General features: G+C 64.0%; 207 protein-coding genes, 7 tRNA genes, 3 rRNA genes and 4 pseudogenes (2 of these 221 cut by a window edge). 75 read left to right on the forward strand and 146 right to left on the reverse strand.

Features of this window, described 5'->3' with window-relative positions; all coding sequences use genetic code 11:
• The 6 genes from mlaE to RP6297_RS13430 all read right to left on the reverse strand — a co-directional run.
• Window positions 1–216, reverse strand: the beginning of a protein-coding gene (gene mlaE, locus RP6297_RS13405; protein WP_009241929.1) for a lipid asymmetry maintenance ABC transporter permease subunit MlaE. Its footprint begins 552 nt before the window's first position; only the first 216 of its 768 coding nucleotides appear in the window; the start codon lies at window positions 214–216; its stop codon lies off the left edge, out of view.
• Window positions 213–1,046: an ABC transporter ATP-binding protein gene (locus RP6297_RS13410; protein ID WP_004634573.1), complete on the reverse strand. Its 834-nt coding sequence runs from the start codon at window positions 1,044–1,046 to the stop codon at window positions 213–215. Before RP6297_RS13410 ends, mlaE begins: the two co-directional genes overlap by 4 nt.
• A gap of 270 nt (window positions 1,047–1,316) precedes the next feature.
• Window positions 1,317–2,357: a Bug family tripartite tricarboxylate transporter substrate binding protein gene (locus tag RP6297_RS13415; protein ID WP_037028137.1), complete on the reverse strand. Its 1,041-nt coding sequence runs from the start codon at window positions 2,355–2,357 to the stop codon at window positions 1,317–1,319.
• A gap of 177 nt (window positions 2,358–2,534) precedes the next feature.
• Entirely contained in the window at window positions 2,535–3,998 is a 1,464-nt protein-coding gene (locus tag RP6297_RS13420) for a glutamate synthase subunit beta (RefSeq protein WP_009241927.1), read from the reverse strand.
• A 138-nt stretch (window positions 3,999–4,136) separates the two neighbouring features.
• Complete coding sequence (locus RP6297_RS13425) at window positions 4,137–8,858, reverse strand: glutamate synthase-related protein (RefSeq protein WP_009241926.1); 4,722 nt, start codon at window positions 8,856–8,858, stop codon at window positions 4,137–4,139.
• A 261-nt stretch (window positions 8,859–9,119) separates the two neighbouring features.
• Window positions 9,120–9,845 carry a transposase gene (locus RP6297_RS13430; RefSeq protein ID WP_009241925.1) on the reverse strand — a complete coding sequence of 242 codons (726 nt, stop codon included), beginning with the start codon at window positions 9,843–9,845 and terminating at the stop codon, window positions 9,120–9,122.
• A gap of 246 nt (window positions 9,846–10,091) precedes the next feature.
• On the opposite strand from RP6297_RS13430, the gene RP6297_RS13435 reads away from it, so the two are divergent.
• Entirely contained in the window at window positions 10,092–10,766 is a 675-nt protein-coding gene (locus tag RP6297_RS13435; RefSeq protein ID WP_009241924.1) for an OmpW/AlkL family protein, read from the forward strand.
• Window positions 10,767–10,981: 215 nt separating this feature from the next.
• On the opposite strand, the gene RP6297_RS13440 is transcribed toward RP6297_RS13435, so the two are convergent.
• The 8 genes from RP6297_RS13440 to pilM form a co-directional block, all read right to left on the reverse strand.
• Window positions 10,982–12,148: a deoxyguanosinetriphosphate triphosphohydrolase gene (locus RP6297_RS13440; RefSeq protein WP_009241923.1), complete on the reverse strand. Its 1,167-nt coding sequence runs from the start codon at window positions 12,146–12,148 to the stop codon at window positions 10,982–10,984.
• Window positions 12,149–12,167: 19 nt separating this feature from the next.
• Complete coding sequence (gene aroB / locus RP6297_RS13445) at window positions 12,168–13,274, reverse strand: 3-dehydroquinate synthase (protein ID WP_009241922.1); 1,107 nt, start codon at window positions 13,272–13,274, stop codon at window positions 12,168–12,170.
• Window positions 13,271–13,843, reverse strand: a complete 573-nt coding sequence (locus tag RP6297_RS13450; protein WP_171924780.1) for a shikimate kinase — start codon at window positions 13,841–13,843, stop codon at window positions 13,271–13,273. Before RP6297_RS13450 ends, aroB begins: the two co-directional genes overlap by 4 nt.
• Window positions 13,844–13,981: 138 nt before the next feature.
• A complete protein-coding gene (gene pilQ, locus RP6297_RS13455; RefSeq protein ID WP_009277662.1) occupies window positions 13,982–16,141 on the reverse strand; it encodes a temperature dependent type IV pilus secretin PilQ in 2,160 nt (719 codons plus the stop codon).
• Window positions 16,142–16,143: 2 nt separating this feature from the next.
• A complete protein-coding gene (locus tag RP6297_RS13460) occupies window positions 16,144–16,689 on the reverse strand; it encodes a pilus assembly protein PilP (protein WP_009241919.1) in 546 nt (181 codons plus the stop codon).
• The gene (locus RP6297_RS13465; RefSeq protein WP_009241918.1) at window positions 16,686–17,345 is read right to left on the reverse strand and encodes a type IV pilus inner membrane component PilO; all 660 of its coding nucleotides are present in this window, start codon (window positions 17,343–17,345) and stop codon (window positions 16,686–16,688) included. Before RP6297_RS13465 ends, RP6297_RS13460 begins: the two co-directional genes overlap by 4 nt.
• A gap of 2 nt (window positions 17,346–17,347) precedes the next feature.
• The gene (locus RP6297_RS13470; protein ID WP_009241917.1) at window positions 17,348–17,980 is read right to left on the reverse strand and encodes a PilN domain-containing protein; all 633 of its coding nucleotides are present in this window, start codon (window positions 17,978–17,980) and stop codon (window positions 17,348–17,350) included.
• Between the two features lie 10 nt (window positions 17,981–17,990).
• Window positions 17,991–19,061 carry a type IV pilus biogenesis protein PilM gene (gene pilM / locus RP6297_RS13475; protein ID WP_024542181.1) on the reverse strand — a complete coding sequence of 357 codons (1,071 nt, stop codon included), beginning with the start codon at window positions 19,059–19,061 and terminating at the stop codon, window positions 17,991–17,993.
• A 450-nt stretch (window positions 19,062–19,511) separates the two neighbouring features.
• On the opposite strand from pilM, the gene RP6297_RS13480 reads away from it, so the two are divergent.
• Window positions 19,512–21,926, forward strand: a complete 2,415-nt coding sequence (locus RP6297_RS13480; protein WP_009241916.1) for a penicillin-binding protein 1A — start codon at window positions 19,512–19,514, stop codon at window positions 21,924–21,926.
• 67 nt (window positions 21,927–21,993) lie between these two features.
• On the opposite strand, the gene cyaY is transcribed toward RP6297_RS13480, so the two are convergent.
• Complete coding sequence (cyaY, locus tag RP6297_RS13485; protein WP_009241915.1) at window positions 21,994–22,338, reverse strand: iron donor protein CyaY; 345 nt, start codon at window positions 22,336–22,338, stop codon at window positions 21,994–21,996.
• Between the two features lie 136 nt (window positions 22,339–22,474).
• Between cyaY and lptM the strand changes: the two genes are divergently transcribed.
• Both lptM and lysA read left to right on the forward strand, forming a co-directional pair.
• On the forward strand, window positions 22,475–22,708 hold the full coding sequence (gene lptM, locus RP6297_RS13490; RefSeq protein ID WP_009241914.1) for an LPS translocon maturation chaperone LptM: 234 nt from the start codon (window positions 22,475–22,477) through the stop codon (window positions 22,706–22,708).
• A 63-nt stretch (window positions 22,709–22,771) separates the two neighbouring features.
• On the forward strand, window positions 22,772–24,031 hold the full coding sequence (gene lysA, locus RP6297_RS13495; RefSeq protein ID WP_009277659.1) for a diaminopimelate decarboxylase: 1,260 nt from the start codon (window positions 22,772–22,774) through the stop codon (window positions 24,029–24,031).
• Window positions 24,032–24,094: 63 nt separating this feature from the next.
• On the opposite strand, the gene msrQ is transcribed toward lysA, so the two are convergent.
• The 8 genes from msrQ to RP6297_RS13535 all read right to left on the reverse strand — a co-directional run bounded on the left by msrQ (window position 24,095) and on the right by RP6297_RS13535 (window position 32,026).
• Complete coding sequence (gene msrQ, locus RP6297_RS13500) at window positions 24,095–24,751, reverse strand: protein-methionine-sulfoxide reductase heme-binding subunit MsrQ (protein WP_009241912.1); 657 nt, start codon at window positions 24,749–24,751, stop codon at window positions 24,095–24,097.
• Window positions 24,752–24,758: 7 nt separating this feature from the next.
• The gene (gene msrP, locus RP6297_RS13505; RefSeq protein ID WP_009241911.1) at window positions 24,759–25,754 is read right to left on the reverse strand and encodes a protein-methionine-sulfoxide reductase catalytic subunit MsrP; all 996 of its coding nucleotides are present in this window, start codon (window positions 25,752–25,754) and stop codon (window positions 24,759–24,761) included.
• Window positions 25,755–25,849: 95 nt separating this feature from the next.
• Window positions 25,850–26,710, reverse strand: a complete 861-nt coding sequence (locus RP6297_RS13510; protein ID WP_009241910.1) for an anti-sigma factor family protein — start codon at window positions 26,708–26,710, stop codon at window positions 25,850–25,852.
• A gap of 8 nt (window positions 26,711–26,718) precedes the next feature.
• Window positions 26,719–27,291, reverse strand: coding sequence for an RNA polymerase sigma factor (locus RP6297_RS13515; protein WP_009241909.1), 573 nt, complete (start codon window positions 27,289–27,291; stop codon window positions 26,719–26,721).
• A 25-nt stretch (window positions 27,292–27,316) separates the two neighbouring features.
• Window positions 27,317–27,745 (reverse strand): COG4315 family predicted lipoprotein, encoded by a 429-nt coding sequence (locus tag RP6297_RS13520; protein ID WP_004634529.1) that lies wholly within the window; start codon window positions 27,743–27,745, stop codon window positions 27,317–27,319.
• A gap of 106 nt (window positions 27,746–27,851) precedes the next feature.
• Window positions 27,852–29,039, reverse strand: coding sequence for a c-type cytochrome biogenesis protein CcsB (gene ccsB / locus RP6297_RS13525; RefSeq protein ID WP_009241908.1), 1,188 nt, complete (start codon window positions 29,037–29,039; stop codon window positions 27,852–27,854).
• Between the two features lie 7 nt (window positions 29,040–29,046).
• Complete coding sequence (locus RP6297_RS13530) at window positions 29,047–31,254, reverse strand: cytochrome c biogenesis protein ResB (RefSeq protein ID WP_009241907.1); 2,208 nt, start codon at window positions 31,252–31,254, stop codon at window positions 29,047–29,049.
• Window positions 31,255–31,366: 112 nt separating this feature from the next.
• Window positions 31,367–32,026 (reverse strand): c-type cytochrome, encoded by a 660-nt coding sequence (locus tag RP6297_RS13535; protein ID WP_009241906.1) that lies wholly within the window; start codon window positions 32,024–32,026, stop codon window positions 31,367–31,369.
• 256 nt (window positions 32,027–32,282) lie between these two features.
• Between RP6297_RS13535 and yihA the strand changes: the two genes are divergently transcribed.
• Together yihA and hemB are read left to right on the forward strand one after the other, a co-directional pair.
• Window positions 32,283–32,984, forward strand: a complete 702-nt coding sequence (gene yihA / locus RP6297_RS13540) for a ribosome biogenesis GTP-binding protein YihA/YsxC (protein WP_009241905.1) — start codon at window positions 32,283–32,285, stop codon at window positions 32,982–32,984.
• Window positions 32,985–33,134: 150 nt separating this feature from the next.
• Window positions 33,135–34,130: a porphobilinogen synthase gene (gene hemB / locus RP6297_RS13545; RefSeq protein WP_009241904.1), complete on the forward strand. Its 996-nt coding sequence runs from the start codon at window positions 33,135–33,137 to the stop codon at window positions 34,128–34,130.
• Here hemB and dsbD read toward each other — a convergent pair whose 3' ends face one another.
• The 36 genes from dsbD to RP6297_RS13725 form a co-directional block, all read right to left on the reverse strand.
• Window positions 34,131–35,969 carry a protein-disulfide reductase DsbD gene (gene dsbD / locus RP6297_RS13550; protein WP_037028136.1) on the reverse strand — a complete coding sequence of 613 codons (1,839 nt, stop codon included), beginning with the start codon at window positions 35,967–35,969 and terminating at the stop codon, window positions 34,131–34,133.
• 18 nt (window positions 35,970–35,987) lie between these two features.
• Window positions 35,988–36,326: a divalent-cation tolerance protein CutA gene (gene cutA / locus RP6297_RS13555; protein WP_009241902.1), complete on the reverse strand. Its 339-nt coding sequence runs from the start codon at window positions 36,324–36,326 to the stop codon at window positions 35,988–35,990.
• Window positions 36,327–36,484: 158 nt separating this feature from the next.
• Window positions 36,485–36,883, reverse strand: coding sequence for a 50S ribosomal protein L17 (gene rplQ, locus RP6297_RS13560; RefSeq protein ID WP_009241901.1), 399 nt, complete (start codon window positions 36,881–36,883; stop codon window positions 36,485–36,487).
• A 142-nt stretch (window positions 36,884–37,025) separates the two neighbouring features.
• A complete protein-coding gene (locus RP6297_RS13565; protein ID WP_004634508.1) occupies window positions 37,026–38,006 on the reverse strand; it encodes a DNA-directed RNA polymerase subunit alpha in 981 nt (326 codons plus the stop codon).
• 233 nt (window positions 38,007–38,239) lie between these two features.
• Window positions 38,240–38,863, reverse strand: coding sequence for a 30S ribosomal protein S4 (gene rpsD, locus RP6297_RS13570; RefSeq protein WP_009241900.1), 624 nt, complete (start codon window positions 38,861–38,863; stop codon window positions 38,240–38,242).
• A gap of 203 nt (window positions 38,864–39,066) precedes the next feature.
• On the reverse strand, window positions 39,067–39,468 hold the full coding sequence (gene rpsK, locus RP6297_RS13575; RefSeq protein WP_003264143.1) for a 30S ribosomal protein S11: 402 nt from the start codon (window positions 39,466–39,468) through the stop codon (window positions 39,067–39,069).
• A gap of 24 nt (window positions 39,469–39,492) precedes the next feature.
• Window positions 39,493–39,858, reverse strand: a complete 366-nt coding sequence (gene rpsM, locus RP6297_RS13580; RefSeq protein WP_004634501.1) for a 30S ribosomal protein S13 — start codon at window positions 39,856–39,858, stop codon at window positions 39,493–39,495.
• A 21-nt stretch (window positions 39,859–39,879) separates the two neighbouring features.
• Window positions 39,880–39,996, reverse strand: coding sequence for a 50S ribosomal protein L36 (rpmJ, locus tag RP6297_RS13585; protein WP_003264141.1), 117 nt, complete (start codon window positions 39,994–39,996; stop codon window positions 39,880–39,882).
• Window positions 39,997–40,026: 30 nt separating this feature from the next.
• A complete protein-coding gene (infA, locus tag RP6297_RS13590; RefSeq protein ID WP_009241899.1) occupies window positions 40,027–40,245 on the reverse strand; it encodes a translation initiation factor IF-1 in 219 nt (72 codons plus the stop codon).
• Window positions 40,246–40,271: 26 nt separating this feature from the next.
• Window positions 40,272–41,594, reverse strand: coding sequence for a preprotein translocase subunit SecY (gene secY / locus RP6297_RS13595; RefSeq protein WP_009277656.1), 1,323 nt, complete (start codon window positions 41,592–41,594; stop codon window positions 40,272–40,274).
• 57 nt (window positions 41,595–41,651) lie between these two features.
• Window positions 41,652–42,083 (reverse strand): 50S ribosomal protein L15, encoded by a 432-nt coding sequence (gene rplO, locus RP6297_RS13600; RefSeq protein WP_009241897.1) that lies wholly within the window; start codon window positions 42,081–42,083, stop codon window positions 41,652–41,654.
• A gap of 18 nt (window positions 42,084–42,101) precedes the next feature.
• Window positions 42,102–42,284: a 50S ribosomal protein L30 gene (gene rpmD / locus RP6297_RS13605; protein WP_003264137.1), complete on the reverse strand. Its 183-nt coding sequence runs from the start codon at window positions 42,282–42,284 to the stop codon at window positions 42,102–42,104.
• A 22-nt stretch (window positions 42,285–42,306) separates the two neighbouring features.
• Complete coding sequence (rpsE, locus tag RP6297_RS13610) at window positions 42,307–42,825, reverse strand: 30S ribosomal protein S5 (RefSeq protein WP_004634493.1); 519 nt, start codon at window positions 42,823–42,825, stop codon at window positions 42,307–42,309.
• Window positions 42,826–42,846: 21 nt separating this feature from the next.
• Window positions 42,847–43,203 (reverse strand): 50S ribosomal protein L18, encoded by a 357-nt coding sequence (gene rplR, locus RP6297_RS13615; RefSeq protein ID WP_009241896.1) that lies wholly within the window; start codon window positions 43,201–43,203, stop codon window positions 42,847–42,849.
• Between the two features lie 11 nt (window positions 43,204–43,214).
• On the reverse strand, window positions 43,215–43,748 hold the full coding sequence (gene rplF, locus RP6297_RS13620) for a 50S ribosomal protein L6 (RefSeq protein WP_009241895.1): 534 nt from the start codon (window positions 43,746–43,748) through the stop codon (window positions 43,215–43,217).
• 12 nt (window positions 43,749–43,760) lie between these two features.
• Complete coding sequence (gene rpsH / locus RP6297_RS13625) at window positions 43,761–44,156, reverse strand: 30S ribosomal protein S8 (RefSeq protein WP_004634489.1); 396 nt, start codon at window positions 44,154–44,156, stop codon at window positions 43,761–43,763.
• Between the two features lie 27 nt (window positions 44,157–44,183).
• Complete coding sequence (gene rpsN, locus RP6297_RS13630) at window positions 44,184–44,489, reverse strand: 30S ribosomal protein S14 (RefSeq protein WP_004634486.1); 306 nt, start codon at window positions 44,487–44,489, stop codon at window positions 44,184–44,186.
• Window positions 44,490–44,498: 9 nt separating this feature from the next.
• Complete coding sequence (gene rplE / locus RP6297_RS13635) at window positions 44,499–45,041, reverse strand: 50S ribosomal protein L5 (RefSeq protein WP_009241894.1); 543 nt, start codon at window positions 45,039–45,041, stop codon at window positions 44,499–44,501.
• 26 nt (window positions 45,042–45,067) lie between these two features.
• On the reverse strand, window positions 45,068–45,376 hold the full coding sequence (rplX, locus tag RP6297_RS13640; protein ID WP_009241893.1) for a 50S ribosomal protein L24: 309 nt from the start codon (window positions 45,374–45,376) through the stop codon (window positions 45,068–45,070).
• Between the two features lie 11 nt (window positions 45,377–45,387).
• The gene (gene rplN, locus RP6297_RS13645; RefSeq protein ID WP_003264129.1) at window positions 45,388–45,756 is read right to left on the reverse strand and encodes a 50S ribosomal protein L14; all 369 of its coding nucleotides are present in this window, start codon (window positions 45,754–45,756) and stop codon (window positions 45,388–45,390) included.
• A gap of 267 nt (window positions 45,757–46,023) precedes the next feature.
• Window positions 46,024–46,293: a 30S ribosomal protein S17 gene (gene rpsQ / locus RP6297_RS13650; protein WP_004634482.1), complete on the reverse strand. Its 270-nt coding sequence runs from the start codon at window positions 46,291–46,293 to the stop codon at window positions 46,024–46,026.
• Complete coding sequence (gene rpmC / locus RP6297_RS13655; RefSeq protein ID WP_004634481.1) at window positions 46,290–46,484, reverse strand: 50S ribosomal protein L29; 195 nt, start codon at window positions 46,482–46,484, stop codon at window positions 46,290–46,292. Before rpmC ends, rpsQ begins: the two co-directional genes overlap by 4 nt.
• Window positions 46,485–46,496: 12 nt before the next feature.
• Window positions 46,497–46,913 (reverse strand): 50S ribosomal protein L16, encoded by a 417-nt coding sequence (rplP, locus tag RP6297_RS13660; protein ID WP_003264123.1) that lies wholly within the window; start codon window positions 46,911–46,913, stop codon window positions 46,497–46,499.
• Window positions 46,914–46,915: 2 nt separating this feature from the next.
• Window positions 46,916–47,704: a 30S ribosomal protein S3 gene (gene rpsC, locus RP6297_RS13665; RefSeq protein ID WP_009241892.1), complete on the reverse strand. Its 789-nt coding sequence runs from the start codon at window positions 47,702–47,704 to the stop codon at window positions 46,916–46,918.
• Window positions 47,705–47,713: 9 nt separating this feature from the next.
• Complete coding sequence (gene rplV, locus RP6297_RS13670; protein WP_004634479.1) at window positions 47,714–48,043, reverse strand: 50S ribosomal protein L22; 330 nt, start codon at window positions 48,041–48,043, stop codon at window positions 47,714–47,716.
• Between the two features lie 9 nt (window positions 48,044–48,052).
• Window positions 48,053–48,328, reverse strand: coding sequence for a 30S ribosomal protein S19 (gene rpsS, locus RP6297_RS13675; RefSeq protein WP_004634478.1), 276 nt, complete (start codon window positions 48,326–48,328; stop codon window positions 48,053–48,055).
• Between the two features lie 21 nt (window positions 48,329–48,349).
• Window positions 48,350–49,180 carry a 50S ribosomal protein L2 gene (gene rplB / locus RP6297_RS13680; protein ID WP_009241891.1) on the reverse strand — a complete coding sequence of 277 codons (831 nt, stop codon included), beginning with the start codon at window positions 49,178–49,180 and terminating at the stop codon, window positions 48,350–48,352.
• A gap of 2 nt (window positions 49,181–49,182) precedes the next feature.
• A complete protein-coding gene (rplW, locus tag RP6297_RS13685; RefSeq protein ID WP_004634476.1) occupies window positions 49,183–49,497 on the reverse strand; it encodes a 50S ribosomal protein L23 in 315 nt (104 codons plus the stop codon).
• A complete protein-coding gene (rplD, locus tag RP6297_RS13690) occupies window positions 49,494–50,114 on the reverse strand; it encodes a 50S ribosomal protein L4 (RefSeq protein WP_004634475.1) in 621 nt (206 codons plus the stop codon). The genes rplW and rplD overlap by 4 nt, the downstream gene beginning before the upstream one ends.
• An 11-nt stretch (window positions 50,115–50,125) precedes the next feature.
• On the reverse strand, window positions 50,126–50,779 hold the full coding sequence (gene rplC / locus RP6297_RS13695) for a 50S ribosomal protein L3 (RefSeq protein WP_004634474.1): 654 nt from the start codon (window positions 50,777–50,779) through the stop codon (window positions 50,126–50,128).
• A gap of 285 nt (window positions 50,780–51,064) precedes the next feature.
• Window positions 51,065–51,376: a 30S ribosomal protein S10 gene (gene rpsJ, locus RP6297_RS13700; protein ID WP_004634473.1), complete on the reverse strand. Its 312-nt coding sequence runs from the start codon at window positions 51,374–51,376 to the stop codon at window positions 51,065–51,067.
• Window positions 51,377–51,483: 107 nt separating this feature from the next.
• Window positions 51,484–52,692, reverse strand: coding sequence for an elongation factor Tu (tuf, locus tag RP6297_RS13705; RefSeq protein ID WP_009241890.1), 1,209 nt, complete (start codon window positions 52,690–52,692; stop codon window positions 51,484–51,486).
• Window positions 52,693–52,775: 83 nt separating this feature from the next.
• The gene (gene fusA, locus RP6297_RS13710) at window positions 52,776–54,902 is read right to left on the reverse strand and encodes an elongation factor G (RefSeq protein WP_009241889.1); all 2,127 of its coding nucleotides are present in this window, start codon (window positions 54,900–54,902) and stop codon (window positions 52,776–52,778) included.
• 115 nt (window positions 54,903–55,017) lie between these two features.
• Window positions 55,018–55,488, reverse strand: a complete 471-nt coding sequence (gene rpsG, locus RP6297_RS13715; RefSeq protein ID WP_004634470.1) for a 30S ribosomal protein S7 — start codon at window positions 55,486–55,488, stop codon at window positions 55,018–55,020.
• A 186-nt stretch (window positions 55,489–55,674) separates the two neighbouring features.
• A complete protein-coding gene (rpsL, locus tag RP6297_RS13720; protein WP_003265519.1) occupies window positions 55,675–56,052 on the reverse strand; it encodes a 30S ribosomal protein S12 in 378 nt (125 codons plus the stop codon).
• 297 nt (window positions 56,053–56,349) lie between these two features.
• Entirely contained in the window at window positions 56,350–57,609 is a 1,260-nt protein-coding gene (locus RP6297_RS13725) for an MFS transporter (RefSeq protein ID WP_009241888.1), read from the reverse strand.
• A 99-nt stretch (window positions 57,610–57,708) separates the two neighbouring features.
• Between RP6297_RS13725 and RP6297_RS13730 the strand changes: the two genes are divergently transcribed.
• The gene (locus RP6297_RS13730; protein ID WP_009241887.1) at window positions 57,709–58,629 is read left to right on the forward strand and encodes a LysR family transcriptional regulator; all 921 of its coding nucleotides are present in this window, start codon (window positions 57,709–57,711) and stop codon (window positions 58,627–58,629) included.
• On the opposite strand, the gene recQ is transcribed toward RP6297_RS13730, so the two are convergent.
• The 28 genes from recQ to RP6297_RS13870 all read right to left on the reverse strand — a co-directional run bounded on the left by recQ (window position 58,626) and on the right by RP6297_RS13870 (window position 94,407).
• The gene (gene recQ / locus RP6297_RS13735; RefSeq protein ID WP_009241886.1) at window positions 58,626–60,539 is read right to left on the reverse strand and encodes a DNA helicase RecQ; all 1,914 of its coding nucleotides are present in this window, start codon (window positions 60,537–60,539) and stop codon (window positions 58,626–58,628) included. The genes RP6297_RS13730 and recQ overlap by 4 nt on opposite strands.
• A gap of 112 nt (window positions 60,540–60,651) precedes the next feature.
• Entirely contained in the window at window positions 60,652–61,242 is a 591-nt protein-coding gene (locus RP6297_RS13740) for a class I SAM-dependent methyltransferase (RefSeq protein WP_009241885.1), read from the reverse strand.
• Between the two features lie 7 nt (window positions 61,243–61,249).
• Window positions 61,250–62,092, reverse strand: coding sequence for a YfaP family protein (locus tag RP6297_RS13745; protein WP_009241884.1), 843 nt, complete (start codon window positions 62,090–62,092; stop codon window positions 61,250–61,252).
• Between the two features lie 10 nt (window positions 62,093–62,102).
• Complete coding sequence (locus tag RP6297_RS13750) at window positions 62,103–62,894, reverse strand: YfaP family protein (RefSeq protein ID WP_009277652.1); 792 nt, start codon at window positions 62,892–62,894, stop codon at window positions 62,103–62,105.
• Between the two features lie 8 nt (window positions 62,895–62,902).
• The gene (locus RP6297_RS13755) at window positions 62,903–64,633 is read right to left on the reverse strand and encodes a DUF2300 domain-containing protein (RefSeq protein WP_009241882.1); all 1,731 of its coding nucleotides are present in this window, start codon (window positions 64,631–64,633) and stop codon (window positions 62,903–62,905) included.
• Window positions 64,634–64,640: 7 nt separating this feature from the next.
• A complete protein-coding gene (locus RP6297_RS13760; RefSeq protein ID WP_009241881.1) occupies window positions 64,641–69,425 on the reverse strand; it encodes an alpha-2-macroglobulin family protein in 4,785 nt (1,594 codons plus the stop codon).
• An 8-nt stretch (window positions 69,426–69,433) separates the two neighbouring features.
• The gene (locus RP6297_RS13765) at window positions 69,434–70,138 is read right to left on the reverse strand and encodes a DUF1175 domain-containing protein (protein WP_009241880.1); all 705 of its coding nucleotides are present in this window, start codon (window positions 70,136–70,138) and stop codon (window positions 69,434–69,436) included.
• On the reverse strand, window positions 70,135–71,985 hold the full coding sequence (locus RP6297_RS13770) for a DUF2138 domain-containing protein (protein WP_009241879.1): 1,851 nt from the start codon (window positions 71,983–71,985) through the stop codon (window positions 70,135–70,137). Before RP6297_RS13770 ends, RP6297_RS13765 begins: the two co-directional genes overlap by 4 nt.
• Before the next feature lie 258 nt (window positions 71,986–72,243).
• Window positions 72,244–76,473: a DNA-directed RNA polymerase subunit beta' gene (gene rpoC, locus RP6297_RS13775; protein ID WP_009241878.1), complete on the reverse strand. Its 4,230-nt coding sequence runs from the start codon at window positions 76,471–76,473 to the stop codon at window positions 72,244–72,246.
• A gap of 127 nt (window positions 76,474–76,600) precedes the next feature.
• Window positions 76,601–80,707, reverse strand: a complete 4,107-nt coding sequence (gene rpoB / locus RP6297_RS13780) for a DNA-directed RNA polymerase subunit beta (protein WP_009241877.1) — start codon at window positions 80,705–80,707, stop codon at window positions 76,601–76,603.
• A 449-nt stretch (window positions 80,708–81,156) separates the two neighbouring features.
• Window positions 81,157–81,531, reverse strand: coding sequence for a 50S ribosomal protein L7/L12 (gene rplL, locus RP6297_RS13785; RefSeq protein WP_004634456.1), 375 nt, complete (start codon window positions 81,529–81,531; stop codon window positions 81,157–81,159).
• Between the two features lie 63 nt (window positions 81,532–81,594).
• Window positions 81,595–82,101, reverse strand: a complete 507-nt coding sequence (gene rplJ / locus RP6297_RS13790; RefSeq protein WP_009241876.1) for a 50S ribosomal protein L10 — start codon at window positions 82,099–82,101, stop codon at window positions 81,595–81,597.
• Between the two features lie 376 nt (window positions 82,102–82,477).
• Window positions 82,478–83,173, reverse strand: coding sequence for a 50S ribosomal protein L1 (rplA, locus tag RP6297_RS13795; protein WP_004634454.1), 696 nt, complete (start codon window positions 83,171–83,173; stop codon window positions 82,478–82,480).
• A 2-nt stretch (window positions 83,174–83,175) separates the two neighbouring features.
• Window positions 83,176–83,607 carry a 50S ribosomal protein L11 gene (rplK, locus tag RP6297_RS13800; protein WP_004634453.1) on the reverse strand — a complete coding sequence of 144 codons (432 nt, stop codon included), beginning with the start codon at window positions 83,605–83,607 and terminating at the stop codon, window positions 83,176–83,178.
• Between the two features lie 176 nt (window positions 83,608–83,783).
• Entirely contained in the window at window positions 83,784–84,368 is a 585-nt protein-coding gene (gene nusG / locus RP6297_RS13805; RefSeq protein WP_004634452.1) for a transcription termination/antitermination protein NusG, read from the reverse strand.
• Window positions 84,369–84,380: 12 nt separating this feature from the next.
• Window positions 84,381–84,761 carry a preprotein translocase subunit SecE gene (secE, locus tag RP6297_RS13810; RefSeq protein ID WP_009241875.1) on the reverse strand — a complete coding sequence of 127 codons (381 nt, stop codon included), beginning with the start codon at window positions 84,759–84,761 and terminating at the stop codon, window positions 84,381–84,383.
• Between the two features lie 59 nt (window positions 84,762–84,820).
• Window positions 84,821–84,896: transfer RNA gene (locus RP6297_RS13815), tRNA-Trp, on the reverse strand.
• An 88-nt stretch (window positions 84,897–84,984) separates the two neighbouring features.
• Complete coding sequence (gene tuf, locus RP6297_RS13820) at window positions 84,985–86,175, reverse strand: elongation factor Tu (protein ID WP_004634449.1); 1,191 nt, start codon at window positions 86,173–86,175, stop codon at window positions 84,985–84,987.
• A 43-nt stretch (window positions 86,176–86,218) separates the two neighbouring features.
• Window positions 86,219–86,293, reverse strand: a tRNA-Thr gene (locus RP6297_RS13825).
• Between the two features lie 19 nt (window positions 86,294–86,312).
• Window positions 86,313–86,386, reverse strand: a tRNA-Gly gene (locus RP6297_RS13830).
• 56 nt (window positions 86,387–86,442) lie between these two features.
• Window positions 86,443–86,528, reverse strand: a tRNA-Tyr gene (locus RP6297_RS13835).
• A gap of 475 nt (window positions 86,529–87,003) precedes the next feature.
• Window positions 87,004–87,116: ribosomal RNA gene (rrf, locus tag RP6297_RS13840) — 5S ribosomal RNA — on the reverse strand.
• Between the two features lie 117 nt (window positions 87,117–87,233).
• Window positions 87,234–90,112: ribosomal RNA gene (locus RP6297_RS13845) — 23S ribosomal RNA — on the reverse strand.
• A 266-nt stretch (window positions 90,113–90,378) separates the two neighbouring features.
• A tRNA-Ala gene (locus RP6297_RS13850) sits at window positions 90,379–90,454 on the reverse strand.
• A gap of 36 nt (window positions 90,455–90,490) precedes the next feature.
• Window positions 90,491–90,567: transfer RNA gene (locus RP6297_RS13855), tRNA-Ile, on the reverse strand.
• 60 nt (window positions 90,568–90,627) lie between these two features.
• Window positions 90,628–92,165 (reverse strand): 16S ribosomal RNA (locus tag RP6297_RS13860).
• Together the 16S, 23S and 5S rRNA genes with 5 tRNA genes alongside form the textbook arrangement of a ribosomal RNA operon.
• Before the next feature lie 498 nt (window positions 92,166–92,663).
• The gene (locus RP6297_RS13865) at window positions 92,664–93,524 is read right to left on the reverse strand and encodes a CHAD domain-containing protein (protein ID WP_009239739.1); all 861 of its coding nucleotides are present in this window, start codon (window positions 93,522–93,524) and stop codon (window positions 92,664–92,666) included.
• A gap of 109 nt (window positions 93,525–93,633) precedes the next feature.
• On the reverse strand, window positions 93,634–94,407 hold the full coding sequence (locus RP6297_RS13870) for a DeoR/GlpR family DNA-binding transcription regulator (RefSeq protein WP_009239738.1): 774 nt from the start codon (window positions 94,405–94,407) through the stop codon (window positions 93,634–93,636).
• 143 nt (window positions 94,408–94,550) lie between these two features.
• Between RP6297_RS13870 and glpD the strand changes: the two genes are divergently transcribed.
• From glpD to glpK, 8 genes are all read left to right on the forward strand, one after another.
• Complete coding sequence (glpD, locus tag RP6297_RS13875; RefSeq protein ID WP_009239737.1) at window positions 94,551–96,128, forward strand: glycerol-3-phosphate dehydrogenase; 1,578 nt, start codon at window positions 94,551–94,553, stop codon at window positions 96,126–96,128.
• A 66-nt stretch (window positions 96,129–96,194) separates the two neighbouring features.
• Window positions 96,195–97,313: an ABC transporter ATP-binding protein gene (locus RP6297_RS13880; protein WP_009239736.1), complete on the forward strand. Its 1,119-nt coding sequence runs from the start codon at window positions 96,195–96,197 to the stop codon at window positions 97,311–97,313.
• Window positions 97,300–98,397 (forward strand): ABC transporter ATP-binding protein, encoded by a 1,098-nt coding sequence (locus RP6297_RS13885; protein ID WP_009239735.1) that lies wholly within the window; start codon window positions 97,300–97,302, stop codon window positions 98,395–98,397. Before RP6297_RS13880 ends, RP6297_RS13885 begins: the two co-directional genes overlap by 14 nt.
• Complete coding sequence (locus RP6297_RS13890; protein ID WP_004637132.1) at window positions 98,394–99,284, forward strand: carbohydrate ABC transporter permease; 891 nt, start codon at window positions 98,394–98,396, stop codon at window positions 99,282–99,284. The genes RP6297_RS13885 and RP6297_RS13890 overlap by 4 nt, the downstream gene beginning before the upstream one ends.
• Complete coding sequence (locus RP6297_RS13895; protein WP_009239734.1) at window positions 99,277–100,107, forward strand: carbohydrate ABC transporter permease; 831 nt, start codon at window positions 99,277–99,279, stop codon at window positions 100,105–100,107. Before RP6297_RS13890 ends, RP6297_RS13895 begins: the two co-directional genes overlap by 8 nt.
• Before the next feature lie 22 nt (window positions 100,108–100,129).
• Window positions 100,130–100,411 (forward strand): DUF2160 domain-containing protein, encoded by a 282-nt coding sequence (locus RP6297_RS13900; protein WP_009239733.1) that lies wholly within the window; start codon window positions 100,130–100,132, stop codon window positions 100,409–100,411.
• 153 nt (window positions 100,412–100,564) lie between these two features.
• Entirely contained in the window at window positions 100,565–102,310 is a 1,746-nt protein-coding gene (locus RP6297_RS13905) for an ABC transporter substrate-binding protein (RefSeq protein WP_009239732.1), read from the forward strand.
• A gap of 113 nt (window positions 102,311–102,423) precedes the next feature.
• On the forward strand, window positions 102,424–103,920 hold the full coding sequence (gene glpK, locus RP6297_RS13910) for a glycerol kinase GlpK (RefSeq protein WP_009239731.1): 1,497 nt from the start codon (window positions 102,424–102,426) through the stop codon (window positions 103,918–103,920).
• A 67-nt stretch (window positions 103,921–103,987) separates the two neighbouring features.
• On the opposite strand, the gene RP6297_RS13915 is transcribed toward glpK, so the two are convergent.
• The gene (locus RP6297_RS13915) at window positions 103,988–104,353 is read right to left on the reverse strand and encodes a hypothetical protein (protein WP_009239730.1); all 366 of its coding nucleotides are present in this window, start codon (window positions 104,351–104,353) and stop codon (window positions 103,988–103,990) included.
• Window positions 104,354–104,545: 192 nt separating this feature from the next.
• Between RP6297_RS13915 and RP6297_RS13920 the strand changes: the two genes are divergently transcribed.
• Window positions 104,546–105,172, forward strand: a complete 627-nt coding sequence (locus RP6297_RS13920; RefSeq protein WP_009239729.1) for a DUF1415 domain-containing protein — start codon at window positions 104,546–104,548, stop codon at window positions 105,170–105,172.
• Window positions 105,173–105,421: 249 nt separating this feature from the next.
• Here RP6297_RS13920 and RP6297_RS13925 read toward each other — a convergent pair whose 3' ends face one another.
• Both RP6297_RS13925 and RP6297_RS13930 read right to left on the reverse strand, forming a co-directional pair.
• A complete protein-coding gene (locus RP6297_RS13925) occupies window positions 105,422–106,567 on the reverse strand; it encodes an IS481 family transposase (RefSeq protein WP_009239574.1) in 1,146 nt (381 codons plus the stop codon).
• Between the two features lie 175 nt (window positions 106,568–106,742).
• Window positions 106,743–108,356: a glucan biosynthesis protein gene (locus RP6297_RS13930; protein WP_009239728.1), complete on the reverse strand. Its 1,614-nt coding sequence runs from the start codon at window positions 108,354–108,356 to the stop codon at window positions 106,743–106,745.
• A 276-nt stretch (window positions 108,357–108,632) separates the two neighbouring features.
• On the opposite strand from RP6297_RS13930, the gene RP6297_RS13935 reads away from it, so the two are divergent.
• Both RP6297_RS13935 and tcuC read left to right on the forward strand, forming a co-directional pair.
• Complete coding sequence (locus RP6297_RS13935) at window positions 108,633–109,874, forward strand: AGE family epimerase/isomerase (protein ID WP_009239727.1); 1,242 nt, start codon at window positions 108,633–108,635, stop codon at window positions 109,872–109,874.
• An 8-nt stretch (window positions 109,875–109,882) separates the two neighbouring features.
• The gene (gene tcuC, locus RP6297_RS13940) at window positions 109,883–111,184 is read left to right on the forward strand and encodes an MFS transporter (RefSeq protein ID WP_009277260.1); all 1,302 of its coding nucleotides are present in this window, start codon (window positions 109,883–109,885) and stop codon (window positions 111,182–111,184) included.
• Window positions 111,185–111,862: 678 nt separating this feature from the next.
• Here tcuC and RP6297_RS13945 read toward each other — a convergent pair.
• Window positions 111,863–112,954: an ABC transporter substrate-binding protein gene (locus RP6297_RS13945; protein WP_009239725.1), complete on the reverse strand. Its 1,092-nt coding sequence runs from the start codon at window positions 112,952–112,954 to the stop codon at window positions 111,863–111,865.
• Window positions 112,955–113,238: 284 nt separating this feature from the next.
• On the opposite strand from RP6297_RS13945, the gene RP6297_RS13950 reads away from it, so the two are divergent.
• Window positions 113,239–114,036, forward strand: a complete 798-nt coding sequence (locus tag RP6297_RS13950; RefSeq protein WP_009239724.1) for an AraC family transcriptional regulator — start codon at window positions 113,239–113,241, stop codon at window positions 114,034–114,036.
• Window positions 114,037–114,065: 29 nt separating this feature from the next.
• Here the strand turns inward: RP6297_RS13950 and RP6297_RS13955 are convergent.
• Together RP6297_RS13955 and RP6297_RS13960 are read right to left on the reverse strand one after the other, a co-directional pair.
• Window positions 114,066–114,313, reverse strand: a pseudogene (locus RP6297_RS13955) (ATP-binding protein); the annotation flags it as partial.
• Window positions 114,314–114,386: 73 nt separating this feature from the next.
• The gene (locus RP6297_RS13960; RefSeq protein WP_009239722.1) at window positions 114,387–115,307 is read right to left on the reverse strand and encodes an alpha/beta hydrolase family protein; all 921 of its coding nucleotides are present in this window, start codon (window positions 115,305–115,307) and stop codon (window positions 114,387–114,389) included.
• A 117-nt stretch (window positions 115,308–115,424) separates the two neighbouring features.
• On the opposite strand from RP6297_RS13960, the gene RP6297_RS13965 reads away from it, so the two are divergent.
• Together RP6297_RS13965 and RP6297_RS13970 are read left to right on the forward strand one after the other, a co-directional pair.
• Entirely contained in the window at window positions 115,425–116,381 is a 957-nt protein-coding gene (locus RP6297_RS13965) for a helix-turn-helix domain-containing protein (RefSeq protein WP_009239721.1), read from the forward strand.
• 89 nt (window positions 116,382–116,470) lie between these two features.
• A complete protein-coding gene (locus tag RP6297_RS13970) occupies window positions 116,471–117,235 on the forward strand; it encodes a PepSY-associated TM helix domain-containing protein (protein ID WP_009239720.1) in 765 nt (254 codons plus the stop codon).
• A gap of 71 nt (window positions 117,236–117,306) precedes the next feature.
• On the opposite strand, the gene RP6297_RS13975 is transcribed toward RP6297_RS13970, so the two are convergent.
• Complete coding sequence (locus tag RP6297_RS13975) at window positions 117,307–118,170, reverse strand: MurR/RpiR family transcriptional regulator (RefSeq protein ID WP_009239719.1); 864 nt, start codon at window positions 118,168–118,170, stop codon at window positions 117,307–117,309.
• A 287-nt stretch (window positions 118,171–118,457) separates the two neighbouring features.
• Between RP6297_RS13975 and RP6297_RS13980 the strand changes: the two genes are divergently transcribed.
• The gene (locus RP6297_RS13980) at window positions 118,458–119,504 is read left to right on the forward strand and encodes a porin (protein ID WP_009239718.1); all 1,047 of its coding nucleotides are present in this window, start codon (window positions 118,458–118,460) and stop codon (window positions 119,502–119,504) included.
• A 278-nt stretch (window positions 119,505–119,782) separates the two neighbouring features.
• Here the strand turns inward: RP6297_RS13980 and RP6297_RS13985 are convergent, their stop codons facing one another.
• Together RP6297_RS13985 and RP6297_RS13990 are read right to left on the reverse strand one after the other, a co-directional pair.
• Complete coding sequence (locus RP6297_RS13985) at window positions 119,783–122,050, reverse strand: mechanosensitive ion channel family protein (RefSeq protein WP_009239717.1); 2,268 nt, start codon at window positions 122,048–122,050, stop codon at window positions 119,783–119,785.
• Between the two features lie 72 nt (window positions 122,051–122,122).
• Window positions 122,123–123,376 (reverse strand): MFS transporter, encoded by a 1,254-nt coding sequence (locus RP6297_RS13990; RefSeq protein ID WP_009239716.1) that lies wholly within the window; start codon window positions 123,374–123,376, stop codon window positions 122,123–122,125.
• Window positions 123,377–123,496: 120 nt separating this feature from the next.
• On the opposite strand from RP6297_RS13990, the gene RP6297_RS13995 reads away from it, so the two are divergent.
• Window positions 123,497–124,213 (forward strand): glutathione S-transferase, encoded by a 717-nt coding sequence (locus RP6297_RS13995; RefSeq protein ID WP_009239715.1) that lies wholly within the window; start codon window positions 123,497–123,499, stop codon window positions 124,211–124,213.
• Between the two features lie 41 nt (window positions 124,214–124,254).
• Here the strand turns inward: RP6297_RS13995 and RP6297_RS14000 are convergent, their stop codons facing one another.
• The 4 genes from RP6297_RS14000 to RP6297_RS14015 form a co-directional block, all read right to left on the reverse strand.
• Window positions 124,255–124,668: a hypothetical protein gene (locus tag RP6297_RS14000; RefSeq protein ID WP_009239714.1), complete on the reverse strand. Its 414-nt coding sequence runs from the start codon at window positions 124,666–124,668 to the stop codon at window positions 124,255–124,257.
• A 41-nt stretch (window positions 124,669–124,709) separates the two neighbouring features.
• Window positions 124,710–125,132, reverse strand: a complete 423-nt coding sequence (locus RP6297_RS14005; protein ID WP_009239713.1) for a hypothetical protein — start codon at window positions 125,130–125,132, stop codon at window positions 124,710–124,712.
• Between the two features lie 336 nt (window positions 125,133–125,468).
• A complete protein-coding gene (locus tag RP6297_RS14010; RefSeq protein ID WP_009239712.1) occupies window positions 125,469–125,696 on the reverse strand; it encodes a hypothetical protein in 228 nt (75 codons plus the stop codon).
• Between the two features lie 44 nt (window positions 125,697–125,740).
• Entirely contained in the window at window positions 125,741–125,950 is a 210-nt protein-coding gene (locus tag RP6297_RS14015; protein WP_009239711.1) for a hypothetical protein, read from the reverse strand.
• 279 nt (window positions 125,951–126,229) lie between these two features.
• Between RP6297_RS14015 and RP6297_RS14020 the strand changes: the two genes are divergently transcribed.
• Window positions 126,230–127,444 (forward strand): hypothetical protein, encoded by a 1,215-nt coding sequence (locus tag RP6297_RS14020; RefSeq protein WP_009239710.1) that lies wholly within the window; start codon window positions 126,230–126,232, stop codon window positions 127,442–127,444.
• Window positions 127,445–127,459: 15 nt separating this feature from the next.
• On the opposite strand, the gene RP6297_RS14025 is transcribed toward RP6297_RS14020, so the two are convergent.
• Entirely contained in the window at window positions 127,460–128,608 is a 1,149-nt protein-coding gene (locus tag RP6297_RS14025; protein ID WP_009239709.1) for a cation diffusion facilitator family transporter, read from the reverse strand.
• Between the two features lie 238 nt (window positions 128,609–128,846).
• Here RP6297_RS14025 and RP6297_RS14030 point away from each other — a divergent pair, with 238 nt between their 5' ends.
• From RP6297_RS14030 to RP6297_RS14055, 6 genes are all read left to right on the forward strand, one after another.
• Window positions 128,847–129,515 carry a response regulator transcription factor gene (locus RP6297_RS14030; protein ID WP_009239708.1) on the forward strand — a complete coding sequence of 223 codons (669 nt, stop codon included), beginning with the start codon at window positions 128,847–128,849 and terminating at the stop codon, window positions 129,513–129,515.
• A gap of 4 nt (window positions 129,516–129,519) precedes the next feature.
• Window positions 129,520–133,833, forward strand: coding sequence for an ATP-binding protein (locus tag RP6297_RS14035; protein ID WP_009239707.1), 4,314 nt, complete (start codon window positions 129,520–129,522; stop codon window positions 133,831–133,833).
• Window positions 133,834–133,978: 145 nt separating this feature from the next.
• A complete protein-coding gene (locus RP6297_RS14040) occupies window positions 133,979–135,601 on the forward strand; it encodes a flavin-containing monooxygenase (protein ID WP_009239706.1) in 1,623 nt (540 codons plus the stop codon).
• A gap of 28 nt (window positions 135,602–135,629) precedes the next feature.
• Window positions 135,630–136,520, forward strand: coding sequence for an SDR family NAD(P)-dependent oxidoreductase (locus RP6297_RS14045; RefSeq protein ID WP_009239705.1), 891 nt, complete (start codon window positions 135,630–135,632; stop codon window positions 136,518–136,520).
• A 9-nt stretch (window positions 136,521–136,529) separates the two neighbouring features.
• Entirely contained in the window at window positions 136,530–137,552 is a 1,023-nt protein-coding gene (locus RP6297_RS14050) for an alpha/beta fold hydrolase (protein ID WP_009239704.1), read from the forward strand.
• A complete protein-coding gene (locus RP6297_RS14055; RefSeq protein ID WP_009239703.1) occupies window positions 137,549–138,445 on the forward strand; it encodes a metal-dependent hydrolase in 897 nt (298 codons plus the stop codon). The genes RP6297_RS14050 and RP6297_RS14055 overlap by 4 nt, the downstream gene beginning before the upstream one ends.
• A 91-nt stretch (window positions 138,446–138,536) precedes the next feature.
• Here RP6297_RS14055 and RP6297_RS14060 read toward each other — a convergent pair whose 3' ends face one another.
• Window positions 138,537–139,355, reverse strand: coding sequence for a MerR family transcriptional regulator (locus RP6297_RS14060; protein WP_009239702.1), 819 nt, complete (start codon window positions 139,353–139,355; stop codon window positions 138,537–138,539).
• A gap of 86 nt (window positions 139,356–139,441) precedes the next feature.
• Between RP6297_RS14060 and RP6297_RS14065 the strand changes: the two genes are divergently transcribed.
• Together RP6297_RS14065 and RP6297_RS14070 are read left to right on the forward strand one after the other, a co-directional pair.
• Window positions 139,442–140,599, forward strand: coding sequence for a hypothetical protein (locus RP6297_RS14065; RefSeq protein ID WP_009239701.1), 1,158 nt, complete (start codon window positions 139,442–139,444; stop codon window positions 140,597–140,599).
• A complete protein-coding gene (locus tag RP6297_RS14070) occupies window positions 140,596–141,669 on the forward strand; it encodes an LmeA family phospholipid-binding protein (protein WP_009239700.1) in 1,074 nt (357 codons plus the stop codon). The genes RP6297_RS14065 and RP6297_RS14070 overlap by 4 nt, the downstream gene beginning before the upstream one ends.
• A 16-nt stretch (window positions 141,670–141,685) precedes the next feature.
• Here RP6297_RS14070 and RP6297_RS14075 read toward each other — a convergent pair whose 3' ends face one another.
• The 3 genes and pseudogenes from RP6297_RS14075 to RP6297_RS14085 form a co-directional block, all read right to left on the reverse strand.
• Complete coding sequence (locus RP6297_RS14075) at window positions 141,686–142,099, reverse strand: surface-adhesin E family protein (protein WP_009239699.1); 414 nt, start codon at window positions 142,097–142,099, stop codon at window positions 141,686–141,688.
• A gap of 167 nt (window positions 142,100–142,266) precedes the next feature.
• Window positions 142,267–143,483 (reverse strand): annotated as a pseudogene (locus tag RP6297_RS14080) (IS3 family transposase); the annotation flags it as partial.
• Between the two features lie 108 nt (window positions 143,484–143,591).
• Window positions 143,592–144,485 (reverse strand): c-type cytochrome, encoded by an 894-nt coding sequence (locus RP6297_RS14085; RefSeq protein ID WP_009239698.1) that lies wholly within the window; start codon window positions 144,483–144,485, stop codon window positions 143,592–143,594.
• Window positions 144,486–144,866: 381 nt separating this feature from the next.
• On the opposite strand from RP6297_RS14085, the gene RP6297_RS14090 reads away from it, so the two are divergent.
• From RP6297_RS14090 to kdpE, 4 genes are all read left to right on the forward strand, one after another.
• Window positions 144,867–144,942: transfer RNA gene (locus RP6297_RS14090), tRNA-Arg, on the forward strand.
• A 167-nt stretch (window positions 144,943–145,109) separates the two neighbouring features.
• Complete coding sequence (gene hisC / locus RP6297_RS14095) at window positions 145,110–146,177, forward strand: histidinol-phosphate transaminase (protein WP_009239697.1); 1,068 nt, start codon at window positions 145,110–145,112, stop codon at window positions 146,175–146,177.
• A gap of 335 nt (window positions 146,178–146,512) precedes the next feature.
• On the forward strand, window positions 146,513–146,824 hold the full coding sequence (locus RP6297_RS14100; RefSeq protein WP_004628878.1) for a high-potential iron-sulfur protein: 312 nt from the start codon (window positions 146,513–146,515) through the stop codon (window positions 146,822–146,824).
• A 68-nt stretch (window positions 146,825–146,892) separates the two neighbouring features.
• The gene (gene kdpE, locus RP6297_RS14105; RefSeq protein WP_009277253.1) at window positions 146,893–147,597 is read left to right on the forward strand and encodes a two-component system response regulator KdpE; all 705 of its coding nucleotides are present in this window, start codon (window positions 146,893–146,895) and stop codon (window positions 147,595–147,597) included.
• A 6-nt stretch (window positions 147,598–147,603) separates the two neighbouring features.
• Here kdpE and RP6297_RS14110 read toward each other — a convergent pair whose 3' ends face one another.
• Together RP6297_RS14110 and RP6297_RS14115 are read right to left on the reverse strand one after the other, a co-directional pair.
• Window positions 147,604–148,602 (reverse strand): Bug family tripartite tricarboxylate transporter substrate binding protein, encoded by a 999-nt coding sequence (locus tag RP6297_RS14110; RefSeq protein ID WP_009239695.1) that lies wholly within the window; start codon window positions 148,600–148,602, stop codon window positions 147,604–147,606.
• 145 nt (window positions 148,603–148,747) lie between these two features.
• Window positions 148,748–149,878, reverse strand: coding sequence for a porin (locus RP6297_RS14115; RefSeq protein WP_004628872.1), 1,131 nt, complete (start codon window positions 149,876–149,878; stop codon window positions 148,748–148,750).
• A gap of 497 nt (window positions 149,879–150,375) precedes the next feature.
• On the opposite strand from RP6297_RS14115, the gene RP6297_RS14120 reads away from it, so the two are divergent.
• Window positions 150,376–150,660 (forward strand): hypothetical protein, encoded by a 285-nt coding sequence (locus RP6297_RS14120; protein WP_009239694.1) that lies wholly within the window; start codon window positions 150,376–150,378, stop codon window positions 150,658–150,660.
• Between the two features lie 141 nt (window positions 150,661–150,801).
• On the opposite strand, the gene RP6297_RS14125 is transcribed toward RP6297_RS14120, so the two are convergent.
• The 4 genes from RP6297_RS14125 to RP6297_RS14140 form a co-directional block, all read right to left on the reverse strand.
• Complete coding sequence (locus tag RP6297_RS14125) at window positions 150,802–153,000, reverse strand: xanthine dehydrogenase family protein molybdopterin-binding subunit (protein WP_009239693.1); 2,199 nt, start codon at window positions 152,998–153,000, stop codon at window positions 150,802–150,804.
• The gene (locus RP6297_RS14130; RefSeq protein ID WP_009239692.1) at window positions 152,997–154,001 is read right to left on the reverse strand and encodes an FAD binding domain-containing protein; all 1,005 of its coding nucleotides are present in this window, start codon (window positions 153,999–154,001) and stop codon (window positions 152,997–152,999) included. Before RP6297_RS14130 ends, RP6297_RS14125 begins: the two co-directional genes overlap by 4 nt.
• Window positions 154,002–154,010: 9 nt before the next feature.
• Window positions 154,011–154,751 carry a 2Fe-2S iron-sulfur cluster-binding protein gene (locus RP6297_RS14135; RefSeq protein WP_009239691.1) on the reverse strand — a complete coding sequence of 247 codons (741 nt, stop codon included), beginning with the start codon at window positions 154,749–154,751 and terminating at the stop codon, window positions 154,011–154,013.
• 163 nt (window positions 154,752–154,914) lie between these two features.
• On the reverse strand, window positions 154,915–156,225 hold the full coding sequence (locus RP6297_RS14140) for a M20/M25/M40 family metallo-hydrolase (protein WP_009239690.1): 1,311 nt from the start codon (window positions 156,223–156,225) through the stop codon (window positions 154,915–154,917).
• 183 nt (window positions 156,226–156,408) lie between these two features.
• Here RP6297_RS14140 and RP6297_RS14145 point away from each other — a divergent pair, with 183 nt between their 5' ends.
• Window positions 156,409–157,203, forward strand: a complete 795-nt coding sequence (locus tag RP6297_RS14145; RefSeq protein ID WP_037028128.1) for a DUF1835 domain-containing protein — start codon at window positions 156,409–156,411, stop codon at window positions 157,201–157,203.
• 79 nt (window positions 157,204–157,282) lie between these two features.
• Here RP6297_RS14145 and kefC read toward each other — a convergent pair whose 3' ends face one another.
• Together kefC and kefF are read right to left on the reverse strand one after the other, a co-directional pair.
• Entirely contained in the window at window positions 157,283–159,223 is a 1,941-nt protein-coding gene (gene kefC / locus RP6297_RS14150) for a glutathione-regulated potassium-efflux system protein KefC (RefSeq protein WP_009239688.1), read from the reverse strand.
• A gap of 23 nt (window positions 159,224–159,246) precedes the next feature.
• Window positions 159,247–159,804, reverse strand: a complete 558-nt coding sequence (gene kefF, locus RP6297_RS14155; protein ID WP_009239687.1) for a glutathione-regulated potassium-efflux system oxidoreductase KefF — start codon at window positions 159,802–159,804, stop codon at window positions 159,247–159,249.
• Between the two features lie 400 nt (window positions 159,805–160,204).
• On the opposite strand from kefF, the gene RP6297_RS14160 reads away from it, so the two are divergent.
• From RP6297_RS14160 to RP6297_RS14180, 5 genes are all read left to right on the forward strand, one after another.
• A complete protein-coding gene (locus tag RP6297_RS14160; RefSeq protein WP_004628855.1) occupies window positions 160,205–160,900 on the forward strand; it encodes a GNAT family N-acetyltransferase in 696 nt (231 codons plus the stop codon).
• 208 nt (window positions 160,901–161,108) lie between these two features.
• Window positions 161,109–161,600 (forward strand): cupin domain-containing protein, encoded by a 492-nt coding sequence (locus RP6297_RS14165; RefSeq protein ID WP_004628852.1) that lies wholly within the window; start codon window positions 161,109–161,111, stop codon window positions 161,598–161,600.
• 124 nt (window positions 161,601–161,724) lie between these two features.
• Window positions 161,725–162,468, forward strand: coding sequence for a LysM peptidoglycan-binding domain-containing protein (locus RP6297_RS14170; protein ID WP_009239686.1), 744 nt, complete (start codon window positions 161,725–161,727; stop codon window positions 162,466–162,468).
• Complete coding sequence (locus RP6297_RS14175) at window positions 162,459–162,872, forward strand: hypothetical protein (RefSeq protein ID WP_009239685.1); 414 nt, start codon at window positions 162,459–162,461, stop codon at window positions 162,870–162,872. Before RP6297_RS14170 ends, RP6297_RS14175 begins: the two co-directional genes overlap by 10 nt.
• 21 nt (window positions 162,873–162,893) lie before the next feature.
• Window positions 162,894–163,331 (forward strand): hypothetical protein, encoded by a 438-nt coding sequence (locus tag RP6297_RS14180; protein ID WP_009239684.1) that lies wholly within the window; start codon window positions 162,894–162,896, stop codon window positions 163,329–163,331.
• 428 nt (window positions 163,332–163,759) lie between these two features.
• Here RP6297_RS14180 and RP6297_RS14185 read toward each other — a convergent pair whose 3' ends face one another.
• A complete protein-coding gene (locus RP6297_RS14185; protein ID WP_004628844.1) occupies window positions 163,760–164,248 on the reverse strand; it encodes an Lrp/AsnC family transcriptional regulator in 489 nt (162 codons plus the stop codon).
• A gap of 156 nt (window positions 164,249–164,404) precedes the next feature.
• Here RP6297_RS14185 and hppD point away from each other — a divergent pair, with 156 nt between their 5' ends.
• On the forward strand, window positions 164,405–165,511 hold the full coding sequence (gene hppD / locus RP6297_RS14190; protein ID WP_009239683.1) for a 4-hydroxyphenylpyruvate dioxygenase: 1,107 nt from the start codon (window positions 164,405–164,407) through the stop codon (window positions 165,509–165,511).
• A 218-nt stretch (window positions 165,512–165,729) separates the two neighbouring features.
• Here the strand turns inward: hppD and RP6297_RS14195 are convergent, their stop codons facing one another.
• Window positions 165,730–166,347, reverse strand: a complete 618-nt coding sequence (locus RP6297_RS14195) for an EF-hand domain-containing protein (RefSeq protein WP_009239682.1) — start codon at window positions 166,345–166,347, stop codon at window positions 165,730–165,732.
• 147 nt (window positions 166,348–166,494) lie between these two features.
• Entirely contained in the window at window positions 166,495–167,178 is a 684-nt protein-coding gene (locus RP6297_RS14200; RefSeq protein WP_009239681.1) for a type II secretion system protein N, read from the reverse strand.
• A 174-nt stretch (window positions 167,179–167,352) separates the two neighbouring features.
• Between RP6297_RS14200 and gspG the strand changes: the two genes are divergently transcribed.
• The 11 genes from gspG to gspF all read left to right on the forward strand — a co-directional run bounded on the left by gspG (window position 167,353) and on the right by gspF (window position 178,856).
• On the forward strand, window positions 167,353–167,823 hold the full coding sequence (gene gspG / locus RP6297_RS14205; RefSeq protein ID WP_009239680.1) for a type II secretion system major pseudopilin GspG: 471 nt from the start codon (window positions 167,353–167,355) through the stop codon (window positions 167,821–167,823).
• A 32-nt stretch (window positions 167,824–167,855) separates the two neighbouring features.
• Window positions 167,856–168,350: a GspH/FimT family pseudopilin gene (locus tag RP6297_RS14210; RefSeq protein ID WP_009239679.1), complete on the forward strand. Its 495-nt coding sequence runs from the start codon at window positions 167,856–167,858 to the stop codon at window positions 168,348–168,350.
• A complete protein-coding gene (gene gspI / locus RP6297_RS14215) occupies window positions 168,347–168,745 on the forward strand; it encodes a type II secretion system minor pseudopilin GspI (RefSeq protein ID WP_009239678.1) in 399 nt (132 codons plus the stop codon). Before RP6297_RS14210 ends, gspI begins: the two co-directional genes overlap by 4 nt.
• Window positions 168,726–169,469: a PulJ/GspJ family protein gene (locus RP6297_RS14220; protein ID WP_050775639.1), complete on the forward strand. Its 744-nt coding sequence runs from the start codon at window positions 168,726–168,728 to the stop codon at window positions 169,467–169,469. Before gspI ends, RP6297_RS14220 begins: the two co-directional genes overlap by 20 nt.
• A 1-nt stretch (window position 169,470) precedes the next feature.
• The gene (gspK, locus tag RP6297_RS14225; RefSeq protein WP_009239676.1) at window positions 169,471–170,559 is read left to right on the forward strand and encodes a type II secretion system minor pseudopilin GspK; all 1,089 of its coding nucleotides are present in this window, start codon (window positions 169,471–169,473) and stop codon (window positions 170,557–170,559) included.
• A gap of 161 nt (window positions 170,560–170,720) precedes the next feature.
• Window positions 170,721–172,157: a type II secretion system protein GspL gene (gene gspL / locus RP6297_RS14230; protein WP_009239675.1), complete on the forward strand. Its 1,437-nt coding sequence runs from the start codon at window positions 170,721–170,723 to the stop codon at window positions 172,155–172,157.
• Between the two features lie 10 nt (window positions 172,158–172,167).
• Window positions 172,168–172,734 (forward strand): type II secretion system protein GspM, encoded by a 567-nt coding sequence (gene gspM, locus RP6297_RS14235; protein ID WP_009239674.1) that lies wholly within the window; start codon window positions 172,168–172,170, stop codon window positions 172,732–172,734.
• Between the two features lie 17 nt (window positions 172,735–172,751).
• Complete coding sequence (locus tag RP6297_RS14240) at window positions 172,752–173,594, forward strand: type II secretion system protein N (protein ID WP_009239673.1); 843 nt, start codon at window positions 172,752–172,754, stop codon at window positions 173,592–173,594.
• 37 nt (window positions 173,595–173,631) lie between these two features.
• Window positions 173,632–176,049: a type II secretion system secretin GspD gene (gspD, locus tag RP6297_RS14245; protein WP_009239672.1), complete on the forward strand. Its 2,418-nt coding sequence runs from the start codon at window positions 173,632–173,634 to the stop codon at window positions 176,047–176,049.
• 16 nt (window positions 176,050–176,065) lie between these two features.
• On the forward strand, window positions 176,066–177,622 hold the full coding sequence (gene gspE / locus RP6297_RS14250; protein ID WP_009239671.1) for a type II secretion system ATPase GspE: 1,557 nt from the start codon (window positions 176,066–176,068) through the stop codon (window positions 177,620–177,622).
• Window positions 177,623–177,644: 22 nt separating this feature from the next.
• Window positions 177,645–178,856 carry a type II secretion system inner membrane protein GspF gene (gspF, locus tag RP6297_RS14255; protein ID WP_009239670.1) on the forward strand — a complete coding sequence of 404 codons (1,212 nt, stop codon included), beginning with the start codon at window positions 177,645–177,647 and terminating at the stop codon, window positions 178,854–178,856.
• Between the two features lie 116 nt (window positions 178,857–178,972).
• On the opposite strand, the gene RP6297_RS14260 is transcribed toward gspF, so the two are convergent.
• Window positions 178,973–179,656 (reverse strand): pyridoxamine 5'-phosphate oxidase family protein, encoded by a 684-nt coding sequence (locus tag RP6297_RS14260; protein WP_009239669.1) that lies wholly within the window; start codon window positions 179,654–179,656, stop codon window positions 178,973–178,975.
• A 92-nt stretch (window positions 179,657–179,748) separates the two neighbouring features.
• Between RP6297_RS14260 and pdxR the strand changes: the two genes are divergently transcribed.
• Together pdxR and RP6297_RS14270 are read left to right on the forward strand one after the other, a co-directional pair.
• A complete protein-coding gene (gene pdxR, locus RP6297_RS14265) occupies window positions 179,749–181,218 on the forward strand; it encodes a MocR-like pyridoxine biosynthesis transcription factor PdxR (protein WP_009239668.1) in 1,470 nt (489 codons plus the stop codon).
• Window positions 181,219–181,499: 281 nt separating this feature from the next.
• Entirely contained in the window at window positions 181,500–185,060 is a 3,561-nt protein-coding gene (locus RP6297_RS14270) for an indolepyruvate ferredoxin oxidoreductase family protein (RefSeq protein ID WP_009239667.1), read from the forward strand.
• A gap of 77 nt (window positions 185,061–185,137) precedes the next feature.
• Here RP6297_RS14270 and sbcB read toward each other — a convergent pair whose 3' ends face one another.
• The gene (gene sbcB, locus RP6297_RS14275) at window positions 185,138–186,577 is read right to left on the reverse strand and encodes an exodeoxyribonuclease I (protein WP_009239666.1); all 1,440 of its coding nucleotides are present in this window, start codon (window positions 186,575–186,577) and stop codon (window positions 185,138–185,140) included.
• A 142-nt stretch (window positions 186,578–186,719) separates the two neighbouring features.
• Between sbcB and RP6297_RS14280 the strand changes: the two genes are divergently transcribed.
• A complete protein-coding gene (locus tag RP6297_RS14280; protein ID WP_009239665.1) occupies window positions 186,720–187,715 on the forward strand; it encodes a 2-hydroxyacid dehydrogenase in 996 nt (331 codons plus the stop codon).
• Window positions 187,716–187,724: 9 nt separating this feature from the next.
• Here RP6297_RS14280 and RP6297_RS14285 read toward each other — a convergent pair whose 3' ends face one another.
• Window positions 187,725–188,354: an HD domain-containing protein gene (locus RP6297_RS14285; protein WP_009239664.1), complete on the reverse strand. Its 630-nt coding sequence runs from the start codon at window positions 188,352–188,354 to the stop codon at window positions 187,725–187,727.
• Window positions 188,355–188,481: 127 nt separating this feature from the next.
• Between RP6297_RS14285 and RP6297_RS14290 the strand changes: the two genes are divergently transcribed.
• Window positions 188,482–189,213: a Crp/Fnr family transcriptional regulator gene (locus RP6297_RS14290; protein ID WP_009277248.1), complete on the forward strand. Its 732-nt coding sequence runs from the start codon at window positions 188,482–188,484 to the stop codon at window positions 189,211–189,213.
• 229 nt (window positions 189,214–189,442) lie between these two features.
• On the forward strand, window positions 189,443–190,255 hold the full coding sequence (locus RP6297_RS14295) for a ferritin-like domain-containing protein (protein ID WP_009239662.1): 813 nt from the start codon (window positions 189,443–189,445) through the stop codon (window positions 190,253–190,255).
• Window positions 190,256–190,336: 81 nt separating this feature from the next.
• Here RP6297_RS14295 and RP6297_RS14300 read toward each other — a convergent pair whose 3' ends face one another.
• The 4 genes from RP6297_RS14300 to RP6297_RS14315 form a co-directional block, all read right to left on the reverse strand.
• Window positions 190,337–192,325 (reverse strand): methyl-accepting chemotaxis protein, encoded by a 1,989-nt coding sequence (locus RP6297_RS14300; RefSeq protein ID WP_009239661.1) that lies wholly within the window; start codon window positions 192,323–192,325, stop codon window positions 190,337–190,339.
• A gap of 120 nt (window positions 192,326–192,445) precedes the next feature.
• Window positions 192,446–195,205, reverse strand: a complete 2,760-nt coding sequence (locus tag RP6297_RS14305) for a polysaccharide deacetylase family protein (protein WP_009239660.1) — start codon at window positions 195,203–195,205, stop codon at window positions 192,446–192,448.
• A 120-nt stretch (window positions 195,206–195,325) separates the two neighbouring features.
• Window positions 195,326–195,553, reverse strand: coding sequence for a hypothetical protein (locus RP6297_RS14310; RefSeq protein ID WP_009239659.1), 228 nt, complete (start codon window positions 195,551–195,553; stop codon window positions 195,326–195,328).
• A 197-nt stretch (window positions 195,554–195,750) separates the two neighbouring features.
• Window positions 195,751–196,539, reverse strand: a complete 789-nt coding sequence (locus RP6297_RS14315) for an SDR family NAD(P)-dependent oxidoreductase (RefSeq protein WP_009277246.1) — start codon at window positions 196,537–196,539, stop codon at window positions 195,751–195,753.
• A gap of 282 nt (window positions 196,540–196,821) precedes the next feature.
• On the opposite strand from RP6297_RS14315, the gene RP6297_RS14320 reads away from it, so the two are divergent.
• The gene (locus RP6297_RS14320) at window positions 196,822–197,310 is read left to right on the forward strand and encodes a MarR family winged helix-turn-helix transcriptional regulator (protein WP_004628789.1); all 489 of its coding nucleotides are present in this window, start codon (window positions 196,822–196,824) and stop codon (window positions 197,308–197,310) included.
• Window positions 197,311–197,392: 82 nt separating this feature from the next.
• Here RP6297_RS14320 and RP6297_RS14325 read toward each other — a convergent pair whose 3' ends face one another.
• The 4 genes from RP6297_RS14325 to RP6297_RS14340 form a co-directional block, all read right to left on the reverse strand.
• Window positions 197,393–198,091 carry a response regulator transcription factor gene (locus RP6297_RS14325; protein WP_009239657.1) on the reverse strand — a complete coding sequence of 233 codons (699 nt, stop codon included), beginning with the start codon at window positions 198,089–198,091 and terminating at the stop codon, window positions 197,393–197,395.
• Window positions 198,092–198,196: 105 nt separating this feature from the next.
• Window positions 198,197–199,117 (reverse strand): S1C family serine protease, encoded by a 921-nt coding sequence (locus RP6297_RS14330; RefSeq protein ID WP_009239656.1) that lies wholly within the window; start codon window positions 199,115–199,117, stop codon window positions 198,197–198,199.
• A 19-nt stretch (window positions 199,118–199,136) separates the two neighbouring features.
• On the reverse strand, window positions 199,137–199,691 hold the full coding sequence (locus RP6297_RS14335; protein ID WP_223293238.1) for a hypothetical protein: 555 nt from the start codon (window positions 199,689–199,691) through the stop codon (window positions 199,137–199,139).
• Window positions 199,692–199,863: 172 nt separating this feature from the next.
• Window positions 199,864–200,472 carry a TetR/AcrR family transcriptional regulator gene (locus RP6297_RS14340; RefSeq protein ID WP_009239654.1) on the reverse strand — a complete coding sequence of 203 codons (609 nt, stop codon included), beginning with the start codon at window positions 200,470–200,472 and terminating at the stop codon, window positions 199,864–199,866.
• A 104-nt stretch (window positions 200,473–200,576) separates the two neighbouring features.
• Here RP6297_RS14340 and RP6297_RS14345 point away from each other — a divergent pair, with 104 nt between their 5' ends.
• A complete protein-coding gene (locus RP6297_RS14345) occupies window positions 200,577–202,043 on the forward strand; it encodes an MFS transporter (protein WP_009239653.1) in 1,467 nt (488 codons plus the stop codon).
• Window positions 202,044–202,049: 6 nt separating this feature from the next.
• On the opposite strand, the gene RP6297_RS14350 is transcribed toward RP6297_RS14345, so the two are convergent.
• The gene (locus RP6297_RS14350) at window positions 202,050–202,649 is read right to left on the reverse strand and encodes an undecaprenyl-diphosphatase (RefSeq protein ID WP_009239652.1); all 600 of its coding nucleotides are present in this window, start codon (window positions 202,647–202,649) and stop codon (window positions 202,050–202,052) included.
• 252 nt (window positions 202,650–202,901) lie between these two features.
• Between RP6297_RS14350 and RP6297_RS14355 the strand changes: the two are divergent.
• Window positions 202,902–203,098: pseudogene (locus RP6297_RS14355) on the forward strand (diguanylate cyclase); the annotation flags it as partial.
• A gap of 486 nt (window positions 203,099–203,584) precedes the next feature.
• Window positions 203,585–204,721, forward strand: a complete 1,137-nt coding sequence (locus RP6297_RS14360; RefSeq protein ID WP_009239651.1) for a PAS domain-containing sensor histidine kinase — start codon at window positions 203,585–203,587, stop codon at window positions 204,719–204,721.
• 402 nt (window positions 204,722–205,123) lie between these two features.
• Here RP6297_RS14360 and RP6297_RS14365 read toward each other — a convergent pair whose 3' ends face one another.
• From RP6297_RS14365 to RP6297_RS14385, 5 genes are all read right to left on the reverse strand, one after another.
• Window positions 205,124–206,494: an APC family permease gene (locus RP6297_RS14365; protein WP_009239650.1), complete on the reverse strand. Its 1,371-nt coding sequence runs from the start codon at window positions 206,492–206,494 to the stop codon at window positions 205,124–205,126.
• A gap of 332 nt (window positions 206,495–206,826) precedes the next feature.
• Window positions 206,827–207,078 (reverse strand): hypothetical protein, encoded by a 252-nt coding sequence (locus RP6297_RS14370; RefSeq protein WP_009239649.1) that lies wholly within the window; start codon window positions 207,076–207,078, stop codon window positions 206,827–206,829.
• Between the two features lie 110 nt (window positions 207,079–207,188).
• Window positions 207,189–208,811, reverse strand: a complete 1,623-nt coding sequence (groL, locus tag RP6297_RS14375; RefSeq protein WP_009239648.1) for a chaperonin GroEL — start codon at window positions 208,809–208,811, stop codon at window positions 207,189–207,191.
• A 97-nt stretch (window positions 208,812–208,908) separates the two neighbouring features.
• A complete protein-coding gene (locus RP6297_RS14380; RefSeq protein WP_004628765.1) occupies window positions 208,909–209,226 on the reverse strand; it encodes a co-chaperone GroES in 318 nt (105 codons plus the stop codon).
• 173 nt (window positions 209,227–209,399) lie between these two features.
• A complete protein-coding gene (locus RP6297_RS14385; RefSeq protein WP_009239647.1) occupies window positions 209,400–210,044 on the reverse strand; it encodes a hypothetical protein in 645 nt (214 codons plus the stop codon).
• Between the two features lie 189 nt (window positions 210,045–210,233).
• Here RP6297_RS14385 and RP6297_RS14390 point away from each other — a divergent pair, with 189 nt between their 5' ends.
• From RP6297_RS14390 to RP6297_RS14400, 3 genes are all read left to right on the forward strand, one after another.
• Complete coding sequence (locus tag RP6297_RS14390) at window positions 210,234–210,677, forward strand: Hsp20/alpha crystallin family protein (RefSeq protein ID WP_009239646.1); 444 nt, start codon at window positions 210,234–210,236, stop codon at window positions 210,675–210,677.
• Window positions 210,678–210,710: 33 nt separating this feature from the next.
• On the forward strand, window positions 210,711–211,130 hold the full coding sequence (locus RP6297_RS14395) for an Hsp20/alpha crystallin family protein (protein ID WP_009239645.1): 420 nt from the start codon (window positions 210,711–210,713) through the stop codon (window positions 211,128–211,130).
• Window positions 211,131–211,236: 106 nt separating this feature from the next.
• The gene (locus RP6297_RS14400) at window positions 211,237–211,482 is read left to right on the forward strand and encodes a hypothetical protein (protein WP_009239644.1); all 246 of its coding nucleotides are present in this window, start codon (window positions 211,237–211,239) and stop codon (window positions 211,480–211,482) included.
• A 127-nt stretch (window positions 211,483–211,609) separates the two neighbouring features.
• On the opposite strand, the gene RP6297_RS14405 is transcribed toward RP6297_RS14400, so the two are convergent.
• From RP6297_RS14405 to RP6297_RS14430, 6 genes are all read right to left on the reverse strand, one after another.
• Complete coding sequence (locus tag RP6297_RS14405) at window positions 211,610–212,926, reverse strand: hypothetical protein (protein ID WP_009239643.1); 1,317 nt, start codon at window positions 212,924–212,926, stop codon at window positions 211,610–211,612.
• 137 nt (window positions 212,927–213,063) lie between these two features.
• On the reverse strand, window positions 213,064–213,870 hold the full coding sequence (locus RP6297_RS14410; protein ID WP_009239642.1) for a hypothetical protein: 807 nt from the start codon (window positions 213,868–213,870) through the stop codon (window positions 213,064–213,066).
• On the reverse strand, window positions 213,870–214,586 hold the full coding sequence (locus RP6297_RS14415; RefSeq protein ID WP_009239641.1) for a C39 family peptidase: 717 nt from the start codon (window positions 214,584–214,586) through the stop codon (window positions 213,870–213,872). Before RP6297_RS14415 ends, RP6297_RS14410 begins: the two co-directional genes overlap by 1 nt.
• Before the next feature lie 66 nt (window positions 214,587–214,652).
• Window positions 214,653–215,432 (reverse strand): hypothetical protein, encoded by a 780-nt coding sequence (locus RP6297_RS14420; protein ID WP_009239640.1) that lies wholly within the window; start codon window positions 215,430–215,432, stop codon window positions 214,653–214,655.
• A gap of 26 nt (window positions 215,433–215,458) precedes the next feature.
• Window positions 215,459–216,067 (reverse strand): hypothetical protein, encoded by a 609-nt coding sequence (locus RP6297_RS14425; RefSeq protein ID WP_009239639.1) that lies wholly within the window; start codon window positions 216,065–216,067, stop codon window positions 215,459–215,461.
• A complete protein-coding gene (locus RP6297_RS14430; RefSeq protein ID WP_009239638.1) occupies window positions 216,064–216,573 on the reverse strand; it encodes a hypothetical protein in 510 nt (169 codons plus the stop codon). The genes RP6297_RS14425 and RP6297_RS14430 overlap by 4 nt, the downstream gene beginning before the upstream one ends.
• Before the next feature lie 200 nt (window positions 216,574–216,773).
• Between RP6297_RS14430 and RP6297_RS14435 the strand changes: the two genes are divergently transcribed.
• The gene (locus RP6297_RS14435; RefSeq protein ID WP_223293240.1) at window positions 216,774–217,979 is read left to right on the forward strand and encodes an alpha/beta hydrolase; all 1,206 of its coding nucleotides are present in this window, start codon (window positions 216,774–216,776) and stop codon (window positions 217,977–217,979) included.
• A 283-nt stretch (window positions 217,980–218,262) separates the two neighbouring features.
• Here the strand turns inward: RP6297_RS14435 and RP6297_RS14440 are convergent, their stop codons facing one another.
• From RP6297_RS14440 to RP6297_RS14450, 3 genes are all read right to left on the reverse strand, one after another.
• Window positions 218,263–218,589 (reverse strand): EthD family reductase, encoded by a 327-nt coding sequence (locus tag RP6297_RS14440; protein ID WP_009239636.1) that lies wholly within the window; start codon window positions 218,587–218,589, stop codon window positions 218,263–218,265.
• 175 nt (window positions 218,590–218,764) lie between these two features.
• Window positions 218,765–219,679: a PhzF family phenazine biosynthesis protein gene (locus RP6297_RS14445; protein ID WP_009239635.1), complete on the reverse strand. Its 915-nt coding sequence runs from the start codon at window positions 219,677–219,679 to the stop codon at window positions 218,765–218,767.
• Window positions 219,680–219,707: 28 nt separating this feature from the next.
• On the reverse strand, window positions 219,708–220,139 hold the full coding sequence (locus RP6297_RS14450) for a hypothetical protein (RefSeq protein WP_009239634.1): 432 nt from the start codon (window positions 220,137–220,139) through the stop codon (window positions 219,708–219,710).
• Window positions 220,140–220,321: 182 nt separating this feature from the next.
• Here RP6297_RS14450 and RP6297_RS14455 point away from each other — a divergent pair, with 182 nt between their 5' ends.
• From RP6297_RS14455 to RP6297_RS14470, 4 genes and pseudogenes are all read left to right on the forward strand, one after another.
• Window positions 220,322–220,783, forward strand: coding sequence for a MarR family winged helix-turn-helix transcriptional regulator (locus RP6297_RS14455; protein WP_009239633.1), 462 nt, complete (start codon window positions 220,322–220,324; stop codon window positions 220,781–220,783).
• Window positions 220,784–220,923: 140 nt separating this feature from the next.
• Window positions 220,924–221,349, forward strand: a complete 426-nt coding sequence (locus RP6297_RS14460) for an organic hydroperoxide resistance protein (protein WP_009239632.1) — start codon at window positions 220,924–220,926, stop codon at window positions 221,347–221,349.
• Window positions 221,350–221,381: 32 nt separating this feature from the next.
• Window positions 221,382–221,771, forward strand: a pseudogene (locus RP6297_RS22770) (alpha/beta hydrolase fold domain-containing protein); the annotation flags it as partial.
• A 300-nt stretch (window positions 221,772–222,071) separates the two neighbouring features.
• Entirely contained in the window at window positions 222,072–223,325 is a 1,254-nt protein-coding gene (locus tag RP6297_RS14470) for an Hsp70 family protein (RefSeq protein ID WP_009239630.1), read from the forward strand.
• Between the two features lie 579 nt (window positions 223,326–223,904).
• Here the strand turns inward: RP6297_RS14470 and RP6297_RS14475 are convergent.
• The 4 genes from RP6297_RS14475 to RP6297_RS14490 form a co-directional block, all read right to left on the reverse strand.
• Entirely contained in the window at window positions 223,905–224,465 is a 561-nt protein-coding gene (locus RP6297_RS14475) for a TlpA disulfide reductase family protein (RefSeq protein ID WP_009239629.1), read from the reverse strand.
• The gene (locus RP6297_RS14480; RefSeq protein ID WP_009239628.1) at window positions 224,455–225,498 is read right to left on the reverse strand and encodes a transporter family protein; all 1,044 of its coding nucleotides are present in this window, start codon (window positions 225,496–225,498) and stop codon (window positions 224,455–224,457) included. Before RP6297_RS14480 ends, RP6297_RS14475 begins: the two co-directional genes overlap by 11 nt.
• An 88-nt stretch (window positions 225,499–225,586) precedes the next feature.
• Window positions 225,587–225,964, reverse strand: coding sequence for a DUF2946 family protein (locus RP6297_RS14485; RefSeq protein ID WP_009277243.1), 378 nt, complete (start codon window positions 225,962–225,964; stop codon window positions 225,587–225,589).
• Between the two features lie 264 nt (window positions 225,965–226,228).
• Window positions 226,229–226,597, reverse strand: a complete 369-nt coding sequence (locus RP6297_RS14490) for a hypothetical protein (protein ID WP_009239627.1) — start codon at window positions 226,595–226,597, stop codon at window positions 226,229–226,231.
• A gap of 451 nt (window positions 226,598–227,048) precedes the next feature.
• On the opposite strand from RP6297_RS14490, the gene RP6297_RS14495 reads away from it, so the two are divergent.
• From RP6297_RS14495 to RP6297_RS14505, 3 genes are all read left to right on the forward strand, one after another.
• Window positions 227,049–228,199 (forward strand): IS3 family transposase gene (locus tag RP6297_RS14495; RefSeq protein ID WP_086003189.1). Its coding sequence is split into 2 segments (ribosomal slippage): window positions 227,049–227,295 and window positions 227,295–228,199, totalling 1,152 coding nucleotides; the frame shifts between segments, so codons are not numbered across the junction.
• A 145-nt stretch (window positions 228,200–228,344) separates the two neighbouring features.
• Window positions 228,345–228,818, forward strand: a complete 474-nt coding sequence (locus tag RP6297_RS14500; protein WP_009239624.1) for a hypothetical protein — start codon at window positions 228,345–228,347, stop codon at window positions 228,816–228,818.
• A gap of 570 nt (window positions 228,819–229,388) precedes the next feature.
• Window positions 229,389–230,152 carry the 5' portion of a DUF6602 domain-containing protein gene (locus RP6297_RS14505; RefSeq protein WP_009239623.1) on the forward strand. It continues 592 nt past the right edge of the window, so the window shows 764 of its 1,356 coding nt (coding positions 1–764); the start codon lies at window positions 229,389–229,391; its stop codon lies off the right edge, out of view.

The raw sequence follows: 230,152 nt of genomic DNA on the forward strand, positions 1-230,152 counted from the left end.
GTTGTAGCCCTGCAAACCAAGCACGAAGCCAACGAACAGACCCGACACAGCAATGATGATGAACGAATCATTGCCGATGAAGCGCAGTTGCTCGATCACCAGGCGCGGGCGACGGAGCACGTCGCCCGAAGCGCCAATGAGCGAAATCAACGTGCGTGCGGCATAGCCGAAGCGGCTGATCAGCACCAGAACAAAGCGGCCGATGGTGGAAATCATCGTGCGCCTCCGCTCTTGCCCAGACCGAAGTCATCTGCCAGCGGTGCCCCGGGATAGTGGAACGGCACGGGACCGTCCGCCTCTCCGTGCACGAACTGACGGACGAACGGATCGGTCGATGCGGTCAGCTCAGCCGGCGTGCCTGCGGCAGCAATGCCACCGTTGGCAATGAAGTAGACGTAATCGGCAATGTGGAACGTCTCCTGCACGTCGTGCGAAACGATGATGCTGGTCGCGCCGAGCGCGTCGTTCAGCTTGCGGATGAGCGACGCGGTCAGGCCCAGCGAGATCGGGTCCAGCCCAGCGAACGGCTCGTCATAGAGGATGAGCGACGGATCCAGCGCAATCGCCCGCGCCAGCGCCACGCGCCGGGCCATGCCGCCGGAAATTTCCGAAGGCATCAGGTCGCGCGCACCGCGCAGGCCGACGGCGTTCAGCTTCATCAGCACCAGATCGCGGATGAGCAGTTCGGGCAGTTCGGTATGTTCGCGCAGTGGAAATGCCACATTGTCGAACACGGACAGATCGGTGAACAACGCCCCGAACTGGAACAGCATGCCCATCTGGCGGCGCGCAGCGTACAGCGCGCGCTTGTCCATGGCGCCGATGTCCTGGCCGTGCACGCGTACAGTGCCGGCGGCAGCGGCCACTTGGCCGCCAATCAACCGCAGAATCGTCGTCTTGCCGCAGCCCGAGCCGCCCATGACGGCCACCACGCTGCCCTTGGGCACGCGCATGCACAGGCCGGACAGGATGCGCCGCGCGCCTGGCTGATAGGCGAAATCGACCTGATCGAGTTCGACAACGGCGTTGGAAGGCTGGGTGGACACGGTGGAGATCGGTGCAGAGGGCTCGGCAGGTTGGCGGCTTCATGCTGCCGCATCTCGTTGTCTTGACTACCGCTGGCTCGCCAACAGACGCAGCTTCGCGCGGCCCGCCATTATAGGTGGAAACCCGCGTAGCCCGTCAGTCACGCCGTGCTTACCGACAGTTTGTGTGGCTTGTTCGCCGCGCTGGGGGTTTCCGGGTCTTGCGGGGCTGCTGAAAGTGGTGCGCCTGCGCAGCTGGCGTTGGTACCTGCAGGCGACAGCAGGAGCAGCCTATTCGCCGCTATCCAGCCGTAGGTCGGCTTGGCGAATCACCCCCTGCCAGTGCGTGGCGTCATGGCGCACGGTCTGGGCGAACGTGTCGGGGGCATCCCATTCGGGTTCGAAGCCGCCGGCACGCAACGTAGCGCGGACATCACCTGAAGCGACGGCGCGCCGCAATTCGGCCGCCGCGCGCATCGAGAAAGACCGGGGAGTGCGTGCCGGCATGAAGGAGCCGATCCAGGCGCTGCGATCAAATCCGGCGAGACCGCCTTCGCGCAGGGTCGGCACAGCGGGTGCGAAACGCGAGCGAGTCCCTCCCGTCACCCCGAGCAACCGTAGCTGGCCATTGGCCGCGGCGGCCGCCACACTCGGATAGCAGGCGAAACACGCCGTCATGCGCCCGGCCAGGATCTGTTGCACGAGCCCTGCTTCACCGCGGACGGCCACATGCGGCGCATGGAATGCGTAGTCGCGCACAAACTGCTCGGCGACAAGGTGCGACCACGTGCCGACGATATCCGAGCCGCAATTGACCGTGACGGACTCACCGCTCGCCTGCGCGAGCAGATCGGTCACGGAATAGATCGGCAAGCGCGCATCGATCGCGAGAAACAGGGGCAGCGTGGCCACCATCGCGACCGGCTGGAAATCGCGCAGCGGGTCATACGACGCCGGCTCGAGCGCGGGCTGGGCGACGAACGTGGTCTGCTGGAGCAGCAACGTATGGCCATCGGAGGGCGCGCGGGCGACGGCCTCGCCGGCGGCCATGCCATTGGCTGCCGGGCGATCCTCGACGCCCACCTCGCGGCCGACCTGCTGCTGCAGTTGCGTCGCGAGTGCGCGCGCCAGTGCATCGAACGCGCTGCCTTCCGCCGCCGGCACGACCAGACGCAGCGGTTGCGACGGATAGCCTTGCAGCAAAGCACGCGCGGGCGACGCCAGCATCGCCGGCAGCATGCCAAGCCACGCAAGCGCTCGCCGCCGCTGCCGATCCGGCACATCGGGCGCGTGGGGCACATCTGCACGCACATTGCGGGCGCGAGGTCGCATGAGGCAGTTGGGGATCACGGGGAAATCTCATTCTAGAAATCCGCCTGTCCGCCCTGCACTCATGTAAACCATGTCGACGTAAACCATGAGGCATGACGCTTGTGCCTCAGCAAACGCGGCACAAACAAAAAGGCCCGCCGAGGCAGGCGGGCCTGAGTCAAACGGTCAACCGCGTGGTCAGCGCGGCAGGTCCGAATGACCCATGAGAAACGCATCAACCGAGCGGGCAGCCTGGCGGCCTTCCCGGATCGCCCACACGACGAGCGACTGGCCACGGCGCACATCGCCGGCAGCGAACACCTTCGGCACGTTGGTGGCGTAGGCGTTGTCGCCTTCGGTGGCGGCACGCGCGTTGTTGCGCGCGTCCTTCGTCACGCCAAAGGCATCCAGCAAGCCGCCGACCGGGTTGGTAAAGCCCATCGCCAGCAGCACGAGATCGGCCTTGAGCGTGAATTCGCTGCCTGCCACCTCGACCATCTTGCCGTCCTTCCACTCCAGGCGCACGGCGGTGAGGCCCGTCACGCGGCCGTTCTCGCCGATGAGCGCCTTGGTGGCGACCGACCAGTCGCGCTGGCAACCTTCATCATGCGACGACGACGTGCGCAGCTTGATCGGCCAGTACGGCCACACCAGCGGCTTGTTCTCTTCTTCGGGCGGACGCGGCAGCAGTTCAAACTGCGTGACCGATGCGGCGCCGTGGCGGTTGGACGTGCCCACGCAGTCCGAGCCCGTGTCGCCGCCGCCGATCACGATAACGTGCTTGCCATCCGCGCGGATCGGGTTCGGCGCATCGCCGGCCACTTCCTTGTTCTGCGGGATCAGAAATTCGAGCGCGTAATGCACGCCATCCAGATCACGGCCGGGCACCGGCAGATCGCGCGGCACTTCCGAACCGCCCGTCAGCACCACGGCGTCGAATTGCTTGAGGATGTCTTCCGCGGCGATAGTCTCGCGGGCATCGTTGGTGATGCCGGCCGGAACCGTCTTGTCGCCCACCATCACACCGGTGCGGAACGTCACGCCCTCGGCTTCCATCTGCTGCATGCGGCGGTCGATCTGCGCCTTCTCCAGCTTGAAGTCGGGGATGCCGTAGCGCAGCAGGCCGCCGATGCGGTCGTTCTTTTCGAACAGCGTCACATCGTGACCGGCGCGCGCCAGTTGCTGCGCTGCCGCCATGCCAGCCGGGCCCGAGCCGACCACGGCCACGGTCTTGCCAGTCTTGTGCTTCGGCACTTGCGGCGCCACCCAGCCTTCTTCCCACGCCTTGTCGATGATGGCGTGCTCGATCGACTTGATTCCGACCGGGAGTTCATTAATGCCCAGCGTGCAAGCCGCCTCGCACGGTGCCGGGCAGATGCGGCCCGTGAACTCGGGGAAGTTGTTGGTCGAGTGAAGCACTTCAATCGCGGTCTTCCAGTCCTGGCGATACACCAGGTCATTGAAGTCCGGGATGATGTTGTTGACCGGGCAGCCGTTGTTGCAGAACGGAATGCCGCAGTCCATGCAGCGTGCGCCCTGGATCTTGGCTTCGTTGTCCGCCAGCGCGAACACGAATTCCTTGTAATGCTTCACGCGCGCTTCGGGCGCTTCGTATGCCTCGTTCTGGCGGGGAAATTCGAGAAAACCAGTCGCCTTGCCCATGGTGTCCTTCCTGTCTCGACCTTGCCGGCACAGCGGTGCTGGCGAGGCGTCGAGCCTGTCTTGTGAGGTTGCGTTGTATTCAGTGGCGGCGGGCGCCGATCATCGATCGACCACCCGCCAAGTCGCTTGGAATCAGGTTCAGGCGGCGATCTGTTCGCGGCCCGCTTCCTGTTCCCGCTCGTACATCTCGGTCAGTGCGCGCTTGTACTCGGTCGGGAAGACCTTGACGAAACGACGGCGCGCATTGTTCCAGTCGGCCAGCAGTTCCTTGGCACGCTCGGAGCCGGTGTAGCGGAAGTGCTTTTCCACCAGCGCCTTGAGCAGTTGCTCGTCGAGCACGCGCTCGCCGTTCACCTTGTGCCAGGTCGACGGGGTATGAGCCTTCTCCTGGTCGGCCGCCGAAAGCACGGATTCCAGCGCCACCATTGCCGTGTTGCAGCGCTTGTCGAACAGGCCGTCTTCGTCATAGACGTAGGCCACGCCGCCCGACATGCCTGCCGCGAAGTTGCGGCCGGTGGTGCCGAGCACGACGACGGTGCCGCCGGTCATGTATTCGCAGCCGTGGTCGCCCGTGCCTTCCACCACCGTGGTGGCGCCGGAATTGCGCACCGCGAAGCGCTCGCCGGCCACGCCGTTGAAGAACGCCTCACCAGCCAGCGCACCGTACAGCACGGTGTTGCCGACGATGATGTTGTTGGTCGGCTCACCGCGGAACTCGTGCGGCGGACGCACGATCACGCGGCCGCCCGACAGGCCCTTGCCCACGTAGTCGTTGCCGTCGCCCACCAGGTCCAGCGTGATGCCATGCGCCAGGAACGCGCCGAACGACTGGCCGGCCGTGCCCTGCATCTGCACGTGGATCGAGTCATCGGGCAAACCCTCGTGGCCATAACGCTTGGCGACTTCTCCCGAGAGCATCGCGCCGACCGTGCGGTTGACGTTGCGCACCGGCTGGATGAACGAAACACGCTCGCCTTTCTCCAGCGCAGCCTTGGACTTCTCGATGAGCTGGTGATCCAGTGCACGATCCAGACCGTGGTCTTGCACATCGACCTGGTAGCACGGCTCGCCTTCCTTCTTGGCCGGCTGGTAGAAGATGCGCGCGAAGTCCAGGCCGCGGGCCTTCCAGTGTTCGATACCGGCCTTTGTGTCCAGCAGGTCGGCGCGGCCGATCAGTTCGTTGAACGTGCGGATGCCCAGTTGCGCCATGATTTCGCGCACTTCCTCGGCCACGAAGAAGAAGTAGTTCACCACGTGCTCAGGTTTGCCCGAGAACTTCTTGCGCAGCACCGGATCCTGCGTCGCCACGCCCACCGGGCAGGTGTTCAGGTGGCACTTGCGCATCATGATGCAGCCTTCGACGACCAGCGGGGCGGTCGCAAAGCCGAATTCGTCAGCGCCCAGCAGCGCGCCGATCACAACGTCGCGCCCGGTCTTCATCTGGCCGTCAGCCTGCACGCGGATGCGGTTGCGCAGGCCGTTGAGCATCAGCGTCTGCTGCGTCTCGGCCAGGCCCAGTTCCCAGGGCGTACCGGCGTGTTTGATCGACGACCACGGCGAGGCGCCCGTGCCACCGTCATGACCGGCGATCACCACGTGGTCTGCCTTGGCCTTGGCGACACCTGCCGCCACCGTACCCACGCCGACTTCCGACACCAGCTTGACCGACACGTCCGAACGCGGGTTCACGTTCTTCAGATCGTGGATGAGCTGCGCCAGATCTTCAATCGAATAGATGTCGTGGTGCGGCGGCGGCGAGATCAGGCCCACGCCCGGCACTGCATAACGCAGCTTGCCGATGTAATCCGTCACCTTGTGGCCGGGCAGTTGACCGCCCTCGCCGGGCTTGGCGCCCTGCGCCATCTTGATCTGGATCTGATCAGCCGACGCCAGGTACTCGGCCGTCACGCCAAAGCGGCCCGAGGCTACCTGCTTGATTTTCGAGCGCAGCGAATCGCCCTCTTGCAGTTCCAGATCGCGCTCGACCACTTCGCGGCCGATCACGTCCGACAGCTTCGTGCCCTGCTTGATGGGAATGCCGCGCAGTTCGTTGCGATAACGACGCTCGTCTTCACCGCCTTCGCCCGTGTTCGACTTGCCGCCGATGCGGTTCATCGCCACGGCCAGCGTGGTGTGCGCTTCCGTGCTGATCGAACCCAGCGACATGGCGCCGGTCGCGAAGCGCTTGACGATCTCCTTGGCCGGTTCGACTTCTTCCAGCGGAATCGCGCGCGCCGGGTCCACCTTGAACTCGAACAGGCCGCGCAGCGTCATGTGGCGCTTGCTCTGATCGTTGATCAGGTTCGCGTATTCCTTGTACGTCTGGTACGAATTCGCGCGCGTCGCGTGCTGCAGCTTGGCGATCGAATCCGGCGTCCACATGTGCTCTTCACCGCGGACGCGGTAGGCGTATTCGCCGCCGGCGTCCAGCATGTTCGCCAGCACCGGTGCATCGCCAAAGGCGTCGCGGTGCAGGCGCAGCGCCTCTTCAGCCACCTCGAAGATGCCGATGCCGCCCACGTTGGATGCGGTGCCCTGGAAGTACTTGTCGACCAGTTCGCGCGACAGGCCGATCGCTTCGAAGATCTGCGCGCCGGTGTACGACATGTACGTCGAGATGCCCATCTTGGACATTACCTTGTGCAGGCCCTTGCCGATCGCCTTGGTGAAGTTGTAGATGGCCTTCTCGGCCGTCAGACCCAGACTCGGCGCGAGTTCGGCCAGCGTTTCCATTGCCAGGTACGGGTGCACGGCTTCTGCACCGTAGCCGGCCAGCAGTGCGAAGTGGTGCACTTCACGGGCCGAACCTGTTTCAACGACCAGACCCGTGCTCGTGCGCAAGCCCTTGTCCACCAGGTGATGGTGGATGGCAGACGTGGCCAGCAGCGCGGGAATCGCGGCCTGCTTCTCGTCGACCGCGCGGTCCGAAACGATCAGGATGTTGTAGCCCGACTTGACCGCATCGACAGCCTCGGCGCACAGCGAAGCCAGGCGCGCTTCGATGCCTTCCTTGCCCCACGCCACCGGATAGCAGATGTCCAGCTCGTAAGCCATGAACTTGCCGCCGGTGTAGTGCTCGATGTTGCGGATCTTCGCCATGTCCTTGAAGTCCAGCACGGGCTGGCTCACTTCAAGGCGCATCGGCGGGTTGATGTTGTTCAGCTCAAGCAGGTTCGGCTTCGGCCCGATGAACGAGACGAGCGACATCACCACGTTTTCGCGGATCGGGTCGATCGGCGGGTTCGTGACCTGCGCGAACAGTTGCTTGAAGTAGTTGTAGAGCGTCTTGTTCTTCGAGGACAGCACGGCCAGCGGGCTGTCGTTGCCCATAGAGCCGGCGGCCTCTTCGCCGTTGGCGGCCATCGGGGCCATCAGGAACTTGACGTCTTCCTGGGTGTAGGCAAACGCCTGCTGACGGTCAAGCAGCTTGGCGGCCGGCTTGGTCTCGGCGGCCACGTCTTCAGGCTTGGCTTCCAGCTCGTCGAGCTTGATGCGCACGGCATCAATCCAGCTCTTGTACGGCTTGGCGTTGGCCAGATTGTCCTTGAGTTCCTTGTCGTCGATGATGCGGCCCTGCTCCATGTCGATCAGGAACATCTTGCCCGGCTGCAGACGCCACTTCTTGACGATGCGGGACTCGGGAATCGGCAGCACGCCGGCTTCCGAAGCCATCACGACCATGTCGTCATCGGTCACGTAATAACGCGCCGGACGCAGGCCGTTACGGTCGAGCGTTGCGCCGATCTGGCGGCCGTCGGTAAAGCAGATGGCGGCGGGGCCGTCCCACGGCTCCATCATCGCGGCATGGTATTCGTAGAAGGCGCGACGATTGTCGTCCATCAGCGTGTGTTGTTCCCACGCTTCCGGAATCATCATCATCATCGCCTGGGCCAGCGGATAGCCCGCCATCGTCAGCAGTTCGAGGCAGTTGTCGAACGAAGCCGTATCGGATTGGCCCGGATAGATCAGCGGCCACAGCTTGGGCAGGTCATCGCCCAGCACCGGCGACGAGATGCCGCCCGTACGTGCGTTGATCCAGTTGACGTTGCCCTTGACGGTGTTGATTTCGCCGTTGTGCGCAACCATGCGGTACGGGTGCGCCAGTTCCCATGCAGGGAACGTGTTGGTCGAGAAACGCTGGTGCACCAGCGCAAGCGCCGACACCGTGCGCGGATCAGCCAGATCCTGGTAGTACCGGCCGACCTGTTCGCAAAGCAGCAGGCCCTTGTAGACGATCGTGCGCGCCGACATCGAGGGCACGAAGTATTCTTTGCCGTGCTTGAGCTTGAGCGCCTGGATGGCGTGGCTGGCGGTCTTGCGGATCACGTACAGCTTCCGCTCCAGCGCGTCGGTGGTCATGATGTCGCGGCCGCGCCCGATGAAGATCTGGCGGATCACCGGCTCGGTCTTCTGCACCGTCGGCGACATCGGCATGGTCTTGTCGACCGGAACATCGCGCCAGCCCAGCACAACCTGGCCTTCCAGACGCACGGTGCGCTCAAGTTCCTGCTCACAGGCCAGGCGCGAAGCGTGTTCCTTCGGCAGGAAGATCATGCCGACGCCGTATTCGCCGGCCGGCGGCAGGTTGATACCCTGCTTGGCCATTTCTTCACGGAAGAACTGGTCGGGAATCTGCAGCAGGATGCCTGCGCCGTCGCCCATCAGCGGGTCAGCGCCTACAGCGCCCCGGTGGTCGAGGTTGTGCAGGATGCGCAAGCCCTGCTGGACGATCTCGTGGCTCTTCTTGCCCTTGATGTGGGCGACGAAGCCGACGCCGCAAGCGTCGTGTTCATTGGTCGGGTCGTACAGACCCTGGGCCGACGGCGCCGACGGCGTGATGGGGAAGGAATGTTGTTCCACGGCGATCTTCCGAGGTTGTAGGTACAACGCGCCGCAGAAGGCCCTCGCGATCGTGCGGATGCGAAGGCAGACAGGCAATGGCGCGCCGCACCATGAATGCGGGGTGAAACGAATATAAAAGAGTGGCCCGTAACAGGCAAAATTTTTTAAATGGGGTCGGAGTAAATTAGTAAATGCGTAGTCTCAGTGCGGGCTTTTTAATAGGGACAGATTAAAACCACCCGAATCGATGCGCCCATACATGACAGCGCCGCCATCCCGCTATTCGGTGCGCGCGCTGCCCTCCGCTTCCACCGCCGTGGTTTGGCGCGGCGGCCGCCCCTTGGGCAATGGCGCAACGCGACGGCCTCCGGTGCGCGCAAGTGTCGCGAGAAACGCCTCATTGCCGAGCGGCCAACCACTGTGCACATGCTGGCGAATCTGCGCGAACTGGTCGGAGCCCAAACCTTCATGCCACAACGTTCGGTAGCGCGACTGGCGCTCAAAAGGCGTGTTGCCAAGGCGCCAGTAACAGAAGTGGTCACTCACCCACGGAATGGATTGAATGCCGACGTGGTGACGATACGTGCTCCATCGATCTTCTTCCGGCGTGCTGACGAGCCCCGCGCGCACCGCGTTCGATTCCACATACAACAGGATCGGCAGCACCCACTCGGCGGGGTCCAGTACCGTCGATCGGAAACGCCCTTCCCACAACGTGCCGCTGCGATCCGCCGCAGCGTTGAAGTAGCGCGTATAGCGCCGTCCCACAGCCTGCAGCGTTCGCGAAAGACTGTCCGCCACCTTGGGTGTCCCCACCAGATGGACGTGATTCGGCATCAGCGAAAACCCATGGATGGCGAAGTCATGCTCGCGGGCGGCCATGCGCAGCGTGTCGAGATAGAACGCGTAGTCGTCGTCGCCGCGGAAAACGGTCTGGCGATTGTTGCCGCGCTGCAACACGTGCACCGGGACATCGATTGGGCTGAGACGAGGCAGGCGAGCCATGGAAAAACGGGTGGAGAAAAGCGCCATCGTAGCCGGAGCGCGTGAATCTGTCCCCAATTTTTAGGGCGCAAACGCTTGCATAGCGCTGTCGTCGGGGCGCAACGGAGAAGTTTGCGTGCCGTCAAATCGGCGGCCCTATGCGCTATCGACGACTGGTCCAACTTGATCCCAAGCAAATCGGCCGGGCGACTTCCCCGCGAGACTGGCTCCCACCACATCACAAGACGACACGAGAGGGAGCGATTGATGGCTTTTCACCGCCTAGCCGTTGTAGCTGTTGCCGCCGGAATGCTTGCCGCCGGGTTCAGCCAGGCCGCCTTTGCGCAGGGCACGGATTTGCCGCCGGCCTCCGGTAATTGGATGGTACGTCTGCGCGCCGTCAACCTGACAGCCGCCAACAAATCCGACCCGGTGCCTGCACTGGCCATTCCGGCTGACGCCATTCAGATCAACAACAAGGTCCTGCCCGAACTGGACATCTCGTATTTCTTTACGCCACATCTGGCCGCCGAGCTGATCCTGACTTACCCGCAACAGCAGGACGTCACGGTCATGCGAAGCGCGCTGGGCGGCCCCACCAAGATCGGCAGTTTCCGCCACTTGCCGCCCATCCTGACGATGCAGTATCACTTCACGCCCGAGTCGCGCTTCAAGCCGTACGTGGGCGCAGGCATCAACTACACGCGCATCTCGAATGTCGATCTCCAGGTGCCCGGCGTTGGTTCGCTGGACCTCAGCAAGAACAGCTTCGGCCCCGCGCTGCAGGTCGGCTTCGACTATCGCCTGACCGAACGCCTCTACTTCAACGTCGACCTGAAGAAGACCTGGATCAGCGCCGACGTGAAGATGGGCGGCCAGACCATCAGCAAAGTCAAGGTTGACCCGTGGCTGCTGGGCGTCGGCCTGGGCTATCGCTTTTAAGGGAGGACGATCAGCGAACTGACACTGTCCTGATCGACTTTTACCGACGTGCCGCAGGGGCCGTCGACGGCGGGGGCGCTCGTCGGCGGTGGTTGGCGCGTTCGGCCCGGCATGCGTTGGGGCGGCCGGGCATTTTTTTTGGGCGCTCGGTTCAGATCAGCTGCCTGATGGTCGGGGAGTGGGCAAGCGAGTAGCCGCCCCGCCGACGCCGTCGCTCAAACTGCATCCACCGCAAAGATGCGGCGATGCTCCTTGATGGCGTAACGATCCGTCATGCCGGCGATGTAATGCGCAATCCAGCGCGGCTGCTCGTCGGGGTTGGCTTTCGCCTGGTACTGCGGTGGCAGCAGGCGCGGGTCGTCCATGAACGCGCGGAACAGATCGTCGATGATGCGGCGCGCTTTGGCGGACATGCGCATCACAAGATAGTGCCGATACAGGTTATCGAACAGAAAGCGCTTGAGCACGCGCGCCTCTTCATGCATCGCTGCAGAGAACGCGACGAGCGCCGGCGCGGCACGCACATCGTCGATACACTGCGGCGCAACTTCAGCAATGCCGGCACGCGTGGTGCCGATCAGATCGACGATCAACGCGTTGATGATGCGACGAATCGTTTCGTTGATCAGGCGCCGGCCGCTGACGTTCGGGAACGCCGCCTCGGCTTCGCGCCGATGGATGGCCCACAGCGGCACGTCTTCTAGTTGCTCCAACGTGATCAGGCCGGAACGCAAACCATCGTCGATATCGTGGTTGTTGTACGCGACCTCATCGGCGAGATTGGCAAGCTGCGCTTCCAGCGACGGCTGTTGCCCTTCGAGAAAACGGCGGCCCAAGTCACCGAGCGTGGCCGCGTTGTTGCGCGAGCAATGTTTGAGAATACCCTCGCGCGTTTCGAAGGTCAGGTTCAAACCATCAAAACCGCCGTAGCGCTCCTCCAGCCGATCGACAACCAGCAAGCTCTGCAGATTGTGTTCGAAGCCTCCGTATGGCTTCATGCAATCGTTGAGTGCGTCCTGCCCCGCATGACCGAACGGCGTGTGGCCCAGATCGTGCGCCAGCGAAACCGCTTCGACCAAGTCTTCGTTCAGGCGCAGGCTGCGCGCAATCGAACGGGCAATCTGCGCGACCTCGAGGCTGTGCGTGAGCCGGGTCCGGAACAGGTCGCCCTCGTGGTTCACAAAGACCTGCGTCTTGTATTCGAGCCGGCGGAAAGCGGTGCTGTGGATGATGCGATCGCGGTCACGCTGGAACTCGGTGCGCGATGTGGATGGCGGCTCGGCGTGTACGCGGCCGCGCGTCTGCGCCGAATGCGCGGCGTAGGGAGCGAGAGGGCCTTCGAGATCGAACGGCGCGGACGGCACATCAAATCGGTCGTTCATCGGGCCCTCTCGTCTCGTATCAGGCGATGGGTGCTTCGGTCGGTGGTCGCAGCACGGCGTGCTGCAAGGTGGCGCGCAAGTCCGCGTCGGGCACCGCGGTCACGAACGCCTGGCCCAGCTTGCGCAGCAGCACGAACTTGATCTCGCCGGCTTCGGCCTTCTTGTCGACGCGCATCAGGTCGATGAAGCGATCAACGCCGAGGTCCGGCGCCACCGTCGGCAGGTTCGCCGCACGCGTGAGCGCGGTGATGCGGTTGCGCGTGTCGATGTCGATAAAGCCCAGTCGATGCGACAGATCCGCCGCCATCACCATGCCACAGCCGACGGCTTCGCCGTGCAGCCATTCGCCGTAGCCCAGGCCGGCCTCGATGGCGTGGCCAAAGGTGTGACCAAAATTGAGGGTGGCACGCAGGCCGGTTTCCCGCTCATCCTGTGCCACGACTGCGGCCTTGATGCGCACCGAGCCACGCACGGCTTCGGCCATCAGGTCGGTATCGCAATCGTTGAGACCCTTGATGTTCTGTTCGATCCAGGCGAAGTAATCGGCATCGGCAATTGCGCCATGCTTGATGACCTCGGCCATACCGGCCGCCAGCTCTCGGGCAGGCAACGTGCGCAGCGTATCGATATCGGCCAGCACCGCCTGCGGCTGGTGGAACGCGCCGATCATGTTTTTGCCCAGCGGGTGGTTGATGCCCGTCTTGCCGCCCACCGAGGAATCGACTTGTGAGAGCAGCGTCGTCGGCACCTGGATGAACGGCACGCCGCGCATGTAGCAGGCGGCGGCAAAGCCGGTCATGTCGCCGACAACGCCGCCGCCCAGCGCGATCAGCGTGGTCTTGCGATCCGCACCCGCCGTCAACAGCGCATCAAAGATGCGGTTGAGCGTGTCCCACTTCTTGAACGATTCCCCATCAGGCAATACAACCGTGTCGACCGCCTTGCCGAGCGAACGAATGGCCGCTTCGACCTTCGCCGCATACAACGGTGCGACGGTCTCGTTGGTGACGATCACGGCACGCGCGCCGCGAATATGGGGCGCGAACAACTCGGCCTTGGACAACAGCCCCGAGCCGATATGGATCGGATAGGCGCGATCGCCAAGGTCAACATCAACGGTAATCATGACTGTGGGGAGACTTGCGAGGAGGTGGAAGAGCCTGCGGGCGGAGCCACAATGCCGGCCACTTCGAGTTGCATCAAGACCATATTAACAAGCTGCGCGACGGTGGGCTTGCCGGTTTCGATGACGAAATGCGCCACGTCACGGTACAGCGGATCGCGGATCGCATGCAGCTCCTCCAGCTTGGCGCGCGGGTTCTCTGTCTGCAGCAGCGGCCGGTTCTTGTCGTGGCGCGTGCGCAGATACAGGTCATGCGGATTGGCGCGCAGGTAGATCACCGTGCCACGCTCGCGCAGGAACGCCCGGTTTTCGGCCCGCAACACGGCGCCCCCACCCGTGGCGATGACCACGCCATCGCGCGCGGTCAGCTCGTCGATCATGTGGGTTTCGCGATCGCGAAAACCGACCTCGCCTTCGTGCTCGAAAATGACCGGCACGCGCACGCCGCACCGCGCTTCGATCTCATGGTCGGAGTCGAAGAACGGCAGATCGAGCCGACGCGCCACCGCCCGGCCGACCGTGGTCTTGCCCGCGCCCATCAAGCCGACGAAAAATACGTTCGAAACAGACAAAATCACGTGAAATCAGGAATTTGAGCCTGATTGTAGTGGCATTTGGTCACCATCCTGCACAAACCCCGCCGCAGGACACAAAAAAGCCCGGCGCTCCATTCAGGAGGCCGGGCCTTTTTATCGAAACGCCGCCGTGGGTTACTTCAGCGACAGTTGATCGGACAGCACACGCGGCGTCAGGAAGACCAGCAGCTCGGTGCGGTTGTTAATCTTGCTCGTGCTCTTGAACAGATTGCCGAGCACCGGAATGTCGCCTAGAAGCGGCACCTTGTTGATGTCGGTCCGCTCGTTCTGCGTGTAGATACCGCCGATCACGACCGTGCCGCCATTCTCGACCAGCACCTGCGTCTGCACGTGCTTGGTGTCAATGGCGAAGCCGTTGGTGGTCTGGATACCTACGCTGTCCTTGTTGACGTCCACATCCAGGAAGATGTTGCCGTCCGGCGTGATCTTGGGCGTCACTTCCAGCTTCAGGTTGGCCTTCTTGAACGACACCGAAGTCGCACCGGAAGACGTCGCCTGCTGGTACGGAATCTCAGTACCTTGCTCGATCAGCGCCTTGATGTTGTCGGCAGTGACCACGCGCGGGCTGGAGACGATCTTGCCGCGGCCGTCAGCTTCCAGCGCAGACAGCTCCAGCGCCAGGAAGCGGCCGGCACCGGCGTTAAACAGGCTCACGGCCACGCTGGCTGCGTTCACGCCGTTGATGCCATTGGCGGGGAAGCTGATCGCCGGGCTGTTGTCCCACGTGGCACCCTGCGTAATCGGCGACACCACGTTGGTGTAGGTATTGCCGTAACCAGCGCCATTCGTCTTCGACGCGAAGCCCAGCTTCGCACCCAAGTTGCGGCTGAACGTGTCGTCCGCCTCGACGATGCGCGCCTCGATCATCACCTGGCGAACCGGGATGTCGATCTTCAAGAGGAAGGCCTGCACCTCTTCAAGCTTGCTCGGGATGTCGGAGACGAACAGTTGATTCGTCCGCGTATCCGCGGTGAGCGAGCCGCGCTTGGACAGGATCCGGGAAGTCGCGACACCGCCAGCGACACCGCCTGCCCCACCCGCGGCGCCGGCACCCAGCAGCATGTTGCGCACATCCCCAGCGCTTTGGTAGTTCAGGCGGAACACCTGGCTGCGCAGTGGCTCCAGCTCGGTCACTTGCTGCTGCGACTCAAGCTCGGCCTTTTCCTTCGTGGCCAGCTCACCGCGCGGGGCAACCCACAGGACGTTGCCGTTGCGACGCGATGCCAGCCCCTTCGAATCGAGCACGATCTGCAGTGCCTGATCCCAGGGCACATCTTTCAGGCGCAGCGAAAGGGTGCCCGTCACGCTATCGCTGGTCACGATGTTGAGGTTCGTGAAGTCGGCGAAGACTTGCAGCAGCGAACGCACATCGATGTTCTGGAAGTTCAGCGACAGGCGCTCACCGCGGTAGCCGGGGCCAGAAATCAGCTTGTTCGGGTCTTCCTTGGTCGGACGCACCTCCACCACGAACTGCGTGTCGGTCTGGTACGAGCTGTATTGCCAGTTACCGCGCGGCTCGATGATCAGGCGTGCACCTGTGCCGTTGTCGGTGGCACGCATGGCCTGCACCGGCGTGCCGAAATCGCTCACGTCATAGCGACGGCGCAGCGACTGTGGCAGCGTCGCACCGACGAAGTCCACGACGAGGTTCTGGCCTTGCTGGGCGATGTTGATCGCCGAGTTGGCAGTCGACAGGTCGACCACCACGCGGCCAGCAAGGTCCTCGCCACGGCGGAAATCAACATTGCGCACCGCCGGGCGCTCAGCGCCCGCGACGGGTGCCGGGGCCGAGAATGTCGGCGCCGCGACAGCCGCCGCCACTGGCGCAGCTTCCAGCGTCAGTACGTACTGGTTGCCACGCACCTCCGACTTGTATTGCGTCTGGCGCGATAGATCGAGCACGACGCGGGTACGGTCGCCGATCTGCACGACGTTCGCCGAACGCAGCAGCTTGCCGCCGTACTGGTAATTGGCGCGGCCCTGCGCGAAGCTGGCCCCGAAGAAGTCGATGGCGATACGCGCAGGCTGCTGCGTGCTGAACTCCACCGGTTTCTGCGTCGGCGCGCTCTTGAGCGTGACCGTCACCACGGTGGATTCACCGGCCGTGGCCTGCTCCACCTTTTCGATCGTGTTGCCGGAGACGGCCGCCGCAGGCGCTGCCTGCTGGGCGACCGCCTGACCGGCCACCATGAACAGGCACAGCGAAAGCCATGCCACCGCGCCCCCCCGGGCCACTCGGGCTGCCTGCGACAGGCCGCCCTTCACAAGACGCATCGTCATTGCGCGCTCTCCTGAACTTTCAGGGTCGTCATTTTTTCTTTCCATTCGGTCGTGCCTTCGCGCACCAGCTCACGCAGGGTGAGTTCCTGGTCTCCGATGCGGAGGATGCGACCATAGTTTTGTCCGATGTACTGCCCCACATGCACATGCTGCGTCTTGTCCCCGACAGACACGACGGCTTCCGTCTCGCCATTGCGCTTCATCGTCCCGACCAGCTTGAAGGCTTCCAGCGGATAGTCTTCCAGCGGCTCGCGACGGCGATTCGGTTCCGGCGATTCGTTTTGCGCGCGCGAAAGTTCTGCCACCTTTTGCACACTGAACGGATCAGTCTGCTTGGTGGTCGTGTATTCGCGCGGCGCGTAAGGCTTGGGTTCGGGCAGCGGCGGCACGGTCGTACTGACGCTCTGGCGCGCTTGCTGCATCCATTGCTGCAATTCATCGTCTTCGCTCGCGCCGCAGGCCGTCAGCACGACGGCCAGGCACAGCGGCGACAGACGCAGAACATGCGACATGCGGCGACGGCTCATGGTGCGGCCCCTCATTTGGCGCCTCCCTTGGCGGCGGCGTTCGCCTTGCGCTGCGCGGCCTGCTCATCGGCATCGAGTGCCCGGTAGGCCTCAGCGCGCGTTTCCATCACCATGCCGCCATCCTTGGTGCCCGTCAGGGAGATGTTCTGCAGCGTGACGATGCGCGACAGCGCCGCCACGTCGGCCGCAAACAGCGCCATGTCGTGATAGCGGCCATTTACCTTCACCGCCACCGGGATCTCGGCGTAGTAAGGCTTGACCACTGCGCCAGACGGACGGAACAGGTCGAAGGTCAGGCCACGCGCGATACCGGCGTGGTTGACGTCGGCCAGCAGCGCATCCATCTCGGTCTTGTTGGGCAGTTGCAGTTCGAGCTTGGCGACACGCTGCTCGACCTCAGCCTTCTGCTTGCGCAGCGCTTCCAGATTCACTACTTGCGCAAGCTTGCTCTGGTATGCCGACTTGAGGTTGGCCTGTTCGGTGCGCTTGGCGTCGCGCTCGTCGAACTTGCCGCTCCAATACAACTGCCAGCCCAGGCCGATCACCAGCACGGCAGAGAGAATCATGAACAGGATGCGCGGCGCGATCGGCCACGTTTCCGGCTCGTTCAGGTTCAGGCCACGGAACTGGCTGACCAGGTCTTCCAACGAAATTTCGGTCGAGAGCGCCATGGTTATTTCCCCGCCGTGGCCGCACCCGGCTTGGCCGGCGTCGCCGGTTCGGCCTTCCACTGGAAGCGGATCGTGAAGTTGAACAGGCGACGCTGTTCCTTCAGGTTATTCGTCATGGTGGTGGCCACCGATTCGCCCAGTTCGGCATGATCGAGCCAGGGCACCGCGCCCAGGTTGCGCAGCAGGTCCGACACGCGCTCGTTCGACTGCGCCACGCCCGACACGGTGTAACGCTCGCCTTCCTGCTTGAGCGAGGTGAGATAGATCCCGTCGGGCACCTGGCGCACCAGCTCTTCAAGCAACTGGACCGGGCGGTTGCGCTGGTTTTGCAGGCCTTCTACCGCTTGCTGACGCTGCAGCAGATCGTCGATGTCCTTCTTGAGGGTGTTGACCTCGGTGATCTGCTTGTCCATCTCCGCGTTCTTCTGCGTGAGGATGTCGTTGATGCGTTGCGCCTCTTCCGTCTGGTGATCGATCACCATGCCGCCGAGGAACACCACCACCGCGCCCGCAACGGCCGCGCCGCCCAGGCTCATGAAGACTTTCTTGCGCTTGCCGGCGCGTCGCTCTGCGTGATACGGCAGCAGGTTGACGTTCGGGAGCGCATTCACGGCATTCGCGCTTTCATTGGCCATCGTCAGCTCCTTATTGCAGCCCGCGCAGGGCAAGGCCCGCGCTGACGATGTAGGCCGGCAGATCGCGCTGCAGATAGCGCGCGTTGACGTTCTTGGCCGCGCCCATGTTGGCGAACGGGTTGGCCAGCGTCGTATTGATCTGCGTCTGCTGCTGGATGGCGGTTTGTACGCCCAGCAGCGATGCGTGACCGCCCGAGAGCACGATCTCGTCCACGCGGCCGACGCTCGAGGTCGACAGGAAATTCTGGATGGCCTGACCGACTTCCATGGCCAGCGTCTCGAGCGAGGGCTTGAGCAGCTGACTGCGGTATTCGTCGGGCAGCGTGTTCTTGCGCTTCTTCACCTCGGCCTTGAGCAGATCGAGGGAAAACAGACGCGAGATGCTCTGCGTGAGCTGGTCGCCCGAGCCGGACATCGGCTGCTCGTACAGTTCCTTCCAGCCTTGGTAGAACAGTGCGTGCGAGCGCGCACCACCCAAGTGGAACATTGCCACGACGGGCATGTCGCGCGTTTCAATTTCGCTGGCGTCCGGCTTGACGGCCAGCATGTGCGTCATGGCGCGCTGGATGGCGTTTTCTTCCACGTCCATGACGATCGCTTTCAGACCGGCCATCTCGGCGGCGGTCACGCGCTCGGTCACACGCTCGGACACCGTTGCCGTGACGCGCACGCCGATCCCGCCTTCGGTTTCGGACGGACCGATCACGACATAGTCGAAATTGACGTTCTGCGAGGGCGGAAACAGCCGGTTGGCTTCGCTCTCGACCTGCACAAAGAGTTCGTCTTCGGTCAGGTTGTCGGGCAGGCTGACGGTTTGCGATTCCGTCAGGCTTGCGGGAATGGCAAGCACGGCTTCCTTACCGCGAATGCCGGCCTTGGCGATGGCGCGCTTGAGCGCATTGCCCACCGCATCGATATTCACCAGATTGCCGTCAGCGACGGCACTGCGTTCAATCAGCTCGCTGGCGCATTTTTCGAGACGGAAATCCCCCTGCTTGCCGTTGGCGGACAACTCCACCACCTTGACGCTGGAAGACCCGATATCTATCCCGACGATATTGCGGCGCAGCAGGCCGGACAACAAACCCCGTCGCACAGAGACACCCCACCGTTTATAGTTTTTGAACCCTGGCGCCCATCGCAAATCCAACGTGCGCCATAGCCTGCTTAGATTTGCTGCTGGATTCTCACAAAATCCTTTAGAACAGGCAAACGCTCAGGCAGACCGCGACGCATTTCGCGCCATGCCCTTCCGAAAGCGTTGTCAAAACCCCACGGTCGGGGGATACCCCTTTCGTCTGACTTGATTTCCGCTCCGCCTACTTCTAACGGCGGATTCGTAGCCGCCTTGAATCGCGGGACTCCGGATGCACAATCAGCACGCCAACCGAGCATGACGCGGCGCACAAGTGCGGTCTGGTTGGCAGACGTGACACTCGTTACGTGCTGTTACGTCCGATGCGGCCGGACTCCGGAAGCCCCAACGATATAATCGCCGCCACGCTGACTGACACCCCCGGTGCCCACCGTAATGGCTACTGCCCAAACCACCCCAGCCTCGCCCAAGCCGCCCAAAGCCCGCCGCCCGCTGTGGGCGCGCCTGCTTCTCTGGATGCTCGGCCTGTTCGTTGCCATGGGGGTCGTCGGGGCGCTGCTGCTGGGCTATGCCCTGCTCGTCGCCGCGCCCAACCTGCCGTCGCTCGACGCCATCACCGATTACCGCCCGAAGATTCCGCTTCGCGTCTACACCGCCGACAACGTCCTCATCGGCGAATTCGGTGAGGAGCGCCGCAGCTTCGTGCCAATCACGCAAATGCCCGACGTGATGAAGCGCGCGGTCCTGGCGATCGAAGACGACCGCTTCTACGAGCACGGCGGCGTCGACTTCATCGGCGTCCTGCGCGCGGGCCTGGCGAACCTGCATGGCGGCCTGTCGCAAGGCGCGTCGACCATCACGATGCAGGTGGCGCGCAACTTCTTCCTGTCGAGCGAGAAGACGTACACGCGCAAGATTTACGAGATCTTGCTCTCGTACAAGATCGAGGCGAGCCTGACAAAGGATCAGATCCTCGAGCTGTACATGAACCAGATTTACCTGGGCCAGCGCGCGTACGGTTTCGCGAGCGCAGAGCAGATCTACTTCGGCAAGAACATCAAGGACATTACGCTCGCAGAAGCCGCCATGCTGGCCGGCCTGCCCAAGGCGCCATCAGCGTACAACCCGGTGGTGAACCCGAAGCGCGCCAAGGTGCGTCAGGAGTACATCCTGCAGCGCATGCGCGACCTGCACTACATCACCCCGGAACAGTACACCCAGGCCGTCAACGAGCAATTGCCGGTGCGCGGCGAAGGCCATGAATTCGACGTGCACGCCGAATACGTCGCCGAAATGGTGCGCCAGCTCATGTACGCGCAATACCGCGAAGAAACCTACACGCGCGGGCTGAACGTCTACACCACGCTGCGCAAGTCCGACCAGGACGTGGCCTATCAATCAGTGCGCCGCGGCATTCTCGATTACGAGCGCCGTCACGGCTATCGCGGCCCTGAAGCGTTCATCGACCTGCCCTCCGATGCAGAGGAGCGTGAACAGGCCATCGACGACGCCCTGCTGGAACACCCGAACAGCGACGATCTGCAATCGGCCGTGGTGGTGAGCGTGACACCCAAGCTGGTGCGCGCGACGATGCTGACCGGTGAGACGATCGACTTGGCCGGCGACGGCCTGCGCTTTGCACAGGCGGCCCTGTCGAACAATGCACAGCCCAAGATCAAGCTGCGCCCGGGCGCGGTGATCCGCGTGATCGAGGACACGAAGACGCAGAAGTGGTCGATCACGCAACTGCCGGAAGTGGCCTCGGGTTTCATCTCGCTGGATCCGCAGACGGGCGCGATCTACTCGATGGTGGGTGGCTTCGATTTCAACCGCAGCAAGTTCAACCACGTCACGCAGGCGTGGCGCCAGCCGGGTTCGAGCTTCAAGCCGTTCATCTACTCGGCGGCGGTGGACAAGGGTTTCTCGCCGTCTACCGTCATCAACGACGCGCCGCTCTCGATCCCGACCGGCGACACGGGCGGCCAGGTGTGGGAGCCGAAGAACTACGGCGGCGGCTATGACGGCCCGATGACGATGCGCCGCGCGCTGCAGAAATCGAAGAACCTGGTGTCGGTGCGCATCCTGCGCGCCATCGGTACGCAGTACGCGCAGCAGTACATCACGCGCTTCGGGTTCGATGCCGATCGGCACCCCGCCTATCTGCCCATGGCGCTGGGCGCCGGTTCCGTGACGATGTTGCAGATGGCGAGCGGCTACTCGGTGTTCGCCAACGGCGGCTATCGCGTGAACCCCTACATCATCGATCGCGTGGTGGATGCGCGCGGCACGGTCGTGCAGCAAAGCCACCCGATGACCGCCGGCAAAGACGCCGTGCGCGTGATTGATCCGCGCAACGACTTCATCATGGATTCGCTGCTGCGCAGCGTGGTGTCGAACGGCACGGGCTACCAGGCCAAGGTCAAGCTGGGCCGCAACGACATGGCTGGCAAGACCGGGACCACCAACGATTCGTTCGACGCCTGGTTCTGCGGCTATACGCCCAAGCTGGTCGGCGTGGCCTGGATGGGTTACGACAACCCGCGCAGCCTGGGGGATCGCGAAACGGGTGGCGGCCTGGCCCTGCCCATCTGGATCAACTACATGAGCTACGCGCTCAAGGGCGAGCCCCAGACCGAGCGCCAGCCGCCCGAAGGCGTCGTACAGATGGCGGGCGACTGGGCCTACGAGGAATACGCCAATGGCCAGGGCGTGGCTTCGGTGGGTCTGGGCGATGCGATGCCGGGGGCCTCCGCGCCGGGCGGCGATCAGCCGCAACAGCCTGGCATCAACCTCGCGCCGACGCAGGAACAGGAGAAACAGAAGATTCTCGACATGTTCCGCGGCAATTGAGCGTCGCGCCCACGAAAAAGCCGCCCTTCGAGGCGGCTTTTCTTTTTGTCATGCGACAACGCTGCGCTCAGCCGGCGGCCAATGTCACATCCACATCGCTTTGCTGGCTGATATAGCGAGAGAGCGCCACATAGAGCTCTTCCTTGCTGCGCGTGTCGACCCAGCGGCCGTCGTCGCCCCGGCGGAAGTGGAAACCGCCGGCACGCGCTGCCACCCACAGCTCCTGCATCGGCGCCTGGCTGTTGATGATGATCTTGGAGCCATCGTCGAATTCGAGCGTCAGCACGTTACCGGTGCGATTGACCTCGATGTCGGCATCCGCCTCGTCGGCAGCCGTTTCGACGATGCTTTCGATGCGGGTGAGTTCCGCTTCGGCCAGTGCCAGGAACTCCGATTCGCTCAGGGGGGGCATGCTACACTCCAAAATCTTGCGCGGACGTTGCGTGGCGGCCGTTTCCGGGCCGTCCTGACCAGCAGGCGCCTCGTCCCATATGACTCCGATCGCCGCAAGGGTCACACCCTGGGCATCCTTTCTGCACCATCATCCGATGATACGAACCGCCGCCATTGTAGCCACTGTCGGCCTGACCCTGACGGTCGCAGGCCTATCCGGCTGCGGGATTCGCGGGCCGCTGTACATGCCCAAGGTGCCGCCGGCGCCAACCGCGCCGCAAACCACCGACCCCGGCATCGCCGGCCCGAACGCCGTGCCGCAGCCCCCGGTTCCGGGCGCCAAACCCGCAGCCGCAGATGCGGCCAGCGCGGTACCCACGAACCGCTAATCCCGTCTTTTTGCTCAACCGGCGACGCCCTTATCCGGGGCGACGCCCAGAATGCTCCCACTCATGTCCGAGTCCCTGATCCGCCAGGAAGGCGCGCTGATGATCGAAGGCGTCGCGCTCGACGCGATTGCCGCGCAGTTCGGCACGCCCACCTACGTGTACTCGCGCGCCGCCCTCACTGCCAACTATCGCGCCTACGCCGCCGCATGCGAGGGCCGCAACGCGCATGTGCAGTACGCCATGAAAGCCAACTCGAACCTGGCCGTGCTGCAGGTATTCGCCCAGCTTGGCGCAGGCTTTGACATCGTGTCCGCCGGCGAACTCAAGCGTGTGCTGGCCGCCGGTGCGCCGGCCGCGAAGGTGGTGTTCTCGGGCGTGGGCAAGAGCGCGGACGAAATGCGATTCGCCCTGAAAGTGGGCGTGGCGTGCTTCAACGTGGAGTCGATCCCCGAGCTGCACCGGCTGAATGACGTGGCCGCATCGATGGGCAAGGTCGCGCCCGTGTCGCTGCGCATCAACCCGGACGTGGATGCCAAAACGCATCCGTATATCTCGACGGGCCTGAAGGGCAACAAGTTCGGCGTGGCGTTTGACGAAGTGCTGCCGACCTACCGCGCAGCCGCTGCGATGCCGAACCTGCGCGTGGTCGGCATCGACTGCCATATCGGCTCGCAGATCACCGAGGTATCGCCGTATCTGGATGCGCTGGACAAGGTGCTCGACGTGGTGACGCAGCTCGACGCCGAGGGCATCCGCCTCGCGCACATCGATGTGGGCGGCGGTCTGGGTATCACGTACACGGACGAGACGCCGCCGGACATCACGGCCTTCGCGCGCACGCTGCTGGACCGCGTCGAGCAGCGCGGTTTTGGCGATCGCACCGTGCTGTTCGAGCCGGGCCGGTCGCTGGTGGGCAACGCCGGCCTGCTGCTCACGCGCGTCGAATACCTCAAGCCCGGCGCGAGCAAGAACTTCTGCATCGTGGATGCGGCCATGAATGACCTGGCCCGCCCGGCGATGTACGAGGCGTATCACCACATCGTGCCGGTGCGCGAAAGCCAAAGCGCGCCGGTCGTCTACGACGTGGTGGGCCCGGTGTGCGAATCCGGCGACTGGCTGGGCCGCGACCGTTCGCTGGCGGTGCAGCCTGGCGATGTGCTCGCGATCCTGTCGGCGGGCGCGTACGGCTTCACGATGAGTTCGAACTACAACACGCGCAATCGCGCGGCCGAGGTCATCGTCGATGGCGACAAAGTCCACTTGGCACGCGAGCGCGAGTGCTTCGAAGACTTGATCCGCGGCGAGCATCTGTTCCCGGCATAAGCCCGCATCGCAAAAAGAAAAAGCCGACGCGCAAACGTCGGCTTTTTTTCGGCGCGATCGGCATCAATCGCGGGCTGGCATCGCAGCTCCGGTGATCGCACTGCGCTGCGAGCGCCACGCCCACCAGACCCGCAGGCCCAGCAGCACCGCCATCACTGCGGCGTAGATCGACACCTCGGCAAAGTCATGCTTGCCGGCCTTGTGCCACCAGTAATGCAGGATGCCCAGCACACCGGTCACATAGACCAGCCGGTGAAGCCACTGCCAGCGCTTGCCGCCGAGCCTGCGCACCATCGCGTTGGTCGACGTGGCGGCCAGCGGGATCATCAGCACGAACGCCGCAAAGCCGACGGTGATGAAGGGCCGCTTGACGATGTCCTTGAGCATCGATGCCGGATCGAGCCCGCGATCCACCAGCAACCAGATCAGGAAGTGGATCGTGCCGTAGAAGAACGTGTACAGCCCGAGCATACGACGAAGCCGGATCAGCCAGTTCATGCCCGTGATGCGGCGCAGCGGCGTGATGGCCAGCGTGCAGCACAGCAGCACCAGCGTCCACGTGCCGGTCGAGCGCGTGACGAACTCCAGAGGGTTGGCCCCGAACTGGTCTGTCGCGCCCAGGAAGACGATGCGCAGGAACGGCAGCAGCGCCACGATCCATGCGATCGCCTTCACCACACGCAATGGCTTGGGCGCCAACATCGGTGGCAGCAATGTCATGTCGGCCTCAAAAGTTTTTACGCAGGTCCATGCCCGCGTACAGCGGCGCGACCTGTTCGTAGCCATTGAACATCAGCGTCTTGTGCTTGGGCGCGAATAGGCCACCGAAGCCGCCTTTGTCCTCGCCGATGCGGCGCTCGGTGGCCTGGCTCCAGCGCGGGTGATCGACAGTCGGGTTCACATTGGAATAAAAACCGTATTCGTTGGCCGCGGCAAGGTTCCAGCTCGTCGGCGGCTGCTTGTCGACAAAGCGGATCTTGACGATGGACTTCGCGCTCTTGAAGCCATACTTCCACGGCAGGACCACGCGCACGGGCGCACCGTTCTGGTTCGGTAGCACCTGGCCGTAGAGGCCGAAGGTGAGCAGCGCCAAAGGATGCATCGCCTCGTCCAGTCGCAGGCCTTCGCTATACGGCCAATCCAGCACGGGGCTGCTGATGCCGGGCATCTGCCGCTTGTCGGCCAGCGAGATGAACTGGATGTACTTGGCGCTGCCCTGGGGCTCCACCCGCTTGATCAACTCGGCCAAGGGGAAGCCCACCCACGGAATCACCATCGACCAGCCCTCGACGCAACGCAGGCGGTAGACACGCTCTTCCATCGGCGCGAGCTTCATCAGGTCGTCCAGGTCGTAGGTTTTGGGGGTTTTCACCAAACCCTCCACGCTGACTTGCCAGGGGTGCGGGCGCAGCGTGCCGGCATAGCGCGCCGGGTCGGCCTTGTCGGTGCCGAATTCGTAGAAGTTGTTGTACGTGGTGACCTGGTCGTACGGGGTGGCCTTTTCCACAGTCGTGTACGCCGGATTCGGCTTGCCAGGCAACTTGGCGAGTGGCGGGTTGGCGGCAAAGGCTTCGCGCGACGCCCAAGGCGCCAGCGTTGCACCCGCAGCGCCCATGGCAGCAGCGGCCAAAAAGCGGCGGCGCTGCTCGAAGATGTGCTGCGGCGTGATCTCGCTGGCGGGGATGTCGTCGCCACGCAGCCAGCGGTCAGTCTTAATCAACATGATTCGGGGTCCTCGTTGTGCGGGAACGCTGTCCCATGTGCGTTGGTCGTTCCAGCGCTGCCGACCTGACAACGCATGGCGAAAAAAATGTAGCGCTATTCCTTGCGCGGCGCCGGGCCGGTGAATTCGCTGTACTGCCGAAACACGACCCGCGCCACTTCCAGCAACTGCGCCCGCGCAAGCGGGCCAGCGACTGCAAACCCAAGGCCGTGATCCGCCCAATAGAACGCCATCGGCGGCGGGTGATCGACGGCGGGATGGATCGCCTGCAGCACACGGTTGTCGGGGGCGAGCGTCTCCAGCCGGAAGCCGGTATCGCGATTGCTCGGCATGCGCCGCAACTGCACGGAGATGCGCGTGCCGCCGGGCCCCTCATACATCAGCATGGCCGTGGGCGCATCGGCCACGACCGTCTGCCGTCCGCCGATGAGCCGGTAACCCAGCGATCTTAGATTAGGCACATGCAACTGGGCGTCAAGCCGCCGCGACAACCAGGTGACCAGATGTGCCTCTTCGTCGGCCGGCACTTCCACAATGTGTTTCGACTCGGGAGCGAAGACGACGTGCGATACGAGTGCGTCATTGGCGAACCGCTGCATGGGCATAGTGCGCTCGACGACACCTCGGCTCAACCAGCCGGCCCCGGACCCGATGGCCAGGCACGCGACGCTCAGCGCCACCACGCCCCAGCCGCGCATCGCGCCAAAGCCGGTCGTCGTTGGCCGGCGTGCCGCCCCGAGGATCGCTGCCGGGATCCGGCGCTGCGGCACCGGTTCATTGAGCAACGGATCGAGCGCGCGGTGCAACTGCGCGTCCGTTTCGCGCCAAGCCGCAACTTCGGCCGCGGCACCCGGGTGCGCGGCAAGATAGGCCTCCACCGCAGCACGGCGTGCCGCAGGCAAGCGGCCGTCGGCATACGCATGGAGGTCGTCGATATGAATGGAATTGGACGACATGGCGAGCCTCACTTCACGCGGTGCAGCGCTGTGCTGCCGCCATCGCCGGATGCCGCAAATGCAGCCGATGCGGCTGGCGCCCCGTCGAGCGCCGCGCGCATCCGCTCACGCGCCCGCGACAGCCGCGACATCACCGTGCCGATCGGCACGCCCAGCACATCGGCGGCTTCCTTGTAGGCGAACTGCTCCAGGCCGACGAGTAGCAATACCGCGCGCTGATCTTCTGGCAGCGTCGCCAGCGCGCGCAGCAGATCGCGGCGCAAACCGGGGTCGTCATCGACGGGAATCTCGGGGGGCGCATCGCTCAGCTCGATTCGGTCGGGCCTGCGCACGGCGTTGAGGTGGAGCCGATGCATGATGGTGAGCAGCCAGGCAAACAATCCGTCGCCCTCGCTTTTCGCGCCGATCTGGCCGAGCGGGCCCAGCCTGGGTCGCAACTGGAAGCGCCAGCGATAACGCCAGGCACGTTCCAGCGTGTCCTGGACGAGGTCGTCGGCGCGGCTGGCGTCACGCACGAGCCCGCGCGCGTGCCGGCGCAGGCGTGGCGTGAGCGCAATCAGCCGGCTGGCCAGATCGGACATAGGGGCGCGAGCGAGGGCGGCGTGCTTACGGCTTGGCGACGTGCCAAACGTTCATGAAGCCGTCGCCAGTCTGGTCGCCCGGCATCTTGTCCTTGGTCCAGAGGTAGAGCGGCTTGCCACGATAGGCCCACTGCTTCTTGCCATCGTCGCGCGTGATGATCGTGTAGTCGCCAGACGGCTTGTCGGCGTCATTGGCGGCCAGCGGCGGCCAGTTCTCGGCGCACTTGCCGTTGCAGGCGCTCTTGCCGGCCGTGGCGTCACGGTCAAACATGTAGAGCGCCATGCCGTGTTGATCCGTCAGCGTGCCGTTGGTCACCTTGACGGCCGACGGCGTGGACGAGGCTCCCATGCCCATGCCGCTGCAGCCGGCCACACCGAATGCGGCGAGCAGCGCGGCGCTGGCCAGCGCGGTGCGCGGATTGAACCATTTCTGGGAAGCTGCGGACTGGCTCATCTTGTTCTCCTTGGATGGAGAGGCGCGCCGATCGCGCCCTCACTGAGCAGTAAACACGCCAGGCGCGTCTTTATTCCAGTCCGCTGAGTTTTTTGTGACTGACGGCTTACAGCTCGCCGTAACTGTGCAGGCCCGAGAGGAACATGTTCACGCCAAGGAAGGCGAACGTCGTCACCAAGAGGCCAATCAGGGCCCACCAGGCCGCCATGCGGCCACGCAGCCCCTTCATCAGGCGCATGTGCAGCCACGCGGCGTAGTTCAGCCAAACGATCAGCGCCCAGGTTTCCTTCGGATCCCAGCTCCAGTAGCCGCCCCATGCGTCAGCCGCCCACAGCGCCCCGAGAATCGTGGCGATGGTGAAGAACGCAAAGCCGACGGTGATGGCCTTGTACATCACGTCGTCCAGCACTTCGAGCGACGGGAGGCGATCGGCCAGCACGCCCCGCTCCTTCAGCAGATAAGCCGCACCGACCATGGCCGACAGGGCGAACGTGCCGTAGCCGATGAAATTGGCCGGTACGTGGATCTTCATCCACCAGCTCTGCAATGCCGGCACCAGCGGCTGGATCTCCTGCGCGCCGCGCGACACCGTGTACCACAGCAGAAAGCCCACCGCCGCCGACACCACCAGCATCACGAAGGGCCCCAGCGCCCGCGTCTTGTAACGCTGCTCGTAGTACAGATAGAACAGCGAGGTGATCAGCGTGAAGAGGATGAACACCTCGTACAGATTCGAGATGGGGATGTGGCCAATGTCTGCGCCGACCAGGTACGACTCGTACCATCGCACCAGCATGCCGGTCAGACCGAGGACCACCGCAGCCCAGCACAGCTTGCTGCCAATGGATCCACCCGCTTCCCAGCGCAGCAGCAGCCCCGTCCAAAAGAACAGGGTAGACAGGAAGATCAGCGCGCTCATCCACAGGATGGCGGACTGGCTGGCAAGGAAATACTTGAGGAAGAAGGCGTGTTCAGCGCGGGCGAGATCCGGCCCATTGGCGCCCGCGTATTGCGAGATGCCGAACAGCGACAACACGGCGATGCCGATCATCAGCACGCGCACCGGCTTCCACGTCCAGCCAAGCCATGCGAAGGCAGGCACGGCGGCAACGAGAATGCCGCGCTCGTAGCCGTCCATGTAGGCGCCGTAGCGCGAGAAGGCGTAACCGGCGCCGGCGGCCAGCATTGCGGCAAACAGCCAGTCAAACCAGCCCAGGCGGCGGAAATACGACGGGCGCTGCAGCGCACCCAGATCAGCGCTCGCCACGGTCGGTTGGGGATTGGTCGCTTCCATCACCTGCTCACTTCGTTGGTTTGGGGTCGACGCTCGCTGCACCAGCGGCATCGGGTGCGGCGGGGGCGCCTGCCGCGGCGCGGATATCGTGCTTGAGGCGCTCGAACTCGCGGTCGAAGTCGAGCGTGCGGCGCATGGTCGACATGGCGGTCAGCACATGTGTGCCGGAGGGGCTTTCGTTGGCCGGACCGGATTGCGGTCTGATCCACAGCCACCAGCGGCGCTCTCGCACGTAAAACATGGAAAACACGCCCAGCACCAGCAGCAACGACCCAAGATACACGATGTTTTTGCCCGGCGCACGCGTGAGCTGGAAGACGCTCGCCTGCACCTGCTGGAAGTCGCTCAACTGCAGATAGACCGGCGCCCCATAGAAGACATTGTCCGACAGCGCGTTGATGGCGCTCTGCAACCACTGGCTGCTCGCGGCATCGACGGTTGGCGCAGGCTGGCCGTCCTGGGCGCGGGCGAGTTGCCACAGTTCCCACATCGAGCTGTTGATGATCTTCATCAGCACATCGGCGGCCTTCTCTCGCTCCCCTTCGGGCACCGACTTCTGCAGGAACGTGGCGACCGCGGCAAAACCACCCTGCCCATCGGCGGAGGCGCCGTCCTTGGCATCGGCAGCGCCGGCAAAGAGGCCGAGCGCGCGACGGGCGCTTTCCATCAACTGGTTGCGCAGTTCCGCGCGCTGCTCGCCGGGCATGGAGAGCAGCGCAAACCGGCGCGCTGCCTCGCCGCGCATCGCTGGATTCTGCAGCGCGGCGCGCAGGCGCATCCAGTCGGCGACGGTGCCTCGCGCATCGGCGGGAATGCGCAGATAGCGGAACGGCTCGTCCGGCTGCGAACGCATGCCGGCCAGGAATACCGATTGCCCGTCCAGCGTGACGGGCAGCATGTAGTTGCTGAACTCGTGTGCCTGGCCGTTGGCGTCGCGCAGCTTGTACTGCACGGAGGGGCCGACGTTGCGCAGATCGCGGTCGCGCGTCATCTTGGTGACGTTGCCAAGCTCCGCGCGCAGACCATTTTCCGCACCGCCCTTCTTGCCGACACCGCGTGCGTCCTGCTTGCCCGAGGCGTCCGTCACCGTTTCCACATTCATCAGGCGGAAGTCGGAGAATTCGACCGTGTAGTCGCCGCCCTTGCCGGTGAGCTTCGAGCTTTGGCCGACGACGCCGGACATGTCGAACGTCTTGGCGTTGTCACCGTGCATCGGATAGCCGATCAACTTCAGTTTCGAGCCACCATCTTCAAAGCTCGACTGATAGATCGCCACGCCGTCATACACAAACGGCTTGTTCACCTCCACGCGCGCAGCGGTCTGCTTGCCGGTGCGGCGGTCGGTCACGACGATGTCGCTGGCGAACAGCTTGGGCATGCCGGTCGAATAATGCTCGACGGTGAACTTCTTGAGCGTGATCGTGAACGGCAGATCCTGGATCAGGGCGCCATCCGCGATGTTCAAAATCGCCGTGCTGACGGTCGAACCTTCCGGCACGAACGCATTACCGCGAAAGCCCGGGTTCGATGTCGACAGCCGATGCTCCGGGCCGATGTCGCTGATCACCGCGTTGCCCTTGATGGACGACTTGCCGCCAAACCACATCTGCGCGCGAATCATCATGTCGCCGTCCAGCAGCCCGCCGATGCAGATCACGACGATGGCCGTGTGCGCCAGGATGTAGCCGATCTTGTTGCCCGCGCCCGCCTTTGCCGTGATGAGCGTGGCCCCACCATCGCGCGCAAACGCCTTGATGCGGAAGCCGCGGTTCTGCGCAAGCGCGGCCAGGCGTGCGGTCACGGTGGCGATATCGACGGGGGAATCAAATTCGTCACGGTGATGGAACGCGCGCAGGCTGCCTTCGCGCACGTTCTCGCGCCAGGCGCGCATGTCGGCCAGCATCTTGGGCGCATTGCGCACGATGCACAGCGACGTCGACACCACCAGGAATGCCAGGATCAACAGAAACCACCACGCGCTATAGACGGTCGGCAGCGTCAGCGATCGGAATACGTCGGCCCAGAACGGCCCGAACTGGTTGACGTAGTTCGGATACGGATCGTTCTGCTTGAGCACGGTGCCGATCACGCTGGCGATGGCGATCACCGTCAGCAGGCTGATCGCAAAACGCATCGACGAGAGCAGCTCGACCGTTTCGCGCAACGCGCGACGGCGGGAGCGGATCTGGACGCCGGAAGTGGAGACCGAAGACATGCGGGGAAAAAACCTGTTCAGAAACGAAAACAGGGTGGCGATGCCAGGCGCATTGCCACCCTGTTCTTCTTATTGATTGTGCGGCCGTCACATGACAGCCGGGTGCGGCAGATTAGCGCAGGCCGGCAATGTAGTCGGCCACCGCCTTGATCTGCTGGGCCGTCATGCGACCGGCCAGGTCGTGCATCTGTACGCTGTTCTTGCGGGCGCCGCTCTGGAAGGCCACCAGTTGAGCCTCCGTGTATTCAGAGAACTGACCTGCGATACGCGGATACTGCGCCGGGATGCCAGCACCCGTCGGACCGTGACAGCCTGCGCACGCTGCGATACCGCGCTTGGCGTCCCCGCCGCGATACAGCTTCTGGCCCAGCTCGATCGTGTCCTTGCTCTTGGCCGAACCCGGCTTCCAGGCCGGTTGCTTGCCCAGGTAGGCCCCGATGTCCTTCATGTCCTGATCCGACAGCGCGCTGGCATACAGCGACATGACCGGGTGGTTGCGATCAGTCTTTGCCTTGAAATCCTTGAGCTGCTTTTCGACGTATTCGGCGTGCTGGCCGGCCAGCTTCGGGTTGACGTTCATGGCGCTGTTGCCGCCGGCGCCGTGACAGCTGGTACACGCGGGCACGCCATTGGCCGGCACACCGTTGTTGAAGATCGTTTCGCCGCGCGCGGCGTCGGCCTTGGCGACTTTTTGCTCTTCGGCATGGACCACGGAAAAGGCCGATGCCAGGGACAGCGCTGCGACAGCAAAAACGTTCGCGATGCGGTTCATTCGCACACCTTGTTTAGATTGTTTTCGAATGCTGCGTGCGCCGCCCTATGCGGGACCCTGCGGCGCCGGGCGCCCCCTTCTCCTCGTGCCGGATCAGCGCATGAAAACGGACCGGCCCGGGCCTCGGGGCGGTCCTGCGACGGATCTGGTGGGGACGTCCGTAAACCGGCGTATTGTACAATAACACCTCTGCAATGCGACCTCGCGGCGCAGCAACCACGCAGTTCTGAACTGCAGTTTACAGGTACTGCCGCGCATGTCGCTCCTGCATCAAGCCCGTTTCTTCATCACCGTCAATCATCTGCGTGATTTACCGGCGACCGCCGTGCCGGAAGTCGCGTTTGCGGGCCGCTCCAACGCAGGCAAATCGACCGCAATCAATATCCTGTGCAATCAGAAGCGGCTGGCGTTTTCCAGCAAGACGCCCGGCCGCACGCAGCACATCAACTATTTCTCGGTGATGCCTGCCAAGGCGGAAGACCCGCTCGGCTTCCTGGTCGATCTGCCCGGTTACGGCTATGCCGAAGCCCCCGGCGAGACCAAATCGCACTGGGTTCATCTGCTCGGCGACTACGTCCAGGCGCGCCAGCAACTCGCGGGGCTCGTCATCATGATGGACGCGCGCCGGCCGTTTACCGACCTCGATTGCCAGATGGTCGAGTGGTTCCTGCCGACAGGCAAGCCGATCCACGTGCTGCTCACGAAGGCGGACAAGCTGACTAATAACGATGCCTCGCGCGCGCTCATGGCGGCCCGCAAGGTGCTCGCCGATTACCGTGCGCAGATCGATGGTGATGTGTCGCTGACGGTGCAGCTGTTCTCGAGCCTGAAGCGCCGCGGCATTGAAGAGGCGCAGCGAATTGTCGCAGGCTGGCTGTGCCTGCCCGAGGCGCTGGAGCCCCAGCCGCAAACCGAACAGGCAAAAAAAACCCCGTCGCCAAACGCGCAACGGGGGTAACGACCCCATCGAGCCATCGATGGGAACCCGCGTCAGGGAGGAGCCGCGGGGGACGCTGCATCAGCGTCGCTGGCGCATTGTCCGTGCATAGGATGGATAATCGCGACAAAGGTTTCGAAACTTCACAGTGTGTTCTTAGGGTCTGCTGAAATGATCGCGAGCTTCCCCGACCATCGTCCGCGCCGCATGCGCCGCGACGATTTCTCCCGCCGCATGATGCGCGAATCGCGCCTCACTCCCGACGACCTCATCTACCCCGTCTTCATCCTGGAAGGCACCAATGTGCGCCAAGCCGTGCCGTCCATGCCGGGCGTGGAGCGCGTGTCGATCGATGTGCTGTTGGGCGTGGCAGAGCAGTGCGTGCAGCTTGGCATTCCAGTGCTGGCGCTGTTCCCTGTCATCGAGCCGTCGCTCAAGACGCCGGATGGCATCGAGGCCGCCAATGCGGACGGACTGATCCCGCGCGCGGTGAAAGCGCTCAAGGCGCGCTTCCCTGAACTGGGGATTCTGACCGACGTGGCGCTCGATCCGTACACGAGCCACGGCCAGGACGGCGTGCTCGATGCCAACGGCTATGTGCTCAACGAAGAGACCGTCGACATTCTGATACGCCAGGCGCTGGTGCAAGCCGAGGCGGGCGTGGACATCGTCGCGCCGTCGGACATGATGGATGGCCGCATCGGTGCGATCCGCCTGGCGCTGGAGAACGACGACCACATCTACACCCGCATCATGGCCTATGCGGCAAAGTACGCTTCGGCGTTCTACGGCCCGTTCCGTGATGCGGTGGGCTCGGCCGCCAATCTGGGCAAGAGCAACAAGATGACTTACCAGATGGACCCGGCCAACTCGGACGAGGCGTTGCGCGAAGTGGCACTCGACATCGCCGAAGGCGCCGACATGGTGATGGTCAAGCCCGGCATGCCGTACCTCGATATCGTGCGACGCGTGAAGGATGAGTTCCGCTTTCCCACGTACGTCTATCAGGTCAGCGGTGAATACGCGATGCTGAAGGCCGCCGCGCAGAACGGCTGGCTCGATCACGACAAGGTCGTGCTTGAGTCGCTGCTGGCGTTCAAGCGCGCCGGCGCGAACGGCATCCTGACCTATTTCGCGCTGGACGCCGCACGCCTGCTGCGCGGCTGATCAGGTGGAAGCCTTCGCCGGCTGTGCTGCGCCGCTTGCACCGAGCGCGCGGCGCAGGCTGGCGAGAAACGTATCGGCGCGCTCAAAGCCGATCACGCGAGCCTGAACCTCGCGGCCCTGCGTATCAAAGAAGACCGTGCCGGGCGGGCCGAATAGGCCGAAGCGCTTGAGCAGCGCTTGGTCGTCCGCATTATTGGCAGTCACGTCAGCCTGCAGCAGCACCACATCGGCAAGCGCCTTGCGCACCCGCACATCGGTAAAGGTCAGGCGCTCCATCTCCTTGCAGCTCACGCACCAGTCGGCGTAGAAATCGAGCATCACAGGTTTGCCCGCTGCGCTGGCGTTGCGCACTTCAGCACCAAGCTCAGTCACGCTCTTCACGCGCTTGAAGGTCAACGTGGAAGTGCTCGCCACCGTCGAGGCACGCAGTACGCCCGCCAACGGCTGCAGCGGATCGCGCCCGCCTGCGGCCACGCCCACCAATTGCGCCGCGCCGGCCAGCGCCAGCACCACGCCAATCACCTTGCCCAAGCGCTGCACGTTGCCTGCGCCATCGGGCAGCGAATCGAACGTTCGCAAAAACACGGCCGCGCCAATTAGCAACGCACCCCAGCCAACCATCGCCACCCACGATGGCAACACTGGCTGCACGATGTACCAAGCCACCGCCAGCAGGATGAAACCGAAGACCGCCTTGGTCACCACCAGCCAATGCCCCGAACGTGGCAGCAGATTGCCCGCACCCACGCCCACGAGAATCAGCGGAACGCCCATCCCCATGGACAGCGCGAACAGTGCCGTCCCACCCACCGCCGCGTTGCCCGTCTGCGAGATATAGACGAGCGCCCCCGCCAGCGGTGCCGTCACACACGGCGACACAATCAAGGCAGACAGCGCGCCCATGACGGCAGCACCTACCACCTGACCGCCACTGAGCTTGTTGGATGCCTGCGTCAAGTGGTGGTGCCACGCCGCCGGCAATTGCAGCTCGTACAAGCCGAACATCGATAACGACAGCAGCGCAATCAGCAGCGCAAAGGCACCCAGCACCCAGGCATTCTGCAGCGCCGCCTGCAGCCCCTGGCCTGCCAGCCCGGCCGCCACGCCAAGCGCCGTATAAACAATAGCCATGCCGAGCACGTAGCCCACCGACACGAATGCCGCCCGCATACGCGTGGCGTGCTCCCCCACCACAATGGCTGACACGATCGGCAGCATCGGCAGCACACACGGCGTAAAGGTCAGCAGCAAGCCCAGACCAAAGAACAGCGCGGCGATCGCGCCGAGGTTGCCGCTATCGAGCGTGCTGGCAATCCGTCCTTGTTTGCCTTCGGGCTCGATGCTGTCTGCCGCCGTGGCAGCCGGAGCGACCGGCACGACCGAAGCGGACGACGGACGTACCTGGAAGCGGCTCTTCATCGGCGGGTAGCACAGCCCTTGATCCGCGCAGCCTTGCGAAGTGACGATCAGCGTGAACGGCGCGGAGGTGCTTTGCGCCCTCACGTGGAAGACGAGTTCGTGGCGATAGGTTTCCACCTCTTTGCCGAAGTTTTCGTCGTGCTTGATCTTGCCAGCAGGGAGCTCGAGCGGCGCGAATGTGACGGTTGCCGGATCCGCAGCGACCGCCAGCCGCTCGCGATACATGTAGTAGCCGTCAGCGATGCCGAACTTGACCTCAACGGTTTGCCCGTCCACCTGCATGGCGGAAAAGCGAAAAGCCTGCTCGGGTGGCAGGAACTCGTCTCCGCCGTAGGCAGGCACGCGCAACATCGCCACAGCCATTAGCAACATCAGCAGTTGCAGCACACGCCGCATCGACGGAAACGAAGAGGAAGTCATATCAACGGCAATCGAACATCAAACAGAAGCGGGGCGCGTTTCGCCAGCTACCCACGCAAGATAGGCCAGCAAACCGGCTACCACTGGCACAGCGATGATTTCAGGCACCTCATACGGATGGGCCTGGCGCACCGCGGCCTCCAATTGGGGGTAAGCGGCACGCGTGGTCTTGATCAGCAAGGGGATCTCCGTTGCGCGCTCCAACACGCCGTTCCACCAGTACGTTGAAGCGCACTCTGACAAGCGATTGACGCAGGCTGCCGCCCGCGATTCCAACACGAGTTGGGTAACCCGGTCGGCACTGGCAGCATCAGGCACGTTGGTCAAGACGAGCAGCACATCGGTTCCGTCAGACATTTGTTCTCCACACACGTGTCCGGGCTGAAAGAAGACCCGACGCAGCTAACAAAAAAGCCAGGATGCGAATCCTGGCTTCATTGTAATGCGCATGAAAACACGCATTTGGCGGCTCACCCGGCGCGACGTCATGTCACACAGGCAAACCTAGGCTGACCTTACTCGGCAGCAGCTTCGGCATCGACTGCTTCAGCAACTTCCGGACGGTCCAGCAGCTCGACCAGCGCCATCGGCGCATTGTCGCCCTGGCGGAAGCCGAACTTCAGGATACGGGTATAGCCGCCCGGACGGGTCGCGAAACGCGGGCCCAGTTCGTTGAACAGCTTGGTAACCATGTCGCGGTCGCGCAGGCGGGCGAATGCCAGACGGCGGTTGGCGACGGTGTCCTTCTTGGCCAGCGTGATCAGCGGCTCGACAACCTTGCGCAGCTCCTTGGCCTTCGGCACGGTGGTCTTGATCAGCTCGTGCTGCAGCAGCGAGTTGGACATGTTGCGCAGCATCGCGAGACGGTGCGACGAGGTGCGGTTCAGTTTCCGCAAACCATGACGGTGACGCATGATGATTCCTTCTTAAGAGTGTTTGACCAGCTCTTCTATCACCTCTTGCGAGGCGCGGGCCGGTAGCCTTTAACAATAGGCCGTTCAGACAGCAACGGCGGGAAAACCGGCCGATGCGAACGCACCGGCCGAGCACTGCAACTTACTTCTCCAGACCTGCGGGCGGCCAGTTCTCGAGCTTCATGCCGAGCGTCAAACCACGCGAAGCGAGGACTTCCTTGATCTCGTTGAGCGACTTGCGACCCAGATTCGGGGTCTTGAGCAGTTCGTTCTCGGTACGCTGGATCAGATCGCCGATGTAGTAGATGTTTTCCGCCTTCAGGCAGTTGGCCGAACGCACCGTCAGCTCCAGGTCGTCGACCGGGCGCAGCAGGATCGGATCGATCTGCGGTGCACGGGCGGCGGCGGCCTCGGCGGCGCTTTCAGTGCCTTCCAACGCGGCAAACACCGACAGCTGATCCACCAGAATGCGAGCCGACTGGCGGATCGCCTCTTCCGGCGAAATCACGCCATTGGTTTCGATGTTCATCACCAGCTTGTCGAGGTCGGTACGCTGCTCCACGCGAGCGGACTCAACGGCGTACGACACACGGCGCACCGGCGCGAACGATGCGTCCAGCACAATGCGGCCGATGACCTTGCTCGACTCATCGCCGAACTTGCGCACGTTGCCCGGCACATAGCCGCGGCCTTGCTCGACCTTCAGCTGCAGATCGAGCTTGCCGCCAGCCGACAGGTTCGCAATGACGTGACCCGGGTTGATGATTTCGACATCGTGCGGCAGCTCGATATCGGCCGCAGTCACCACGCCTTCGCCTTCCTTGCGCAGCGACACCGTGACTTCATCACGGTTGTGCAGCTTAAACACCACGCCCTTCAGGTTCAGCAACAGGTTGACGACGTCTTCCTGAACGCCATCGATGGTGGAGTACTCGTGGACGACCCCAGCGATCGTCACTTCGGTCGGTGCATAGCCGACCATCGACGACAGCAGCACGCGGCGCAGCGCGTTACCGAGCGTGTGGCCGTAGCCGCGCTCGAACGGTTCCATGACGACCTTCGCGTGATGATCGCCAAGCGGCTCAACCGCAATAATTTTGGGCTTCAGGAGTGCTGTTTGCATTAGGTTGTCCTATTTCAATACCCTCGGCTCGTTACACCGATAAGGCTGACGGGGACTAAAAGAATCCGCCACGGAATACGTGACGGAAGACGCGCGTGCCGCAATCGCGTTGCGGCACGTAACGATTCGGATTGGATCTGCGCACCAGTGATATCCAGCGCTCGAACACAATGTAGACGATGAGCGTCCCCAAAAGGCGCACAAGCCCGCACCTTGCGGTACGGGCCTCGTCATTAACGCGAATACAATTCGACGATCAGGCTTTCGTTGATGTCGCCGGCAATATCTGCGCGATCCGGAATTTGCTTGAAGGTGCCTTCCATCTTCTTGGCATCCACGGCAACCCACGTCGGGAAGCCGGTTTGCTCTGCCAGCGTCAGCGATTCAGCAATACGCACTTGCTTCTTCGACTTTTCACGGATGGCAATCACGTCGCCCGTCTTGATCTGGGCCGACGGCACGTTCAGGGCTTGACCGTTCACCAGGATCGCCTTGTGCGACACCAGCTGACGCGCTTCCGCGCGGGTCGAGCCGAAGCCCATGCGGTACACGACGTTGTCCAAGCGCGATTCCAGCAGTTGCAACAGGGTTTCACCCGTGTTGCCCTTGCGACGATCGGCTTCAGCGAAGTAGCGGCGGAACTGACGCTCAAGCACGCCGTAGATGCGCTTGACCTTCTGCTTTTCACGCAGTTGGTTGCCGTAGTCGGAGGTGCGGGCGCCGGAGGTGCGGCCGTGCTGACCAGGCTTGCTGTCCAGCTTGCACTTGTCGGCGAGGGAGCGACGTGCGCTCTTCAGGAAAAGGTCAGTACCTTCGCGGCGAGACAGTTTCGCCTTGGGACCGGTATAGCGTGCCACGTTATGTTCCTTCGTTATCAGTCATCCGAGGCGCACGGCTTCGGATGGTCCGCCTGCTCAGCCCTAACAACGGGACCGCAGCGAACAGTGGGCTTATGAAAAGACGAAACCCGCCTTCCGGGAAATCCGGAAGACAGGCAAGCGGGCGAGTATAGCACCCGCAGACCGACCTCGCCAACAGCGGGCGCGGTCGGTCGAATCGCTTAGATACGACGACGCTTCGGCGGGCGGCAGCCGTTATGCGGCACCGGCGTCACGTCTTCGATCAACTGGATCTTGATACCCAGGTTGTTCAGTGCACGCACAGCCGATTCACGACCCGGGCCCGGGCCCTTGATGCGCACTTCCAGGTTCTTGATGCCTTGGTCCTGCGCCACGCGGCCAGCACTTTCAGCTGCAACCTGGGCGGCGAACGGCGTCGACTTACGCGAGCCCTTGAAGCCTTGGCCACCCGACGTCGCCCACGACAGAGCGTTGCCCTGGCGGTCGGTGATCGTGATGATTGTGTTGTTGAACGACGCGTGAACGTGCGCGATGCCGTCGGCGACGTTCTTGCGAACCTTCTTGCGCGCGCGCTGGGCGGCGGTATTCGCTGCTTTTGCCATAGTTCCTATCCTTTACCCGACGGATTACTTCTTGAGCGCGACGCCGGCCTTGCGCGGACCCTTACGGGTACGGGCATTGGTGCGGGTACGCTGACCACGCATCGGCAGGCCCTTGCGATGGCGCACGCCACGATAGCAGCCCAGATCCATCAGGCGCTTGATGTTCATCGTCGTTTCACGGCGCAGATCGCCTTCAACGAGGAACTTCTCGATTTCCTTACGCAGCGCGTCCTGGTCCGGATCCGTCAGGTCCTTGACCTTCTTGTCGGTCGGGATGCCAGTAGCCTCGCAAATCTTCTGAGCGCGCGAGCGGCCGATACCGTAGATCGCCGTCAGGCCAATCACGGTATGTTTGTGGTTGGGGATGTTGACCCCTGCGATACGTGCCATTCGTCAATCCTCTTTGCGAAATTAGCCTTGGCGCTGCTTATGACGCGGGTCCGACGAGCAGATCACACGCACCACGCCCTTGCGCTTGATGATTTTGCAGTTGCGGCAAATGCGCTTAACAGAAGCCAGCACTTTCATGATTTTCCTCTTCCTTCAATTCCAGTCCGCTCACTTCGCCCGGAATACGATGCGCGCGCGGGACAGATCATACGGGGTCAATTCGACCGTCACCTTGTCCCCGGGCAAGATGCGGATGTAATGCATGCGCATCTTGCCGGAAATATGGCCTAACACTACGTGGCCGTTCTCTAGCTTGACGCGAAACGTTGCGTTGGGGAGGTTTTCCAGCACCTCGCCCTGCATCTGGATCGCGTCATCTTTAGCCATGTCCCTTCAGGTTCGTGCGATCGCTCTTAGCGGAGCGTCAGGTTTCCCTTGAAATTCGCCTTCTTCATCAAAGACTCGTACTGCTGAGACATCACGTAGGACTGCACTTGCGCCATGAAGTCCATCGTGACAACCACGATGATCAACAGGGATGTCCCACCGAAGTAGAACGGCACATTCCAGCGCAGCACCAAGAACTCCGGCAACAGACACACCAGCGTGATGTAGATCGCACCCGCCAGGGTCAACCGCACCAGAATCTTGTCGATATACCGCGTGGTTTGCTCGCCCGGACGGATGCCCGGAATGAACGCCCCACTTTTCTTCAGGTTATCCGCCACTTCCCGGCTGTTATAGACCAGCGCGGTGTAGAAGAAACAGAAGAAGATGATCGCCGCTGCATACAGCAGGATGTACACCGGCTGACCCGGCGACAGCGTTGCCGCGAGGTCCTTGACAACCCGTGCAACCGGATTCGTCGAGTTGCCAGCTGTAAACCAGCCCGCGATCGTGGCCGGGAACAGAATGATCGACGACGCAAAGATCGGCGGAATCACCCCGGCCATATTCAACTTCAGCGGCAGATGCGACGACTGTCCGCCATAAATCTTGTTACCAACCTGCCGCTTGGCGTAATTGACGAGAATCTTGCGCTGGCCCCGTTCGATGAACACAACCACGAACGTCACCGCACCAATAATCGCCACCACCAGGATCGCCGAGAAAATCCCCATCGATCCCGTACGCACCAGCTCGAACAACCCGCCGATCGCATTGGGCAGCCCGGCAGCAATCCCGCCGAAAATGATGATCGAGATCCCGTTGCCCAGACCACGCTCGGTGATCTGCTCACCCAGCCACATCAGGAACATGGTGCCCGTCACCAGCGTAATCACGGCGGTGGCCCGGAACATCAGACCCGGATCCAAAACCAGACCCGGCTGCGCTTCGAGTGCCACTGCAATCCCCAGCGCCTGGAACGTTGCCAGGACGACCGTACCGTAGCGCGTGTACTGCGTAATCTTGCGCTGGCCGGCTTGGCCTTCCTTCTTCAACGATTCCAGCTGCGGCAACACGATCGTCAGCAGTTGCATGATGATCGACGCCGAGATGTACGGCATGATCCCCAGCGCAAACACCGTGAAACGCGACAGCGCACCGCCGGAGAACAGGTTGAACATCCCGAGGATGCCACCCGACTGCCGTTGGAAAAGCTGCGCCAGTTGATCCGGATCGATACCGGGCACAGGAATGTGCGCGCCGATCCGGTACACCAGCAGTGCCAGAACCAGGAACACCAACCGACGGCGAAGATCGCCGTACTTGGCCGTGTTCTTGGCCTGGGCCATCACATTAGGTTTCGCCGTGGCCAAACGGATGCTCCGTCAGTGTGAAACAGCAGGCTATTAGGCCAGCGAGCCACCAGCCGCTTCGATTGCAGCTTTCGCCCCAGCCGTCGCGCTGATACCCTTCAGAGTGACCTTCTTGTCGATTTCGCCCGACAGGATCACCTTGGCGCTCTTGACCATCTCGCCAACGAGGCCGGCTTGCTTGAGGGACAGCAGATCGATTTCTTCGATCGGCAGGCCCGCCAGGTCGCCCAGACGCACTTCAGCGGTGAATTCCTTGGTCAGCGAGGTGAAACCACGCTTGGGCAGACGACGATGCAGGGGCATCTGGCCGCCTTCGAAGCCGACCTTATGGAAACCACCCGAACGCGACTTCTGACCCTTGTGACCACGACCAGCCGTCTTGCCCAGGCCCGAACCAATACCGCGACCAACGCGGCGCTTGGCGTGCTTGGAGCCGGCTGCCGGCTTCAGGTTATTCAGTTGCATGTTCTTCTCCGTCTTGCCTTAGCCGATGACCTTGACCAGGTAGGACACCTTGTTGATCATGCCGCGCACTGCGGGCGTGTCCTGCAATTCGGACACCGAGTTCATGCGGCGCAGGCCCAGGCCGCGCACCGTGGCGCGGTGGTCTTCGCGCGTACCGATCAGGCTGCGCACGAGTTGGACTTTCACGGTTTTCTGCGACATATCGTTCACCTATCCCTTCGGCTTAGCCGAGGATCTCTTCGACCGACTTGCCACGCTTGGCGGCAACTTCGGCCGGGGTGCTCATCTTGCGCAGGCCATCCAGCGTTGCGCGCACCATGTTGTAAGGATTGGTCGAACCGTGCGACTTGGTCACGATGTTCGTCACGCCCATCACTTCGAAGATAGCGCGCATCGGGCCGCCGGCGATCACGCCGGTACCGTCCTTCGCGGGCATCATCTGCACCTTCGCGGCGCCATGCTTGCCAACCACTTCGTGCTGCAGCGTACCGTTCTTCAGCGGGACCTTGACCATCTTGCGACGGGCTTCGTCCATTGCCTTCTGCACGGCCACCGGGACTTCCTTAGCCTTACCCTTGCCCATGCCGATACGGCCGTCGCCGTCGCCGACCACAGTCAGAGCAGCGAAACCGAGAATCCGGCCGCCCTTGACCACCTTGGTCACACGGTTGACCGCGATCATCTTCTCGCGAAGACCGTCGTCGCGTTCGTCCCCTTGGACCTTAGGTTGAATTTTTGCCATGACGATATCCTCTATGCCGGCTTAGAACTTCAGGCCAGCTTCGCGTGCCGCGTCGGCCAGAGCCTTTACGCGACCGTGATAACGGAAACCCGAGCGATCGAACGCCACGGCTTCGATGCCGGCAGCCTTCGCCTTCTCAGCGATACGCTTACCCACCAGGGTGGCAGCAGCGGTGTTGCCACCGTTGCCGTTCAGTTCCTTGCGGACTTCGGCTTCCGCCGTCGAGGCCGAAGCCAGGACCTTGGTGCCATCTTCCGAGAAGACCTGCGCATAAATGTGCAGGTTCGTACGGTGCACAGCCAGACGGGCGACGTTCAGTTCCGCAATTTTCAGGCGGGTCTGACGTGCACGGCGCAGACGCGAGTCATTTTTGTTCATGATGTGCACCCTTACTTCTTCTTGGTTTCCTTCAGGATCACACGCTCATCGGCGTAGCGCACACCCTTGCCCTTGTAAGGCTCCGGCGGACGATAACCACGCACTTCAGCGGCGACCTGACCAACTTTTTGCTTGTCCGAACCCTTGATGATGATCTCGGTTTGCGTCGGCGTTTCCGCCTTCACGCCATCCGGCATCTCATGGATCACGTCGTGCGAGAAACCGAGTTGCAGCTTCAGAGCGGTGCCCTGAACCGATGCACGGTAACCCACGCCGACCAGGTTCAGCTTGCGCTCGAAGCCCGTCGTCACACCCTTGACCATGTTGGCCGTCAGGGCGCGCATCGTACCTTGCAGCGCATTGGCTTCACGCGACTCATCTGCCGGCGCGAACGTGATCGTGCCGTTGTCGGTGGTGACCTTGACCAGCGAGTGGATCGGCTGGGTCAGGGTGCCCAGCGGGCCCTTAACGGTCAGCAGACCACCAGCGAAATTAACTTCGGCGCCCTTGGGCAGCGCGATGGGAGCCTTACCTACGCGAGACATGGTTCCCCTCCCTTAGGCGACGTAGCAAATGACTTCGCCACCGACACCGGTTGCGCGGGCGCGGCGGTCCGTCATCAGACCCTGCGGGGTCGAGATGATGGCGACACCCAGGCCGTTCATCACTTGCGGAATTTCATTACGGCCCTTGTACACACGCAGACCAGGCTTCGAGACGCGCTCCAGGCGCTCTATGACCGGGCGGCCAGCGTAGTACTTCAGACCAATCGTCAGCGTGGACTTGCCACCCTGCTCGGTCACGGCGAATTCGTCGATGTAGCCTTCGTCCTTCAGGACTTTGGCGATTGCCACCTTCAGCTTCGACGACGGCATGACCACCGACGCTTTTTCCACCGCTTGCGCGTTGCGGATACGCGTCAGCATATCGGCGATCGGATCGCTCATGCTCATACTGTTTCTCCTGTAGCCTGTGCGTGATTACCAGCTGGCTTTCGTCAGACCCGGGATCTCGCCCTTGAAGGCGATCTCGCGGAGCTTGTTACGCGCCAGGCCGAACTTACGGAACGTACCGCGGGGACGACCGGTGATCGAGCAGCGGTTGCGCTGACGCGTCGGATTTGCGTTGCGCGGCAGCGCTTGCAATTTCAGACGCGCTTCGTAGCGCTCTTCTTCCGACTTGCTTTGGTCGGCCACGATGGCTTCGAGAGCGGCGCGCTTCTCAGCGTACTTGGCCACGAGCTTGGCACGCTTCTTCTCGCGTTCGATCAGAGACAATTTAGCCACGGTAACCCCTTAATTACGGAACGGGAACTTGAACGCATTGAGGAGCGCCTTCGCTTCCTCGTCGTTCTTCGCAGTCGTCGTGATGCTGATGTTCAGACCACGGAGTGCGTCGATCTTGTCGTACTCGATCTCGGGGAAAATGATCTGCTCTTTCACACCGATGTTGTAGTTGCCGCGACCATCGAACGCCTTACCCGACACACCACGGAAGTCGCGCACGCGGGGCAGCGACACGGTGATGAAGCGATCCAGGAATTCGTACATACGTTGGCCACGCAGCGTGACCATCGTACCGATCGGGTAACCCTGGCGAATCTTGAAGCCGGCGATAGCCTTGCGGGCTTTCGTCACGATCGGCTTCTGGCCAGCGATCTTGATCAGGTCGCCCGTGGCGTGCTCGATGACCTTCTTGTCATTGATGGCTTCACCAAGACCCATGTTCAGGGTGATCTTGGTGATACGCGGCACTTCCATCACGGATTTGTAACCAAACTGCTTGATCAGTTCGGGCACAACCTTCTCTTTGTAAAACTCTTGCAGACGTGCAGTCATGCTCAACTCCTCTCTATTGCCCAGAATCAAGCGCCGACGGCAGCACCGGTGGTCTTCAGCACGCGCGTCTTCACGCCGCCTTCAACCTTGATGCCGACGCGCGACGGCTTGCCATTGGCATCCACGAGCGCAACGTTCGAAATATGGATGGGCATGACCTTGTCGACCACACCACCCGTGGTACCCAGCATCGGGTTCGGACGCACGTGCTTCTTGGCAACGTTCACGCCTTCAACCGTCACATGCTCGGCGAGCACGGCCAGCACAGTACCTTGCTTGCCCTTGTCTTTACCGGTACGGACGATGACGCGATCGCCCTTGCGAATCTTGTTCATGCGGCCTCCGTTTACAGCACTTCCGGCGCGAGCGACACGATCTTCATGAAGCGCTCGGTACGGAGTTCGCGAGTGACCGGCCCGAAGATACGGGTGCCGATCGGCTCAAGCTTGGTGTTCAGCAGCACGGCGGCATTGCCGTCGAACTTGATGAGCGAGCCGTCGGGACGGCGCACGCCCTTGGCGGTACGCACCACCACGGCATTGTAGATATCGCCCTTCTTCACGCGACCACGCGGGGCAGCGTCCTTGACGCTGACCTTGATGATGTCGCCGACGCTGGCGTAGCGGCGCTTCGAGCCGCCCAGCACCTTGATGCACATGACTTCACGCGCACCCGTGTTATCGGCCACTTCGAGCCGGCTTTCTGTCTGAATCATGGTGTTCTCGTCCCAACTTAATTCGCCAAACGCACAATGCGCAGAGGCGATCAGTCTTGGTCCCGCCGGCTGCTGGCATTGCGCCAACTGCGATTGGGTTGATCAACTTGAAGTCGGTAGCTGCCCGACGGCGATTGCCGCCTGGCCCATTCGCTTTTTCCCTCACCCGAGCCACCAGCAGATTTGCCAGCCACCCTCTGAAAGGGAAAGACCGAGACTATATCACATAATCTCGGCCTTGCAACAGCAAACTGCTCCGCTGTTGTTTTAGATCACGCGTGCAGCTTCAAGCAGACGCGACACCACCCACGACTTCGTGCGGGAGAGCGGACGCGATTCCGTGATCTCAACCTTGTCGCCTTCGTTGTACTGGTTGGCTTCGTCGTGCGCATGGTATTTCTTAGAGCGCACCACGTACTTGCCGTACAGCGGATGTTTCACGCGGTTTTCGATCAGGACAGTAACAGTCTTGTCCATCTTGTTGCTGACAACGCGACCGACGAGCGTGCGCTTCAGGGACGTTGCGGCTTCAGTCATTTCTGGTTCCCCTTCTGGCCCAGCACGGTGCGGACACGCGCGATGTCACGACGCACCTTCTTCAGCTGGCTGGTGTTCTGCAGCTGTTGCGTCGCTTTTTGCATGCGCAGGCCAAATTGGGCCTTCAGCAGCTCGGAGAGCTCCTGGTTCAGCCCGGCGACATCTTTGTCGCGCAGTTCGGATGCTTTCATGGTGTGTGCTCCTTACGTTCCGACCTGACGCACCACGAAGCTGGTCGCGATCGGCAGCTTGGCAGCGGCCAGGCGGAATGCCTCGCGTGCCAGTTCTTCGCCAACGCCGTCCATTTCGTACAGCATCTTGCCCGGCTGAATTTCAGCCACGTAGTATTCCGGGTTGCCCTTACCGTTACCCATACGGACTTCGGCAGGCTTCTTCGAGATCGGCTTGTCCGGGAAAATCCGGATCCAAATGCGGCCGCCACGCTTGATGTGACGGGTCATCGCACGACGGGCCGACTCAATCTGACGTGCGGTCAGACGGCCGCGGCCCATCGCCTTCAGACCGAACTCGCCGAACGAGACTGCGTTGCCGCGCGTCGCGATACCGGTGTTACGGCCCTTCTGCTCCTTGCGGTACTTCCTGCGCTTAGGTTGCAGCATGTTTATTCTCCAGTCTTGGCGTCGGCGCCACGACGGGCACCTGCACCAGCACCGCGGCGCTGACCGGCCGGGCGACCTTCGCCCTCACGGCGACGACCTTCCGGGCGACCCGGACGCTTGCGGCGCTCTTCTTGCGGCTCTTCCACGACGGGTGCGTCGTTGCGACCGAGGTGGTCACCCTTGTACACCCACACCTTGACACCGATGATGCCGTAGGTGGTTTCCGCTTCGGAGAAGCCGTAGTCGATATCGGCGCGCAGCGTGTGCAGGGGCACACGGCCTTCGCGGTACCACTCGGTACGGGCGATTTCGATGCCGTTCAGACGGCCCGAGCTCATGATCTTGATGCCTTGGGCACCCAGACGCATCGCGTTCTGCATCGCGCGCTTCATTGCGCGACGGAACATGATGCGGCGCTCGAGCTGCTGCGTGATCGAATCGGCGATCAGCTGTGCATCGACTTCCGGCTTGCGGATTTCTTCGATGTTCACGTGCACGGGCACGCCCATGCGACGCTGCAGTTCAGCCTTCAGCAGTTCGATGTCCTCGCCCTTCTTGCCGATCACCACGCCCGGACGCGAGCTGTAAATGGTGATACGAGCATTCTTGGCCGGACGCTCGATGACCACGCGGCCCACCGACGCGTTCTTCAGCTTCTTCTTCAGAAACTCGCGAACCTCGATGTCTTCCTTGAGCATGCCGGCAAACTGGGTGTTGCTCGCGTACCAACGCGATGCCCAGTTACGGCTGACAGCCAGACGGAAGCCAGTCGGATGAATCTTCTGTCCCATCGTGACCCCTTAGTTGCCCAGCGTCACAGTGATGTGACAGGTTTGTTTCTCGATGCGGTTGCCACGGCCCTTCGCACGCGCCGTGAAGCGCTTGAGCGACGTGGCCTTGTCGATGTAGATCGACTTGACCTTCAGCTCGTCGATATCGGCGCCTTCATTGTGCTCGGCGTTCGCGATGGCGGACTCAACCACCTTCTTCACGATGCCAGCCGCCTTCTTCGGGCTGAACGTCAGCACGTTGAGCGCGCGCTCGATCGACAGGCCGCGGATCTGGTCAGCGACCAGGCGCGTCTTCTGTGCGGAGATACGGGCGCCGCGATGAATCGCTTTAACTTCCATGATTGCCCCTTATCGCTTCGCTTTCTTGTCGGCAGCGTGGCCCTTGAACGTACGCGTGAGCGCAAATTCGCCGAGCTTGTGGCCAACCATGTTTTCCGTGACATACACGGGCACGTGCTGACGGCCGTTGTGAACGGCAATCGTCAGGCCGATGAAGTCCGGCAGAATGGTCGAACGACGCGACCACGTCTTGATGGGCTTCTTGTCCTTCGTCTGCACTGCCGCCTCAACCTTCTTCAGCAGGTGGGCGTCAATGAAAGGACCCTTTTTTACGGAACGAGTCATATCTAAGCTCCTACCTACCGATTAACGCTTGTGACGGCGCTGAACGATCATGCTGTCAGTGCGCTTGTTACGACGGGTGCGGTAGCCCTTGGTCGGCGTGCCCCACGGGGACACCGGATCACGGCCTGCTGCAGTCTTGCCTTCACCACCACCATGCGGGTGGTCGACCGGGTTCATCACCACACCGCGAACGGTCGGGCGAATTCCGCGCCAACGGGTTGCACCGGCCTTGCCGATCTGGCGCAGGCTGTGCTCTTCGTTGCCGACTTCACCAATGGTCGCGCGGCACTCGATGTGCACGCGGCGCACCTCACCCGAGCGCAGACGCACTTGAGCGTAAATGCCTTCGCGAGCCAGCAGCACGGCGGACGTACCGGCCGAACGGGCAACTTGAGCGCCCTTGCCCGGCAGGATTTCCACGCAGTGGATCGTCGTACCGACCGGGATGTTGCGGATCGGCAGGTTGTTACCGGCCTTGATCGGCGCTTCCGATCCGTTAGCGATGGCTTGGCCAACCACAGCGCCCTTCGGGGCGATGATGTAGCGGCGCTCGCCGTCAGCGAACAGCACGAGTGCGATGTTGGCGCTACGGTTCGGATCGTATTCCAGGCGTTCGATCTTGGCCGGGATACCGTCCTTGTCGTTACGCTTGAAATCGACGATGCGATAGTGATGCTTGTGACCACCGCCCTTATGACGGGTGGTGATGTGGCCGTTGTTGTTACGACCCGACTTCTGGATTTGCTTTTCCAGCAGCGGAGCGTGCGGCGCGCCCTTGTGAAGGTCGGGGTTAACGACCTTCACCATCGAGCGGCGGCCCGGCGATGTCGGCTTGGTTTTGACGAGTGCCATGATTACTTGGCCTCCGCTTCAAAATTGATTTCCTGGCCCGGCTTCAGCGACACATAGGCCTTCTTCACGTGGTCACGACGACCCATGAAGCGGCCGAAGCGCTTTTGCTTGCCCTTCTGGTTCAGGATCTGGACGGACTCGACTTCGACCTTGAACAGCAGCTCGACAGCAGCCTTCACTTCGCCCTTGTTGGCGTCGCGAGCCACTTCGAACACTACCTGTTCGTTCTTCTCGGCCACCAGGGTTGCCTTTTCAGACACCACAGGTGCCAGCAGCACCTGCATGAGGCGATGGTCGTTCTTGGCAACTTGCGTCATTTCAGCAACTCCTCGATCTGCGCGACGGCTGCCTTGGTCACGAGCACCTTCTTGTAGTGCACGAGCGACAGCGGGTCGGCGTGACGCGGCTCAACCACGAGCACGTGCGCCAGGTTGCGCGATGCCAGGAAGAGGTTTTCGTCCAGGTTATCGGTAATCACGAGCACCGAATCCAGGCCCATGGCGCGGAACTTGTCGGCCAGCAGCTTGGTTTTGGGCGCGTCGACGGACAGGCTGTCAACGACGTTGATGCGACCTTCACGGGCGAGCTGCGAATAAATCGAGCGCATGCCGGCGCGGTACATCTTCTTGTTGACCTTCTGCGAGAAGTTTTCTTCCGGGCTGTTCGGGAAGATACGACCACCCCCGCGCCACAGCGGGGAGGAGCTCATACCTGCACGGGCGCGGCCCGTACCCTTTTGACGCCACGGCTTCTTGGTCGTGTGCTTGACCTCTTCACGGTCCTTCTGCTTACGGTTACCGCTGCGAGCGTTGGCCTGGTAAGCGACGACGACTTGGTGAACGAGGGCTTCGTTGTAGTCACGGCCGAACACTTCCGGCGAGGCAGCAACGCCGGCGCCGAGTTGACCGTTGTCCTGGAGCAGCTTCAGTTCCATGCGTTTGCTCCTTATGCCTTCTTGGCGCGGGCCTTCACGGCCGGCGTGACGATGACTTGACCGCCCTTGGCGCCCGGAATCGCACCCTTGACCAGCAGCAGCTTGCGCTCTGCGTCGATCTTGGCGATTTCCAGATTCTGGACGGTACGGGTGACGTCACCCATGTGACCGGTCATGCGCTTACCCGGGAACACGCGACCCGGATCCTGCGCCATACCGATCGAGCCCGGCACGTTGTGCGAGCGCGAGTTACCGTGCGAGGCGCGGCCCGACGAGAAGTTGTAGCGCTTGATGGTACCGGCGTAGCCCTTACCAATCGTCACACCCTGGACGTCGATCTTCTGACCGACTTCGAACAGGTCGACGCTGATGTTCGCGCCAGGCTGGAATTCAGCGGCACGAGCGGCATCCACTCGGAATTCTTTGATGACTTCGCCCGCTTCCACGCCGGCTTTGGCGAGATGACCCGCCAGCGGCTTGGTGACGCGGCTGGCGCGTCGGGTGCCGAAGGTGACTTGAACCGCGGTATAACCGTCGGTCTCGTCCGTCTTGATTTGCGTCACGCGGTTGTCGCCGACCTCGAGCACGGTGACGGGAATCGAATCGCCGTCGTCCGTGAAAATACGGGTCATGCCAACCTTGCGACCTACAAGGCCAAGGCTCATGGTTTGCTCCATTCCCAGCTGCGATTGGCCGGGGCTGATTGATACTACGAATCTTGAACTGGACTGCGCCTAAAGAGACGGCGCGAGGCCAAATGGCCAGCCCACTCCCCTGACTAAAGGGGTAGCCCTACAATATATCCCGGTTACGAACAATATGCAAGGCCGATTGCCGGATAGCGCCCGGACGTCGTGTGCAATGCAACATCCGCCACCTCAAAAGCAAAACGGCGAGCACTTGGCTCGCCGTCTGCCCGTTACCGGAAGGATCCGGCAGCGTTGTCTTGCTTATTGCAGCTTGATCTCGACGTCCACACCGGCCGGCAGGTCCAGCTTCATCAGCGCGTCGACAGTCTTATCCGTCGGGTCGACGATGTCCATCAGGCGCTGGTGCGTGCGGATTTCGAACTGGTCGCGACTGGTCTTGTTGACGTGCGGCGAACGCAGAACGTCGAAACGCTGGATGCGAGTCGGCAGGGGCACCGGGCCCTTGACGATCGCGCCGGTGCGCTTGGCGGTCTCGACGATTTCAGCGGCCGACTGGTCGATCAGGCGATAGTCGAAAGCCTTCAGGCGGATACGGATCTTCTGGTTCTGCATGATGTTTCCTTAAAGAGCATGGCGGCCGGGCCGCCGGTAGATTGAAAGAGCGATGCAACAGGCGATGCGCCGCACCCCTTGCGAGGAACAGCGCATCAATCCGCCTTTTACTTCAGGATCTTGGCAACGACGCCAGCACCGACGGTACGACCACCTTCACGGATTGCGAAGCGCAGACCTTCTTCCATGGCGATCGGGGCGATCAGCTTGACGGTGATCGACACGTTGTCGCCCGGCATGACCATTTCCTTGCCTTCCGGCAGGGCGATCGAGCCGGTCACGTCCGTCGTACGGAAGTAGAACTGCGGGCGATAGTTGTTGAAGAACGGCGTGTGACGGCCGCCTTCGTCCTTCGACAGGATGTAGACCTCGCCCGTGAATTCCGTGTGCGGCTTGATCGAGCCCGGCTTGGCCAGCACTTGGCCACGCTGGACGTCTTCGCGCTTCGTGCCGCGCAGCAGAATACCGACGTTGTCGCCTGCCTGACCTTGGTCCAGCAGCTTGCGGAACATTTCCACGCCCGTGCAGGTCGTCTTGTCGATCTTCGGCTTGTCGCCGTCCATGGCGATACCGACGATTTCGATTTCTTCGCCGACCTTGATCACGCCGCGCTCGATACGGCCGGTCACCACGGTGCCGCGACCCGAGATCGAGAACACGTCTTCCACCGGCATCAGGAACGTACCGTCAACAGCGCGCTCCGGCGTCGGGATGTAGGTGTCCAGTGCGTCGGCCAGGTTCATGATGGCCACTTCGCCCAGTTCGCCCTTGTCGCCTTCGAGCGCCAGCTTGGCCGAACCCTTGATGATCGGGGTGTCGTCGCCCGGGAAGTCGTACTTCGACAGAAGTTCGCGCACTTCCATCTCGACCAGCTCCAGCAGCTCAGCGTCGTCCACCATGTCGCACTTGTTCAGGAAGACGATGATGTACGGCACGCCGACCTGACGGGCCAGCAGGATGTGCTCACGCGTTTGCGGCATCGGGCCGTCAGCGGCCGAGCACACCAGGATGGCGCCGTCCATCTGGGCGGCACCGGTGATCATGTTCTTGACGTAGTCGGCGTGGCCCGGGCAGTCAACGTGCGCGTAGTGGCGGTTGGCCGTTTCGTACTCGATGTGCGCGGTGTTGATCGTAATGCCGCGTGCCTTTTCTTCCGGCGCTGCGTCGATTTCGTCGTACTTCTTAGCGGTACCACCGAACTTGCTCGACAGCACGGTTGCGATCGCTGCGGTCAGCGTCGTCTTGCCGTGGTCAACGTGACCAATCGTACCAACGTTCACGTGCGGCTTGGTCCGCTCGAACTTTTCCTTTGCCATGTCAGCTCCTCAATTCGGAATCGGCTAATTACTAGATTTGGGATGCAGGCGGCACGCACGCGCGCGCCGCCAAAACACGTTGATTACTTCGTACCCTTGGCAGCCATCACAGCTTCGGCGATGTTCTTCGGCGCCTCAGCGTATTGCTTGAATTCCATGGTGTACGTAGCGCGGCCCTGCGTTTGCGAGCGCAGCGACGTCGAATAACCGAACATTTCCGACAGCGGGACTTCGGCCTTGATGATCTTGCCGCCGCCCACCATATCGTCCATGCCCTGCACGATGCCGCGGCGGGACGACAAGTCGCCCATCACGGTACCCGTGTAGTCTTCCGGCGTTTCCACTTCCACAGCCATCATCGGCTCCAGCAGAACCGGCGTGGCGCGGCGCATGGCTTCCTTGAAAGCCATCGAACCGGCCATGCGGAACGCGTTTTCGTTCGAGTCCACGTCGTGGTACGAACCGAACGTCAGCGTGACCTTCACGTCCACCACCGGGAAGCCCGCCAGAATACCGGCCGGCAGCGTGTCGACGATACCCTTCTCGACCGCCGGAATGTATTCGCGAGGAATCACACCGCCCTTGATGGCGTCGACGAATTCGAAGTTCTTGCCAGCCTTCTTCGCCTCCTCGTCCGCCGGTTCCAGCGTGATCACAGCGTGACCGTACTGGCCGCGACCGCCGGACTGCTTGACGAACTTGCCTTCGACGTCTTCGACCTTCTTGCGGATGGTTTCGCGGTAGGCAACTTGCGGGGCGCCAATGTTGGCTTCCACGCCGAATTCGCGCTTCATGCGATCGACCAGAATTTCGAGGTGGAGCTCGCCCATACCCGAAATGATGGTCTGGCCCGATTCTTCATCAGTACGCACACGGAACGACGGATCTTCAGCAGCCAGGCGGTTCAGGGCGATACCCATCTTTTCCTGGTCAGCCTTGGTCTTCGGCTCGACAGCCTGCGAGATCACCGGCTCCGGGAACACCATGCGCTCGAGAATGATCGGAGCGCTCGGGTCGCACAGCGTGTCGCCCGTGGTGGCGTCCTTCAGGCCCACCGCAGCGGCGATGTCGCCTGCCAGCACTTCCTTGATTTCTTCGCGCTGGTTGGCGTGCATCTGAAGAATACGGCCTAGACGCTCCTTCTTCTGCTTCACCGGGTTGTACACGGTGTCGCCGGAGTTGATCTTGCCCGAGTAGACGCGGAAGAAGATCAGCTGACCAACGAACGGGTCGGTCATGATCTTGAACGCCAGCGCCGAGAATTTCTCGTTGTCGTCTGCCTTGCGCTCGAGCTTCTTCTCTTCGTCGTTTTCGTCGATGCCTTGAACCGGCGGAATGTCGACGGGCGACGGCAGGAAGTCGATCACGGCGTCGAGCATGCGCTGCACGCCCTTGTTCTTGAACGCGGTGCCGCACAGCATCGGCTGGATTTCGCAGGCGATGGTACGGTCGCGCAGTGCCTTGACGATCTCAGCACGGGACAGCTCTTCGCCGCCCAGGTACTTTTCCATCAGCTCTTCGCTGGCTTCAGCTGCCGACTCGACCATCTTCTCGCGCCACTCGTTCGCGACGTCAACCAGGTTGGCCGGGATGTCGTGGTATTCGAACTTCACGCCCTGGCTGGCTTCGTCCCAAATGATCGCCTTCATTTCCAGCAGATCGACGACGCCCTGGAAGCCGTCTTCAGCGCCGATGGGCACCACGACGGGCACCGGGTTGGCCTTCAGACGGGTCTTCAGCTGGTCGTAGACCTTGAAGAAGTTCGCACCGGTACGGTCCATCTTGTTGACGAACGCCAGACGCGGCACCTTGTACTTGTTGGCCTGACGCCAGACGGTTTCCGACTGCGGCTGCACGCCACCCACTGCGCAGTACACCATGCACGCGCCGTCCAGCACACGCATGGAACGCTCCACCTCGATGGTGAAGTCCACGTGGCCCGGGGTGTCGATGATGTTGAAGCGGTGCTCGGGGTAGTTGCCGCCCATGCCCTTCCAGAAGGCGGTGGTCGCAGCAGACGTGATGGTGATGCCGCGCTCTTGCTCCTGCTCCATCCAGTCCATGGTGGCGGCGCCATCATGCACTTCACCGATCTTGTGGTTCACACCGGTGTAGAACAGGATCCGCTCGGTCGTGGTGGTCTTGCCGGCGTCGATGTGAGCGGAGATACCGATGTTACGGTAGCGCTCAATGGGGGTCTTACGAGCCACGGTTAATCCTCAGATTCGTCAACGGGGCGCTGGCCTACGGCCAAGCGCCCCTAATACAAATGGGCGAGATGTGCGCACACAGCCCGCCCAGCAACCAACAACGTTGTCGCGTCGCTTAGAAGCGGAAGTGCGAGAACGCCTTGTTGGCTTCAGCCATGCGGTGCACTTCGTCGCGCTTCTTCATGGCGCCGCCGCGGCCTTCCGAGGCTTCGAGCAGCTCACCAGCCAGACGCAGGGCCATCGACTTCTCGCTGCGCTTCTTCGCAGCTTCCCGCAGCCAACGCATCGCCAATGCCAGACGACGCGACGGCCGGACTTCGACCGGCACCTGATAGTTGGCGCCACCAACACGACGGCTCTTCACTTCGACCACCGGCTTGATGTTGCCGATAGCCAGCGTGAACACCTCGATCGGCGCCTTGCCTGCTTTCTTTTCGATCTGGTCGAACGCACCGTAGACGATACGTTCAGCCACCGACTTCTTGCCGTCCAGCATCAGGACGTTCATGAACTTGGCGACTTCCACATTGCCGAACTTCGGGTCCGGCAGAATTTCCCGCTTGGGGACTTCACGACGACGTGGCATCTTCTTTCCTTCTCTGTTCAGTTGAGAACCGCTTCGGTTCTCCGGCCACCAACTAGCTTGTCTTCCAACAATCTGAGCCGGGTGACCACTTACTCGACGGTGCCAGTGCGGTCAAAAAACGCACCGTTGTACCGCCTGCTCATGACAAGACCGTGACCGCAAAAGCGGCGCGATCTCACTGACGACTTAGGCCGCCTTCGGACGCTTCGCGCCGTACTTCGAACGCGCTTGCTTACGGTCCTTGACGCCTTGCAGGTCAAGGGAGCCGCGCACGATGTGGTAACGCACACCCGGCAAGTCCTTCACACGGCCGCCGCGGATCAGCACGACGCTGTGTTCTTGCAGGTTGTGGCCTTCACCGCCGATGTACGAAATGACTTCGAAACCGTTGGTCAGGCGCACCTTGGCGACCTTACGCAGTGCCGAGTTCGGCTTCTTCGGCGTCGTGGTGTACACGCGGGTGCACACGCCGCGACGCTGCGGGCAGTTCTCAAGTGCCGGGCTCTTGCTCTTCAGCTTTTCCGAGACGCGGGGCTTGCGAACCAGTTGATTGATGGTTGGCATTGTTCAATCCAGCTTGGTTTTTGAAAAATCGCCGGCTCACATATCGTGAACGCCTCATTTGTGAGGCGGACGGCGCAATCGGGTTTTATGGAAGTGGCGAGCAGAACGCTCTGAAGGGAGGACCTGCGGGAACAGATCAAGACCAAAGAGCGCGAGCCCGTCTGATTTCAGATGCCTTGCACAGCATTTGCCGGGCATGGACGCGCGAAACCAGAAGCCAAAAACTCGAATCTGGCACTATAGCGGGCTGTCTTGCAAGCGTCAAGCACGCCGCCAGTCTAGCGACGGGCGAGTTGGTCAGCAGCGGCGCGGTGTGGCGCCGATGGCACGCGCCGCACCGGCTGGCCATACGAAAACGAGTGCAGCGGCCGCCACAAACCCGAGCGCGAGAACCGATACGCCGATCCAGCCGGCGCGCACCCAAGCCACACCGGCCAAGCCGCCGCCTGCAGCCGCACCAAAGAAGAACGCCCCGGTGTACAGACCATTCACACGCCCGCGAATCTCCGGCGACAGCGTGTTGACCATGTAGCGGCCGAGCGCCTGGTCGCCGATGGCACCAAAGTCGAGCAGCAGCGCGGCGGCCACCAGCATGGTCAACATGACGGGGACGCTCAGGCCCGGCAGCAGCGCCGAAGCCAGCGCCACGAGCAGACCCGTTGCCGCGCAGCCGTGCGCGAGCAGCGTACCCACGCGCACGAGACCGCGATCCGCCAGCCGCCCGGCAATCGGCGCGGCCACGACACCGGCCGCACCGCACAGCGCGAAGATCCCGATGCCATTTTGCGAAAGATGGAACGGCGCTGCCGCCAACCGCAGGGCCACAGCCGTCCAGAACAGCGTGAACGCCGCCATCAGCAAGGCCTGCGTAGCGGCACGGCGACGCAACACCGGCTCTCTGCGCAGCAGGTTGCCATACGAGCCCAGCAGCGCGCCGTATGACAACGTGCGCGGCGGCACGAAGGTCGGCATCACGCGCGGCAGCAGGACGGCCAGCACGGTAATCGCCACCGCAGAAGCACCGTAAAACGCCCGCCACCCCCACTGCGCTGCGATGAAGCTGGCGGCCGGGCGGGAGAGCAGGATGCCCAGGTTCAGGCCGATCATGATGTCACCGAGCACGCGCCCGCGCCGGTGGTCGGCGGCCAGGCGCCCCGCCAGCGCAATCAGCATCTGAATGACAGTCGACGTCAGGCCGATGGCGAAGGCGGCGAGCATCAGCACCTGGCCGCTGTGCGCGACGGTGGTCAGCGCCAGCGAAGCCACCGCGCCCCACAGCGTGCGCGAGGCCAGCGCGCGGTTGTCCTGCAGGTCGGTCAACGGCATCAGCAGCAACAGACCGATGCCATAGCCGATGAGCGTGGCGGTGACGAGCAAGCCAGCGGCGGCGGTGGTCCAGCCAATGCTCGCGGCGATCTCGGCAATGAGCGGCTGGATGCCGAACAGGTTGATGACGATAAGCCCGACGGCGACGGCAAACAGCGGCGTGGCGCCCAGGGGGAGCCGGTCGGCGGCGGGCGGGTTGGGATCGGCGATGGCAGGAGCTTCGGTAGTCATGATGAACAGGACGAAGGTTCGGAGGACCCATCGTAGCCAGCCGATTCGCGCGGATTAAGGTAGGCTCTGGCGCCATATTGTTTCCATATGCGCGCAAATATGGACCGGCTCTCTGATGTGGCGATCTTCGTGCAGGTAGTGGAGCGCGGCAGCTTGTCGGCGGCGGCCGAGGCGATGGGCATGTCGCGCGGGGTGATCAGCAAGGCGCTGGCGCGGCTGGAGGCGCGGTTGCAGACGCGTCTGCTGCAACGGACAACGCGGCGCCTGTCGCTCACCGAAGCGGGCGCAGCGTTTTTCGAGAAAAGCCGCGAAGGCCTGGCGCTCGTCGATGCAGCGGAGCAGGCCGTGAGCGCCTTGCGCGACGAGGCGCGCGGCACGCTGCGGGTGTCGGCGCCGGCCTCGTTTGCGGTGACATTGCTGGCGCCGCTCTTGGGCGCATTCCAGGCGCGCTACCCCGCCGTGCAGATCGACCTGGACATGAACGACCGCTACGCGGATCTGGTCGCGGGGCGCATTGACGTGGCGATCCGCATTGGTATGTTGGGGGACTCGTCGCTGGTCGCGCGACGGCTGGCGAATTGCGCACACGCCATCTACGGGGCACCATCGTATTTTCGCGAGCGGGGCATTCCGCAGTCGCCCGAGGATTTGCGCAATCACAACTGCCTCGTCTACGCCAACTACGACGGGCCACACGACTGGGTGCTGACGGACGCCGCCGGCCATCGTCATATCGCTCACGTCGCGGGCTCGATGCTCGCCAATAACAGCCTGGTGCTGCGCGAGGCCGCACGGTCAGGGCTGGGCGTGTCGCTGGGGCCAGCGTATCTGGTGCGTGACGATGTTGCGGCTGGGCGCTTGCAGGCGGTGCTGACCGACTACACGGCGCGGGAGGTGCCGCTGCACGCGGTGTTCACGCAGCGTGTGCACCTGCTACCGAAGGTGCGGGCGTTTGTCGATTTCCTGGGCGACCACCTGAGCAGCACCGGCGCGATGGGGCCACTGCCGCTGTCCGCCTAGGCTTGCTCGCGGCACTTCTCCAGTACGTCGAGCAGCGCCTGGCCGTAGCGGTCCAACTTGGCCATGCCGATACCCGGCAGCTCGCCGAGCGCCTCGCGCGAATCCGGATCGGTCTCGGCAATGCGCGCAAGCGTGGCGTCGTGGAAGATCACATACGCCGGCACGCTGTGCTCGCGCGCGGCCTGCGTCCGCCAGGCCCGCAACGCCTGCCAGCGCATTTGCGCCTCGGTGGAAAGCTCGGCGGCCGGATCGGCGCGACGCTCCTTCTTCGTCGACGATGACGACGCCCCGCGCACCTTCTCGGCCTGACGGCGCAGGATCACCGATTGCGCGCCCTTGAGCACGGGGCGCGCGGCATCGGTCAGGATCAGCGCACCGTGGCCGCCGTGGTCCACAGCAAACAAGCCCTGCGCAACCAACTGACGGAATACGCTGCGCCACGCGGCTTCGGACAGCTCGCTGCCGATGCCGAAGGTAGAGAGCGTTTCGTGGTGCCACTGTTTGACGCGCTCAGTTGCGTTGCCGCGCAGGATATCGATGAGCTGGCCGGCGCCAAAGGTCACGCGGCTCGCCTGCTGCACGCGGTATGCACACGACAGCGCCATCTGCGCCTCGCGCGTGGCATCCCAGGTTTGCGGCGGCGTGAGGCACGTATCGCAGTTGCCGCAGGGCTGGCTGCTTTCCCCGAAGTACGCAAGCAGCGCCACGCGGCGGCAGGTTGCGGCTTCGCACAGGCCGAGCAGCGCTTCGAGCTTGGCGGTTGATACGCGCTTGTGCACGTCGTCCGCATCGGATTCGTCGATCATGCGGCGCTGCTGCACCACGTCGGCCAGGCCGTAGGCCATCCACGCGTTGGCGGGCAGGCCGTCGCGGCCCGCGCGGCCGGTCTCCTGGTAGTAACCCTCCAGGCTCTTGGGCAAATCGAGGTGCGCAACGAAGCGGACGTCCGGCTTGTCGATGCCCATGCCGAAAGCGATGGTCGCCACCATCACGACGCCCTCCTCCTTGCGGAAGATCGCCTGATGGCGGGCGCGCACGTCGGAATCCATCCCGGCGTGATACGGCAGCGCGCGGATGCCCTGCTCGGCCAGCCACTGCGCGGTCTCTTCCACCTTCTTGCGCGACAGGCAATAGACGATGCCGGCGTCGCAGGTGTCGCCGTCCATGTGCTCGGCCCGGATGAAGCGCAGCAGCTGCTGCCGCGCGCTGTCCTTCTCGACGATGGTGTAGCGGATGTTCGGGCGGTCGAAGCTCGAGAGGAAGACACGCGCGTCCGTCAGCGCCAGCCGCTCGACGATCTCGTCGCGCGTGACGGCGTCGGCCGTGGCGGTCAGCGCAATGCGAGGCACGTGCGGGAAACGCTCGTGCAGCACGGAAAGCTGGATGTACTCCGGCCGGAAATCGTGCCCCCACTGCGACACGCAGTGCGCTTCGTCGATGGCGAACAGGCCGATGCGCGATCGCTCAAGCAAATCGAGGAAGCGCGGCGTCATCAACCGCTCGGGCGCCACGTAGACGAGGTCCAGCCGCCCGGCCGCCAGATCGCGCTCGACCTGCGCGGCCTCGGCGCCCGTCAGCGCGGAGTTGAGGTACGCGGCGCGCACGCCGGCTTCTTCCAGCGCGGCCACCTGGTCCTGCATCAACGCGATCAGCGGCGAAACCACAATGCCGGCGCCCTGCCCACGCCGGTGCCGCACGAGTGCAGGTATCTGATAGCAAAGCGATTTGCCGCCGCCGGTGGGCATCAGCACTAGGCAATCGCCGCCGTCGGCGACGTGCGCGACGATCTCCGCCTGCGGGCCGCGGAAGGCGCTGTAGCCGAACACATCGTGCAGCACCGCATGCGTGGCGGCGGCGGTGTCTTCGGGCAGCGCCTGCAGCGCGTGGTCTATGGCGGGGGAGTCGTACATCGGGACGGCGGGTGCGCGCGGTGTCACGCGCGGGCTGGGCGAAACCGCTATTGTGACAAACCCCGCCGAGGGGTGGTCAATCAGGACAGTCGGATTGTGGGCAACGCAGCGATCAGACCGTGCGCGCAACGATGCGATGGATCGTCCGCCCCGATGACTGGCTGACAGCCGCTTCGTCGAAAACCACCTCAGTGCCGGCCAGCGCCTCGCGCACGGGCGCCGCATCGAACGACGTGAAGAGCCGGCCGCGCCCATCGCGCTGGTCGGCGTCGGGCGTGACGCGCCAGCTCAGATACAGCGTGCCGCCCGGTCGCAGCAACGACACCAGCCGCTGCACCGCCGCGCCAATCTGCCCGGGCGGCAGATGCATGATGACGGTCTCGCAGAGGACGTTGTCGAACGCGCCTTCGGCAATGCCGACCAATTCAGGCAAAAGCGCCTGCCGGAACGACAACCCCGGATATTGCTCGCGTGCCGTTTCCAGCAGCGCAGCAGACGCGTCGTAGCCGACCGCCGGATAACCGTTGGTGTTGAGCCACGCCACCTCGCGGCCCGCGCCGCAGCCGATGTCGGCAGTGGCGCCGCCTGCCTTGAACTCACGGCGCAGCAACGCGTACAGGTCTTCAGGCGCCGGCTGATCGCGCCACTCCTGCGCGAAGGTTTCGGCAAGGTTGTCGTAGACGGCAACAGTCTGGGAGTCCATGGCGATCCTATTTCATCGTGAAACTGCGTAACAGCGTCAGATCGCCGGCCTTGCGCATCGGCACGACAAACGTCTGCTGGCGCTCGGACGGCGTGTTCTCGTCGGTGATGATGCTGACGGTGGCGGTGGTGATCGCACTGCCGTCATTGCCGCTGCCGTAGTAATTCACGTAGACGAGATACGTGCCGGGCACGGGGGCCGGGTTCGAGTAGATCTCGGGACCATACCCGGTGGTGACGTCCACGTCGAGCGCCCCACCGTTTTCGACCACGCGGTTGCCGTACCAGGCATGCTGGCCGTCGGGCGATATGACGTGCAAGTCGAGATCGGTGCCATCGGTGTCCCACGACAGGACCACGCGCAAACGCGGACGCTGCTTGCCGGCGTAGCTGTCGTAGAACTGCACGCGCTTGGCGTCGCCGCGCGCGCTGCGCACCTCCACGCTGTTGCTGCCGGCGCCAAATGCATACGGGCGCGAGAACGTACCGTCGGCCTCGATGCGCTGCGGCATGGCCACGCCATTGACGATCAGCGTGCCCACCGACGAGCCATCGGCGCCACGGCGGCGGCGCGGCTTGTTTTCTTCCGTTGCTGCGGCAGCCTTCGGCTGGTTGCGGATGCGCCCGGCGATCATCGACGCCACACCCTGCCCTTGGGGCGTCGACACCGATACGGCCGGGTAATGCACGTCCTGCGTGTAGCGGGATTCATCGCCCGCCGAATTGCGCCAGCCATTGAGCGGCGCCTTCATCTCGATATTGCCGGCGTCGGTTTGCGCAAGCACATTGCCAGCGGCCGCAAACGCGGCCAGCGCGATGGCAGCGGCGAGACGGAAAGTGGAAGGCTTCATGTGCGTCACGTCAGAAGCGGATCGATTTCATCAGCGCCAGCTCGCCGATCTTGCGCAGCGGCACACTGACGAACTCGCGCCGCTCGTTGGGCGTGTTCTCGTTATAGATCAGCGTCAATTGTGCGGTGATGAGATCCCGGTCGTGTGCCTTTTCGTCGAAGTTGTAGCCGCCGGCGTTGAAGTTGCCCCAATAGTTCACGTAGAACAGCCACACGCCCGGGCGTGGCGCGGCGGTCGAGAAAATCTCCGGCCCGGCACCGTCGACGCTGTCCACGTCGAGGCCGCCGCCGTCGGACAGCAGCGGCTGCGCCCAGAACGCGTGGTCGCCAATCGGCGAAATGACGTGCATGTCGACCTCGGCGCGCGGGTCGTCCCACGTGAGGACGGCGCGCAGCTTGGCCGATGTCTTGGTGGTGTCGGCCTCGTAGAACTGCAGGCGTTGGCGTGACTGGCCGTCGGCGCTGACGATTTCGACGCTGTTCGAGCCGGGGCCGAACGCCCAGGGGCGCGCAAAACGGCCTTCGCCATCGCCATACAGCGGCATGGCGTTGCCGTTGACGACGAGCACCGGCGGGCGGCGCTGCTTGCCGGCCGCGCGGATGCGCCCGGCGATGAGCGTGCGGTACTTTTGCGCGCCACGGTCCACGGGGGGTTTCGGATACGCCGCGGTGTACTGTTCCAGCTCGTTGGTCAGCTTGCTGTTGCGCCAGCCGCCGATCGGCCCTTCCAGATCGGCCACCGGCTCAGCCAGCGCCGAAGGGGCCAGCAGCAGCGCGACGGTGCCCAGCGCCAAGCGCGTCATCCCACTCTTCACAGCAAACCCTCCCCTCGGATCAGGCGACGCGCCATCGCCTCGACAAACTGTTCGTCCTGCCCGCGCGGGTGGCGCGCAAAGGCGAGGTGCAGATACTCGTGCGTCAGCGCGATGCGGTCTTCCTCGGTCGCAAGGCGGTGCACGTACAGCCGGTTGCGGCGCGCATCGGCGTACGGCCGGCCCTCGTGCACGACGCACACGGCGGGCAGCGGCGGCGTCTCATAGCCCGCCTCTGCGCGAAGACGCGCGGACCAACCGGGCGCACGCGCCTGCAGCCACTGCTGTGCCCCTGCCACGGGTGAACAATCCCCCGCCACCGGGCTCTGAAACGACGTGAGCGTCGCCTGCGGCCACCACTGCGCGAGGATGGCGTCGAACCCCTGGCCGCGCTGAGCAGCGGCGCGCGCCGCGGTCCAGCTCATCTGGCCGCGCGCGCTGATGGTGCCGTGGTATTGCACGGACTGGCCCGCCAATACCAGCGTGTCGGTAAATTGGGCTGCGTTGCGTGCGGCGGCCATCGGCGGGCGCGGCAGCACACGCTGGGTGCGCGAGCTGTCGGCGATTCGGTAGCAGCCCCTGTCGCGCGAGGCGTGCTGCACGAGGTAGCTGCGCGCCGCCACGGCCAACGCACGCGCTGCCTGGGGCTCGGCGAGTTCGCCTTCGCGCTCAACCACGCGCGCCACGTAATCGTTCATGCCCAGGCGGCCGGTAATGACCTGCACGTTGTTCTGGCGCGCGAGCGTCAGCTCCCCCTTGCTCTCGATGGGCAGCGTGTTGCCGTTGACGAAGCGCACGGCGTAGCGGCCTTCCAAGCGACCGGAGGCGACCGGCTTGCCGCTGGCGTCGCGCACTTCGCGAATCGGGTAACGCGCGAAGAAATCCACCACGACACAGGCATCGTCGTCGGGCACGGGCGTCTGCTCGATCAACGATGTGAGACGCGGTGCGGCGGCGGCCAGCACCTGATTGCTCGATCCGGCACCACTTAGCCAGACAGGCGTGCCGTCGGCCAGCCAGCCCGCGGCGCCGCCGATCGACGCGCCGGGCCGCTGCGGGTCGGGCATCGTCCACGTCTTGGCGCGCAGCAGCCCGCCGAAGTCCGACACCGTGCCCTCGCCACGCCCGACGGTCAGCACGGAGACGAGCGTTTGCGCGGCCGCTTCGCGACCATCGGCCGGAACGCTGCGCAGCGCGGTGAGCAGATCGGCGACCGGCACGCGATGCGTCGGCTGCATGGCACGCAGCTCGCGCAGCCATGTGGGCGCCCCGGCTTGCTGCCAGAAGCGCCTCCAATCCGTGCGGTCCAGCCCGAGGCGCGCCGGTTCGAAATAGCGTCCGCACGACTGGATGAGCGCGCGCTCGCGGTCGATGCTGTTGCCGGCGGTGCAGCAGTAGACCTCATCGGCGTCGTTGCCGTGACACGTGTAGTCGGGCGTGCTGATGCGGCGCGAGACGAGATAGCTGTAGACGAAGAGTTTCCAGACGCTGCCGAGCGGTGTTTCGGTGTCGCGCGGCAACGCGGTGGCTTGCGGCACGCCGCCGGCAGGGTCAGCGCTGAATTGCCAGAGCTTGGCTTCGTCGCCATGCAAAGCGGCATATCGCAGCTGCGAAAGCGACTGGACAACCGGCGCGGCGAGGGCGTGCCCAGCCTGCCCGGCAGGCGCGAGTGCGCCGCCGGCCCAGAGCAGACCGGTCAGCACACCACGCGCGAGCAGGCGGGAAGGCATCGCCAGATCACTCCACCTTGAACGGATAGCTGGCGGTCTTGCCGTCGCCTTGGAACGCTTTGGCTTCCGGCTGGTACATGCGGAAATAGCGCACCGGCGGCAGCGCAAAGCGGCCCGGCAGCGAGAAGCGCACAAGCTGGCGCAGCACGGTCGGGCGTTCCAGCGCGGGCACCGGCTGGTTGTACGAGAGCTGGCCCATTTCATACGCGGCTTTGCGCTCGAACGCCTGCGCGCCATTGCCTTCGTTCGGCTCACCCTTCAGGCCGTCGATCTGGATGCCCCACGTGGTGGCCTCCACTTCGGCCCCAGGCGGCAGCGGCACTTCGACCAGGCCGTAGCGGTACGTGCCCTGGCGCGGCGTCAGCACGACCTCGTCGACGTAGAGCGCATTGCTGTCGAGTGTGTCGCCCGGCTTGACCGGCTTGGCGGTAAAGGCGATGCCACTGCTGCTGGCGCCGGCCGCCGCCTGCTTGGGCGCCTTTGGATCGGCCTTGGCGGGCGCGCTGTCGGTCGGCTCAAGACGGTACAGCTTGCGCTCCACCGTGATCGGCAGCTTGGAGGCCTCGGCCGCGCGGCTGCGGTACGACACGATGGCCGATTGCGTGGTCACGTCGGTTGGCGCCGCCGTCAGGTCCAGCGCGGCGGGGGCTTGTGCGCCGGTCCAGCGCCACGTCGGCACACCCACCGGCGAGCGCGTCGCCTGCCAACCGCCCGCCGAGACGGCCGGCTGGATGGCGGCCACGCTGGCGCCTTGCAGCCCACCCAGACCCTTCTGCAGCCAGACCAGCGCGACAGCGCGATCCATCGTCGGCAGGGCCGCGCTGGCGCGGGCCAGCAGCGGGGCCGGATCGGCAGCCGAGCGCCCGCCGCCCATCAGCAACAGGCTCTGCACCAGCGGCGAGGTGTTGGCAGCCAGCGCATTGCGTGCAGCAATCTCGGCAGAGACCAGCGCTTCCGGCACCGGCTGACCGATCTGGCGCATCAGCTGTGCCGTCAGCACCGTCGCGACCTGGCGCCCGCGCGGCGAATCCGGCGCCACGAAGATCAGGCTGTCACCCGCTGCGGGGTCGGCATCAGCCGTGGCCTTGGCTGCCTTGCCGCCACTGGGCGCAAGCTCGTTCGCCACGCCCGAGAGCGGCGTCGCCACCGGCAGGCCCATCTCATTGGCGAACCACAGGGCCAGCGCGCGATGCAGCAGCGGCTCGTTCTGGCTGGTGCGCTTGTAGGCTTCGAGCACCTGCTTCCAGTTGTCTGCCGGCAGGCTGATGCCGACCGAGCGGCTGGCAAGCCAATCCGCGTAATACGCATACGACGTGATGAGCGCGCTGCTGGTGGTCAGCTCGCCCCACCAGCCGAAGGTGCCGTTGGTGCCCGCCAGCAGTGCGAGACGCTGACGTTGCGTGCGCAGCAGCGCGTCGACGCCTTGCGTGCCGGCCGCACCGCCATAGCCCAAGCGCGTCCCGGTGGCTGCCAGGCTCTGCTGGGCGAGTGCGAGTGGGATCAGGCGGCTGGCCGTCTGCTCGGCGCAACCGTACGGATACTCGATCAGGTCATCCGCCACGCGGGCGAACTGGCTGGCGGTGTTGCCGACCACACGCAGGCGCACGTCGCGCGCATCAGCCGGCAGGCCAAGCGGCAGGCGCGTGCCCTGCAGCTGCGTGAGCGGGACGACGTTTTCACGGTCGGCCAGCCAGCCCGTTGCATCCAGCTTGAGCGTGGTCTGCAGACGGTCCGAAACCTTGTCGTCCTGCTTCAGCTCGGCGTTCACGACACCCGCCTGCAGCGCCGTAATGGGCGCGCGCAGGTAGTTGGCGCCGCGCTTGAGCGTCACGCGCTGGTTGATATTGAGGCCGGCGCCCGAGACGATCCAGTCGGCGGTGATGTCCTTGTCGGTTTGGTTGAAGGCGACCATGTCCAGGCGCGGCTGGTCGGTCTCGCGGAAGCGTTGCGGGCCCGTCCATTTCAGGTACAGCGGCTTGTCAGAGCGAATGCTCGCCGTGCGCTGGCCAACGACGCCGTCCGATGCGCCGGTGGTGGACACCGCACGCACCGTGATCCGCCAGCGCGCCAGCGAATCCGGCATCTTGAACGTCATGCGGGCGCGGCCGTCAGCGCCGGTCTGCAGGTTGGCGACCCAAGCGGCGGTGTCCTGCTCGTCGCGGCGGGGCCGCTCCAACACCTTCACGCCGCGCTCGTTGTGGCGGCCATACGTTCCACCCGGTTTGCCCGGCAGCGAAGCGAGCGCCAGATCGTAGCTGATGAAACTCTGGCTCGACGTAGTGCGCACGCTGTTGCGGCGTGGGTGATAGAAGAAATCGACGATGCTGGGCGCCACCTCTGGCTGCAGCACGTAAATCATTTCGTCGACCACCGACACGGTCAGGTTGGCCGGCACGGGCTTGCCCGCCAGCGCGCTGGTCAGGTCCAGCGTCACGGTCTCACCCGGGGCGTAGACGGCCTTGTCCGCATGCACGCCCAGGTCCAGCGTCGGTTGCGTGACGACGATGCCGGCGTTCTGGAACACCATGTCGCCGTCGCGCACGTACAGCACCGAGAACGTCATGTTGGGCGCGAACTCCGCGCCGATCTTGATGCGCGCGCGGTATTGCGACGGCGTGACCTTCGTCAGGCTGAGCCATTCGCCGCCGCGCGTGAGCAGCGCGTGGTGCTCGACCTTGTCACGCTCGAGCGTGAGTAGCGCATCGTCGACCGGCAGCGGGAAGGTGATCAGCGCTTCGGCCGTGTCGCCAATCTGGTAGCGATCGCGGTCGAACACCATTTCGATGTTGCCCGGCACAGTCTGCACGCCATCGCCGGCCACCCAGTGGCTGGATGCGGCAAGCAGGTTACCGGCCGCATCGCGCACCGACAGCGTGTACGAACCCGGCTGGTCAAACTTGACCGGGAACGTGGCGTTGCCCTTCGCATCCGGCGCCAGCGTGCCTTCGGTGCGCGTGCGCGTTTCCAGGCGCACCAGATCCCACTTGGCGGGCGGCGCGCTGGCACCGCTTGCTCCACCGACAACCGGCATCGGCGTGAGCGTGAACGAGACGCTCTGCCCCGGCGTGGTGAAGTTCGACGTGGTCGACAGCTTGTACGGCGTTGCGCCACGTGCGATGAGCAATTCACGCGTGACCTTCACGCGGTACGCCGCGCCATCGTTGGCAAACACGGTCACGACGTAGCGGCTCGGTTCCTTGGCGGCGGGCAGTTCCAGCTTGGCGTTGCCGTCCCCATCGGTGGTCAGTTCCTGCTGCTCCAGCTTGACGGGGAACAGGCCCGCGTAGCGCAGCTCGCCCTCCACCATCGTCACCTGCTGCGCGCGCAGGCTGACCGACACCTTGCCGTTCTTGACGGGCTTGCCATCCGGATAGCGCAGGCTGATCTTGCCCTTGACCGCTTCGCCCGTGCCGTAGCTCGCCTTGTCGAGCGACAGGTTCACGTCAAAGTGTGGCTTGATGTATTCGGCCACGCGGAAGGCGCCGCCGTACGTGCCGCCGTTGTAGTCGAAGCGCAGCGAGTAGCCACCGGCCGGTGCGTTGGATGGCAGCGTAAAGCGCGCGTCGGCGCCCGTCTCGCCCGCCAGCCGCGTGGTGGAAGTGGCCACCGGCGCACCATTCGGGTCAAGCACTTGCAGCTTGATGTCGCCGGCCGCCGGCACGGTCGACTCGGTCGCGTTCTTGAAGTTGCGGCCGATGAACTTGACGCTGACTTCGTCGCCCGGGCGATACAGCGGGCGATCGGTGAAGGCGTACAGCTTGGTGTTGTAGATCTCGCTGTCGTAATAGAAATTCTCGGAGATGAACACGCCGCCCGCGCGGTCGCTGCCGATCACGTAGCTGCGTTCGGGCGACACGTGGCGCAGGTCGGCCGTGCCGTCAGCTTCGGTGGTGCCTGATGCCAGCACGCCTACGCCGTCGGTCCAGCTGACCGATGCGCCGGCGACGGGCTTGCCGCTCTTGCGCTCGGCCGTCCACACCATCATCCCTTGCGACGTACCCTTGGTGACAGCCACGGTGTCCGACACGAATAGCAGCGTGTGCGCACGGTACGCCCCAATCACGGCTTCAACGATGTACAGACCCGCCTGCAGCTTGCCGACCGGGATCATCACGTTGCCGGCGTTCTGCGGCATCCATTCGCTGCTGCTGCCCTCGAGCTTCACGTCCTTGGGTGGTGCGATGGGCTTGGCATCCCAGATCGGGTAGCGGAAGCGGCCCAGCAGTTCGTAGCCCTTGAGCGGCGCGTACTGCGGGTTGTTCGAGAAGCGCGTGGGCGCGGTCATCTGATCGCCCATGCTGAACTGCGGCGCGGTCTCCACGGCCTTGCTGCGCGTGGCGAACGACAGCACGCGCTGCCAGGCGCGGCGGGCCTGGCGCGTCCAGTTGTCCCACAGATAGGCCAGCGTATTGGCCAGGCCTTCGCCCGTGTAGTTGGCCTTGACGTCAATGCGGTGCAGGTTCTTCTGCGCCTTCAGAAATTCCAGCGGCTGCGGCACGCGGTAGACGAGGATGTCGGCGCCGCCGTAGCGGGACAGTTCGTCCTTGTACTCGCGGCCCGGGGCTTCGAGGCGGACCAGCGCTTCCTGATCGGTGCCGTAGCTCGCATCCGAGAGCAGGAAGAACGGCTGTCCCTTGATGGGCTCGTAGCCGCTGCCCGGCACGTCGAACAGCGTGGGGTTCGGCGCTACCGGCGCGTCGGCCGCGTGCGCTGTCGGCACCGAAGCGACCAACGCCAGCACCGTCACGCAGACGGCGCCAACGAGATTGAACGACAGCCAACGGTTGCGCATGAGGTTTTCTACCGTGTCAAAAAGGCCAGACGAAACACGCCGATGAAGTTGGGGTTGCCGCTCTGCGGCTGCCAGCGCGAGTCTTTCCATTGCATCAGTTCAGAAACCGGGACCGCGCGCAGGCCGTTGTCGGTGCGGGTGACGGTGCCGGTGTGGTAAGCGATGTAGCGATCCATCCAGATCATCAGATGCTGGTCGTCGCCTTGATCGAAGAAGAGCAGATCGCCCGGGAGCGCCTGGTTGACGTCCTTGGCGATGAAGCGGCTGTTCTGCTGGATGAGCCCCAGCGCCGAGACATAGGCGCCGGTGCTGCCATCGAAGCGTGCCCACCGCTGCGTGAGCGTGCGCTGGGCAGGCGTGAGGTTCAGCTCGGGCGGCAGTTGCCGGGCGGAATCTGCATCGCGCATGCCATTGGCGCGCAGCCAGCGGGCGTCGTGGGGGCGCAGCGCCTCGCCGGCGGCAAAGCGCACCAGGCCGGCGCAGTCGCGATGCGTCCAGCGCGGCGTCGGGCCTTGTCGGAGCTGCTCGTTGACGATGCGAACGAACCACGCGCGAAACACGCTGGATTGATCCGCCGTAAGGGCATCGGCATCGGCGGGCGCCGTATCGGCCCAGCCCGACAGCGCATGTACAGACGGAGCGAGCAGGCAGGCGCCCGCCGCCGTCAACCAACGGCGGCGGTTCAACGCGGCGGCCTGGGCGCGCAGCGTCATTGCGAGCTGGTGTTGTCTTGGGAAGCGGGCGCCACCGCCGTGGCCGGCACATCCGCCGACGGCCCCGGCGATACCGCTGAGTCCACCGCCGCGGGCGTGCCATCTCCGCCGGCAGGCAGGCCGCGTCCGCTCGACAGCCACGTCACCGGCACCCAACCGCGCGCCGGCGGCACACCGCCATCCAGCGCCAGCGATACGGGCGCGTACCGCGACAACGCCTTGAGCTTCGGAAACAGATGCGTCTGCGCCGCGTTGAGGAACACCGCTTCCTGATCGGCGGGCAGGGCGGCTCCGGCTTCGCGGCGAACGAGCGGCGCGAGCGATGCGGGCGTCATCGTCAGGACGATGCGATCGGTCTTGTCCTTCGGCAGGCTATCTGCCACGGCGGGGAAGCGCTTCGCGAGCACCGCCAGGGCGTCTTCGACGAGACGCGCGTCGGGCGAGAACACGACCACATCGCCCGCAATCGCGAGCGTGACTGGGAAGTAGCGATCGGCCGACAGCTGCGCCGCAAACGGTGCGGCGGCCGATTGGGCCGTACCGTAGCGCGCGCTGACCGGGCGCTGCCACAGCGTGGCGTTGGCAGGGCCCTGCTTTGTCGTCACCGGCAGGCGCTTGTACGGACCGGACTTGTCGTCGGCCTGCGCCTTGGCTTCGTACGAACCGACGATCTTGCCGAATAGCGCGCCGAGCGCCGGCTTAACGGCTTCTGCCTGCGACACCGACGACAGCTTCGCCACGAACAACGGCGCCACCAGCGACGACTTGCCGTACCAGCACACTGCAGCCGGGCCCGCGAATGCCTCACCGACATGCGCGGCGGCTTCGCTGACCTCCTTGGCATCGCCAGCCACGGACTTCAGCAGCGAGCCAGCGGCCTTCCAGTCGACCGGCAGCGTCGCGCACGCGGCAGGATCAGACGGCAGCGCCCGCCACAGGCCGGCGTTATCCCACTTGGCCGAAAGCCGGGCCGGGTCGATGAGCGCGGCGCTCTGCCAGCCGTTGCCCGCGCCGTCCTTGCCCGAACCGAAGTCGAAACGCAGCGCTTCAATGCCGGGGAAGTACTGCTGATAACCGAACGACAGATAGTTGGCGCTCACCACAACGTGATGGCCCGTCGGTTCCTGCGCGGGCAGCGCGTACGCCGTGCCTTGCACATTGCGCTTGCCAGCGTCGTCGGAGAACAGCGCCGCCAGCGCGTTCGCCTGCTTGGAGATCGGCTTGCCGTCCTTGTCCAGCAGCATGCCGGGCTCGGACAGCGCGATCAGCCGGTCGCCCTTGCTGGCAATCAGGATCGAACGCGTGGCTGAAAGCCTGAGCGCATAGACCGGCGCGCCGGAATCGCCGAGCCCATCGGCGACCTTGGTGAGCTGCGTGTCGCTGGTGGCAACAGTGGCGACGGCTTCCAGCGCCTTGGCGAGGCCGTTGCGCTGCATCGAGAGCACCCAGTAGCGCAGCTTGTCGTCGGGGCCGCGCCACAGCATCACGCGGGCGGGTTCGTCAAACACGTGCTTGAGCACCGTCTCGGCCAGGTCGAGCTTCTGCTCGTACGCCAGGCGGCGCAGCGCACCGGCCACCGAGAGGCGGTCTTCGTTGCCTTCGTAATAGGCCACGAAATCTTCGGTGAGCACGTCGCGCAGCAACGGCACACGCAGCACGTCGCGCGGCAGTTGCGACAGGCTCTGGCTGTCGATGAGGGCGTCGGGATAGGTCAGGTCGAGCTGGACTTGGCGGGCGTGCAGCGCGCGCGAGCGGCCAAACGGGTGCCAGACAATCTGCACCACCGCCGCGCCGGCAACGACCAGGGCGACCGCACCAGCGGCGATCTGCTTGCGTGTGAGCTTCATGGAGGAATCGTCGGCAAGACTGGAGGGGCCGGCGACTTGCTGGAATCTGCTCCGCTGGAGGGCGCGCAGATTGTAAAAAGTGCCGGTCTATAGCCGGGAAATCATAGCGGTTGGCATGTTAAGGCGGGTTAACGTCTCAAGAAAATACGAACCCGACAGCACCAGTGTTGTTTGGTGTCTGCACACGGTGCCTTGGCGAAAAGCGGACAAAAAAAGCCCGGCACATGGCCGGGCTTTGATGGTGTTGCTGGCGTTCGCTTACGCGTCGCCTTCTTGCTGAACGGCGGGCGTTTCGAAGATCGAAGCGGCTTCTTCTTCGGCAATCGCTGCAGCGCGGTCGCGGTCGGCCACTTCCTTCGCCTTGCGGGCGCGGTGGTAGGCCAAGCCGGTACCGGCCGGGATCAGACGGCCCACGATGACGTTTTCCTTCAGACCACGCAGGTCGTCGACCTTGCCCATGATGGCGGCTTCGGTCAGCACGCGCGTGGTTTCCTGGAACGACGCCGCCGAGATGAAGCTGTCGGTCGACAACGATGCCTTCGTAATACCCAGCAGCAGGTTCTCGTAGGTCGCCGGACGCTTGCCCAGCGCGATCACCTTGTCGTTCTCGTCGAGCAGGTCCGAACGCTCCACCTGTTCACCCGGGATAAAGCGGGTGTCGCCGGTATCGACGATCTGCACGCGGCGCAGCATCTGACGAACAATCACTTCGATGTGCTTGTCGTTGATCTTCACACCTTGCAGACGGTACACGTCCTGCACTTCGTCGACGATGTAGGTCGCCAGCTCTTCCACGCCCTTCAGACGCAGGATGTCGTGCGGGTCGGCCGGGCCTTCGACGATCATCTCGCCCTTGTTGACCACCTGGCCGTCGTGCACCAGCACCTGCTTTTCCTTGGCGATCAGGAACTCGTGGGCGTTGCCGTCGAGATCCGTAATCACCAGGCGCTGCTTGCCCTTGGTGTCCTTACCGAACGAAACCGTACCGGTGACTTCCGCCAGCACGGCGGCGTCCTTCGGCGAACGCGCTTCGAACAGCTCGGCCACACGCGGCAGACCACCGGTAATGTCACGCGTCTTCTGCGATTCGGTCGGGATACGTGCGAGCACTTCACCCACGTGCACTTGCTGACCGTCCTTCACGGTGATCAGCGCGCCCACCTGGAAGCCGATGGTCACGGAGTGGTCCGTGCCCGGGATCTTCACTTCCGCGCCCGACGAGTCGAGCAGCTTCACCTGCGGACGGATGCCCTTCGTGGCAGCGGTACGACGCTTCGCATCGATCACCACCAGCGTCGACAGACCGGTCACTTCGTCCATCTGCTTGGCGACGGTCACGCCTTCTTCGACGTTCTCGAACTTGATGGTGCCCGAGTACTCCGAAATGATCGGACGCGTCAGCGGATCCCACGTGGCGAGCTGCGTGCCGGCCTTGATGGACTGACCATCCTTGACCAGCAGCGTCGCGCCGTACGTGATCTTGTGGCGCTCACGCTCACGGCCGTGGTCGTCGGTGATCAGCGCTTCGCCCGAACGCGAGATGACGATCTGCTCGCCCTTCGCGTTGGTGACGTAACGCATGGTCGCCGTGAAACGCACGGTACCGGTTGCCTTCGCTTCCACGCTCGATGCCACTGCCGCACGCGATGCCGCACCACCGATGTGGAACGTACGCATCGTCAGCTGCGTGCCCGGCTCACCGATCGACTGCGCAGCGATCACACCCACTGCTTCGCCGGAGTTGACCAGCACACCGCGGCCGAGGTCGCGACCGTAGCACTTGGCGCACAGGCCGTAACGCGTGTCGCAGGACAGCGGCGTGCGGACCTTCACCTCGTCCACGCCGAGCGCGTCGATCAGGTCCACCATGTCTTCGTCGAGCAGCGTGCCAGCCTCGATCGCGGTTTCCTGCGTTTCGGGGTTCACCACGTCGTTGACGACCACGCGGCCGAGGATACGGTCGCGCAGGGCTTCGATCACTTCACCGCCTTCGACCAGGGCCTTCATGGCCACGCCGTTGGAGGTGCCGCAATCGTCTTCCACCACCACCAGATCCTGCGTCACGTCGACCAGACGACGGGTCAGGTAACCCGAGTTCGCGGTCTTCAGTGCCGTATCCGCCAGACCCTTACGTGCACCGTGGGTCGAGATGAAGTACTGCAGAACGTTCAGGCCTTCGCGGAAGTTTGCGGTAATCGGCGTCTCGATAATCGAGCCGTCCGGCTTGGCCATCAGGCCACGCATACCTGCCAGCTGGCGGATCTGCGCCGCGGAACCCCGTGCGCCCGAGTCGGCCATCATGTAGATGGAGTTGAACGACTCTTGCTTGACGGTGTTGCCGTTGCGGTCGACCACGTCTTCGGTCTGGAGCTGCTCCATCATCGCCTTGCCCACCTGGTCACCAGCGGCGCCCCAGATGTCCACGACGTTGTTGTAACGCTCCTGGTCCGTCACCAGACCCGACATGTACTGCTTGTCGTATTCCTTCACCTTGGCGGCTGCCTCAGAGATGATCTTCTCCTTGGCCGGCGGCACCAGCATGTCGTCGATGGCGATCGAGATACCGGCGCGCGTTGCCAGGCGGAAGCCCGACTGCAGCAGCTTGTCAGCGAAGATCACGGTTTCGCGCAGACCGCACTTGCGGAATGCCGTGTTGATCAGGCGCGAAATTTCCTTCTTCTTCAGCGGCTTGTTCAGCACCGAGAACGGCAGACCCTTCGGCAGGATCTCCGACAGGATCGCGCGGCCGACCGTGGTCGATTGCAGCGTGATCTTCGGTGCAAAACGGGCGTCGCCGTCGGCTTCCGGGTTCACCAGCTCATACTCGGTGATCCGCACGTTCACACGCGAAGCCAGTTCGACTTCCTTGTTCTCGTAGGCGCGGATCACTTCCGAGATGTCAGCGAAGGTCATGCCCTCGCCCTTGCCGTTGATCTTGTCGCGGGTCGTGTAGTACAGACCCAGCACCACGTCTTGCGACGGAACGATCGACGGATCGCCGTTGGCCGGGAACAGCACGTTGTTCGACGCCAGCATCAGCGTGCGCGCTTCCATCTGCGCTTCGAGCGACAGCGGAACGTGAACAGCCATCTGGTCGCCGTCGAAGTCGGCGTTGAACGCCGCGCAGACCAGCGGATGCAGCTGGATGGCCTTGCCTTCGATCAGCACCGGCTCGAACGCCTGGATACCCAAACGGTGCAGCGTCGGCGCACGGTTCAGCATCACCGGGTGTTCGCGGATCACCTCTTCGAGGATGTCCCACACCACCGGCGTCTGGCTTTCCACTTCCTTCTTCGCCGCCTTGATCGTGGTGGCGATGCCCATCGTTTCCAGCTTGTGGAAGATGAACGGCTTGAAGAGCTCGAGCGCCATCAGCTTGGGCAGGCCGCACTGATGCAGCTTCAGCGTCGGGCCCACCACGATGACCGAACGGCCCGAGTAGTCCACGCGCTTGCCCAGCAGGTTCTGACGGAAACGGCCGCCCTTACCCTTGATCATTTCAGCCAGCGACTTCAGCGGACGCTTGTTGGCGCCGGTCATCGCCTTGCCGCGACGGCCGTTGTCCAGCAGCGAATCCACGGCTTCCTGCAGCATGCGCTTTTCGTTGCGCACGATAATCTCCGGCGCCTTCAACTCGAGCAGACGCTTCAGACGGTTGTTCCGGTTGATCACGCGGCGATACAGATCGTTCAGGTCCGACGTGGCGAAACGGCCGCCGTCCAGCGGCACCAGCGGACGCAGCTCGGGCGGCAGCACCGGCAGCACTTCCAGGATCATCCAGTCCGGCTTGATGCCCGAACGCTGGAATGCCTCGAGCACCTTCAGGCGCTTGGCGAACTTCTTGATCTTGGCTTCCGAACCCGTGGCCTGCAGCTCGGCGCGGATCGTCTCGATCTGCTTCTCGATGTCGATACCGCGCAGCAGCTCGCGAATGCCTTCGGCGCCCATCATGGCGACGAATTCACCCTCGCCGTACTCGTCGCACTTGGCCAGGTAGTCGTCTTCCGACATGATCTGGCTCTTCTTGAGCGCGGTCATGCCCGGCTCAACCACGACGAATGCTTCGAAGTACAGCACGCGCTCGATGTCGCGCAGCGTCATGTCGAGCACCATGCCCAGACGCGACGGCAGCGACTTCAGGAACCAGATGTGCGCGGTCGGCGCAGCCAGTTCAATGTGGCCCATGCGCTCACGGCGCACCTTGGCCAGCGTCACTTCAACGCCGCACTTCTCGCAGATCACGCCACGGTGCTTCAGGCGCTTGTACTTGCCGCACAGGCACTCGTAGTCCTTGATCGGGCCGAAGATCTTGGCGCAGAACAGACCGTCACGCTCTGGCTTGAACGTACGGTAGTTGATGGTCTCGGGCTTCTTGACTTCGCCGAACGACCACGAACGGATTTTCTCAGGCGACGCGAGGCCGATCTTGATCGCGTCAAACTGCTCTTCTTGCTGTACCTGACGGAATAGGTCGAGCAATGCTTTCATTCCAAACTCCTTGAGTTTGAGGCTGGTGCCCTGGTGTGACCCAAAGGCGCCGGCCCTAAATCTTCGTCAATGGCTGCTGTTACCAGGGCATGGCGATGTTGCTGCCACGCCCTCACCGCATCGGCGCTTAGTTGCGCTCGAGGTCGATGTCGATACCCAGCGAGCGGATTTCCTTCACCAGCACGTTGAACGATTCCGGCATGCCGGCATCGATCGAGTGCTCGCCCTTGACGATGTTCTCGTACACCTTGGTCCGGCCGTTCACGTCATCCGACTTCACGGTCAGCATTTCCTGCAGCACGTAGGATGCGCCGTACGCTTCGAGTGCCCACACTTCCATTTCACCGAAACGCTGGCCACCGAACTGGGCCTTACCGCCCAGCGGCTGCTGCGTCACCAGCGAGTACGGACCGGTCGAACGCGCGTGCATCTTGTCGTCGACCAAGTGGTGCAGCTTGAGCATGTGCATCACGCCCAGCGTGACCGGACGCTCGAAGGCTTCACCGGTGCGACCGTCGAACAGCGTGACCTGCTGCTTGGAAGCGGTCAGGCCCTTCTCCTTCGCGATGTCTTCCGGATAGGCGAGGTCCAGCATGCGGCGGATTTCGTCCTCATGCGCACCATCGAACACCGGCGTCGCGAACGGCACGCCCTTCTTCAGGTTCTCGGCCAGCTCGAGGATTTCCGCGTCGGACAGGCTGTCCAGATCTTCAACCTTGCCGCTCTCGTTGTAAATCTGACCCAGCAGCTTGCGGATTTCGGCAGCCTTGGCTTGCGCCTTGAGCATGTTGCCGATGCGCTCGCCCAGACCGCGTGCGGCCCAACCCAGGTGGGTTTCGAGAATCTGACCCACGTTCATCCGCGAAGGCACGCCCAGCGGGTTCAGCACGATGTCAGCAGGTGTGCCGTCGGCCATGTAGGGCATGTCTTCGATCGGGGTGATCTTCGACACAACACCCTTGTTACCGTGACGGCCGGCCATCTTGTCACCAGGCTGCAGGCGACGCTTCACGGCCAGATACACCTTCACCATCTTGATCACGCCCGGCGGCAGTTCGTCGCCTTGCGTGAGCTTCTTGCGCTTCTCTTCGAACGCGAGGTCGAAGTCGTGGCGCTTCTGTTCGATGGCGACCTTCACGGCTTCCAGTTGCAGCGCGACTTCGTCTTCCGCCGGGCGGATGTCGAACCAGTGCCACTTGTCCAGATCGGCCAGGTATTCCTTGGTGAGCGCGGTGCCCTTGGCCAGCTTCTTCGGGCCGCCGTTGGCAACCTTGCCCACCAGCAGACGCTCCAGACGCTGGAAGGCATCGCCTTCCACGATACGCAGCTGGTCGTTCAGGTCCAGGCGGTAGCGCTTCAGTTCTTCGTCGATGATCGACTGGGCGCGCTTGTCACGCACCACGCCTTCACGCGTGAAGACCTGCACGTCGATCACGGTACCGCTCATGCCCGAAGGCACGCGCAGCGAAGTGTCCTTCACGTCGGACGCCTTCTCACCGAAGATCGCACGCAGCAGCTTCTCTTCCGGCGTCAGCTGGGTCTCGCCCTTGGGCGTGACCTTGCCGACCAGCACGTCGCCGGCTTCCACTTCCGCGCCGATGTACGTGATGCCCGACTCGTCCAGGCGAGCCAGTTGGGCTTCGGCCAGGTTCGAGATGTCGCGCGTGATTTCTTCCGGTCCGAGCTTGGTGTCGCGGGCAACGACCGACAGTTCCTCGATGTGGATCGAGGTGTAGCGGTCTTCAGCCACGACGCGCTCCGAGATCAGGATCGAATCTTCGAAGTTGTAGCCGTTCCAGGGCATGAACGCGACCAGCATGTTCTGGCCGAGCGCCAGCTCGCCCATGTCGGTCGAGGCGCCGTCAGCAATCACGTCGCCGCGGGCAACGATGTCGCCCACCTTGACCATCGGACGCTGGTTGATGTTCGTGTTCTGGTTCGAACGCGTGTACTTGATCAGGTTGTAGATGTCCACGCCGACTTCACCGGCCACGGCTTCGTCGTCATTCACGCGGATCACCACGCGGTTCGCGTCAACATAGTCGACCACGCCGCCACGGGTTGCCTGCACGGCGGTACCCGAGTCCACTGCCACGGTGCGCTCGACGCCCGTACCCACAAGCGGCTTGTCCGCACGCAGGCAAGGCACGGCCTGACGCTGCATGTTCGCGCCCATCAGTGCACGGTTTGCATCATCGTGCTCGAGGAACGGCACCAGCGAAGCTGCAGCCGACACGATCTGCGACGGTGCCACGTCGATGTACTGCACGCGGTCCGGCGTGACCATACGGGTTTCACGCTCGCTGCCTTCGCGCGCGGAAACCAGCTCGTCGATCAGGTTGCCGTCTTTGTCCAGCGTCGCGTTGGCCTGCGCCACCACGTACTTGCCTTCCTCGATGGCCGACAGGTAATCCACCTGGTCGGTCAGCTTGCCGTTTTCAACCTTGCGGTACGGCGTTTCGAGGAAGCCGTAGTCGTTCAGCTGTGCGTACAGCGCCAGCGAGTTGATCAGACCAATGTTCGGACCTTCCGGCGTTTCGATCGGGCACACGCGGCCATAGTGGGTCGGGTGCACGTCACGGACTTCAAAGCCCGCACGCTCGCGCGTCAGACCGCCCGGGCCCAGTGCCGAAATACGACGCTTGTGCGTGACTTCCGACAGCGGGTTGGTCTGGTCCATGAACTGCGACAGCTGCGACGAACCGAAGAACTCGCGAATCGCCGACGAAATCGGCTTCGAGTTGATCAGGTCGTGCGGCATCAGGTTTTCCGTCTCGGCCTGACCCAGACGTTCCTTCACGGCACGCTCAACGCGCGACAGACCGGCGCGGAACTGGTTTTCCGCCAGTTCGCCGACGCAACGCACACGGCGGTTACCGAGGTGGTCGATATCGTCCACTTCGCCCTTGCCGTTACGCAGATTCACCAGCAGCTTGATTGTGTCGAGGATGTCCTCGTCGGTCAGCACCATCGGGCCGGTACCGGTCGAGCGGTTCAGGCGGCTGTTGACCTTCATGCGGCCAACGCGCGACAGGTCGTACGAGTCTTCGCTGTAGAACAGACGTTGGAACAGCGCTTCGACGGCGTCTTCGGTCGGCGGCTCGCCCGGGCGCATCATGCGATAGATCGCGATACGCGCGGCGGTCTGGTCGGCCGTGTCGTCCGTGCGCAGCGTCGCGGACATGTACGGACCTTGATCCAGGTCGTTCGTGTACAGCGTCTGGATTTCCTTCACGCCGGCGTCACGCAGCTTCTCGAGCACGCCTTCGGTCAGTTCGTCGTTGGCGTTGGCCAGGACTTCACCGGTGTCCGGGTCGACGATGTTCTTCGCCAGCACGCGGCCCAGCAGGTAGTCTTCCGGCACGCTGATCAGCTTGGTGCCCGCGGAATCCAGGTCGCGGATGTGCTTGGCGTTGATGCGCTTGTCCTTCTCGACCACGACCTTGCCGTTCTTGTCGGAAATGTCGAAGCGAGCGACTTCACCGCGCAGACGCTCGGGCACGAATTCCATCAGTGCGCCTTCGGTCTTCAGCGTGAAGTTATCGAACACGAAGAAGTGCGCCAGGATCTGTTCCGGCGTCAGGCCAATCGACTTCAGCAGGATCGTCACCGGCATCTTGCGGCGGCGGTCAACGCGGAAGTACAGGATGTCCTTCGGGTCGAATTCGAAATCGAGCCACGAGCCGCGGTACGGAATGATCCGCGCCGAGAACAGCAGCTTGCCCGAGCTGTGCGTCTTGCCCTTGTCGTGCTCGAAGAACACGCCCGGCGAACGATGCAGCTGGGACACGATCACACGTTCCGTCCCGTTGATCACGAACGAACCGGTGGAGGTCATGAGCGGAATTTCGCCCATGTAGACTTCCTGCTCCTTGATCTCCTTGACCTTGGTGGGATTCTCGCGGTCGTTGATGATCAAGCGCACTTTTGCGCGCAGCGCCGAGTGGAAGGTCAGACCACGCTGTTGACATTCCTTGACGTCAAACGGCGGGTTGGACAGGTGGTACGACACGAACTCCATGCGTGCCAGACCATTGTGCGACACGATGGGGAAAATGGCGTTGAACGCCGCTTGCAAACCTTCGCTCTTGCGTTGTGCAACAGGAGTGTTCTCCTGCAAGAACTGGGCATACGATTGAATCTGGGTGGCAAGCAGGAAGGGAACCTGATGAACCGTTGCGCGTTTCGCGAAACTCTTGCGAATACGCTTTTTCTCGGTAAAGCTGTACGCCATGGGATCTCCGAATCATCGCAAGTGCGCGCGACGGACTTAAGGCGATAAGGCACGCCTGACACTTGAGGTGTTCAGCGACTGGTGACGGGATTTGGCGGTTGGCCGCTACCAACCTCTGGCTGACGGTACTGCGCGCGCCGTTCGCACATGAGCCCATGGAGCCCATGCTACGGACGGGGGAGTACCCGACCAAACTTGCCTTCTGCAGTCGGTTCAGAAGACAAACATCAGCGGACTGTAGAGTGCCTAGTGTGCCACTGATGTTTGGCCTCTGCTGGCCTTGTCCGGGCCGGCTGCCGGAAAACCCGGCGAAGAGACTTCAACGATACTTACAGCGTGATTGCGGGATCGCTCAACAACCGGTCCCATAAGCGCAAAAAGGCTGGCGCCGGGAAATCTCCCTTTGCCAGCCTCCATCGCGTACCGGATACGGCACGCGAGACCTGCACTTACTTGGCTTCGGCTTCCGCGCCGGCTTCCACCAGCTTCTTCACCAGCTCGTCGGCGGTCTTCTTGTCGACGCCTTCCTTCACGGGCTTCGGTGCGCCATCGACCAGGTCCTTGGCTTCCTTCAGGCCCAGGCCGGTGATTTCACGCACGGCCTTGATGACGCCAACCTTGTTCGCGCCGGCGCTCTTCAGCGTCACGGTGAATTCGGTTTGCTCTTCAGCGGCAGCAGCGCCACCAGCAGCAGCCGGACCGGCCACGGCCACGGCAGCAGCCGACACGCCAAACTTCTCTTCGAACGCCTTGACCAGGTCGTTCAGTTCCATCACGGACATCGCGCCAACGGCTTCCAGGATGTCGTCTTTGGTGATTGCCATTTGAATAACTCCAGAATGTGATTCGGTATCGATCGTGCGATCTGTAAGCGGTGGAGCAGCCTATTAGGCCGCTGCAACCTCGCCTTCGCCTTGCTTGGCAGCCAGGGCACCCAGGGCGCGGGCAAAGCCCGACACCGGAGCCTGCATGACGAACAGCAGCTTGCTGAGCAGTTCTTCGCGGCTCGGAATCGTTGCCAGCGCCTTCACGGCGTCGACGTCGAGAACCTTGCCATCGTACGAACCGGCGCGCAGCACCAGCTTGTCATTGCCTTTGGCGAAATCGTTCAGCACCTTGGCCGGGGCCACTGCGTCTTCGGAAATACCGTAGATCAGCGGGCCAGTCAGTTGCTCGGCGAGTTCGGCAAACGGCGTGCCTTCAACAGCGCGGCGTGCCAGCGTGTTCTTCAGAACGCGCAGGTAAACGCCTTGCTGGCGCGCTTGCGCGCGCAGCTTGGTCAGATCGCCAACCGTGATACCGCGATATTCAGCAACGACGATGGTCGAGGCCTTGGCGACTTGCGCCGTTACCTCGGCCACGACGGCCTTCTTATCTTCGAGATTGAGTGCCACGGTTAAGCTCCAAAACGACTTCGGCTTGCGCAATCGCTGCGGTCACCTCGGTCAGTCCAAAAGTACGGCGTCCGATTGGCACAAATCACTTCGGCAATACCAAAGTCACTCATTCCCTTCGGGGGCGCCATCTGCGTTGGCTGAGCATCGGCTCCGTTTCCGGAATCGGCTGCGATTAAGGTGTTGGCTCCAAGGAGCCCTTCACCGCCAACGGTCTTTGATAACCAGCGGCGTCGGCCTGCTTGCGCAAACGTCTACCACTGCCCAAAGTCTTGTCCCTTAAGCTTCAAGGGTCCGCGTGGCCGAGGCCACTCGAGAGAAAACTGCTAACACCAGGATGGTTATCGGGCCGCCCGGTGCGAAAGATCGACAGCGATCAGGCAGCCAGGGTTGCCTGGTCAACACGCACGCCCACGCCCATCGTCGACGAGACGGCGACCTTGCGCAGGTACACGCCCTTGCTCGACGCCGGCTTGGCCTTGGTCAGTGCGTCCAGCAGTGCAGCCAGGTTGCTCTTCAGCGCTGCCGGCTCGAACGAGCGGCGGCCGATGGTGGCGTGGATGATACCGGCCTTGTCAACACGGAATTGCACCTGACCAGCCTTGGCGTTCTTCACGGCCGTGGCGACGTCCGGCGTCACGGTGCCGACCTTCGGGTTCGGCATCAGGCCACGCGGGCCCAGGATCTGACCCAGCGTACCGACCACACGCATCGTGTCCGGCGAAGCGATCACGACGTCGAAGTCCATCTTGCCAGCCTTGATCTGCTCGGCGAGGTCTTCCATGCCGACGATCTCAGCGCCAGCAGCCTTGGCTTGCTCGGCCTTGTCGCCTTGTGCGAACACAGCCACGCGCACCGACTTGCCGGTACCCGCAGGCAGCACCACCGAACCACGAACCACTTGGTCCGACTTCTTCGCATCGATGCCCAGTTGCACAGCCACATCGATGGACTCATCGAACTTGGCGCTGGCGCATTCCTTAACGAGGCTCAGCGCTTCGTCGATCGGGTAGAACTTGGTACGTTCGACCTTGGCCTTATTCGCGGCCGCACGCTTCGAAATCTTTGCCATGATTACAGGCCCTCCACCGTGATACCCATCGAACGGGCGCTACCGGCGATCGTGCGCACGGCGGCGTCCAGATCAGCTGCGGTAAGGTCAGCGTTCTTCGCCTTGGCGATTTCCTCTGCCTGAGCGCGGGTGATCTTGCCAACCTTGTCGGTATGCGGCTTGGCGGAACCCTTCTGGATACCGGCAGCCTTCTTGATGAGCACAGTCGCGGGCGGCGACTTCATCACGAAGGTGAAGCTCTTGTCGGCGAAGGCGGTGATCACCACCGGCACCGGCAGGCCAGGTTCCATACCTTGAGTCTGCGCGTTGAACGCCTTGCAGAACTCCATGATGTTCAGACCGCGCTGACCCAGGGCCGGGCCGACGGGCGGGGACGGATTTGCTTTACCAGCCGGAATTTGCAGCTTGATAAAGCCAATAATTTTCTTGGCCATCTTGACTCCAATCCGGATTGCCTAGCTCAGAAAACGATGGCAATCCTGTTGAGTGGTAACGCACCGGCGCAAGGCCGACGCTCCTCTGTTGGCGCGGGCGGCTTCGCCGCCGTTGCCCGCCAGGTCCAGTGGACCGGACGATTGGCGCAGTGGCTTGCGCCACCGCACCGAATTTCTTAAACCTTCTCGACCTGACCGAACTCGAGTTCGACGGGCGTTGCACGTCCGAAGATCGTCACGGAAACGCGCAGGCGCGATTTCTCGTAGTTCACTTCCTCGACGTTGCCATTGAAGTCGGTGAACGGGCCTTCCTTCACGCGCACCATTTCGCCCACTTCGAACAGCGTCTTGGGACGCGGCTTTTCGACCCCTTCCTGGATCTGGGCCATGATCTTGTCGACTTCGCTCTTGGAAATCGGCGAGGGGCGATTGCCCGTACCACCAATGAAACCGGTCACCTTGGAAGTGTTTTTCACCAAGTGCCAGGTCTCGTCGGTCATTTCCATTTCGACAAAAACATAGCCAGGGAACAGGCGACGCTCAGTCACGGTCTTGCGACCGCTCTTGCTTTCCATCACCTCTTCCGACGGCACCAGAATCTGGCCGAACAGATGTTGCAGGCCTTCGCGCTCGATGCGCTCCTGCAGCGCGCGTTGCACGCTTTTTTCCATGCCCGAATAGGCATGCACGACATACCAGCGCTTCTTGGAGGCCGGTGCGGACGAATCCGTGGACGTGTCGTTCGCTACGTTATCCGTCATGGCTTCACCCGATTATTTCCAGCCCAACACGAGCGAGAAGATCACCCACTCGATGAGCTTGTCCGCAGACCACAGGAACAAGGCCATGATCACGACGAACGCAAACACCAGACCGGTCATTTGCCCGGCTTCCTTGCGCGTCGGCCACACCACTTTGCGAACTTCGCGGTACGACTCGCGCGCGAACTCGATGAAGCTTTGCCCAGGTGCGGACACCAACGCAACGCCCGCGCCCAACACCAGCCCGCCAATCAGCGAGGCAGCACGGACGTAGCTAGGCTGTTGCGCCAGCAAGTAAAAACCGATCACCCCAGCAACTAGCAGCAGGAACGCCAAGACCAGCAGCCACTTGCCGCTGGCGGTGTTGACGGTTTCGACGTTCGGATTGGCCATGTTTCCCAAACGAGACTAAGCCGCGTGGCGCGTTTTCCTGCGCGACGCGGCTGATGAATTGGCAGGGGCAGAGGGAATCGAACCCCCAACCTTCGGTTTTGGAGACCGACGCTCTGCCAGTTGAGCTATACCCCTAAAACAGCTTTGGGGTTGCCATTCGGTCAACCCCACTCTGGCACTTCACGTGCGGCCGGTTGGCAGCCGCACGGAAGAGTTACAGCACTTACTCGATGATCTTAGCGACGACGCCAGCACCAACGGTACGACCACCTTCACGGATTGCGAAGCGCAGTCCTTCTTCCATGGCGATCGGGGCGATCAGCTTGACGGTGATCGACACGTTGTCGCCCGGCATGACCATTTCCTTGTCGGCCGGCAGCTCGATCGAGCCGGTCACGTCCGTCGTACGGAAGTAGAACTGCGGGCGATAGTTGTTGAAGAACGGCGTGTGACGGCCGCCTTCGTCCTTCGACAGGATGTAGACCTCGCCCGTGAAGTGCGTGTGCGGCTTGATCGAACCCGGCTTGCACAGCACTTGGCCGCGCTCGACGTCTTCGCGCTTCGTGCCGCGCAGCAGGATACCGACGTTATCGCCTGCCTGACCTTGGTCCAGCAGCTTGCGGAACATTTCCACGCCCGTGCAGGTGGTCTTCTGCGTGGCCTTGATACCGACGATTTCCAGTTCTTCGCCGACCTTGACGACGCCGCGCTCGATACGGCCGGTCACCACGGTGCCGCGACCCGAGATCGAGAACACGTCTTCCACCGGCATCAGGAACGTGCCGTCAACAGCGCGCTCCGGCGTCGGGATGTAGGTGTCCAGTGCGTCGGCCAGGTTCATGATGGCCACTTCGCCCAGTTCGCCCTTGTCGCCTTCGAGCGCCAGCTTGGCCGAACCCTTGATGATCGGAGTGTCGTCGCCCGGGAAGTCGTACTTCGACAGAAGTTCGCGCACCTCCATCTCGACCAGCTCCAGCAGCTCAGCGTCGTCCACCATGTCGCATTTGTTCAGGAACACGACGATGTACGGCACACCAACCTGGCGGGCCAGCAGGATGTGCTCACGCGTTTGCGGCATCGGGCCGTCAGCGGCCGAGCACACCAGGATTGCGCCGTCCATCTGGGCGGCACCGGTAATCATGTTCTTGACGTAGTCGGCGTGGCCCGGGCAGTCAACGTGCGCGTAGTGACGGTTAGCCGTTTCGTACTCAACGTGTGCGGTGTTGATCGTGATGCCGCGTGCCTTTTCTTCCGGCGCCGCATCAATCTGGTCGTATGCCTTGGCGGCACCACCAAACTTGGTCGCCAGCACGGTCGTGATCGCCGCGGTCAGCGTCGTCTTGCCGTGGTCAACGTGACCAATCGTACCAACGTTCACGTGCGGCTTAGTCCGCTCGAACTTTTCCTTTGCCATGTCGCGACTCCTGTCTCGGTAGCGATTTGCGTTGGTGGATGCGTGGTGCCCATGGGCAGGATCGAACTGCCGACCTCTCCCTTACCAAGGGAGTGCTCTACCACTGAGCCACATGGGCAAAACTTGCGAACAGTGAATGGAGCGGGTGAAGGGAATCGAACCCTCGTCGTAAGCTTGGAAGGCTTCTGCTCTACCATTGAGCTACACCCGCCCGGGTTACTACTTCCCTTGCCGCCCGGCCTTGCGACCGAACTCACTGCTTAATTCTGGTGGAGAGGGTTGGATTCGAACCAACGTAGGCGTAAGCCAACAGATTTACAGTCTGCCCCCTTTAGCCACTCGGGCACCTCTCCGAAGAGAACTTGCGATTATGGGACCATCAGGCCACCCTGTCAAGCGTTGCTTGGTGAAATCGCAAGATTTCGAGCATCGATGCTCTCATCCTTATACGGCGCGCTGCTTGCGAACACCGACGTCGCTACGAGAACAGTTCAGCACGCGCTCGGCGCTGGAAGCGCCGCAGATCGATCCGCAACGTCATGGAATATACAGGGCAATGTGGCGAAGGGCCCTGGGTACAGAGCGACGCACAGACGATACGATTGCGTTTCTGCATCCGCGCAGGAGGGCGGCTGTGGACGGCGCCTCTTCTTGCGCGGGCCCAGGCAGACGTACGAACTCCTGAGGCGTGCGGCCCCTTCCGCGCCGTAAGGTGTCCGGCTCTGATTGCGGATGGGCCGAGGTGCGACGGGAGGAGTTGGATGGCGAAGCAACCGCGCAAAAACAAACACCCCAGCTCAGAGAGAGAGCTGGGGTGTTGATGGGAGAGCCTGGCGATGACCTACTTTCACACGGGAATCCGCACTATCATCGGCGCGGAGTCGTTTCACGGTCCTGTTCGGGATGGGAAGGGGTGGTACCGACTCGCTATGGTCACCAGGCTATGACTTGTTGCCACGTTGACGGGGTCAACGCGACCAATATGGGAATGTAGATTTGGGGTTGTGAGTGATGTGTATCAGGCACAAGGCGGACCCAGCCGGAAACATACCGGTTATAGGATCAAGCCGCACGGGCAATTAGTACTGGTTAGCTGAACGCATTACTGCGCTTCCACACCCAGCCTATCAACGTCCTGGTCTCGAACGACCCTTCAGGGAGATCAAGTCTCCAGGGAATCCTCATCTTCAGGCAAGTTTCCCGCTTAGATGCTTTCAGCGGTTATCTCTTCCGTACATAGCTACCCTGCGATGCCTCTGGCGAGACAACAGGTACACCAGCGGTACGTCCACTCCGGTCCTCTCGTACTAGGAGCAGCCCCCGTCAAGATTCCAACGCCCACGGCAGATAGGGACCAAACTGTCTCACGACGTTTTAAACCCAGCTCACGTACCTCTTTAAATGGCGAACAGCCATACCCTTGGGACCGGCTACAGCCCCAGGATGAGATGAGCCGACATCGAGGTGCCAAACACCGCCGTCGATATGAACTCTTGGGCGGTATCAGCCTGTTATCCCCAGAGTACCTTTTATCCGTTGAGCGATGGCCCTTCCATACAGAACCACCGGATCACTATGTCCTGCTTTCGCACCTGCTCGACTTGTCGGTCTCGCAGTTAAGCACGCTTTTGCCATTGCACTTTAGGTACGATGTCCGACCGTACCAAGCGTACCTTCGAACTCCTCCGTTACACTTTGGGAGGAGACCGCCCCAGTCAAACTGCCTACCATGCACTGTCCCCGACCCGGATTCACGGGCCAAGGTTAGAACCTCAAACAAACCAGGGTGGTATTTCAAGGACGGCTCCACCGAAACTAGCGTCCCGGTTTCAAAGCCTCCCACCTATCCTACACAGATCGGTTCAAAGTCCAATGCAAAGCTACAGTAAAGGTTCATGGGGTCTTTCCGTCTAGCCGCGGGGAGATTGCATCATCACAAACACTTCAACTTCGCTGAGTCTCGGGAGGAGACAGTGTGGCCATCGTTACGCCATTCGTGCAGGTCGGAACTTACCCGACAAGGAATTTCGCTACCTTAGGACCGTTATAGTTACGGCCGCCGTTTACCGGGACTTCAATCAAGAGCTTGCACCCCATCATTTAATCTTCCGGCACCGGGCAGGCGTCACACCCTATACGTCCACTTTCGTGTTTGCAGAGTGCTGTGTTTTTATTAAACAGTCGCAGCCACCATTTTATTGCAACCCCTTCGTCCTTCTGGCGCGAGCCAGTCAAACTACAAGGGCGTACCTTATCCCGAAGTTACGGTACCAATTTGCCGAGTTCCTTCTCCCGAGTTCTCTCAAGCGCCTTAGAATACTCATCTCGCCCACCTGTGTCGGTTTGCGGTACGGTCTCGTATGACTGAAGCTTAGAGGCTTTTCTTGGAACCACTTCCAATTGCTTCGCGACCTAAAGTCGCTCGCCCCACACCCTTGAATCACGCACCCGGATTTGCCTAAGTGCCATCTCCAATGCAGGGACCGGGACATCCAACACCCGGACAACCTTCCGCGATCCGTCCCCCCATCGCATCATACGACGGTGCAGGAATATTAACCTGCTTCCCATCAGCTACGCATCTCTGCCTCGCCTTAGGGGCCGACTCACCCTACGCCGATGAACGTTGCGTAGGAAACCTTGGGCTTACGGCGAGGGGGCCTTTCACCCCCTTTATCGCTACTCATGTCAGCATTCGCACTTCTGATACCTCCAGCATCCTTTACAAGACACCTTCACAGGCTTACAGAACGCTCTCCTACCATGCACTTACGTGCATCCGCAGCTTCGGTATATTGCTTAGCCCCGTTACATCTTCCGCGCAGGACGACTCGATCAGTGAGCTATTACGCTTTCTTTAAAGGGTGGCTGCTTCTAAGCCAACCTCCTGACTGTTTTAGCCTTCCCACTTCGTTTCCCACTTAGCAATATTTAGGGACCTTAGCTGGCGGTCTGGGTTGTTTCCCTCTTGACACCGGACGTTAGCACCCGATGTCTGTCTCCCGTGATTGCACTCTTCGGTATTCGGAGTTTGCTATGGCGGGGTAATCAGCAATAGACCCCCCAACCATGACAGTGCTCTACCCCCGAAGGTGAGACACGAGGCACTACCTAAATAGTTTTCGGAGAGAACCAGCTATTTCCAAGTTTGTTTAGCCTTTCACCCCTATCCACAGCTCATCCCCTAACTTTTCAACGTTAGTGGGTTCGGTCCTCCAGTACGTGTTACCGCACCTTCAACCTGGCCATGGATAGATCACTTGGTTTCGGGTCTACACCCAGCGACTGAACGCCCTATTCGGACTCGCTTTCGCTACGCCTTCCCTAATCGGTTAAGCTTGCCACTGAATGTAAGTCGCTGACCCATTATACAAAAGGTACGCCGTCACCCGTTTCCAGGCTCCGACTGTTTGTATGCATGCGGTTTCAGGATCTATTTCACTCCCCTCCCGGGGTTCTTTTCGCCTTTCCCTCACGGTACTGGTTCACTATCGGTCGATTACGAGTATTTAGCCTTGGAGGATGGTCCCCCCATCTTCAGACAGGATTTCACGTGTCCCGCCCTACTTGTCGTACACCTAGTTCCACAATACTGTTTTCGCATACGGGGCTATCACCCACTATGGCCGGACTTTCCATTCCGCTTTGCTAACAATACTGCTAAAGAGTACAAGGCTGATCCCATTTCGCTCGCCACTACTTTGGGAATCTCGGTTGATTTCTGTTCCTGCAGCTACTTAGATGTTTCAGTTCACTGCGTTCGCTTCCCTTGCCTATGTATTCAGCAAGGGATGACCCATTCGGGCCGGGTTTCCCCATTCGGATATCTGCGGATCAAAGCTCGTTTGCCAGCTCCCCGCAGCTTTTCGCAGGCTACTACGTCCTTCATCGCCTGTAATCGCCAAGGCATCCACCACATGCACTTATTCGCTTGACCCTATAACGAGTATGTCTCGCTATAGGCTGAGTTCTCGCGTTGTGCCGTATTCCAAGACAATCTCATCGATTGCTCTGGTAATACTGGTTGATACAATCACAACCCAGTGTCGCGTTTTATATGTGCGCCTCATCAACGCACCGCGACACCTTTACTACATTCCATATTGTTAAAGAACAGCCGAACTTTTACGCTCGTCTTGGCTAGGCCAAACGCAAACACCATCGACACCGCGTCGATGCTTGCGTTTGGTAACCAAAAGGTAATGGTGGAGGATGACGGGATCGAACCGACGACCCCCTGCTTGCAAAGCAGGTGCTCTCCCAGCTGAGCTAATCCCCCAGTCACGGCAGAGAACATCTTCCACCGTCCGTAACTTGGTGGGTCTGGTAGGACTTGAACCTACGACCCCCGCCTTATCAAGACGGTGCTCTAACCACCTGAGCTACAGACCCTTGGCTGTAACATCAAACAAACCGATAAGTGTGGACGCCTAACGTCGGATGCACGCTCTTAAAGGAGGTGATCCAGCCGCACCTTCCGATACGGCTACCTTGTTACGACTTCACCCCAGTCATGAACCCTACCGTGGTAATCGCCCTCCTTGCGGTTAGGCTAACTACTTCTGGTAAAGCCCACTCCCATGGTGTGACGGGCGGTGTGTACAAGACCCGGGAACGTATTCACCGCGGCATGCTGATCCGCGATTACTAGCGATTCCAGCTTCACGTAGTCGAGTTGCAGACTACGATCCGGACTACGATGCATTTTCTGGGATTAGCTCCACCTCGCGGCTTGGCAACCCTCTGTATGCACCATTGTATGACGTGTGAAGCCCTACCCATAAGGGCCATGAGGACTTGACGTCATCCCCACCTTCCTCCGGTTTGTCACCGGCAGTCTCTCTAGAGTGCCCTTTCGTAGCAACTAGAGACAAGGGTTGCGCTCGTTGCGGGACTTAACCCAACATCTCACGACACGAGCTGACGACAGCCATGCAGCACCTGTGTCCACTTTCTCTTTCGAGCACCTAATGCATCTCTGCTTCGTTAGTGGCATGTCAAGGGTAGGTAAGGTTTTTCGCGTTGCATCGAATTAATCCACATCATCCACCGCTTGTGCGGGTCCCCGTCAATTCCTTTGAGTTTTAATCTTGCGACCGTACTCCCCAGGCGGTCAACTTCACGCGTTAGCTACGTTACTAAGGAAATGAATCCCCAACAACTAGTTGACATCGTTTAGGGCGTGGACTACCAGGGTATCTAATCCTGTTTGCTCCCCACGCTTTCGTGCATGAGCGTCAGTGTTATCCCAGGGGGCTGCCTTCGCCATCGGTATTCCTCCACATCTCTACGCATTTCACTGCTACACGTGGAATTCTACCCCCCTCTGACACACTCTAGCCGTGCAGTCACCAATGCAATTCCCAAGTTAAGCTCGGGGATTTCACATCGGTCTTGCACAACCGCCTGCGCACGCTTTACGCCCAGTAATTCCGATTAACGCTTGGACCCTACGTATTACCGCGGCTGCTGGCACGTAGTTAGCCGGTCCTTATTCTTCCGGTACCGTCATCGACCCCAGGTATTAACCAGAGCCATTTCTTTCCGGACAAAAGTGCTTTACAACCCGAAGGCCTTCTTCACACACGCGGCATTGCTGGATCAGGCTTTCGCCCATTGTCCAAAATTCCCCACTGCTGCCTCCCGTAGGAGTCTGGGCCGTGTCTCAGTCCCAGTGTGGCTGATCGTCCTCTCAGACCAGCTACTGATCGTCGCCTTGGTGAGCCTTTACCTCACCAACTAGCTAATCAGACATCGGCCGCTCCTATAGCATGAGGCCTTGCGGTCCCCCACTTTCACCCTCAGGTCGTATGCGGTATTAGCTAATCTTTCGACTAGTTATCCCCCACTACAGGGCACGTTCCGATGTATTACTCACCCGTTCGCCACTCGCCATCAATCTAGCAAGCTAGATCATGCTGCCGTTCGACTTGCATGTGTAAGGCATGCCGCCAGCGTTCAATCTGAGCCAGGATCAAACTCTTCAGTTCAATCTGCTGTTTTCGCTCTTTACGAGCGGTCGCTCACTCTCAGAATCTGACTTGAACTTTCGTTCAAACCTTACTTCTGTGCGAGCACTTCATTACTTGTTAGCTAGCGGATCGAAATCCGCCGCACCCAGTATTAAGCGCCCACACTTATCGGCTGTTTGCTTGTTAAAGAACTTCGCGATTAACTTTGTTCACCGCGTCGCTGCATTGTCTGCAGCAGAGAAACGAGATTATGCAGAGCTTTTTTGTCGCTGTCAACAACTCGTCGAAGAATTTTTATCCACCAACGCGCCGCCAACCACCACCGAATCCCCAGCCAACCGTCAACCACCCAATCGACCGCAAACCCGCTCTACACCTGCTTCTCCACCACTCAACACCACCACCGTCACCTGCGTTTCGGCGCTGTGTTTTGCAGCGAGGGGCGAACTATAGGCGGGTTTATGGAGCAGCGCAAGCCCTTTCTATCCATAGGGTCTTTTCTGCACTTTCGGGAGGCTATTGCACTGTATGCGATCGCACCCAGCGGAGTTCCTGGGCAGCCTGCTTTCGCGCGCTGCAGGCGCGTTTGTGAAAGGCATTCACTATAGAAAGTGGGGGCGGCACCTCCAATAAGGCCGCGACGCTGTCGAGAGAGACACTCGCATCGTGCACCTCGCCCAAGGCGTCCTGGACATTGCGCAAATGCTTCCGGTAGCGCTTGCTCGCGTGGGCGCCGAGCGCCGGGTAGAACGCCTCATATAAATAGCGCCACTGCTTTGCGGCGATGCGGGCTCGATGTAGCCGGGGCGCCGACGAGCGCTTGGGGTGGCGCCCTCGGCGGATCAGCTTCTTCTGGAGCGCCCGGGCCCGGGCCCGGGCAAAGCGGCGATGCCGCTCCGGCTCGCCTTCTGTATGGAAGCCAGCGACTCCCTCTTCCAGTTCAAGCAGCGCTCCGCGCACATTCGGCGATGCCAATTCGGCGCGCAACGCTTCCCAAGCGCGGTCGCGCGCCTGCTGGGACTTGATAACCGCCTCCTCTAGCCACACGCGAGCGATCTCGTCACTATCGGCGAGGACCTCCCGGACAGCGGGCAACCAATCTGAGAGCAGCACATCCCACTCCCGGACAGGGCCGGTCGAAGCGGCGAGCGCCCGCAGGCGAGGTTTCCACTGGTCGACAAAGCTGGTAGGCAGAACCGGCGCAAAGGTCACCCAGGCTGAGCGTAGTCGGCGCAGGGTGACACGGAACTGGTGAAGATCTTCGTGACTGGGATCCGGCGCCGCCAGCTTGGCAAGTGCCTGACGCAGCACGGCGATGTGTTCGGTGACGATGCGCGCGAAGATCGAGAGGATTGCCGCATGTGAGTGCTTGCTCACGTTGCGCTCCGTATGACGAGTCTGGATGACAAGGGGGCACGCAAGGTGCGCGCCTTGCCATTTCACTGTAGTCGAGCGAGCAAAGACTGCAGGAAAGCCTGATCGAACGTCAGCGCGTTTCGCTGGCGACGATCACGTCGACCTCGGCGGCGCGGAGGACTTCGGCCATTGGCTCCGGCACGGGGATGTCGGTGAAGAACTTGTCGATCTGCGAGACATGGCCCAGACGGACGACTGCGCGGCGGCCAAACTTGGAGTGATCGGCCACGAGCCAGACTTCGCGCGACTGCTCGATGATGGACTGGGCGACGCGGACTTCACGGTAGTCGTAGTCGAGCAGCGTGCCGTCTTCGTCGATGCTGGAGACGCCGATGATGCCGATGTCAACGCGGAACTGCTTCATGAAGTCGATCGTGGCTTCGCCGACGATGCCGCGGTCGCGGTTGCGCACGAGACCGCCGGCAACGATGACTTCGGCGTCCGGGCTGCCGGAAAGAATCGACGCGACGTTCAGGTTATTGGTGATGACGCGCAAGCCACGCGGGCCATTCGGGCCGACGAGCGCCTTGGAAACCTCTTCGGTCGTGGTACCGATATTGATGATGAGCGAGCGGCCAGGCTCGACATGGCGCGCGACGACTTCGGCGATGCGGCGCTTGGCGTCGATGTGCAGAACCTGGCGCTGGTCGTAATCGATGTTTTCGACCGACGACGGCAGGCCGACGCCGCCGTGGTAGCGCGCGAGCAGGCGCTCGTCTTCGAGCTGCCGGATATCGCGACGGATGGTTTGCGTCGTGACGCCCAGCACGCGGGCGAGCGCATCGACGGAGGCATCGCCGTGTTGACGGACGTATTCGAGGATCTGGCGGTGTCGCGGAAGCATCAAGTCACTAAATGAACGCAAACGAACACATATGAGCGGATTAGGCGATTCCCTATGTTGCTTTATTTTCGCCCTTCACTAAACTATCCGCCAATGCGTCACTATTCGCAAGGAAAGGCGCGAAAATCAACAGATTCAAACCCATGCAACTCACTGACGCGTCGCATCTGGACTGTGATCTGCTGGTGGTCGGAGGCGGCATCAACGGCGTGGGTATCGCGCGTGATGCCGTGGGCCGTGGCCTGTCGGTGGTCTTGTGTGAAAAGGACGACCTGGCCCAGCACACCTCTTCGGCCTCGACCAAGCTGATCCACGGCGGGCTGCGGTACCTCGAATATTACGAATTCAGCCTGGTGCGCAAGGCACTGCAGGAGCGCGAGGTGCTGCTGCGCATGGCGCCGCACATCATGTGGCCGCTGCGATTCGTGATGCCGCACGATGCCGCGCAGCGCCCAGCATGGATGATCCGTGCAGGCCTCTTCCTGTATGACCATCTGGCGCGTCGGCGTTTTCTGCCGGGCTCGGAATCGATCAAGCTGGCGCGGCATCCGGCGGGTCAGCCGCTCAAGGCAGGCTATACGCGTGGCTTCGTCTATTCCGACGGCTGGGTGGACGATGCCCGCCTGGTGGTCCTCAACGCCCGCGATGCGGCGGATCGCGGCGCGCAGATTCTCACCCGCACGCGCTGCCTGAACGCCGAGCGCCGCGCTGATGGGTGGCACGCCTCGCTGGCTGGCCCGGACGGCATCCGCTCCGTGCGCGCAAAGGCGATCGTCAATGCGGCCGGGCCGTGGGCCGCGGAATTCGCGCGCTCCGCGCACGCGCTTCCGAGCACGCGCGGCCTGCGGCTGATCAAGGGCAGCCACATCGTGGTGCGGCGGATGTTCGATCACCCGTTCGCCTACATCTTCCAGAACCCGGACGGGCGGATCGTGTTTGCGATCCCGTACCAAAACGATTTCACGCTGATCGGCACGACGGATCTGGAATACAAGGGCTCGGTGGACCAAGTGGCCATCGATGCCGGCGAAATCCAATACCTGTGCGAAATGGCCAGCCGCTATTTCACCCGGCAGCTGACGCCGAGCGATGTGGTGTGGAGTTACTCCGGGGTGCGGCCGCTGCTGGACGACAGCGCCGCCAACGCTTCGGCCATCACGCGGGATTACCTGGTCGAATGCGAGACCGGCGCCGACGGCGCCAGCGCGCCGCTCATCAACGTGTGGGGCGGCAAGATCACGACCTACCGCAAGCTGGCCGAAGAAGCCCTGGACCAATTGGCCCCGCATCTGCCGCTGGCCGGCAAGCCATCGTGGACGGCTACCGCATCGCTGCCGGGCGGTGATCTGGAAGCGCCGGGGCAGCTGGTTGCCGAATACACCTTCGACGATTTTGTGACGCGCCTGCAAAAACGTTTGCCGTGGATGCCCACCCAACTGGCACTGCGCTACGCCCACCAGTACGGCACCCGCATCAACACGCTGCTCGCAGGCGCCACGCGGCTCGAAGAGCTGGGCGCCGAAGTGACGCCTGGCCTGTATGAAGCCGAAATCCGTTACCTGATCGAACACGAATGGGCCCGTACGGCGCAGGACATCCTGTGGCGGCGGACCAAGCTGGGCCTGCACGCCAGCGATGCCGATTGCAGCCGCCTGGAAGGCTGGCTGGCGCGACATCTGCCGGAAGGCGGGACCGCTCCAGTTGCGGAACGGGCGCCCTGAAGCACCGGGACGGGCCGCCCGAGCCAAGACATCAAGAAATCAAAGCAATAAGACGGGAGACATCAATTGATTCTGGAACTGGACCAGGTTACGGCCATGGTCGGGGCGCAGACGCATCTGTACCCGACCAGCCTGCGGCTGGCGCCCGGCGCCATCAACGTGCTGCTGGGGCCGACGCAAGCCGGCAAGACCACGCTGATGCGCATCATGGCCGGGCTTGACCGGCCGACCACCGGCCGCGTACTGGTCGACGGCAAGGACGTGACGGGCGTAGGGGTGCGCGATCGCAATCTGGCGATGGTGTACCAGCAATTCATCAACTACCCGGCGATGACGGTGTACGACAACATCGCCTCGCCGCTGCGCCTGCAGGGCACCAACAAGGGCGAGATCGACACGCGCGTGCGGGCCGTCGCCTCCAAGCTGCACATCGACCATCTGCTGCAGCGCCTGCCGGCCGAGCTGTCCGGTGGACAGCAGCAACGCTGCGCGCTGGCCCGGGCACTCGTCAAGCGGGCGCCGCTGGTACTGCTGGACGAGCCGCTCGTCAACCTCGACTACAAGCTGCGCGAAGAACTGCGCGCCGAGCTGGCATCGCTCTTTGCCGACGGCGGGACGACCGTCGTGTACGCCACCACGGAGCCGCAGGAAGCGCTGCTGCTGGGCGGCCACACCGTCGTCATGCATGAAGGCCGCGTGCTGCAAGACGGCCCGACGCTCGACATGTACGAAGTGCCGGTGTCGGTCAACGCAGCGGCCATCTTCAACGACCCGCCGATGAACGTGCTGGACGCCACCGTGGTGGAAGGCAACCAGATCCGCCTGCCACAAGGCATTGACGTTGCATGGACGCGCCCGCTGCCGATGGCGGCCGGCACGCGCTGCCGCATCGGCCTGCGTCCGAGCCACATCCGCCTGGCGCCGCGCAACGGTGGCGCAGTTGCCCTGCCGGGCACCGTGGAACTGGCGGAGTTGTCGGGTTCCGAAACGTATCTGCACGTGCGCGCACACGCCGCTGGCCAGTCGAACACGATCGGCCTGGTCGCGCAGTTGCCGGGTGTGCATGAGTTCGAACTGGGTGCGGCGCTGGACGTGTTTGTCGATCCGGCCGAACTGTTCCTGTTCGACGATGCGGGCAAGCTGGTGAGCGCGCCCAAGCAGGGAGGCGCACATGGCACGCATTGAATTCCGCAACCTGGGGCACAGCTACCGCCCCGATCCGCAAAACCTGAGCGACTACGCGCTGCAGCCCATGAACATGACCTGGCGCGACGGCGGTGCGTATGCCCTGCTCGGTCCGTCGGGCTGCGGCAAGTCCACGCTGCTGAACATCATCTCGGGGCTGCTGACGCCGTCCGAAGGGCAGGTGCTGTTTGACGACCGTGACGTCACGCACGCCAGTCCGCGCGAGCGCAACATCGCGCAGGTGTTCCAGTTCCCGGTCATCTACGACACGATGACCGTGTTCGACAACCTCGCCTTCCCGCTGCGCAACCGCAAGACGCCGGAAGCCGAAGTGAAGAAGCGCGTGGAGGAAGTGGCCGAGATCCTCGAGCTGCAGCACGCGCTCAAGCGTCGCGCCTCTGGTCTGGCGGCCGACGCCAAACAGAAGATCTCGCTGGGCCGTGGCCTGGTGCGCAAGGACGTGGCAGCCATCCTGTTCGACGAGCCGCTCACCGTCATCGATCCGCACCTGAAGTGGCAACTGCGCCGCCAGCTCAAGAAGATTCACCAGCAGCTCAAGCTCACACTGATCTACGTGACGCACGACCAGGTGGAAGCGCTGACCTTTGCCGACGAGGTGGTCGTCATGACCGAAGGCAAGGTGGTGCAGCAAGGCGGGCCGGAAGCGCTGTTCGAGCGGCCGGACCATACCTTCGTCGGCTACTTCATCGGCAGCCCGGGCATGAACCTCTACCCGGTGACGGTGGATGGTGACGTGATCGCGCTGGGCGATCAGCGCCTGTCGGTGGGGCGCGACACGCTTGCCACGCTCAAGCACGCAAACGGTTCGCTCAAGCTCGGCATTCGGCCGGAATTCGTGCAACTGGCCGCACCCGGCGAAGTCGGCACCGTCGCCGCCAACGTCCATCAGGTGCAGCAACTGGGTACGCACCAGCTGCTGACCGCCACCCTGGGCGAGGCCGGCGGCCTGCCCATCAAGGCCAAGCTGCCGAATGAAGTGAGCGTGACCGAATCGCGCGTGTGGCTGCGCCTGGATGCGCCGCAGACGCTGTACTACAGCAATGACGAGAGGATCGGCCGATGAACAAGCCGCTCAACAACAAGGCGTGGTTCCTGATCCTGCCGGTGTTCCTGTGCGTGGCGTTCTCCGCCATCCTGCCGCTGATGACGGTGGTGAACTACTCGGTGCAGGACATCATCAGCCCCGAGCAGCACGTGTTCGTGGGCGTGGACTGGTTCCGCCAGATCCTGCGCGACGGCGATCTGCAGGACGCGCTCACGCGCCAGTTGATCTTCTCGCTGTGCGTGCTGGCCGTGGAAATTCCGCTGGGCATCGGCCTGGCGCTGTCGATGCCCTCCAAGGGCTGGAAGGCTTCGGCCGCACTGGTGGTGCTGGCCATGCCTCTGCTGATTCCCTGGAACGTGGTCGGAACGATCTGGCAGATCTTCGGGCGCTCCGATATCGGCTTGGCCGGCTACTGGCTCAACCAGATGGGCATCGACTACAACTACACGTCGCACTCGTTCGACGCGTGGATCACCGTGCTCATCATGGACGTGTGGCACTGGACGCCGCTGGTGGCGCTGCTGGCGTATGCCGGCCTGCGCTCGATCCCGGATGCGTTCTACCAGGCCGCCGAGATTGACGGCGCCAGCCGCCTGGCCGTTTTCCGCTACATCCAGCTGCCGAAGATGCGCGGGGTGCTGATGATCGGCGTGCTGCTGCGCTTCATGGACAGCTTCATGATCTACACCGAGCCGTTCGTGCTGACCGGCGGCGGCCCGGGCAACGCGACGACGTTCCTGTCGCAATACCTGACGCAGAAGGCGGTCGGTCAGTTCGACCTGGGCCCGGCAGCGGCATTCTCGATTGTGTACTTCCTCATCATCCTGCTGTTCTGCTTCGTCCTCTACAACTGGATGCAACGCATGGGCAGCGCGAGCACGGCCGTGGGAGACGACCATGCGTAAGAACAACAACAACGAACACCAGCGCAAGATCGCCCGCGCGATCACTCTGGCGGTGTATGTGGCATTTGCCGTGCTACCGCTGTACTGGATGCTGAGCATGTCGCTCAAGACCAACGAGGAGACGCTGGCCGGCTTCTCGATCTGGCCGAAGCTCGTCACGTTCGACAACTACAAAATCATCTTCACCGACCCGTCGTGGTACTGGGGTTACATCAACTCCATCATCTACGTCACGATGAACACGGTGCTCTCGACCGTGGTAGCGCTGCCGGCGGCCTACGCCTTCTCGCGCTACCGCTTCCTGGGCGACAAGCACATGTTCTTCTGGCTGCTGACGAACCGCATGACGCCGCCCGCGGTGTTCCTGCTGCCGTTCTTCCAGTTGTATTCGACGGTCGGCCTGATGGACACGCACCTGGGCGTGGCGCTGGCCCACATGCTGTTCAACGTGCCGCTGGCGGTGTGGATTCTAGAAGGCTTCATGTCGGGCATCCCTCGCGAGATTGACGAGACGGCCTACATCGACGGCTACAGCTTCCCCAAGTTCTTCCTGAAGATCTTCCTGCCCCTCATCAAGGCAGGCGTGGGTGTGACGGCGTTCTTCTGCTTCATGTTCAGTTGGGTGGAACTGCTGCTCGCGCGCACGCTCACCTCGGTCGATGCCAAACCCATCACCGCGGTGATGACGCGCACGGTGTCGGCCTCGGGCATGGATTGGGGCGTGCTGGCTGCAGCCGGTGTGCTGACGATCATTCCGGGTGCGCTGGTGATCTGGTTTGTGCGGAACTACATCGCGAAGGGTTTCGCGATGGGCCGCGTCTAAAACAAGAACGGGAGACACAGCCATGTTCAGCTGGATGGCCTGGACGCCCGAAGTGGCGATCTTCTTTGGCTGCATCGCCTTGATGCTGGCCAGCATGACGGTGTGGGAAGTGGCCCGCCCGACGGTGGAGCGCAAGGGCTTCCTGCCCATTGCCACCACGCGCGGCGACCGCCTCTTCATTGGCTTGCTGACCGCGGCCTATATCAACCTGGCGTGGGTTGGGCTCACGTCGGAAGAGACCAGCGCCTGGGGCGGCTTCATCGCCTCGATGGTGGTGCTGATCATCGTGATGTGGCGCGGCTGAGTTAGAAGGCAACCTCGATTACGCAAGACCGGAAGTCTCGGCAGAATGCCGCGCTTCCACGCCCTTGTGGGCACACGCATTCCACCACGCTCCCCGCGTCGGAATGTCGGATGTTTTCGCTGCGGGGAGAACAAAAAGCACGAGGAGATACCGATGAAAACATCCTGGCGCATGACGCTTCAGATCAGTGCCATCGCACTGGCAAGCGCCCTGGCAGTCGGCGCAGCCCATGCCGGCGAAGCCGAAGCCAAGAAGTGGATCAGCAGCGAATTCCAGCCCAGCACGCTGTCGCAAGACAAGCAGATGGCGGAAATGAAGTGGTTCATGGACGCCGCCGCCAAGCTCAAGGCCAAGGGCGTAACCGAAATCCACGTCGTGTCGGAAACGCTCGACACGCATGCGTATGAATCGAAGACGCTGGCCAAGGCCTTCGAAGAAATCACCGGCATCAAGGTCAAGCACGACATCATGCAGGAAGGCGATGTCGTCGAAAAACTGCAGACCTCGATGCAATCGGGCAAGAGCATCTATGACGGCTGGATTTCCGACTCCGACCTGATCGGCACACACTACCGCTACGGCGTGATCATGCCGCTGTCCGATTACATGGCGGGTGAAGGCAAGGAGTTCACCAACCCGGGCCTGGACCTGAAGGATTTCATCGGCACGAGTTTCACCACCGCGTCCGACGGCAAGCTGTACCAGTTGCCCGACCAGCAGTTCGCCAACCTGTACTGGTTCCGCGCCGACTGGTTCGCCCGCAAGGACCTGCAAGACAAGTTCAAGGCCAAGTACGGCTACGACCTGGGCGTGCCCGTCAACTGGACTGCCTATGAAGACATCGCCAACTTCTTCACCAACGACGTGAAGGAGCTCGACGGCAAGCGCGTCTACGGCCACATGGACTACGGCAAGAAGGATCCGTCGCTCGGCTGGCGCTTTACCGATGCATGGCTGTCGATGGCCGGCTCCGCCGACAAGGGCATCCCGAACGGCCTGCCGGTGGACGAATGGGGCATCCGCGTGGATGACAAGGACAAATGCACCCCGGTGGGCGCTTCGGTCTCGCGCGGCGGCGCCACCAACAGTCCGGCCGCCGTGTACGCCCTCACGAAGTACATCGACTGGATGAAGAAGTACGCCCCGCCCGAAGCGACCGGCATGACCTTCAACGAAGCCGGCCCGGTGCCCGCACAAGGCCACATCGCCCAGCAGGTGTTCTGGTACAGCGCCTTCACCGCGCCGATGACCAAGCCGGGCCCGGTCGTGAACGCCGACGGCTCGCCGAAGTGGCGCATGGCCCCGTCGCCGCACGGCCCGTACTGGAAGGACGGCATGCAGAACGGCTACCAGGACGTCGGCTCGTGGACGTTCTTCAAATCCACCCCGTTCGAGCGCCGCTCGGCCGCGTGGCTGTACGCCCAGTTCGTCACGTCGAAGACCGTGTCGCTCAAGAAGTCGATCACCGGCCTCACGTTCATTCGTGACTCCGATATCCACAGCGACTACTTCACCAAGAACGCGGCCAAGTACGGCGGCCTGATCGAGTTCTACCGCAGCCCGGCCCGCGTGGCCTGGACGCCGACCGGCAACAACGTGCCCGACTATCCGAAGCTGGCGCAGCTCTGGTGGAAGAACGTCGCCACGGCCGTCACGGGCGAGAAGACGCCGCAAGGCGCGATGGACAACCTGGCCAAGGAAATGGACCAGGTGATGGGCCGCCTGCAGCGCGCCGGCATGAAGAACTGCGCGCCCAAGCTGAACCCGGAAAGCGATCCGTCGAAGTGGCTGTCGACCGAACACGCCCCGTGGAAGAAGCTCGACAACGAGCGTCCGAAGGGTGAGACGGTGGCCTACGACAAGCTGCTCGCAGCCTGGAAGGCCGGCAAGGTACGTTAATTCGCATGCCCGCCGGTCGACCAAACATCGGCCGGCGGGCTACCATGCCTGCTTCCGTTTTACCCACCGCCGGACAGGTTCACTCCGGCCCGGCGGTCACCTGAATCTGCCTTATGGAATACCTCCTCGCGCTCGACCAGGGCACGTCCAGCTCACGCGCCATCGTCTTCAACCGCGCCGGCCAGATCGTCGCCAGCGCCCAGCAGGAGTTTCCCCAGCATTTTCCGCAGCCCGGCTGGGTGGAGCATGATCCGTTCGACATCTGGAACAGCCAACTCGCCACCTGCCGCGCCGCACTTGAACAAGCGAAGCTCTCCGCCGCCGACATGGCCGCGCTCGGCATCACCAACCAGCGCGAAACCACCATGGTGTGGGAGCGCGCCACAGGCAAACCGATCTTCAACGCCATCGTCTGGCAGGACCGCCGCACCGAAGCCATCTGCGAGCGCCTGCGCGCCGAGGGCCTGGAAGACGAGGTGCGCAAGCGCACCGGCCTGATCATCGACCCGTATTTTTCCGCCACCAAGCTGCGCTGGATTCTTGACCACGTGGACGGCGCCCGCGAGCGCGCCGCGCGTGGCGAACTCGCCTTCGGCACCATCGACAGCTGGCTCGTATGGCAACTCACACGCGGCCGCCTCCATGTGACCGACGTATCGAACGCGTCCCGCACGATGCTGTGGAACATCCACACGGGCGAATGGGATGCGGATCTGATGCGCGCGCTGGACATTCACCCGAGCCTGTTGCCCGAGGTGCATCCGTCTGCGTACCAGTTTGGGCAGACCGATGCGGACTGGCTCGGCGCTTCGCTCACCATCGGCGGCATTGCCGGCGACCAGCAATCCGCGCTCTTCGGCCAAGCCTGCTTCAAGCCCGGCATGGCAAAGAACACCTACGGCACGGGCTGCTTCATGCTGCTCAATACCGGCGACAAGGCGGTCCAGTCGCACAACGGCCTGATCAGCACGGCGGCATGCCAGAGCGGCACGAAGCGCAGCTACGCGCTCGAAGGCAGTGTGTTTGTGGGCGGCGCGGTCGTGCAGTGGCTGCGCGACGGCCTGCGCGCGATCCAGCGGTCCGCCGACGTCGAAGGGCTGGCCGCCTCGGTGCCCGATTCCGGCGGTGTGGTGTTCGTGCCGTCGTTCACAGGCCTGGGGGCGCCGTACTGGGACCCTACCGCACAAGGCGCCATCGTCGGCCTGTCACGCGGCACCACCATCGGCCACATCGCTCGTGCGGCACTCGAATCCATCGCCTTCCAAAGCACGGCACTGCTGCAGGCCATGACGCGCGATGCCGTTTCCACCATCTCGGAACTGCGCGTCGATGGCGGTGCCTCGGCCAACAACCTGCTGCTGCAGTTCCAGGCAGATTTGCTGGGTATTCCGGTGGTGCGTCCGGAGATCATCGAGACAACGGCGCTCGGCGCGGCTTACCTGGCGGGCATCGCAACCGGCTTCTATCGTGATGAAGCGGAAGTCGCCCAGCAATGGCGTGCCTCGCGCACGTTCCACCCGGTCATCAGCCGCGACGAGGCGGCGCATCGCATCGCCCAATGGGAAATGGCCGTTGCGCAGGTCCGCCTGCCGACAACGCGCGGCCACTGAAGGCAAACCCGGCAACCAGAAAAAAGGCGACCCTCGGATCGCCTTTTTTCATGGTTCGGCCGGCGCCTTACTTGCCTTCGCTGTTCGGCGTCTGGGCGGGGCCGCCTTGTTCGCTCATCGCTTCCTTGCGCTTGGCGCGAGCCTCCTTCTTCTCAGCCTTGCGGTTGGCCTTGGCAGCCTTCTTTTCTTCCTTGTAGGCAGCCTTGGCGTCGGCCTTGCGAGCCTTGTACTCGTCGCTTGCAGCCTTGTCGTCGATGCGCTTCTGAACCAGCGGGTCAGACGACGAAGTGGCCGGCCCGTCTTGCGGGGCGGTCTGCACGGTGCCGGTGGTCTGCGGTGAAGTCTGCGGAGCCGGCGTCATCTGTGCGAAAGCAGCCGACGCAGCAAACGAGGCGGCAACGGCAAGGGCGGTTTTCAGGCGCAGTTCAATCATGGTTGAGCTCCTTCTTTTACAAAAACACGGAATGGACGGACCACATAAGCGGCGCACGAGCCGCCCGAAGTGATCTCGGCGCACATCAACGGCGCGCGCCGGACGTTGCAAATCACAACGTCTACACCGTCGCAAGAAACGCTCCCGACCCATCGACTACACTGCCCGCTGTCTCTTCCCTGCCCGCACGCCGTGTCTGACCACGCCCCCGATTTCGTCCTGCTGGATCCCCCCGCCGATGCCGTCAACTTGGACGCAAACGCCGCCGCCCTTCATGTCGCGACGGTACAGCGCTGGTTGGAAGACGCCGTCATTGGTCTGAACCTCTGCCCCTTCGCCAAGGCCGTCCACGTCAAGCGGCAGGTTCGATACGTCGTCAGCCGCGCCACGATGGACGGCGACGTGCTCGACCACCTGCGTGCCGAAGCGGACCTGCTGCACGCCTCCCCCGCCGCACAGATCGACACCACGTTGCTGATCGTCCCCGCCCTTGCCGACTTCCTCGATTTCCATTCGCTCACGGAGCGGGCTGAATCCGTGCTCGCCAAGGCCGGCTACGAAGGCGAACTGCAACTGGCCAGCTTCCACCCCGAATTCGTCTTCGCCGACGCAGAGCCTGACGACATCGCCAACGCCACCAACCGCGCGCCCCTCCCCATCCTGCATCTGCTGCGCGAAGACAGCATCGCCCGCGCCGCCGCGGCCGTGCCCGACGCAGCGGACATCTACGAACGCAATATCGCGACGATGGAAAAGCTGGGCCCCGAAGGCTGGGCAGAAATGGCAAAGAAGTTCGGCAAGACACCGCCCCGCGATTAACCAACTGACCAAAGGCAGCGACGGTTTGGCCGTCCCTGCCCTAGATGGCGCCTTGAATTTCTGTTGCAGGGAGGAAAAAGAAGGGAGGCCTGTCTGAGCGCAGCGAGTTTGCCTCCCTTCCCTCCGTGCGACATAAATTCAAGGAGTGGGTCGCCATCTCGGGCGCGCCTTTCTTTGCTTACTTTCTTTGGCAAGATGTATGGACCGGGGACATAGGTGACAGGTGTGCGAGGACATGGTTGACACATGTCAGCAGTCATCGGGCAGGTTCAGATCGATACGGCCAAGGTGTTGGTGAACGAAGTACAGATCGAATTGATCCCTGTGTTTAGGGTCGGGGCGCAATGCCACCGGCAAGCCGTGCAGGGCATTGGAGAGCTTGAAGCGCCAACTCCTGAAGCGTAGCTCCCCATTCCATCCGACGTTGAGGACGATGTCCTGCGGGCTGTACTCGATCGGTGCCAACGTAGACGGATACGGTCGCGGGCTGGGCCGGTAGCGTGTGATGGGCGTGGCCAGGTCGATGGCCTGGTGCGGGCGCTCGCAGTTATAGACGGTGCGCCAAGCATCCAGCGCGTGCTGGACCGCGTCGCAAGAGGCGAAGTAGCGCCCGGCCAGGGCCTCGGCCTTGAGCGTGCGGTGGAAGCGCTCGTCCTTGCCGTTGGTCTGCGGGTGGGCGGGGCGGCTGTAGCTCAGGCGCACACCGAGGCGGATGAGCCAGACGCCCAGGCCCGTGAGTTGCCCCGGCCGGGTGGGACTGCCCCAAGGTGCGCCGTTATCGGCGTTGATGCGCAGCGGCAGCCCATAGCGCTCGAAGGCCTGGCGCAAGTGACGCTGCACGACCGCGCTCTGCGTCTGCGTGCAGGCCGCCAGCACCAGGTTGAAGCGGGAGTGATCGTCGATCACGGTCAGCGGCGAGCAGCGCTGGCCGTCGGCCAACGCGAACCCGCCCTTGAAATCCATCTGCCAGAGTTGGTTCGGTTCAGCGTGCTCAAAGCGCTGCCAGGGCGTGGAGGCGTCTGAGGCTTCGGGTGCAATCAACCCATACCGATGCAGGATGGAGGTCACGGTGCTGGGCGCCGGTACATCACTCCAGCCCAAGTCGGCCAAGCGGCGGCTGATCTTGCGCCCGCCCCACGCAGGATGCTGCTGGCGTAACGCGATGACGGCCTGTTCAAGCTCGGCCTCGGTACGCATCGGGCTGTGCGAGGGACGGCGCGTCCGGTCAGCCAGTCCGGCGTCCCCCGACTCAACGTAACGAGCCAGCCACTTGTAGCCGGTTTGCGGGCTGATGCCGAACCGCCGACACAGCTCGCGCCGGTTACAGCCTTCCTGCCGGGCCAATAGAACGAATTCCTGACGAAGGCTCATGGTGTCTCGTGTGCTCCAGGGCATGGCCTGACCTCCGAGCGAATGTGCCGCTCAAAGTGTCAACCATGTCCTCGCACACCTGTCACCTATGTCCCCGGTCCATACAGCAAGACAAAGAAAGTGAGTCGCCCCCGGCAGGGGGTGAAACAAGAGATGGACCGGCACCAGCCATAAAAGCCGACGCCCCAAGAAACCAGTCTCACATGCCTCGATCCACCGGCGGCGTCCACTGATACGCCCAAGTCTCAGAAAGCAACCGCTCCCCCGACTGCAACGTCAGCAACAACTCAATCGGCGCATTGCTCGCATCCGGCACCACATCAAACATCGCCCGGACACCATCGATGCTTGCGAGCGGCCGCGCCGACGCAATCTCCACCCGCCCGCGCGAGGCGCGTATGGCAGGCTCCACAGTCGACCCCGCCGTGCTGCGCCCCAGCCGAGACAGCTCGCCGCCGGCAAAGTCCACCACGAAGCGCCACGAGAAGTATTTGCGCGGCTGCCCCACCACGCCGCCAATGCCCGTGCGCGTCGCGACCACACGCGCCAGCGGTGAGGCCGCCGCGGGTTGCGCGCCCCACGTCAGCCGATAACCGAACGCCAGTTCCTGCCCGGCATGCGGCGCAACGGCGGGCCGCCAGAAGGCGACGATGTTGTCGAACGTTTCATCGTTGGCGGACAGCTCCACCAGTTCCACCGCGCCTTCACCCCAGTCGTGCGTGGGCTCGACCCACACGCTCGGGCGCTTCTCGTAGAACACGCCGTCATCCTGGTAATGATCGGGATTGCGGTCGCGCTGCAGCAGGCCGAAGCCGCGCGGGCTGTCGTCGGCAAAGCGCTGGCTGCGCAGCACGGGCGGATTGGCCAGCGGCCGCCAGATCCACTCGCCCGAGCCACGCCAGATGGCCAGGCCATCGGAATCATGGATTTCCGGGCGCCAGTCCGATGCGCGCCAGCGACGTGCGGCGCTATGGCGATCGCCGGCGCGGTCGGTCCGGTCGTTCTCGCCGTAGAGGAACATGCTGGTCAGCGGGGCGATGCCCAGACGTTCGATCGGCTTGCGCACGTACAACGTGGCCGCCACGTCCATCACGAGCGTGTCGCCGGGGCGGATGTCAAAGCGGTAGATGCCGGCCACGCTCGGAGAATCGAGCAGCGCATAGACGCGCGCCGTATCGGCATCGGCGGCCGGGCGCACCAGCCAGAATTCAGTGAAGTCCGGAAACTCTTCTGCGCGAGGCAACCCCGTATCAATCGCCAGGCCGCGCGCCGACATGCCGTATTGCCACTGCCCGCCGACGGCGCGAAAGTAGCTGGCACCCAGGAAGGCCGCCACATCGCGCGTCGGGTCCGCCTTGGTCGTCAGCCGGAAACCGGCGAAACCAAGATCGGCCGGCAGCGCCTGGCGGGCCAGTCCGCTCTGGCCGTAATCGAACATGGCCGGGTCGTAGGCAATCAGGCGGGCATGGCCGTCCACCACCTCGTGCATCTGGACAGCCGACTTGAAGAACAGCCCGAGGTGGAAGAACCTGGCCTCGAACGGCAAGTGCTGGCCGGCCCACAATGCGTGATCGGGGCGATAGCCAATCGATTGATAACCGTCCCAGCCCAGCGTGACCAGCGGCTTGGGCAACTGCGTGCTGCGGGGCCGGTATGGCCTTGTGGCCAAGGCCCGAGCGCGCGCCAGCAGGCGGGCTTCGTCAAACGGTTCGGAGGCGCCAGCGGCGGTGCCGGGCGTGGCGCTGCGGGACAAACCAGGAGCCAGGGCAAGCAGCCCGGCGGCCAACTGCTTGAGCAGGTCGCGACGGAGCATGGATCGGGGCGGGACCAGGGGAATGAGCCAGGGGTGATTCATCTTCGCACAACCCACGCCCAGGCAGCATCCGGTAAAAACCTTTCATTGGACCCACAACCCTGCGCCGTGACCGGGATTGCGCCAGTTGTGCGTGGCGCGGGGCCGCCAGTTGGAGCACAATCCCGGGTCTGTTCGCATGTACAACGCATATACGTCGCCTATGGTGAACAGAACAGATTCGAGCAATCGGCCTGGCTAAACGGGTCGACGCCCGCCACGATCATCACGGCGCCCATGCTTTCACAATCCTCCACGCCCCCGCTGCCCGATACGGCCTCGACTGAACCGTCCCCCGCCATTGCGGCTGCGCTGGAGTCATTCGGCCGCTACTACGACGACGTCCTGCTGCCCATGTGGCTGGGGCCCGGCTGGAATGCACAGGCCGGCCTCTGCTATGAGGCGCTCATCGTCGACAACGGCGCGCTGGTGCCGGCATCCACCGCGCGCTACCGGGCGATGGCGTGTGCGCGGCAGCTGTATACCTTCGCGCGTGCCACACAGCTCTCCAGGCGCCACCGCGATCTCTGCGCCGAACGCGCCGCTGCCCTGTGCCACGCGCTGGACACGCGCTTTCGCGACACGATCCACGGCGGCTGGCTGTTTGCGATCGACAGTACGCTGGCCCCGCACGACACCACCAAGGATCTGTACACGCACGCGTTCGTGCTGTTTGCCGCCGCACACTGGCTTGCCGTGAGCGGCGACCCACGTGCGGCCGCGCTGATGCATGACGCGCACGACGTGATCGCCCGCAGCTTTGCGCGGGCCGGGGTCAAACCGCTGCCGGTCGCGTCCATGGACGCCAGGTTCAGCACCACGCTGGCCGGCGTCGCGCAGAACCCCGTGATGCACCTGACCGAGGCCTACCTGGCCGCCGCCGCGCTCGACGAACCGCCCGCCTGGGCCGAGACCGGGGTGCGCACGCTGGCCGAGGGCATCCTCGCGCGCTTCATCGACACGCGCACGGGCAGCATCGCCGAGTTACCAATCGACGAGGCCAGCACCGACAACCGCATCGAACCCGGTCACCAGTTCGAATGGTTCTACCTCGTACGCGCGCACGCCGATGTCTTTACGCGCTCCGAAGCCGGCCTCCATCTGGCCGAGAGCCTTGCCCGCGCGGTGGACGCAGCCTGCGCCGACGGCGTGGATGCCGACACCCAGGGCGTGTGCCTGTCGCTCAATCTGGACGGCACGATGCGCGACGCCAGCCAGCGCATCTGGGCGCAGACCGAATACGGCCGCGCCCTCGCGCTGTGCACCGAAACGCAGGGCGCCATGCTCGCGCGCCTGCTGCCGGTGTGGTCGGCGCGCTTCCTGCACGCACAAGGCTGGAACGAGGTCATCGACCCGGCCGGCCAGCGCCTGCGTGCCGACATGCCGTCGAGCACGCCATACCACATCACCACCTTTTACGAGGCGGCCCGCAGTTCGCTGTCCGGCTCGCCCACACGTTGTACCCAAGCTGTTGAATGACATCCACCATGCATACCACCAACCCCAATGAATCCAAGGCTCGCACCGTCTTCCGGGTGGTCAGCGGCAACTTCCTGGAGATGTACGACTTCATGGTCTACGGCTATTACGCCAAGGCCATTGCCGACACCTTCTTCCCCGCCGGCAACGAGTTCCTCTCGCTGATGCTGTCGCTGGTGACCTTTGGCGCCGGCTTCCTGATGCGGCCCCTGGGGGCAATCTTCCTGGGCGCGTACATCGACCGTCACGGCCGCCGCACCGGGCTGATCGTCACGCTGGCGCTCATGGCCTGCGGCACCCTGTTGATCGCGCTGGTGCCGGGCTACGCCACCATCGGGCTGGCGGCGCCGCTGCTGGTGCTGATCGGCCGGTTGCTGCAGGGCTTCTCGGCCGGCGTGGAGCTGGGCGGTGTGTCGGTCTACCTGGCCGAAATCGCCACCCCGGGCAAGAAGGGCTTCTTCGTGAGCTGGCAGTCGGCCAGCCAGCAGGTGGCGGTCATGTTTGCCGCGCTGCTGGGCGTGCTGATGTCGTACCTGCTGCCGCCGTCGGAGATGAGCGCCTGGGGCTGGCGCGTGCCGTTCCTGATCGGCTGCCTGATCGTGCCGTTCCTGTTCATCATCCGCCGTTCGCTGCAGGAAACGGAAGAGTTCCAGAAGCGCAAGCACCGTCCGGACCTGCGCGCCGTGTTCCGCTCGATGGGCCAGAACTGGCGCCTGGTAGGCGCGGGCACGCTGATGGTCGTGATGACCACGGTATCGTTCTACCTGATCACCGCCTACACGCCGACCTTCGGCAAGAGCGTGCTGCACCTGTCCGACATGGACAGCCTGATCGTCACGCTGTGCGTGGGCGCCTCGAACTTCTTCTGGCTGCCGGTAATGGGCGCCGTATCTGACCGCGTCGGCCGCCGCCCGCTGCTGATCCTCTTTACCGTGCTGATGCTGGTGACGGCCTACCCGGCCATGCAGTGGCTGGTTGCTGCACCGTCGTTCGCCCGCATGCTGACCGTGCTGCTATGGCTGTCGTTCCTGTACGGCAGCTACAACGGCGCGATGGTCGTCACGCTTACTGAAATCATGCCGCCGGAAGTGCGCACCACCGGTTTCTCGCTGGCGTATAGCCTCGCCACGGCCATCTTCGGTGGCTTCACCCCGGCGATTGCCACATGGCTGATCCACGAGACGGGCAACAAGGCCATGCCTGGCGTGTGGGTGTCGTTTGCTGCGCTGTGCGGGTTGATTGCCACGCTGGCGATCGTCAAGCCGGCGGGCAGGCATGAGCATGGGGCGGGCACGGCGCCTGTGGCCTGACGGGCATTTGGGATGAAGGAACGCCTCTTGGAGGGGAATCTCTCTGAGGGGCGTTTTGATTTTCGGCTTTTGTTTTCTTCTGGGATTTTTTTGTGGTCCACCCCCCTTTCGTTCCCTGCCGGGACCGACTCACTTTTCTTTGTCTTGCCAAAGAAAAGTAAGCAAAAGAAAGGCGCGCCCGAGATGGCGATACCCCCTTGAATTTGTGTGACCGTGCGGGGAAGGAGGCAAACTCGCTGCGCTCAGACAGCCTCCTTCCTTGATCCGCCCGCTCACAAAAATTCAAGGCGCCATCAAGGGCTCAACGTCAAAAGAGAAAGGCCAACCCATCGTACGGTTGGCCTCTTCGTTTGGGCTGGCGCCCCGAGGGTTTGGGTTTGTCCTTTGACCTTCCTGCCCTAGATGGCGCCTTGAATTTCTGTTGCAGGGAGGAAAAAGGAAGGGAAACTGTCTGAGCGAAGCGAGTTTTTCCCTTCCCCTCCCTGCGACATAAATTCAAGGAATCTGTCGCCATCTCGGGCGCGCATTTCTTTGCTTACTTTCTTTGGGCAAGACCAAAGAAAGTGAGTCAGCCCCGGCAGGGGATGAAACAAGGGATGCACCACCAACAAAGCCCCCCCCCGTTCCTCCTCACTCCCAACCCTGCCATTCAGCACAACAAGCTTCACGCGCCCAGCGCTACTGAATCACCAGCCCATTCGGCCCCACCACGCCCAGCTCCACATAGTGCGAGCCCGGACGCGTGCGGTCGGAGAAATCCACCACAAATCCGCCCCCCACGTCGAAGTTGCGCAGATGGGCCAGCTCACGGCGCACCTGGTCGCGCGTGGGTTTGGGGCCGGCGCGGCGCACTGCTTCGGCCAGCACCTTGGCGGCCACAAAGCCTTCCACCGCGCGGAACGACAGTTCGACATCCTTTGCGCCCACGGCCGCGCGTGCGCGGTTGAATTCGCGGATGACCGGGTTCACGCCCTTGCCGGGGTTGGGCATCACGAGCGCCAGCGAATAGCCGCGCACCGCATCGATGCCGGCCACCTTGAGCAGAATGCCCGGATCAATCGACGACAGCCCAAGCAGTTGCGCGCCGCCACCGCGCGCGCGGTATTGCTTGATGAACTGCGCGGCGGGTTCGGCCGTGGCGCCCAGGAAGATGGCCTGCAAATCGGCGCCGAGCAGCTTGTCGACGGCGGCGCTCACCGAAGCCGTATTGCGTGGGTACGAAGCCGTACCGCCCATCGTGAGTTTGTACGGCTTGAGCGCGCGCTCCACGCCTGTCAGCACCTCCTTGCCGAGCGCATCGTCCTGATACAGCACGCCGATGCGCGTGACACCAATGGTGACGAGCGCGCTCACCATCTTGTCGATCTCTTGCCGGTAGCTGGCCTTGATGGGAAACACCAGCGGATCGCCGGTCATGCTGGACGCCCCGGTGGCCGGGCCGACCAGCGGCAGGTTGGCTTCGGTCAGCACGCCGCTGCGCATGAGCGCTTCCACATTGGCGGTGCCGACCACGGTAAGCGCCGCCACCGGGTTGTCGATCTTGGCCATGTCGCGCACGTTGCGGACGGTCTGTTCGACCTTCTGCTCGTCGTCGCGGGCGACCAGGCGAATGGTCTCGCCGTTGATACCGCCGTCCAGGTTGAGCCAGTCGAAATACAGCCGTGCGCCCGCATTGAGCGCCCGCCCCGTCGCGGCTTGCGTGCCGGACAGCGGCAAAGACTGGATGATGCTGATGTCGGCGTGGGCCGCTGGCGCTGTCAACGCAGCCATGCATGCCACACACGCGGCAAGCGCGGCCCACGGCCGCAACCACCCCATCGCTCCGCGCGCCCCCCGGCTGCGCGTGTGATTTCCCGTTTGCATTGTTCGCACCCATGTCGCCGCGTGCCTCGTGGGCAACGGCGTTTTTTTGTCGAGACCGCTTCTGCGGTCCGCTTTCTAGTGTGGCGCCCACCCTCGTCGACGCCGGGCGATAGCCTGCCATCGACCTCCGGCTTCGACAAGTCCTGCCGGCGCATTTACACTGGCCCGACTGTTTCTGTCGCAAACCCGCCATGCCACAGCGCCTCCTGCCCACCGATATCGAAGGCCGCACGCCGCCCTCGGCGGCGCATCCAGTACGGCTCTACACGCGGCAGATGGAGGCCAACACGCGGTTTCCGCGCCACACGCATCCCTGGGCGCAAGTGGCGTACAGCCACAACAGCGTGCTGCGCGTGCAGGCCGGCGACACCGCCTGGGTGGTCCCGCCCTCGCGGGCGATCTGGATTCCGCCCGGCATCGAACACGAAGTGTGGGTGGTGGAGGCGGCCTTCCTGCGGACGCTGTATGCCGACCCGTCCGTGGTGACGGGCACGCTCGCGCAGTGCCGCGTCATGGAGGTGTCACCGCTGCTGCGCGAGCTGATTGCAGCGATGGACGTCCGCCAACCGCTGCCGGCCGCGCGCGAGCAGGCGCTGGCCATGCTGATCCTCGACGAGCTGCGCCGCAGCGCACCGCTGCCGCTGGATCTGCCCATGCCCGCCGACAAGCGCTTGCGCGCCCTGTGCGAACGCGTGATGGCCGACCCCGGCACCCCGCTCACGTTCGATGCGCTCGCCCGCGATGTGGGCGCCAGCGCACGCACGCTGGCGCGGCGCTTCCGGGACGAACTGGGTGTGAGCTTTTCGCAGTGGCGCCAGCAGGCGGTGCTCGCCAGTGCCATCCCGATGATGTCGCAGGGGATGCCGCTGTCGCGCGTGGCACAGGAGCTGGGTTACAACAGCCAAAGCGCGTTCTCGGCGATGTTCCGCCGGGCGTTCGGCAGCAGCCCGAGCGCGTTTCTGCATCGACCGGGCGGCGACGAGGCTTAGCGCGCCTACAACGCCCGGACCTGCTGCGCCTACAGCGGTGGGATCGTCATCGCCGGCAGCAGCACCGCAAACCGCGCCCCGCCCGCCGCTGCCGCATCGAGGCGAACGTCACCGCCATGCACGAGCGCAATACGCCGCACGATCGCCAACCCCAGACCGAAGCCGCCGCTGTGGCGATCGCGGCTGGCATTCAGGCGCAGGCACGGCTCGAACACGCGTGCGATCCGGCTGGGGGGATGCGCGGGCCGCCGTCTTTCACCGTCAGGCGCATCGAACCCGAGGGGCCGGCTCCAGCGCATTTGATGAAGGCGTTGCGGGCCGCGGGCGGCATGGCGGATCAGGGCGCTCACTCAAGCGAGGGCATCGAGCCACGCCACGGTTTCGCGCCACCACGGCGCACCGGACGATGCGCGGAAGAAGCCCATGTGGCCGACGCCCTTGGCACCCAGCGCCGCGCCGTTCACCTGGCGGCGCGTGACGCGCGTGGCAGGCAACTGCGCGATGAGCGCGTCGATGGCGTTGGCGGGCGCCATCGGATCATCGTCGAAACCCCAGGCGAGCAGCGGCACGGCGAGCCTCGGATAGCGTGAGGTATCCAACCCGGCACGCCGCGCGAAGAGGTAGCCGCGCCGCCGGGCAAAGCGCGCCCAATCGCCCAGGATGGCGGCCGGAATCGCCATCGGCCCCATGCCGACGGCCGCCAGCGGCAGCATGCCGCCGCGCACGCGCGCCACCGCCAAGGGAATCCGCACCTGCAGCAGCCACGCGAGCTGCGGACGGGTCAGCGGCCCACGCCACGGCCAGAGCCGCGCATTCGCCAGCGACACCGCCACGTGCACCAGCGCATCCGCATGCACGATGTGCGGCGCCAGGCCCGCCAGCTGCCCGCCCGCGCTGTGGCCGAGCACCACCAGCCTGCGTCCGCTGCAGCCCTCGGGGACGAGCGTGTCGTGCACCCATTTCAGCACCGCGTCGATGTCGTGCCGGCCCCAGTCGGCAAAGCGTGGCGTGCCCGGGCCGGTTGCTGCCGCCTCGCCAATGCCGCGGTAGTCGAACGTCACCACACGCCAGCCCGCCAGGCACAGCGCCCGCGCAAACGCCGCGTAGAACTGGCGCGGCACGCCCAGCGCCGAGCAGATCACCACCGTGCCGTGCGCGCCCAGCCCAGGGCTGGTGACCGTCACGGGCAGCGTCCAGCCGTCGACCGTGCGGACGTGATCGTCGCGGGTGGGAAGAGCATCGGCGGGGTAGTCGATCGGTTCGCGCTGCATGGGCACTCCGCTCGGGCTATCAAGTTGGGATGGACCGAGTATTGGCGCCGCCGGATGCGGTCACAATTACGCGGCAGGTAATCGCGGCAGCTACCCGACTCTGCTTCAATAGGTGACATGACCCCCGCCAAGCCTGCCTCCTCATCCCAGACTTCGTCCGCCACCGACGACACCCTCATGCTTGAAGACGCCGCCGATGCCGCTCCAGAGGCAAATGAGCCGCCCGAAGCTGCGCGGTCGCGCTTCCCGCAGTTGCTGCGTTTCTGGCGGACACGGCGTGGGTACAGCCAGTTGGCGCTGGCCCTGGCGGCAGGTGTGTCGCAACGGCATGTGAGCTTTCTGGAATCGGCCCGCGCGGCGCCCAGCCGCAACATGATCCTGCAACTGGCCGAGGAGCTGAACGTGCCGCTGCGCCATCGCAACCAGATGCTGCTGGCGGCCGGTTTCGCGCCCGCCTATTCCGAGCAGGGCCTAGCCACGCCGCCCGATGAAACCTCGCCGATGATGCAAGCGGTGCGGCATGCGGTGAAGCTGATTCTTGATAAGCAGGCGCCGTATCCGGCCATCGTGCTCGACCGCTTCTGGCATGTGCTCGATGCGAATGCCGCGCATCGCCGCCTGATGCGCTGGGCCATCGGCGACGACCGGTCAGAAGGCGCGCCGGGCGCGGTCAACATGATGAAGCTGGTATTCGACCCGGCCGCGCTGTGGCCCGCCATCGCCAACCGCGATGCCGTCGGCCGCCACCTGGCCCGGCGCGTGCGGCAGGAACTGGCCCTGCAAGCCATCGACCCCGCCACGCAGCGGCTGCTGCACGACATCCGCGCGCTGCAACCGGCGCTGTTCGATGCGGCGGAGGCGCCGTTGCCCCCCTCCTCCCACGCGCAAGACACCGGTGATCCGCCGCCCTTCCTGCCGATCTCACTGCAGCGCGACGGCGTGACGATCTCGCTGTTCTCCACGCTCACCACGCTGGGCACACCGCGCGATGCGGGGCTGCAGGAGATGCGCATCGAGTGCTTTTATCCGGCAGACGAGGCGTCGCGACGGGCGCTGGAGCGTATTACGCTGTAAGCGTCCGGCAATTGCAACGAGAATCATTCTCATCTATATTGGCCGGTCATTTGTCTTCCTCCGGCGGCCCTTGCGCCGCCTTGTGCTTCATGACTGACCTGTCCCATCCCCCGCTTTCGGCTGAGCCGGCCGCCACCGCTCGCCAGACGAAGGCCAAATCCGAACACCCGGCCAACCGCCGCGCCACGATCGTCCGCTGGCTGCGCAAGACGCATGGCTGGTTCGGCCTGTGGGGCGCCGTGATGGGCCTGATCTTTGGCGTGTCGGGCATCTGGCTGAACCACCGTGCGGTGTTGAAGCTGCCCGTGGCGCAACAGCGCATCAATACGCAGATCGCCCTGCCCGACCCGGTGCCGGCCACGCCCGAAGCAATGGCCGCGTGGCTGCAGCAGACGCTGAACACGCCGGAGCCGGCCAGCCGCACACGCGTGGAAAAGGCCAAGCCGGTGGCCTGGGCCGAGCGCCCGGCCAAGGGCGAAGGCGCCAAGGATGAGAAGAACGCCGACGCACCGCGCGAACCCGCCGCCAAGCCGCTGATGCAGCCCGAGCAATGGACCTTCAACTTTGGCAGCGCCACCTCGCAAATCCAGGCGGAATACTGGGCCGGCAACCGCTCGGTAGCGATCCGCCAGACCGACAACGGCTTCCTGGGCACGCTGATGAACCTGCACAAGGGCGTCGGCATGACGGTGCCGTGGATTCTGCTGGTGGATACGCTGGCCGGCTGCCTGATCTTCCTGTCGATCTCGGGCCTGTGGCTGTGGGCGATGACCACCAAGCGCCGCACGGTCGGCTGGACGATCTTCGGCTTGGGGAGTCTGCTGGCGCTCGGGCTGGCGATTTCGCGGCTCTGAGTGCCGCATCTTTGGAGGATGGCGCCCGCGTGGCGCTATTTTTTTCGCCTTCGACGCGCCGCCGCCGTCGGTTACGGGCGATCAACGCTGCGCTCGGTCAGCAGCCGCTGGATTGCCCGCATGCGGGCGCGCACCATCTCATCGCGGCGTTGCGCCACGCAGGTCATCAGGATTTCGATAACGGTCAGATGCACGAGGTACGCCTCGGTGCCGACTCGCATCACCGCATCTTCCGGCACGTCCACCGTCAGCGCGATCTGCGCGCGCTCGGCCAGCGGCGTGCCCGCCTGGGTGATGGCGATCACGCACGCGCCCTGCTCGGCCGCATAGGCGATCGACTCGAGCAGATACGGCATGCGCCCCACGTGCGAGAACGCCACCACAACGTCGGACGCGCCCAGCATGGCCGCCGACACGAGTTGCAAATGCGCATCGAAGTAGGCGTTGGATGCCAGCCCCAGCCGCATGAGCCGCGCCTGCATATCGTTCGCCATGAACGATGAAGCCGCACCGGCTGCATAGCAATCGACGCGGCGCGCGCGGGCGATGCGCTCGGCGGCGGCGTCGACCTGCGTGGTGGACAGCGATTCACGTAGCTTGGCCAGCGCCCGCGTGGCGCCATCGATGACCTTGCTCGCCACCAGCGCCGGCGGGTCTGCCCGGCCGACATGGCCTGGCAGCGTCGGCTGCGCGTGTGCCAGCTCGGCGGCCAGCGTGGCCTTGAACTCGCGCAAGCCTTCGAAACCGAGCGCCTGGCACATCCGCACGATGGTCGGCATCGACACGCCGGCGCGAACGGCCAGCGTCTCCACCGATTGTTCGAGCGACAGCTCCGGCGCTTCCAGAATCAACCGCGCCACGCCCTGCTGCGCCGGCGAGAGCGCGGGCAGCTGGTCGCGCAAGGCGTTGAGCAAGGGAACAGAGAACGAAGGCATGGCGGTACGTGGGGGGCAAACGGAAATCGGCGTCGCCAGTGTAGCGGGAGCCCCGCCCCGCGCCGCCCGTCCGAGGGAAAACCCCCAAGAATCTGTAAGCCGGCGGTTTACGCGCAATGCCCCTTCAGCAGGCAATGCCCCCACCGGCGCGACGTGTGCGGCGCTTTGCCGGTGCATGCGTAACTTCAACCCTTACAGCGCAGACTTGCCTGAGAGTCGGCCCCCGAGCCAGGCCGGAAGACCCGTTCCGGCCGACACAACAGTCGTTACGACAATAAGGGAGCCACATGACCATTTCGATCCGTTCCATTCCGCTGTCGGCCGTTGCACTGTCGGCGCTGCTGGCCTGCGGCGCCGCGCGTGCCCAATCGAGCGTCACGCTGTACGGCGTGATGGAAACCGGCCTGCGCTATAGCACCAACAACGACGCCGACGGCCACGGCAAGGCCGAGATGGCGGGCGGCTACTACAGTGGCAGCCGCTTCGGCATTCGCGGGTCGGAAGACCTGGGCAACGGGCTGAAGGCCGTGTTCCACCTGGTCAGCGGTTTCGCGCCGGACACGGGCGTGGGGTCCACCAACGACATGGGCCTGGGCGGCTACAAGCCGACCACGCCCGCCACCTCTCGCCTGTTCGGGCGCCAGGCGTATGTCGGCTTGGAAGGCGGGTTCGGCTCGCTCACGTTCGGCCGGCAAGAGAACCTCGTCTTCAACACGGCCGGCCAGTACGACGCGCTCTCCATCGGCAACCTCGGCGCAACCGCCTGGCACGTGACGGCCACCGGTGTGCGCATCGACAACTCAGTTAAATACGTGGCCGATTTCAACGGTTGGCGCCCGGGCGTGATGGTCGGCATGGGCGAGCAGGCGGGCGCGTTCTCCGCAGGCAACTACAGCGCGCTGTCGCTCAATTACGCCAGCGGCCCGTTCGCGTTCGGCGGCGCGTGGGAGCAGCAGAAAGACCTGCAATCGGTCGGCACCCGCACCTGGACCACCGGCGGCAGCGTGCAGGTCGGCCCCGCCAAACTGATGCTCGGCTATATCAACTACCGCGACGGCACGCCCACCAAGAACGACCTCATCCTCGGCGGCGTGAAATACGACTTCAGCGGCCAGTACAACCTGGTGGTGGGCGGCATGGCCACGCGCCAGCGCGACCCCGACGGCCTGCGCTACACGGCCTACGCGATCATGAATTACGTGGTCAGCAAGCGCACGTGGCTGTACGTCGGCATGGACTACACCCACCAGAAAGACGCCGGCACCGTCCTTGCAGCCGCACTGCCGAAGGCCTCGCAGACCGGCGTCATGGTCGGCATGCGCCACGGCTTCTAAAACGAAAACACGGCCTGGGCGCCAACAAATGCGCCCAGCCGGTTTGGCTGTTGACTTTCCCTGCCCTAGATGGCGCCTTGAATTCCTGTTGCAGGGAGGAAAAAGGAAGGGAAACTGTCTGAGCGAAGCGAGTTTTTCCCTTCCCCTCTCTGCGACATAAATTCAAGGGGTGGGTCGCCATCTCGGGCGCGCCTTTCTTTGCTTACCTTTCTTTGGCAAGACAAAGAAAGTAAGTCGGCCCCGGCAGGGGACGAAACCCCAGCAAACCACCAACGCCCTTACGCCGGCGCAGCAGCAGGTGGCTCATTGGAAGAAGCCGATGCCTCTTTCTCCGGCGTAACCCGCGCCATCCACTCTTCCAACGCCGCCGAAGTCCGCAACACCGTCCCCGGCGCCGCCAGCGGCACGTGCGCCTTGTCGAACGCATCCTTGAGCACAACGTTGAACGCCCGCAGCACATCCGCCTGCTTCTGCGGGCGCGTCTTGAACCGCCCCTTGACGATCATCGCGCCACCTTCGAAACGATCCAGCCCGAAGATTTCCGCACCGCCGAGCAACGTGTAGCCAAAGCGCGGCTCACCCGCAATCTGGTCAGCCGCCGCGCGCACGAGATCGATCGCCTGCTGGGGCTCGGCCTCCATCGCCACGCGCACTTCAAAGTCGGCAAACGAGTAATCGCGCGAGAGATTGCGCACGGTCTTGATCTGGCTGAACGGAATCGACAGCACCGCACCCGTGCCATCGCGCAGCCGCACCGTGCGGATGGTCAGGTTGATGACGGAGCCCGTGGCCACCCCCACGTCCACCACATCGCCCACGCTGATCGTGTCTTCCATCAGGATGAAGATGCCCGTGATGAAGTCCTGCGCCAGCGACTGCGCCCCAAACCCCACCGCCAGGCCGATCACGCCGGCGCCGGCCACCAGCGGTGTCACGTTCACGCCCAGATTGGCCAGCACGCCGATGCTGGCCGTCACCACCAGCGTCACCTTCAGGCCATTGCGCAGCAGCGGGAGGATGGTCAGCGCACGCGTGCTGGGCTGTGCCCGTGCGGATGCCGGCGACAGTGCCCGCAGGATCGCCGTGTCGAGCAGGATCCAGACGAGCCAGGTGGCAAACACGGTGCCGATCAGGCCAACCAATGCATCGGCGATGCGCTTGCCATTGACCGAACTGTGCGTGACCTCTACCAGCGTGTGGCCCCACACGCGCAACACCAATTCAAGAAAGGCGATCCAGATGACGAGCTTGATCAGCGCGCCGACAAAATGCTTGAGCCGCTCGAGATAAGGCGAGCTGCGCGTCAGACGCAGATGCGCGCGCCAATTCGCGCGCGGGCGGACCAGCGCCGACAGGAAAAAGGCGGCCACCAGCAGCAGCGACGTCATCACGGCGCGGCGCGCCACCACGTCAACGTTGTCGGGCGTCGTCAGCGTGGCGGTGACGGTGGTGCCGGCCAGCACCAGCACCGGCACCGGCCAGAACGCGGCCAGCAGGCGGCGAACCTGATTGCCCGTGTGCTCGCCGCTGCGCAGTTCCAGCGGGCGATTGGCGATCAACTGACCGATGGGCCGGCGCGCCCAGAGTGCCCCTACAGCCAGCATCAATGACGCCACCACGTTGCACACCGTGGCCAGCAGCAGACAGAGCGAGCCGCCCAGCACCAACGCCACGCGCGGGTCGACCAGTGCATCGCCGCAGGCGCCCAGGCTGGCCGTCAGAAAGATCGGCCACATGCCGTGCTTGAACAGATATTCGACCGCCACGCGCCGGTGCGCGCTGCCCGAAAAGAGCGAGAACAGCATCGCCACCCCCGCCGTGATGATCGCGCCCCATACGATGGCGTAGGCCAACACCAACGCCAGAACAAAGCCGGGCGAAGCATCGCGCCCCAGCCGCATGATGACGGCAAAGGAAATCGCCCATGGACCGATCTTGCGCGCCGCGTCGATCAACAACGCGCGCGTGGTCGGATGGGGCCCGAGGCCCGCTGTGAGGCCAAACACGCGGCGGATCAGCCAGCCCAGGCCGAGCAGGCCAGCGGCAATGGCCGCCCAGATGCCAACCGTGCTCGCAAAGTCGGCAACCAGCGGCATGCGCTTGTCTGGCGCGACCAGCAGGCTCGCGTTACCGCTCGCGGCCTCGATGCGGCGCAGCCAGTAGCGCGGCGCACCGGCTTCCACATCGGCCTGCAGCGAGCCGTTCTCGATGAGCGAGGCCACCGCGCCAAGCAAACCTGGCGCCTGTTCGGCCTGCACCTTCTGCTGCGCGCTCATGCCGTCGCGCAACTGCTTCAGTTCATTGACGAGGGCCGTGCGCTGCTGGTCGTTGTTGAGCAGCGTGATGACGGTGTCGAGCGATTGGCGCGTCTGCGCGGGGTCCGCCGCTGGCGCGGATGCGCTGGTGGTGGAAGTCGGCAGCCCGGCCAGCTTGGCAAACGACACCGGCGCCGCATCGGCCACGTTTGCGACGCCTGCCATCAGCAGGAGCAGGAACGATGCGAGCGGCCACAGCCGCCGCGTCCAGAAAAGAAAATGAGTGCGCATGACAAAAAAAGCGATCGTCCAGATGCCGACATCGATCACGGCACGATACGCGAATTCCCCGGGCGTACAACCTCAGCGCTTAGCGCCCGGTGGCAGCGGGGCGCGCCGCCAGAGCCAGGCGGCCGTGCCCAGCGCACATGCCATGCAGCCCATCACCAGCGTCACGACGCCCGGCCAGCCCCACGGCGCGTAGAGCTTGCCGCCTGTCGTGCCGATCAGGCTGGAGCCCAGGTAATACGCCAGCAAATACAGCGCCGCGGCCTGCCCCTTGGCACGCTGCGCGCGGCGTCCGACCCAGCCGCTGGCCACCGCGTGCGCGCCGAAAAAGCCGAGAGTCAGCAGTGCGATACCGCCAATCACCAACGCCAGCGGCCCAGCCAGGGTCAGCAGCACGCCCAGCGACATCAGCACCGTGCCCGCCAGCAGCATGCGGCCCCGGCCATGGCGATCCGCCAATCGGCCAAACCAGGCAGAAGCACCGATGCCCAGCAGGTACACCATGAAGATGCCGCCCACCGCCGTCTGGCTGAGGGCGTAGGGCGCATCGAGCAAATGGAAGCTCGCGTAGTTGTAGATCGTGACGAAGCCGCCCATCAGCAGAAAGCCCATGGCGAACAGCGCGCGCAGGCCCGGCTCGCGCAGATGCGCGCCCAGCGTGTCGAACAGGTCGACCAGCGCCACGCCCCTGCGCGGCACAAACCGGCGCGACGGTGGCAGCAGCCATAGGAACGCCAGCGCCGCGAGCAAGCCCAGCGCGCCGGTAAAGCCGATGGCGGCGCGCCAACCGAAATGGTCGGCCACGGCGCCGGTCAGCACGCGCCCCGCCATGCCGCCGAATGCGGTGCCGCCGACGTACAGGCCCATCGCCATGCCCAGCCCTTGCGGATGCACCTCTTCGGCCAGATACGCCATCGCCACTGCCGGCACGCCGCCCAGCACCACGCCCAGCAATGCCCGCGTGGCCAGCAACCCGTGCCAGCCCGGCAGCATCGCCGCCGCCAACGTGAACGCCGACGACAGCACCAGCGACACGCCCATCAGCGTCTTGCGATGAATTGACTCCGACAGCAGGCCCGCAAACAGGATCGCAAAGGCCAGCAGCAGCGTGGACACTGACAGCACGAGGCTTGTCTGCGCGGGCGTGAGGCCAAAGTCGTGCGCCAGCAACGGCATGAGCGGCTGCACGCAATACAGTAGGGAGAACGTGGAGAAGCCTGCGGCAAACAACGCCAGATTGGCGCGCACATAACCGGGATGGCCACGGACCAGCCAGCGCGACGGATCAGCGGGCTCGATGGCGGGCGAAGGGGGAAGCGGAGCGTTCACGTCGGGCGGGTTGGAACAGGCGCAGAGGCAAGCGCCTATTATCGTTCGCAGGCATCGTTCCTGCTGCGATGCGGCATCCGCCTTGCTTCGCAGACATCACCTTGTTTCCCCCGCCCGACCATGGAAACCACGCTCTACTACTGGCCCGAAATCCAGGGCCGCGGCGAATTCGTCCGGCTGGCGCTGGAGCAGGCCGCCGTGCCCTATACCGACCTAGGCCGCGAAGATGAAGCCGCCATCGAGGCGTTTCTGGACGACGCCGGCATTCCCACACCGCCGTTCGCGCCGCCCTTCCTGGTGGCTGGCCAGTTGGTGATCGCGCAGACGGCCAACATCCTGCTTTATCTGGGCCAGCACTATGGCCTGGCCCCGCACGACGAAGCCGGCGGCCTGTGGACGCACGGCCTGCAACTGACGATTGCCGATTTCGTGGTCGAGATCCATGACACGCACCACCCCATTGCGTCGTGCGAGTACTACGAAGACCAGCGTACAGAAGCCAAACGCCGCACACAGGATTTTCTCGACAATCGCGCGCCTAAGTTCCTGCACTACTTCGAGCGCGTGCTCGACCGCAACCCCGCCGGCCCAACCTGGGCCGTGCGCGATGCGCTGACCTATGTGGATTTGTCGCTATTCCAGATCGTGGCCGGGCTGCGCTACGCGTTTCCTCGCCACATGCAGCGCTACGAGCGGGAGCTGCCGCATCTGGTTGCGCTGCATGATCGCGTGGCGGCGCTGCCGAACATCGCGGCGTATCTGGAATCGCCGCGTCGCATTCCGTTCAACACGATGGGCATCTTTCGCCACTACCCCGAGCTTGATGCGCTGAAATGACGAAACCCGGCGCGAGGCCGGGTTCGCGGTGAATGCACCGTTCAGGCTGCCAGCGGCGTAGCGGACAACTGGCAGGACAACTGGCGGGGCAGCCGTCGGCCAATATCTTCCAGCGCGGCAGGCCAGCTTTCAATGGCCGTCAGATCGTGGATGTCCTGCAGATCGATCAGCAAATCCACCACCTGATCGTCGTCGACATTCACGCCCGAACGGCGCAGCGCACAGGCTAGCGGATCTTCTCCCGGCACACGCAGCAGGCTCACGCCGAGGCGCTCGATGGCGCTGCAGTAGAACGCATCGTCGATGAGGATGCCGACGCCGCATCGACGGTTGTCGAGCCCGCGGTAGCGCGGCTCGCCGTCAGCGTCTTCGGAGCGGCATTGCTGTGCGAGCAGGTGCGCGCGCACGCGTTCAAAAATGTCCTCGATGGCGAGGAACGTCCCCTTCCCTTTCATGGCGTCACCTTCTATAGGGTGATCTGTGACCGGCCGGTCGGTCAGAATGTATCGACGAGTGCGCCGTTCAGGCCGAATTGGCGCGCAATCGACTGCAGGCGTTCCTTCCACTCCCATGTGCCGAACACGTCGTGTGCGTTCTGCAGCTTGGAGAGCAGCTCTACGGTGTCGCGGTCATCCACGTCAATGCGCGCACGCTTGAGCGCGCGGCGCAACGCGATGACGCCGGCGTCCATGTAACGCGGAATCTCGTTGGTCGGCTTGAGGATGTAGCGCACCGGCACGCTTTCCATCGACGTGGTGTAGTCGCGCACGCCGATCAGGTTGCCGATCGGGCAGCAGCGGCCGCCCTGGCCACGGTACGCAGCGCCGCCGCGCGGCAGAATGGCAGCGCCGCCCTGACCGAACAGATGACGGACTGCGCCGTCGTAGATTTCTTGTTTGCTGAGATATTGCGTCTTCATGTTCCTTCCCCTGACCCCAGATTGCAGGCGTCGCCGATTCGATTGACTTCCGACTTCCGGCCTGACGTTGCGTCCGACGTCGCACAATCTGCCATCCGTGCGATCTATCTTGATTCAGGATGCACCAGAAGCATGGGCCGAAAAAGGACCGGAATGTAAGTCATTTTTACCGTTTGCTTTTTGGCAACGGATTGCCCGCAAAGGTGCGCCAGTCAACGCTTTCCGGGTGCTTCAGACGACACGCGATCGGGCCGTTTCGGCACGCTGCGATGCGCTTTCGCAACAGCATGTGCGCATGACTGCGCGCACGTGCCGCATGCGTCGTAGGTGGGGCGCTTACATCCCGATGATCCGATCCGGGTGGCCGAGACAGAAGCCACGTCGGTCATGGTGCCCACAGGTAGGCATGACTTCGTAGCCGGCAGCGCGCAGCAACACCGCCCGCGCGGCCACTTCCACCGGAGGCAGGGGCCGCCCCGAGTCTTCATCGGGCACCAGGCGGCCCAGGAGGCCAAACGGCTGGCGCAGCAGATGGTCCAGATCCAGCGAACCGCAGTACCGCATCACATCACCCTCTTGAAAAACAGCAGCGGCACCGAGGCACACCGCTACATCGATTCGTCGACCAGCTCCGGACACGCAACCAGCGTCTCGCGCACACGCGCATAGGCGCCGCGCTGGGCCCAGATGGCGTCCGTCAGGGCCGCGATCAGCGCGTCGCGCGGCAGGCTTTGCGGTGCCACGCCGAACTGCGCTTCCACGGTACGTAGAGCCTCCGTCACTTCGCTTCGCCATCGGGCGCCGAGTCGCTGGGTCATGTTGTTCTCGCTGGGTCGGTTCTGGCACGGTGGGCGGCGGGCTTGTGCCCACTCTGTCCGCGCTGGGAAGGGATTGGCGGAATGGGTTCCGCTCTTGCTTGTGAAGAACGGCACACGGGACCGAAACTTGATTGCCGCAGCGGGGGGGTAAGCCGGGCCTCCGTCGCAGTTGGCGACACGCGGCGCCACTCCGCCAAACGGGCTCCCCCATTCGCGCAGCAACTTCGGCGCGCGACCGTGGCCCAATCGGTTCCGAAACCGCCTACCCACTACCCAACGATGAAGATGGAGCGTCACGTGTCCCGAATGTCTTTCCTGCGCCGTACCGTCCTCGCCCTTGCGTGCGTGCTCGCCGTGCCCGCCGTTGCTACGGCCAGCGCGCCCGATCCGCGTCAATACATGCACGGCATCGGCGCGGTGCCCGGCGCAACGGCCAACACCTTCAACGTGTTTTTCAGTAGCTCGGGGCTGCCCCCGCGCGGTGCCGATCGCAGTGGCAGCTGGCCGCACGATGTCTATGTCGCGCAATGGCATGCCGACACGGGCGTGCTCGATGCCCCGCGCATCTTCATCCAGAAGCCGGAAGCGCAGGAGCCCGTGACGGTGGCGCGCAACCGTGCTGGCCAAGTGATGGTGTCGTTTGAAGACGGCTGGAATGCGCCGGAAAACGTCAACCAGCGCTTCGGCATCTACGACACGGCGCTGCGGCCCATCAAGCCGTATCCGCAACAGGTGGAATCCGGTGGGCACTCCGGCCATATCACGGCCGTGGGCGACCGCTTTGTGGTGTTCTATTCCGACGGCTGGGTCACCGGCGGCGGTGTCGACAACCTTGGCAGCGGGAACGGCGTCTACCTGAAGGTCTACGACGGGCGCGGCCGTCGCCTGCACAACGTCGATGTTGCCGATGGCCGGCGCGAATGGTGGCCCATGGTGGCGGGCGGCAGCACCAATGCGCTGCTGGCCTGGCAGCAGTTCGTACCAGGGCAGACCGAAGCCAATCTGAAGATCGCCGTCTTTGATCCGGTCAGCGGGCGCGTGACGGGCGAGCAGCTTCTGCACAAGCATCTGCAGTACTACACCTACAACGTCACGTGGATGCCGGCGATCGAGCGGTACCTGCTGGTCGGCGTAGCCAAGGGTAACGGCTTTGCCGATCTGATCGACACCACGGGCAAGGTGCGCGCGTCCATTTCATGCATGCCGGCAACGGTGCGCGAGGCAGGCATCACCGTGAATCAGAACGTCGCCTATACGCCCGCCGCCGATGGCCGCCTGCTGCAACTGCAGGCGGGGCCGGATGCGCTCACGCTATCGGCCACGCTGCTGAACACCGACGGCAAGCGCGTGCAATGGCGCCCCGTGGGCAGCACCGGTTTGCTGCGCACGTCGGGCGCAATCGACTGGATGTCGCTGACGGAAAAGGGGTTGGAGCAGCTGCATTTCGACCCCGCCAAGACCCAGCCCGCCAACGCGGTCGATCAATGCCGCTAGCGCGGCAGGCTTAGGTTAGGCGTCTGTGACGAGCACGCGCAGGCGCACAAGACCATCCCACCGCGCGTTGACGGCATCGGCAATGCGGGCGAGTTCGCCAGCCAGCGCGGGCGGCAGGACCAGATCGACCTCCACCGCCCCATCGACGTAATGCAGCACGCAGTGGCGCGCGTCGAGCGGCGTGCCGGGCGGCAGCAGTTGTGCCAGCACGGCGTGCAGCGCGTCGCGGTCGGGCAGCGGCACGGGGTCGGTGGCAATGTGCTCGCGCGGGTCGACGTGAATCTGCACGTCGAGCACGGCCATGGCCGTATGCGCCGTCAGCACGTTGGTGCGGGCCCGCACGGCAATCGCATGGCCCTCGCTCACGGAGACACGCGGATCCACCTCGATATGCGCGTCCACCAATGCCTGGTCGCCCGTCACACGCGTGCGCAAATCGTGCACGTTCATCACGCCAGGCGTGGCTTCGAGGCTGGCGCGAATGGCCTCCACCTGCGCGGGCGGCAACGCGCGGTCCATCAGGTCATTGAGCGCTTCCCACCCAAAGCGCACGCCCACCCGGCCAATCATCAGTCCGACAACGCAGGCGGCCACCGGGTCGAGCCAGTGATAGCCCATCAGGTTGCCCGCCACGCCGACGGCCGCTACCAACGACGACACCGCGTCGGAACGCGCATGCCACGCATTCGCAATCAGCATGCGTGAGTTGATGCGCTTGGCCATGGCCAGCATGTAGCGGAAGAGCCCCTCCTTGGCCGCCAGCGCGATCAGCGCCACCACTAGCGCCGGACCATGCACCGGCGCCGGCCCCTGCGGCGAGCGCAGGCTCTCCACCGCAGCCCAGATCATGCCCGCACCCGCCGCAATCAGCAGCAGCCCGAGCCCCAGCGATGCGGCGTTCTCATAGCGCGCGTGGCCGTACTGGTGATCTTCATCCGGCCCCTTGTGGCTATTGCGGTTGGCAATGAAGACGATGCCATCCGCAATCAGGTCCGACAGCGTATGCAGCCCATCGGCCACGAGGCCCTGGGAGTGCGACCACAGCCCCGCCGCAATCTGCCCTGCCGAGAGCAGGCAATTGACGCCCGCACTCACCAGCGTGGAGCGTTCGGCGCTCTGCTGGCGCGCGGCGGCAGAAAGGGCTGTCGGGGAGGTGGGCGTCATGGGAATCGGTGCAGTGGAGCGCGGAAAGCATTCGCGAGCATTGTGCCACGCAGAAAGCGCTGCTTCGGATCGAACCGATCGTCACAATCACAACGCATCGCGACAAATTTGCACCAGAAGAGCGCACATCGGGGCGTACTAATAAGACTTTTCCGATGTTCCACGCTGGCGGCTTCGGCGATTCTCAGCAATGCGGCAAACACGTTGCCGCACGTTACACGCTCGGAGACACGTCGACATGCAACCCCCAGTCCAACTCGTCATTGCAGATGACCACCCCGGTGTGGTGGCGGCCGTGCGGCGCCTCGTGTCGGGCGTCCACGGCTTCGAGGTGGTGGGCGAAGCCAGCAACGCCGATGAACTGCTCGCCGTGCTTGCCCGTGTGCGCTGCGACCTCGCCATCACCGACTACGCCATGCCGGGCAGCCGCTATGGCGACGGCATCCTCCTGCTCGAATTCCTCGTGCGCCGTCACCCGGACCTGCGGCTGATGGTGCTCACCATGCTTGAGACCCGCGCGTTGATGAGCAACATTCTGCGCGCGGGCATCAAGGTCATCGTCAGCAAATCCGACGAGCCGCAGCACATCCTCGAAGGGATGCAGGCGGCGGTGGATGGTCGCATCTATCTCTCGCCGCTGCTCAATGCCAAGCTGCTCTGCCGCAACGGCGAGCCGCAGCCCGCCCACGACGACCCGGTCGCCAAGCTCGGCAAGCGCGAGCTGGAAGTGCTGCGCATGTACGTAACCGGCAAGACGGTCAGCGAGATCGCCCAGCAGCTCAACCGCAGCGTCAAGACCATCAGTTCGCAGAAGCAGACGGCCATGCGCAAGCTCGAGCTTGGCACCGAGGCGGCGCTGTTCGACTTTGCCGTGCGCCACGGGCTGCTTGGCAGCGGCGAGGGCTGAACCGATGCGGCGTGCCCTCTTCGCGGTTTCCGCCGTCGTCTGTGCGGCCATCCTCGTTTGGTGGGGCGGGGACGGCGCACGGCAAGCCGATACCGGCGACGCTGGGCAGGGGCCGGTGTATCGATTAGCCCGCTTTCCGCCGATGCTCATCGTGGGCGTCATCGGCAACGCGATGATGCCGCTGGAGGGCATTGAGGCGGACCGGCTCAGCGGTTTCTCCGGGGATCTCCTCATGCAGCTGATCCCGCACGATCAAGTGCGCGTGATACCGCGCGTATTCGCACGGCGCGACGAACTGCTCAAGGCAGCATGTCGCGGCGATGTCGACATCATCATGAGCGTCGCGCCACGCTCCCAATACGACCACTGCCTGGAGTATTCGGCACCGTATCTCGAACGCCCCACCGCGGTGGTCGCGCGCACGGAAAACGTCGAAATAGCGCAGAACCCGTTCGGGGCGGGCGTTCGCGTTGCGGTCGAGCAAGGCTCTTCACTGGAGGAAGAGCTGGCCCATGAATACCCGAACATCGTGCTGGTGAGCACGCCCACGGCAGCAGACGCCCTGGATGCCGTGCTCGACAAGACGGTCGACGTCTACGTTGGCGTCACCTACCCGACACGGGAATTGATAGCCCGGCCGCGCTACCGGGAGCTATCGATCGTGCAGCTTGCAAACCAGCAGGTCGATGCACTCCATTTCGCCGCGCCCCGGGATCGCGCGACGCTGATTCGCCATCTGGATCGCCATCTCGCGCAGTTGCCTGACACCACGATGAGCCAACTTCGCGCGCGCTGGATCGCTCAGGGCGGTACGTCGACCGTGGCGCTGCAATTGTCGGACGATGAGCGCGCCATGCTGGCATCGCTGCCCCCGTTGCGGTATGCAGCCGACCCGGATTACATGCCGTACACCTTTGACGACACTGGCGGCGGCCTGCTCGGCATCTTCCCGGAGTACCAGAATTTCCTTTCGCGAACGCTGGGCGTGCAGTTCGAGCGCGTCGCCGTGCGCGACTGGGCCGACGCGCTCGACAAGGCGGCCAATGGCGAGGTCGACATCTTGCTCGGCATGTCAGATCAGGATGCTCGCCCAGCTGGATTTGCGCTCACGCAGCCCATCGACGCCACGCCGCTGGTTATCGTCGGGCGCAACGATGCGTTGACTGTGGCGGCGTTGTCCGAGCTTTCCGGCAAGACGGTCGCACTGCCTGCCAGCGATACGCTGACCGCGATCTTGCGCCACAACGTGCCGAAAATCCGCCTCGTGTCGGCGGGTTCGGTCGACAACGCGCTGTCCATGGTGGCAAGCGGCAAAGCCGATTTCACCATTGTCAATCTGCCGGTGGCCGACGCGTTGATCCGCCACCATTTTCCGGGCGAACTGAAGGTCACGGGCTCGGCCAACACGATTGAGAGCATCGGCGTGGGCGTGTCGGCGCGGTACGCCGCGCTGGTGCCGCTTATCAACCGCGCGCTTTTTGCCATGCCTGAAGGCGAGCAGGTCAGCATCCGCAACAAGTGGCTGTCGGTCAGCTATCAGCTCGGTCCTTCGGCGTCGGCCGTGCTCGGCAAGTTTGGGCCGGTGGCCGCGCTGGTGCTGGCGGCACTGGTGGCGCTCTTCATCAAGCAGATGCAACTGCGCCGCGAGAATCATCAGCGCCGCCGCGCTGAAGAAACCCTGGCCCAACAACTGAGCTTTCAGCGCGCGCTGATGGAGGCCGTGCCGTTCCCGCTCGTCGCCAAAGACGCCGCGCAGCGTTACGTTGCCGTGAATGCTGCGTTCTGCAACATGTTTGGCCAACCCCGCGCTTCGTTGCTGGGGCGCACGCCGCAGGAGCTCGGGCTGTATTCGGTCAGCAACACGTCCCCGCTGTCCGACATCAACCAGCGCGCTGCGCAGACCAGCGAAAGCACGCGCGAAGAACTCATCATCGACACGCCGGACGGGCAATCGCGCAACGTGCTGTACTGGATCGAGCCGTTCCATCTGCCGGACGGGCAACCCGCGGGCACCGTCGCTTCGCTGGTGGACATCAGTGAGATCCGCGAGGCGCAGGCGCGAGCCGAGCGCCTTGAACAGCGCCTGCGCGAGGTCACCGAATCGCTGCCCGCGCTGGTCTATCAGTTCGAGCTGCCGCCGGGTCAGGTTCAGGGGCGCATCACCTACGTCGCGGGCAAAGCGTACGAGACGCTGGGCGTGCAGCCTCAGGATCTGCTGGACTACCTGTCGACCCCGGAGCTGCTCATTCACGAAGACGACCGGCAGCGCATGCTCGACACGGTGCTGGTCTCGGCGCAGCAGCTGACGCCCCTGGACCAGCAGTTTCGCCATGTCAGCGCGGACGGCGTGGTCCGCTGGCTTCATGCGCGCTCGATTCCGCACCGCGAGGCGGACGGCCGCACGGTCTGGAACGGCTACCTGAGCGACGTCACCGCAGAGCGCGAGCAGGCCGACGCACTGGAAGCGGCCAAGAACGCGGCGGAATCCGCATTGCATGCGAAAGACCGCTTCCTGGCCATGATGAGCCACGAAATCCGCACGCCCATGAACGGCGTGCTGGGCCTGGTCGAACTGCTGCAGCAGACCAAGCTCGAAGGCGAGCAGAAGCAGATGGTCTCGTTGGTGCAGGATTCGGGGCGCGCCCTCCTGCATATCCTCGATGACATCCTCGACTACGCAAAGGTCGAGGCCGGCCGACTGGACATCTCACCGTCGGCCACCGACTTGCGCGAGGTCTTTGACGGCACGGTCGGCCTGCTGGCGAGCCGCGCGCACGAAAAAGCGCTCGCCATGCACGTGGATGTGGCCGCCGAGGTGCCGGCCAGCGTCTCGGTCGACGGCATTCGTCTTCGGCAGATCCTGTTCAACCTGCTTTCCAACGCCATCAAGTTCACCGATGCAGGCAGCGTGCGGCTTTCGGCGAAATGCACGGATGTAACGGACGATACGGCGCATCTCGCCATCAGCGTCTCCGATACCGGCATCGGCATCTCGCCGGAGGTTCAGGCCACGCTGTTCGCACCGTTTGTGCAGGCGGAGCGCTCGACCACGCGCCGCTACGGCGGTACCGGCCTCGGGCTGGCGATCTCTCGTCAGCTTGCCGGCCTCATGGGCGGCGAACTGGTCATGGAGAGCGCCCCGGGGCACGGCACTGCCGTCACGCTGCGGCTGGCCATGCCAGTGCTTGAGGCGCGGTATGCGTTACCGCAACTGGCGGGATGCAGCGTTGCCATTGTTGTGGACGACGCGGCCGTGCGACACAGCCTCGCGCAATTCGCGATCGCGGCCGGACTGCAAGCAGGCCCCGTGGCCGACGCCGACATCCTCTTGAGCTCGACCACACACTCAGATGCGCGCGCCGTCCGCATCACCACGGAACCCTGTCATGCCGGACCCGGCAACACCTTGAGCATCAACCCGCTGAACTGGCATGCGTTTGTGCAGGCGTGTGAGCGCGCGCTTCCCGCATCCGACCCTGTGCAGGCGACCAGCGCCGCGACACATGCGCTGCCGGCCGCAGCACCACCGTGTGACGCGCAGGGCGCACACATCCTCGTGGCGGAAGACCATCCCATCAACCGCGAACTGATCGCAAAGCAACTGCGCTTGCTGGGGTATCGCGTAACGCTGGCCGAAGATGGGGTGGTCGCGCTCGAGCGCCTGCACGAACACCGTTTCGACGCGTTGCTCACCGATTGCCACATGCCGCGCATGGACGGCTTCGATCTCGCGCGGCATATCCGCCACGAAGAAGGCGACGGCCCTCGCCTGCCCATCATCGCCATCACGGCGACGACGCTGGCCGAGGAGCACGCGCGCTGCCGCGCCGTGGGCATGGACGCGAGCCTGCTGAAACCGACCACGCTCGCCACGCTGCAGGAAGCGCTATCTGCGCTGTGCACCGGTGACGTTCACGCAGGCGCCGGCGGGGCCGCGGAGGAGCCGCCCACCCTCTCGCTCGACGACCTGCACGCCGCGCTCGGGACGGACCCCGCAGCCATCGGTTTGGCGCAGGTCTTCCTCTCGTCGCTGGCCGATGACGCACAGCGCCTCCAGCCGCTGCTGGACGCGATGGACCGTGAAGCGCTGCGCCGTTGGGCCCATCGCACCGGTGGTGCTCTCGCGCTGTTGCATAACCCGGGCGTGGACGCCGTAGCCGAAGCGTTCCGCCATGCCGTGCATAACGGCAGTGCGAACGCCATCCGCGCAGCCGGCGCGCGCACGATGAGGCTTTTGACGCATATCAACGGACTACTCAGCGCCTTCGGATCCCCCGCCGCCGACGTTGTGCACCGCACGCAAGTGACGGATTCATAAGGGAAAACCGTTTCAAGCGGTCGATGCATCGCTTTTAGATCAAGCATTCCAATCGGCCGATTGACTCGGTCCAGGCAGCCTCCTACGATGACATCGGTCAATGTCACATTAAGAGGCGCCCAAGTGGTGCCCACGGAGACACCACGTGAACGCACGGACCGATTTCCCGCGTGCCGACGCTTCTGCGCCGACCTCGCACAGCCCCGACGCCCCGCCCCTGATCGATGCCGCCATCATCGGGACGGGCTTTGCCGGCCTGGGCATGGCGATCCAGCTCAAGCAGCACGGCATCGACAACTTCCTCGTTTTTGAAAAGGCGGGCTCCGTTGGGGGCACGTGGCGCGACAACCATTACCCCGGCTGCGCGTGCGATGTGCAATCGCACCTGTACTCGTTTTCGTTTGCGCCCAATCCGGACTGGTCGCGCATGTATTCGCCGCAGCCGGAAATCCGCGCGTATCTGGAGCGCTGCACCGATGAATTTGGCGTGCGCCCGCATGTGCGCTTCCATCACGAACTGGCGCGCGCGGCATTCGACGATGCTGCAGGCGTGTGGAACCTGGAGATGGCCGACGGCCGCCGCTACCGCGCCCGCACGCTGATCTCCGGCATGGGCGGCCTGAGCCGTCCGGCCTGGCCGAACATTCCCGGCATCGAAACCTTCCAGGGCAAGGCCTTCCACTCGCAGCTCTGGGAACACGATTACGACCTGCGCGGCAAGCGCGTCGCCGTGATCGGCACGGGTGCGTCGGCCATCCAGTTCGTGCCGCAGATTGCGCCGAAGGTCGGCCGCCTCGACCTGTATCAGCGCACGCCGCCGTGGATCCTGCCAAAGCCCGACCGCAAGGTGTCGCGCGCGGAGCATTGGCTGTTCCGCCACCTGCCGTTCACGCAAAAGCTGATGCGCACGGGCATCTATTGGATGCTGGAATCGCGCGTGCTCGGCTTCGTGATCCATCCGAAGTTAATGAAAGCAGTGGAACGCATGGCACGCGGCCACATCAAGCGCCGCATTGCAGACCCGGTGCTGCGCGAGAAGGTCACGCCCAACTACACCATCGGCTGCAAGCGCATCCTGATCTCGAACGACTATTACCCGGCGCTCACGCGCGACAACGTCGACGTCATCACCTCAGGCATCGCACGCGTGGAGCCCAACGCCATCGTCACCACCGACGGTACGCGGCGCGAAGTCGATTGCCTGATCTTCGGCACCGGCTTTCACGCAACGGACCCGTTCCCGCGCGGCGTGCTGCTTGGCAGCCAGGGCGTGGACATTGTCGATGCGTGGGACAAGCACGGCGCGGAGGCGTACCTGGGCACGACCGTGTCGGGTTTCCCGAATTTCTTCATGGTGGTGGGCCCGAACACGGGGCTCGGCCACTCGTCGATGGTGTTCATGATCGAGTCGCAGGTGGCGTACATCGTCGATGCGTTGAAGTCGATGCGTGCGCACAACGTGGCCGCCATCGACGTACGCCCCGACGTGCAGCGCCGCTTCAACGACGGCATCCAGAAGCGGCTGTCGAATGCAATCTGGTCTGCCGGCGGCTGCGTGAGCTGGTACCTCGATCCGAAGACCGGCAAGAACACGACGCTGTGGCCGGGATTCACGTGGCAGTTCCGTCGCGCCACCGCGCATTTCCGCCTGGCGGATTACCGCACGCGCCCGATGGCCGTGCCGAAGGGTGTGCCGCTGCGCGTACCTGCCCGCACGGTGCCCGCCGCTCAGAACACCCCTAACGAAGAAGCGCTCGACCGCGCCTGACGCGCGTCAGCCACACGGAGACCCCGCCATGAAGTCATTCAATAATCAGGTTGCCGCCATTACGGGTGCCGCGTCGGGCATGGGCCGATCGCTGGCGCTGCAGTTGGCCCGCGAAGGCTGCCACCTCGCGCTGGCCGATCGCAATGAAGCGGCGCTCGCGCAGACGCTGCAACTGGTGCGCGCGCATGAAGGCGACCGGATCCGCGTGACCACGCACGCCGTGGACGTAGCCGACCGCGCCGCCGTGTACCGCTGGGCCGAGGAAGCGGCCGCTGCGCACGGCAAGGTCAACCTGATCTTCAACAACGCGGGCGTGGCGCTGTCCAGCACGATCGAAGGCATGGAAGACGACGAGCTGGCCTGGATCATGAACATCAACTTCTGGGGCGTCGTGCACGGTACCAAGGCGTTCCTGCCGCTGCTCAAGGCAACGGGCAACGGCCACATCATCAATACGTCGAGCATCTTCGGCATCTTCGCGCAGCCGGGCATGGGCGCGTACAACGCCAGCAAGTACGCCGTACGCGGCTACACCGAAGCGCTGCGCCAGGAACTCGATCTGATGGACTGCGGCGTGTCGGCCACGTGTGTCCACCCGGGCGGCATCAAGACCAATATTGCCAAGTCGAGCCGCGTCTCGCCGAGCATGAACGGCTTTCTGGTGCGCGACGAACAGCAGGGCAAGGCCGAGTTCGAGAAGTTCTTCATCACCTCGGCAGACAAGGCCGCGCAGGTGATTCTGGATGGCGTGCGCAAGAACAAGCGCCGCGTGCTGATCGGCCCCGACGCGCACGCTGCAGACGTGATGGCCCGCGTGCTGCCTGCCGCGTATCAGGCGCTGGTCGTGCGCGAAGCCCGCCGCACGCGCAAGAAGGCACTGCGCGACGATACGGCGCCGGCCACCGCGCGCGCCAAGTAGGAGGTGCCGATGGACACGGCCACCACCGGCGAACTGTTCGCCAGCCCCCCGCGCGCGAATCTGCTCAATGTCGCCCGCGCGATGCTGCGTCCCGGCCGCATCGGCCTGCGCAGCATCGGGCGCGACGTGCTGATCGCGCGCTACGCCAAGCCGCAATCGCGCTACCTGCCACTGATGGGCACGCGCGTGCATTACACCGATGAAGGTGCCGCCAATTCCGAAGGCACGTTGCTGTTGATCCACGGCTTTGGCGCATCGCTGCACACGTGGGATGGCGTGCTGCCGCAGCTCACGCGGCGCTACCGCGTGATCCGGCTCGACCTGCCGCCGTTCGGCATCACCGGCCCACTGCGCGACGCTCAGGGCCGCCCGCGCACGATGGAGCTGCCGCTGTATCGCGACTTCATCGACGCGTTTGTCGACACGCTGGGCTTGTCGAAGCTCACGCTGATCGGCAACTCGCTCGGCGGCATGGTGTCGTGGGACTTTGCCGTGCGGCACCCGGGCCGCGTCGAGAAGCTCGTGTTGATCGACTCCGCCGGCTTCCCGATGAAGCTGCCGATCTACATCGATCTGTTCAATCACATTGGCGTGCGGATGACGTCGCCGTGGATGCTGCCCGAGGGAATCATCCGCGCCGCCACGCGTGATGTGTATGGCGACCCGTCGCGCGTGTCCGAACCCACGCTGCGCCGCTACGCCGATTTCTTCTATGCCGACGGTGCACGACAGGCCATCGGCAAGATGGTGCCGAAGTTCCGCTTTGACGATGTCGATACCAGCGGGCTGGCCTCGATCCGAGTGCCCACGCTCATCCTCTGGGGCCAGCGCGACCGGTGGATCCCGCCCGCGCATGCCGGCGAATTCGCCCGCCGCATTCCCGGCGCCACGCTGCGCATGTATCCGGCGCTCGGCCATATCCCGATGGAGGAAGACCCCGTACGCGTGGGGACCGACCTCTGTGCATTCCTCGATCAGGGGCGCGCATCGACGCGCCTTTCAGAAACCACATTCCAGGAGAACCGCCCATGATGCCAGTCCGTCGCGACGTGCATCCTCACCTGCCGGCTGATCGCATCAGCAACTGGCACGAGCGAGGCCCGCACGTGACCCACTTCCTGAACGCGCTGTCGATCTTCTTCCCGACCGGCGAGCGCTTCTTCATGGACAGCGTGCGCAACTACCGCCATCTGGTGACCGACCCCGAACTGAAGCAAGCCGTGGCCGGCTTCATCGGGCAGGAAGCCATGCACACGCGCGAACACGTGCTGTACAACGACCTGCTCGATCGCGCCGGCCTGCCTGCCACGCGCATCGACCGGTTTATTGGCAAGTTCCTGAACGTGCTGCGCAAGTACACGCCCAAGTCGCACCAGTTGGCCGTGACCGTGGCGCTCGAGCACTACACCGCCATGCTGGCCGGCCAGGTGCTTTCACATGAAGATGGCCTGGGCCGCAATTCGGAACCCGGCTATCGCCAGGTCTGGCTGTGGCACGCCATGGAAGAGACCGAGCACAAGGCCGTCAGTTACGACGTATGGAACCTGGCCATCAAGCCGGGCGTCGGCCGATACCTCACGCGCACGCTGACGATGTTGGTGACGACCGTTACCTTCTGGGCGATGGTGTTCTACGTGCACTTGCGGCTGATCTTTGCGGATCGCACCGTCAAGCACAAATTCCTCGGCCTCGGTAAGGCGTTCCATTTCCTGTGGATTCACCCGGCGCCGCTGCGCAAGATCATCCCGGAATTCTTCGACTTTTTCCGGCCCTCATTCCACCCTTGGGATGAAGACAACCGTGACGCACTTGAACGCCTACCCAAGCTGATCTCGGAAATTGAAGCGTACGCCGCTGCAAACGGCGAAGCGCCGTCGCCGTCGATCCGCCGCAAGCTGTCGACGGCGGGCGCGGCCGGATCTTGAGCAGGCATTCAAAACGCCTGCAGCACCCGTCATATCGGGATCAAACTAGAAATAGATCAGGCGCGCCCCACGCATGGGCGCGCTGGAGACACTAACCTTTGTCCGGCCCGGGCGCGCTGCCCGGCGGTTCGTGCATGTGCTCGATGACCTGCGCCACGCGGTCGCCCAGGTATTTGTTGGCGGCCGTCTCAAGTGCGCGCATCAGCTCGGCTTCGACTGCCACCAGCGCCAGCGGACGGATGCGCCAGATCACGTCGACCAGACGCGGCACGTCTTCGACCGGCGGCAGATCGCTGCCGTACTTGTCGAGTTCGCGCACGACCATGGAGACAAGATCGTCGGCCACCGCCTGCGTATGCGGCCGGGCACGCTCGATGATGTCGAGCACTTCAACAAGCGGGAAACCGGCCTTTGCCATCTGCGCGCCGGCCAGCAGCGCCTTCGGGCTGCGCGCCAGATAGCCGAGGCCATCGGGCTCAAGCAGGCCGAGCGAGATGGCCCGCGCCAGCGCCTGACGCGACATGGCACGGCCAAACAGCTTGGCAAGCGCCAGGAGCGAGTAGTGCTTGGGCGACTCGTCCGACCAGGGGCTCGCGATGGCCGATTCGAGCCCGAGGATGGAGCGCAGGTCATGGCCCTCGACGATGGCCTTGAGCAGCTCCTGGATGTTGGAGAGCGTGTAGCCGCGCCCGAGCAGATGATTGATGAGCTTAAGCCGCCCCAGATGCGCCTGCGTGTAGATGCCCACGCGGCCGCGCCGCTCGGGCGGATCGATCAGGCCGCGGTCCTGATACGAGCGGACGTTGCGGACAGTGGTTTCAGCCGCGCGCGCCAGTTCATCGATGGTGAACTCGCGGGCGGGCGGAGTGGCAGGCGGACCGGCGTCGCCGGTTGGTTTGCGGGCAGGCATGCAAAAAATTCTACACGAGCGCGGCGACAGACCGCGTCGGTGACCGGAACGTTTCCGGTGCGTTTCTCACGACGAGGAGACCGTCGATGTGGGACTTGACCTTGCGTCATCGAAATAGCGCGCTGCGGGCCGCGGGCGCGGTGGTTGCGGCGCTGCTTCTGCAAAGCTGCGCCACCGCCGGCGATGGCCACGGCGCCATCGAAGCCGACAAAGCAAAGCAGTTGGAAGATGCACGCGCGCAGGCGCGGGCGCCATTCCAGTCAGGCAATCTCGCCACGCGCGAGGTGCGGCCCGCCACGCTGCGCGATTCGGGCCAGCCTGACGCGATCTCGTATCTGCGTCATGTCGATTTCCGCTTCGATGGCGGCGTGGGCTTCCTGGTCGATCAGCTCGCGCTGCGCATGGTGCCGCGTGCACCGGGCGATCCGGTGTGGCTCGACGATGTGTCGTCGTACACGCTGCAGCCGGTGAGCGGTTCGGTGCGCGTTACGGCCGAGAGCATGGCCGCGCTCTTCAACACCGTGGTGTTTGCGCGCGGGCCGGGTGAAGATCCGCCGCTGCGCGGCTTCAGCTTCTCGCTTGATGACGGCACGCTCGACATGCGCGCCGAGATGCGCCGGCGCGGCGCCTGGGTGCCGATCGAGCTGCGCGGCCCGCTGGTGTTGCGCGATCCGCAGACCATCGTGTTCCACCCCAACGTGATCAAGGTGCGCGGGCAGGACGCCGGCGCGCTGATGGGCGCGGCGCATATCGAACTGGCCGATCTGTTGCCGGTATCGACGCCTGCCGTGCAGCTGACTGGCAGCGAAATCGTCATGCAGGTGCCCAAGCTGTTTCCGCCGCCCGCGCTGGAGTTGAAGCTCTCCGCCATTCGCGTCACGCGCGACGGGCTGCTCATGCAGATCGGCGATGGCAACCCGCAGATGCCGCCGCTGGCCCACGCCGCCGACGCGCAGCGCCCGTACATCCTCTTCCGCGGCGGTGACATCCGCTTCATGCGCTCGATGCCGATGAACGCGCGCATCGATATCGTCGTGGCCGACCCGGCCAAACCCTTCGTGTTCAACCTGTACCGCTATCGCGACCAGCTTGTCGCGGGGTCGCTGCGCTTCTCGCCGGATGGCGGCATTCGCGTGCTGATGCCGTCGTTCGACACCCTCGCCGCTGCCAAAGCCGCCAAGGCAACAGCAATTGCCAAAGCAGGCAAGCCTGCCCTGCAACTCGCCAAGAGGACCGCGCCATGATCGCCCACGCCTTCGCTCTCGCTGCCGTGATGCTGCGCCTGGCGCTGGTGACGCTTGGCCTGACCGGGCTGCTCGCCAGCGCACTCGCCCGCGCCGCCGAGCCGCCGATGGCCAACGCCCAACGCAAGGAGTTGACGACGGTACGCCAGCAATGGGCGCAGCGCTGCGATCCGTCCTCCGGCGCGCCCAATGCCAGCGGCCCCGCCGTCGCGCGTGACTCCGGCACCGCACCGCCCGTCGTGCAGATGCGCGATGTGGACTTCCGCATCACCGGCGACATCGGTTTCCACGTGCATCAACTGACCGCGCAGCTCGTGCCACACAAGCCGGGGCAGCCCGTCGACATGGACGACCCGGGGCAGTTCGACATCCGCATCCTCGGCGGCGAAGTGACGGTGCCCAAGGAGTCGCTCGACGCGCTGTTCAACCGGTATCTGCTCGACTATTCGCCGCGCTCGCTCAATGCGCTGTCGCTCACGCCCGGCGACGGCGTGCTAGACGTGTCGGGGGGGCTGAAGCTTCGCAACCATTTTCCCGGCGTGTGGCTGCCGTTCGGCATGCGCGGCACATTGGCGCTCAAGGAATCGCGCTTTCTCGTCTACACGCCCACCGAGGCACGCGTGATGGGCATCCAGACGCTGGCGCTGCTCAAGAGGACGGGGCTGGAGCTGTCGCAGCTTGCGCCGCTAAATCGCACCGGCGCCAAGCTGGATGGCAACGACATGGTGCTGGACCAATACACGGTCTTCCCGCCGCCGCGCCTGGTCGGTCAGATGAAGACGGCGCGTGTTACGCCGGACGGGCTGGTACTCGGGTTCGGCCCCGCGCCCGCCATGTGTGCGCCGGCGCCAACCGACGCCGCGAGCCGCATCTGGATCCAGTCCGGAGACCTGAAGATGTACAACGTGCTGGTCGCCAACAGCCGCATTCTCGTGACCGATACATCAACACGCGGGCCGCTGCGCTTCGACCTGTACCACTACCGCGAGGCCGCCGCGCGCGGCACCACGCGCATGGACGCGGACGGCACGCTGCGCGTCGACCTTGCGCCGGCGGCGGCCGTTCAGTAACGTCATCGTCAGCGCACTACTTTTGGCACACGGCGCGCAGGATCGCCTCCCCCTCTGAGCGCGGCACGACGGCCTCCCAGCGCGGGCCGTCGATGGTCTTGGTGAGCACCGTGCCGTGCTGGCTGTCCTGGATCAGCGCACTGACCGGCAGGATTCGCCCCTCCTTGCAGTCGTAGACGGACGTGCGCGTATCGTATTGATACGCCTTGCCGTCCGACAGCTTGCGCGGCGCGTCATAGGCGTCGCGCGTGGTGGCGCGCACGGTGCCATCCGCGTTGCGCTCGATGGAGTCTTTGTCCAGATAGAGCGAGCCGCTGTTGTTCGCCAGCGGGGCCAGCTTGACCCAGTTGTCGGCCGCCATGGCTGTCGAGCCACCCATTGCCAGCGCAGCCGCCACCCAGTAGATCAGCGTCGTTCGTTCCGTTCGCATCGCAACCTCCGTTTGCCTCATTGCACAGACGTATGCGCGGCGCAGCAGCATGGCTGCATCGTTCTCCGCACATCAAAAAATGCGTAGCAAACGGCATGCCCCGCGCGTGACAGTGCTGCGGCAGTGTCAAGTCCTGCCATAGGTTGACACAGTGCTCAGTCAGCGAGCGCCCGATGCACCGCATCGGGCGTTTTGTATTTCAAGGCCAGATGAGGCCGTTCGTGGTTGTAGATATGCACGGCCTGCGCCACCATGCGTGCGGCCTGCTCTAGGTCGGCGGGGCGCTTGAGCAGCAACTCCCCTTTGAGGATGCCGTTGACCCGTTCGGCCAGGGCATTCTGGTAGCAGTCGTAGCCGTCGGTCATGGAGCACGTGATGCCGTGCCGCTGATGGATGCGCTGGTACTCGGCTGAACAGTATTGGATGCCCCGATCCGAGTGATGAACCAGAGGCTGTCGCGTATGGCGCGTCTTCAGCGCCATCTTCAACGCCTGGGCGACCGACTCGGCATGCAGGCTGTCATGCACGCGGTAGCCCACGATCTTGCGCGAGTAGGCGTCAGTCACCAGACTCAGGTACGCACAGCGCTGGGCGGTCGGCAGATAGGTAATGTCGGCCACCCAGACCTGCTCCGGCCCGGTGGGGATGACCTGGTTCGGGCCGTCCTTGAGCAGATTGGGATGGCGCCGGAAGCGATGATGACTGTGTGTGGTCTTGTGATACGCCCGCTGCGGCACGACCAGCAGCCGGGCTGCACGCAGGATATCGAACAGGCGATCCCGGCCAACCTGGATGCCTGCCTCGGCCAGGGGCGTGCGCAGCACGTGCTGGAGCTTGCGCGTACCCAAGCGCGGCTGGCGCAGCCGTAAGTGGTTGACCAACGCACAGACCTTGGCCTCACGCGCGCTTTGCCGTGTCTCGCTTTGCTGGCGTTTGTAGTACGCCTGGCGGCTGATGCCAATGTAGCGGCAGGCCCTGCCCACACTCAGCCCTTGGACGAGCTTTTGCGTGAGGACCTGCCCGAAGGCTTTTTTACGACGCGCGCCCCATGCTCTTTCTGGATCACGTCGATCACCGCCTCGAACAGGCGTGCCTTCTCTTGGGCCTCCCGCAACTGCACTTCCAATTCCTTGATGCGCTGCTCTGGCGTGAGCGACTTGCGCTGGCTGCTTTGATTTTCCATCGTGGTTTTGGCCTCCGCTGAGGCGCTCCAGTCCTGTCGTCCGTGCTTGCGCAACCATACCAGCACCGTCGAGCGACCCTGAATGCCATAGCGTCGCTGTGCCTCTTTGTAGGTCAGCTCGCCTTTTTCCACCTGCTCAACCACTGCCAACTTAAAAGCCAGCGTGTAGTCCCTCTGCGTTCGCTTCTTCTGCCCTTCCATCTTGACGCTCACTCCCTGTCGGGGAAAAAGTGTCAACCTTATTCAGGACGGGTCACAGGCAACAAAAAAGCCCGCTCGAGGCGGGCTTCTTCACGAATGCAGAGCGGCTTACTTGGCAGCAGCGGCCATGTAGTCGACGGCGGCTTTCACATCGTCGTCAGAGCCGGCGTAAGTGCCCTTGGGCGGCATCGCGCCCTTGCCGTGCAGCGCCGAGTCATACAACTTGGCCTTGCCTTGGGCAATCCGCGGCGCCCAGGCGGCCTTGTCGCCAAACTTCGGCGCGCCAGCCACACCGGCGGCGTGGCACATCTGGCACGTCGAATCGTAGACCTTCTTGCCAACTTCGCCCGCCGAGGCTTGCGGTGCGGCGGCTGCAGCCGGCGCGACCGGTGCTGCTGCCGGTGCCGGCGCAGCAGCGGCCGGAGCCTGTGCTGCCGCCGGTGCGGATGCATCCGGCGCCGCTGCCTGAGCCGGTGCTGCGCCCGCGCCTGCCGGGGCGGCCGGTTCCTGCAGCTTGCCACCGGCCGAGTTGGCCATGTAGACGATGGCACGCTCGATTTCGTAGTCGCTCACATCATCGGGCGACGTGCCGCCGCGTGCGGGCATGCCCCCCTTGCCGGCCAGCGCCACCTTCGTCAGGCCATCCAGGCCCTGCGGCAGCCGCGGACCCCAGCTTGCCGCATCGCCAAATTTCGGCGCGCCGGCCACGCCTGCAGCGTGGCAGGTCGCGCAGACTTCCTTGTAGAGCTGCTCGCCAGTCTTGAAAACGCGCGGTGCGTTCGGGTCTTTCAGTTCGAGTTGTGCAACGGGCTTGATGCGATCGTTGACGGCCTCTTCCGACATGCCGGAACCGCCTGCGCCTTCCCGGGCGCCCAGGCCAACGTAATTGGCCAGCAGGATGATGATGAGGATGGGAACGGCAAAGGCGGCGATGACCGCGATGATCAGCTGCTTGGGGGTCTTGATCAGAGGCTCGTGTTCGTCGTGTTGCGCGTCGCTCATGCTCAACTCTCAGGATGGTGGAACCGCTCTTGGAGCCCTCGGAGCGCCGCCGGCAAGGTCACGAGCATCGCCGGCAGTGCGTGGGGGCCGCATTGGATCGCGATGAGGGCAGGAAGACCATGGCGATGCAATCGCCGCGTCGGCCCAGACAGACCTGTCCCCGTCTTTCTTCTGGCAAATAACGCGCGATTATATCCGCAATGCTTTGGCCTTTGACACGCGGGACAGCCCTAGGCGCCGCTTTTCGACCTGCGTCAAAAACCCAACGAAACGTTGTAGCAGCAGGCGTCATACCCAGGGGCTCACAGGGCTGCGATGGACGCTTGCGCCCAAATGCGCTATCCTGTGGGGCTTCCTTTTCGGCGCGTTCTGCGCCGATATGCGCCCGTAGCTCAATGGATAGAGTACTGCCCTCCGAAGGCAGGGGTTGCTGGTTCGATCCCAGCCGGGCGCGCCAAACATCAAAGATTAAGCCAAACTTGTACGGTTTCCCTTTCAGAACCGCGCTTCTGCTGGAACGTGCTGTTTGCCTGTTTCCGAACCGTGTCCAGTCCCCCTGCATTTTTTGATTCCTCGATCGCGCTGCGGGCACACTGAAAATCACCACCCATCAGGATTCGAACCGTGAGCCGATATTGGAGCGATATCGTTCAGCAACTTGTGCCCTATGTCCCGGGCGAGCAGCCGGACATCGCGCGGCCCATCAAGCTGAACACCAACGAGAACCCGTACCCGCCGTCGCCGCGCGTGGTGGCGGCAATCTCTGCAGCACTGGGCGAGACGGGCGACAGCCTGCGCCGTTATCCCGATCCGCTCTCGCGCCGGCTGCGCGAGACGGTCGCCGCGCATGTCGGCCTCCGGCCGGAACAGGTTTTTGCCGGCAACGGGTCGGACGAAGTGCTGGCGCACGTCTTTCAGGCGCTGCTCAAGCACGACAAGCCGCTGCGCTTTCCCGACATCTCATACAGCTTCTATCCGACCTACGCGCGGCTGTACGGCGTGCAGCACGAAGTGGTGCCGCTGGCAGACGATTTCTCCATCCGCGCCGACGACTATCTTGACGACGCAGGCGGCGTGCTGTTCCCGAACCCGAACGCTCCGACCGGCCACGCGCTGCCGCTGGCGGAGATCGAGCGGATCGTCGCCGCGAACCCGTCGTCGGTCGTAGTGGTCGATGAGGCTTATGTGGATTTCGGCGCGAAGTCCGCCATTGCGCTCATCCACCGCTATCCCAACCTGCTGGTTGTGCACACGACGTCGAAGTCGCGCTCGCTGGCCGGCATGCGGATCGGCTTCGCGTTCGGGCACGCGGCGCTGATCGAAGCGCTCAACCGCGTGAAAGACAGCTTCAATTCGTATCCGCTGGACCGCCTTGCGCAGGCGGCCGCCCAAGCGGCTTACGAAGACGATGCGTACTTCCGCACCACGTGCGCACGCGTGGTGGCAAGCCGCGTGCGACTGACGCAAGCGCTGCAGGCGCTGGGGTTCGAAGTCGTGCCGTCGATGGCGAACTTTGTCTTCGCCCGGCATCCGGCCCACGATGCGGCTACGCTCGCGGCGCGCCTGAAAGAGCAAGCCATCTTCGTGCGCCACTTCAAGCTCGCACGCATCGACCAGCATCTGCGCATCACCGTCGGCACCGACGATGAATGCGACGCATTCTTAAACGCATTGCGGGGTCTACTGAAGTAAGTACGCACGCGCGTGCGGCAAATTGCCACCGGGGTCGGCCAGCCATTTGGGGGGCGGCGCCCCGCGCTGACGGCTGCACGTCCCGATCGCACGGTGCATGTGGGTACCTGCGCGGCATGGCACGGCGCCGATCGAAGGCCACGAACATCCGCGATTGCTGCGCTCAGGTATGGGGAACATTGACCGGACGCAGATGCCGCCGCCCGATTGCTGTGCCAGAATGCACAAGCGGGTAAACGGCGCGCCGACGCCGTCCGCTGTCCCCTAGGGCGAGCCTGAGCACTGCGCGGGCGGCACGGGACGCCACACAACACACTCCCACAAAAGGAATCAGCATGTCCAATCGTCGTCAATTCCTGAAGAGCATCCCCATCGTGGCCGCCGCGGGCGCCGTCATGTCGATGTCGGACCTGGCACTGGCTGCACCGATGGTGGCGGAAACCGATCCGCAAGCCAAGGCACTGGGCTACGTGGCTGACACGACCAAGGCCGACAAGGCCAAGTTCCCGAAGCACACGCCGGATCAGCACTGCGGCAACTGCGCCCTGTACCAAGGCGGTACGGCTGCGCAAGGCGGCTGCCCGCTGTTCGCCGGCAAGGACGTCGCCAACAAGGGCTGGTGCAGCGCCTGGGCGAAGAAGGCCTGAGCGAAGCAGCCTCGCCCCATGAAAAACGGACCCTGCGGGGTCCGTTATTCATGGGCACTCGCTCTACAATGCCTGCCATGCCGTTCACATTCACACCCACTGTCCTCGTCATCGATGACGAACCGCACATCCGGCGCTTCGTGCGCGCGGCGCTGGAAGAGGAAGGCTGCGAAGTCCACGAAGCCGACCGCGTCGAGCGCGGCCTGATCGAAGCGGGCACGCGTCAGCCGGATGCGGTGATCCTCGATCTCGGCCTGCCCGATGGCGACGGCATGCAGCTGATTCGCGAGTTGCGCACCTGGACGGAAGTGCCGGTGCTCGTGCTTTCGGCCCGCGTGGATGAGCGCGACAAGATCGAAGCGCTGGATGCGGGCGCGGATGATTACCTGACCAAACCCTTCGGCGTGGGCGAACTGGTTGCGCGCCTGCGCGTGCTGTTGCGGCGACATGCCAAGCGCGGCGAAGACGGCGGCAGCGTCATCCGCTTCGGCGAGGTGGAAGTCGACCTGGCGCGCCGCCTGGTCAGCCGCAACGGCGAGGCGGTGCATCTCACCCCGATCGAATACCGGCTGCTGGCGGTGCTGCTCGGCCGCCGCGGCACCGTGATGACGCACCGCGAGCTGCTGCGCGAAGTCTGGGGCCCGGCGCATTCCGACAGCAGCCACTACCTGCGCATCTACATGGGCCATCTGCGCCACAAGCTGGAACGCGATCCGGCGCGGCCCGAACACCTGCTGACCGAAGTCGGCGTGGGGTACCGGTTTACGGCGTAAGCCGGCTCACTGTTCCTTGATGCCGGCGGCGCGCACGATGCGGCCGTTGCTGTCGTATTCCGCGCGGATGGCCGCGGCAAATTGCTCGGCGGTGCCGCCCGCCGGCACCACGGCGGCCTGCGTGAGGCGCTCGCGCAGATCGGGCGCGGCCAGCGCCTTGTTGATCTCGGCGTTCAATCGGGCAATCACGGGGGCCGGCGTCTTGGCGGGCGCGAACACGCCGAAGGTCGACGCCATATTCGCCTTGGCGTAACCCAGCTCGGTGAAGGTCGGCACATTAGGCAGCGCATCGAGCCGGTGCGGCGCACCCACCGCGAGCGGGCGCAGCTCGCCGCTCGTGATGTGTTGCATCAGGGTCCGGCCGACGTTGGTCGACATGACTTCAACCTGGCCGCCCAGCGCATCGGTCAGTTGCTGGCCACCGCCCTTGTACGGGATGAGCGTGATATCCACACGCGCCTGCGACTTGATCTGCTCCAGCGCCAGATGCCCCACCGTACCGAGGCCCGATGTCGACCAGCGGATCGAACCTGGCTTGGCCCGCGACTGGCTCAGCATGTCGGCAAAGCTCTTGCCGGTGAACGAAGGCGTGCCCAGCAGGATCATCGGTGCGTACATGACATTGGCCACGGGCGCGATGTCTTTCTGCGGGTCGTACGGCAGCTTGCCGAAATGCGGATTGAGCGTCAGCGGGCTCACCGACGAAAAGCCCAGCGTGTAGCCATCCGGAGCCGCCTTGGCTACGGCGTCCATGCCGATGCTGCCGCCGGCACCCGCCCGGTTTTCCACCACCACCGGCTGGCCCAGTTGCGCCGACAGCTTTTCACCGAGCGCACGCGCCACGTTGTCGGAAATGCCGCCGGTCGGGTACGCGACGATGATGCGGATCGGCTTGGCCGGATAGTCCTGCGCTTGCACCGGCGCAGCAGCAAGCAACGGCAGACCGGCGCACAGTAGCGCAGCAGAAGCAATCAGACGACGGCGGGCAGTACGTGCGGAAGTCATGGCGCAATGTCGGAGGAAAGAAACGGAAAGAAACATTGTAGGCCGATGCCCAGGCAAGCTCGCCCCGGCGAAGTACAAAAACGGCAGGCAAAAGAAAAGGCGCCCGAAGGCGCCTTTTCCGTTCCCAATCGAGTGACAGCGTCGATTAGAAGATGTGGCGGATACCCACGCCAACGCTCGTCTGGTTCGACTTGCCAACGCCGGTTGCGTTGCCGCCACCCGACAGTTCCGGCAGAGCTGCGTCCTTGACCTTGTTGTAGTCGACCGTGCCATACACTTGCGTGCGCTTGGACAGGGCGTACTCGGCCAGCAGAACACCGGTGTAGCGCTTGCCGTCGTTGCCGGCGGTCAGAGCAGCGTTGTTAATGCTGTCGTAGTAGAACGCGCCCGTCAGAGCCAGGGCCGGGGTGATGTTGTACGTCACGCCCAGGATGCCGACGTGGTCACGACGCTTCGTGGCGCCCGGGGTCAGGCCAGCGCCCGAGGTGGCGTTGCCGTAGATGTTCAGGCCAAAGGCGCTGCCGCCGACGCAGTTTGCCGAGCTGTTCACGCAACCCGTGGCGTCGCTGCTGTCGATGTAGCCTGCGAACAGCTTGGCCGCAGCGATGGTGTAGTTACCACCGATACCCCAAACGGTTTGCTTGTTGCCAGCAATATCCTTGTGCTGCTGTGCGAATGCGCCGATGTAGGCCGGGCCGAATTCATAGGCCACCGTGCCGCCAACGTACGAGTTCTGGCTTGCTGCACCCGGAACTTCGCCAAAGCCGTAGGCCAGGCCGACCGACAGGCCGTTCCACTTGCCTTCGTACTTCAGCATGTTCGATTCACGCAGACCGGTCAGGCCGTAGTACATCCACGAGTTGCCGTCATAGTTACCCACGCCCAGCGGGTCGAAGTTGCCGCCCGTCGTGAAGCCGAAGTTGTATTGACGACCCAGGGTGATGGTGCCCAGGTCCTTGTTCGACAGACCCACGAACGACTGACGGTTGAACAACGTACCAGCGCTGCTCATCTTGCCAGTGGCCGAGTTGAAGCCGCTTTCCAGCACGAACAGAGCCTTGGTGCCGCCGCCCAGGTCTTCCGAGCCCTTCAGGCCCCAGCGGCTGTTCGACACAGCGCCGCTTTCCATCTGGGTCACGCTGTTGCCAGCTTGGTTGGCGTTGTTGATGTAGTGAATGCTGGTATCGACAATACCGTACAGCGTCACGCTCGATTGGGCGTAGGCAGAACCTGCGAACAGGGCGCCAACTGCAACCAGAATGGCAGACTTTTTCATGTGGGCTCGTAATAAAAGAGTTGTCTCAAACCGCCCGACCCCGTGTGCATGAGGTTGGGCTCCTCCGTTTCCTTACTTCCGTGTCGGAAGTGCCGCGCAAATTTAACAAAAGCCCATATGCGCGGCAAAGCAATTCACGGAATCGTTCTACCAAGTGTGGTAAGCACGCATCGCTCTTAATGCACTGCACCAAATCGGCCTATCGAAAGGCTTGCGGGCTGGAGATGCCCTGCTGTGGTGCATCAAAGCCGAGCACGGGCTTTCAACCGATCTCTTGTTTAGACAAAAAGGTTGGGGAATGAACGGAGGCGCTACGCCATTGGCGCGCCTTTGAACGCCGTTCGCGCTGACTTGCATCATTTCGGCGCCGACAACGAACCGTTCGTCGCACCACCGTGGATACGGTATGCCCTCTGACCTAGGCTGTAGACCGTGGCAAGACAGCAAATGACCACGCCTAAAACAGTACCGAAAATCAGTTGAAGAAGGAGTTCGCCATGCGACTCAAGCAGATGGGGTTGGCCGCCATGCTGGCGGTCGGGGCCCTCGCGGCGGGCAGCGCTTGGGCGCAGGCCACCCGCGTGGAAGTGTTCGGGCAGGATGCACGCGCCGAACGGTTCGACGTCTATAGCGATGGTGCCCGCACCGGACGCTTCGACACGTATACCGAGGGCGCGCGCAGCGGCCGCTTCGATCCGTATTCGGACGGCATGCGCAGCGACCCGGCCGGCCGCTCTCGCGAAGCCGGCGGTACAGTCTACGGGTATCCGGTTCCGAATTGATGCGCCCAACGGCATAACGGCATTCGCCGCGTTCGCCGCGTATTGAGCAGTTACGGGCCGGTCTCCAGGCATCCTCCGTTTTCCGCCTCTTGGCCCACTCTGGCCCCGCTGGTGATGCGCCAGCGGGGCTTTTTCATATGCTCAGATGAGCTTGTCGAGCGTGATCGGCAATTCGCGCACGCGCCGGCCGGTGGCGTGATAGACGGCATTGGCGATGGCTGCCGGCACGCCCGTGATACCGATCTCGCCGATGCCCTTGGCGCCGAGCGGGTTGATGTGCGGGTCCGCCTCATCGAGCACGAGGATGTCGATGTCGGGCACATCGGCGTTGACGGGCACGTGGTACTCCGCCAGGTTGTTGTTGACGATACGACCGTAACGCGGGTCCAGCAGGCTCTCTTCGAACAGCGCCATGCCCATGCCCCAGACGATGCCGCCCATGAGCTGGCTGCGGCCGGTCTTGGCATTGAGCAACCGCCCCACGCCGTAGCTGCCGACGATGCGCGAGACGCGGACCACGCCCAGATCCGCATCGACATGCACCTCGACAAACACCGCACCGAACGAGTGCATTGAGAACTTCTGCTTTTCCTCGCCCGGCTGCACCTTGGCGGTCACCTCGATGGGACGGCCGTAGCGGGCGACCACGGCAGCCACGGGCTCGCGCGCACCGCTGCGGGCGCTGAGGAAGCCGTCGGCCACGGTGACCTCGTCTGCAGCGAGCCCGTGCAGCGGCGAGCTGGCATCGGCAACGGCTGCGGCAATCAACGCATCGCGCGCCTGCGTGCCCGCAGCCTGCACGGCGGGCGAGACGCTGGCCGCGCTCTGCGATCCGCCCGACACCGGCGCCTCGGGCATGCGCGTGTCGCCCAAGCTGAAGTGCACGCGGTCGACCGGCACGCCCATGGCATCCGCCGCTACCTGCGTCATCACCGTGTAGGTGCCGGTGCCCAGATCCTGCGAGCCCGATTCGACCTGCACCGTGCCGTCCGGCAGGTAGCGCGCGGTGGCGGCCGCGGCACTGCGGTTTGCGGGGTACGTGGCCGTGGCCATGCCCCACCCGACACGTGTATTGCCCTGGCGCATGCTGCCCGGTTGGGGATTGCGACGTGCCCAGCCAAAGCGCTCGGCGCCGGCGCGATAACACGCCGCCAGCGATTTGCTCGACCACGGGAGGCGTTTTTCCGGGTCCTGTACCGCATCGTTGCGCAGGCGCAGCTCCACCGGGTCGATACCGAGCGCGTAGGCCATCTCATCCAGTGCCACTTCCAGTGCGAACGTACCGGTGGCTTCGCCGGGCGCCCGCATGAACGTCGGCGTGCCGATGTTGAGGCGCGCGAGCCGATGCGTCGTCCGCTGGTGGGGCGTGTCGTAGAGCATGCGGGTCACGACGGCGCAGGGCTCGGTCCAGTCTTCAATCATCGACGTGGTGGTCAGCGAGTCGTGAGAGATGGCGGTGAAGCGGCCATCGGGGCCGGCGCCCAAGGCGATGCGCTGCTCGGTGCGCGGGCGCCCGCCGACCGGGCCGAACATCTGCGGCCGCTCCAGGACCAGCTTGACGGGCCGCCCGGCCTGGCGCGCGGCCATCGCCGCCAGCACCACATGCGACCACACCGAGCCCTTGCAGCCGAACCCGCCGCCCACGAACGGGCACACCACACGGAGTTTGTCAGGCGACAGGCCAAGCGTCTTGGCGACGGTGCGGCGCACACCCGAGACGTACTGCGTGCTGTCGTACAACGTGAGGGAATCGCCCTCCCACACCGCGATGGTCGCGTGGGGCTCCATGGGGTTGTGCGTTTCCATGGGCGTACCGTAGACGGCCTCGATGCGCTGCGCCGCTTGCGCCATGCCGGCGGCCAAATCGCCGCGCATGGTATCGGCCGACTGCCCCTGCACCTTGCCGGGCGAGTGCGCATCGGCGCGGGCGGTTTCGAAATCGAGCCGCGCCGCCTGCTGCGCAACCTCCACGCGCACCATGCGCGCTGCGGCCTGCGCATGTTCCAGCGTGTCGCCCACCACTAGCGCGACGGGCTGGCCGTTGTAATGCACCTGATCGTCCTGCAGCAACGAGAGCACGCGTCCGGCCGGTGGTTCCAGCGCGGGCTTGCCATCGTTTGGCAAGCGCGGCGCGTTCTCGTGCGTCATCACCAGCAGCACGCCGGGCATGGCCTGCGCGACGTGCGCATCGACCCGGCTGATCCGGCCGGCGGGCACCGTGCTTTGCACCAGCACCGCATGTACCAGACGCGGCACCTGAAACTCGGCGGAGTAGCGTGCCTGGCCCGTGACTTTAAGCAGACCGTCAGTGCGATCCAGCGGTTGGCCGACGTTGCTCATGCCACACCTCCAGTCGGGTCGGAAGCCACGGTTAGCGCGCGCGCCACTGCACGCTGTGTGAGCGGCACCTTGAAACCGTTGTCGCGCAATGGCTGTGCGCCCTGCACGGCCAACGCGCCGGCCTGGGCAAACAACTGCGCGTCCAGCACCTGCCCCGCCAGCATCTGCTCGGCCGCATGCGCACGCCACGGCTTGTGCGCGACGCCGCCCAGCGCGATGCGCGCCTCCCGGATCGTCCGCCCATCCGCTTGCAACGCCAGCGCCGCAGCCACCGACACCAGCGCAAACGCATAACTGGCACGGTCGCGCACCTTCAGGTAATGCACGTGAGGGCCGAACACGGGCGGCGGCAGATCGATGGCGACGATCAACTCGCCGGGCCCGAGCGTCGTGTCGATCTCGGGATGCGCTTCCGGCAGCCGATGGAACGCTTCGAACGGGATACGCCGCTCACCGCGCGCGCCGTGCACCACCACCGTGGCGTCGAGCGCGGCCAAGGCGACAGCCATGTCGGACGGATGCGTCGCCACGCAGGCCTCGCTGGCGCCGAGGATGGCGTGCATGCGATTGAAGCCCTCGCGCGCGGCACAGCCGGAACCGGGCTGCCGCTTGTTGCACGCCGGGTACGCCGTGTCGTAGAAGTAATGGCAACGCGTGCGCTGCATCAGGTTGCCGCCGTTGGTGGCCATGTTGCGCAGTTGGCCAGACGCGCCCGACACAATCGCTTCGCTCAGGAGCGGATAGCGCGAGCGCACCAGCGGATGCGCCGCCGTATCGGCATTGCGCGCCATCGCGCCCAGGCGCAGGCCACCGTCGGGCAACGCGCGAATCTGCGCCAGCGGCAGGCGGCTCACGTCCACCAGCCGCTGCGGTTGCTCGACGCCGCCCTTCATCAGGTCCAGCAGATTCGTCCCCCCGCCGATATAGCGCGCGCCCGGCTCGTTGCCCAGGCGCACGGCGGCCTCGACGGAAGATGCACGGTCATAAGCAATCGATTGCATGACGGCTCCTCAGGCAACGTTGCCCGACTTGGCGGCCACTACACGAATTGCCGCCACGATGTTGGGGTACGCGCCGCAGCGGCAGAGGTTGCCGCTCATACGCTCGCGTATTTCGTCTTCGGTCAGCGCAACGGCGCCGTCATTGCCGAGCGCCGCGGGCGACGTGACGGCGCTCGGCATGCCGCGGCCCGCCTCTTCCAACACGGCGACAGCCGAGCAAATCTGCCCCGGCGTGCAATAGCCGCACTGGAACGCGTCGTGTTCAAGAAAGGCCGCCTGCACCGGATGCAGCGCCGCGCGGTCAACCACGCCTTCATGCGCATGCGCCAACCCTTCAACGGTGGTGATGGCCTCGCCCTCGTGCATGATCGCCAGGGTCAGGCAGCTGTTAATGCGCCGACCATTCACGAGGACAGTGCACGCGCCGCACTGACCGCGGTCGCAGCCCTTCTTGGTGCCGGTCAGGCCGAGCACCTCGCGCAGCGCATCGAGCAATGTGACACGCGGCTCTAGCGACAACGCATACGGCTTGCCGTTGATATTGAGGGACACGGGCCGCGCCGGTGCCAACGCCGCCGGACGTGCCGGGGCCGACGCATCAGTGCGCGCGCCCGCCGACTCGTACGGCAACGCAAGCGCCGACGCCGCGGCGGCCGCGCTCTGCAAAAAGCCACGCCGGCTGGGGCGGGCGGGTGATCCATCCGTTGCCTGGGAAGGGTCGCTCGATGCTGCGGAGGGATGTTCTGACATGACGCACGCTCCACCGGCCGGGCGGGCCGTAGCTGGGGACATGCGTCAGGGGAAAGCAAGCGGAATACCCGGCACCCGGGCGGTGGGAAGCCGCAGGACAGCGGCTTCGCGCAGGAGATGTGCTGCGGCGCGTGTAAGGCTTACGCGCCGCGTTGCAGTGCAGTTATTTGGTCAGGCCGACGCGATCGCGCGACACGTCCATGACCATGCGCGTCAGCAGGTACAGGCGCGGCACGATGGAGTTCAAGTCGACGTATTCGGCGTCGTTCGAGTGCGCGCCGAAGCTCGCCAGCCCAAAGCGCTCGATCACAGGCGCCTTGGTCTTGGACGCGGCAAACGCGGCATCGGTGCCGCCGCCTTCTGCCTTGTCGTCAATCTCCAGCGTCTTGCCGAGTTCGCCGTAGATCTTCTGGGCGTGCTCGGCCAACGCGCGCGACGCCGGCGTCGCTTCCAGCGGCGGGCGGCGGCGCTCGAACTTGGCCGTGACCTGCGTATCCGAGACCAGCTTGTTCTTGATGCGTTCGTTGACGGTCTCTTCCAGCTTGTCGGCATCGGCGGCCCGCAGCAGACGCACATCGGCCTGCGCGGTGGCGACGGCCGGGATCACGTTGCGGTTGGTGCCCGCTTGTGCCACCGTCCAGTTCACTTTCAGGCCGGTTTCGGGCTTGGACAGATCGCGCATCTGGAGCACCTGGTGCGACAGTTCGTACAGCGCGTTGCGGCCTTGCTCCGGTGCGCCGCCCGCGTGCGAAGCCTTGCCCTTTACATCAAGCAGGATCGCGCCGATGCCGCTGGTGGCCAGCGACAGCTTGTCCGACATCACGCGCGTGCCTTCGCACGAAAACACGGCGTCCTGCTCGGCGCCCAGCTTGGCCTGCATGGCCCGCGCGCCGGGCGAGCTGATTTCTTCATCGCCGTTGATCAGCACCGTGAGCGTGCCGTATTGCTTGAAATTGACGGCCTGCAGGATCGACACCGTGTGCAGGATGACCGCCACGCCGTTCTTGTCGTCGGCAATGCCCAGACCGTAGGCGCGGTCGCCGTCGATGCGGAACGGCTGCTGCGCGAGCATGCCCTTCAGGTAGACGGTGTCCATGTGCGCGATCAGCATGATGTTGCGCTTGCCCTCACCCTTGAAGCGCGCCAGCACCATCTTGCCGATCTTTTCGGGCGTGTCGGCCATGCGGTAGGCATGGTCGCTGGGGTCGATCAGCTTGACGTCGCCGCCCATGCCGCGCAGGCGCTCGGCGATCACGCCGGCAATCTTGTCCAGGCCTTCGATGTCCTTGCTGCCCGATTCGATCGAAACCAGCGTCTTCATGGTGTCGATCAGCGCGGGTTTTTCCTGCTGGGCGCGCTTGTAGATTTCAGCCGGCGGCACGGCGGCAGCGTGGCCGGCAGCCAGCGCACCGACCAGTGCAACGACGGCGAGCACGGCAGGGCGCAAACCCTTGGGCAACAACGGGGCTCTCATGGATGTTTCCTCACCTGTTCTTAGTTATGGTCTGCAACAAAACCGCGATTTTCTCACGCCAGCCTGAGGATTGCCCGAGGGCTATCCCACCTTCGGATAGGCACATGACACCGCGCAAAGGAATACTGATAGAGATGCGTAAAACGAAAGCGCGGCGCTGACACTCTCGCTACAATTGCTGCCATGCAATACATCCATGTCGTCAACGGCGATGTTGCCGGCGCCACGCTCAAACAGGCGCTCGCACAGGCTGGCCGCCCCGATTCCGTAGTCGTGCTGCGCGACGATCTCGCCGTCGGGCCGCTGGTCGACGTCGATAGCGTCGCCATGGCACGCTCCGGCTTCTGGCAGCGCGTGGCGCCCAACAGCAATATCGACTTCGCCGCCGAGATGCGCGACGCACTTGCGTCGCTCGCCGACCTGCGCGATGCCACCACGGAAGTCGCCATCTGGCACGGCCAAAGCGCGTCGGACCAGCTCATGCTGCGCCGGGTGGCGTTCCATCTGCACCAATCGCCCCAGCGCATCAATGAAGTCGGCATGGATGTGCGCGAACTTGAGGCCCCCAACGGTCAGGGCCCGCTGACCACCATCGGCATGTATTCGGGCGCCCGGCTGGCGCGGCGGTTTTCGACCATCGCCCCGGTGTCGGTGCTGCGCATCGGCCGCCTGGCCTACGAATGGCAGCAGACCGTGCGCGAGAACGCCGACACGCGGCTGTGGAAGGGCAACACGCTGGTGCCGGTGTCGTACGGCACCGTCGATGAAGTGATCCTGGAGCACGTTCCCACCGACTGGGCCAGCGCCCGCGACGTGGTCGGCAGCATCATGGGCGCCATCGACGGGCTGCTCGCCAGCGACTGGTTCGTCTTCTGGCGCTGCCGCGAACTGGTCGGCAACGGACAGTTGCTGCTGCGCGGCGAGGCCAATTCGCTCAGCACCTGCGAACTGCGTCGCAATGTGAGCGTGGCCGTGTAGGCGCCGCCCGGACCCTGGACCTGCCCCGAGGAGCGCCGCACAGCGCTCCTATTTCTTTGTTCGCGGTCAGCGCCTGAGGTCAGCCGTCTCGGCGCAGACCTGCGCGCGCGGGGCAATCGATCGGGGTGTCCGCGTCGCCACCGTCGCCTTCGTTGGCGAGATCGCTATCGGGCTGTGTGCCTTCCACGTCGCTGTGGTCGTCGCCCTCACCCCACGGCATGGCGGATTCGCGCAGGCGCTTGCGTTGGGTGCGGTCGCGCTGGAACATTTCCGCCAGTTCGTCGCGCCCTTGCTGCGCAAGCGACACCAGCTTCTTCTGATCGCGATAAACCGGGTAGACCTGCTCCATCGAATTGAGCGTATGGCGGCGGAACGTCTGCGCGATGCGGTGCGCTTCGTAAGGCTCCTTGCCCAGGCCTTCCAGTACGCGGCGGCTCAGCATGAGCGAGCCTTCGAACATTTCACGCTCGATCACCTCCACGCCTCGGTCGCGCAACTGGTAGACGTGCGACACGTTGCGCGCCCGCACGTACAGCTTCAGGTGCGGAAAGCGCTCGCGCACACGGTCGACCACTTCAAGGTTGGTTTCCATGTCGTCGATGGCGACGACCATCATGCTGGCCTTGTCGGCGCCGGCGGTTTCCAGCAGGTCCATGCGCGTCGCGTCGCCGTAGAAGACCTTGAAGCCGAAGCGGCGCAGCATGTCGATCTGATCCGGATCGTGATCGAGCACGGTGGCGCTATAGCCCTGGCTGTAGAGCATGCGGCCGACAATCTGCCCGAAACGCCCGAAGCCCGCGATGATGACCTGGTTGTCCTGCGGCTCGATGGCGTCGGGCGCGCGCTTCTTGCCGTCCATCATGCGCGGCACCAGCACCTTGTCGTGCAGCAGGAGCAGCAACGGCGTGGCGGCCATCGACAGTGCCACCACGAGGTTAAGCGCGGCGGCCGTCTCGTCGCCCAGCACGTTGCCGGCCACGCCGGGGCCGAACACCACAAACGCGAACTCACCGCCCTGTGAGAGCAGGAACGCAAACAGCCACGCCTGTCCGCGCGCAATGCCAAAGCGCGTGGCCAGGAGGCGCAGCGCGCCGATCTTCACGGCCAGGAACACCGCAACCAGGCCGATCACGGCCCACGGCTGGCGCATCAGCACGCCAAAGTCGATCGACATGCCCACGGCCAGGAAGAACAGACCGAGCAGTAGGCCCTTGAACGGCTCGATGTCGGTTTCGAGCGCGTGACGGTATTCGGAATCGGCCAGCAGCACGCCGGCAATGAATGCACCCAGCGCCATCGACAAACCGACGCTGTGCATCAGCAAGGCAATGCCCACCACCAGCAACAGCGAGAACGAGGTGAACATCTCCCGCATGTTGGTGCGGGCAATGGCGCGCAGCACGGGCCGCAGCACCGTGCGCCCGCCAAAGATCACGGCCGCCACCACGCCCACCGCCTTGGCCGCCGCCACCCAGCTATGGCCGCCGGAGGCATCGCCGGCGTCCGTCGCCAACAGCGGCAGCAGCGCGATCATCGGGATGGCCGCAATGTCCTGGAACAGCAGAATGCCGAAACTGGCCGTCCCGGCCGGCGTGCGCATCAAATTACGCTCGGTCAGCGTCGCCAGCGCGATGGCCGTCGACGACAGCGCCAGCCCCAGGCCGGCCACCACACCCGCACGCCAGGGGTGGCCCACCGCCATGACTGCCAGCCCCACGGCCAGCGCGCACACCATGAGCTGCAGCCCGCCGTATCCGAAGATGCTGCGCCGTAGCGACCACAGCCGCGCCGGCTCCAGTTCCAGGCCGATGACAAACATCATCAGCACGACGCCGAATTCGGAGAAATCCAGAATCGACTGCACATTCGTGATGAGCCGCAGGCCCCACGGCCCGACGATCACCCCGGCCAGCAGATACCCGAGCACGGAGCCCAGCCCCAGCCGACGCGCCAGTGGCACTGCCGCCACGGCCGCTGCCAGGTAGATGACGAAATTGACGAGCAGATCGTGCGATTGCATGGGCAAGGAAAAGATCGGAAATGTCAGGCGACGGCGTCGGCGTCGGTCGGGAGCCAGGGTTGCAGCGCGGCGCGGACCTGCGCGATATGGGCGTCGATGACGTCAGCAGACGCATCGTCGGCGTCGTGCAGCACATGCGGCGGCTGCCATTGCATGCCGCACAGCGCTGCCGTCTGCTGCAGCGGCAGCAGGAACATGTCGAACGTGTGGCCGTGAATGCCGTCGGCGTTGTAGGAATGCGCGCGGCCGCCCGTCGTGGCAAGCACCATCAGGTGCTTGCCGCGCAAGGCGGTGCCGCCCGGCCCGTAGGCCCAGCCCATCTCGAGCACCACGTCGATCCACTCCTTGAGCAGCGATGGCGTGGCGTACCACTGCACCGGAAACTGGAAGACGATCAGCTCCGCCGCTTCCACCGCTTCCTGCTCGGCACGCACGTCGATGTCGAAATCGGGGTAATGCCAGTACAGGTCGTGCATGGCCACGCCGGGCAGATTAGCCAACGCACGCGCCAATGGCTTGTTGGCACGTGAACGGCGCGGCGCGGGATGCGCGTAGATCACAAGAATGCGCGAGGGCGTCATGGAAAATCAGGAGGGTGGGGCGGCTTGATGGTGCATCTTCGCACGGCTATTGTTGAGCGGCGTTACAGGCGGGATGGCGGCTAGGACGGTGGCGTCACGGACAAAGCACCTGCGAAAGCGCTGCGCTGAGCGCTTTTTGCGCAACGCAGCATCGACGTTGTTAGCACGCCACAACCGCGGAAGCTGCGCCCGGCTGCGCTAAATCAATGATTTACCGGGAAATCCCGCGGAAAGCCTGACGCCAGACTTACGGGGAAACCCTGATTGCACTACAATAGCATGGTGCATTGCACAACACTCAGTTGCACCCGATTGAGTGCCCCGGAGGCGCCATCCGAACCTCCGACTCATCACTTCGCTGCCTTCCATTGAAAGGCGCGATCAGAACAGGAATCGTGTCGTGAACCCGCTCGAACTGAGCAAGGCCATCGGCGTCGTCACTCAGGACGACATCGACAAAACGGAAGCCGCGCAAGGTGCGCCGCGTTCCACCGTGCTGGTGCGCGAGCTTGCTGCGCACCACCGGTCGCGCCTGCTCAAACACCTGCTCGCCCTGGGCGAGGAAGACCGCCTGCTGCGTTTCGGCCAGGTGGTGCGGGATCACGTCATCGAGGCGTACGTCGACAGCATCGATTTCGACCACGACAAGGTCTTCGGGGTCTACAACGAGCGCCTGGAGCTGACCGGCGTGGGCCACCTTGCCTACCTGCGCGACAACCCGCAAGGGCGCGTGGCGGAGTTCGGCGTGTCGGTGTCGGAATCGGCGCGCGGCAAGGGCGTAGGCAGTGCGCTGTTCCAGCGTGCCGCCATGCACGGCCAGAACACCAAGGTGCGTACGCTGTACATGCACTGCCTGTCGCGTAACGCGGCCATGATGCACATCGCCAAGAAGGCTGGCATGCGCGTGCAATACGCCTATGGCGAGGCCGATGCCTACCTCGAATTGCCGCCCGCCGACACGATGAGCCTGTTGACCGAAGCCATCGACGAACAGGTCGCCGATCTCGACTACATGCTCAAGCGCAACCTGCGCGATGTGCGCCGTTTCGGCCAGCGCTTCTGGCGCTCGCTGGTGCCGCAAAAGCGCGCTGTGTAAGCGCATCGCTCTGCAACAAACGCCCGGCTCGCCACCGGGCGTTTTTGTTTGGTGTTGGGCGTTGCTCGCAATCGCTCGCCTAGGGCAATTGCGCGCTTGTCATCCGCGCGGGTGCTTTCCCTACGATGAGGATGCGGCACCTCTCGCTCTCCAGCGGCGGCCATCAGCGTCGCCCGCGAGCCGATGCCGAGGCAAGAAGGAGACGACGATGAAGACACCATCCGCGCAATCGATACTGCTGCCAGCGGCCATGCTGCTGTGCCTGGGCGCCGCGCCCGCTGCCGCCCAAGACGCCGCCATGGGCGACATGACCATGATCAACCCATCCGCCCTGAAGTGGGTCGACGCGCCGCCCGGCTTGCCCAAAGGCGCCAAGCTTGCCGTGCTCTACGGCGACCCCGGCAAGGACGGCCCCTACGTCGTACGCCTGAAAACGCCAGGCGGCTACAAGGTGCCGCCGCACTGGCACACCGAGACCGAGAACCTCACGGTGATCTCGGGCACGCTGTACCTGGGCAGCGGCGACACCATGGACATGGGCGCCGCGCACGCGCTCAAGACCGGCGGTTTTCACAACCTGCCCGGAGGCATGCACCACTACGCCTTCACCAGGGCGGCGACGGTGGTGCAGATTCATGGCACGGGGCCGCTCGATATCAAATACGTCAACCCGCAGGACGATCCCTCGCCCAAGCAGTGAAGCCTGGCAGGCCACCGATGCCAATTGCCAGCCATCGGCAAGGTACATCAACAGCCGTTAACACGCCGCCGACGGGCGCTGGCTACCATGCCCCTCCACAGGTCAAGCAACCACGGAGGGGCAGATGGTCACCAAGGCCCAGGCCCGACCGAAAACCGATTTCGAGCGCTGGCAGGATTACATCAACACCTCCACCCAGCACCCCGACCGCTGGAACGGCTACGACTGCGATATCCAGGCTGCGGTGGCGGAATACAACCGTTACCTGATGGGCAACGCGGGTTATCTGCCGCTGGACTGGCACGTCGTCAAGGCGATGGTGTGGGTCGAGACCGGAGCCGATTCAGAAGCGTGGGCCACCAGGCCGATGCAGATCGGCAACCTGGGCGATCCCGCCTTGAATACCTTGCTGCGCGGCGAAGAAGGCAGCGACCTGATCGTGCCGCCCGCCATCCGCACCCGGTTGAACGCGGGCCTGGCCCGAACGGTGCCCGCGTGGAACATTCGCGCCGGCGTCGGCTACCTGCTCACGCGTATGGCCAAGTTCGACGTTCGGAGCGTGCGCGATGCCGACGACAAGGTCTATGAAGTCGCCGTCAAGGCGGGCGACAGCTTTGACAAGATCGCCCGCGCTCAGGGGGCGACCCTGGCGGAAATGCGCGCGCTCAATCCGAATGCCGCCACACTCAAATCAGGGCAGGTGGTCAAATACCGCAAGGCCGCCATGCGCAAGGTGATAACCGGCTGGCGGCCGGTGACGACACAGAATATCGCCGCGCTGTACAACCACGGCGACGCCGCGTACATCCGGAAACTCGATTACGTGCTTACGCTCATCCCGAAGATCGGAACCGCCGCATGCAAGTAGGACGCCTCCTCGTCGCCGTATCGCTGCTGACCGCACAATCGGCCATGGCCGCAGATGCGCTGACCGGAACCTTCCGCGGTGACGGCCGTGCCTGCTACGGCGCCTTGTTCCTGCGCTCGAACACCATCGAATGGAATGCCAGCTTCTTCAAGTGCGGCCCCACTGGCTACAAGGTAATCGAGCAGGACTTGTCCGGCGACCACCCGCACGCGGCGTTCAAGATTGAAGACCGCCGCAAGCGCTGCGGTCTTGCCGTCATCGAGGTCTCGCGCTACAGCGAGTTCTCGTGGAGCGTAAAGGGCTACCCAACGATGGAGGCATACCAGAAGCGCGAAGAACCCGGCTGGAAGGATTCCGCCGACCCTGCCCGCCAGATCGCCCTGTGCGGCATGCGCAAGGAATAGCGCAGCGAACGCGCCGCCGCCATGCAGCCGCTCCAACGCTTCGCCCTGGAGAAACACAGGGGCCCGTATGAGCAATGGCCCATGCGCACGCGCGTGATTGTCGACGGCGTGCTGCACCCGACGCTCGCCATCCCCGGCTACGAACTGCTGCGGCAATACCAGACGGACCTCGGCTTCGTCCTCATCACCAATTACGACTGCCCGTTTGAAGAGGCCGTCTCCATCACCCTCGTCGCCCCCGATCTTTCACGCGCGATCAGCACCGGCACCGTCGGTGCGGCGTACTACACGTTCTGGCTGGACGACGTCGAATGGATTGACGCGAACCACTTCCGCCTCACCTGCGAAGACGCCGCGGGCGATTGGCTGGTCACGCTGCGGGCCCGGCATATCCCGGTGTTATCTCCGGCGGTTTTCATCAAGCGCCGCGTGGCGCCACCGACCCAGCCTGCGGCGTAGAGTGGAACGCCGCCCTATGCTGCTCGCGGTTACCCAATAGACCGCCAAGCGCCGCAGTTTTGGCCTCATGTGTCGCGCTCAAACACCTGAATTCGCTTGCATGAGAGTGACACCTCGCCGTCAAACAGCGGCGCTCGGGGCTCAAAGGTCCGCACTCCGCCCAAAGACATCCGACCCATCGGCCCACCGAAGCCCACACCTCGCTATCAAACATACGAAGTCATCGAGGCGAGGCTGGCGTCCCGCCGTCAGAGGGTCGAAGCCGTCCGTCAAGGGCCGAAAAATTCGACCTCTGACTGCGGAATGCGAGTGTTTGAGACTCGCGTGCCGCCCGCAGCGATTCAGGCTCGAACAAGGAAGGCCCACGATCGGACCGCTGAGGTGCGTGATTCGCGGTTTATGCCTTTATGGCGCAACTAGCCAATCCCTCAAACCACCACCGGCAACGCCGTCGTATCCTTGATCCGCTCCAGCGCAAAGCTGCTCTTCACATCGATCACTGCCGGGTGGGCGAGCAGTTGATCGCGGATGAAGCGCGCGAAGTGCTCCATGTCTTCCACGAACACCTTGAGCAGGTAATCCATCTCGCCGGTCATGGCGTAGCACGTGACCACCTCCGGCCACGTCGCCACGGCGGCGCGAAAAATATCGGACGGGCCTTTCCCCTTGGGCGCACCGCCCTGCTTCTCCAGCCGCACGTTGATGTACGCCGACAGCCCCAGCCCGATCTTGGACGGGTCGAGCAGCGCGGCGTACTGGCGGATCACCCCGGATTCCTCCAGGCGGCGGATGCGTCGCAAACACGGGCTGGGCGACAGGTTCACCCGCTCGGCGACTTCCAGATTGGTGAGGCGGCCGTTGTTCTGCAGGACTTCCAGGATCTTGCGGTCGATCTTGTCGAGTTCCACTTTATTCATTTTGTTGCTCCGCACCAATTAATTCGGCAATTTTCTTGCGCAAATTTAGCAAGGTGGGCACAACTTCGCAATTTTTGCTTGGATGCACACTCCTACACTGCGAGGATCGTCAAAGACCTGAGCGCCCTAGCGGCGCCCGCCCCGCAGGAGATCGCCATGCAATTCACGCCTTGGGAAAACCCGATGGGCACCGCCGGCTTCGAGTTCATCGAATATGCCGCACCGGACCCTATTGCCATGGGCAAGCTGTTCGAAAACATGGGCTTTACCGCCATCGCGAAGCACCGTCACAAGAACGTGACGCTGTACCGCCAGGGCGAGATCAACTTCATCATCAACGCCGAGCCCGATTCGTTCGCGCAGCGCTTTGCGCGCCTGCACGGCCCGTCGATCTGCGCGATCGCGTTTCGCGTGCAAGACGCCGCTTTCGCCTACAAGCGAGCGCTGGAGCTGGGCGCCTGGGGCTTCGACACGCACAGTGGCCCGATGGAGCTGAACATTCCGGCCATCAAGGGCATCGGCGATTCGCTGATCTACCTGGTCGACCGCTGGACCGGCAAGAACGACGCCAAGGCCGGCGACATCGGCAACATCAGCATCTACGACGTCGATTTCGTGCCCATCGCGGGCGCCAACCCGAACCCCACCGGGCACGGCCTGACCTACATCGACCACCTGACGCACAACGTCTACCGTGGCCGGATGAAGGAATGGGCCGAGTTTTACGAACGCTTCTTCAACTTCCGTGAAGTGCGCTACTTCGACATCGAAGGCCAGGTCACGGGCGTGAAGAGCAAGGCGATGACGAGCCCGTGCGGCAACATCCGCATCCCCATCAACGAGGAAGGAACGGAGAAGGCCGGTCAGATCCAGGAGTATCTGGACATGTACCACGGCGAGGGCATCCAGCACATCGCGCTCGGCTCGACCAACCTCTTCAACACGGTGGATGCGCTGCGCAGCAACGGCATCAAGCTGCTCGACACGATCGACACGTATTACGAACTGGTCGACAAGCGCATCCCCGGCCATGGCGAAGACGTGGCGGAACTGAAGAAGCGCAAGATCCTGATCGACGGCGCGCCGGGCGACCTTCTGCTGCAGATCTTCTCGGAAAACCAGCTCGGTCCGATCTTCTTCGAGTTCATCCAGCGCAAGGGCAACCAAGGTTTTGGCGAGGGCAACTTCAAGGCGCTCTTCGAGTCGATCGAACTCGACCAGATGCGCCGCGGCGTGCTCAAGGCCGACGACCAGCCGGCCTGAAGACCCTCAAGCTTCAGGCGTGCTGACCCCGCACCCCGATGGTTCGCCATCGGGGTGTTTTTCATGGGCGTTGCGGCATGCGCGCATGCGGCACTGACACGGCCCCGTAACCAAACCAACCCGCACCGGTCTTGCAATGCATTGAGGATCGGAGGGGCGCAGGCAATAAAAAACGGCGCCCGAAGGCGCCGCTTGCGTGCGGAGATTCAGACGAGGCGTCACTCGCCCTTCGTCGCCGACGGGCCACCGGGCATGGCCGCGGCCGCCGGGGTGTTCTTCTGCGCCTTGCGGGCGTCGTGACGGGCCTTCATGTAGGCGCGGATCTCGTCTTCGGTGATCTTGCCGTCGTGGTTGGCGTCGATCTGGTCGAAGTTCTTGGCCAGACGCGGCATGCCGGCCTGCACTTCGTCCTTGGTCAGGCTGCCATCGTTGTCCTTGTCGGCCGCCTTGAACTTGGCGTCGAAGCGCTGCGCCATCTTTTCGTGCATCTCGCCCTTGTGGGCCTTGTGCCAGGCGGCCAGCTCGTCCTTGCTCAGTTGGCCATCGTGGTTGGTATCGATCTGGTCGAAGTTCTTTTCAAGCCACGCGTGGCCCTTGGCCTCGTCGCGCGAGACCTGGCCGTCGCCGTTGGTGTCGATGGCCTTGAAGCCACCGTGGTGGCCAGGCTTGCCGGCGCGGGCGTCGCTCTGCGGCGCAGCCGGTGCCGTGGCGGCGGCCGGCGCTTGCGCGCTGGCAGCGGGGGCACTGGCATCCTGGGCCCGGGCGTTCATGCCCGACATGGCGAGGAACAGGGCCGAGGTGGCGAGGAAGGCTTGTACAGCACGTTTGTTGGTCATGGTCAGCTCCTTTTCACATGGACTGTGTAGCGGATTAGAACCCGACGATCCCGGCGCGTTGCCGGCTTTTACACGCTGTTACCCCGATGACACGCGCTGTAATATGCGCCCGCCAACGCATGGCGAGCCGCATCAGGCACGACATGCCTATTGGTCGGCGCCGGGCTGGGGGGTATCGCCCTTGCGTGCGGCGGCCGCTGCGCGGTGGCGCGGGCCGACGATGCCGCCCCCCTGGCTGACAGGCTCGTCCCCCGTGTTGATCTGCGCGGGTGCAATGGGCAGCATGGCGCCCGGCATGGCGGTGTTGGCCGGGTTGTTGGCAACTGACGGTGCGGGCGGCATTGCGGGAGTGGACAGCGGTGCCGCGGCGCCTGCGGGGGGCAGCGGCATGGCCGGCGTATTGCGATTGGCCGGCGAGACGCCCGCCACGGCGCTGGCCGGCAGCGGAATCTCCTGGCGCGCGCCATTACGCTCGATCACCACCGAGCGCGCCTTGATTTCCACCAGCTTGATGCTGGACGACAACGACTTGCCGGCGCGCACGGCCTGCGGTGCGCCACCGTCCATGGACACGATGGCTGCCCCGGAACCATCGGCCAGATCCGCCACCACGCCCATGATCTGCACATCGCGCGGACCGTTCTGCGGGCCACCGCCGAAGAGCGTGACGGCGGCGCCGGTCTCCAGGGCATCGGTCTGCGCCACGCGCGCCTCACGCGGCGCGCCCAGCGAGCGCAGCGACGACAGCGTCAGCACCCAGTGCGTCAGCAGCGCACACAGGGCAGCAAACAGTACAAGGCTGAGCAGGCGGGACGACTGTCGAGCGTTCATGAAATGGGCGAGGCACCGTAGGAATACGCCGATTCTATCCGCCCTTCATGCCGGTTCGGTGAACAGCTTGGAGGGGCGGCTCTAGCGCCAACGCAGCATGACCCCGCTGCGCAATATATGGTCATCTCTGACGGATATACTGTGTCTCTTACCCTTATTGCCAACTCTGTCGCCATGATGCAAGGCCAACTTCGCTCCTCTTTCCGCCAGCGCGCCCTCGCTCGACACGCAGCGCGTGGCTTCACCCTGATCGAAATCATGGTGGTGGTGGTGATCCTGGGTATCCTCGCCGCGCTGGTGGTGCCGAAGATCATGAGCCGCCCCGACGAGGCGCGCATCATCGCCGCCAAACAGGACATCGCTTCCATTTCGCAGGCGCTCAAGCTCTATCGCCTGGACAACGGCCGCTACCCGACGACCGAGCAGGGCATCAGCGCGCTGGTCACCAAGCCGACCACCGAGCCGATCCCCAACAACTGGAAAGGCGGCGGCTATCTGGAACGCCTGCCCAAAGACCCGTGGGGCCATCCGTACCAATATCTGAACCCAGGCGTGCGCGGTGAAGTGGACGTCTTCAGCTTCGGCGCCGACGGCCAGGCCGGCGGCACGGGCAATGACGCCGATATCGGCAACTGGGACAACTAAGCCGCCGCAGTCGCCTCAGCCACCCTCGCACCATGTTCGGCCAATCACGCCGCCACCAGCACCCTCGCGGCTTTACGCTGCTGGAGTTGCTGGTGGTGGTGGTCATCATCGGCATCGTGCTGGCCGTGGTGGCCGTGAACGCTACGCCCAACCCGCGCTCGCAGCTGGCTGATGATGCGCAAAAGCTCGCCCGCCTGATCGAACTGGCTCAGGAAGAGGCGCAGCTCACATCGCGCCCTGTGGCGTGGGAAGGCGATGCGCAGGGCTGGCGCTTCTACGAATCGACCCCCAACGGCTGGCGCCTGCTCACGCGCGACGTGCTCGCGCCGGGCCACTGGCGCCAAGGCATGGACAACGTACAGATCGTCGCCGGTGCCGCTGCGGTCCCGGGCGCGCCGCAGCGCCTCGTGTTCGGCCGCGAGGCGATCGGCTTGCCGTGGCGCGTGGCGCTGACCTCGCAAGGATCGCGCGTCGACGTGGTATCCGACGGCGGCCCCCGCGTGCTGATGGAGATGCAAACGCAATGACGCGCAGCCATCGTCCCACGCGCACGCGCGGCTTCACCCTGCTCGAAGTGCTGGTGGCGCTGACCATCGTGGCCGTGGCGCTCACCGCCACCATGCGCGCCATGGGCAGCATGACCACCGCCAGCGATTCGCTGCAGACTCGCATGATCGCCACCTGGAGCGCCGAGAACCACCTGGCCAACCTGCGCCTGGCACGGGTCTTCCCAGACCCCGGTGCGCGCGGCTTTCCGTGCCCGCAAGGCGATACGCAACTGTGGTGCGAAGAAACCATCGCCAGCACCCCCAACCCGGTGTTCCGCCGCGTGGAGGTGTCCGTCTATCCGGATGCCTCCAAATCCGTGCGACTGGCCTGGCTTGTAACTCTATTGCCGAACGATGCGCGCAATGTCTTCTAATCGTTCCGCGAACATCGGCACGCGCGGCTTCACCCTGCTCGAACTGCTGGTGGCGATCACGCTGCTGGCCATCCTGGCCGTGATCGCCTGGCGCGGGCTCGACAGCATGACCCGCACGCACGAGGCGCTGGCCCAACGCGATGAACGCATCGAAGCACTCAAGACGGCCTACGCCCAGTTCGATGCCGATTGCACCCAACTGGCCGATCCGAACACGCTGTCGCGCTCACCGGTGGAGGTAGACGCCAACCGCGTGTTGATGGTGCGCGACCGCCGCGACGATGGCCAACCGCCTGCGTGGCAGGTGGTGCTCTACCGCATCGTCGACGGCCGGCTCGAGCGCCTCCAGACCCAACCGATCACCAACCGCGGCGACCTGCGCAATGCGATGGACAACCTGCGCCAGGGCGGTGTGGGTGCCGCGCGCTACCTGCTCGCCGCCAACGTTGACAGCATCGGCGCCCGCGCCTGGATCGAACCCGGCGGTTGGATGGACAGCACGGGCGCGCTGTCGGCGGCACTGTTCCCGGCCGGTAGCAACACCACCACCCTCACCGGCTTGCCGTCGGCTTCCACGCCCAGCGCGTCGGCGCCCTCGGCCAACAGCCCCGGCGTGGTGGTGCCGGTCGCCTCGGTGCGCGCGGTGGAACTGGCATTGCTCGTGCGCATGACGCCGCAGGGCGCGCCGCAGCGCTTCACGCGCATCTGCATGACGGGGCTTTGACATGGCGCGATGCTCCCGTCGATTGTCTCAACGTCATCCGCAGCCCGGGCGCCAGCGCGGCGCGGCCATCATTACAGCGCTGCTCGTCGTTACGCTGGCCGTGGTGATCGTGTCGGGCATGCTGTGGCGCCAGCAGGTGGAGATCCGCGCGGTGGAAAACCAGCGCCTGAAATCGCAGGCCACGTGGATCGCGCGGGCGGGCATCGACTGGGCGCGCCTCATCCTGCGCGACGACCAGCGCCGCACCGGGGCGGTAGACCACCTGGGCGAAATCTGGGCCGTGCCGATTCAGGAAACCAAGCTGTCGGACTTTCTCGGCAGCTCGCTGCGCACGGACACGGCCGGCGAAGAGTCCTACCTGTCCGGCCGGATCTTCGATGCCCAGGCGCGCTTCAACCTGATGAACCTGCTGATAGCGCGGACGCTGGGCGGCCGCATGATCATTACCGGCCGCGACAAGAACGCCATCAAGGCGTACGGCCTGCTGCTGCAGTCGCTCAACATCGACCCGAGCCTGGCCAATGTCACGGCGACGTACCTGGCGCAGATGTTGGGCGGCTTCCAGTCGATCGAAGGCATGCAGGGCGGTCAGCAAGGCGGCGAAGACAGCGGCGGGGGCGGGAGCGCCGGCAGCACCGGCAACGGCCCGCGACCGCTCGACGACGTGGCCAGCCTGCTGACGATCCCGGGCTACACGGCGGACATGGTCGCCAAGCTGCGCTCCTACGTGATCGTGCTCCCCACCCGCACGCAGATCAACGCCAACACGGCCAGCGCCGAAGTGCTGGCTGCCGTCATCCCGAACCTGAGCCTGGACCGCGCCCGCTCGCTGGTGCAGGCGCGCGACCGCGCGTACTTCCGCAACATCGGCGATGTCACGAACCAGTTGCGCGGCATCGCGCCCGGGGTCGACACCGCCGCTGCGGCCAATCTGCTGGACGTGCAGACCCACTACTTTCTGGTCTACGGGATGGCGCGTCACGAGCGGGCCCGCATCGGAGAAGTGGCGCTTGTTTCACGTGGCGACCCAGTCAACAATAACGCGACCCGCATCGTCTGGGTCCGCCGCATCGACGAGATTCCGTCATGACGGCGGCGCAACACCCCTCCACGTGCGTACGCGCCGCTTGTAGACAGACCCCGGCCTTCGCCGTATTGTCATCCGCATCGTTCAGCATCGCGGGTCTTGCGCAATCCGGCGCTAGCGTTGGCAGTTCGCATTCACACTCTCAAGATCAATAGAGGAGCGGTTTGACGACCTCCCTGTACGTGCGCCTGCCGCACCGGCCCATTCAATCGCCCGAACGCTGGTCGGCGGGCGCGCTTGCCTCCGTGCCCTTCGCGCTGGTGCGCGAAGAAGGCGCACAAGGGCCGCAGCGCGTTCAGCGCGAAGGCACGTCGCGCACCGACGAGTTGCCGGCGGCCGATCGCCTGATCCTTTTGCTGCCCGCCGCCGATGTGCTGCTGGTGCCGGCCAACGTGCCGCCGCTGGCGCTGCCCAAACTGCGTCTGGCGCTGCCCAACCTGGTGGAAGAGCGCCTCGTGCAGGATGCGCAGCAGTGTCATATCGCCCTTGGGCCCCGCCTGGGTGATGCCCCCGCACGCAACTGGCGCGCGCCCCGCGAGCCGCAGTCGCGCGCGCTGATGATCGCTGACCGCGCTTGGGTCCGTTTCATTCTCGATACCTTCGCCGGCCACAAACACCGCACCTGCCATCTGCTGCCCGCGCAGCTTTGCGTGCCGTTTGAAACGCCTGCTGCCGCGGCGACCCCACATGCGGAATCGACAAACGCGGGCGAACGTGCAGAGCCGTCGCTCGACGCTGCCGATGCGCCTGCACCTGCAGCCGAAGCGCCCGCTGCCGAAGCCGTGGCAACGGTTGTACCGGCAACCATCGCGCTCGATGCGGCACCGCCGTCCGACCCGGACGCGCCTGTCGCCATCGACATCACCGTACGCACCGGCCGCGCCGAGGGCTATGGCCTGCGCGTGCTGCCGGCCAACGTCGGCAACTGGCTCGGGATTGCACCCACGCCGGCCACGCTGATGGTCTCGCCCGCACTGCGCGAGCTGGCGCCCGGCTTGTCGGCCGACCCCACCGCCGCCACGCTGGACTGGTCAACCTGGGCTGCCGGCGCACGTGACGCCCTGGCTTCGGGCGAAGCCGATCTCTGCCAGTTCGACTTTGCACGCGGCGGTGTGGCCGGCATGGACTGGAGCCTCTGGCGCCTGCCGATCGCACTGGCCGTGCTGCTGGTGGTCGTGCAGCTCATCGGCATGAACGCGCGCTGGCTCACGCTGCGCGCCGAGCAGAAGCGGCTCGACACCGCCATGCGCGCCCAGTTGCAGACGGCATTCCCGAATACGCCGGTGATCCTCGACCCGCCCGCGCAGATGCGCCGCCAGGTCGAACAACTGCGGCTGGCCGCCGGCAAATCGGCGCCGGAAGACTTCCTGCCGCTGGCCGATCGCTTTGCCCAGGCGGCCACCGGCCTTGCGCCCGACGCGCTGCTCGCGCTCGACTACCACGGCCGCGCGCTCACAGTCACGCTCAAGGACGGCACCGACACCGCCAGCCTGCGCACCGCCGCCCGCAATGTCGGCCTGAACATGGACGCCGCCGAGGCGCCGCGCGGGGCTGAAGCCACCGTGCCGGGGTCGCGCTGGACGGTGTCCATCGCCCAATAGCGAATCTTCCATGGCGACATCCTCCTCTTCCTCCCGATCGTCATCCCGCCGCCTGCCGCGCATTGGCGTGCCGGACCCGGTACGCGATGCGGCCACGACGTTCTGGATGCAGCGCGAACCGCGTGAACGCCGCATCCTTGCCGGTGGCGGCGTGGTGCTGTTGCTCGTGATCGTCTATCTCGTGCTGTGGGAGCCGGCCTTCGAGGGCCAGCGCCGCATCGAGAAAGCCTTGCCGCAAATGCGTACCCAACTCGCCGAGATGGAAACGCTGGGCCAGGAAGCGCGCGGCCTGTCGGCCATTGCCGCGGCGCCGGTGCCGCGCGGTGCGGAACTGGAGCAGGCGCTCAACGCGAGCCTCACCAACCACGGGCTGAAGGCCACGCGGATGGCGATGTCGGGCGAAAGCGTGCAGGTGCAGCTGGACAAGGTCCCGTTTGGCGCCATCGCCGAATGGCTGCAGGAGGTGCGGCAGGCGCAGCGCATGAAGGTGATCGACACGAACATCAAATACGTGGGCGCAACGGCCCTGGTCAACGTGACGGCGACGCTGCAAGGCCCCGCCGCCCCGGGCCGCTGACGGGTCCGATCGTGCCGATGGGGATTGAATCGCTGCCGCCGCTGCGCCTGCGCCGCCGTGCCGAATCCGACGAGCGCACGAGCCTCGGATGGCGCGTGTTGTGGTGCGGCGTGGCGCTGCTGGCCGTGGGCCTGACCGTGGTGGCGCAGTATCCGGCCGCGTGGGCCGCAGAACGCATCGCTGCAGCCACGGGGCACCGTGTCTTGCTGGCCGACAGCCAGGGCACTATCTGGCACGGCAGCGCAACGCTGGCGCTGACCGCCGGCAACGGCGGCGCCGATGCGACCGTGCTGCCGGGCCGCCTGTCGTGGTCGATCGACATGCTGCCGCTGCTGACCGGCACGCTGCGGGCGCACCTGGCGCACGAACGCGCGCTGGAGAAGCCCGTCACGCTGACAGTGACGCCGGGGCATTGGGACGCAGAGGCCGGCACGATCGCCTTGCCTGCATCGTTGCTGGAGGGCATTGGCGCGCCGTTCAACACGCTCAAGCTGGACGGCCGACTGCGGGCGCAATGGACGCCGCTCTCGGGCCAATTCGGCCGTGGAAAGGGCCAACCAAGCACCGTCCAGGGCGCGCTGACTGTCACGCTCGAGCAGGTATCATCCAGCCTCAGCCGGGTGCGGCCGCTGGGCAGTTACCAGGCCGTGGTGTCGTTTGGCGGCGTGAGCGGTGCGCCGATGCAGTTGTCGCTGTCGACGCTGGCCGGGCCGCTCAGTCTGCAGGGCCAGGGCACCCTTGGGCCCAGCGCGCATTTTGACGGGGTGGCGAGTGCCACGCCGGAGTCGGAACCGCAATTGATTGGCCTGTTGAGTCTGCTGGGCCCGCGCGACGGGTCGCAGCATCGACTCCGCTTTTGATCCTCAAGCCGGCGCGCGAGCCAGCGTGCCGACAACCATGAACGAGACCATGTACAACGCCTCTTCCCGACTCACCGTTCGCGCCATCGTCCTGGCATGCTGCGCAACAATGGTGGCCGGCTCGATGCCAGTCTTTGCCGCCCCGCCGAGCGCGGCATCTTCCCAGAACGGCGCCGCCGGCAACCCGGGGGATGAGGTCTCGCTGAATTTCGTCAACGCGGATCTGGACTCGGTGGTCAAGGCCGTCGGCCAGGCCACCGGCAAGAACTTCATCGTTGACCCGCGCGTGAAGGGCACCGTCAACCTCGTCACCGAAAAGCCCGTGACGCGCTCCCAGGCGCTCGAATCGCTGGGCTCGATCCTGCGCATGCAGGGCTATGCGATTGTCGAGGGCAACGGTTTCACCAAGGTCGTGCCGGAAGCCGACGCCAAGCTGCAGGGCTCGCCCACCAGCGTAGGCGCGGCAGGCTCACGTGGCGGCGAACAGGTCGTGACGCAGGTCTTCCGCCTGCAGCACGAATCGGCCAACAACCTGGTGCCGGTTCTGCGCCCGATGATCGCGCCCAACAACACGATCACCGCTTACCCGGCCAACAACACGCTCGTCATTACCGATTACGCCGACAACCTGCGCCGCATCGGCCGCATCATCGCGTCGATCGACACGCCCGTGGCCGGCGAGACCGAGCTGATTCCGCTGAAGAACGCCGTGGCCATCGACGTGGCGGCCACGCTGCAGAAGCTGCTTGATCCGTCGGCCGGCGGTGCAGGCGGCGCGGCCGGTGCCGGCGCGGCGCTGTCGGACCCGAGCCTGCGTACGTCGGTCGTGGCCGAGCCGCGTTCGAATAGCGTGATGGTGCGTGCGTCGAGTGCGGCACGTCTGGCGCAGGCCAAACAACTGATCGCCAAGCTCGATGTGCCGAATGCACGCCCGGGCAACATCTGGGTGGTGCCGCTCAAGAATGCCAACGCGGTGCAGCTGGCCACTACGCTGCGCGCGATCGTCGCGGCCGATGCCACGCTGTCGGCCTCGGCATCGACCGGCCCGGGCGGCCAGAGCGCCGCGCAAGGCGCCACCTCGCAGCCGGCAGGCGGCGTGAGCAACGTGCAGAACCAGAACACGCAGAATACCAGCTACGGCAGCGGCTCAGGATCGGGCAGTGGTTCGGGCAGCGGCAGCTCCTCGTTCCGCGCCTCGTTCGGGCAGAACAACACGCCCACCACCGGCGGCATCATCCAGGCCGATCCGGCCACCAACGCGCTCATCATCACCGCCAGCGAGCCGGTCTACCGGAACCTGCGTGCCGTGATCGACGACCTCGACGCGCGCCGCGCCCAGGTTTATATCGAATCGATGATCGTTGAGGTGACGGCTACCAAGGCGTCGCAGCTCGGCATCCAGTGGATGGTGGGCGCAGGCGGCCCGAATACGTACGGCGGCGGCGGCACCAACTTCGGCACGGGTTCGGGCAACCTGCTCACGCTGGCCGGCACCATCGCTACCATCACCACGGGCGGCATCGGCAGCACGGCGGCGCAGACGGCGCTGTCGAGCGTAAACGTAGGGCAACTGAACGGCGGCCAGTTCGGCGTGTTCAACAAGGCCTCGGGCCTTGGCGCGCTGCTCTCCGCGCTGGGCTCGGACGGTTCGGTCAACGTGTTGTCGACCCCGAACCTGATCACGCTCGACAACGAAGAAGCCAAGATCCTGATCGGCCAGAACGTGCCGATCACCACGGGCTCGTATGCGCAGACGGGCACGTCCGCTTCGGTCACGCCGTTCCAGACGTTCGACCGCAAGGACGTCGGCATCACGCTGCGCGTCAAGCCGCAGATCACCGACGGCGGGCTGGTGAAGATGCAGATCTTCCAGGAGTCGTCGGCCGTGGTGCCGGGCACGCAGAATGCGACACAGGGCCCGACCACCAACGTGCGCTCCATTGAAACGAACGTGCTGGCCAACGACGGCCAGGTCGTCGTGTTGGGCGGGCTGCTGGAAGACAACTATCAGGACGGCGAGCAGAAGGTGCCGGGCCTGGGCGACATCCCCATCCTTGGCGCGCTGTTCCGCTCGGAAAACAAGACGCGTGTGAAGACGAACCTGCTGGTGTTCCTGCGCCCCATCATCCTGCGCACGGCCGATGCCACGGGCGCGCTGTCGGACAACCGCTACAACTACATGCGCGACACGCAGCAGGGCTTTGTCTCGCCGAACATGCTGCCGACCACGTCTGACAAGGACACGCCGGTGCTACCCACGCCCGAGGCCATGCGCCCGGCTGACAACTACGGCGATGTGTCGATCGTGCCGAAGGGCCCGGCCGGTACGCAGGTGCCCCCGGGCGCCCCGATGCCGATGCCGCAAGGCACCACGCGCAGCCAGCCGCGCCTGCAGAATTTCGCGGCGCCCACCTCGGGCGGTTACGACGGCAACGCGCCGCGCAATGGCGGCTGACAACGGACAACGAACCATGGCCACGCACGCTTCCACCACCGACGTCAGCACGCTCGAGCCGCCCTCGCAGTCGGCCGTGCGGCTCGTGCCGTATGCGTTTGCGCGCGACGCCAGGTTGCTCGTCGCCCGCCAGGACGTCGACACGCTGGAGGTGTGGGTCTGCCCTGAAACCTCGCGCACGGCGCTGGCTGAACTCGGCCGCGTGTTTGGCGCGCTGCATCTGGTGACGCTCGACACGGCGGCGCTGTCCACCGCCACGCAGACGGCCTACAACGCGCAAGACGGCAGTGCGGCCCAGGTGGTGGGCGAAGTGGAAGGCGAAGTCGACCTGTCGCGCCTGATGCAGGACATCCCTGCCGTGGAAGACCTGCTCGAATCCGAAGACGACGCGCCGATCATCCGCATGATCAACGCCCTGCTCACGCAGGCCGCGCGCGAAGGCGCCTCGGACATCCATATCGAGCCGTTCGAGAATGCATCCGTCGTGCGCTTTCGTGTCGACGGCACGCTGCGCGACGTCGTGCGCCCGAAGAAAGCGCTGCACGGCGCGCTGATTTCGCGCATCAAGATCATGGCGCAGCTCGACATTGCCGAGAAACGCCTGCCGCAGGACGGGCGCATCACGCTGCGCGTGGGCGGTCGCCCGGTTGACGTGCGCGTGAGCACCCTGCCCACCGGCCACGGCGAACGCGCGGTGCTGCGTCTGCTCGACAAGGAAGCCGGCCGGCTCGACCTGGGCAAGCTCGGCATGGGCGCCGGCACGCTGGCGCGCTTCGACCACCTGATCAACCAGCCGCACGGCATCGTGCTCGTCACCGGCCCCACGGGTTCGGGCAAGACGACCACGCTGTATGCGGCGCTGTCGCGGCTCGACGCGGCATCCACCAACATCATGACGGTGGAAGACCCGATCGAATACGACCTCGACGGCATTGGCCAGACGCAGGTCAATCCGAAGATCGACATGACGTTCGCCAAGGCGCTGCGCGCCATCCTGCGCCAGGACCCGGACGTGGTGATGATCGGGGAAATCCGCGACCTGGAAACCGCGCAGATTGCGGTGCAGGCCTCACTGACGGGCCACCTGGTGCTGGCGACGCTGCACACGAACGATTCCGCTTCCGCCGTGACGCGCCTGATCGACATGGGGATCGAACCGTTCCTGCTGTCTTCATCGCTGCTCGGTGTGCTGGCGCAGCGGCTGGTACGCCGCCTGTGCGTGCATTGCCGCCGCGAAGAAGTGCTCGAACTCACGCCTGCAGAAGTGGAAGCCGTGGCCGGCACGCCGATCGCAGACGGCGTGGCACCGGCGGCACCGGCACGCAAATCGGTCTGGCATCACGTCGGCTGCGAGCGTTGCAGCAACTCCGGCTACCAGGGCCGGACCGGTGTCTACGAACTGCTGACCGTCACACCCGAAATTCAGACGATGATCCACCGCCAGGCCGCTGAATCCGAGATCAAGGCGTTCGCCATCGGCCAGGGCATGCAGACCATGCGCATGGATGCCCAGCGCTGGATCGACACGGGCGCTACGTCGCTGGAAGAAGTGCTGCGGGTCACACGCGACTAAGGCGCGATTACACGAATAGCGCATGCCAGCCTTCCGTTACGAAGCCGCCGACGCCGCCGGCAAGACCGACAAGGGCGTCATCGAAGCCGACAGCGCCCGCCAGGCGCGCACGCTGCTGAGGGCACGCGGGCTGACACCGCTGCTGGTCGACGCGCTGGGTGCGCAGGCCACCAAGCGCGGCGGGTCGAGCTTCGGCAAGCGGCTCTCGGCGCAGGAAAACGCACTCGTCACGCGCCAGCTCGCCAGTCTGCTGGTGGCGGGCCTGCCGCTCGATGAAGCGCTGGCCGCGCTGGCCGATCAGGCCGAACGCGCGTACGTCGGCGAACTGCTCGCGGCCATCCGCGCCGAGGTAGTGGGCGGCAGCTCGCTGTCGGTGGCGCTGGCGCAGCATCCGAAAGATTTTCCTGACATCTACCGCGCCCTCGTTTCAGCGGGCGAACACTCCGGCAACCTCGGCCTCGTCCTTTCACGCCTGGCCGACTACATCGAGAGCCGCAACGCGCTCACATCGAAGATCAAGCTGGCCTTCACGTACCCCGCCATCGTCACGGTGGTGGCGTTTGCGATCGTGATCTTCCTGCTGTCGTACGTGGTGCCGCAGGTGGTCAGCGTATTTGCCAACACCAAGCAGAAGCTGCCGACGCTTACGATCATCATGCTGTGGCTGTCGGACTTTGTGCGGAACTGGGGGTGGCTCGCAGCGATCGTGCTGGTGGCGATCGGCTTGCTGATCCGCAATCTGCTCAAGCAGCCGGCGCTGCGGTTGTCGTGGCACAAGTGGCTGCTGACAGCGCCGCTGTTCGGCAAGCTCGTTCGCGGCTACAACACCGCGCGGTTTGCGAGCACGCTGGCGATTCTGACCAGTGCCGGTGTGCCGATTTTGCGTGGGTTGCAGGCAGCAGGTGAAACGCTGAACAACGTTGCGCTCAAGACCAACGTCGAGGATGCATCCACGCGCGTGCGGGAAGGAACTTCGCTGGCGCGGGCGTTGGCAGCGCAGAATCAGTTTCCGCCTGTGCTGGTTCATTTGATCCGCTCGGGTGAAGCGACGGGGAATCTGCCTGCGATGTTGGAGCGGGCTGCGCAGGGCGAGGCGCAGGAGCTTGAGCGCCGGACGTTGTTTCTCACGGGCTTGCTGGAGCCGGCGCTGATTTTGACGATGGGTGTGGTGGTGTTGTTGATTGTGTTGGCGGTGTTGATGCCGATTATTGAGATTAATCAGTTGGTGCACTGAGGGGTTTTGTTTTTTGGGCTTTGGTGCATCCCTTGTTTCATCCCCTGCCGGGGCTGAAACAAGGGATGCACCACCAAGACCAAACCAAAACCAATCAACCTCCACCCCCGCAGCCATCACAACATCACCACATCCCCCACCGGCACCCGCGCACTATCCCTCCACTCCCGCACATAGTCAGGCGTCCCCGCAGGCGCAGCCTGCACCACCGGCGGCAACGGCAACAGCGCCATCGGCAGCACCCCAGCCCACACAGGCAACTCAAGGTCTTCAGCATCATCCTTCGGCCCGCCCGTGCGCACTTTGCACGCCGCCTCATCCAGCGGAATCCGCAGCACGGTCGTGGCGGCCAGTTCCTTGGCATTGCCGGGCCGTGCCTGCTGCGAACGGCCAGGCGCGAGTACTTCCATGAACGTATCGAGCACCGCAGGCTTCTGCGCATCCGGCACGATTTCGAACGCGCCATAGATAACGGCCGACCGATAGTTGATCGAATGGTTGAACGCCGAGCGCGCCAGCACCAGGCCATCGAGGTGCGTGACGGTCACGCAGACCTGCGCGCCGCTACCTGCCAACCTGAGCATGCGGCTGCCGTTGGAACCGTGGATGTAGAGGTGATCCCCCTCGCGCCAGCACGCGGTGGGGATGCAATGCACGCCATGCTCGTCGGCGAAGGCGATGTGGCAGACGTAGGCCTCGTCAAGGATGGCATGCAGCGTGGTGCGGTCGTAGTGGCCGCGGTGCGCGACGCGGCGCACGCGGGTCCGTGCGGTGGGCGATGTGGGCTCTGTGGTGGACATGTGGGGCTCCGAATCGTCAATGGATAGGCCGACGGTAAGAAAACCGTGGCACCATGGGTAGACCCACAAGAGCCAGAATTCCTGGAGCCACGATGGATTACGGGGTCCTGCTGTCGAACTACGAACGCACATCGATGCACGGCGAAGGCGGAACGCGCACTTCGCAGCAGCAACGGCTGTATGCGTGCCTGCGTACCGCCATCCTGAGCGGACAGATCGAGGAAGGTACGCGCCTGGCGCCATCGCGCACGCTGGCCGAAGAGCTGGGCATTGCGCGCAACTCAGTGCTCTACGCCTACGAGCAACTCGCCTCGGAGGGCTTCGTGCTCAGCCGACGGCAAGGCACGGTGGTGGCGCGCGTTGGCCTGCAGCAGACGCCCACGCCAGCGCCCGAAGCCGCGCCCGAGCTCTCGCGCCGAGTGAAAGACCTCGAACGCCCGCGCGGCGGCATGGACGACCTGCTGCCCTTCCTGCCCGGTACGCCCGCGCTGGATGTGTTCCCGCTCGCGCAATGGCGCCGCTGCATGGAGCGCGGGTGGCGCCGCATCGGTCCGGGGCAGATGGGCTACGGCCCGGTCGAAGGCAACGTGGCGCTGCGGCAAGCCGTGGCGGAATACCTGCGCGTTTCGCGCGGCGTGCGCTGCGACGCGACGCAGGTTTTCATCACCGATGGCACGCAGAACAGCCTCGACATGTGCGCGCGCACGCTGGCCGATGCAGGCGACACCGCGTGGATCGAAAACCCCGGTTATTACGGCGCCCGCGCCGCCTTGCAGGCCGCAGACATGCGATTGATGCCGATCAGCGTCGATGTGGACGGTCTCGCCCCGCGCGAAGAAGACTGGCGCGACACGCCGCCCCGGCTCATCTACATCACGCCGTCGCACCAATATCCGCTCGGCGCGGTGATGAGCCTGGAGCGCCGTCTCTCGCTCATTCAGCACGCACGCGCAGTTGGCGCATGGATCATCGAAGACGACTACGACAGCGAGTTCCGCCACACGGGTGCGCCGCTATCCGCCGTGCAGGGCCTGACTGAGAATGCGCCGGTCATCTATCTCGGCACGTTCAGCAAGATGCTGTTCCCGGCACTGCGCCTCGGCTATATGGTGGTGCCGCCTGCGCTTGTGCCCGCGCTGAAGAAGACGGCCGGTGCGCTGATGCTGCGCGGGCGCGTGGCTGAGCAGCTGGCGCTGGCCGAGTTCATCGAGGCAGGACATTTCACGCGGCACCTTAGGCGCATGCGTCGCCTCTATGGCGAGCGCCGCGATGCGCTGCAGGCCGCGATCGAGCGCCACCTTGATGGCATCGTCACCGTATCGGGCGGCGCGGGGGGCATGCATCTTTCCGCCCGGCTCGACGCCCCGGTGCCCGACACCGAAGTCAGCCGCGCCGCCCGTGCGCACGGAATGGTGTTGCGGCCGCTGTCGCGCTTCTGCCTGCCGGGCACGCTGACGGCGCAATACAACGGCCTTGTGCTCGGTTACGGCAACGTGCCGGCCGAAGCGATGGACGGATTGGTGAAGCGCATGCGGGACGTCATCGAAAGCGTGGGCGGCTGACCCGCCAGTGCAGCCGTGCGCTGCATGGCCTTGCCGCAAACGTTGCATGCACCGCACAACCGGTGCGACCCCGTCCCCCGACGACGTGCACACGTGCATCAGGCACCACAACCAAGGGAAAACCCGCCCCCATTCTTGCTGCGTTGCACGGTGTTCCGAATGTCACGCGATGCTACGATGCCTCGACCTATGGCTGTCTGCCAGTTTCCACAAGAAGCGGCGCAGGCGGCACCAAAAGAGACCTGCTGTCGGTGATCCCGGCACACCCACACGGAGCACGCATGAATGCCCCTCTGAACGACGCGCTACGCCGCGCGCTCGAAACTGTTTCCCTGGACGACAAGTACACGCTCGAGCGTGGCCGCATCTACATCAGCGGCACGCAGGCACTGGTGCGTCTGCCGATGCTGCAGCAGGAGCGCGACCGCGCCGCCGGGCTAAATACGGCAGGCTTCATCTCCGGCTACCGCGGCTCGCCGCTGGGGGCCCTGGACCAGGCCCTGTGGAAGGCCAAGAAGCATCTGGCCGGGCACAACATCGTCTTCCAGGCGGGGCTCAACGAAGACCTGGCCGCCACGGCGGTCTGGGGCTCGCAGCAGGTCAATCTGTATCCGAGCGCCAAGTTCAGCGGCGTGTTCGGCATGTGGTACGGCAAGGGGCCGGGCGTGGACCGCACGATCGACGTGTTCAAGCACGCCAACTCGGCGGGCTCGTCCGCGCATGGCGGCGTGCTGGTACTGGCAGGCGATGACCACGCCGCCAAGTCGTCCACGCTGGCGCACCAGTCCGAGCACGTCTTCAAGGCGGCCGGCATTCCGGTGCTGTATCCGTCGAACGTGCAGGAATATCTCGACTACGGCCTGCACGGCTGGGCGATGAGCCGCTACTCCGGCCTGTGGGTGTCGATGAAGTGCGTGACGGACGTGGTGGAATCGTCGGCTTCGGTCGACGTCGATCCGCACCGCGCGCAGATCATCCTGCCCGAAGATTTCGTCATGCCGCAGGGCGGCCTGAACATCCGCTGGCCCGATCCGCCGCTGGTGCAGGAAGCGCGGCTGCTCGACTACAAGTGGTACGCCGGTCTCTCGTACGTGCGCGCCAACAAGCTGGACCGCGTGGTGCTCGATTCGCCGCAGGCACGCTTCGGCATCATGACCGCCGGCAAGGCGTATCTGGACGTGCGCCAGGCGCTGGTCGATCTCGGCCTGGATGAGGAAACCTGCCGCCGCATCGGCATCCGCCTGTACAAGGTCGGCTGCGTGTGGCCGCTGGAAGCGCACGGCGCGCGTGCCTTTGCCGAAGGGCTGCAAGAGATCCTGGTGGTGGAAGAGAAGCGCCAGATCCTGGAATACCAACTCAAGGAAGAGCTGTACAACTACCGCGACGACGTGCGTCCGCGCGTGTACGGCAAGTTTGACGAGCGCGACAACGCCGGCGGCGAATGGTCCGTGCCGATGGCCAACTGGCTGCTGCCGGCGCATTACGAGCTGTCGCCTGCGCTGATCGCCCGCGCCATCGCCACGCGCCTGGAAAAGTTCGAGCTGCCGTCGGACGTGCGCGCACGCATCGCGTCGCGCATCGCCATCATCGACGCCAAAGAGAAGGCGCTCGCCAAGCCGCGCGTTACCGCCGAGCGCAAGCCGTGGTTCTGCTCGGGCTGCCCGCACAACACGTCGACCAACGTGCCGGAAGGCTCGCGCGCGCTGGCCGGCATCGGCTGCCACTACATGACCGTGTGGATGGATCGCCGCACCGACACCTTCAGCCAGATGGGCGGCGAAGGCGTGGCGTGGATCGGTCAGATGCCGTTTTCGGGCGACCAGCACGTGTTCGCCAACCTCGGCGACGGAACGTATTACCACTCGGGCCTGCTGGCGATTCGCGCGTCGATTGCAGCCAAGGTGAACATCACCTATAAGATCCTCTACAACGACGCCGTGGCCATGACGGGCGGCCAGCCGGTCGACGGCCCGCTCTCCGTGCCGCAGATTGCCGCACAGGTGCATGCCGAAGGGACGTCGCGCATCGTCATCGTCACGGACGAGCCCGAGAAGTACAACGCCGCCATCAAGCTGCCCGAAGGTGTGACGGTGCATCACCGCGATCGCCTCGATGCCATCCAGCGCGAGCTGCGCGAAGTGCAAGGCACCAGCGTGCTGATCTACGACCAGACCTGCGCGACGGAAAAGCGCCGCCGCCGCAAGCGCGGCACGATGGTTGATCCGGCCCGCCGCGCGTTCATCAACGACGCCGTGTGCGAAGGCTGCGGCGATTGCTCGGTCAAGTCGAACTGCCTGTCGGTCGAGCCGCTGGAAACGGAGCTGGGCACGAAGCGCAAGATCAACCAGTCGTCCTGCAACAAGGATTTCTCGTGCGTGAACGGCTTCTGCCCGAGCTTCGTGACGGCAGAAGGTGCGCAGGTGCGCAAGCCGGAGTCGCACGGCGTTTCGATGGAAGGCTTGCCGCTGCTGCCGCATCCTGAGCTGCCCGCCATCCAGCGCGCGTACGGCGTGCTGGTGACCGGCGTGGGCGGCACGGGCGTGGTGACGATCGGGGGCCTGCTCGGCATGGCCGCGCACATCGAAGGCAAGGGCGTGACGGTGCTCGACATGGCGGGCCTGGCGCAGAAAGGTGGCGCCGTGCTCTCGCACGTGCAGATCGGCGAGCGCCCCGATTCGATCCACGCCACGCGCATCGCCATGGGCGAGGCGGACCTCGTGATCGGCTGCGACGCCATTGTCTCGGCGTCGGACGAAGTGCTGTCGAAGGTGCAGCACGGCCAGACGCGCGCCATCATCAACAGCACCGCATCGCCCACGGCCGACTTCATCAAGAACCCGAACTGGCGCTTCCCGGGCAGCTCGACCGAAGCGGACATCCGTGCGGCCATCGGCGATGCCTGCGCGTTTGAAGACGCCAGCACGCTGGCCGTGCGCCTGCTGGGCGACGCCATCTACACCAACCCCCTGGTGCTGGGTTTTGCGTGGCAAAAAGGCTGGGTTCCGCTGACACACGACGCGCTCGTCCGCGCGATCGAACTGAACGGCGTGGCCGTCGAGAAAAACAAGACCGCGTTCGAATGGGGCCGTCACCTTGCTCAGGACCGCGACGCGGTGCTCAAGCTCGCTGGCGATGCGCCCCGTGCCAAGGCCGACGTCGTCGCCCTGCCCTCGCTGGACACGCTGATCGCCCGCCGCGTCGATCTGCTGACCGCCTACCAGAACGCCGCGTATGCCGCCGAATTCCGCGCTGTGGTCGAACGGGTGCGCGCGGCGGAAGCAGCCGTGGTCGGTGCAGGCCAGCCGCTGGCGCTGACGGAAGCCGTGGTGCGCAATCTGTCGAAGCTGATGGCTTACAAGGACGAATACGAAGTCGCCCGCCTGTACACCGATCCGGCGTTCCTCGACAAGCTGCGCGCCCAGTTCGAAGGCGAACCGGGGCGCGACTACCAGCTCAACTTCTGGCTCGCCCCGCCCATGATGGCCAAGCGTGACGAGAAGGGGCACCTGGTCAAGCAACGCTTCGGTCCGAACACGATGCGCATCTTCAAGGTGCTCGCCAAGCTCAAGGGCCTGCGCGGCACGGCGTTCGACATCTTCGGCAAGACCGAAGAACGCCGCACCGAGCGCGCGCTGATCGGCGAATACCGCGCGCTGGTCGATGAACTGGCGAAAGGCCTGACGGCGCAAAAGCTGGCGCAAGCCGTGGAACTGGCTCGCCTGCCGGAGGACATCCGCGGCTTCGGCCATGTGAAGGAGGCCAACCTCGCGGCGGCGCGCATCCGCTGGAACAAGCTGATGGCCCAGTGGCGCGATCCGGCTGCGGCACAGCAGGCGGCCTGATCAGCGCCAAGCGTTCGGCATCGCCAATAAAAAACGGAGGCTTCGGCCTCCGTTTTTCTTTGTGCGCCCCCGCTACGTCAGCCCGGCACGATCTGCTGCGCGTAGTCGTACAGATCCTGCAGGATGGTTTGCGCGCGCGTGTCGCCGTTCTCCTCGGCTTCCGCGCCCAATTGCTGAAGCCGCTCGCCGAAGGTCTCAAAGGTCATGTAGCCGTCACGGCCTTCGAACAACCGCTCGGCGCGAAGCTGTTCCCACAGTTCGTATTCCTCTTCGTTCAACGTATCGGGAAAGTTGCGTGCGCGATAGCGGAACAGCAGCTCCGGCAGGCGCGCATCGGCAAATTCCGCATGCAGGCGCGCGAGTTGTTCGCCGCTGAGCGTGCGCAGCTCATTGAGCAGGCGGCGATCCTCGTTGCCGACGAATCCGCCGTAGAGGTTCTGGTCGACGTCTTCAATCGCCTCCAGTTCGCGGGCGTACACCTGACGCCAGGTTTCGCGCATGTCGGGCGCGCCCTGGGCGATGGCGGCGTGGCGTTCGATCGTGGCAAAGTCGATGCCCCAGCGTTCTGCCTGCGCGGGCTGCAGCGTCTTCATGTTGCTGATGACGATGGGCGACTTGTTGATGTGGATCGACTTGATCGGCAGTCGCGTGGTGCCTTCGGCCAGATCGGCCGTGCGCGTGAACATGCGCTCGCGAATCGTGGCGACGTCCATGTCGAACAGCTCGGACGGGTCGAACGCCAAGTCCCACACGATCAGTTCGTTCTTGTTGGTGGGGTGACCGCCCAGCGGCCACACCACGGCCATGCAGCCACGCTCCACGCCGTACATCCCGGAGATGTGCAGCAACGGCCGCGGCGCATCGCCAATCTCCGCCACCACGCGGTCTTTCTTGCGCAGCGCCAGGCAGAAATCGAACAGGCGCGGCTGCGCGTTGCGAATCAGACGCGCCAGCGCGATCGTCGCACGCACGTCGGACACCGCATCGTGCGCGGCCTCGTGCACCAGGCCGTTGGCCTTGGACAGATGCTCCAGCTTGAAGCTGGGCCTGCCGTCTTCGTGGGTGGGCCATTGAATGCCCTCCGGGCGCAGGGCCCACGTGGTGCGCACCACGTCGAGCAGATCCCAGCGCCCACATTCGTTCTGCCACTCGCGTGCATACGGGTCGATCAGGTTGCGCCAGAACAGGTGGCGCGTCACCTCATCGTCGAAGCGGATGGTGTTGTAGCCGACGCCGATGGTGCCGGGCGTGCCGAGTTCGCGCTCGATAGCCTGGGCGAAACGGTATTCCGGAATGCCTTGCCGGGCGCATTGCTGCGGCGTGATGCCGGTGATGAGGCACGACACCGGATCGGGCAGCCAGTCGTTGGAAGGCTGGCAGAACAGTTCGACCGGCTCGCCGATCTCGTTCAGCTCGGCATCGGTGCGGATGCCGGCAAACTGCGCGGGGCGATCACGGCGCGGCACGGCACCGAACGTTTCGTAGTCGTGCCAGAGAAAGGTGGGAGTGACAGGCAAGGCAGCGGCTCGCTGGAAAACACTGAAGATGCCGGCATGCTAACAGCCTGCCGCCAGCGCCGCGCAAACGCGGGATGGTGCCAGAGTAAGCTAATGCCGTTGCCCACCTTCCCTGACGCGCCGACGCGCCCGAGCCGCCACCATGCGCATTCTTTTTTTCAGCAGCCACCGTTACGACGAAGACAGCTTCCGCGCCTCACTTGCACGCGGCGGCTACAGCTTCGACCTCGTCTTCCAGCGCGCGCACCTTGAAGCGCAGACGGCGTCCCTCGCGTCCGGCTTTGAAGTGGTATGTCCGTTCGTGAATGATTGCCTCGATGCGGAAGTGCTGGAGGCGTTGGCTGCAGGCGGCACGCGCCTGATCGCGCTGCGCTCGGCCGGTTTCAACCACGTCGATCTGCCGGCCGCACAACGCCTGGGGCTGACGGTGGTGCGCGTGCCGGCGTATTCGCCCCACGCGGTGGCCGAGCATGCGGTCGGCATGATCCTCACGCTCAACCGGCGGCTGCACCGCGCCTGCAATCGCACGCGCGAAGGCGATTTTTCACTGGATGGTTTGCTGGGCTTCGACCTGGCAGGCAAGACCGTCGGTGTCGTCGGCACGGGGCAGATCGGCCAGGTGTTCGCCCGGATCATGGCGGGCTTTGGCTGCCAGTTGCTGGCATTCGATCCGTTTCCGCAGGCTTCGCTGGCGGCGCTGGGCGCGCGCTACGTGCCGCTGCCGGAATTGCTGGCGCAAGCCGATATCGTCAGCCTGCACTGCCCGCTCAACGCTGACACGCACCATCTGATCGACGCCAGCGCGCTCGCCAGCATGAAGCCGGGCGCGATGCTCATCAACACGAGCCGCGGCGGCCTGGTCGACAGCCCCGCGCTGATCGACGCCCTCAAGACCGGCCAGCTCGGCCACCTCGGGCTGGATGTCTACGAAGAAGAGGCCGATCTGTTCTTCGAAGACCGCTCGGCCGACGTGCTGCAGGACGACGTGCTGGCGCGCCTGCTGAGCTTTCCCAACGTCATCGTGACCGCGCATCAGGCGTTCTTCACGCGCGAGGCGCTGGCGGGCATTGCCGACACCACGCTCGCCAACGTGGCGGCGTGGGCGGCAGGCGCACCCGTCAATGTGGTGCCGGCTTAGGCCGGCCGATCAAGCTGCCGCGGCTTTTGGCTGCGACAGTTCGCTTTCGCCTTCCTTCACGTAGATGGAGTTGCGCGGCTTGGCCAGCACGCGTCGCACCATCGGCTCGAAGAACGAGAGCGGCAGGTTGTCGTAGTCGGGCATGAAGGCCGCGGCGTCGTACTTGGCGCAGAACTCGGCCGTGCGCTCGAACAGCTCAGGCTGGCTGCGGTACTGCTCGCGCAGGTTGCGGTCGAGCCCCAGGTGGTGGAAGAAGTAGTAGCCCTGGAAGATGCCGTGTTTCTCGACCATCCACAGGTTCTCGGGGCTCACGAACGGCTTGAGGATCGCCGCGGCGATGTCCGGGTGGTTGAAGCTGCCCAGCGTGTCGCCAATGTCGTGCAGCAGCGCGCAGACCACGTATTCCTCGTCGCGGCCATCGCGGTGGGCGAGGGTCGCGGTTTGCAGCGAGTGCGCGAGACGGTCGATCGGGAAGCCGCCGCAATCGCCGTCGAGCAGCTTCAGGTGCGCGAGCACGCGGTCGGGCAAGGCGCGGGCAAACGGCATGAATTCCGCCGAGATGGCGGCCCAGTCCTCGCGCGTGCCGTGCTCCATGTGGGAAAACGTTGCACGCGGGGCGGTATGTTGTGGATCGGTCATTGGGGTGTCTCCTTCGTCGCCGGAATGGTCGCGTCGGTGCCGCGTCGTAGTTCTTGAATGGCTGGATGCGCGGCTAGCGGACCATTCTCTGCCCGGCGCTTGCGTGCAGACTGTCAAGCGTTTGACAATGATCGGACTGCCCTCGCCGCATCCTGCCGCCATGCCCGCAGACGCCTCCCATACCGCCCCTGCTCCCACGCCCTCGCAACTCGCCCAGGGCTGGCTGCGCGACGCCCCCGCCGACCTGCTGGCCGAGATCGCGCCCAGCGCACGCCTGATCACCTACCCCGACGGCGAATGCATCCATCCGCACGGCGGCCCGGCGCAGGGCATGTTCCTGATCCTGCGCGGCCGCGTGCGCATCAGCCGGACGACGGACGGCGGCAGCGAACTGGTCTACGGCATGTTGCGCGCGGGTGAATGGTTTGGCGAGATCGCGCTCATCGACGGCGGCGGCCGCACGCACAGCGCCCACGCGCAGGGGCCGACCACGCTCATCCTGCTGGGCAGCGCGGCGTTTGCGCGGGTGGTGTCGGCCTACCCGGCCGGCATGTGGGCGCTGATGCAGCAACTCTGCCAGCGCATCCGCCTGATCTTCGACGAGTTCGAACACGCCAGCGAAATGCCCGCCGATGCGCGCCTCGCCCAACGTCTGCTGCAGCTCGCCCGCGCGGGCGACGGCCGCATCGTGGCGGCCAGCAATGAAGAGCTGGGCCGCATGCTGGCCCGCTCGCGGCAGACGATTTCCAAATACCTGCAGGCCTGGCAGCGCGCAGGTTGGATCCGCTGCCATTACCGGACGGTCGAAATCGTCGACGCGGCAGCTTTGCGGATGCTGATGGACGCGCACGCTTCCTGAGCGTGCCTAACGCTGCGTCGCGTCCCGAGATGACGCAATTGTCATGACGCCTTCGCCACTTTGTGGACAGAAGATTGCTTTTCGGAACCTTTGCAAGCGCACATCTGTCTTGAAACATGGGACGTGATGTTTCATTCTCATAGGATGACGGCCCGCTTTTTGCGAGATCGCCGACGGAGGAAACGCCTTGTCACAGGTTCATCTGGAAACGTCATCTGCGAGCGAGCGCATGCCGTGGTCGATCCAAGAGATCGGCTACGACAGCATCGACGTTGCCCGCGTGCGAGAAAACCGCACGCTGTTCTACCTGGTTACGAGTGCCTCGTTTGTCGAGAGCGGCTCGGATCTCTACGCCGGCAACCTCGCTCAGTACTACGCCGATCGCCCCGAAACCGCACACTGGCTGACCCATCATTGGGAACGCGAAGAGCTGCAGCACGGCCGCGCCTTGCGCCGCTACGTTGAAGCGGTGTGGCCCGAGTTCGACTGGGAGCGCGGCTACGCCCGCTTCTTCGAGGAATACTCGGTCACCTGTTCCGTCGACCAGTTCGAGCCCACGCAGGCGTTGGAAATGGTCGCGCGCTGCGTTGTCGAAATGGGCACGGCAACCTTCTATCGCGCCATCGCACAGGCGGCGGCCGACGCCGATGAACCCGTGCTGCGCGACCTCGCCAGCCGCATCTCGGCCGATGAAGTCCGGCATTACAAACACTTCCTGCGATTCTTCAACGAGTGCAACGCAAGCGAGGGGGTGGGCCGCGCGCGCGTGCTCAGGGCGCTCGCCTCGCGCCTGCGTGAAATCAAGAATGAAGATTCGATGATCGCGCTGCGCAATGTGCTGCGCATCGAGCGCGGCCAGGAAGATGTGCCTGACGCCGATGTGCGCGCCCTGAACTCGCGCGTCAGCGCGCTGGTGCGCTCCTATCTGCCGCTCGACATGGCCGCCAAGATGCTGCTCAAGCCGCTGCACCTGCGCCCGGGGTTCGAGCGCTCGATCCGCCCCCCCCTGGTGGCCGTGGTGCGGCGCGTGATGCTGCACTAAGCTGCAGCGCGCGGCGGATACGCCAACGAAACACCCGGGCTTAAGCCCGGGTGTTTTTTATCCAGCCAACCACGCGCCGCTTCAGGCGAGCCGGAACACGTCCACCGCGCCGCGCAGTTCCTGGGCTTGCTGGCGCAGGCTTTCGGCCGCAGCAGCCGCTTCCTCGACCAGCGCGGCGTTCTGCTGCGTCACCTCGTCCATCGACGTGACCGCGCGGTTGACCTCTTCGATGCCTTGCGACTGCTCGCGCGACGCGTGGCTGATCTCGCCCATCAGGCCGGCGATGCGCTCCACGCGCGTCACGATGTCCTGCATGGCGTCACCGGCGCCGCGGGCGGCTTCGTTGCCGGCCTGTACTTCTTCGACCGAGCGACTGATCAGTTCCTTGATCTCCTTGGCGGCGGCTGCACTGCGCTGGGCGAGGCTGCGCACCTCGCCGGCGACGACAGCGAAGCCGCGGCCCTGTTCGCCTGCGCGGGCGGCTTCCACGGCGGCGTTGAGCGCCAAGATGTTCGTCTGGAACGCGATGCCGTCGATGATGCCGGTGATGTCGGCAATCTTCTGCGCCGTGGCATGGATGCCCGACATGGTGCCGACCAGCCGCTCCACGGTCTGCCCGCCGGCATTGGCCGCCTCGCTGGCGGATTGCACCATGTCGTGCGCATGGTGGGCACTCTCGGCGTTTTGGCGCACGGTGGCGGCCAGTTGCTCGATGCTGGATGCGGTGCGCTCGAGGTTGCCGGCCTGCGCTTCGGTGCGTGCGGAAAGATCGGCGTTGCCGGCGGCGATCTGGCCGGTGCTCGACGCGATGGTGGAGGCACTGGCGCGCACCTTGTCGACGATGCCCGAAAGGCCGTCGCCGACGCCGTTGACAGCACGCATGACCTGGCCGATTTCATCGCTGCGCGTGGTGGGCAGGCGGTGCGTGAGATCGCCCGCAGCCACACGCTGCGCGACGTTCACCACCTCGGCCAGCGGCGTGCTCACGGTACGGCGCAGCATCCAGTACAGGCCGCCGGCCAGCAGTGCGCCGAGTGCCAGACCCAACAGCAGAAAGCGGTTGCGGGCAGCCACCAGATCGGCGTCCAGTTCATCCACATAGGCCGTACCGGCAATCACCAGTTGCCAATCCGGGTATTGGGTGAAGACGGTCAGCCGCTCGCGCGCGGTGCCAGCTTCCGTGTCGGCCAGTGTGTGGCGCAACGTGCCGTCCTTGCGCGCGATCATCTCGCGCACCCAGGTCTGGCCGGCCGCGTCCTTGGCGTCGAGCAGGTTCTTGCCCTCCCGGTCTTGCGCATGGTCGATCAGCACCTTGCCCTGGTCTGCGCCGGGCTTGCCGTCGATGACGAAATAGCCGCCCGTCTTGCCGATGCCGTGCGAGCGGATCTTGTCCTTGAGCAGCGCCAGTTCCGAGCGCACGTCCACACCTACGTAGAGCGCGCCGATGACCTTGCCCGACGCATCGCGCACGGGCTCGTACTTGCTCATGTAGGGCACGCCAAACAGCCACGCCAAGCCGCGGAACGGCTCGCCGGCCATCAGCGCTTTGTAGCTCGGGTGCGCGCGGTCGAGCAGCGTGCCGATCGCGCGTTCGGCGTTTTCCTTCTTGAGCGAAGTGGTCACGCGCACGAAATCGTCGCCGGCCCGGGCAAACACGGTGGCGATCGTGCCGCCGGTGCGCGCGAAGAACTGGTCCGGCACGGTGAAGTTGAGGTTCAGCACCGTGTCACCGCTCTTGAACGTGGGCGTCGGCTTGCCGGCCACTTCAACGGTCTGCGCCGGATCTACGCTGTACGGCCCGGGCGCGGCGTCGGCAAAAGCGGTCAGGAAGCGGTCGGCCTCGGTGCGCATGGTGCCGTCGAACAGGCCGATCATGTCGCGCATGGCGGCCTCCTGGTTATGCATGGCCGATTGTGTACTGGCCTCCAGCATGCGCAGGCTCGATTGCGAGTTCGCCAGGGCAAACATGCCGAACACGAGCACCAGGGCGATCAGGCCAATCACGGCCAGCCTGGTACCGAGGCTTGTTGGAGGTTGTGAAACCGCAAAAAGGGGCGCAGACGCTCTCATGCTTTTTTCCTGGGGGTCGTCAGTCAAGTTAACAACGGATCAACCCAGAAAAGCTTGAGCGCAAACGTTTTACAGCTCCTTATGTCTGGCAGGCCAGACAGGGTTCCGCAATCTCGGACGTCATCTGTCGCAGGTCAGCTCGACGTGCTGAGGCGTGAGCCTGGCGGGGTTGCCCGCCCCCAGTTCGATGCGCCAGTCAGCCCCGTGCGAGGCGGCCACGTCACGGCCGTCCACGGTCGCCCGGCAACGGGTTGCATTGGCAAAGCGGATGAACGGTCGCGTATAGCCGGCAACATCGACCGACAGCGAGCGGCCATCCGCACTGCGCCGCCAGTTCGACAGGCGGCCGCTGGCATCGCGCACGTAAGGCAGCGTCGGCCCATCGTTGTCCAGCGCAAAGCGTGCCGAGCCGCTGGTCAGATGGATATAGGAACCACCCGGACCCGCCGTGTAGCCCGCCACGTCGCGTGCATCGGCAAGACGCGGCACGCCGGGTCCGGACCAGCGCACGGTGCGCAGGTCGCCATTGCCGCGCACGACCCAGGCATCGCCGTCACGCGCCACGGCCAGGGTGCGGAAGTCGAGCACCTTGCGGATGTAGTCCGACGCGTAGACCGGCATGACCGGCTGCGCGACCGCCCAGTCATACACCTGCCGCAGAGCCGTAACCGAGGCCAGCTTGGTGCCCGAATACATGTGGTAATAGATGCCGATCGGCTTGAAGCGGTAAGGCTTTTCGGTCAGCTCGAACGTCTCGATGGCCCGCGAGAAACCGTAATACGGGCCGTGCCAGAGGTTGGTGTAGATGTTCTCGTTCTGGTCGGGCGCGAATACCTGGAAGAGGCCATCGCCTTTGTCCACGCCCAGCGGCGCCACGGCGGTCCAGCTCGGGTTGGAGCGCGTGATGTAGGTGTCGCCGCCGTTCATGTTCAGGACACCGGCCTCGACGGTCTTTTGCACGGCAATCGGCGGCACCTGGCCGTTGCCGCTCCACAGCAGCACCTTTACCTGCTTGCCTGGCGGGGCGAGCTTGGTGTTGATGTAGTGGATGGAACCCGCGATCTCGCGATCGAAGCTGAAGCGGTAATTGGGAATGTTCAACGAGAAGGCGGTGTCGGTGCCTTCGGCCGTGGCGGCGGAGGCCGGATCGGGCGGGTTGGTGGTGCGCAGCCAGTTGAACGGGTGCGAGAACGTATGGCTGGCCAGCTCCACGTAGGGCTGCGCAAAGAGGGTGCGCGCGATCGGCTCGAGCTGCGGCGTGAGCTTCGGGTACACGCCGTCGGCCGCCACCTCGCCCTCGATGATCGACACGGTGGTCGGCACCTTGTAGCGGTCCAGGATCTCGCGCAGCAATGCCTGGCCGGAAAACTCGCTCGGTGGAAACTCAGTGCGGGAGGCGAAGCCGTCGCCATCGATGTGCACGGTCATCAGCCGGCGGCCGTTTTCCGTCGTGGTGTCAGGCACCGGCATGGCGGGCAGTTGCAGCGCGCGGCGCAGAAAATCGAGCGGCTGGATCACCCAGCGCGCCTGGTCGACATCGGGCATGCGGAAGACGCCAAACGGCTGCAGCACATAACCGCCCCACGGCATGATGGCCGCCGCATCGTAGGCGTAACTGCCGGCGGAGAGCCGCAGCAGCGACTGCGCCCCCGCGACGCTGGGGTCGACCTTCACCCCCACGGCCATGCGCCGGTCGGGATGAGGCTGCAACTCGAAGCCCACCATGGGATCGCGCAAAACGATGTCAAGCGGCCCCGCCGGCGTGCCGGGCACGGTCTGTAGATCCAGCATCCGCGCCGTGGTGGCATCCATGTTCAGCCCGAACTGGTTGAACATCGCCACGCGAACACCGGCGCCCATCGTGCGCCTGAGCCACGATGACCACGTGCCCGGTCGCGATGCGTTGCCGTCGAACCAGGTGACGACGCCGGCATAGCGGTCGGGCGTGACGGTCGGCAACGGCTTGTTGGCGTCGGCAAATTCGGTGCGATAGCCGAGATAGTTGATGGGCATGGCCAGATAGAGCACCGATGGCGCGGTGTTGCGGCTGGTGCCGGGCTCCTGGGGTTCGACCAGCAGGACACGGCGCGGCATCACTTCCAGCCGGCCGATGCCGATGAAGTCGGCGCCGGGCGTGGTGGCGTAGCTGGTAACGCCTGCAGCGCGCGCCACATTGGCGGTCTCACGCAGACAGGTACGGTTGTAGTTGGGGCAGTAATCGAGTGCGACGGCGGGTATGCGGTACTGCGCACCGATCTTGCGCAGCGTGGCAACGCGTGCGGCGCGGTCGGCATCGGTCACCTCTTGCAAGCCTTCCCCGCCGGTGCGCTCGCGCACCAGCCCGGCCGTCACCACGCCGGACAACTGCGGTGCGAGCGTCTCAAGCCACGCCGTGCCGCCGGCCAGCAGCCTGGTCTGCGGTGCACGTGCATGCAACGCCTGGACCAGTGCCGCAACGGCATTGGCGGCATCGGGCGCGCCGCGCTGGAGCGCGTCCAGCCCATCCAGCAGGAAGCCCGCGTAGCCCTGCGCGAGCAGCGGCGCAAAGACCTGGTCGATCACGTTGGCAGGCCAGGCGCTTGTGCGCATTGCGTCGGTCTGCTGCGTCAGGTCGACGCGAGCGAACCAGAGCGTGGGCGATGGCTGCTTCGGATCGAAGCTGCCGGCCGTGGCCGGCTCCAGCACGACCCAGTCGAAGGCTTGCAGTTCAGCGACGGGGACATCGCGGCCGTAGTAGAAGGCGATCTGCGGCTCTGCCGAAGCGGACGTCGTCGGCTGCTGTGCACGAACGGTCGCAACGCCGAGCGCCAACGCCACGACACCCAGCCACACCGGCCACCGCCACGATAACTTGCTGCCCTTTGCCTGCCTGTCCTGCATCCCGGTCCTCGAAAAGTCTGTCCGACATGCATTGTGCCGGGCGGCCATCCGATTGCAATGTTTGTGGGCCGGGGCGTGCCCGGCGCGATGCCCCTTGGGGGCACATGGCGGGAACCCGGCTCAGTAACCGACCACCGTGTACTGCGGGAATTCCGCTTCGAACGCCTTCTCCAGGTCGTCGACGCTGGCGACAGCCGACGTGTAGACAGCAGTTGTCGAGCCGCTGTCGTAGGCCAGCGTGACAGCCCAGGTGGCATGCGCCTGGTTGACGCGATCGCGTGCGGCCTGGGCCGCCAGTTGACCCGGGCCGTTATCAGGTTTGGTTCCGTAGACTTTGCAGTGGGACATGGCAATCACTCCGAAGATGTGGAAGGAATGCCGCCGACGCACGGGCGAGGACACGCGCGGTCTGCCTGGTCTGCATTCTCAACGATACGGGCGAACAGACGCGCTGCCGGCGGGTCCCGTCGGCATGCACCAGCGACACGGCCAGCGTAAAAGCCGGGGCCGCGCGCCGGAATGGTGCGTTCGTCAGGGCCGACGTTCTAGAACGCCGACTTCACCACGCCGCCGTCCACACGCAGCGCAGCGCCTGTGGTGGCCGACGACAGCGGGCTGGCCACGTAGGCAACCAGGTTGGCGACTTCCTGCGTGGTGGCAAAGCGCTTGATGAGCGAGGTCGGCCGCGCCGTCTCGAAGAAGGTTTTCTCGAACGCTTCGAAGCTCTGCCCGCCCGAGAGTTTTTCGACAAACGCGTCTACGCCTTCGGAACGCGTCGGCCCCGGCAGCACGGCATTCACCGTGATGGCCGTGCCCGCCGTCAGCTCGGCCAATCCACGCGAGAGGCCCAGCAGCGCGGTCTTCGTGACACCGTAGTGGATCATCTCCACCGGAATCTGCACGCCGCTCTCGCTGCTGATGAACACGATGCGTCCCCAGTTCTGTGCACGCATACCGGGCAGGTAGGCGCGCGACAGCCGCGCGCCGCTCAGCACGTTCACGTTGAAGAAGTGCTGCCACTCGGCGTCGTCGATTTCCTCGAACGGCTTGGGGTCGAAGATACCGAGGTTGTTGATGAGGATGTCGACCTTGGGAAAGCGGCCGAGCAGCGCGTCGACCTGGGCCGGATTGGACAGGTCACCGGCAAAGCCCTCGACCTGGGCGTCGGGCACCTCGGTGCGCAGGCGTGCAATCGCGTCGCCCACGGACGCTTCGGTGCGGCCGTTGACGATCACGCGGGCGCCTTCGGCGGCCAGTGCTACAGCAATGGCATGCCCGATGCCCTTGGTCGAGCCGGTCACGAGAGCGAGCTTGTTCTGAAGGTGGAGGTTCATGGCATTCAAAAAAGGAAAATGGAGGAGGACGAGCACGCCGCGCCACATGGTGCAAGTTGGTCACGGCGTCGACGTTTCAACCATGATACGAACCGCCTCGCCCCTTGGCAGCCGCAATCGTTTTGCAGCGGTATCCAACGAGATTTGACGATCGGCGTTGGTATCGATCCCGGCTTGACGGCCTGGGCAAGCGACGATTAGTGTGCAATGAAGTACGCCCAGCGTTACGGGAACGCGGCGCGCCTTACAAGCCGGATCACCGGCAGAACGGGGAGCACGACCATGAGCATCGACGTACAGACACCTGAGGCCGCCGACACCAGCACCAGTGAAGGCGCCTACCAGCTTGACACTATGGACCGCGATACCAACATCGGTCGGCTCGTGCACCGGGTCCGACACGCGTTGGTGACGCATATCGACAGTGCCCTGGCATCGCTGGACTTGACAGCCGCGCAATGGACGGTCGTCATCTACCTGGCCGAAGACCTGGCCACCACGCCGGCCGAACTCTCGCGCCTGCTGCACTACGATCCGGGCGCGATGACGCGGCTGATCGATCGGCTGGAGAAGAAGAACATCGTCAAGCGCGCCCCCAGCGATGCGGACCGCCGCTCGGTGGTGGTGTCGCTCACCGAGCAGGGCCGCGCGCTGTATCCGGAGATCCGGCCGCTGATCATCGACGTGCTGAACCACCTGCTGCGCGGGTTTTCGCAGACCGAGGTCAAGCAGTTGGAAAACCTGCTGTTGCGCGTGCTGCACAACGCCTGATCGGATCAGGCGTTTTCGGGTGGGCAGTCTCAGCCGTCAGCGTTGGCGGTACGCCGGGGCTCGGGCGGGTGCCGCTTAGCGCTCACTGCCCCTCAAGCTCGTGCTTGATCTTGAACAGCTCGGTATCGGTGCGGATACCCAGCTTGCGATAGGCCGATTGCTTTTGCGAGCTGATCGTCTTGATGCTGCGCGCAAATTTCTCGGCAATGTCCGTGACCGACATGCCGTCCAGGCAGCAGCGCAGTACCTCGCGCTCGCGCGGGCTGAGTTCGGAGCGGTCGATCAGGGCGGACAGCTTGGTGCCATTGGTGACGGGCGCGGGCGCATCGGCGGAAAGCGCACCGCGCTCCATCTCGGCAGCCAGCGCGGCATTCAGGCGCTTGCCGCCCGCGGCCACCGTGCGGATGGCGCGTACCAATTCCGACAGATCCTCTTCCTTGCCGACAAAACCGCGTGCGCCGGCATGCATGACCATGCCCACCGTCGCCATGTTGTGATGCGCCGACGCCACCAGGATCTTCAAGTCCGGATAGCGCACGCGGATCAGGCGGATCAGGTTCAGCCCGTCAATCTCGGTGGGTCCGAGCGAGTAGTCCATCAGCAGGACATCCACCTCAAGGCTTTTGTCTTTGAGTGCCTGCACGATTTCGCGACCCGAGGCGAACATGCCGGAAACCTCGATGTCGGTCTCCTGTTTCAGGCGCGCAGCCAGACCATGGCGGACAACCGCATGGTCATCGAGCACGATCACGCGGATCGGCCGGGTCGCGGTCCAATTCATGTTGGCAGGTTCCTATTCGACGGGGATTACTTGCGGCACAAGAGCAGCGCCCCAAGATGCCGCAGAGGCCGACATATTAATAGCATTCCCGCGCAGCGACCCCGCTCACTTGGCCTCGACGATGGTGTCGTCTCGGGCGTAGACGCGGCAATTGATCCATCGCTCGGTACAGAAAGCCATCGCCCGAAACTCCGCGTTCTGGCCTACGGCCCAGGAGTAATGATCGCCGTCGGAGGCGACAAAAATCTTCGGCCACGTTTTCTTCAGATACATATCGAAGCCGGCCTGTTGGTTTCGCCCGAGTTCGCCGGAGCGGCGTGGTGGCGCCGCCTGCGCGCTCGATGCGTAAGCGGCCGGTGCAGCCGTCGCCTGAGCTAGCGATTTCTGCCCGCGCGCAGGGACATCGGCAATCCAGTCCGCAGGAATCGCGAAGTTCAGGTTCTGCCCCATGGTGAGCACGACCTGATGGTCTGTTATGCCAATCAACCGGCCGTCTGCATCGAACAGGCCGCCCCCGCTGGACCCTTGTGAGATTGGGGCAGACGTCTGGATGCTCTTGAGACGTCCTTCGTCATCGGTACGCAAGGACGAGATCAGGCCCTCGCTGATCGTCAGCTCCAGCCCCAGCGGATTGCCGACCGCGTACACTTTTTGCCCCGTCACGAGTGCGCTCCCCGGAGAGAGCATCACTGCAGGCGCGTGGAAATCCGCGACCCGGAGCTGACAGAGGTCGCGCTCCACGTCGGGATACTGCAAACGAGCACCGTAGCTTGCGTTGCCGCGTTTGAGCCAGACTTGCTTGCCGCCGCGCAGCACATGGCAGTTCGTGATCGCCACACCATCGGCGATAACGACTGCGCTGCCAATGGACAGCGGCCGCCCGTCCGAACCCGCAACGCGGACCTCCCAGACGCTGGGCGAAACCTTGGCAAAGACCGCTGCGGGCTCCAGCGCGACCGCGCGCTCTGCAACGCCGGCGCAGACCAACGCGGCAACCAGCAATGAAACCAGTCGAACGATATGCATGTTAGTCAGGCGGGTCGCCTCATTGGGGCAACAGCAAATCTTTGAGGTCGCTCAGCGTGGTCGATCCATCTTCCGAACGGGTGCGATCACGCATGTGCGCGATATCAGCGTCGGTCAAGGGCTGGCAAGCAGACTGCGTTGCCCATTGCCGATAGCGCGCAGCCACCGGGCGCCATGACAGCCCATTGCTGGATTCGATGAGTGCCGCCCGACAGCCCCGCTCGCTTTCGGAGTAAGTCGAACGCAACTGGTAACGGTGCCCCGTCAGCGGAACGAAACTCACCGCAACCGAGCAGAAATAGGTCAGGTTCCCTGCCGGACGCACGAAGTTCACGGCCATGGTCGTCGGCACGTCGGTCAGCACACGCACGGAGCGCGCTGGCTGGTTCGTGGCAATTGCCACGCGTTGCCCCGTGCATGTGCGGGCGTCGTCGAAGACCAGCAATGCGGCGGCCGCGCCGCTGGCGGGCCGTATAAACTCAACCGGCACGGTCCGGGCACCCGCGGGCGGTTCTACATACGGCTGTGCGCAGCCCGCAAGCCACAAAGCGCCTCCTAACAAAGAGGCGGTCATTCTGAGCGTCATGCGCTCCCCCCAAAGGCAACCTTTTCTGAGATCGGCATTTCCTTCTTCGAGCGCAGTGGCACGCACGCTCGATGCCGCTGAAGTGTAACCAAAGGTGAAGGAGAGGGACTGACCTGAGTACCAGCGTTGTGCGCGCGCGTCGGCCGCTGGTCAGCCGCGCTCAGGCCAGCGCCGCGTCGATGCGCGCCTGCGTGCTGCGGCGCGCGCGCTCGAACACCGCCATATCGCCCATCAGAAACGCCACGTTTGCGTTGGAGCGAAACGATTCGATCTCGAAGACGAGCTGATCGACGTCGACATCGGCGCGCAATTCTCCGGCTGCCTGTGCGGCGGTGATCGTCTCGCGAAACCGCGCACGCACCGACTCGCGGTGTCCGCGCACACGATCCTGGATCGCGCCCGGGCGGGCCCGGTATTCGTAGCTGGCCGCGCACACAAAGCAGCCGCCTGGCGATGCGCCGCTGGCCACGTAGTCGAACCAGCCGTCGGTCAGCGCCCGCAGGCGGGCAAGCGGGCTCTCCAGCGCCAGCGCGGGCTCGACCACCGTCGCGCGGTAATGCACGACCCCAGCGTCGAGGGTGGCGAGCTGCAGCGTTTCCTTGTCGCCGAAGAGCACCTGGATGTTGCCCTTGCCCACGCCTGCATCCGTGGCCACACGACCGATGGTCAGGCCCTCCAGCCCATCGGTGGAAGCGATGGCGGTGGCGTGCTCGAGCACCTGGGCGCGCGCACGTTCGCCGCGCTGGCGGCGGCCGTCGGTTTCGTTCATGGCAATGCCCTATCGATGAGTGGGGTCAACACAATCGGCCCTTGACGTGGGCCAATCGCTCTCTAGTATACGTACGACCGTATATTAATGAACCGAGATCCCCCATGTCAACAGAATCCCTTTCTGCTAGTAGCGTCGCCTCGTCAGCCAAACGACATTGGCCGGCGCTGGCGGCGCTGCTGACCGGCAACTTCGTCACCATTCTCGACCTGTTCATCGTCAATGTGGCGATTCCGGATATCCGGGCCGGCCTGCATGCCAGTTTTGCGGAGATCCAGCTCGTGATGGTCGGCTACAGCGCGGCGTATGCGGTGTTCCTGCTCAACGGCGCCCGCCTGGGGGACCTGTTTGGGCGCAGGCGCATGTTTCTGGCAGGCATGGCGCTGTTCACGCTCGCATCTGCGCTGTGCGGGCTGGCCACCACGCCGTGGATGCTGATCGCCATGCGTGTCGGCCAGGGCTTGGGCGCGGCCATCCTCATGCCCCAGGTGATGGCCTCGCTGCGCGTACTGTTTGACGGCGATGCGCGACGCCGCGCATTCGGCACCATGGGCGCCGTGCAGGGCGTGGCGGCGTCGGTCTCGCAAATCATTGGCGGCTGGCTGATCGCGCATCCGCTGGCGGCCGACGTATCCGGCTGGCGTGCGGTGTTCCTGGTGAATGTGCCGATCGGCATTGTGGCGCTCCTGGCGGCCCGCGCCTTCGTGGCGGAATCGCGTGCGCCGGTGGCGGCGCGGCTGGACGTGCATGGCGCCGTGGCGGGTGCGGTGGCGCTGGCGATGCTGCTGGTGCCCATCATGCAGGGCCGCGAATCCGGCTGGCCGTGGTGGTCGTGGGTGCTGCCGCTGGCCTCGCTGCTGGTGTTCCGCCACTTTGTGCGGGTGGAGCAAGCGCTGTCGACGGCGGGCCGCGTCCCGATCATCGAGATGGCGCTGTTCCGCAACCGCAGCTTTGTGCTGGGCGTGCTGGCGATCTTCCTGTTCTACACGGCCATCAGTTCGTACTTCCTGGCGCTGACGATCCTGCTGCAGTTCGGGCGCGGCCTGTCGGCGCTGGCAGCGGGGTTGGTGTTTACGCCCGCGGCCATCGCGTTCTTTACCGGCTCGCTGACAGCGCCCCGTCTGGCTGAGCGCATCGGGCAGCGTGCCCTGCTGCTGGGGGTGGCCACCTTCGCCGTCGGCATGGTCGTGCTGGCCACCATGGCGCAGCTGGGCGCGGGTACCGCCTGGCTGATCCTGCCGCTGATGCTCAATGGCTTTGGGCAGGGCATGGTCATTCCACTGTCGCTCAACACCATCCTGAGCGGCGTGGAAACAGCCCAGGCCGGCATGGGCGCCGGTACCGTTACGACCATGCAGGCCGTGGGCAATGCGGTGGGCGTGACGGTGGTGGGCGTGCTGCTGTTCTCGCTGCTCGGTCAGGTGGAGGGGGCAGAGGGCGCAGTGTCGGCGGACGCTGCCGCCCACGCAGCGCACTATGGCCACGCGTTCGCGCTGGCCACGCTCTACAACGTGGCGGCGACGGTGCTGTCGTTCGTGCTGTTCTGGCGGGCGTGGCGCCGTCACGCCTGAGCGGGCTTACTTGCGCACCCAGCCGCGCCGCACGCAGGGCGCCAGCACCACGCCATGCAAGGCCAGCCCCAGCCGGTGCAGCGGCTCCGACAGCGTATGCGCCACACGCCCGCTGCAAAGCCATGCGCATAGGGCCGACACAGCCGCCGCGCCCAGCATGTCGAACGGATAGTGCACGCCCAGGTAGATGCGCGCCCACGCCATCGGCACGCCCAATAGCGCCAGCAACACACCCACGCGCCGCAGGCGTGCGTTCCACATCAGGCTGAATGCCACGGTCCACAGTGCGGTCAGGTGGTCGCTGGGGAACGACGAATCCGGCGCGTGCGGCAGCAGATTCGTGCCCAGTTCAATCGCAAACGGCCTGGGGTGATACCACGCAAGGCCGAAGCCGACGTTGATCGACAACGCCAGCGCTGCAGCCACGCCGGTCTGCAGTGCCTGCCTGCGCGTGGTGGGCTCACCCCACAGCCAGCCGGCGACGAGCGTGAGCGGCACCAGCCAGATCGCGTATTCGGCAAAGGCCATCGCCAGCCGGACGGTGGCAGCCGGTGCGTCGGCCGGTGCGTTGATCCAAAGAAACAGCGTGTGATTGAGTGATTCCATACAGCGTCGGTCCAGGGCCCGAGTGATTCAACAACCGTGAGATGCCGGACCCACACTACTAAAGATTCCCTTCAATTCCCTTGGAACCGGCCTGTGGGCAAGCCTAGGCCACCCGACTTAGGCCAGCCGTAGCGATCTCCTCCTTGCCCGGGTCATCGCCTAGGCTTTTCCCACCGCCTGACGCTCCCTAGGATGTAGGCACACCGACACGCGGGCAGGTCGGACACGCACAGTCTCGAACTCCGGGGATGAATGGAAAGTTTTCTGATTCAGCGGGACACACGCCGGCAGGCGACGTTTGCCGGTGCGATTGCGCTGCTGATCTTGTTGACGCTGGGCGTCGCTGCACCACGCGCCGGCTTGCAACGGCCTGGATCAACCCGTTCATGCCGATGTGCGCGCTGACCACGTTCACCACGGCCAGCATCGCCGCGTTTCTGCTGGGCGCGCTCACGTAACGCACATCAAACATCAAGCACCCGTGAGCGTTTGCCCTGCCCGTCTTTGCTGTCTTCTTTATTTCTTCTGTATATAAAAATAGTAGTAGTAGATAACGGTGGACCGTTTCTGTGGATAGCTGCAGAAAGCGCTTTTGCGTCAACGGCTTGCGAATTGCACAACCCGTCGGACAGTATGTGCCGTTGCGTGGATGACTCGTGCAGGGCACGCCCCACCCTCCCGGCAACCATCAAAGTTATGCCCGTGCTGCGGACAACCTGACCCCGGGCAGCCAACACAGTTGTCCCTGAAGTTCTTCACGCGCTTATCCACATATCCACAGCGGCAATCGCGACCATGTCCATGCGCGCAAGCGCGCTTCCAGGTCGGTGCCTTTGATTGCCATCCTCCAGCAGCATATTCTTGGGTAGATGCTCGGAAAACGGCTTCCAACTGGCGTGCCTTAGACGCCCGAACCCGCTGCGACGGGGCTTGATATGGATACCAACGCAGACAGATTGCGAAAACCGGCAAGCGATGCAGCCATCGCCCACGTGCCCGTGGAGGAGCGTTATCGCACCTTGGTCGACGCGATACAGGACTATGCAATCTTCCTCCTGGATCCCACAGGTCACATCGCAAGTTGGAATGCCGGTGCCCAACGCATCAAGGGCTATCACGCCGACGAAATCATCGGCCAGCACTTTTCGGTCTTCTATCCTGCCGAGGCAATTGCGCAGAACTATCCGGGCGAAGAACTCAAACGTGCGGCCGCCCTTGGCCGCTGGGAAGACGAAGGATGGCGCATCCGCAAGGACGGCTCGCGCTTCTGGGCCAACGTGGTGATCACTGCCCTGCGGGATGAAGACGGCGACCTGATCGGCTTTGCCAAGGTCACCCGGGACCTGACCGAGCGCGAGCGGCTCAAGCAGCTCGAGTACGCGAGCGAGCTGGCATCCCGGGTCGAAGCCACTCGCGAAGAAGAAAAGAAGCGTATTGCACGCGAGCTTCATGATGACCTCGGGCAGCAATTGACTGCGCTGAAGATGATCATCACCGGCCTGCTTGCAGATGACAGCACCACGCCGGAAGCCCTGGCATACGCGCGCGAAAGAACACTGGCGATGAGCCATGCTATCGACCACGCGCTCGCGTCGGTCCGGCGTCTTGCCGCGGGCCTGCGGCCGACCATACTCGACGACCTGGGGCTGCTGCCCGCGCTCGACTGGCTCGTCACCGATTTCGGACAACATACCGGCCTGCGGGTCGCGCTGATCTGCAATACGCATACGGTGGCGTTCAATGACGCCGCCTCCACCGCGCTGTTCAGGATCGTGCAGGAAGGTCTGACCAACGTTGCCCGGCATGCGACGTCGGCAACGAAAGTCGTGGTCGATCTCCGATGCGACCGGGCAAATTGCGAGCTGGCGATTCACAACGATGGCGCCGTCGTCACGCACTCCACCAAACCCGCAGCCGGGCGGCCGCCGTCATCGGGGATCGCCGGCATCCGCGAGCGCGTGCGCCGCCTGGGAGGGACTTTCGCGGCGGGGCCACTCGCACAGGGCGGCTACCGTATCCAGCTTTCGATTCCGCGGAAAGCGATTGCCCTCGATGTGCCATCCGGTCAGTAGGCGTCTTCCGCGCGACCGAATATAAAGCCCACCACGTTACGCGCTTGGCGCATCAGGTGGGGAATTTTCGAAACGTCAATGAACGATCGTTCTTCAACACGACCGGAGAATAGCGACGGATTCGCATATACGAACCCCATGGGCAGTGCGACGCAGAATGCCCGCGCCGCCCGCACAGCGTGCAATAGTCGTCCATGGCAATGACCTTTATCGAGAGCTGGATGTCACCGACTTGAGTATCGGTGTGACGCCCGGCTGCCGCCATCAGCGGGCGCTCATTGTGTTGTCCGGGCACGCCCTTGTTTCTGTAGGTCAATACGGCAGGCGCTGTCAGTGCAGCCTGACAGCATTCGGCGCCCCAGGTTGGCGCCGGGTGAATGGCAATGGGTGCATCGGACTGGCTCAGGCGGAGCGAGCCGACCAGATCTTTTTACGGTTCAGCAGCAGCGGAATGACACCGATGGCGATGCCGCCCATGCCCACCATATTGGTGACCCAGTCGAAGGTCGGGATGCTGTAGAGCGCGATGAAGAAGAGGAAGAGCCCACTAGCCACCGGCCAGATGACATGGGTGATGGCGACCCATGGCCCCTGCGTCAGCACCTTGCGGTAGTACCAGCCGCAGGCCAGCCCCGTGAGCCCCAGGTAGAAGCAGATCTGGAAGCCGATGGCGGTAATCGAATCGTGCAGGATGACGTTGATCGTCGGCAGATAGGACGACACGAACAGCAGTGCGAGCCCCGTCAGCCAGATGAAGAAGATGGCGATGTGCGGCGTGCGCCAAACCGGATGCAGGCGCGCATAGCGTGCGTGCAGTGCGCCGTCGCGGCTCTTGGCAAAGAGCGTGCGCGTGAACTGCAGCATCTGGGTTTCGACCGTGCCCACCGTGCTCAGCAAGACCGCGACGATCGCGACGTAGCCCCAGGTCGGCCCAAACAGCTTCTCTGCAATGGCGAAGATGATGTTCGTGTTGTAGTGCTGGATCTCGGCATCGGACAGCGCAAGCTGCGTGATGACGATGAAGACAAGGAAGAACACCATCAAGAACACCATCGACCAGAACGCGGCACGGCCGGGCGTACGGTTCGCGTCGCGCGTCTCTTCGCTGAGGTTCATCGTCACGTCCCAGCCGTAAAAGAAGAAGATCGCCACCAACGCGCCGTTGGCAAACAGCTTGGGTGTGAACGCGAAAGGCCAGAACCAGACCCACGAGAACGGGTGCTGCGGCGTACGCGGAAACACCATGAAACTCGCGACGATGATCCCCAGCAGGATGACACCCTCGACAATCGTCATCAGCACCTGCACGTAGCTGGTGAGCTTGATGCCCTTGACGACTACCACGCTGACAAACGTGAGCCATGCCGCCGCGATCAACGTCACGTAGTGCACGTTGTTCATCATGGGCCGATCAAAGATGAGCAGCGTGGCATTTGCCGCCGGAATCATGGCGGACACCATGAACACACAGCACAGCACCAGCAGGGCCCACCCAGCAAAGAAGCCGAGCGCGCGCCCGAATACCATGCTCACCCACGAATACGAGGTGCCGGCACTCGCCAGGGCACGGTTCATGTTGATGAACGCGTACGCGATGCCAAACATGATGAGCCCGCACACCAGGATGCTGGCCGGCGACTGCGTGCCGGCCGTCCCGATGATGGTGGAAGTCGTGATCTCGATGCTGTAGGCCGGGGCAGTACCGGCGATGCCCATGATCACCGATTCAACGATACCCAGGGAATCGGCATTGAGCTTGGCGGGTTGGTCCATGGATGCGCGACTCCCAGTCGAGATTGGGGTGCAATAGACCGATTTTTACCCTGTGCCGGATAGGCGGGCAATAGGGGCGTCTCTGGGCTGGAGCGGTGTCGTGGACGTGGGTTCTGGCAAGCCTTTGCTCTGTATGGCCAAGACGCTCGGAACGAGCCAAGCCTGAAAATATCGACCGGGCAGCACATGCGCGCGCCCCTATCCCCTTTTGAGCTGGGTCGATACGGGGCCAGGATGGCCGTCATGGTTGGGCGTGCAGCGGCGTTCTCGCGCTCTACATGGCCTCGTTGGCAGGCGTGGCGTCTTCCGGGCCGGAGTTGGTAAGTCGAGCGCTAATCCATCATGAGATGACGCATCAACAGCGTCGGGTCCGCGATCTCGAGAATGAGACGACGTAGCACGCGTTTGCGCATGTGCCCTTCGTCCAGCACCCACGGAGCGCTGACCTCGCTGAGATGCCGCGCGATCGCATCGCGGTGGTCGGCACCTTCAGGCAGGCTGAGGCGTGCAGCCAACAGGCCGGCAACGACGTCATCGATCTCAACGTCCAGGTGCTTCGCGTCAATGGTGAGTTGCAGCTTCATGGGCGTGATCGAACCTCAAAAAGCCGGCACCGCAACGGGGACTAGCGGCGCCGGAATGCAGTTGCACCGGCCGGCGAACCGGCCGGTCGATGGCAGCACAACTGCGTGGTTCAGTAGTCCAGCTCAGGCGCCGGCACTTGCGCGGGCTTGTCTTCCTTCGGTGCCTCCGCAATGGTCGCATCCGTGGTCAGGATTAGCCCGGCGACAGACGCGGCGTTCTGCAACGCGGTGCGCGTCACCTTGGTCGGGTCGACGACACCCGCTTCCACGAGGTCGCCGTACTCTCCGGTGGCCGCGTTGTAGCCGTAGTTGCCCTTGCCTTCGGCGACCTTCGCAATGACGACGGACGGCTCTTCACCAGCGTTGGCGACGATGGCGCGCAGCGGTGCCTCCAGCGCGTGCTGCACGATGCGGATGCCGGCATCCTGATCGCTGTTCGCGCCCTTCAGGTTCAGCACTGCAGAGCGGGCGCGCAGCAGGGCCACGCCACCGCCCGGAACGATGCCCTCTTCCACAGCCGCGCGGGTGGCGTGCAAGGCATCGTCGACACGGTCCTTCTTCTCCTTCATCTCGACTTCGGTGGCTGCGCCCACCTTGATGACCGCAACGCCGCCGGCAAGCTTCGCCACCCGTTCCTGCAGCTTCTCGCGGTCGTAGTCGCTTGTGGCCTCGTCGATCTGCACGCGGATGGACTTGACGCGGGCATCGATGCTGACCTGGTCGCCGGCACCGTCGATGATGATGGTGTCGTCCTTGCGGACCTCCACGCGCTTGGCCCGGCCGAGGTCCTCCAACGTAGCCTTCTGGAGCTGCTTGCCGGTTTCCTCAGAGATGACGGTTGCGCCGGTGAGCACGGCGATGTCTTCGAGCATGGCCTTGCGGCGGTCGCCAAATCCGGGCGCCTTGACGGCGGCGACCTTCAGGATGCCGCGCATTGCATTGACGACCAGGGTGGCCAGGGCTTCGCTCTCGACATCCTCCGCCACGATCAGCAGCGGCTTACCGGCCTTCGATGCCGCTTCCAGGATCGGCAGGAGGTCGCGGATATTCGAGATCTTCTTGTCGTGCAGCAGGATCAGCGCGTCGTCCAGATAGGCCGCCTGCTTTTCGGGGTCGTTGATGAAATACGGGCTGACATAGCCGCGGTCGAACTGCATCCCTTCGACCACGTCCAGCTCGTTGTCGAGCGACTTGCCGTCCTCGACTGTAATGACGCCTTCCTTGCCGACCTTCTCCATGGCCTCGGCGATGATCTTGCCGATGGCTTCGTCCGAGTTGGCCGAAATGGAGCCCACCTGGGCGATTTCGCGGTTGGTCGAAATCGGCTTCGACAGATTGCGAAGCTCATCAAGCACGGCGGCCACGGCCTTGTCGATACCGCGCTTGAGATCCATCGGGTTCATGCCGGCCGCCACGTGCTTCATGCCTTCCTGCACGATGGCCTGGGCCAGCACGGTGGCCGTGGTGGTGCCGTCACCGGCAATGTCCGCGGTCTTGGACGCGACCTGCTTGACCATCTGCGCGCCCATGTTTTCGAAGCGGTCCTTCAGCTCGATTTCCTTGGCGACCGACACGCCGTCCTTGGTGATGGTCGGGGCGCCAAAGCTGCGCTCGATGACCACGTTGCGGCCCTTGGGCCCGAGCGTCACCTTCACGGCATCGGCAAGAACATTCACGCCCTTGACGATACGGACGCGCGCGCTGTCGTGGAACTTGACGTCTTTTGCACTCATGTTTGTTGCTCCGGATAAGTCGTTGACTCAACACGTCGCGAACAACCGGCCTATTTGCGGTGTCCTGTCCGGCAGTGTCCGCGAGCGGCTCGAGGCTTCAGGCGGCCTTGGCAACCGCCTCGGCGTGGGTTTCGATGACGCCCATGACGTCTTCTTCACGCATGACGAGGAGTTCCTCGCCATCGACCTTGACGGTCTGCCCGGCGTACTTGCCGAACAGCACCTGGTCACCGACCTTCAATTGGAGTTCGCGCTGCGTGCCGTCCTGAAGCAGGCGGCCCGTGCCGACCGCGATGACTTCACCCTGCTCGGGCTTTTCTGCGGCGGAATCAGGAATCACGATGCCCGAGGCCGTCGTCCGTTGCTGTTCGATTCGCTTGACGATAACCCGGTCGTAGAGGGGACGAATCTTCATTTCCATCTCCTGAGCGATAGATCACCAAAAAAGGGAATCCGGCTTGCGCGCCATTCAAGCAGGGCGCCAGGCAGGGCGAGCAAGCCGTGCCGAATACTTGGCGGATTGCAAAATAGAAGCGCACCGCCGCGAGTTCAAGAGGTGAAAAAACGGCGAGTTTGTAACAAAATGTTTCACGGCAACAGGATGCGCCGGACGGCTCCCAGGCGGTAGACCGTTCGGCTGCGGACCGGCCGGTGGCGCGGTACTTGGCGGGGGATTGGAAGGACAGGACAGGGCGGCTCGCGTCCGCCATCCGGGCCGAGCGTATCGTCCGGCTCCTCAAGCGCCTGCCACACGCCACCCTTGACGGGCCGGAACAGCCAGCGCAGGTAGCCTTCGTTCGCGGCAATCTGCATCAGCTGGGCACGATCGGGGGCGCCATCGATGAGTGCCTCGTCCGCCGAGGCACCTTCGTAATCGCCGAATGCCTGGCGGCATGCCAGCGCTTCACCTGCGGATGCGCCCACCACGTTGCAACCGCGTCGCTCGACGCGCTCAAGATCCCATGCGCCGAGCTGCCAGGCGGCGTCGAGCAGCGCCTCGTCAACGGCTTCGACGCTCTGCCAGGCGTGCGTTAGCTGAATGGCCGAGCCCGGGACGGAGCGCGGTGGAATGTCGACTCCCGGCAACACGAGCGGGCTGGCGCGGCGAAATCCATGCCAATGCAGGATCGCCACGAGCGGCGTATTCGGTCGGCGGGCCGCTGTCACGGTGACCGCGACCAACGGCAACCGCACCGCATCCATCTGTTCGTGCACTGCGTTGAAAAGGTCCATGAAACCTCCGAATGACGTATCGAATGGCCTCTTGAAATTTCCGCTTGGCTCCTTATTTTAGGAGTCGTCAATGCAGTCGCGGTTCTCGCGCTGCGTGTTTCGATTTATTTGTCAGTGGCCCGCCACGGACGGATGAACTGGAGCGCGTAGTTCGGTTCAGTCTCCGTGCGGGCCCTTCAGGAGCCAGCCATGAGCGATCTGTTTTTTGGCACCGATCTGCTGGGCGAATTTGATCGCCTGCAACGGCAGATGGCCACTCTCTTTGCGGGTGCACCCGCCAGCCTGCGCGCCACACGCCTGGGCACCTTTCCACCCGTCAACATTGGCAGCACCGATGACTCGGTCGAGATCGTCGCATTCGCCCCGGGGCTCGACCCCGCGCAAATCGACGTCTCGATCGACAAGGGGCTGCTGACGATCAGCGGCGAGCGCAAGCGCCCGGATTTCGAGATGACCGACGACACGCGCGTGTATGCCGACGAGCGTTTCACCGGCGCGTTCCGTCGCGTGATTGAGTTGCCACAGGATGTCGACCCCGACAAGGTCAATGCACGGTACGTCAACGGCTGCCTGACCATCAGCGTCGGCAAGTCGGAGGCATCGAAGCCGCGTCAGATCACAGTGCAAGGCTGAGCCACAGCTTGCGCAAGCATCAAGGAGCACATCATGAACGACACCACACAATTGGCGACCCAGGCGCAGCCGGGTAAGACCGCGGTTGCAAAGCAGCCAGGCGAACAGCCCGCCGCACGGCAGACGCATCTGGCACCGCCTGTTGACATCTTCGAAAACCGCCAGGGCATCACGCTGTTTGCCGACCTGCCGGGCGTGCCGCGCGAGAAGCTCGATGTTCGCGTACAGGATGGCACCCTCACGGTCGATGCCGAGCTGATGGTGCCTACGCCGCAGGGTCTGCGGCTGCAGCATGGCGAAGTCCGACACCCGCATTTCTCGCGCACCTTTGTGCTGAGCCCGGACTTTGACGCATCGCGCATCGACGCTCAACTGCGCGACGGGGTTCTCAAGCTGACGATCCCGCGCCGCGATGAAGCGAAGCCGCGGCGTATTGAAGTCCAGGCCGGCTGAGCCCATCACCGGCCGTCGTTTTGCCTTGCAGGCGGGCGCGCTCCTTGCGCGCCTGCATTTGGCACCGTGCCCCCTGGTTACGGTTGTTTGTTACTAGGAGACAAAGATGCTGAGTGCACACGAATTTGCCACGCTGATGTTGATCTGCCAGTCACCCGAGCAGGTCGACATGAACCGCGCTGAATTGGACGCGTTGCTGGAGCGGCAACTGGTCATGCTCGAACGCTCCGCCGAAGGGCACCGCCGCCGTGCGCGGCTGACCGATACCGGACGCTCCGTGCTGCGGGCGTTGAATGCGGTCGATCGTCAAAAACGCGTTACACCGGGATCCGCGCGCCGGGACGCCGACTAGCCTGTGGCTTTGCACGCGCACCTCTCGATCCAGGGCAGAACATCCCGCGCTCAGGCGCGTTCGTTGCGTTGCCGTTCGCTCCACCTACGCCACGCCTTGCCGTCTGCCGGGCGCCACGACCCCTGCGCTACCACGTGTACGGGAAGCGAAGCGTAAAGACGTAGTTCGGCGCGTCCGGCGTCAGGCCCATGGCCAGCGTGGCGCTGATCGACAAGTTCTTGGTCAGCACATGGCTGATGCCGAACGTCATCGTGCCTACGTTGGTTTTGCTGCCCACCACCGACTGTTCGGCGCCGCCCTCTGGGGTGATGCGCGTGTTGCCGGAGAATGCGGTGCTGTAAGCCATCGTCAGCGCCGTGCGGTCGTTCAGCGCCAATGCAAGGCCTCCGCCCAGGGTGATGGTATCGCCCAGCTTGACCTTGCCCGGCTGCACCACGCCTTCGGTCGAGGAGATGTCAGCAAACGAGCGCGGCACGTAGTATGTGTAGCTGGCATTGGCAAACAACACCACCGGGTCGTACGTCTTCAGGAAAGACATGCCCAGCGTGCCGCTCCATACACCGTTGCCGGTCGGCAGTTGCTGGTCGATGATCAGGTTGTTGTTATTGCTGTCGGCATGGATCAGCTTGATGCCGAACGGTGAACGCCCGGTCGGTACACGCACGCGAAAGCTGCCGACAATGTCCGGCAAATCCGCTGACTCCTTGACGAGCTGATAGTAGATGCCGGCACTCACATCGCCCAAGCCCGCGGACGTCTTGTCTGCCTCGCTGACGGTGCTCGATGCCCCACCCGCACCGCCGCTGAAGAACGTGCTGGAGCGATACACGGCCGGCACTGTGAAATCCGCGCTCAGCCGATCGCTGAAGCCATAGCGGCCGGTGACGTCGAAGGTCGTGACATTGGCCTTGGTCTGGACCAGGTTGATCTGCCCGAGAAAGATCGCATCCAGCGCCAGAAAGCCCGACAGCGCGAGGTTGCGGCGGTCGTAGTAGCTGTAGCTGATGCCGGTATCGATTGTGAAACGTCGCTCAAACAGCGGCGCGTGCTCGGATTGGAAGACGAGGTCCTTGCTCTGGATGCGGGGCTTGTCGTTGGGGTCGGGGCGCGCGGCGGTTGTGCTTTCCGACGCTGGCGCCGTGTTGCCGGATTGGGCGACCAGCGCAGACGACGGCGATTGTGTTGCCGTGGTTGCGCCCGCAGCGGATGCCTGTGCGTTGCTGGCACCGACGCCACGCCCGCGCACGCGCACGAGTTCCAGGTCGCCGACGCGCTCTTCCAATGCATCAATGATCTTCTGCTGCCGCTCGATGATGCGCTGCAGACGCGCCAGGCGCGCGTCAAAGGAGTCTTCGGCAGACGGCGCCGATTGCGCTTCGGCCGCCGCAGGAAGCAACGACCAACATGCCACTGCCCACGCCACTGCCGTGCGTCGGTGTCCCATGTTTCCCCCCGGAAAGCAAGGCGGAGGCTAAAGAGCCTCCATTTCAGCGCACCGGCCCTATTGCCGAGCGCCGCCTCTCACTGCCTGCCTGTGTGTTCTTCTATTGCGTCGTTATAGGAAATTCTGCATCGGCACGTCTAGCGGCGTAAACCCGCCACCGCCTGCAATGCCTGCGCCACGCCGATCTGAGCCAGCTGCTGACGCGACATCGTCTGCATCTGCAGTTGGATCGACAACTGGTTGGCAATCAACTGCGCATTGCCCGCCATTTGCGCCACCTGCATCACGCTCCCCGCCGCCCCGGCCAGATTGGGCGTCACCGACTGCGAGACGACGCCCATCGGGCTGGTGATGGCAACCTGCACGCCGCCCGCGCCCGCCTGGGCCTGGGCGGTGAATCCGTTCTGCGCCGCCGTTGCCAACGCGCTGCCCGAAGGCAGTGTAGGCAATGGAGCGGACTGCATCGAGATCGATGTGGTGTTACTCGCCAGATTGTTGTTGCCAGCCACCTGTGTCACCTGGCCGACACCGTTGACCTGTACACCGGCCCCGCCGGAGGCTGCCGCCCCGGGTGTGGCGCCCGCCAGAGCCCCTATGCCCATCTGCACCGACGCCAGTGTGCTCACTGCGACGCTGGCGGTACTGGTGCGCAGGTTGGTGGCGAGCAGCCGCGCTTCGGCCGCTGCCTGCCCTGCTTCGTTGCGCCATTGCGAGGCCATTTCAATCATGAATCCGCTGACGATGCTGGCGCCGAGGTATTTGCCGCGCTGCTGGGCCAGCTCACCGTCATCGGCCAGCTCGACTGCGGTGCCGGAATGAAACAGCACGGCACTGTCGTGCGCTTCGGCCGGCGCGGAAGGATCAGGGAGCGGCCCGGCGCTGGCTCCGGCACACCAGCCGGCATACGCGAGCGGCAGCATCCATGCGAGTGTCTTGGTTTTCATCAGAACAGGTCCCACCGGGCAGGTCCAAATTCCATCTGGATCGGCAGCATCCCTCCCGAGAACGCGGCGTTCTCACGCGCACGCAAGCTGGGAGCATTCGTCTGCAGCAATCCGGAATCGGCCTGGACCGACACGTCGCCGACGATTGCAAATACGAGGCCATTCCACGCAGGCGCAAATTCCCACTCCTGCATGATGCGATTGCCCAGTGCAGGGTCGGCGATAAACACCCTGCCCTGGGCCGCGCGCTTGACGACCACGAAATGTTGGTACCCGTTCAAGCTCAACAAGACGATCACCGGGATCGCCAGATCGCGCAATGCCGCCATGTCCACACGGTAGCCACGGCCCCTAAAGCCGAGTGTCTGCACATAGTTGCGCATATCGAGCATGGAGAACCCTTGCTCGGCGACCTGCTTCGGGTCGCTCACTTTCATCATGTCGGCAATGACGCGGCGCTCATCGATGTCCAAGCCATAGCCGTAGCGCAGCAACGTGCCAACCGCAGCCGCCCCGCAACTGAAATCCTGCTGCTGTCGCATCACACTGCGATAGCGCAGCTCCGCCATGCTCTTGACCGGCTTGTTCAGTGGCATTTCGCTGTCGGCGCGCAACGCAATCGCGCCCTCCTGGGCACTGGCCTGCGTTGCCCACAAGCCGCCTGCGCAGAAGAGACACAACACCATCCTGCCCACCGATTGACGGTTCAGTCGCATGAATCCCCCCCTTGGGGAACGGACACCCGACCGCCGGAGCAGCGGCCGGGAGTTTGGACGCCAGCCTTAGTTGGCGGCCTTGGCCGTGGCGATTGCCAGGCCGTTGTGCTGCAGGTTGCCCGCGCCAGCCGCGATGTTGACGCCGATGTTGCCCATCGCGTTCATCAGTGCAGTGCCGTTCAGCGATGCAACATTGGTCGGATCGCAACCATTCAGGCGCAGCGAGTTGTTGTCAGCCGACTGCTTGTTGTAGTCGGTGGCCTTGGCGATACGACCCGAGGTGTTGGTCGATGCAGCCATACCGTTCTCTTGCAGCTCACCCGCGCCAGCAGCGATGTTCACGCCGATGGTGCCCTTGGCGCCGTTCAGAGCGCTACCGCCCAGCGATGCCTTGTTGAGAGCATTGCCGATGGACAGCGACTCACCCGGGTCCGCCTGGTTGTTGAACACCTGGGCCGAAGCGAACACCTTGCCGGCATCCACGGCCGCCAGCGCAACGTCGTTGGACTGCACATTGCCAGCGCCGGACGTCACGTTCACCCCGACTGCGCCCTGCGCGCCCTTGAGCGCCTGTCCATCAACCGTCGCCGTATTGCTGCCACGCCGCAGGTCGACCGAGTTGTTGTTGCTGGATTGCGTGGAATCGACAACCGCCGACGATTCCGAGCTGAACGGCACAAAACCCAGCGCGAGGCCGTAGCCCTGCACGTGGATGTCATTGCTGATTTCGGTCACGTTGCTGATAACCGCCCCGGAGGAGCGCGGACCGTCGTCTCGTCCCTGAGCGTGGGCTGCACCTGCAGCCAGCAGGGCGAGTACAGCAATGGCAGTCAGTTTGGCTTTCATGGTGATCTCCCTTCCTTCTGTTGCTGTTAAAAAAGAGTGCCCGCCGGGGGACGGAGCACAAAGACGTTGGATACGACATTCCCCGTTCCTGCCGTCTGGTTGACCTGCACAACGCCGGAGGTATTGCGCAACGCCGTCGATGCAATCGACGCGTCTTGCCTGCCCTCCGCCGCGGGCGCGGCATCCTGACGACGAGACTGTGAAGCCACGCCCGACAGGGCACTGTCGGCAAGTGGCTCGATGTGATGGGATTGCTGTTGCACAACCGACGCAGTGGGGGCGATCACCGCGACGTTGACCTGTGCGTTGCCGGCACCGCTGGCCTGATTGATCGACACCAGACCCGCCGCACCATTGAAAGACGCGCCCGCCAGCCGGCTCGATGCCGATACGCCCGACCGTACCCGCCCGACAAACTGCGATGACACGACGCGGGCCTCATCGGTCGACACGGCGGCCACGTTGGCCTGCACGTTGCCCGCCCCCGAGGCCTGATTGACGGCCACGCGCCCGGCCGTGTTTGCAGCGGCATCGCCCTCCACTACGGCGGACACCGGCGCACTTTGGGCCCACGCCGCGCCAGCCGGCACGGCGCTGAGCACCGCCACTACGAAGTGCCACGTTAGAGACTTCACGGCTGCCCGCCACGCGAGAGCGGCGCCAGTGCGCCGCTGATCTGCGACGCAATGCCCGCCGTGGCCTGCACCACTTGCCCGCCTACGCCGCCAACGGCAGCGCCGCTCACGGCATTACCGACGGAAAGCCCGCCCGCGGTGGGTTGCAATCCGGTTCCCGTGGATGACGTCAGGGCGCGCTGCAGGCCTGTCGCTGCGTTGCCGGAAGCGGCGCGCGATGCGCCGAGTTCGCCGTCAGACAGCACCGACATGACCGACCCGACGGATTGATTGAACGCCTGCGTAGGAAACGGGCTCACCGCCGTGCGGATGGGCAGTGCATCGGTCTGAACGCCCCGATAGGCGACGCGCGGGGTGACATCGCGCTGCACGATGATGTCGCCCTCGTCGGCATGTGCCGGCGCCAAAGCAAGCGCCATCGCCAGACACGCAGCCAGTGCGGTCGGCTCTATCGCGCAAAAGGTCGCCCAACGCCAAGCATGGCGCTGTGAGGTGATTGTCGGCATGGCTCGCTCCTCCCCGGGGGCCCTAGAGCGACATCCATGCCATGACGACTAACCGCCTGATTTGTCTAGAAAATCACCCGTCAGGAGAGACCATGCACCCCTGCAGCACGCATTTTTGTGTCATGGCTGAAACAGGCAAGTCACTGAATTGAGGGAAGCAAACCTGCCCGGACAAGGGATCGTCCGGTCAGGCATGCCAAATGGAATGTTTCAGCCGTGAAGCGGCTACGTTTGTCGACACTCACGCACATACCGCGACAGCGACGACGCTCTCACCCTATGAGGCACGCTGGCTCGCTCCCGGCAAGGCGGTCACGCCATGGACTCCAACCACCCGCCGGCGATGGGAAGCTAGAATCGCGCGAACTGCCACCATCGACCAGCCGCAAAAAGGTCAATACGACTCACCCGGGAGGATTTGCGCTATGGCCATGAAACGCCTTGTCCTTTCTGCCCTGCTTCTGTTGATGATTGTGGTGATCGCTGTCCTTGCATCGCCATGGCCCAGCGTGTTGGTCATCCGCGCCATCTTCGATCACGGCGCCGCGCAGGCATCCAACGCATTGGAGCCGTTTGTTCCCGACGATGTGGCTGTGCAAACCGGCCTGGTCTACGACCCCAGCGATCCGGATGGGCGCCTGGACATCTATCGCGGCAAGGCGGCCACCCCGGACGGTCCTGTCGTCGTGTGGTTTCATGGCGGCGGATTTGTTTCCGGACGCCGGGCCGATCTCGCCAACTATCTGAAGATCCTTGCAGGCAACGGCTTTACGGTCGTCAATGTGGACTACACCATCGCGCCCGAGGCGACCTATCCCACGCCCATCCGGCAGGCCAACAGGGCGCTTGCGTTCCTGTCCGCGCAGGCTTCGCAATTGAAGATCAATGCAAACAAGATGGTCTTGGCGGGCGACAGTGCGGGGGCGCAAATCGCGGCGCAGACGGCGGCCTTGGTGACGAACGAGCGCTATGCGCAAGCGCTGCGAATCTCACCCGAGCCATTGGCAAATCAGATCGCCGGCGTCTTGCTCTATTGCGGCGTGTACGACATCACGCAGATGGGCCAAAGCGGCGGCTTGGGTGCCTGGTTCGTCAAGGCGACCGCGTGGGCGTACAGCGGCAAGCGAGATTGGCATCAGGTGCCGGGGTTCGACACCATGTCGATCACCCCTTACATCTCCCGCAGCTTTCCTCGCGCGTTTGTGAGTGCGGGCAATGCCGATCCGCTTGGGCCGCAGTCGGTGGCCCTCGCAGCCGCGCTGCAGGCGCAGGGAGTGAATGTAACGAGCCTCTTCTTCCCGAAGGACTACCAGCCCCCGCTCGGGCACGAATATCAGTTCCGGTTGGACACCGACGCCGGCAAGGGTGCGCTGGCGCAATCGGTGGCCTGGCTCAGGTCGCTATAGGTCGAAGCGCCGCAAAGCGCGACCGCGCCTGCTTTACGCGCTGCGGCGCGACGTGAGGTTTGCAGTGAGCCAAGCTGCCACCTCGCTAACCGGAATGGCATGGCGTTGATTGAGCGACCGGTCCCTGTCCCAGCCCGCCGAGCAAAGACGGCTCGGTCCACTCTAAGCCGCAGGAGGGCGCGGCCTAGGGCGGCCCAGGGCGGCTTCCGGCTTGCCGGCGACCCGCCCGTAAATCACGGTGCCGCCCCGCCGGATACACGATCTCGCTGGCGGCCCGCCGGACTCAACGATCCGAGCGCTCGACGACGACCTCGCTAATCTGAAGCACCGGTGCAATGTCGGTGTAGTTGACGATATCGGCCAGGATCTCCGCGCCGTGCTGCTTCATGGCCGCCTGGAACGCATCGGCCGATTCACAGATGAACGCGCACATCGCCACGTAGGCAGGTGGCGTGCCGGGTGCTCCGCCGGCCAGGCCTTTATCGACGGTGTAATACGCACAGGCATTGCCAAGTCGCGCCTTCGCCAGCGGCATGTGGCGTTCGCGGTAATAGTCGTGGTCGAAGCGTGCGCCTTCGGCGTAGGGGTACATCACGGTCACTTTGATCATGCGGTTCTCCTTGTCTTCATTGGTGGCGACATGAACCCGCGCACACGTCAGCGATCCATTTGGCGCCACAAGCGGCGCAATGGCTTGCCAACAGCGGATTGCGGGGTATTGGTGTTCCTCTTCCAGCGAGGCAACGTCCGCTTCTGGCCGGTACTCAACGGTGGCCGCAGGCGAGTCAGTGCAACACCGGCAGCCAGAATGTACCTTCCATGACGGCTACGCATTTTCCGCCGACGCGAACTGTCGATGTGTCGCCTGTCTTCTCGCAAGATGCGACGAGTGTGCTGGGGCGCCCCATGTCGACGCCTTGCCGCGCGCGCAACGTCAATTCGGGCACCGAGCGCGTTGCAGCCAGGAGCGCAACCGTGGCGCACGTTGCGCTGCCCGTTGCGGGGTCCTCTGTCATGCGCGGTGTAAACATCCGCGATTGCAAATCACACCCCGCCTGAATGCCGTCGTCTCCGACGTCCCGCGTGTACGCGTAGATAGAGACGGCGCCATCGAGCGGCAAGGTGGCCTTGTACGCAACCGGGTTCGGTACGCAGCGGCGCAGGGCATCCCGCGAGCGCAGCTCAACAATGAGGAAGGGCAGCCCCACCGATGCGACGATCGGCCGGTGGACGTCAACTTGAATGTCTTTGGCATCAAGCGAGAGGCAGGCGGCAACGCTTTCGGCGGCAACTTCAGAGCGCAGCGACAGCTGCTCCGGCGCAACGAGTTCACCGCCGACAACGGTGGTGCCTTCCATGAGCTGCCGAACCGGCACCACGCCTGCCGCTTCATCAAAGACCAGGGTGTCCGGTAACGGCTCGCCTGCTTCTGCGGCCTTCGTGGCCAGCACAAAAGCCGTTCCGATGTTGGGATGGCCGGCAAACGGAATCTCTCGCGACGGCGTGAATATCCGTACCCATGCGGTATGCGATGGGTCTCGGGGCGGAAAGACAAACGTCGTTTCGGTGTAACCAAATTCAGCTGCGATGGATTGCATCTGCTCGGTCGACAAGCCTTCGCAATCCAGCACCACCGCGACTGGATTGCCCTGGAGCGGGATGTCGGTGAACACGTCGGCTGTCACGTAGCGGCGCTTCATGGTTGCTCTTCCATATGAGGGTTACTGGTCAGGAGAAATTTGTGTGGCCGACCGGCATTCCGCGGGCGTGCTGCTGGGCGTGTGCGAACAGCTGACCGAGGCTTAGCCTTTCGTTCCAGACATGGCACAACTCCAGCCCATACCGCTTCTCAACATCCTTTGCCAGGGTTTCTAGTTCAAGCGCGTCTGGAGTCCATTGCCGTGGATATAAGGCCCGATATATCGCCAGAACTTCATCATCCGGGCTGAGCATCAGCTTCTCCCCGTCGCGCAACGCAAACGCGCCGACAAACAGCAGCAGAAATTCTCGAATCTCCAGCTTTGAGGCTGACGGGAAAGCTCTGCGCCAGTTTTTCCCCTGACAGCTGCGGCCACTGAACGGTGCAGGCAACTTCGTTCCAGGGAACGCTGCCCATAGCAGGGCAACCAGAAACAGTGCGATAAGAATCAATGTGGTCATGACCCGCCCATATCCAGAATTGGAGACTAGGAAACCGCTGAGTTCTCGGAGTGCTGGCAACGTGTGTGCGGCCCATTCTAGCGGCCCGCTTTTGCGTGCGTTGATCACGCCTCGCCCGCACCGAACAGCCCATCAAAAAAATTAGCTTGCAATTCAATAGCACACTATATATATTCTCCTCCATGAACACACGCAAGCCTTCCTCCGCACGCCGTGACCTCGCCCTGGACGAGCAGCTTTGCTTTGCGCTGTACTCGACCATGATCGGGATCAACAAGGCGTACCGGCCACTGCTCAAGGCGCTGGACCTGACGTATTCGCAATACCTCGTCATGCTGGTGCTGTGGGAGCAGGACGCCCAAACGGTGTCGGAGATTGGCGAGCGCCTGTTCCTCGACTCCGCCACGCTCACCCCGCTGTTGAAGCGGCTGGAGGCGGCGGGGCTGATCGAGCGGCAGCGCTCGGCTGAGGACGAGCGGCGGGTGATCATCTCGCTCACGGCGGCAGGCAAGGCGCTGGAGAAGCGGGCCGAGAAAGTGCCGGCATGCATGGCTGCGGCCATAGAGTGCGCGCCCGGCGAGCTGGAAGAACTGCGCACACAGTTGAATGCATTGCGGGGGCGGCTCTTCAAGAACGCCGCCTGAGCACATACGTATCGCCGACGGGCGCCTGATCGCGTCCGTTTTTTAAATCGATTAAGTAGCGCGCTATTTAATAGTAAGCAATGCGGAGCGGCCTCGACAGCCGATGCGCGTACCACCACCCCTCTCACAGGAGAACCACCATGTCGATCGAAAACGTCCTCTACCGTGCCAATGCTCGCGCCACCGGCGGCCGCGATGGTCGCGCCATCACCGACGATGGCCGGCTCGACGTGCGCCTGACCACGCCGACCGAACTCGGCGGTGCCGGCGGCGAAGGCACCAACCCCGAACAGCTGTTTGCTGCCGGCTACAGCGCGTGTTTCCTGGGCGCCATCAAGTTTGTGGGCGCGCGCGACAAGATCCGCGTGCCGGCAGATGTGTCCGTACAGGGCACCGTTGGCATCGGCGTCATTCCGAACGGCTTTGGCATTGAAGTCGACCTGAAGATCAGCCTGCCCGGCATGGACCCGGCCGAAGCGCAAACGCTCATCGACCGCGCGCACATCGTCTGCCCGTACTCCAATGCAACGCGCGGCAACATCGACGTACGCCTGAGCCTGGTCTGACCCGCACGCCCTTCCCCCAAGTCCTGTTCTGACCGGTCACGAATGCCAGCTTCGAGAACGCGTCGTACGACGAGTTTGCGCAGGGGCACTTCCTGACCAAGCCGATGATGCAGTGGTTCTGGAACGCCTACACGACTGATCCGGCACAGCGTCAGCAGATCTACGCATCGCCGCTGCTGGCCACGCCCGCTCAGTTGAAGGGGCTGCCGCCGGCACTGGTGATCACGGCCGAGAAGGATGTCTTGCGCGATGAAGGCGAAGCCTACGCACGCAAGCTCGACGCAGCGGGTGTGGATGTGACCGCCACGCGCTACAACGGCATGATCCACGACTTCGGCTTGCTCAATGCGCTGGCCGGCGTGCCTGCAACGCGTGCAGCGCTGCATCAAGCCAGTGAAGAGCTGAAGGCGCGCTTGAAGTAATTGGGTGGGCGGGTTGTTTCACCGCCTTCGCCGCCTTCACTGTTCATTGGACAACCAGCAATGCGCCCGCCCGTGTCTTTTGCACGCGGTGGGCGTGTTGCGTTGTGTTTTGGTCTGCAACGTTAGCCGCATGAAACAGCCCATCCTGGAAGCCCAAATAGGCGTGGCAACCAAGGCATCCACCGTCGTGCAGATCCGTCGCACAAAGCCACTACAATAGCGGCCCTTCGCCGGTGGCGCCTGTTCCTGACACCCGTGCAGGCGCATGCCTCCAGCTGCACTCCAGAAGCCCCAAATCCTATGATGTCAAACGCCTGCGGCGTCGATTTCGGCACGTCCAACTCCACCGTCGGCTGGCTGAGACCGGACGCACCCACCCTGCTGCCGCTCGAAGACGGCAAGGCGACCCTGCCTTCCGTCATCTTCTTTCATGCCGAAGACCCGACGGTCAGCTACGGGCGGGCCGCGCTGGCCGACTATCTTGCCGGCTACGAGGGCCGCTTGATGCGCTCGCTCAAGAGCCTGCTCGGCACATCGATGATGGACGACAGCACCGAGGTCATGGGCCAGGCCATGCCCTTCCGCAAGCTGCTGGCGCATTTCATTGGCGAACTCAAGCGGCGCGCCGAGCATGCCGCCGGCCATGAATTCCGCCGCGCCGTGCTGGGCCGCCCGGTGTTCTTCATCGACGAAGACCCCAAGGCCGATCAGCTTGCCGAAGACACGCTGGCGGACATCGCGCGCGACGCCGGCTTTGACGAGATCGCCTTCCAGTACGAGCCCATCGCCGCCGCGTTCGACTACGAAGCCGGCATCAGCGGTGAAGAACTTGTGCTCGTGGCGGACATTGGCGGCGGTACGTCGGACTTCTCGCTCGTGCGCCTGTCGCCCGACCGCGCGAAACGCCTTGACCGCCGCGACGACATCCTCGCCAACGGCGGCGTCCACATTGGTGGCACCGACTTCGACCGCGCCCTCAGCCTGGCCAGCGTGATGCCGCTGCTGGGCCTGAACAGCACGCTGCGCAACGGCAAGGCCATGCCGTCCGGCCAGTATTTCGACCTGGCGAGCTGGCACACGATCAACCACGTGTACACGCGCAAGGCGTGGACGGTGGTGATGGACAACTACCGAGATGTCGCCGACACCGAAAAACTCGACCGCCTCATCCGCCTGATCCGCGAGCGCGCCGGCCACTGGCTCGCTATTCAGGTGGAAGCCGCGAAGATCGCGCTGTCGGACGCCCCGGTGGCGGAGATCGACCTGCACCGCATCGCGCCCGAGTTGAAGCAGCCCGTCACGCGCGAGGATTTCGACCAGTCGATTGGGAAGCTGGTCGGCAAGACGGTCTCGACGGTGCAGGCGATGCTGAAGACGGCGGGCGTTGCAGCGGAAAAGGTCGATACCATTCTTTTTGCCGGCGGCTCCAGCGGGGTGCCGTTGCTGCGCGAGCAACTGGCGCAAGTGCTGCCGTCGGCGCGGCGCGTCGAGGGCGACCTGTTCGGCGGGATCGGTTCTGGCCTGGCGCGCGATGCGGCGCGCAAGTTTGGCTGAGGGGCTGAGGGGCGGCGGGAGGTTTCGAGGGTAGGTGTGTTGGGCAAAACGTTGACTACTTCAACGCCCAATACCAGTTGCCCCCATAGTCTCGCTCTACGGTCTCAAGTGACTGGAACGTAAACGCGAGCCGTCGGACGATGTCATCAGGGCACCCGCATGCCCGAAACACTGCCTGGAACTCGCTCAGGAGCGTTTCAGTCATTCTCAGCAGGTCACGCTCCATATCTGTCTTTGTTTTTACCAAGAACCATGGCGCGGTCGGCTCAAGGTGAAGCGCCTCCACAACGCAAGCTGGAACATAACGCCGAGCGACGGACTGCATTTCGCCCTCGGCATACATTGCTGTAAGACGAAAACTGGGGGATGGCATAGTTGAATGTCACCTCATGGCCGGTACCGAATGGCTGCTCTTGGCCGGTAGCAGCCAGCCGAAACTCTATCGGTCGACGCCCGCTACCGACCCAAGGCCACCTGTCGCTCCCTATCGTCGAATGTCCATTACCAAATCACCGACGCGACACTACCCGGTGACGGCGAGTAGCTCGGCGCGAACGCTACTCAATCGCCCGCCCACCCTCAACGCAACAAAGGTGTGACAACGCGCTCCAGGCGCTCGGCCGTCCAGGCGGGCTCGCGCGAGTCCCAGCCGTTGTCGGCCAGCAGGCCTTTGCGGTCGACCGTGAAGTTGACGGGCAGGCGCCAGATGCGGCCGTAGCCGCCCGCGTAAGCGCTGCCGAGCAGGCCTACCGGAAAGCTCAGCTTGGCCGCTACTTCGCGCACGGCCGGCAGCTCCGCTGGCTCGTCCAGGCTGAAGCCCAGTACGCGCAAGCCCTTGTCGGCATGGCGTGCGGCGTAGGCTGATAGCAGCGGAAGCTCCGTGCGGCAAGGACCGCACCACGTCGCCCAGAACGTCAGGATTACCACCTGACCGCGCAGATCATCGGTCGCAATGCTGCGCCCGTCCAGAGTGTGCAGGACGAGGGGTGGTGCGGGGCGCCCAACCTCCAGAGTGGCCGCGTGCGCCGCCGCCTGTCGGCCGCCCAGCCCGGCTCCCATGGCAAGCGCGCCTGCGGCACGCAGCCAGGCGCGCCTCGGCCCGGGCCCTTGCATCGGGTTCATGTCCGCATCAGAACGCATAGCTCGCTCCGACTGTGCCCGACCAGCGCGGGAAGAGTTGATAGCCCTGCAGGTTGCTGTACAGCGCTTTCTGCAGGAAAGCATAGACCTGCAGGTTGTGCGCCACACTGACCGTCACGCCCGGCGACAGATAAACCACCGTGCCGGCCGTATTGGTGGTGTCAGCCAGCGCCCCCTTGTCAGCCCCCTTGCGCGTCACGTTGAACTGCAACTGCGGCACGATGTGCGGATTGGCCTCGTAGCGCAGGCCGAAGCTCATTGTCGCGGCATTACCTGGCCGGAAGTCGGCGCCGGCATCACGCAGCCTGTGGGTCACGGCCGCTTGGAATTGACCGTTGATGAAGGCATCGAAATCCTGGCTGACGGGTTGGTAGTAGTAGGCGCCGAGAATCAAGTCGGTGCTGCCGGTACCTGGTTGCAGGCTGGTATCGAGCGCCTGCCCACCCGCTGCGTTGGGGCCGCTGTTGAAGAACACCGGATTGCGCCCCACCGTGGCGCCGGTGTTCACGTCCTGGCCGCCGTAGCGGCCGGTCGGCAGCTTCACGCCCAATTGAACGCCCAGATTGTGCGTCGGCAGGAAACCTTGGTAGTTGGCGATGAGCTTAATGTCGCCCAGGCCGCTGGCCGTGGCGCCGCTTACGTTGTCCGGGGTGAGTTGGTCGGGCGTGGCTGAGCCGTATGTCGTGTGGCTGCGGTTGACGTAAGGCACGATTGCGCCGAAGCTCCAACTGCTGTTCGGGCTGTAGTAGATGCTCAGGTTGGTGTAGCGGTTGATGGTCTGGCGCTCCACCTCCTGGTTGCCTCCGGCGGCATTGATGCTCGCGGCCTCCGCCGGCGTGACCGAGCGTGTGCCGTGACGCAACTGGTTCTGCGGGATGTACGTGTAATCAAGGCTGATGCGCCAGCCGGGGATGGCGGAGTAGCCCATGGCGGCATCGGTGCTCAGCGAACAGCCGCAGGTGGCGCAGGCAAAAGCAAACGCAGGGGACAACAAGGCTGCGCCGGCGGCTCCGGCGCGAAGAATCGGATTCATGAAAGTCCTGGCAAGGCACGGGCGGAGTCTCCGCCGTTGGCGTAATGGTGCGCAGGCAGCGCGCCATGGGTCATATAGACGACGTGCGCTACGCCACCGGCGGTGCCCGGGCGGCCGCCAGTAACCTGCCAGGATGTCGGTAGAAGCCCGACGGAGGAAGCGGTGGCACGGCAAAATGCAAGCCGCGTTGCTCAACGAAAGCCCAAGCGGCCGGAGGTGCCGCGTGATTGGAAGCGAGGTCCGCGCAAACCAGGCAGCACAGCATGTCGCTGTGGCCGGCGCCGGAGTCGTCTTGATTGCCGGATGACTGCGTGGTCATCCCCTCGCTGTGCATGCCACTCGCACTACAAATGGTCTGGCTGGCCAGCCATTCCACCTGTTGCCCATGCGGCATCGCCGGCAATGGCGCATGCAGCACCATACCGAGGAGCGCAAGCCATACGAAAAGGCGGCGGGCGAAGGACATGGAAAAGTGGACTACGAGGGTAGCCGATTATAGCGGCGCAACGTTCTGCAAAAAATGGGGAATTCCCAGCTTAACCGGAGCGGGAAAGCACCGCCGCGCTTGGGGCGGGAATGTCCGGTGAATGTCGCCTTCTGGCCGCAAGCGGGCAGCTCCAGCAGCCAACGCGCCACTGCAACTGCAACTGCAACTGCAACTGCAACTGCAACTGCAACTCCGACCCTACACAGGCATTCCCGCCCGTCACGGGAATGCGTCAATCTGTTGTTATTGGCTGTAGCCCCGCCGCTCTATGGCGGCTAATACGTCCCACGTCTGCGGATCGACATCGCGGCCCCCGAGCGACATCGATACGTACGCGTCAATCGCGTCCACAAAGCCTTTGATAAAAGCCGGCGGGAATGCGTGCGCGGACAGATGCTGAAGCTGCTCGCGCAGCATGCCCGGGCGGCATTGGCCGTGTGTACGCATGGCGGTGCGTGTGCGCTTGAGATACGCCTGCGCTGCGATTGCGCCGTTCAGGTAGGTGCGGTTTTTGGTGAGCCTGCCTGTGTCGGAGGACGTGGGCGGTGGACTGGGTGATGCGGGTGGAGATGGGTACGATGCGGGGCGGTGCCCGCTTTCGACAGGTGGCATGTCGGCCTCTCTAAGTTGCAGTGGAGGCACGCCATTCGTCGCCAGACGAGGGGTGGCGGGCCTGACGGCGGGGCTGGCGAACCGGCCCTTAGAGAACGACCGGCAGACCCGAAGGTCTCCCCGCCCGGCCCGCCATAGACACAAGCGAGCAGAAGCGGACCATCGCTTGCGCGATAGCCTCTCTAAGAACTTTATGCAGGTCGCCAAACCCGGCTGCCGTTGGTGCGGCAGCGGAATGGATTATAGCGAGGGGGGCAGCGGCGAAAGTTGGATTCTTGATTCGCGGGCAGCCACTGTCAGCAGGTCACGCTTCACCCTCAAACAGTGGCGCTTCACCCTCAGAGAGTGGAACGCGAGGGTCAAACACTGGCGTTTCACTGTTTGAGGGTGAATCGCCCCGGCCCCAGTAGACACCTGTGAGCCTCAAACTAGAGGTTAGACAGGAGTTGCGATGAGTGCGCAGAGATACACCGAAGAATTCAAGGTTGAGGCGGTCAATCAGGTCTTGGACAGAGGCCACAGCGTGGCCGAGGTCGCGCAGCGGTTAGGCGTGAGCCAGCACAGCCTGTACCAGTGGATCAAACAGCGACGCCAGCCCGTGGCAGAGCCGCAAGGGCAGGTATCGCAATCCGAGGAGGTACGTAGGCTCAAGGCCGAGCTCAAACGGGTGACCGAGGAGCGCGACATCCTAAAAAAGGCCGCAGCGTACTTTGCCAAGCAGTCCGGGTGAGGTACGCCTTCATCAAGGCGCACGCGGGTCAATACAGCGTGCGCCGTCTGTGCAAAGCGATGGCGGTGCATCCCAGCGGTTATTACGCGTGGCAGGCGCAGCCCTTGAGCCCGCGTGCGAAGGACGACCAGCGCCTGCTTGGACTACTCAAGCAGGCGTGGTTGGAGAGCGGCGGGGTCTATGGCTATCGCAAGCTCACCCTGGACATGCGCGACTTGGGTGAGCGCTGCGGCAAACACCGCGTGGCGCGGCTGCTCAAGGCCGAGGGATTGCGTTCTCAATCAGGCTACCGCCGACGCCCTGCCGGGCGTGCCGGCAAGCCGGCGGTGGTCGCCCCCAATCATCTGCAGCGGCAGTTCACAGTCGACGCTCCGAACCAGTCCTGGGTGACCGATATCACCTATATCCGTACACACGAAGGCTGGCTGTACCTGAGCGTGGTCATCGACCTGTGGTCACGCATGGTCGTCGGGTGGTCCATGGGGCAGCGCATCGATACCCAGTTGGCGCTGGATGCCTTGCTGATGGCGCTGTGGCGGCGCCGCCCGCACCAGCAGGTGCTGATTCACTCGGATCAGGGGTGTCAGTTCACCGGCCACACCTGGCAAAGCTTCCTGCGCGAGCACAACCTGCTGTGCAGCATGAGCCGGCGCGGCAACTGCCACGACAACGCCGTGGCGGAGAGCTTCTTCCAGTTGCTCAAACGCGAGCGGGTGCGCCGACAGATCTATGCCACACGGCAGGAGGCCAAGTCCGACGTCTTCAACTACATCGAGATGTTCTACAACCCAACACGGCGCCATTCGAGCGCCAACGGACTATCGCCGGTAGAGTTCGAACAACGCCATTCCCCACGGCTCGTGGGTGTCTAGGAAAGTCGGGGCGATTCACTCGCCCCATGTGCGGGCGCTCTCCGTCAAAAGTTGTGTACAGCATTGCGATACGCCGCAGCGGTAGCCAACCTCACCGGGTTGTGCCAATCGGCATGACGTTGATATCCGCTTTAGAAGGAACGCAATGTCTCAGAACTTGATCTCGTTTCAACCCAGCGCCACCGACCTGACCGCCATTGACGGTGCGCTCAAGACACTGGAAGAAAAGCTCGTCGGCCTGATTGGCCTGTCAGTCGAGCAGCGCAGCACACTCATGAAGATGGGCGACAAGTCCGAAGCGTTCTGCCGCCAGGCAGTGGAACTGCTGAGCAACAACCCCGGCGTGCTTCCCGCCAATTTCAACCTGCAGGAAATGCGACGTGACTTGGTGGGCTTTGACACACTGCGCCCTCGCCTCGCCCGCGTGGAGAAGTTGCTGGAAAGGATGCAGGATTCGCAACTGGCGATGGGCAGTGACCTGATGACGGCCGCGCTGGAGGGTTACACGTACCTGAAGGTTGCGGGCAAAGGGGAAGGGTTGGATTCGGCGCGGCGGACGTTGTCGGCGCGGTTTAGTCGGGGACCACGGAAGACGGTCGAGGAGGTGGCTGGGGAGTGAGGTGAGGGGTTGCTGATGGTTTGATGCGGCCTAGATGTGGAAAAGCCCGCGATGCTGAGAGGCTCGTGGGCTTTTTGTTGAAGCGCTTTTCCCAATCTCGCCTATGAATAGGTGGAAATGCCTTCGAGCGACATTGGCAAGCCCTTCTAGTGGTGATTTCAACGCCTCTAGCCCAACCTTGCCCGGAATTTTGATCATCGGCGAATTTCTGTAAGCAAGAGGGGTAAAGGACGCTCCGGGGAGGATTTGCGTGCAACCTCGGAATGCAGGCGTAGGCACTTTGCGCATGCATACGTTGTGGGCGGCCCAGCATACTACGCTCCCTCAACATACGAGCGGTAGTCGCCACAGGGGCGATTGAAAGTGAACTGGCGAGATGCCGCGCTTTGCCCGTCTCTGCTGCTGTCGTCTGGGGCTTGTTCTCGATCATCGAAGCCTAGATGAGCAATAAGGTTTTCGTTCAGCTTCTCAGCCATTGGCCGATGCTTCAAGATGTCAGCATCTACTTGCCGGACCTTCAGAAACCAAGTGCCACCGGAAAGCCACCTTATAGATCGCGAGAATGTACCCATGCAAACAGCAAGAAAAACACGAAAAAGGCTTACTGCGCAGGAACGTGAAGAGAAAAAAGCCTTCGCCGAAAGAGAGAAAAATCTAAAAGCCTACTTCGCAGACAGGTCTGCGCGAGCGATCGCACTTCGATCTAAAGATCGGGAGTTTCACGGCTTAGAGCGTGAACTTAAGGATGCTCAGAAGAACGTGATTGAGGCTTTCGAGAAGACAAAAAAAATCAAGCATCCTCGTGATGTGGGTACTGCACGAGAAGAAATTGTCCGAACGTTTCTGACGCGAACCGGCCTGCTTCCCGCTAGATATGCTGTCTCCGACACTAGCGTTCGTGTCGCATCGACGACCGGGCATCTGAGTAAAGAGCTTGACCTTCTCATTATTGACTCGCTCGACTCCATTTCCTTGATGCGTGAGGATCGAGTTTACGATGTATTTCCCGTGGAAGTTGCATACGGGACGATTCAAGTTAAATCAAAGGCTACAAAAAAAGATATACGCGACGGACTCCTTAACATTGCATCTTTTAAAAGCTTAAAACGTCACAGCTCGCACCTGCATCAAATCCAAATCGGTATGCCAAAATGCCAAAGCGGATTTGGCATTCTGTTTGCATTTGACACTGATTTGGATTGGGTTGCGATTGTTGCTGAACTCACCGATTTTGCTCGCGAAACACCCAGCAAGAATTTATGTAATGCCGTTGTAATTTTAACCAAGGGAATATTATTCTTTGGTGACGACAAGCAGGTGGCGCTCTCAAATTC

This window comes from Ralstonia pickettii, assembly GCF_016466415.2.
GTDB lineage: Bacteria > Pseudomonadota > Gammaproteobacteria > Burkholderiales > Burkholderiaceae > Ralstonia > Ralstonia pickettii.

Coding starts and splice junctions, on each gene's coding strand:
- RP6297_RS13415 (WP_037028137.1), bottom strand. CDS start 2,357: ATGCGACCTCGCGCCCGCAATGTGCGTGCAGATGTGCCCCACGCGCCC.
- RP6297_RS13420 (WP_009241927.1), bottom strand. CDS start 3,998: ATGGGCAAGGCGACTGGTTTTCTCGAATTTCCCCGCCAGAACGAGGCA.
- RP6297_RS13430 (WP_009241925.1), bottom strand. CDS start 9,845: ATGGCTCGCCTGCCTCGTCTCAGCCCAATCGATGTCCCGGTGCACGTG.
- RP6297_RS13435 (WP_009241924.1), top strand. CDS start 10,092: ATGGCTTTTCACCGCCTAGCCGTTGTAGCTGTTGCCGCCGGAATGCTT.
- RP6297_RS13440 (WP_009241923.1), bottom strand. CDS start 12,148: ATGAACGACCGATTTGATGTGCCGTCCGCGCCGTTCGATCTCGAAGGC.
- aroB (WP_009241922.1), bottom strand. CDS start 13,274: ATGATTACCGTTGATGTTGACCTTGGCGATCGCGCCTATCCGATCCAT.
- pilQ (WP_009277662.1), bottom strand. CDS start 16,141: ATGCGTCTTGTGAAGGGCGGCCTGTCGCAGGCAGCCCGAGTGGCCCGG.
- RP6297_RS13460 (WP_009241919.1), bottom strand. CDS start 16,689: ATGAGGGGCCGCACCATGAGCCGTCGCCGCATGTCGCATGTTCTGCGT.
- RP6297_RS13465 (WP_009241918.1), bottom strand. CDS start 17,345: ATGGCGCTCTCGACCGAAATTTCGTTGGAAGACCTGGTCAGCCAGTTC.
- RP6297_RS13470 (WP_009241917.1), bottom strand. CDS start 17,980: ATGGCCAATGAAAGCGCGAATGCCGTGAATGCGCTCCCGAACGTCAAC.
- RP6297_RS13480 (WP_009241916.1), top strand. CDS start 19,512: ATGGCTACTGCCCAAACCACCCCAGCCTCGCCCAAGCCGCCCAAAGCC.
- cyaY (WP_009241915.1), bottom strand. CDS start 22,338: ATGCCCCCCCTGAGCGAATCGGAGTTCCTGGCACTGGCCGAAGCGGAA.
- lptM (WP_009241914.1), top strand. CDS start 22,475: ATGATACGAACCGCCGCCATTGTAGCCACTGTCGGCCTGACCCTGACG.
- lysA (WP_009277659.1), top strand. CDS start 22,772: ATGTCCGAGTCCCTGATCCGCCAGGAAGGCGCGCTGATGATCGAAGGC.
- msrQ (WP_009241912.1), bottom strand. CDS start 24,751: ATGACATTGCTGCCACCGATGTTGGCGCCCAAGCCATTGCGTGTGGTG.
- msrP (WP_009241911.1), bottom strand. CDS start 25,754: ATGTTGATTAAGACTGACCGCTGGCTGCGTGGCGACGACATCCCCGCC.
- RP6297_RS13510 (WP_009241910.1), bottom strand. CDS start 26,710: ATGTCGTCCAATTCCATTCATATCGACGACCTCCATGCGTATGCCGAC.
- RP6297_RS13515 (WP_009241909.1), bottom strand. CDS start 27,291: ATGTCCGATCTGGCCAGCCGGCTGATTGCGCTCACGCCACGCCTGCGC.
- RP6297_RS13520 (WP_004634529.1), bottom strand. CDS start 27,745: ATGAGCCAGTCCGCAGCTTCCCAGAAATGGTTCAATCCGCGCACCGCG.
- ccsB (WP_009241908.1), bottom strand. CDS start 29,039: ATGGAAGCGACCAATCCCCAACCGACCGTGGCGAGCGCTGATCTGGGT.
- RP6297_RS13530 (WP_009241907.1), bottom strand. CDS start 31,254: ATGTCTTCGGTCTCCACTTCCGGCGTCCAGATCCGCTCCCGCCGTCGC.
- RP6297_RS13535 (WP_009241906.1), bottom strand. CDS start 32,026: ATGAACCGCATCGCGAACGTTTTTGCTGTCGCAGCGCTGTCCCTGGCA.
- yihA (WP_009241905.1), top strand. CDS start 32,283: ATGTCGCTCCTGCATCAAGCCCGTTTCTTCATCACCGTCAATCATCTG.
- hemB (WP_009241904.1), top strand. CDS start 33,135: ATGATCGCGAGCTTCCCCGACCATCGTCCGCGCCGCATGCGCCGCGAC.
- dsbD (WP_037028136.1), bottom strand. CDS start 35,969: ATGACTTCCTCTTCGTTTCCGTCGATGCGGCGTGTGCTGCAACTGCTG.
- cutA (WP_009241902.1), bottom strand. CDS start 36,326: ATGTCTGACGGAACCGATGTGCTGCTCGTCTTGACCAACGTGCCTGAT.
- rplQ (WP_009241901.1), bottom strand. CDS start 36,883: ATGCGTCACCGTCATGGTTTGCGGAAACTGAACCGCACCTCGTCGCAC.
- RP6297_RS13565 (WP_004634508.1), bottom strand. CDS start 38,006: ATGCAAACAGCACTCCTGAAGCCCAAAATTATTGCGGTTGAGCCGCTT.
- rpsK (WP_003264143.1), bottom strand. CDS start 39,468: ATGGCAAAAGCAGCGAATACCGCCGCCCAGCGCGCGCGCAAGAAGGTT.
- rpsM (WP_004634501.1), bottom strand. CDS start 39,858: ATGGCACGTATCGCAGGGGTCAACATCCCCAACCACAAACATACCGTG.
- rpmJ (WP_003264141.1), bottom strand. CDS start 39,996: ATGAAAGTGCTGGCTTCTGTTAAGCGCATTTGCCGCAACTGCAAAATC.
- infA (WP_009241899.1), bottom strand. CDS start 40,245: ATGGCTAAAGATGACGCGATCCAGATGCAGGGCGAGGTGCTGGAAAAC.
- secY (WP_009277656.1), bottom strand. CDS start 41,594: ATGGCCCAGGCCAAGAACACGGCCAAGTACGGCGATCTTCGCCGTCGG.
- rplO (WP_009241897.1), bottom strand. CDS start 42,083: ATGCAACTGAATAACCTGAAGCCGGCAGCCGGCTCCAAGCACGCCAAG.
- rpmD (WP_003264137.1), bottom strand. CDS start 42,284: ATGTCGCAGAAAACCGTGAAAGTCCAACTCGTGCGCAGCCTGATCGGT.
- rpsE (WP_004634493.1), bottom strand. CDS start 42,825: ATGGCAAAAATTCAACCTAAGGTCCAAGGGGACGAACGCGACGACGGT.
- rplR (WP_009241896.1), bottom strand. CDS start 43,203: ATGAACAAAAATGACTCGCGTCTGCGCCGTGCACGTCAGACCCGCCTG.
- rplF (WP_009241895.1), bottom strand. CDS start 43,748: ATGTCTCGCGTAGGTAAGGCTCCCATCGCGCTGCCCAAGGGCGCCGAA.
- rpsH (WP_004634489.1), bottom strand. CDS start 44,156: ATGAGCATGAGCGATCCGATCGCCGATATGCTGACGCGTATCCGCAAC.
- rplE (WP_009241894.1), bottom strand. CDS start 45,041: ATGACTGCACGTCTGCAAGAGTTTTACAAAGAGAAGGTTGTGCCCGAA.
- rplX (WP_009241893.1), bottom strand. CDS start 45,376: ATGAACAAGATTCGCAAGGGCGATCGCGTCATCGTCCGTACCGGTAAA.
- rplN (WP_003264129.1), bottom strand. CDS start 45,756: ATGATTCAGACAGAAAGCCGGCTCGAAGTGGCCGATAACACGGGTGCG.
- rpsQ (WP_004634482.1), bottom strand. CDS start 46,293: ATGACTGAAGCCGCAACGTCCCTGAAGCGCACGCTCGTCGGTCGCGTT.
- rpmC (WP_004634481.1), bottom strand. CDS start 46,484: ATGAAAGCATCCGAACTGCGCGACAAAGATGTCGCCGGGCTGAACCAG.
- rplP (WP_003264123.1), bottom strand. CDS start 46,913: ATGCTGCAACCTAAGCGCAGGAAGTACCGCAAGGAGCAGAAGGGCCGT.
- rpsC (WP_009241892.1), bottom strand. CDS start 47,704: ATGGGACAGAAGATTCATCCGACTGGCTTCCGTCTGGCTGTCAGCCGT.
- rplV (WP_004634479.1), bottom strand. CDS start 48,043: ATGGAAGTTAAAGCGATTCATCGCGGCGCCCGTATCTCCGCACAGAAG.
- rpsS (WP_004634478.1), bottom strand. CDS start 48,328: ATGACTCGTTCCGTAAAAAAGGGTCCTTTCATTGACGCCCACCTGCTG.
- rplB (WP_009241891.1), bottom strand. CDS start 49,180: ATGGCACTCGTCAAAACCAAGCCGACATCGCCGGGCCGCCGCTCGATG.
- rplW (WP_004634476.1), bottom strand. CDS start 49,497: ATGACGCAAGTTGCCAAGAACGACCATCGCCTCATGCAGGTGCTGCTG.
- rplD (WP_004634475.1), bottom strand. CDS start 50,114: ATGGAACTGAAGCTGCTCCAGGACAACGGTCAACTCGGCGCCGGCGTT.
- rplC (WP_004634474.1), bottom strand. CDS start 50,779: ATGAGCCTTGGCCTTGTAGGTCGCAAGGTTGGCATGACCCGTATTTTC.
- rpsJ (WP_004634473.1), bottom strand. CDS start 51,376: ATGCAGAACCAGAAGATCCGTATCCGCCTGAAGGCTTTCGACTATCGC.
- tuf (WP_009241890.1), bottom strand. CDS start 52,692: ATGGCAAAGGAAAAGTTCGAGCGGACCAAGCCGCACGTGAACGTTGGT.
- rpsG (WP_004634470.1), bottom strand. CDS start 55,488: ATGCCACGTCGTCGTGAAGTCCCCAAGCGGGAAATTCTGCCGGACCCG.
- rpsL (WP_003265519.1), bottom strand. CDS start 56,052: ATGCCAACCATCAATCAACTGGTTCGCAAGCCCCGCGTCTCGGAAAAG.
- RP6297_RS13725 (WP_009241888.1), bottom strand. CDS start 57,609: ATGACTACCGAAGCTCCTGCCATCGCCGATCCCAACCCGCCCGCCGCC.
- RP6297_RS13730 (WP_009241887.1), top strand. CDS start 57,709: ATGGACCGGCTCTCTGATGTGGCGATCTTCGTGCAGGTAGTGGAGCGC.
- recQ (WP_009241886.1), bottom strand. CDS start 60,539: ATGTACGACTCCCCCGCCATAGACCACGCGCTGCAGGCGCTGCCCGAA.
- RP6297_RS13740 (WP_009241885.1), bottom strand. CDS start 61,242: ATGGACTCCCAGACTGTTGCCGTCTACGACAACCTTGCCGAAACCTTC.
- RP6297_RS13745 (WP_009241884.1), bottom strand. CDS start 62,092: ATGAAGCCTTCCACTTTCCGTCTCGCCGCTGCCATCGCGCTGGCCGCG.
- RP6297_RS13750 (WP_009277652.1), bottom strand. CDS start 62,894: ATGACGCGCTTGGCGCTGGGCACCGTCGCGCTGCTGCTGGCCCCTTCG.
- RP6297_RS13755 (WP_009241882.1), bottom strand. CDS start 64,633: ATGCCTTCCCGCCTGCTCGCGCGTGGTGTGCTGACCGGTCTGCTCTGG.
- RP6297_RS13760 (WP_009241881.1), bottom strand. CDS start 69,425: ATGCGCAACCGTTGGCTGTCGTTCAATCTCGTTGGCGCCGTCTGCGTG.
- RP6297_RS13765 (WP_009241880.1), bottom strand. CDS start 70,138: ATGACGCTGCGCGCCCAGGCCGCCGCGTTGAACCGCCGCCGTTGGTTG.
- RP6297_RS13770 (WP_009241879.1), bottom strand. CDS start 71,985: ATGAAGCTCACACGCAAGCAGATCGCCGCTGGTGCGGTCGCCCTGGTC.
- rpoC (WP_009241878.1), bottom strand. CDS start 76,473: ATGAAAGCATTGCTCGACCTATTCCGTCAGGTACAGCAAGAAGAGCAG.
- rpoB (WP_009241877.1), bottom strand. CDS start 80,707: ATGGCGTACAGCTTTACCGAGAAAAAGCGTATTCGCAAGAGTTTCGCG.
- rplL (WP_004634456.1), bottom strand. CDS start 81,531: ATGGCAATCACCAAAGACGACATCCTGGAAGCCGTTGGCGCGATGTCC.
- rplA (WP_004634454.1), bottom strand. CDS start 83,173: ATGGCAAAGATTTCGAAGCGTGCGGCCGCGAATAAGGCCAAGGTCGAA.
- rplK (WP_004634453.1), bottom strand. CDS start 83,607: ATGGCCAAGAAAATTATTGGCTTTATCAAGCTGCAAATTCCGGCTGGT.
- nusG (WP_004634452.1), bottom strand. CDS start 84,368: ATGACGGATAACGTAGCGAACGACACGTCCACGGATTCGTCCGCACCG.
- secE (WP_009241875.1), bottom strand. CDS start 84,761: ATGGCCAATCCGAACGTCGAAACCGTCAACACCGCCAGCGGCAAGTGG.
- tuf (WP_004634449.1), bottom strand. CDS start 86,175: ATGGCAAAGGAAAAGTTCGAGCGGACTAAGCCGCACGTGAACGTTGGT.
- RP6297_RS13870 (WP_009239738.1), bottom strand. CDS start 94,407: ATGCTTCCGCGACACCGCCAGATCCTCGAATACGTCCGTCAACACGGC.
- glpD (WP_009239737.1), top strand. CDS start 94,551: ATGCAACTCACTGACGCGTCGCATCTGGACTGTGATCTGCTGGTGGTC.
- RP6297_RS13885 (WP_009239735.1), top strand. CDS start 97,300: ATGGCACGCATTGAATTCCGCAACCTGGGGCACAGCTACCGCCCCGAT.
- RP6297_RS13890 (WP_004637132.1), top strand. CDS start 98,394: ATGAACAAGCCGCTCAACAACAAGGCGTGGTTCCTGATCCTGCCGGTG.
- RP6297_RS13895 (WP_009239734.1), top strand. CDS start 99,277: ATGCGTAAGAACAACAACAACGAACACCAGCGCAAGATCGCCCGCGCG.
- RP6297_RS13900 (WP_009239733.1), top strand. CDS start 100,130: ATGTTCAGCTGGATGGCCTGGACGCCCGAAGTGGCGATCTTCTTTGGC.
- RP6297_RS13905 (WP_009239732.1), top strand. CDS start 100,565: ATGAAAACATCCTGGCGCATGACGCTTCAGATCAGTGCCATCGCACTG.
- glpK (WP_009239731.1), top strand. CDS start 102,424: ATGGAATACCTCCTCGCGCTCGACCAGGGCACGTCCAGCTCACGCGCC.
- RP6297_RS13915 (WP_009239730.1), bottom strand. CDS start 104,353: ATGATTGAACTGCGCCTGAAAACCGCCCTTGCCGTTGCCGCCTCGTTT.
- RP6297_RS13925 (WP_009239574.1), bottom strand. CDS start 106,567: ATGCCCTGGAGCACACGAGACACCATGAGCCTTCGTCAGGAATTCGTT.
- RP6297_RS13930 (WP_009239728.1), bottom strand. CDS start 108,356: ATGCTCCGTCGCGACCTGCTCAAGCAGTTGGCCGCCGGGCTGCTTGCC.
- RP6297_RS13935 (WP_009239727.1), top strand. CDS start 108,633: ATGCTTTCACAATCCTCCACGCCCCCGCTGCCCGATACGGCCTCGACT.
- tcuC (WP_009277260.1), top strand. CDS start 109,883: ATGCATACCACCAACCCCAATGAATCCAAGGCTCGCACCGTCTTCCGG.
- RP6297_RS13945 (WP_009239725.1), bottom strand. CDS start 112,954: ATGGCTGCGTTGACAGCGCCAGCGGCCCACGCCGACATCAGCATCATC.
- RP6297_RS13950 (WP_009239724.1), top strand. CDS start 113,239: ATGCCACAGCGCCTCCTGCCCACCGATATCGAAGGCCGCACGCCGCCC.
- RP6297_RS13960 (WP_009239722.1), bottom strand. CDS start 115,307: ATGCAGCGCGAACCGATCGACTACCCCGCCGATGCTCTTCCCACCCGC.
- RP6297_RS13965 (WP_009239721.1), top strand. CDS start 115,425: ATGACCCCCGCCAAGCCTGCCTCCTCATCCCAGACTTCGTCCGCCACC.
- RP6297_RS13970 (WP_009239720.1), top strand. CDS start 116,471: ATGACTGACCTGTCCCATCCCCCGCTTTCGGCTGAGCCGGCCGCCACC.
- RP6297_RS13975 (WP_009239719.1), bottom strand. CDS start 118,170: ATGCCTTCGTTCTCTGTTCCCTTGCTCAACGCCTTGCGCGACCAGCTG.
- RP6297_RS13980 (WP_009239718.1), top strand. CDS start 118,458: ATGACCATTTCGATCCGTTCCATTCCGCTGTCGGCCGTTGCACTGTCG.
- RP6297_RS13985 (WP_009239717.1), bottom strand. CDS start 122,050: ATGCGCACTCATTTTCTTTTCTGGACGCGGCGGCTGTGGCCGCTCGCA.
- RP6297_RS13995 (WP_009239715.1), top strand. CDS start 123,497: ATGGAAACCACGCTCTACTACTGGCCCGAAATCCAGGGCCGCGGCGAA.
- RP6297_RS14000 (WP_009239714.1), bottom strand. CDS start 124,668: ATGAAAGGGAAGGGGACGTTCCTCGCCATCGAGGACATTTTTGAACGC.
- RP6297_RS14005 (WP_009239713.1), bottom strand. CDS start 125,132: ATGAAGACGCAATATCTCAGCAAACAAGAAATCTACGACGGCGCAGTC.
- RP6297_RS14010 (WP_009239712.1), bottom strand. CDS start 125,696: ATGCGGTACTGCGGTTCGCTGGATCTGGACCATCTGCTGCGCCAGCCG.
- RP6297_RS14015 (WP_009239711.1), bottom strand. CDS start 125,950: ATGACCCAGCGACTCGGCGCCCGATGGCGAAGCGAAGTGACGGAGGCT.
- RP6297_RS14020 (WP_009239710.1), top strand. CDS start 126,230: ATGAAGATGGAGCGTCACGTGTCCCGAATGTCTTTCCTGCGCCGTACC.
- RP6297_RS14025 (WP_009239709.1), bottom strand. CDS start 128,608: ATGACGCCCACCTCCCCGACAGCCCTTTCTGCCGCCGCGCGCCAGCAG.
- RP6297_RS14030 (WP_009239708.1), top strand. CDS start 128,847: ATGCAACCCCCAGTCCAACTCGTCATTGCAGATGACCACCCCGGTGTG.
- RP6297_RS14035 (WP_009239707.1), top strand. CDS start 129,520: ATGCGGCGTGCCCTCTTCGCGGTTTCCGCCGTCGTCTGTGCGGCCATC.
- RP6297_RS14045 (WP_009239705.1), top strand. CDS start 135,630: ATGAAGTCATTCAATAATCAGGTTGCCGCCATTACGGGTGCCGCGTCG.
- RP6297_RS14050 (WP_009239704.1), top strand. CDS start 136,530: ATGGACACGGCCACCACCGGCGAACTGTTCGCCAGCCCCCCGCGCGCG.
- RP6297_RS14055 (WP_009239703.1), top strand. CDS start 137,549: ATGATGCCAGTCCGTCGCGACGTGCATCCTCACCTGCCGGCTGATCGC.
- RP6297_RS14060 (WP_009239702.1), bottom strand. CDS start 139,355: ATGCCTGCCCGCAAACCAACCGGCGACGCCGGTCCGCCTGCCACTCCG.
- RP6297_RS14065 (WP_009239701.1), top strand. CDS start 139,442: ATGTGGGACTTGACCTTGCGTCATCGAAATAGCGCGCTGCGGGCCGCG.
- RP6297_RS14070 (WP_009239700.1), top strand. CDS start 140,596: ATGATCGCCCACGCCTTCGCTCTCGCTGCCGTGATGCTGCGCCTGGCG.
- RP6297_RS14075 (WP_009239699.1), bottom strand. CDS start 142,099: ATGCGAACGGAACGAACGACGCTGATCTACTGGGTGGCGGCTGCGCTG.
- RP6297_RS14085 (WP_009239698.1), bottom strand. CDS start 144,485: ATGAGCGACGCGCAACACGACGAACACGAGCCTCTGATCAAGACCCCC.
- RP6297_RS14100 (WP_004628878.1), top strand. CDS start 146,513: ATGTCCAATCGTCGTCAATTCCTGAAGAGCATCCCCATCGTGGCCGCC.
- kdpE (WP_009277253.1), top strand. CDS start 146,893: ATGCCTGCCATGCCGTTCACATTCACACCCACTGTCCTCGTCATCGAT.
- RP6297_RS14110 (WP_009239695.1), bottom strand. CDS start 148,602: ATGACTTCCGCACGTACTGCCCGCCGTCGTCTGATTGCTTCTGCTGCG.
- RP6297_RS14115 (WP_004628872.1), bottom strand. CDS start 149,878: ATGAAAAAGTCTGCCATTCTGGTTGCAGTTGGCGCCCTGTTCGCAGGT.
- RP6297_RS14120 (WP_009239694.1), top strand. CDS start 150,376: ATGCGACTCAAGCAGATGGGGTTGGCCGCCATGCTGGCGGTCGGGGCC.
- RP6297_RS14125 (WP_009239693.1), bottom strand. CDS start 153,000: ATGAGCAACGTCGGCCAACCGCTGGATCGCACTGACGGTCTGCTTAAA.
- RP6297_RS14130 (WP_009239692.1), bottom strand. CDS start 154,001: ATGCAATCGATTGCTTATGACCGTGCATCTTCCGTCGAGGCCGCCGTG.
- RP6297_RS14135 (WP_009239691.1), bottom strand. CDS start 154,751: ATGTCAGAACATCCCTCCGCAGCATCGAGCGACCCTTCCCAGGCAACG.
- RP6297_RS14140 (WP_009239690.1), bottom strand. CDS start 156,225: ATGAGAGCCCCGTTGTTGCCCAAGGGTTTGCGCCCTGCCGTGCTCGCC.
- RP6297_RS14145 (WP_037028128.1), top strand. CDS start 156,409: ATGCAATACATCCATGTCGTCAACGGCGATGTTGCCGGCGCCACGCTC.
- kefC (WP_009239688.1), bottom strand. CDS start 159,223: ATGCAATCGCACGATCTGCTCGTCAATTTCGTCATCTACCTGGCAGCG.
- kefF (WP_009239687.1), bottom strand. CDS start 159,804: ATGACGCCCTCGCGCATTCTTGTGATCTACGCGCATCCCGCGCCGCGC.
- RP6297_RS14165 (WP_004628852.1), top strand. CDS start 161,109: ATGAAGACACCATCCGCGCAATCGATACTGCTGCCAGCGGCCATGCTG.
- RP6297_RS14170 (WP_009239686.1), top strand. CDS start 161,725: ATGGTCACCAAGGCCCAGGCCCGACCGAAAACCGATTTCGAGCGCTGG.
- RP6297_RS14175 (WP_009239685.1), top strand. CDS start 162,459: ATGCAAGTAGGACGCCTCCTCGTCGCCGTATCGCTGCTGACCGCACAA.
- RP6297_RS14180 (WP_009239684.1), top strand. CDS start 162,894: ATGCAGCCGCTCCAACGCTTCGCCCTGGAGAAACACAGGGGCCCGTAT.
- RP6297_RS14185 (WP_004628844.1), bottom strand. CDS start 164,248: ATGAATAAAGTGGAACTCGACAAGATCGACCGCAAGATCCTGGAAGTC.
- hppD (WP_009239683.1), top strand. CDS start 164,405: ATGCAATTCACGCCTTGGGAAAACCCGATGGGCACCGCCGGCTTCGAG.
- RP6297_RS14195 (WP_009239682.1), bottom strand. CDS start 166,347: ATGACCAACAAACGTGCTGTACAAGCCTTCCTCGCCACCTCGGCCCTG.
- RP6297_RS14200 (WP_009239681.1), bottom strand. CDS start 167,178: ATGAACGCTCGACAGTCGTCCCGCCTGCTCAGCCTTGTACTGTTTGCT.
- gspG (WP_009239680.1), top strand. CDS start 167,353: ATGATGCAAGGCCAACTTCGCTCCTCTTTCCGCCAGCGCGCCCTCGCT.
- RP6297_RS14210 (WP_009239679.1), top strand. CDS start 167,856: ATGTTCGGCCAATCACGCCGCCACCAGCACCCTCGCGGCTTTACGCTG.
- gspI (WP_009239678.1), top strand. CDS start 168,347: ATGACGCGCAGCCATCGTCCCACGCGCACGCGCGGCTTCACCCTGCTC.
- RP6297_RS14220 (WP_050775639.1), top strand. CDS start 168,726: ATGCGCGCAATGTCTTCTAATCGTTCCGCGAACATCGGCACGCGCGGC.
- gspK (WP_009239676.1), top strand. CDS start 169,471: ATGGCGCGATGCTCCCGTCGATTGTCTCAACGTCATCCGCAGCCCGGG.
- gspM (WP_009239674.1), top strand. CDS start 172,168: ATGGCGACATCCTCCTCTTCCTCCCGATCGTCATCCCGCCGCCTGCCG.
- RP6297_RS14240 (WP_009239673.1), top strand. CDS start 172,752: ATGGGGATTGAATCGCTGCCGCCGCTGCGCCTGCGCCGCCGTGCCGAA.
- gspD (WP_009239672.1), top strand. CDS start 173,632: ATGAACGAGACCATGTACAACGCCTCTTCCCGACTCACCGTTCGCGCC.
- gspE (WP_009239671.1), top strand. CDS start 176,066: ATGGCCACGCACGCTTCCACCACCGACGTCAGCACGCTCGAGCCGCCC.
- gspF (WP_009239670.1), top strand. CDS start 177,645: ATGCCAGCCTTCCGTTACGAAGCCGCCGACGCCGCCGGCAAGACCGAC.
- RP6297_RS14260 (WP_009239669.1), bottom strand. CDS start 179,656: ATGTCCACCACAGAGCCCACATCGCCCACCGCACGGACCCGCGTGCGC.
- pdxR (WP_009239668.1), top strand. CDS start 179,749: ATGGATTACGGGGTCCTGCTGTCGAACTACGAACGCACATCGATGCAC.
- RP6297_RS14270 (WP_009239667.1), top strand. CDS start 181,500: ATGAATGCCCCTCTGAACGACGCGCTACGCCGCGCGCTCGAAACTGTT.
- RP6297_RS14280 (WP_009239665.1), top strand. CDS start 186,720: ATGCGCATTCTTTTTTTCAGCAGCCACCGTTACGACGAAGACAGCTTC.
- RP6297_RS14285 (WP_009239664.1), bottom strand. CDS start 188,354: ATGACCGATCCACAACATACCGCCCCGCGTGCAACGTTTTCCCACATG.
- RP6297_RS14290 (WP_009277248.1), top strand. CDS start 188,482: ATGATCGGACTGCCCTCGCCGCATCCTGCCGCCATGCCCGCAGACGCC.
- RP6297_RS14295 (WP_009239662.1), top strand. CDS start 189,443: ATGCCGTGGTCGATCCAAGAGATCGGCTACGACAGCATCGACGTTGCC.
- RP6297_RS14300 (WP_009239661.1), bottom strand. CDS start 192,325: ATGAGAGCGTCTGCGCCCCTTTTTGCGGTTTCACAACCTCCAACAAGC.
- RP6297_RS14305 (WP_009239660.1), bottom strand. CDS start 195,205: ATGCAGGACAGGCAGGCAAAGGGCAGCAAGTTATCGTGGCGGTGGCCG.
- RP6297_RS14310 (WP_009239659.1), bottom strand. CDS start 195,553: ATGTCCCACTGCAAAGTCTACGGAACCAAACCTGATAACGGCCCGGGT.
- RP6297_RS14315 (WP_009277246.1), bottom strand. CDS start 196,539: ATGAACCTCCACCTTCAGAACAAGCTCGCTCTCGTGACCGGCTCGACC.
- RP6297_RS14320 (WP_004628789.1), top strand. CDS start 196,822: ATGAGCATCGACGTACAGACACCTGAGGCCGCCGACACCAGCACCAGT.
- RP6297_RS14325 (WP_009239657.1), bottom strand. CDS start 198,091: ATGAATTGGACCGCGACCCGGCCGATCCGCGTGATCGTGCTCGATGAC.
- RP6297_RS14330 (WP_009239656.1), bottom strand. CDS start 199,117: ATGCATATCGTTCGACTGGTTTCATTGCTGGTTGCCGCGTTGGTCTGC.
- RP6297_RS14335 (WP_223293238.1), bottom strand. CDS start 199,691: ATGACCGCCTCTTTGTTAGGAGGCGCTTTGTGGCTTGCGGGCTGCGCA.
- RP6297_RS14340 (WP_009239654.1), bottom strand. CDS start 200,472: ATGAACGAAACCGACGGCCGCCGCCAGCGCGGCGAACGTGCGCGCGCC.
- RP6297_RS14345 (WP_009239653.1), top strand. CDS start 200,577: ATGTCAACAGAATCCCTTTCTGCTAGTAGCGTCGCCTCGTCAGCCAAA.
- RP6297_RS14350 (WP_009239652.1), bottom strand. CDS start 202,649: ATGGAATCACTCAATCACACGCTGTTTCTTTGGATCAACGCACCGGCC.
- RP6297_RS14360 (WP_009239651.1), top strand. CDS start 203,585: ATGGATACCAACGCAGACAGATTGCGAAAACCGGCAAGCGATGCAGCC.
- RP6297_RS14365 (WP_009239650.1), bottom strand. CDS start 206,494: ATGGACCAACCCGCCAAGCTCAATGCCGATTCCCTGGGTATCGTTGAA.
- RP6297_RS14370 (WP_009239649.1), bottom strand. CDS start 207,078: ATGAAGCTGCAACTCACCATTGACGCGAAGCACCTGGACGTTGAGATC.
- groL (WP_009239648.1), bottom strand. CDS start 208,811: ATGAGTGCAAAAGACGTCAAGTTCCACGACAGCGCGCGCGTCCGTATC.
- RP6297_RS14380 (WP_004628765.1), bottom strand. CDS start 209,226: ATGAAGATTCGTCCCCTCTACGACCGGGTTATCGTCAAGCGAATCGAA.
- RP6297_RS14385 (WP_009239647.1), bottom strand. CDS start 210,044: ATGGACCTTTTCAACGCAGTGCACGAACAGATGGATGCGGTGCGGTTG.
- RP6297_RS14390 (WP_009239646.1), top strand. CDS start 210,234: ATGAGCGATCTGTTTTTTGGCACCGATCTGCTGGGCGAATTTGATCGC.
- RP6297_RS14395 (WP_009239645.1), top strand. CDS start 210,711: ATGAACGACACCACACAATTGGCGACCCAGGCGCAGCCGGGTAAGACC.
- RP6297_RS14400 (WP_009239644.1), top strand. CDS start 211,237: ATGCTGAGTGCACACGAATTTGCCACGCTGATGTTGATCTGCCAGTCA.
- RP6297_RS14405 (WP_009239643.1), bottom strand. CDS start 212,926: ATGGGACACCGACGCACGGCAGTGGCGTGGGCAGTGGCATGTTGGTCG.
- RP6297_RS14410 (WP_009239642.1), bottom strand. CDS start 213,870: ATGAAAACCAAGACACTCGCATGGATGCTGCCGCTCGCGTATGCCGGC.
- RP6297_RS14415 (WP_009239641.1), bottom strand. CDS start 214,586: ATGCGACTGAACCGTCAATCGGTGGGCAGGATGGTGTTGTGTCTCTTC.
- RP6297_RS14420 (WP_009239640.1), bottom strand. CDS start 215,432: ATGAAAGCCAAACTGACTGCCATTGCTGTACTCGCCCTGCTGGCTGCA.
- RP6297_RS14430 (WP_009239638.1), bottom strand. CDS start 216,573: ATGCCGACAATCACCTCACAGCGCCATGCTTGGCGTTGGGCGACCTTT.
- RP6297_RS14435 (WP_223293240.1), top strand. CDS start 216,774: ATGGAATGTTTCAGCCGTGAAGCGGCTACGTTTGTCGACACTCACGCA.
- RP6297_RS14440 (WP_009239636.1), bottom strand. CDS start 218,589: ATGATCAAAGTGACCGTGATGTACCCCTACGCCGAAGGCGCACGCTTC.
- RP6297_RS14445 (WP_009239635.1), bottom strand. CDS start 219,679: ATGAAGCGCCGCTACGTGACAGCCGACGTGTTCACCGACATCCCGCTC.
- RP6297_RS14450 (WP_009239634.1), bottom strand. CDS start 220,139: ATGACCACATTGATTCTTATCGCACTGTTTCTGGTTGCCCTGCTATGG.
- RP6297_RS14455 (WP_009239633.1), top strand. CDS start 220,322: ATGAACACACGCAAGCCTTCCTCCGCACGCCGTGACCTCGCCCTGGAC.
- RP6297_RS14460 (WP_009239632.1), top strand. CDS start 220,924: ATGTCGATCGAAAACGTCCTCTACCGTGCCAATGCTCGCGCCACCGGC.
- RP6297_RS14470 (WP_009239630.1), top strand. CDS start 222,072: ATGATGTCAAACGCCTGCGGCGTCGATTTCGGCACGTCCAACTCCACC.
- RP6297_RS14475 (WP_009239629.1), bottom strand. CDS start 224,465: ATGCGTTCTGATGCGGACATGAACCCGATGCAAGGGCCCGGGCCGAGG.
- RP6297_RS14480 (WP_009239628.1), bottom strand. CDS start 225,498: ATGAATCCGATTCTTCGCGCCGGAGCCGCCGGCGCAGCCTTGTTGTCC.
- RP6297_RS14485 (WP_009277243.1), bottom strand. CDS start 225,964: ATGTCCTTCGCCCGCCGCCTTTTCGTATGGCTTGCGCTCCTCGGTATG.
- RP6297_RS14490 (WP_009239627.1), bottom strand. CDS start 226,597: ATGCCACCTGTCGAAAGCGGGCACCGCCCCGCATCGTACCCATCTCCA.
- RP6297_RS14500 (WP_009239624.1), top strand. CDS start 228,345: ATGTCTCAGAACTTGATCTCGTTTCAACCCAGCGCCACCGACCTGACC.